Origin of the sequence: Marinobacter salinisoli (assembly GCF_017301335.1) — a bacterium.
Lineage (GTDB): Bacteria > Pseudomonadota > Gammaproteobacteria > Pseudomonadales > Oleiphilaceae > Marinobacter > Marinobacter salinisoli.
This window is the reverse complement of the sequence record NZ_CP071247.1, coordinates 979,474-1,210,159: the sequence shown is the minus strand read 5'-3', so window position 1 is coordinate 1,210,159 and position 230,686 is coordinate 979,474. Positions and strand designations below refer to the sequence as shown.

Here is a 230,686-nt window from a genome sequence, read left to right as displayed (position 1 = left end):
GTTGGCCCAGAAGAATAAAGAGGCCGGCGAAGCCTTCCTGGCTGAAAATGCCAACCGTGAAGAAGTCACAACCACTGAATCCGGCCTGCAGTACGAAGTGCTGGAAGAAGGTGAAGGCGACAAGCCAACAGCCACCGATACCGTTCAGGTTCACTACACCGGCGAACTGCTGTCCGGCGAAGTCTTTGACAGCTCGCGCGAGCGGGGAGAACCGGTCACATTCGCACTGAACCAGGTTATCCCGGGCTGGACCGAAGGCCTGCAGCTGATGAGCAAAGGCGCGCGCTACAAGCTCTTCATTCCGGCTGAGCTGGCGTATGGCCCCGGCGGCAACATGGCAATCGGCCCGAACGAAACCCTGGTGTTTGACGTTGAACTGCTGGACGTGAATCCAGGCGCTGAAGAAAAAGCCGAAACCGAATAAGGTAACGGCATCAAAAAAGCCTCAGCCCGGTCACCGGTGCTGAGGCTTTTTTTGCCCTGCTGGCCCGGGTCAGACCGGAGCCTCTTTCCCCGCATGCACATTGTGCAAGTGCTCGATGAGGAAGTCTTCCATTTCGAAGCGACTTTCCAGAGCCTCTCCAAGCTTCGAGAGGTCGTCGATCATCGCCTTCATGCCCGCTTCTGTCGGTTCGCAATCGTCCAGCTTATCGTTGAAATTAAGTGCGATTTCGGTGGTCTGTTCGAGGCGAGGATAGACTTTCGCGGCCAGTTCGAGGCCGCCGTCGTTGAACTCTTTCGCTTCCTGAATCAGCTGCTCGTAGATCTCGAAATGCCCGGCGGAGACATAATCAACCAGCACTTCGCACATTCGCATCAGCTTGCGGTGCAGGATTTCCGGCTCGGCTCCTTCCGTCTCTCCGGATAAATCACAGTACATCACCAGTAATTCCTGACGCTCCTTGAGCCAGCGATCGATCAAATCGCTGACGCCTCCCCAACGTTCCCTGGCATTCCGGCAGTTTTCCAACATGACCCCTGGTCTCCATTCGCCGGACCGGCATTCTGAACCGGACCTTTATTCTTGAGTGACTCTGCTCTTAGTTAACTCTCAAATTACTCCAAGGTGAGAGACCCCGCAAGCCCTTCACAGTGCCCCTGTTTTAACCCCCGGGCCGCGAAACAGCAGCACCAAACCAACAATCGTCAACAGGCAGAAGAAGATAGCGGTCCACCCGGGAATGCTCAGGCCGAGGAAGCGCCATACTACCTCTGCACAATCCCCTGTACCACGTATCGCCGTTGACAACACATCAAAAAACGGCAGCACTTCCAACATATAATCAACCGACGGCCCGCACGCAGGAACCTGATCTGCCGGCAGGTTCTGCAGCCACAGCTGTCGCCCGGCCAACGCAAGACCAAGGCCGGAGGCAATCGCGATCAGCACCCCGTATATACGAACACCTACACCGGCAGGACCATGCAACAGCCCAAGAAAAGCAACCAGTCCGGCACCCATGAAGCCAAAGCGCTGTAACCAACACAGCGGACAGGGTTCGAGCCCCATGATGTGCTCCATGTAAAAGGCCACGCCCAGCAACGCGGCACACACCAGAAATACCAAGCCAAACACGGATCTGCTCGTCAAAATGATTCCTCAAGCCAGTGAATTTAAACTGCATCCTCAAACCGGGGCTGTTATCCTCGGCTCATTGAATTGCGCGGCGCGCCGTCGCCACTAAACCCTAAACCATGACCAACATCAAGGCTATGACACCGCAACTGAAATCGACCCTGCTTCTGACGCTATTGGCACTGATTCTGACCGCCCCCGTGGCTCAGGCAGACGAAGTGGCGAACGAGCAAGACACCAGTGAAGGAAGTGGTGTCACCGACTACATTGCCATGGACCCGCCGTTTGTTACCCACGTCGGCGCGCCCTCCCACAAGCCGACCTACCTGAAGGCATCAGTCAGCCTGCGAACATCGACCAGCACCGCACGTGCCGCGATAGAAACCCACATGCCACGATTGCGCCATGAACTGGTGATGTTGTTCGGCGAGCAAACCAACGCCGATCAGCTGACGTCTCTGGACGGTCAGCAGGCGCTGCGGGAAGAGGCGAAAAAACGGATGAATGAGGTGCTGGAACGGCAGCAAACCGGCGAGTCCATCACCGGGGTTCTGTTTACCGAATTTGTCGTGCAGAGGTAGCGCTCAGACGCGCCAGAATCGATCAGGCGATGCGGGAGAAAAAGTCATTGTCAGGGATTTTCTGCTGATTGACCGCGGCGGATGAATCATCCCAGCCCGCCTCCCAGGCGGCGACGACAACTTCCCCACGGTAGGGGCAGCGATGTTTCTTCATCCCCATGGACGCCGCCATATAGCCCTGACGATAGGCCTTGTTCAGCGCCTCCACGTCCCAGCCCAGTTTTATATCCCTGGCCATGCCACAACTCTCCTTGTCGGTGTGACGTAGAAATTAGCAGGCGGTTCCACCACCAACAAACCTGCCTTCTCGTTTTGTGATTCAGGTCCGCGGGCGATGGAACAGGGTGCAGATTATGCTTGCTGGTAGCGCTCCAGGAACTGGTCGAACGGCTCGTTTTCCTCGATTTCGAATTGCCGCTGTTCCGCCAGGGAGGTTTCGGACAGCGCCTGAAAATCCGCCAACACCTGTGCATCAAGACCTTCCTGACGCAGAGTGTCCTGATGCTGTCTGGACACATCCAGCCCCCATTCCCTGTGCCCCATGCCCCGGCTCGCCATGGCATCCAGAACACGGGCAGAAGGCACACCGGAAAAGTCCGGTTCGGCCAATTTACGACGCTGGTCCGCAAGGGCCAGGCGATACGTATTTCCGCCGTTCCAACCGTCCAACAGGTCCGCCAGCGGCTCAAGCTGATCCAGCAACTGGGTGGCCGCATCGCTCATCAGTGCGCGCTCGCCACCACGACACAGCTTCAGGGCGGCATCACGGCCCCGTGCCACCACGTCCTTGTAGTTGTCATCCAGGCGCTCGCACTCGGCATCGCCAATACGGGGACTGTCTTCCAGCAGGCAATCGAGCAGGAACAGGTCCATGAAATCGATCTGGCTGGCGTTCACACCCACGGGCGAGAACGGGTCCAGATCCAGACAGCGCACTTCAATGTATTCCACACCGCGGGCATCCAGGGCCTGGATGGGCTTTTCACCGCGGTTTGTGGTGCGTTTGGGGCGCACGGCACTGTAGTACTCGTTCTCAATCTGCAGAACACTGGTATTAATCTGGACAAACTTGCCATCCCGCTGGACACCGATGGCCTCGTATTCCGGCCAGGGCGTGTGGATCGCACGGTGCAGCGTACTGGTGTAGGTACCCAGTTCGTTGAAACAGATGTTCAGCGACGACTGGGCGTTGTTGTGGTAGCCCAGATCGCCCATCCTCAGTGACGTTGCCTGCTCACCAAACCAGGTCTGCTCGTCAAAGCGGGTCAGGTTGTGACTGACATTGGCCACGAAGCTGGCATCCAGCGCAGGGGATGCGCCAAACAGCAGCATCAGCAACCAGCTGCGGCGCCGGAAATTGCGCACCAGCCAGAAATACTGATCCGACTTGAAATCCTTCAGGCTCTGCTGATTACCCAGTGCTTGCTGCCAGACGCGCCAGAACTCGTCGGGCAACGACAGGTTGTAATGGGCACCGGCGATGCTCTGCATCATACGGCCATAACGCACCGCCAGGCCCTGTCGGTAGACATGCTTGAGCTGGCCAATGTTGGATGTGCCGTACTCAGCGATGGGGATACTGGCATCACCGTCCAGCTGGCAGGGCATGCTGGCAGCCCAGAACACCTCGTCGCCCAGCTCCCGCTGGACAAACCGATGGATGTTGCTGAGGGATTCGAGCATCTCTCCGGTGCTTGAACACACGGGCGTGATCAGCTCCAGCAGCGCTTCGGAATAATCTGTGGTAATCCGGGGATGGGTCAGCGCGGAACCCAGCGCTTCCGGGTGCGGCGTTTGCGCAATAAAGCCATTGCGATCGACCCGCAGGCCTTCTTTTTCCACCCCTTTCAAAAAACCGTACCAGTCACTGGCCGCAAACTGGCTCAAAACAGAAAAGCGGGAATCAGCCATCGTGAACTCCTGCTGCCGCTGGCATGCCCTGGCCTGGCATGCCAGCTGGTGAAAAGAGAATTCGGGTTAACGACCGCCCTTGCGGGCAGAGGCCAATGCCTGAGCCATGGCTCCCGCCATCGCACCCTGCTGAGGCTGACTACCCTTGGACTGACGACCGCCCGCGTTACCGGAGCGTTTCTCTCCACGGCTGGAGCGGGGCGCCGGTCCGCTGGTTTTCTCTCCGGGCTGGTCATCCATACGCATGGACAGCGCAATTCGTTTGCGGGGTATATCCACGTCCATCACTTTCACCTTGACGATGTCGCCCGCTTTCACGACGTCCCTCGGATCGTTGACGAAAGTATGGGACAGCGCCGAGATGTGCACCAGTCCATCCTGGTGTACGCCGATATCCACAAACGCGCCGAAGTTGGTCACGTTGGTGACCGACCCTTCAAGCACCATGCCCGGCTCAAGATCACTCAGGGTTTCCACGCCTTCCTCAAAACTGGCGAAACGGAATTCCGGTCGCGGATCCCGCCCCGGTTTTTCCAGTTCGGCAATGATGTCCTTCACCGTTGGCAAACCGAATTGCTCGGTTACGTAATCCTTCGGGTCCAGGCTGCGCAGGAACGCGGCATCACCGATGAGGTTTTCGACTTTGCGCTGGTTCTTGGCGGCGATGGCCTCAACCACGCCGTAGGCTTCCGGGTGCACCGAAGAACGATCGAGTGGATTGGCGCCGGAGGCGATCCGCAGGAAGCCGGCGGCCTGTTCAAAGGTGCGATCGCCGAGGCGGCTGACCTTGAGCAGTTGCTTGCGATCGCTGAACAGCCCGTTCTGGTTCCGGAAATCCACAATGTTCTGCGCGATACTCTGGTTCAGGCCGGAAACCCGAGACAACAGAGGCACGGACGCGGTGTTCAGGTCCACACCAACACCGTTTACACAGTCTTCCACCACGGCATCCAGGCTACGGGATAACTGCACCTGGGAAACGTCGTGCTGGTACTGGCCCACGCCGATGGACTTGGGTTCAATCTTCACCAGCTCGGCCAGCGGGTCCTGCAACCGGCGAGCGATGGATACCGCACCGCGCACGGTGACATCGAGTTCTGGCAGTTCGCGCGCGGCGAACTCGGACGCCGAATAAATCGACGCGCCGGATTCACTGACCACAATGCGCGCCAGCTTGAGTTCCGGGTAGCGTTTGCACAGATCCGCCACCAGCTTTTCGGTTTCCCGGGACGCGGTGCCATTACCGATGGCGACCAGCTCGATCTTGAACTCACGGCACCAGACAGCCATTTGTTCGATGGAACGATCCCACTGATTTTTCGGAGCGTGGGGGAACATGGCGCCGTGGCCGGCAACCTTGCCGGTGCCATCAATGATCGCCACTTTCACACCGGTACGCAGGCCGGGATCCAGCCCCAGCGTTGGGCGCGGGCCGGCCGGGGCCAGCAACAGCAGATCCTTGAGGTTGGCGGCGAATACATTGATGGCCTCGCTTTCGGCCGTTTCCCGAACCTGGCCCATCAGATCGGTTTCGATCTGGGTGGACAGTTTGACGCGCCAGGTCCAGCGCACCACTTCGGATAGCCATTTGTCGGCGGCACGACCGTTATCACGAATATTCCAGTGCGCGGCAATACGCTGTTCGGCCGGATGGGGCTGACGGCGGTCGTCGCTTTCCTCGCCCATCACGATCGCGTAGGTCAGGATGCCCTCATTACGGCCGCGCAAGATGGCCAGGGCCCGGTGCGACGGGACTTTTTTCAGCGGTTCGACATGATCGAAATAATCGCGGAACTTGGCGCCTTCGTTTTCCTTGCCCTCAATGACCGAGACCTTCAACTGGCCACCGTGCCAGATGAAATCCCGCAGGTTGCCCAGTAACTCCGCGTCTTCGGCAAAGCGCTCCATAAGAATGTAACGGGCACCATCGAGCGCAGCTTTGGCGTCGTCAATGCCGGCGTCTGCGTTGACATAACCCTGCGCGGTGCCTTCCGGGTCCTGCGTTGGATCGTCATAAAGCGTGTGCGCCAGAGGCTCCAGTCCGGCTTCACGGGCAATCTGGGCCTTGGTACGGCGCTTGGGCTTGTACGGAAGGTACAGATCTTCCAGGCGATTCTTGGTGTCCGCGTCGTTGATACTGGCGCGCAGCTCGTCGGTGAGCTTGCCCTGCTCATCGATGCTGCTGAGAATCGCGGCCCTGCGGTCTTCCAGCTCCCGCAGGTAACGCAACCGTTCTTCCAGTGTCCGCAGCTGGGTATCATCCAGCGAGCCGGTGATTTCTTTCCGGTAACGGGCGATGAAGGGAACCGTGGCACCCTCGTTGAGCAGTCCGATCGTCGCGTTGACCTGCTGTTCGCGTACGCCCAGTTCTTCGGCAATACGGCTGGAAATACTGTTCATGCAACCTCTGTTCACGTGGCTCAGTGTCAAACGGAAAGGGGGAAAGGTACAGCGGCCAACGGCAACAGGCAAGCGGGTGCGTTGTCCGGCTCAGCAAACCATCGCAGTATCATCCACAAGGTACTCTGGGCCCGACTGGTGTAAAATCAGCCGCAATTCATCATTCAGCTTTTTAATCCCAGACCTTATCGCTGTGAACAAACTCAATCCCAGACAAAGTGAAGCGGTGCGTTACGCCAATGGCCCGTTGCTGGTGCTCGCCGGCGCCGGCAGCGGCAAGACCAGCGTTATCACCCGCAAGATTGCCTATCTGATTGAGGAGGTCGGGATTCCCGGGCGCCACATTGCGGCCGTGACCTTCACCAACAAAGCCGCTCGGGAAATGAAAGAGCGGGTCACCCGCATTGTCGACCGCACCCTCGCCCGGGGGCTGATCGTTTCGACCTTCCACAACCTCGGCCTGAACATGATCCGGGAAGAGCACGAGCACCTCGGTTACCGCCCCGGCTTTTCCATTTTCGACGCCGAGGATGCCAAGGCCCTGCTGCAGGACCTGATGTTCAGCGATGGCAGCGCCGACGCTGGCGACGAGGTCGGTGACGTGCAGATGACCATATCCTCATGGAAAAACGCCCTGAAAACGCCGGCAGAGGCGCTCAGCAAAGCGGCCGACGAGCGTGAGCAGCGCATAGCCCTGGTGTACGGCAAGTACAACGAGTACCTCAAGGCTTACAACGCGGTGGATTTCGACGACCTGATCCTGCTGCCGGTTCAGCTGTTCCGCGCCAATCCGGACGTGCTGACCAAATGGCGCAAGAAAATCCGCTACATGCTGGTGGATGAGTACCAGGACACCAACGTGTGTCAGTACGAACTGGTCAAACTGCTGGTCGCGGAGCGGGCGGCGTTCACCGTGGTAGGCGACGATGACCAGTCGATTTACGCCTGGCGTGGTGCGCGGCCGGAAAACCTGGTTCAGCTGAAAGAAGACTTCCCCAGCCTGCGAATCGTCAAGCTGGAGCAAAACTACCGCTCCACCGGGCGCATACTGCGCAGTGCCAACACGGTGATCGCCAACAATCCCCACGTGTTTGAAAAAACCCTGTGGAGCGATCACACCATCGGTGACGAACTGCGGGTAATCCGGTGCCGTAACGAAGACGCGGAAACCGATCGCGTCGCCACCGAAATCCTCGACAAGAAACTCAAGCAGGGGCTGGAATTCCGGGACTTCGCGGTACTGTACCGGGGTAACCATCAGGCCCGCCTGCTGGAAATGAAACTGCAGGCGTACCAGATTCCCTACCGGCTGTCCGGCGGCCAGTCCTTTTTCTCCAAGAACGAGATCAAGGACGCCATGTCCTACCTGCGCCTGATGATCAACCCGGACGATGACGCGGCTTTTCTGCGGGTGGTGAACGTGCCGCGCCGGGAAATCGGACCCAAAACCCTGGAACAGCTGGCCGGTTACGCCCGCACCCGCAATGTCAGCCTGTTCCGGTCGCTGCACGATATGGGCGCTGAAGCCCACGTGGCGGAAAAGGGGCTCGACCGTCTGCGGCGCTTTGCGCACTGGGTCGATGCCACCTGCGAGCGCCTGCACAGCGAAGATCCAATTCCGGTGATCAAGCAGCTTTTCACGGACATCGAGTACGAAGAGTGGCTGCACCAGCATTCTGGCACGCCCAAGCAGGCAGAGCGTCGGATGGAAAACATCTGGTACCTGGTGGATTCCATTCAGCGCATGCTCGACGACGGCAAGGGCACCGCCGATGAAATTGGCTTCGAGGACGCCATCACCAAGCTGATTCTGCGGGATATGATGGAGCAGCGGGAAGAAGAGGACGACAGTGACAAGGTCCAACTGCTGACCCTGCACGCCTCCAAGGGGCTGGAGTTTCCACACGTGTTCATCATGGGCCTGGAAGAAGAAATCCTGCCCCACCGCACCAGCATTGAAGAGGGCAACATCGAAGAAGAGCGCCGGCTGATGTATGTGGGCATCACCCGTGCCCGGGAAACCCTGGCGATGACCTACGCCGCCTCGCGCAAACAGTACGGTGAAAAAATCGAAACCATCCCCAGCCGGTTTCTGGACGAGTTGCCAGAGGACGATGTGCTCTGGGAAGGCAGAGGCGACCTGGATGCCGAGGCAAACCAGAAGAAGGGCAAGGCCACACTCAGCGCCCTTTTAGGCGACCTGGACGGCTGACCGGGACCGGGTACAACAGCGAGTCCGGATAACAAAAAACCCCGCAAGAGCGGGGTTTTTCAGTTCAGTGCCGGAGCCTGACTTACTGGCTTTCGGAAACCAGGTGCTCAACCGCCGCCTTGATTTCTTCGTCCGGACAGTTGGCGCAACCGCCTTTGGCTGGCATGGCGTTGAAACCGTTGATGGCATTCTCAACCAGGGTCTCCAGGCCCTTCTCAATGCGCGGAGCCCAGGCACCGGCATCACCGATCTTGGGCGCACCGGCCGCACCCGTGGTATGACAGGCCATGCAAACCGCATCGTAAACTTCTGAACCAGAGCGCGGCCCTGAGCTGGCGGTCTGGGTGGGCGCCGCGGCTTCACCACACTCGTCACCCTGGAGACACACCTCCCCTACCGGCTCGATGCGTGAACGAATCTCATCTTCTACACTTGCCATCACAGCACCGGCGGCGAAACCGAAGCCGATCAGCATGACAGCCAGGACTCTCTTCATCTTCACAATGCACCTCGCATTAGCGCGTTATAATCGTCAGTGGTCGCATTATAGCGACTGAACCCTGGCAAAAAAACCAAGTGGCTGAATCGAGGCAGAATCTGTCCACTATTTTTATTGCCATTTCGTCAGCCTGACAGCATCCGGTCGCCCGTCACGCTACCATACGCCCTCATCCCCCATCCCCTTCCCGGAGCCATTGTATGCAACCCAACGCCCCCACACCTCACCCACTTCGCAGGGTCCTGTTGATTGCCGAGTTTGGTGCGCTGGCCGTGCTTCTGGGCTCCATGGCCTGGTTTTCCAGCCACACCGCCGATGGCGGCACGCTGCAAGCCGCATGGCTGCTGATCCCTGCCGTCGCAAGCCTGGTGGTGTTTCTGAGCTTTATCGGCCTGATGTACCTGCGCTGGGTGGCGGCCGCCAATGACGCCAACCGGGTCAGGCACACCCTCATTTTTGCTCTGCTGGCTCTGACCCTGATTGGTGTCTGGCTTTATGGCATCGGCAAAACCTGGCTGAGCATGCAGGCGGGATGATGAACATGACCCTGAAACGGTTCTATCCGACTCTGATGCTATTGAGCACAGCCGTCTCTCTCAGTGTCAGCGCACAGGTGTCAGACGACCCCGGCACCTACACAACGGCCCTGAGCCCGGAAGACTGCGCGCTGATTGAAAACGGGGTGCAGAGACTGGCCTGTTACGACCGACTGCAGAATCCGGAAGCCGCCCGGCAAGCCGCTTCCCCGGAACGTGTTGAAGAAGCCCAGCAGGATGCCGCGGAGGCTATACCCGGGCTGACGGAAGGAACCGGCGGTCTACCCGCAGAGGATGAGAGGGTCATGGATAATGTCCTCGACCGCTATCTGCGCGCCGAAAAGGCGGTTTTTTCCTTCTCCGGCAGTTTTGTCGGCTATCGGCCGACCTACATTTTACCGGTCAGCTATGTGGTCGACCCGAATCCCAACCCCAACAGTCCGACCCTGGGCATTTCCGGTTACGACTACGACCTGGAAAGGGAGGAGGCGAAATATCAGATCAGTTTCAAGGTTCCATTGCTGACGGGCATGCTGGACCAGCGCACGACGCTCTGGTTTGGCTATACCCAGAAGTCCTTCTGGCAGGTCTACAACCGGGATTCCTCCGCGCCGTTCCGGGAAACCAATTACGAACCCGAGATTTTCGTCCGTTACCAAACCGACTGGAATATCGGCAAGGGCAAACTGAATGCCCTGACCTTCGGTTTCAACCATCAGTCCAACGGCCAGTCGGAGCCCCGCTCCCGCAGCTGGAACCGCCTCATCGGTTCGGCCGGGTACAGCTACGGGCGCTGGCTGCTCATTGTTCAGCCCTGGTACCGGATTCCCGAGGATCTGAATAACGACGATAACCCGGACATCGAACGGTATCTGGGCTACGCCAACTACATCGGCGTTTACAAGCTCACCGAGGACCGCACGCTGTCCCTGCAGCTGATGAACAACCTGCGTTCGAGCAACAACAAGACCTCGGTTGAACTGGCCTACAGTTTTCCCATGGGCGACAGCCTGCGCGGCTTTATCCAGTACTACAACGGTTATGGCGAGAGCCTGATCGATTACAACGAACGTATTCAGCGCTTCGGCATCGGGGTGATGCTGAACGATTGGCTATAAGCAGAAAAAACCTGGGAAGGAAAATAACGCCCCCGGAAGCTTTACGCCTCCGGGAGGGCCGCCACAATGAGTAGCTGAATTATCGGTTCAGGCGCTCCATCTCGGCGAGCAGCTCTTCGGTCTTGGCTTCCATCAGCGCCTTGTCGCCGCGCGCTTCGACGTTCAGCCGAACCACCGGCTCGGTGTTGGACATGCGCAGATTGAAGCGCCAGTCGTCAAACTCGATGCTGACACCGTCGACCTTGCTGACGCGTCCACCCTGCTCACGGTAGTTGGCCTCGATGGCCGAGATCACGGCTTTCGGATCGGCAATGGTGCGGTTGATTTCACCACTGGCCGGGTAGGCTTCGATGCGGGCATCAATCAGCGACGACAGAGTCTGGCCGGACTGGCACAGGCGCTCGGCCACCAGCAACCAGGGAATCATGCCGCTGTCGCAGTAGGCGAAGTCACGGAAGTAGTGGTGCGCACTCATCTCGCCGCCGTACACGGCGTCCTCATCCCGCATGCGCTGCTTGATGAAGGCGTGTCCGGTTTTGCTTTCCACAGGCGTGCCGCCCGCTGCCTGCACCAGATCCAGCGTATTCCAGGTCAGCCGCGGGTCATGGATGACGGCACCGCCACCGGTCTTGCGCAGAAACTGGTCTGCCAACAGGCCCACGATGTAGTAGCCCTCGATGAAGCGACCATTCTCGTCAAAGAAGAAACAGCGATCGTAATCGCCATCCCAGGCAATCCCCATCGCCGCCTGTTGAGCGACCACGGCCTCGGCGGTGGCCGAGCGGTTTTCGGGCAGAATCGGGTTGGGGACACCATTGGGGAAGTTGCCATCCGCCTCGTGATGGACCTTCACGAACCTGAACGGCAGGTGTTTTTCCAACTGGTCAATCACCAGACCCGCTCCGCCGTTACCGGCGTTGGCCACGATGGTCAGCGGCTTCAGTGAGGCGGTATCGATGTACCCGAGCAAATGCTCGACGTAGGCATCCATCGCATCCAGGGTTTCATAGCTGCCTTGCTCGGAGGCATCGGTAAACGGTTCCAGCACCCGGTCGCGAATGTCGTTCAGGCCATTATCGGAACTGATGGGGCGGGACTCCGGCCCCACCATTTTCATGCCGTTGTGGTTCTTCGGGTTGTGGCTCGCCGTTACCATGATGCCGCCATCCATCTCGTAATGGCTGGTGGCGAAGTACACCTGCTCGGTACCGCAAAGGCCAATGTCATAGACATTCGCACCCGCAGCCCTCAGCCCATCACTCAAGGCCGTGGCGATGTCCGGGCTGGACAGGCGAATGTCGTAACCGACAATCACCTTCTTGGCACCGGTCACGTCCACATAGGCGCGCCCAATGCGCTCCGCCAGGTCCGGATTCAGTTGCTCCGGCACCTGGCCTCGCAGGTCATAGGCTTTAAAACAGGACAAATCCATTATCAATATTACTCCGCGGGTGCTGACTGTAGCTGTATGTAGTTCTGTATGCCCATCTGGGAAATCAGCTCAAGCTGGGTTTCGAGCCAATCGATGTGCTCTTCTTCGCTGTCGAGAATACTACGGAACAGCTGCCGGCTGCCGTAGTCCTGCACCTGTTCGCAATAGGCGACGGCTTCTCTGAGCTCATCCACCGCCGCCAGCTCCAGCTTCAGGTCACAGGAGATCATCTCCTCGACGTTTTCACCAATCAGGAGCTTGTTGAGATCCTGAAGATTCGGCAAGCCCTCGAGAAACAGAATGCGCTCAATCAATTGATCGGCGTGTTTCATTTCATCAATGGACTCTTCGTATTCCTTGTCCGCCAGCTTGGTAATGCCCCAATCTTTGTACATGCGGGAATGGAGAAAATACTGGTTAATGGCGGTCAGTTCGTTCACGAGGACTTTATTGAGGTACTGTACAACCGTCTTGTCGCCTTTCATCGTCGGGCTCCTTTTAAGGTTGAAGCGGAGGGGGGAACCCTAATAGTAGCCGGTTCGGGAACAAGAAAAAAACACACCGGAAAAGGACGACGACGGCAAACCGGATACAGAAAAGCCGGGACACTGCCCGGCTCGGTCACTGAATACTAATAAGGCGCTACGCGGCAGGCGAGGCGAGCAAGTCGGCCATCGCGGTGTACTCCGGCGAGCGGCTTTCTCTCAGGATTTGCCGTGCGGTGCTGGCGCAGCGGCCGCACTGGCGGGCCACGCCCAGCTCCTCGCCCAGCTCACGCATGGAGGTCACGCCATTTTCGGCGGCTTCACGAATGCTCCGATCGGTTACGCCCTGGCACAGGCACACGTACATAATAATTCCCACTTAACAGTTCAGTTGTTAGTGATAATTATTGTCATTCGCGTCCAAAAGCGCAACCGTTCGGTCGTTAGAATTTGTATCAGGCCGCCATCACTTCCCGGGTCAGGTTACGATGGCCGTCGTCGGTGACAACCACGTTATCCTCAATCCGGATGCCGCCGCAGCCCCGGAGCTCCTCGATCACCGCACGGTTGATGTGCTTACCCAGCGGCCCCGCCAGTACCGGATCCAGTAGCGACGGAATGATGTACAGCCCCGGCTCAATGGTGACCACCATGCCCGGCTCCAGGGTCCGGGTCAGGCGCAGGAACGGTGCATCCTCCGGGGACGGCGTACGCTTGCCGGCGACGTCGTGCACCTGGATGCCCAGAAAATGACCAATGCCGTGAGGAAAGAACGCCCGGGTGACCCCTTCGGACACCAGCGCCTGTTCGTCCACCCCGTCCACAATGCCCGCAGCCACCAAAAGAGCCGCCAGCCCCTGATGGGTTTTCCGATGGATGTCGGCGTAATCGACACCGGGCGCAACCATGGCGCACAGGCGCTTCTGCAACTGATCCAGCCCGTGAATCAGGGCCGCGAAACGGTCTTCACCGGGCGCGGCGGTGGTTCGGGTGATGTCGGAACTGTAGCCCCGGAAACGCACCCCGGCATCGATCAGCAGACTACGGGGCTGGGACGGTGCCTCAACATCGTAGTACTGGTAGTGCAGAGTGCCGGCGTGCTCGTTCAGACCAATGATGCTGTGATAGGGGGATTCCGCCTCACGCTGGCCGGTGGCCTGCTGGTACGCAAGACTGATTCCGAATTCGCTTGCGCCCGCCAGAAACGCATTCTGGGCCGCACGATGGCCCTTTACCGCCAGTTCGTTGGCGCGCGCGAGGCAGGCAATTTCATACGGCGTCTTGCGGACACGGGTCTCTTCGATGGCGGTCAGCAGGTCCGCCGGGTTGTGCTCACCGGCGACGTCGCCAAGATAGGCCGGATCACCAATCACCGCGATCCTGCCCGCACCGTCAATAGACGGTACCTGGCGCTCGGCAATGAACCGGATATCCACCTGCTGATGCCAGGGCTCCGGGGAAAATTCCGGGTTGGCGTGCCAGAAGTCCACCGGCTGGAACAGCCACAGCACCGGCTTTTGCCCGGGACGAATCAGCAACCAGCTGAACTCCTGGTCCACCAGCCCCGTCCAGTGCACGAAGGGACCATAGCCGTGGAACACCCAGCCCTGATCGTCGGCGTACCGCATGGGCGCCGCGCCGGAGCTGATCAGCAAGCTGTCGAAGCCATGCTCGGCCAGGGCCTGTTCGTAACGTTGCTGCAGGGTCTCCAGATGATCGGTTTGCAGGGCCAGTAGTTCTGAATCAGACATGGTGTTGCTCTTCCAGTGTTTTCCAAAGCGTTAATAGGTCGTCCGAGCGAGGTTCCCGCAGGCGGATCAGGCGGATATCGACGGGAATATCCCACTGTTCGTCCCCTGCCCGCACCAGGCGGCCGAACTGCTCGCTTTTTTCGGTCATACGTTTCGGCAGCCACCCCATTCCGAAGCCCTGCTTCACCAATGCCTTGATGCTCGCCGAATGCGGACTTTCGTTCAGTGGCAACAGGTTCGCCTGCACCTTGCTCTGGCTCAGATGAGCCTCAATAGCCGAGTAGAGAAAGCCACGCGGGTGATGGGCGATCAAGGGCACTGGCTGGCCTGCACTACCGGGCAACACGAAACGGGGAGTCCCCTGGTCGTCGGCCACACTGACCGGCACCAAAAGTTCTTCACCCAGTGTCAGCCACTCGTAGCGCTCGGGCGTCAGTCGTTCCCGCCAGGGCAGATACCGGTGCCAGTAACACAGCACCAGTTCGCATTCGCCGTCATCCAGCGCATCCAGAAACTGCGCCCCCAGCCAGTTGGTCGACTTCAGGTTCAGCTGCAACTGATCCGCCGCCCCCGATACCGCCACCCACTCCTGAAAAAAGTGGGAAAACAGACTCTGGGTAGAGCCGACGCTGATCCGGGATTCGGCGGCTTCCTCGAGGGCCTGAATCCGCTCCCGGGTTTCGCGCACATCGCGGGTCGCCCGCTCGCAGAACTCGAGGAAAATCTCCCCGGCCGGAGTCAGCGCCAGCGGCAGGGTCTGACGATCAATGAGCGTCGTCCCCATGGCCTCTTCGAGCAGCTTGATGCGACGGCTGAACGTGGGCTGGCTCACGTGCTGCGCCTCGGCCGCACGTGAAAAATGGCGGGCCCGGGCCAGCGCCATAAAATCCTCAAGCCAACGTAAATCCATCATGCCACCAGAAACTGTTCATTCGGGGGGCATGATAACTGATCGTGCGCGCCGATTCTTTTACAGCCGGCCTTCTTCCACCGCGTGGCAGGCCACCTGAGCGCCAGCATCGGTGGCGATCAGTTTGGGGATTTCCTGCTTGCAACGCTCGTTGGCGTACGGGCAGCGACCGTGGAACACGCAACCCGACGGCAGGTTAACCGGCGTCGGCACCTCACCTTGCAGGCGGATGTGGTTCGGGCGGTCGTCCTCAAGTTTCGGAATCGCCGACAGCAGCGCCTGAGTGTAGGGATGGCGCGGGGTACTGAACAGAGTCCTGGTATCCGCCAGCTCGCACACCCGGCCCAGATACATCACGGCTACCCGGGTACCAAAGTGCTCCACCACCGCCAGATCGTGGGTAATGAACAGGTACGTCAGGTTGCGGCTCTCCTGGGCATCCATCAGCAGGTTCAGAACCTGGGCCTGAATGGAGACATCCAGTGCCGAGATAGGCTCGTCCGCCACGATGAACTCCGGGTCCACCGCCAATGCCCGGGCGATGGCGATGCGCTGACGCTGGCCGCCGGAGAACTCGTGACCAAAGCGGGAACCCCAGTCCGGGTTGACGCCCACCGAGTGCATTACTTCGTGCACCTTGTCGCGGACTTCCAGCTCGGACCACTCCGGGTGGTGAAAGCGGATCGGCTCTTCCAGAGTCTTCTGGATGGTCATGCGCGGGTTCAGGGACGCATACGGATTCTGGAAGATCATCTGCATCTTGCGGCGGTACGGCAACACCGCATCGCCGCTGAGATTGTCGATCCGCTGGCCATCGTAATGAATCTCACCGGCCGTTGGCGACAGCAGGCCCATCACGGTGCGGGCGACGGTGGATTTACCACAGCCAGACTCGCCCACCACGCACAGCGCTTCCCCTTTCTGCACCTGAAGGTCGACACCGTTGATGGCGTGAACCGCTTCCTGACGGCGCTGGAACCTGCCGTTCTTGAAGGTGATTTGCTCCAGCAGGCCACCGGTCAGATCAAACTTCTTTTCCAGACCCTGGATGTTTACCAGTGTGGATGACTGGGAGGTCATGATTCGGCCTCCTGCATGCGTTTCTCCTGCTCGATAAGATTACTGACTTCATAACAGGCCACATCGACATTGCCGGAGCGCACGTATTGTGGCATTTCGCGCTTGCACTGCTCGGTGGCGAATTTGCAGCGCGGATGGAACGGGCAGCCCGTGGGCACGTTCTTCAGCGACGGCATGGACCCGGGGATCTGGAACAGGCGGCCGCCGGGCTCACCCATCTGCGGCAGCGCATTGATCAATCCCTGGGTATACGGATGCTGGGCGTCGTTGATGATTTCCTTGGTCGAACCCTGTTCGATGATGCGCCCGGAGTACATGACCAGCATGCGCTGGGTCACCTGGGACACCACACCCAGATCGTGGGTGATCAGCATCAGGGCCACATTTTCCTGCTCGCACAGCTCCAGCAGCAGGTCCATGATTTCCGCCTGGATGGTCACATCCAGTGCGGTGGTCGGCTCGTCCGCGATGATGATTTCCGGGTCCAGCAACAGCGCGATGGCGATGATGACACGCTGGCGCATACCACCAGACAGTTCGTGCGGGTACTGGTCCAGACGCTTTTCCGGCGACGGAATGTAAACCTTGCGCAGCTTATCCAGCGCAATCTCGCGCGCCGCCTTTTTGCTGATGTTCCGGTGCGCCAGAATCGCCTCGATCATCTGGGTGCCGATGGTCAGCACCGGGTTGAGGGTCATCATCGGGTCCTGGAAGATCATGGCAATGCGATTGCCACGGATCTTGCGCAATTCGCGCTCGCTCATGGCCGCCAGGTCCTTGCCTTCAAACAGGATCTGGCCACCGGCGATGTAACCCGGGCGGGCGATCAGGTTCAGGATGGAGAACGCGGCAACGGATTTACCAGCGCCGGATTCGCCCACCAGGCCCAGACGCTCACCCTTGTCGAGGCTGAAGCTGATACCGCGCAGCGCCTTCAGGTCACCGCCACGGACCGCAAAGCGGACATCAAGATTTTTTACTTCAAGCAATGCCATGACGTTACCCCTTGTAAAGCCGTGGATTCATGACATCCCGCAGCCAGTCACCCAACAGGTTGATGACCAGTACGAGCACCACCAGTACCAGGCCCGGGATCAGGGTGATCCACCAGGAACCGCTCTGGATGTAGTCAAAGCCGGACTTGATCAGGGAACCCAGCGACGGCTGGGTTTCCGGCATACCAAGGCCAAGGAATGACAGTGCCGCCTCGGAAATGATCGCGTTGGCGATCTGGACCGTGGCGATAACAAAAATCGGCGACAGGGTGTTCGGCAGAATGTGGCGGAACATGATCCGCGGCGTGCCAAAACCCATGACCTTGGCCGCATCCACGTACTCTTTCTTCTTCTCCGCCAGCACGGAGGCGCGCACGGTACGGGCAATCTGCGGCCATTCGGACACACCGATGATGAAAATCAGCATGTAGATGGCGATTTCGCCGAACATCAGGCTGCCGAAGGTGGCCTTGACCACCGCACCCACGATGATGGCCACCATCAGGGTTGAGAACGACAGCTGAACGTCGGCGATGCGCATCAGGATGGCGTCCACGCGGCCACCGAGGTAACCGGCCAGCAGGCCGAACAGGATACCCAGTGCACCCTGCAGCAGAACGGCGCCGAAGCCGATCATCAGGGATACCCGGGTGCCGTACAGAATGGTGGACAGCAGGTCACGGCCCTGGGCGTCGGTGCCCAGCGGAAACGCCGCGTCAGACCCCGAAATGCCGACCGGCGGCAATTCCGAATTCATGATGTCGATCTGGGTCAGATCGTACGGGTCGGTCGGAGCCAGCAGGGGTGCAAAGACCGCCGCCAGCACCATCAGCATCAGCACCAGGAAGCTGGCGATCGCGACCTTGTCGCGCTTGAAGCTGTACCAGAAAAAGGAGTCGCGAAAGCGATCCCAGCGGGAAAGAGTCGCCGTCGTCATGCTTTCTTACCTGTCAGTTTTACCGTCGGGTTTACCAGTCCGTAGATCAGATCGACCAGGGTATTGGTAATTACGAAAATCAGACCCACCACCATCAGGTAAGCCACGATCAGGGGAATATCACTGCGGGTGATGGCCTCGAGGAACATCAGGCCGACACCCGGCCACTGGAACACGGTTTCAGTCAGGATGGTGTACGCCACCATAATCCCGATCTGCACACCGCCCACGGTAATCACCGGCAGCATGGTGTTCTTCAGGGCATGCAGAAAGTTAATGCGCGGAGCGGCCAGGCCCTTGGCACGGGCGTAGCGAATGTAGTCGCTCTGCAGGACTTCCATCATCTCCGCCCGAATCAGACGGATAAACAGCGGCAGCATGATGGAGGCCAGGGAAATGGACGGCAACAACAGGTGCAGCAGGCCATCCTGGGTGAAGAAGCCGGACTCCCAGGTACCGAACAGATGGGTCAACTCGTCACCACGGCCGTAGGACGGCAGGCCACCGTTGGTGGACAGCGCACCGTTGAGCCAGCTACCCCAGCCAGTGTCTTCCGGGAACAGGGTCACCGTGACACCGATAGAGAACAGTTGAATCAGAACAATGGCCGTCAGGAACACGGGGATGGAAATCCCCACCGTGCTGACGCCCATGAAGAATTTGGACAGCCAGGCCTGGGGCCGAATGGCGGCATAGACGCCAATGGGCACCGAGAACAGGACAATAATCAATGTTGCGCCGATGACCAGTTCCAGGGTCGCCGGCAGGTTCTCGAGAATGACATCCACGGTGGGCTTGCCATAGAAGTAGGAGGTACCGAGATCACCCTGCAGGGCATTGCCGGCAAATCGCAGGTACTGAACCACAAACGGGTCGTTCAGTCCCAGTTCGTCACGGAGCTTTTCCCTCTCCTCTTCGGAGACGGACATTCCTACCATCTCTTGAAGCGGATCACCCAGGTTATCCTGAATGCTGAAGGCAATCACACTGATCACGAACATGACCAGCAGCGCCTGTGAAATCCGCTGAACCAAAAACGCTAACATGAGTTATTTCCGGAGATTACTGAAAACAAAAGGCCGGCTCCGGTCGCCCAAAGCCGGCCTGCCCATAGAGACGATTACTCTATGACGAGGTCACCCAGGTACGGGAAGTTCATCACGTTGAGCACCGGCTCGATCTTCACGTTCTTCTTCGCAGCCCAGGCAAGGTCCTGCCAGTGCAGCGGAATGAAGGCCGCGTCTTCGTACAGGCGCTGCTCAACGGTCTGCAGCATCTCTGCACGCTTGTCCAGATCGGTTTCGACGTTGGCCATTTCAACCAGCTTGTCGAGCTCCGGGTTGCAGTAGTTGCCAGCGTTGTACTGGCCTGCACCGGTTTCGGAATCCGGACAGAAAGTCAGGAACTCGTAGAAGTTCGCTGAATCTTCGGTGTCGGCGTGCCAGCCGATCATCATCATGTCCGCTGCACGGTCATCAAACTCCGGCCAGTACTGGGCCTTCGGCAGGGTCTTCAGGTCGACCTTGATGTTGATGCGCGACAGCATCGCGGCCACCGCCTGAGCGATCTTGTCGTCGTTCACGTAACGGTTGTTCGGCGCCATCATGGTGATGGTGAAGCCATCTTCATAGCCGGCTTCTTTCATCAGTTCCTGGGCCTTGGCTACGTCGTAACGCGGCTTCAGGTTCGGGTTATGGCCCTGGTAGCCTTCCGGCGACATCTGCGCAGCCGGGGTGGCAAAGCCCTTCATGATCTTGGCGGCAATGCCTTCCTGGTTCACCGCGTAAGCGATGGCTTCACGAACTTTCGGGTTCTTGAAGGCTTCCACACGCTCCTGGTTAAGCTGGAACATGATGATGCGCGTACCGGTCATGGTGACCAGGTCGGTATTTTTGTCGCTGCGGATACGGTCCAGATCGGTGGGCGGTACCGGTGCAATGAAATCAACACCGCCGGACAGCAGGGCAGAAACCCGGGTGTTGTTTTCTTTGATCGGCGTCAGCACGATCTTGCCAACGTTGCCCGGTGACTCGGTGTCCCAGTAATCGGCAAAGCGCTCGAACTCAAGGCGAACGCCCTGCTGGCGATCGGCAATGATGTAAGGGCCAGTACCGGACATGTTCCGGGACGCGAAGGAACCACCTTTCTTGTCGATCAGGTCCTTGGCTTTGCCGTCGTCGGTCTCGCCGCTGTAGAACTCGCTGTCCATCGGGAAGATGTAGGTCGCCGCGTTCAGCAGCAGCGGATACGGTTTCTCGGTCACCAGCTCGAAGGTGTAGTCATCAACGACGCGAACTTCGGTGAACGGGCGGAAGATCGCCTTGTAGTCCGCGCTCTTCTTCAGGCGCTCGAAGGTGAACTTCACATCTTCTGCAGTCAGCTCGTTGCCGGAATGGAATTTCACACCCTCACGCAGCTTGAACCGCATCGTGTTATCGTCAACCCGCTCCCAGCTCTCAGCCAGACGCGGCTCGAAGCCGAGGTCCTTGGTCCAGCGCAGCAGCGGGTCAAAGGTCAGGTGGCTCAGCTGGAGCATGCCACCGGAGAGCTGTTCATGGATATCCATGGTTACTGGGTCGGCGTCATACGCCATTTTCAGTTCCTTGGTCGCCTCAGCGGCGAAGGCTACCGGCGCCGCCGCCAGGGCCATGGAACCAACGAATGCTGTCAACAGTTTTTTCATCGCGTTTTCCGTCGCAGTTATGAGAATTTTATTGGTACTTCGGCACCGGTTACGGCACCCAAAGACTGCGCAAAAACTAGTCTCGGAAAACCATTACATCAATCGAAATTGCAAAATGACGTTATGCGTGAAGTGAATCACACCAAAGCGAATCATTAAAAAACAGACAGTTAACGGTACAACAAACCGTGTAACCTGCTGGTCATTTTCTGTTCCCGCACCGATCGAGTGCACTTTTTTCAGTGCTGAAAGGGTATTCATCAGGCGCCAATGTTGCGTGAACTGCAGTAAACTGGGCCGATCCTGCACCTTCATCCGGAGCCAACATGGCACTCAAGGCAACCATCTTTAAGGCAACCCTGAACATCGCGGACATGGATCGTCATTATTACGCTGACCACCACCTGACCATCGCCCGCCACCCGTCAGAAACCGACGAACGCATGATGGTTCGGCTGCTCGCCTTTGCCCTGAATGCCGACGAGCCACTGGAATTTACCAAGGGCCTGAGCACCGACGACGAACCGGAGCTGTGGCAGAAAACCCTGAGCGACGACATAGAACTGTGGATAGAACTGGGCCTGCCCGAGGAATCCCGGTTGCGCAAAGCCTGCAACCGGGCCAAGAAGGTGCTTCTGTACACCTATGGCGGCAGGGCCGTTAGCCTGTGGTGGGACAAACACCGCAGCAAGCTGGAGCGGTTCGACAACCTGAGCATCGTTAACCTGCAGCCTGAAAGCACCAGCGCCCTGGCACAACTGGCCGAACGAAGCATGAACTTCCAGATTACGGTCCAGGATGGCGAAGTAACGGTCAGCAACGAAAACGCGCTGATCACGATCACCCCCGAACCCCTGTCCGCCTAGCACGAGGGGAACGCAAGAGGGACTAGACAGCGCCCTGCTCCGCACGTAAGATTGCGCACTCGAAATTAACGCACCGCGTTACATTTCACCCGCCCGTAGCTCAGCTGGATAGAGCGCTGCCCTCCGGAGGCAGAGGTCAGAGGTTCGAATCCTCTCGGGCGGGCCATCTCTCTGAAAGGCCTGCGTGCAAGCGCAGGCCTTTTTTATTGGGCCGCGTCCAGGCAACGCAAATTTATTTCCAAGGGCGATTTCAAAGTTCCCGGAAGAGCAACTACTCTGATTAGAGAGTTGCCGAAAAATCGATCAACGTCTCATAGCAGTAGCCCGTAGCAATGTAGCCCTTAGTAATAGAGAGGACACCTATATGTGGACCAAACCAGCTTATGAAGATCTACGCATTGGCTTCGAAGTCACCATGTATTTCGCCAATCGTTGAGATCTGAACAGACGGCCAGCGCGGACAGGCTGGCCACTCCTTCCTCGGAGCGTTCCAAATGCACATTCATGTACTTGGTTCCGCCGCAGGGGGAGGCTTCCCCCAATGGAACTGCAACTGTCACAACTGCGATGGGTTCCGCAAAGGCACGTTGAAAGCTCAGGCTCGCACTCAGTCCTCGATAGCCATCAGTGAGGACGGCGAGCACTGGATTCTCTGCAACGCCTCCCCGGACATTCGCGCGCAGCTTGCCTCGTTCGACGCCATGCAGCCCGCCCGCGCTCTGCGGGATACCGGCATCAGCGCGGTGCTGCTGTTTGATAGCCAGGTCGACCACACCACGGGCCTGCTCATGCTCCGCGAAGGCATGCCCTTGGATGTGTGGAGTACAACTCAGGTGCACGAAGATCTGAGCAGCGGTTTCCCTCTTTTCAACATGCTGAAGCATTGGAACGGTGGCCCACGCTGGCATGAGATTCCGTCCTCAGACCAGACCTCTTTTACCATCCCCTGCGCGCCTTCGTTGCGGCTGACCGCCATTCCGTTACTCAGCAACGCGCCACCGTATTCACCCCGACGCAACAACCCCCACCCCGGTGACAATATCGGTCTGTTTATCGAGGACACCCGCAATGGCGCGACCGCACTCTACGCACCCGGGCTCGGCAAACCGGACGCCAATATTCTGGCATGGATGGGTAAGGCGGATACCCTCCTGGTGGACGGCACGGTGTGGCAGGATGATGAAATGCAGCGCTGTGAAGTCGGCACCCGGACCGGACAGCAAATGGGTCACCTGGCGCAAAGCGGCCCCGGTGGAATGATTGACGTTCTGGACAGCATGCCTGCGGCGCGCAAAATCCTGATCCACATCAACAACACCAACCCAATTCTTGATGAGTCTTCCAGGGAGCGCGCCATTCTGGCCAGTCACGGCATTGAAGTGGCGTATGACGGGATGCACCTTGAACTGCTGGGGCAGCAATGAATCGGGCAGACTTTAAAACCGCACTTCTGGCGAAAGGCAAGTATTACCATATTCATCACCCCTTCCATCAAGCCATGTACAGCGGTGATTGTTCGCCGGAACAAATTCGCGGCTGGGTGGCCAACCGTTACTATTATCAGGTCAACATTCCGCGCAAGGATGCCGCGATCATGGCCAACTGTCCGGACGCATCGGTACGGCGACTCTGGCTTCAGCGGGTGCTTGATCATGACGGCCATGACGGAGACGAAGGTGGCATCGAAGCCTGGCTGAGCCTGGCCGAGTCGGTAGGGCTGAGCCGCGAGGAGGTCGTCGACCAGCGTCACGTATTGCCCGGCGTCCGGTTTGCGGTCGATGCCTACCTGAATTTTGCCCGTCGTGCGACCTGGCAGGAAGCTGCCTGCTCCTCGCTGACCGAACTGTTCGCGCCGGAGATTCACCAGTCGCGTTTGGACAGCTGGCCCGCCCATTACCCCTGGATCAAAACCGAAGGCTATTCCTATTTCAGAAAGCGGCTGTCCGAAGCCCGCCGGGATGTTGAGCACGGACTTACGATCACACTGGACCACTTTACGACGCCCGATCAACAGGAGCGGGCGCTGGAAATACTTCAGTTCAAACTGGACATCCTGTGGACGATCCTGGACGCCCTGACCATGGCCTATCGCCACGGCACACCTCCCTACCACACCGTCACCAACCAGCCTGCCTGGCACCGGGGGTGTAATGAACGACGTGATCCAACCGCACCTTGTGCCTCGTTTCAGAGTCGGTTTCCGGTTCCAGTGGGAGCCGGCGCAGAACGCTTACGTGCTGCTCTATCCCGAGGGGATGGTGCGGCTAAACGGCAGTGCCGGAGCCATACTGAATGAAGTGGATGGCAAACGTTCCGTCGCTGACATAATCGAGCGCCTGGAGCAGAGCTACCCCGATGCCGGGTCGCTGTCTGATGATGTGATGGACTTTCTCGGGGAGGCCCGGAAGAACGACTGGATTGATCTGACATGACACACCGAGACATAGCGCCAGAACAACGTTCAACTGAAGTCGGGCCACCGCTCTGGTTGCTGGCAGAGCTCACTTACCGTTGCCCTTTGCAGTGTCCCTATTGCTCTAACCCGTTAGATTTTGCACATACGCAAACAGAGCTCAGCACCGAACAGTGGATGGAGGTGCTGCGTCAGGGACGTGAGATGGGGGCCGCGCAGCTCGGCTTTTCCGGAGGCGAACCACTGGTCCGCCAGGATCTTGCCGAGCTGATTGGCGAGGCCCGCCACCTGGGCTATTACAGCAACCTGATTACCTCCGGCATTGGCCTCACCAAAGCCAAAGTAGACACGTTCCTGGAGGCCGGGCTGGACCATATCCAGGTCAGCTTCCAGGCGTCTGATTCCGAGTTGAACAACGCATTGGCCGGTTCACGAAAAGCCTTCGAGCAGAAGCTGGCCATGGCCCGGGCCGTGAAGGAAGCCGGTTACCCGATGGTGCTGAACTTCGTCATTCACCGCCATAACATCCATCAGATGAATGACATCATCGATCTTTGCGACCGTCTCGATGCCGATTACGTTGAGTTGGCCACCTGTCAGTATTATGGCTGGGCCTTCAGAAACCGGGAGGCTCTGATGCCCTCCAAGACACAACTGCTGACCGCAGAGACAGCCGTGAAATCCTACCGGGAACGGCTGGCAGCCTCGGGCTCCCGGATGAAACTGATCTTTGTCACCCCTGACTACTACGAAGAGCGCCCAAAGGCCTGCATGAACGGCTGGGGAAGTCTGTTCCTGACCGTCGCGCCTGATGGCACCGCGCTGCCATGCCACAGTGCGCGAATGCTGCCGATCGACTTTCCCAATGTCTGCGAGACCGATCTGCGGACGATCTGGTACGACAGCCCCGGCTTCAACCATTACCGCGGCGACAGCTGGATGCCGGAGCCCTGTCGCTCCTGCGATGAGAAAGCCAGGGATTTCGGCGGTTGTCGGTGTCAGGCCTATCTGCTCACTGGCAACGCGGACAATGCAGACCCCGTGTGCAGTAAATCACCCCACCATGATCGTGTTTTGGCAGCCCGACGCGCTGCCGATCATGCCACCACGGGGCTGGAGGATTTGACCTATCGCAACACCGAGAACTCCCGGCTGTTCTTCCGGAGCTGATATCCCGCGGCTGACCGCCGAACAGGCCGCTGCCGGGTTGATACAGCGTAGCGAGCTTGTAGCCTCGCAAGCCGGTGTCTTTTGGCTCGAAACCGACCCGGATTCCGGCCTGAATCTGATTCATACCCTGGCCGGGTCTGGCGAGGGCTCCGCCCCCTTACTGCCGGATACCCTGGGCGTCCGAAGCCAGGTAAACGGCTATGGCGGTGGCGCCCTATGCGCGACTTCGGACCGGCTATTTGCCATAGAATCCTCCAGCCAGCAGATCTACGTCATTTTCCCCGAGACTGGAAGGTTCAGCCCTGTGACCGATGATGCCAGTGCCTGCTACGGCGGCCTGGTGTGGGATCGGCACCGGGAGCGGCTACTGGCCGTGCGGGAAGATGCCGATGGCCAGCAACTGGTCGCGATTCGCCAGGGAAAGCTGGAAACCCTGCATCAAGGTGAGGATTTCTACAGTGCGCCTGCGGTATCCGACAGCGGCCGGCAACTGGCCTGGATCAGTTGGCAATTACCGGATATGCCGTGGGTTGCGTCGGTGCTCTGGCTGGCCAAAGTCAGTGACGATGGCAGGCTTGTGGACGCCAGGCCAGTCATGCCCTTCCCGTCGCCAACTCGCGCCTGCGTCCAGCAACCGCTATTCGTGGGCGAAACCCTGTACGTGCTGTCGGATCATCTGGGCTGGTGGCAGCCTTGGCAAATGGATGAGAACGGGAGCTGGCGTTGTCTTGACGACACCCCGGAAGACCAGGCGAGCGCGCCCTGGCAACTGGGTGAAAGCCAGCATTTGCCGCTGCCAGAGGGCGGATGGCTGCGGGTGCGATATCGCAATGGTATGGCCGGGCTGTGGTGGAACTCCGGCCGTGACGCGTCGCCGCAACAACTGGCTGATTCCTATATTGATTTCCGATGCCTGACCCGGCAGGAAAACCGGGCCTACTGCATTGCGCGGTCAGCAGACCGGCTCGACGCGGTCCTTTCTGTGGCTACTGACACCGGCCAGATCCATGTGCTGGCCGGCGGCGAGACACCCTTTGGTGAGATTGCGCTTTCATCGCCCGAGCCATTCCGGCTGCCGGACAGTGAGGAACAGGCCGTTGTCGTCAGTGGGTTCTACTACCCACCGGTGCATTCCCAGCCTGGACAAATGGATGACGCCCCACTGGTGATGATCGCGCACGGGGGGCCAACCGCCATGATCAGCCCCGTGCTGAATCCCCAGGTTCAGTTTCTCTGCCACCAGGGATTTGCAGTTGCCGAGGTGAATTATCGGGGCAGTTCCGGTTTTGGCCGCGACTTTCGACTGTGCCTGGCTGGCCAGTGGGGGGTGGTCGATGTTCAGGACATCGAGCGAGCCGCCCGGCACCTCGTCAGTGAGGGCAAGGCCAGCGGTCAGGCCGTCTTTATTCAGGGACGCAGTTCGGGAGGCTATACGGCATTGATGGCGCTGGTCTCGTCAGCTTATTTCACGGCCGGCGTGAGTCAGTTCGGAGTCAGTGATCCCGAACGCTTGCGGAAAATGACCCATCGTTTTGAATCAGGCTATCTGGACTGGCTCCTCGGCTCCTTCGAGGAGTCGCCGGAACGCTGGAGAGAGCGTTCGCCCCTGAGGCAGGCGCACCGCATCCAGCAACCCACAGCTTTTTTCCAGGGTGGGCAGGATGCCATTGTGGTTCCCGAACAGACTCAACGTATGGCAACGGCGATACGCGCCAACGGCCGGGAGTCGCTGGTACAGGTGTATCCTGATGAGGGCCACGGCTTTCGGAAGGCATCGAATCAGGCGGATATGTTAACTCGGCTGGCCGCGTTCTACCGGCAGTTCCTGCAACGCTGATTGCACGCTTGTCAGGCGGGTCGCCTGGTTAAAGTTGGGAGATGAAGCCCGAAAGATTGGCTATGTCTTCGTCACTCAGATTTCGCGCATTCGGAATCATCAACCCGGAGTTTGCTCCCACCCTCTCACCGGCACGGTAGGTTTCGAGACGAGATTGAAGGTAACTCGCATCGCGACCTGCCAGGGCTGGGAAACTGGCCATGCCCTTTGCTGTGGGGCCGTGACACTGGGCACAATTATTGGAATACAGTTCTTTGCCCGCCTCCAGATCCGCCGCGTGCAAGTGGGTGGAAAGCAGAGCGATGGTTATCGAACCTAACAGAATACGTACCACAGGATGTCCTCAACTGTCTGGTAAAAACCGCACTGCCCCGAGGCAGTGCGGTCGACCGTTTACTCTGGGGTAAACCGATGAATCTGACCTTCATCCGTCGCGGCATAGAGGGAACCATCCGGTCCCATCACCAGGCCACGGAAGCGGGCCGGCCCGGCTGACAGAGGCATCTCGGTGTTATCCACGATTTCTGGCCCCTCTGGTACCAGGTGGATGACATTTATACGCTGGCCCACCGGCGTGTCACCGAAGCCAATGCCGAGGAAACTGACCACCAGACGACCGTCCCAGTCACCCCACTGCTCACCCGCCAGGAACGCCGCGCTGCTGATGCCCTGAGAGTAGTTGTTATTGGTCCACAGTGGCTTCATGGCATCCGGGTAGGTTTCAAAATCGGTCATCGGCATGTATTTCCTTCTTTCTTCAGGGTCCATGCCTTCGTTCTGGTTTGGCTCATAGCCGCAGTAGTCATCCGGGCAATCGCCACGTCCTGCCATGTTAGGCCGGGGGTCCCACCCACTATTACCACCGGGCACCAGAGCATTTACTTCATCGGTATGCCATGGGCCATGTTCGGTGATGATGGGCTGCTGACTTTGCGGATGGAAGGCAATGCCCTGAACGTTGCGGTGGCCGTAGGTGTAGGTTCGGGCATCGAATCCATCCGGTAACGCGTCCGCGTTCGTCGGGGCGGCCTTGCCGTCACGGTCAATGCGCAAGACCTTGGAGCCAAGATTGTCTCCGAATTGTGGCAGGCTGCTGTTGTGATTGTCGCCGGTGGTCACGTAGAGGAAACCATCAGGACTAAAGCGGATGCGGCCTCCATTATGAGCGCCAGCGTCACCGAAGGGGTGATCGGTGGGCGCCTGCTTGTAGGGAATGTTCTCAACAATGTCTGTCCGGTCCGAGACGCTGGAAAAATCGTCGCTGACCGTCAGTCGTAACACGCGGTTCGTCGCAGGGTCGTCGCCCATGCGCGAGGCGGAATAAACAAAGACCGTCCGGTTGCTGTCAAAGTCCGGATCGAGAGCGACACCATTCATGCCCGCTTGTCCGTTGCAGAACAGATCGTCGGCGGTCATCGAATAGCCGTCGGTGCCTCCCATGCCAAGCAGGTTATTGACCGTGCCATCCGGGAGTCGGACCGAGAGGCCTTTGCACTTTTCAGTAACAAACATGGTTCCATCGGACAAGAAGGCCATGTCCCAGGGATTTTCGAGGCCCTCCATGAACACAGTTTGCTTGACTTGGGGCGCCTCGGCCTGCGAGCTCAGCGGCAACCCCAACAATACCGACGAGGCTGCCACGACACTCACATAACGTATGTAAGAGGATTTTTTCATGATTTTTTAACCATCCGTATTGTTTTTGTGTTTATAGAACACACCACACAAAGAGATTAGGTCTGGTTAAAAATTCGTCAAGTTTGCCCCTTGCCCATCCGAAGGCAAAGCCCATTATCACGCAATTCATTCAAGGAAAAATAAGCGGGTCCTGCGTCGAACTATTTTACAACCCGACACCCCCGGCGGCGGATACCCTGAGATAAAGCCGCTTTAACACTTTCAAATCTTATGCTGATCTGTGACTCAGGCACAGAATCTGCTGCAATTTTGTGCTAGGGGCCGTGGTGGGCGCCCCGATAATAAAACCCTCAACGCAACTGGTGTGACCCATGAACAACAAACGCATCACCACCGGTGCAGTGCTCACCGCACTCGCCTGTGTAAACTTCTATGCCAGCTCCGCAGGCGCTGAGCACTTGGACGATGTCAGCCTCAGGGCAATGGCCATTGAAAGGTTCGGTGGTCCTGCCACTTTAAGCGAAATTCCGGTCCCCGTACCCAGCCAACTGAATGACTTCGTAAAAGATCGCGATGCCGCCATTGCCCTGGGCAAGGCGCTCTTCTGGGATATGCAGGCAGGCAGCGATGGCCAGGCCTGCGCCTCCTGTCACTTTGCCGCCGGAGCCGACAACCGGACCAAGAATCAGCTCAGCCCCGGTCTACTCGACGCCATCAACCCCGACAGCATTTTCGACCACACTTTTACCGGGAACCGGGGCCCCAACTATGAGATGACACTGGAGGACTTCCCCCTTCGGCGGTTGGCTGACCCAAACAATCGGGAGTCTACTATTCTCCATGATATGAATGATGTTGTGTCCTCCCAAGGCACCTTTGGCAGTGGCTTTTCCTTGACGCCCATCGACCCCCTCAGGCGCAACGATCAATGCACTCCGCCAGTGGACTCGATCTTCAATGTCGGGGGGATAGCGGTACGGAAGGTCGAGCCGCGAAATGCTCCCACCGTCATTAACGCCGCCTTCTTTCACCGCAACTTCTGGGATGGCCGGGCCAATAATATCTTCAATGGCCTGAACCCCCTGGGAGAGCGCGGTCTGCTGGCATCTGACGGCAACCCGGAACCCGGCGTCGTAAAGGTACAGCCGGACGGTTCAGTGGCCAAGGTGCAGGTGCGACTGGATAACGGCAGTCTGGCCTCGCAGGCCGTGGGGCCAGCGCTCTCGGACTTTGAAAGCAGCTGTGCCGGACGTCAATTCGCAGATCTTGGCCGCAAGCTGCTGGACCGAAAACCCCTCTCGTTCCAATTAGTGCACGCCAACGACAGTGTGCTGGGCCCGCTGAAGGATAATAGCGGAACTCGTCGCCGGCCCGCCAAGGGGCTGATTTCGACTTATGGCGACATGGTTGAACAAGCCTTCCATGCCCCCTACTGGTCTTCATCCCAGCTATTTACCGCCAACGGAACCCCGCTGCCTGAGGATACCACCGAGGCCGGCTACCGTCAGATGGAAGTGAATTTTTCGCTGTTCTGGGGACTGGCCATTCTGCTGTACGAAAACACCCTGATCTCGGACCAGACTCCCATCGATTCGTTCATGGCCGGGGCAGACACCGCACTGACCGCCCAGGAAAAGCTCGGCTTTGAGGTATTCCTCGATAAAGGCAAGTGCGTTAACTGCCATGAGGGACCGGAATTTACCGGCGCGACCGTGCGTGCGCGGGCAAATCAGCCCTTTGGCAACGAAGAGTCCATCGAGCGCATGATCATGGGCGATGGTGCCACGGCGGTCTATGATGGCGGCTTCTACAACATTGGCGTGCGGCCCAGTCGGGAGGACCTCGGTGTGGGGGCGTCTCTGGCAGGATTCCCGCTGTCTTTCGCCCGGCAGGAAGTGTTTGGCCCCAAGATTGATGATTTCAATTTTGATCCGCAACGGTTTGAAATCCCCGGCCCGATAGTACCGGGAGAGCGAGTGGCCGTAGACGGAGCCTTCAAGACCCCGACCATCCGAAACGTGGAGCTGACCAGCCCCTACTTTCATAATGGTGGCCAGGCGACCCTCGAGCAGGTGGTAGAGTTTTATAACCGCGGTGGCGATAGACGCAGCCAGGGCTGCGGCGATACCTCCGGCTTCGGTAATAATTGCAGCAACCTGGACCCGGACATCGTGCCGCTGGGGTTGACCGATGTGGAATTGGCGGCGCTGGTAGCATTTATGAAGGCCGCGACGGACGAACGGGTGAGGTTTGCCCGAGCGCCTTTCGATCACCCTCAGCTGTTTGTGCCCGACGGGCATGTGGGAGACCAGAACAGCGTGACCGACTTTGGCGATGGCACAGCGGTTGATCAGTGGCTTGAGTTGCCTGCGGTGGGCGCCTCCGGCAGATCGACCCCCGTGCGCAGTTTTGAGCAGAACCTAACGTCTCCATAACCCCCCTGTAAAAAAAGGCCCGCTTTCGAGCGGGCCTTTTTCTGTTGATCCATCCCTTTCCAGATCTTTCATTCAATTGGCCCGATTTTGGCGCCGACTGAGGCTCAGTTTGCGGTGGCTGGCGGGCTGTTAAGGCAGACGCCTGTCAGTTTTTTTTACGACATAACGAAAACAGCGACAGTACGGACACCAAACCTTAAGAATTTAATTGGAAAACCAGAACTTTATTTTAGGCGGCATACTTCATGCTTGACGGCCTTAGTGGGATTACAGGTCCCGCTTAACACTTCGTGGCTGCCTGTAAGGCAAACGCCGACCTCGAAAAGGACTTTAGGTATCATGATGAATAACACTAAGCGCTTTGGCACAATCCTGCCCGCGATCGCCGGGCTTCTACTTGCTTGCTCCGGCACCGCTACGGCAGGCCTGATGCAGGTAAACTTTTTCGGCACCGTGGACTCTGCGGACCAAAATAACACGTTCGGGCTCAATGCGGGTGACACTGTAACCGGGTCGACGACCTACGATGGCATGCTGCTGACCGGCATTGGCGATGAGTTTATAGGGCTGGGAACCGACGCCAACGGTTTTGGCGGCAGCCTGACCATGAATATCGGCACAACGACGTTTGTGGAATCCGATGATATTGATTTTTTTTCTGGCTTTGGCTTCCCGGAACTGCAGTTTTTAAATGGCATGTTGGTCGGGTTCGAATTTTTGGTCCACAACAAGCCCGCGGTGGGCGATGAATTTGATACGCTTGGAACCGAATGGAACACATTCAGCCTGAATGACACCCGGGTTGCAGGTACTTGGACAAACTTCTCTGACCCTTTCGCGGTTTTGGAGCCCGGAACCCTGTCGCTTCTAGGCATTGGCTGTTTGGGATTGCTGGCTCGGCGACGTAAAGCGGCGTAATTGATACTCCTGCACAAACTTCCCAATAAAAATGAGCCGGCGGAACTAGGCACGAAGTGATGGGCGCCACTTTTGAACAGCGAGTGGCGCCCTCCTCATTTTCCACGAACCCCAGGTTGCACAGGGCCATCGCCGTTTGAATCAGACAAGTCAACCGCCCCTGACGCCCTTCATGTTCATAACCCCAAGTTATTATTAAATCGCATCATTTCTCGGTCTGACTGCGAAAACCATCCGGCTTGCTGGCTTTGCTGAGGGTAACGAGAAGCTTCCTCAAGAGCGGGCTTCTTTGTGGGTTAAGGCGTTACTCGCCGTTGAAATACCGCTGGGTACCACAGCTTTCGATGGTGGCCGCAATCCGCTCGATACCCTGCAAATAGGCAGCGGCTCGGTATCCCACCTCCTCTTTATCAGCCCGCTCGAAACACAGCTGGGCCTGACTGACGAGCTGCTCCTCCAGGCGATCATTAATGTAGTCTTCGCGCCAGTAATCCCCGGTTCGGTTCTGAACCCATTCCAGATAACTGACCATCACACCGCCGGCATTGGCCAGTATGTCCGGCAGGACCGTAACGCCCTGCTTTTCCAGCTGCTGGTCGGCGTCGGCCGTCACCGGGCCGTTGGCAATTTCCAGAATGGCGCCCGCGCGCACGTCTCCTACGTTGTCGGTGGTGATGACATTTTCCAGCGCCGCCAGCACCAGCACATCCACATCCAGCGCCAGCAGTTCTTCCTGGCTAATCTGATCCACCCCGCTTTCCTCACACACCGACGACTCGCAATAGACCATCCCCTTGAGTTCGCGAGCTTCGTTCTTGTGCTGCCAGATGGGCTCCGGATCGAGACCTTGGTCGGCGTAGATCGCACCCTGCGAATCGGACAGTGCAACAATGCGGTAACCGGCCTCCCTGGCCAGTCGGGCGAAGTGATAACCCGCGTTGCCAAAGCCTTGCACGGCGACGGTCATGTCTTCTCGGCGCTGATCGGTATGCTTGGCCCAGGCTTCCAGCACGTGCAGGGCACCACGCCCCGTGCCCGCGGTACGTCCCTGCGATCCCCCCAGACCAATCGGCTTGCCGGTAATAATGGCAGGCACTTTCCGGCGGGTAATTTCAGCGTACTCGTCCGCCATCCAGCCCATAATGGTTTCGTTGGTGTTGACGTCCGGGGCGGGGATATCCCGATCGGGCCCGATCACATCGTAAAAGGCCCGGATATAGCCCCGGGACAGGCGCTCAAGTTCCAGACGGGAAAGGCATTTGGGATCAACCTGAATACCCCCTTTGGCGCCGCCGAAGGGGATATCGACAACGGCACACTTGATGACCATCCAGAAACTCAAAGTCGCAACTTCGTCGGCATCCACGTCGGGATGAAAGCGCACCCCACCCTTACACGGCCCCCGGGTCTGATCGTACTGCACCCGCCACGCCGGAAACGTTTGCAGACTGCCATCGTCCATCCGCACCGGAATGGCCGCCTGATGAATGCGGTCGGGTTGCCCGAACTGATGACGAACGTCATCCTCGACATCCAGCCGATCGAAAATATCCGTCAGCCGGGATTGGGCATCGTTCAGCAGGCTGTTATGACTGGCCAAAGCAACTCTCCTTGAATCTCGTCTATATGGTGTGGGGGCGTCAGGCAGTATGGTGCCCAAGGAAGAACCGTAAAAGCTTAGACTTAAAATACGATGAGACTGGTCTCAGCCGATCAGGGACCAATACATCAAAAAGCTTTCAAGCGTGATTTGCCTGGCGAGGCACGTTCTTGCTGCTTCAAAAGGAGTAAACACCTGTCTTCAGCGGGTGGTTGGACCACGCCTCAATTCAATCGACGCATGGCATCGCCTCACTTTCACCACCCATCCGGTTGACTCCAACCTAAACCCTTGCGAATCTTAGAGAAAGAGCGTGCAAACTTCGATTCACTGGTGCAGGACTCCGCCTATACATGGATGCCTTGGCTGAAGCCTTTCGTCTGATTATCACGCTCGATGCCGATCTGTTCGAAATACTCTGGCTATCCATCCGTGTCAGTCTGATTGCACTGGCCATCTCCGCCGTCATCGGTTTACCCCTTGGTACCTACTTAGCGATCACCCAGTTTCCCGGTCGCAAATTCTGCATTCTTCTACTCAATGCCCTGATGGGCATGCCACCGGTGGTGGTGGGGCTGATGGTGTATTTGCTGCTGTCCCGTTCCGGGCCGCTGGGGTGGATGGGCCTGCTGTACACCCCCACGGCGATGATCATCGCGCAGGTGGTGCTGATTACGCCGATTATCGCGGCGCTGTCTAATCAGGTGATCGATGGCCTCCATCAGGAATACCACGATACGTTTTATTCCATGGGCGTTACCGGGCGCCGCGCCATCGTGGCGTATCTGGTGGATGCCCGGTATTCGCTGACCACCTGTATTCTGGCCGGTTTCGGCCGTGCCATTGCCGAGGTCGGCGCCGTTATCATTGTTGGCGGCAATATTGACCATCTGACCCGGGTTATGACCACGGCCATCGCGCTGGAAACCTCGAGGGGTAACCTGACACTGGCGCTGGGGTTGGGAACGGTGTTGCTCGTCCTGTCGCTGCTGGTCAATGCCCTGGTGATCGGCGTTCGGGAATACGCCGGGAGACGCCAGTATGCCTAGTGCGGTGCTGCCGATCCGGATCAGCGATCTGCGCCTGACGATAGGCGAACGGGCCTTGCTGGGCGGCGTCAATCTGTTGATTCGGGACCCGGGTATCACGGTCATTATGGGCCCGAACGGCGCGGGCAAGAGTTTATTCCTGCGCTCGCTGCACGGATTGATTACCCCCGATCACGGGCAAATCACGCTGGGGCCCATGACGGTGCCCGAAAGTCGCCACCAGCAGGCGATGGTTTTCCAGCACCCGGTCCTGCTGCGCCGGACCGCACTCCAGAACCTGGCCTTCGCAGCCCCCGACATCGCCAAATCCGACCCGCAGCAGTTGATGGCGGCGCTGGAGGCGGTGCATCTGGCTGATCGAGCCGGCCAGCCAGCCCGTATGCTATCGGGTGGCGAACAACAACGACTGGCACTGGCGCGAGCCCTGCTGAGCAAGCCCTCGCTATTGCTCCTGGATGAGGCGACGGCCAGTCTGGATCCTGCCTCAGTGTTGTTGATTGAATCGCTGGTCAAGGCCCAGAGCGCTCGGGGAACCAAAGTTATTCTGGTCAGTCACGACCAAAGTCAGGCTCGACGCCTGGCCGATGAAATCGTATTTATATCAAACGGACAGGTTGCCGAGCACCGTCCAGCGGAGCAGTTTTTTTCCGCACCCCAAACCCCGGCCGCGAAGGCGTATTTAGCCGGTGAGATTCTTTTCTGAAGCGCAGTAATGGAGAAGACGGCAATGAAGGGAACGACCATGAGTTACCTGATCGCCTGTTTTGCATTGGCGGCCAGCACTCACGCTTTTGCGGAGTCCATCATCGTTCAGTCCACCACGTCGACCAAAAACAGTGGCCTGTATGACTATCTGCTGCCAAAGCTGGAAGAGGACACCGGTGTTCGGGTTAATGTCGTTGCTGTAGGCACCGGCCAGGCGATCAAAAATGCCATGCGCTGCGATGGCGACGTGCTGCTGGTGCACGCCAGATCCGCCGAAGAGGAGTTTGTTGCGGCAGGCTACGGTGAGTTCCGCCGCGACCTGATGTACAACGACTTCGTCATCATTGGTCCCGAAACCGACCCGGCCAACGTGAAAGAGGCGAGCGGTGCCGTCGACGCCCTGAGCAGAATCAAGCAGGCCGGAGCCAAGTTCGCGTCGCGGGGCGATGACTCAGGCACGCACAAGAAAGAACGCGCCCTGTGGCGCAGGGCCTCGATCGACCCGGAGGCCGGATCCGGGCAATGGTACCTGGAAACCGGCAGTGGCATGGGGGCAACGCTGAATACCGGGGTTAGCCTCAGCGCCTATGTGCTGACCGACAGAGCGACCTGGATCACCTTCGCCAACAAGCAGGATGCCGTCATCGTTTTTGAAGGGGATGAGGCCCTGTTTAATCAGTACGGTGTCATCCCCGTCAACGCCACGAAATGCCCCAACGTCAACAAGGACGCTGCGCAGGCATTTACCGAGTGGCTGCTGTCCGAGCGCGGACAAACCGCGATTGGCGCCTACCAGGTCGATGGCAAGCAGCTGTTTTTTCCCAATGCCAACTGAGGCATTGATCGCCGCCGCCCTGCGTTTTGCAGACTCAAGTGAGTGACTTTTCTGAACGGGCTACAACAATAATGACGACCGCAACGCTTCTACCCAACCCCGCCGACCCCCGACTGTCACGAACGGTTGAGGGGGTTGATGAAACCGGACAAGCCAAGTCCATCAGTGTGATTGAAGAGCGCCCTCTGACCATCTACCTGAACAGCCAGGAGATAGTGACGGCCATGACGATCGGCGATTACCCGGAGTATCTGGCGCTCGGCTTTTTGCTCAATCAGGGCATGCTGAAAGAGACCGACCAGGTCACCAAAATTGATTTTGACGAAGAACTGGAAGTGGTGGTGGTTCGCACCGCAACCGTCACCAACGTCGAGGAAAAGCTGAAGAAGAAAACCCGCACCTCGGGTTGTGCCGTGGGCACCGTGTTCGGTGACATGATGGCAGGGCTCGAGGGGCTGTCACTGCCGGATACTCCGGTGCACACCAGTACCTTTTACGACCTCTCGTATCAGATCAACCACACGCCCAGCCTGTACATGGAAACCGGCGCCATTCACGGCACGGCATTGTGTCATGGCCGACAGGTCTTGGCTTACATGGAGGATGTCGGGCGCCATAATGCGGTGGACAAGATCGCCGGCTGGATGCACCTGAACGACATCAGTGCGGCGGATAAGGTGCTCTACACCACGGGCCGGCTGACCTCCGAAATGGTGATCAAGACGGCGTTAATGGGCATCCCCACATTGATCAGTCGGTCCGGCTTCACCGCCTGGGGCGTTGATATTGCCCGGCAGGTGGGCTTAACGCTGATCGGGCGGATGCGCGGCAAGAAGTTCACCTGTCTGAGCGGCCAGCACCGGCTGGTTTTCGACCAGGACCTGTCGCAAGTGCCCGATGACGATAAGAAAATGCGCCGCAAAGGAGCCCAGCATGACTGAATGCGCCGTGATTCTGGCCGGTGGCCAGGCCAGCCGCATGGGCGGCGGTGACAAGGGGCGGTTGATGCTCGGTTCCCAGTCTTTGATCGAACGGGTCATCGACCGCATCACGCCACAGGTGGATTCGGTGGTGCTCAACGCCAATGGCGACCTGAGCCGTTTCGACGATCTGGGTTTGCCCGTGGTCGCCGATTCCATTGCCGATTACCCCGGCCCACTTGCTGGCGTGCTGGCGGGCATGGACTGGGCGGCCGAACAAGGACACGAGTGGCTGATCAGTGTCGCCGCAGATACGCCTGCGTTTCCCATGGACCTGGCCCAACGCCTAGCCGAACACGACACGCCGGTGGTGCTGGCAGCCACACCGGACCCGGAACGGGGCCGTTTGCCCCAGCCCACGTTTGGCCGCTGGCAGGTGGCGTTACGGGATGATTTGCGCGCCGCCCTGAACGACGGCGTGCGCAAGATTCGCCAATGGACCCAGGCCAAGGGGGAATCGCTGGTGGTGTTCGGTGAGAATGACTTTTTCAATATCAACACACCGGAAGACCTGGCCTGGGCGGAGCGCTACCTGAAGTGAATATCATCGGCATCGCAGGCTGGAAAAACTGTGGCAAGACCACCCTGGCCACCACCCTCATCCGCGAACTCGCAAACCGGGGGTTTACGGTAAACTCGATCAAACACGCCCATCATGGCGTGGATGTGGATCAGCCCGGTACTGACAGCTATCGCCACCGGGAAGCCGGCGCCCGGGAAGTCATTCTGGCCGGCGGCCAGCGCTTCGCCATCATGCACGAACTGCGCGGCGCCGACGAGCCGACGCTGGAGGAACTGCTGGCGCGGCTGGGGCCCTGCGACTGGGTGGTGATAGAAGGATTCAAAGCCCACCCACACCCGAAGATTGAAGTGCACCGACAAGAGTGTTCCCGCGCCCCCCGGCATCTGGAAGACTCAAGCGTTATTGCGGTGGCAACAGACTACGCGTCGGATTTTTCCGGCCCTTGTTTTGCGTTAAACGATGTAGCCGGAATCGCAGATTTCATTCTGGAGCATCGGGCATTAGCAGGAGACACATGAAGGCACTTCGAAACGACTGTTTTGCCTTGCCCCCCGGGGTGAACTGGACGCCGGTAGATGAGGCACTGGAGCGGCTGCGTTCACGCCTGCACACGGTGGTCGACGTTGAACGCGCGGTACCGCTGTCCCGGCTCAATGGCCGGATCCTGGCAAGTGATGTCGTTGCCCCGCGCGCCCATCCCCCCAGCAGCAATTCCGCCGTCGACGGCTATGCGTTTGCCGGCCCGGTCACCGAGGTTCCCTGCACCATGCCACTGGTGGATGGCCGCAGTGCCGCAGGGGCACCGTACGCCGGCCGTGTGCCCCACGGCCACGCCATCCGCATTTTGACCGGGGCGATGATGCCGGCAGGCACGGACACGGTCGTGCTGGACGAGGACTGCGATGTTATCGATGGCCAACTGCATTTAAACGGCACACTGAAAGGCGGCGCCAACTCGCGCAAAGCCGGTGAAGACATTCGGGTAAAAGACACGATCCTCACCGCGGCGACCCGCATCACGCCGACACAGATTTCCGTCCTGGCCAGCGTGGGCATCGCGTCGGTCGATGTGTATCAGCCGCTGCGGGTCGGCATTCTGTCCACGGGCGATGAAGTGAAACCCGTCGGTTCCACCGTCGCCGACTGGCAAATTTACGATGCCAATCACCCGATGCTGAGCGCCCTGGTGTCACAGCTGGGCTACCAGGTGGTGGACCTCGGCCATGTGCCCGACCGGGCCGACGACGTCAAAGCGGCACTGGAGCGCGGTGCTCAGCAGTGCGACCTGATCCTGACCAGCGGCGGCATTTCGGCCGGCGACGAGGATCATGTATCGAAGACCCTGAAGGCGCACGGCGACATCAGCAACTGGCGTATCGCGATCAAACCGGGCCGCCCGCTGGCGCTGGCTATGTTCCAGGGCACGCCGGTCGTGGGATTGCCGGGCAACCCGGTTGCCGCCTGGGTGTGCGCACTGCGCTTTGGCGCGCCGGCCATGGCGCTGCTGGCCGGCGGTGAGTGGTTCGAACCGCAGGGCTATGTCCTGCCGGCCAATTTCTCCAAACACAAAAAGCCGGGGCGCAGCGAGATGTTGCGTGCGCGGGTTCGCGAGGGACAGGTGGAGGTGTTCGGTTCCGAAGGCTCCGGCCGGGTCACCGGCCTGGCCTGGTCCGAGGGTCTGGTGGAGCTGGATGAGAGCGCCCAGAAAATCGAACCGGGCAGCCCGGTCCGGTTCATTCCCTACGGTAGCTTCGGGCTCTGATCAGTCGACGCTGCCATGCACGGCAAAGGCCTCCAGTGAGGCATCCTGCGGCGCCCGGGAGCGATAGGTCTCTTCCACCCCCAAATCCGTCAGCACGCGGCTGACCATCAGCAGGGTATTATCTTCGAAGTCTTCACACATGCTGCGCATCTGGTCGATTTCTTCACAGGCGACCGGGTAGGCCGCATCGATATCCGGCGCTCCGTAGATTTCGACGAAGGTTTGCGCCAGCATCTGGCGCAGCTGTTCGAGTTCCGCTTCGGTGATATCACACACCCCCACAAAACTGGCTCGGCCACCGGATTCGATGCTGTACCAGCCGTTACTGAAGGCCTGCCGGGCCTTGCCCTTGAGATCCGCTTCGGTCCAGTTGGAAAACTCGAATCCACCCGAAATGGCCCACTCGCCGCTGGGCGCCGGGTCGTCAAAGACGTTTTCATCGGACACATCAAGTCGCAGGGTTCGGGCCAGTTTCATAGGTGCTCCGCGAATTCAATCAGGCTCACTGTCTCGGTCATTACGTCCTGCCGCAATAGCATACGGCCTTTTTCATCCAGCCCCACAAAAACACCGGGCTTTGGCCGTTCGATCCTTTCGCCCAGGGTATCGCAGCGGGGCCGCCATTCGCTGTGCACCCGCTCAAATCCGCTGTCCATGAAGTACGTCAGCCACAGCAGTGTGTGCTTGGACCAGCTTTCCAGCAACGCCATGGGGGAAATCTCACCACAGCCTTCGTTGAACAGGCAGGTTTGATTCGGATTGTCACCGGGCTCGTCACTTGACGGCAAAAACGGGATATCAATGCCGATAACCAGCCAGTTGGGCTGAGCCTTGGGGTCCGACACATCCGCGGAAAACCGAACGCCACCACAGATGGCCCCGTTCACCTTGATACGATCGGGCCACTGAAAGTACACCGGGACTTCCGGGGGCGCCAGCGCGCCGAGACTTTCAGCCAGACCAATCTGCGCAACGTAGACAGCCTGTATGGCTTCTTCCAGCGGGGTTTCCGGCGCCAGCACCAGGGCCGCCTTCAGGCTGTCGGCGGCTTCGGAATAATAAATGGTACCGGAGTCGATACCGGCGATGGCCCGGCTGACCGCCTTGTCGAAAGGGTCGGTATGTTTGGGCACCACCTCGCCCGACAACAGTGGCGGGAACTGGGGTTTCTCAATCATTGAATGGCCCGGGCGTAGACGTCAGAGGCGATGATGGCATCGGCGATGCGCTGGAAGGCTTGCGCCTGGGGGCCCTCGGGCTTCGACACCACAATGGGCACGCCACCGTCGGAACCGACGCGGATATCCAGATCCAGCGGGATCTCACCCAGGAACGGCGCCCCCAGTTTTTCCGCCTCGGCCCGGGCACCGCCGTGACCAAAGGGATGGTGTTCCTTTCCACAGCCATCGCAGACAAAGGAAGCCATGTTTTCAATCAGGCCGAACAGTGGCACGTCCATGCGGTTGAACATGTCGATGCCCTTGCGCGCGTCCATCAGGGCAATGTCCTGAGGGGTCGAGACCACCACCGCGCCGGCAACAAAAAACTTCTGGCTCAGCGTCATCTGGACATCTCCGGTGCCCGGGGGAAGATCGACCAGCAGCACGTCCAGCCGGCCCCAATCCACCTGGTTCATCATCTGTTGCAGTGCCCCCATCAGCATCGGACCGCGCCACACGATCGCCTCGTCATCCGGCGCCATCAGCCCCAGTGACATCAGCGTGACCCCGTGATTACGCAGCGGCAGGATGGTATGTCCATCGGGGCTGGAAGGACGACCAGACACACCCAGCATACGGGGCTGGCTGGGGCCGTAGACATCGGCATCCAGCAGCCCCACCTTCAAACCCTTGGACGCCAGGGCAACCGCCAGGTTGGACGAAACGGTGGACTTGCCAACCCCGCCCTTACCCGAGGCGATGGCGATGATGCGATCAATGCCCTTCGGGTTCTTGTCCTGGGGCCGGGGTGCGTCGGTACCAATCAGGTTGTCTTTGCCTACTTCGGTGTATTGAACCATGGTGTGTCCTGAAGGTTGTTAACTGTCCAGATAATCGTCACGGGTGCGCACCCGCGGACGCTCTCCGCCAGCCATGGGAGCCTTGTCGCCGTGGAACTGGGATTTCACCCGGCAGTCGTCACACATTTTGATCAGCCGGACATTGTCGGAGTTAGTGTACATCCAATGCTGGTTTTCCAGCTTCTCAACAATTCGGTTAATGGTGCTGGCAACGCCAAACGGAGTGCCGCACTGAATGCATTTGAACGGTTCCTCGCCGTGCAGCGGCCGGGCACTCAGCGCGGCCTTGGACAGGTCGAGCTGCGGTTTCAGAGTAATGGCGGTTTCCGGACAGGTGCTCTCGCAGACACCACACTGAACGCAGGCGTTTTCGGTGAACTGAACCTCGGGCCGGTCCGGATGGTCGCCGAGGGCACCGGTGGGGCACAGCGACACACAGGCAAGGCACAGGGTGCATTTGTCGGAATCGATCTCGATCGCACCATAAGGCGCGCCGGCAGGCAGTGGAATGGGCGCTTCGATTGCGTCGGACATGGCGCTGACGGCAACCCGGGTAATGTCCCGGCGGCCGCCCACCAGCAGAACCGGTTCACTGACCCGCCCGGCGTTGCTGCCGGGGGCGCTCAGTTCGCCGGCAGAGATCACCCGCACCCGGCCGGGGGCGTGATGGGCTCCGGTGAGCATGGCCTGGGCCAGCTCAACCTCGGCACGGACGGCCTGACGGTCGGTGTCGTTGTCCGCCAGAATCAGGACCTCGGCATAGCCTGCGCCCAGTGCGGCGACTATCTCGGCGTGGCCGATACGGTCCACGTGCTCCAGCCCGAGTGGAATCAGGTCATCGGCCAGTCCATCGCCATACCGCGCCAACTGGCTAATGGCTTCGGCACCTGCGGTCACGGTATGAAAAACCAGACGCGGTGATTCGCCAGCCTGCTCACGGTAGACCCGGGCCATGACATCCACCGTTTGCGTCAGGGCTTCGAACGGGGTTTCGTTCATGGTCACAGCGGAGGTGGGGCAAACCGCCGCACAGGACCCGCAACCGGCGCAAATATCGGAATCGATCTGTACGTGGTCACCAGCGGAAAAAATGGCTTCGGTCGGGCACACATCCAGGCACCGGGTACAACCAGGCTTGTTCGCCCGGGAATGCGCGCACAACGACGTTTCGAGATTGAAATACACGGTTTTCTCAAACTCACCGACCCGGTCCCGGGCCGTCAGCGCGATACGTTCCAGCTCACCGGTTTTGTTCGGGTCGGCCCAGAAGTAGCCGTTGCGCTTTTGATGACTGGGAAAGGCCGGCTCGCCGCCACGCAGATCAATAAACACGTCGCACTCGCTGCGCGCCGTCGCTTTGACCTCGCCAAAACCAAGCGCGCCCCGACCGGCGGGATTCAGGGTTTGCAGGTGGGCAAATTCCAGTTTGAAGTTACCCAGCGCGCCAGCGGCTGCCGTCAATTGCCCCTTGGCCAGGTCGTACCGGGCGGAGGGCAACTGAATCGGGCCGGCATCGTTGACGATGCAGGTAACGCCCAGTTCGTCCTGCACCAGCTCAGCCATCCGGACGGCCTGCTCGGTGGGGCCGACGATGCAACACACTCCGCTGGACTCAATGGTTTTCACCGGCACCATCGATGCCGGTAGCTGGGCCGCCGCCATCAGGGCGGATTGTTTGGCGTGCTGGCGCCGGGGATTGGCATTGGGTGCACTCCAGCCGGCCCGATCACGTATATCAATCGTGTTTAACGGCGCAACCTGTTGAGCATCCGCTTCGATCTCTTCACTCAGGCGCTCGAACAGGGGGGCCTGCTGGCCACAGGCAATGAGCACTTCGCTGGTGCCACCGAGGTGCTCGGCGGCGGTTTTCAGGTCAGCGCCGCAGAGCTGATCGACCACAACGACCTGCTCGGCGCCCGCGGCGGTTTGCAGTGCCTCGGCATCAAAAGACTGGGTTTTTTCGCAGGTACACAACAGTAGGGTTTTATGTCTCGTCATCAGGATACTGACTCTTTTCGTTATTTTGATAAGAGTAGTCAAGAATACCTGTTTACGCCTGTCGAGTTTGCTGTCGCGGTTTGGCATTGAAACTCTGGATATTTGTTTAAGCTCTGCTAGGTTTCTAAGAAAAGAGAGTAGTCATGAGCCATCGAACAGAAAGCTGGAAACGCGAATTACGAGTCGGCGCAGTCGTTCGGCGTTCACCCGGGATTACCCGGTGGGCGAAGGAGGTCTGGAAACCCGTTGCCGTCATACCCGGCGCACCCGATGCGTTCTGGAAAGAAATGGTCCGCGAGGGCGAGGTCGTCGATTACCACGCCGGCACGGTGGACATGGAATTATTTCGCGCCGATGTCGAAGCCTATCTGATTTCCCTGAACATGACGGTGCCTTCCGTGTGGATCATCATGGACCGTGATGAGAGCCGTCGCTCGCCCTCTGGCTGGTTTGTCAGCACCATCACCGCCAGCGCCTACGAAGCACAGGATGCCCTCGACAGTGGCGAGAGCCTTGTTGAAGCCGTGCCGATTCCCGAATCCCTGGCGGCCTGGATCAAAGAGTTCATCGATCTGCATTACATCGAGGAGCCGTTCAAGAAACGCCGGCGTGACAAACAACGCGTGGATGGCATCGAAGACGGCAAAGGCGATGCACGTATTCGTCAGGAGAGCGACGTTTACCGTGCCCCCTCCAACATTAACAAACCCAGAGTGCACTGATGGCCGAGTCACGCTTTCAGCGGTGGTCACGCAAGAAATCCGCAGCACGCCAGGAGACTGAGCTGCCCCCGTTATCGCCCGGGGATTCCCAACCGTCCCACGAGGAGCAGGAGCTCGCCATCAATGAAACACTGCCAGAGCGCGAGCTGTTAGCGAAATACGATTTACCGGACCCGGATAACATCGAGCTGGGCATGGACATTACCGGCTTCATGCGGAAGGAAATTCCGGAATTCCTGCGCCGCCGGGCTCTGCGCTCGCTCTGGAAATCCAACCCCGTGCTGGCCGTGCTGGACGGGCTGAATGACTACGACGAAGACTTCACCGATGCAGCTGCCGTCACCAGCGGGTTCAAAACCCTGTACAAGGTGGGCCAGGGTTACTTCGATAAGAATGCGAGGGCCGACAAAGGCAACGTTGAGCCTGCCGAAGCCCCGGCCGACCAGTCAACGGAACTGCCGGCCCCGGTTACCCCGTCGTCCTCTGTAAGGGTCACCGAAGCTCTGTCGGCGCCATCCGAGGTCGACACGGACGCGGTGTCATTGATCACCCCAGAAATTCCCCAAGCTGACGAGGCTACCGAAACCGAGCAAGACCCCACTCCGCGCTATCGACCCCGAATGCGGTTCGAATAGTCGCGATTGACAGCATATTTGCGCCAGAGTCATGTCGGGTCTATACCAATATTACTAATACTTAAAACTTGAACACGCGTTCATTAAGGATCAAGACTTGGCCAACACTGCTGAAGTTCAGTGCCCTCGCTCAATCACCGACGAGGAACGTGCGCGGGCCCAGATGTATCAACTGCTGGGTGTATTGCTGGGTGGCCCACCCCCACAAGAGCTGCTAAATGGCTTGGCGGACCTGAAGGGAGACGACACACCTCTGGGCACGGCCTATAAAAAACTGGCCGCGCTTGCGGAACGCACCACGCCTGATGATGTCGAACGGGAATACAACAGCCTGTTTGTCGGTGTCGGCCGGGGTGAGCTGCTGCCCTACGCCAGCTATTACCTGACCGGTTTTCTGAATGAAAAGCCCCTGGCGGAATTACGCAGCGATCTGATGGCCCGGGGTATCAAGTCCAGAAGCGGGGTGAAAGAACCGGAAGATCACATGAGCACGCTGTGCGAAATCATGGCGGGCATCATTACCGGCGAATTCGCATGCGATAGCGATTTGCCGTCACAAAGAGCATTTTTCGACGCCCACCTGGCCAAGTGGGCGGCACTGTTTTTCAGCGATTTGGAGAATGCGAAGGCGGCGGTCTTTTACGCGCCTGTGGGCTTGCTGGGCCGGACCTTCATGGAAATCGAAGCCGATGCCTTTGCCATTCAATAACCGGGATCTGCCCGATCCCTTAACTCACGTGGAGGTGTCCGATGGACAACCAAAAGGGTGAAAACAGCCGCCGCCGTTTCCTGCAGATGGCAGTGGCAGCAGCACCGGCTGCAGTTGCCATGGCCGTTGCACCGAATGCCGCAGCCAAGGCTGTAACAGAGGTCCCGAAAAGTCGCGGTCTGCGTGACACAGAGCACACACGTAAGTATTTCGAATCGGCTCGCTTTTAAGGATGCGTGACTCATTCAAGATTGCGTGATGCTCTTGAATGATCACACCTCCAAAAAAAAACGAGAATAACGAGAGAGGTATGAGACATGTTACGGAAGAAGACCAACGGGGTAGCGAAAGGCCCCCGTGCCGGATCTTTACTTTCATCCCTCGCAGCAAAGACGATGGATCGTCGTGGCTTCTTGGCTGCATCGGGTGTCACAGTAGGTGGCCTGGCGGCTTTGTCGCTGACGCCAACGCGCATTGAGGCGGCCACGCCATCGGATGCCGGAGGCGAAACGGTTATCAAAAAGTCGGTGTGTACACACTGCTCGGTAGGCTGCACCGTCGAGGCGGAAGTACAGAACGGCGTATGGACTGGCCAGGAGCCGGGCTGGGACAGCCCCTTCAACATGGGCGCTCACTGCGCGAAAGGCGCCTCGGTGCGTGAACACGCCCACGGTGATCGCCGCCTGAAGACCCCGATGAAAATGGTCAACGGCGAGTGGAAGAAAATCTCCTGGGATGAGGCAATCAACGAAATCGGCGACAAGATGCTGCAAATCCGCGAGGAGAGCGGCCCCGATTCGGTCTACTGGCTGGGCAGCGCCAAGTTCAACAACGAACAGGCCTATCTGTATCGTAAATTTGCCGCCTACTGGGGCACCAACAACGTCGATCACCAGGCCCGTATCTGTCATTCAACCACGGTCGCCGGCGTAGCCAACACCTGGGGCTACGGTGCCATGACCAACTCCTACAACGACATCCATAAGTCCAAGGCGATCTTCCTGATCGGGGGTAACCCCGCCGAAGCGCACCCGGTGTCGCTGCTGCACATTCTCAAAGCCAAGGAAGAAAACAACGCGCCACTCATTGTGTGTGATCCACGCTTCACGCGCACCGCAGCCCACGCGGATGAGTTCGTGCGCTTCCGCCCCGGTAGCGACGTTGCGCTGGTGTGGGGCATCCTCTGGCACATCTTCGAAAACGGCTGGGAAGACAAGGAATTCATCCGTACCCGGGTGTACGGCATGGATGAAATCCGGGAAGAGGTGAAACGCTGGACGCCGGAAGAGGTTGAGCGCGTTACCGACGCCCCGGGTGCACAGCTCGAGCGCGTCGCTCGCACCCTGGTCAACAGTAAACCCGGCACCGTGATCTGGTGCATGGGTGGTACCCAGCATACCAATGGCAACAACAACACCCGTGCTTACTGCATATTGCAGCTAGCGCTGGGTAACATGGGCGTCGCCGGAGGCGGCACCAATATCTTCCGTGGTCACGATAACGTGCAGGGCGCCACCGACCTGGGCGTACTGGCCGATACGCTCCCCGGCTACTACGGTCTGACCGCAGGATCCTGGGCGCACTGGGCCAGGGTTTGGGAAGAAGACCTGGACTGGCTGCAGGGCCGCTTTGACACGCTCGACAGGAACGGCAAATCCAAGCCCATGATGAACGAGAAAGGCATTCCCGTATCTCGCTGGATCGATGGTGTTCTGGAAGCCAAGGAAAACCTGGAGCAGCCGGACAACACCCGGGCCATGGTTCTGTGGGGCCACGCGCCCAACTCGCAGACCCGGATGCTGGAAATGAAGGAAGCCATGGAAAAACTCGACCTGCTGGTCGTGGTGGATCCCTTCCCGACCGTTTCAGCGGTGCTGCACGATCGTAAAGATGGCGCCTACCTGCTGCCCACAACCACTCAGTTCGAGACCCATGGTTCGGTAACCGCGTCGAACCGTTCGCTGCAGTGGCGGGAGAAGGTGGTTGAGCCCCTGTTCGATTCAAAAGTCGATCACGAGATCATGAAACTGTTTGCGGACAAGTTCGGCTTCACCGATCGCATGTTCCGCAACATTGCCATTGAAGGTGACGAACCGTCGATCGAAGACATCACCCGTGAGTTTAACCGGGGCATGTGGACCATCGGCTATACCGGCCAGTCGCCTGAGCGCCTGCAAAAACACATGAAGTATCAGCATCACTTCGACAAGACCACACTCAGAGCATCGGGCGGGCCTTGTGATGGTGATGTCTATGGTATGCCCTGGCCGTGTTGGGGCACACCGGAGATGAACCACCCCGGGACGCCAAACCTGTACGACATGTCGTTGCCGGTATCCGAAGGCGGGCTGACCTTCCGGGCCCGCTTTGGTGTCGAATACAACGGCGAGAACCTGTTGGCCGAGGGCGTGTACTCGAAGAACTCCGAGATCAAGGACGGCTACCCGGAATTCACCATGCAGATGCTGATGGATCTGGGCTGGGACGGCGACCTGACGGATGAAGAGCGCGCTGCCATCGAGAAGGTGGCGGGCCCGGAAACCAACTGGAAGACCGACCTTTCCGGCGGCATCCAGCGGGTGGCGATCAAGCACGAATGCGCCCCGTTCGGGAACGCCAAAGCACGTGCCGTGGTGTGGAACTTCCCGGACCCGGTGCCCATTCACCGCGAGCCGCTGTACACCACTCGCCGGGATCTGGTCGAGGATTACCCGACCTACGCCGACAAGACGTTCTGGCGTGTTCCCACCATGTATGAGTCGATTCAGAAGAACGACTTCAGCAAGGAATTCCCCATCATTCTGACGTCCGGCCGTTTGGTGGAATACGAAGGTGGTGGTGATGAGACCCGCTCGAACCCCTGGCTGGCCGAATTGCAGCAGGACATGTTCATCGAGGTGAACCCGCGCGATGCGAATAACCTGAACATTCGTGACGGCAACGACGTCTGGGTGTCCGGCCCTGAAGGCGGGCGCATCAAGGTGAAGGCAATGGTGACCGAACGGGTTGGCGAAGGCGTCGCCTTTATGCCATTCCACTTCGGCGGACACCTGGAGGGCAAAGACCTGAGGGATAAATATCCCGAGGGAGCCGATCCAATTGTCCTGGGTGAATCCACTAACACGATCCAAACATACGGGTATGACTCGGTCACGCAGATGCAAGAGACCAAGGCCACCCTGTGTTCAATCGCGCCGGCATGATGGAGGTGTAGACCATGGCACTTGAAGGACAAGCACGGGCGAAATTCCTTTGCGATGCCGAACGCTGCATCGAATGCAATGCGTGCGTGACGGCCTGTAAGAATGAGCACGAGGTCCCCTGGGGCATCAACCGGCGGCGGGTGGTAACCATCGAGGATGGTAAGCCCGGCGAACGTTCGATCTCGGTGGCTTGCATGCACTGTTCAGACGCCCCCTGTATGGCCGTCTGCCCAGTGGACTGCTTCTACCAGACCGAAGACGGCGTGGTGCTGCACTCCAAGGATCTGTGTATCGGATGCGGGTATTGCTTCTATGCCTGCCCCTTCGGCGCGCCTCAGTTCCCGCAAGCGGGCAACTTCGGCAGCCGGGGCAAGATGGACAAGTGCACCTTCTGTGCAGGTGGTCCGGAAGAAGACATGTCCGATGTGGAGTTCCAGAAGTACGGTCGCAACCGTATCGCAGAAGGCAAGTTGCCCATCTGCGCGGAAATGTGCTCGACCAAAGCGCTCCTGGCCGGTGACGGCAACGAGGTGGCCGACATCTATCGCCAGCGCGTGGTGAACCGTGGTTTCGGTTCCGGCGCCTGGGGATGGGGCACGGCTTACGAGAAGAAAGGCGGTTAGGCTCGCCTGAATATTCCGGGGCCGTCAGGCCCCGGGATTCATTGAGGCCACACATTCTTCTTGTTGATTGCGCTGGAGTGCTCTGATGAACACAAAACTATTGGGTGCCGTCGTCTTTGCGCTGGCGTCACTGGTCTTTACCCCCGGCTTTGCGGAGGAATCCGCGGCGACTGACCGGTCTGCCACCGGGGGCGCTCAAACCCTCGAAGACATCATGGCTCGTCAGAAGCAGATGAAAATTGACGAGTCCTTTCGATCTGAAAACCTGGGGGATCCTGCCAACGCGGCGCCCATCAGTGCTCCGCTGGGCACGAATGGAGGACGCTCAAGCGCGGATATCTATCGTTCCATTCGTTACAACGAGATTGATCCCAGCACCCAGGTCCGTGGTCCGGCGGCGGGTGTGCTGATTCAGGACGGCGGCACGTCCTGGTATAAGCTGCGTGAGGGGCCCGTCATCACCTACGGCGGCGGTGCGCTCCTGGCCATTATTGCGCTGCTGGTGGTGTTCTACTTTGTTCGCGGCAGAATCATGATCGACGGCGGCCCGGCCGGCACGACGATTGAACGGTTCAAGGCCATCGAACGGTTCGGCCACTGGTTGTTGGCCGGCTCGTTTATCGCACTGGCGATCACCGGACTGATTACCCTCATGGGGCGCAGCTTTCTGATTCCAGTGATCGGGAAAGAGGCGTTCGCCCCTCTGGCGAACGGTTCCAAATGGCTCCACAACAACATTGCCTGGGCCTTCATGCTGGGCCTGGTAATGACCTTCTGCATGTGGGTGGTGCACAACATCCCCAACAAGCTGGATTGGCACTGGCTGAAAGCCGGTGGAGGCATTTTCACCAAATCCCATCCGTCAGCCAGAAAGTTTAACGCCGGCCAGAAAATCATCTTCTGGACGGTGATGCTGCTGGGCCTGTCCGTCTCATTATCAGGCCTTTCCATGCTGTTCCCGTTTGAGATGCCGATGTTCGCCAAGACCTTCAGCGTCATCAACAGTATTTTCGGAACGGAGTTGCCGACCGTACTCGCCCCGCATGAAGAGATGCAGTACGCCAACATCTGGCACTCAATCGTGGCCTTCGCCATGATGGTGGCCATCATCGCTCACATCTACATCGGTTCGGTTGGCATGGAAGGCGCCTTTGATGCCATGGGCACCGGTCAGGTCGATCGTGAATGGGCCCGTCAGCACCATGATCTGTGGGTCGAGGAGGTCGAAGCCAAACAAGGCAAAGGAGGATCATCATGAAAGTCATGCTTGTCGCGTTTGGCGCCGCCCTGCTGATTGCCTTTGTCGCCCCGCCGGTTCTGGGTCAGTTCGGCTGGTCCGCAGCCGATCAGACCAGCAGTGAGAGTGTACGTCTTGAGTGAACAATCCGGGGTGCAGCAAATCGACGCTGTCGGTTTGGTGTGCCCCCTGCCCATTCTGCGTTTCAAAAAACGCACCCAGGATTTGCCCAGCGGGACCCAGGTCGATTTTCTGGCCGACGACCCGAGCGGTCGCAAAGACCTTCAGGCGCTGTGTGAACTGACCGGTCACCGGATTGAGTGGGTGCGCGAGGAAGACGCGGGGGTTGTTCGTTATCGGATTTCTCTGGCCTAGATTCCGCATCTTCCCCGGTTGATGCACGGTGCCCAACCCCGCCGAACCTCGCCGTTGTACAAACCCTAAGCGTCGCGTTGTCGACGGTTCTGATCGTTCGCCTGATCCAGTCAGCGCGGTTCCTGCGGAGACAAAATAAGCACAGCAACCGCCGTGCCTGCCCCATTGATCGATTTTTTCGAACTTAATATCTCATCACATCTGTTTTTAACTGCTTAGCATGCGACTAAAGTCGGACCCCCGATTCGTCTCTGAAACGAGGTCGCGACATGACTGGTCAACGAGCAGATGTGCTCCTTATCGGCGGCGGTATCATGAGTACCACGCTGGCTACCCTGATTACCGAGCTGGATAACAGCCGTTCGGTAATGTTGGTAGAGCAGGATCAGGAACTGGGCCGTGAAAGCTCGGACGCCTGGAACAATGCCGGCACCGGCCATGCCGGTTATTGTGAACTGAATTACACCCCCCGGCAGACGGATGGCACCATTGCCGTGGACCGGGCGCTGGCGATCAATGAGCGCTTCGAGGTGTCGCTGCAGTTCTGGAGCAGCCTGGCGAGCAAAGGCATTCTGCCCTCGCCCGAGCAATTCATCCGTCGGGTACCGCACCTGAGCTGGGTACAGGGTGCCGATACCGTCGATTTTCTCCGCCGGCGCCACGCCACCCTGTCCCAACACCCGCTGTTCGAGGACATGGCGTTTTCCGACAGCCCGGACACCCTGCGCAACTGGCTGCCTTTAATCGCCGGCCGCCGGGCCGATCACACCACAGCCATGGCCGCGACCCGGGTTAACCACGGCAGCGATGTTAACTTCGGCACTCTCACCCGCTGTCTGGGTGACCATCTGGCGAACCAGTCTCAGGTCGATCTCCGCCTCGGTACGCGAGTGACCAACCTGCAACAACGCGGCGGCCGCTGGCTGGTGACGCTCAGGCACGAGGCCACCGGCGACAGCCAGACCATTGACGCCGGCTTTGTGTTTATCGGCGCCGGCGGCGCAAGCCTGCCGCTCCTGCAGAAGGCCGGAGTGCCTGAAGCTCGCGGTTATGGCGGCTTCCCTGTCTCCGGGATCTGGCTTGCCTGTGAAGATCCGGAGCTGGCCACCAGCCACAACGCCAAGGTCTACAGTCAGGCCCCGGTTGGCGCACCGCCCATGTCCGTGCCACACCTGGATACGCGTTTCATCAACGGCAAACCGGCCTTGCTGTTTGGTCCCTTCGCCGGCTTCACCACGCGTTTCCTGAAAGCCGGCAGCCATCTGGATCTGCTGCGCAGCGTGCGCAAAAACAATCTGGGCAACCTGATGGACGTAGCCACCACCCAGTGGCCGCTGACCCGCTACCTGATCCGGGAAGCGATGAGCTCCAAGGCGTCGCGGCTCGAGCAACTGAGCGGTTTCCTGCCCGATGTCCAGGGCGACCAGTGGCAACTCAGGCGTGCCGGCCAGCGAGTTCAGATCATCAAGTCCGGTCCGAACGGGCGCGGTGTTCTGGAGTTCGGCACGGAGGTCCTGACCACCGCCGATGGGTCACTGTCTGCGTTGCTGGGTGCCTCACCCGGTGCCTCGACCTGCGTCTCGGCCATGATCGATGTCCTGGAGCGTGCGCTGCCGGAACTGACCACGGGTGTGCATCGCACACGGCTGCAGAGCCTGATCCCGAGCTACGGACAGTCACTGGGCGCCGATGCGCGCCTGCTGGGCGAGGTCCGTAACTTCACCCATTCCACCCTGGGGCTTATGGAACAGCCCTCAACATCCCAACCACAATGGAGCGTTTTTGATGTTAATCGGAATTCCGAGAGAACGGCTGACCGGGGAGAACCGGGTAGCGATCATACCTTCCGGCGTACCGGAACTGCTTGAGGCTGGCTACGAGGTTATTGTCGAAAGCAACGCCGGCGCGCAGGCACACTTTACCGACGAGGAATACCGGAACTGTGGCGCCATCATCGCCGACGACGCCGACTCCCTGTACCGTCAGGCCCAGATCGTTCTGAAGGTTCAGCCTCCGGAGCCCGAAGAAGCCGAGCTGATCCGGCCCGAAAGCACGCTCATCTGCCTACTGAACCCCTGGGATAACCAGGCCCTGATCCAGCAGCTGGCCGGGCAGTCGGTTCAGTGCTTCGCACTCGACCTGGTACCCCGTACCACACGGGCCCAGTCGATGGACGTGCTAAGCGCCATGGCGGGCATCAGTGGCTACCGGGCGGTGCTCAACGGCGCCATGGCCCTGCCCCGTTATTTCCCGATGCTGATGACCGCAGCCGGAACCATCCACCCCGCACGGGTCTTTGTGATTGGCGCCGGGGTTGCCGGCCTGATGGCAATCGCGACGGCCCGCCGCCTGGGCGCCGTGGTGGAGGCTTACGATCTCCGTCCTGAAGTACGTGAACAGGTGGAAAGTCTGGGCGCGGACTTCGTGGAGATTTCCGTACCCGAGACGGAAGCGTCCGGGGACAACGGTTACGCCACAGCCCAATCGGACGCTTTCTACGAGGCCCAGCGCCAGCAACTGGCGGATTGCGTTGCCCGTGCCGATCTGGTGATCACCACCGCCGCAGTGCCCGGCAAGCCAGCACCCAAGCTGATCGACCAGGCCATGATCCACCGCATGAAACGCGGGTCGGTGATTGTCGATCTGGCCGCCGACAAGGGCGGCAATGCCGAAGGTTCGGTGGTGAACGAAAAGGTCGATGTGGATGGCGTCACGCTGGTGGGCCACACCAATCATCCGTCTCGGGTGCCGGTCCACGCGTCACAGCTTCTGAACCGGAACATCACCAACTTCCTGCTCAATATGACGTCGGAAGGGCGCCTCACCCCCGATCAGTCGGACGACATTGTCGCCGCCACCCTGGTGACTCGCGAAGGCCGGATATTCTTTGAGCCTGCCAAGCCATCCGTCAAGGAACCCGCGTAATGGACTTACTCGTTCTCAGTTTCACCATCTTTATCCTGGCCCTGTTTGTTGGCGTTGAGCTCATCAACAAGGTGCCACCGACCCTGCACACGCCGCTGATGAGCGGCACCAACGCCATTTCCGGCATTGTGATCGTTGGCGCCATCTTCAGCGCCGGCAGCAGCGAGGTCTCACCCACCCTGGCCCACGCCCTCGGGTTCATTGCGGTAACGCTGGCCAGCATCAACATCGTGGCCGGTTTTCTGGTCACCGACCGCATGCTCAACATGTTCAAACGGAAGGGATAATCATGTTTGCACTGATTAATCTGTCGTACCTGACCGCAGCGGTCTGTTTTATCCTCGGCATCAAGGGGATGACCAAGCCCGCAACCGCCGTTCGTGGTAACCAGCTGGCCGCCACGGGCATGCTGGTGGCCGTGGTTGCTGCGCTCATGCATCAACAGATTGTGGGTTATGAAACCATCATCGCCGGCATGCTGCTGGGCGGTGGCATCGGTGTCTGGCTGGCCCGGCGCACGGCCATGACCGCCATGCCGGAACTGGTCGCCAGCCTGAACGGCATCGGTGGCGGCGCGTCGCTGGCCGTTGCCTCCAGCACCTGGCTGAACACCTCCGCCGCGGGCACGGTGCCCGGCACCGCGTGGAGCATCGCCATCATCGCCTCCATTGCCATCGGTGCGATCACCCTCACCGGTTCCACCGTGGCGGTACTGAAGCTGCGCGGCAACCTGGGCGACAGCCGCCGGGCGCGCCAGTGGCAGGGCGTTACCCTGCTTTGCCTGCTGGGGGTTGTGGCTGCCGCAGCCGTGTTTGTCAGCTCTGCTCTCGAATGCCCGTTGATCCTGCCGGTGCTGGTTGGCCTGTGCCTGTTGCTGGGCATCGGCCTGGTGCAGCCCATCGGCGGGGCGGACATGCCCGTGGTGGTTGCCCTGCTCAACGCCTATTCCGGCCTGGCCGGCGCAGCGACAGGCTTCGTGCTGCAGAACCAGGGTCTGATCATCACCGGTTCGCTGGTGGGTGCGTCCGGCCTGATACTGACCGCCGTGATGTGCAAGGCGATGAACCGTTCCCTGCCGAATGTGCTCTTTGGTGGCGCGTTGGGCGGAAATGATGCGACGGCCACGGCAGACAACTCGGATGAGTTCTACGCCGGCAAGGTGAAGTACTCCAGCGCGGACGAACTGGCCATGCTGCTGGACGGCGCCCGCAAGGTGGTGATGGTGCCGGGTTATGGCCTGGCGGTTGCCCAGGCGCAGCACGCCGTGAAAGAACTGGCCAGCCAGCTTGAAGCCCGCGGCGCTAGCGTCAGCTACGCGATCCATCCGGTGGCCGGCCGTATGCCGGGCCACATGAACGTGCTGCTGGCCGAGGCCGAAATCTCCTATGACCAGTTGAAGGACATGGACGCCATCAATCCGGAGCTCCCTCAGGCGGATGTGGCCATCGTGCTGGGCGCCAACGATGTGGTAAACCCCGCCGCAGCTGAAGAGCCCAGCTCACCGATCTACGGGATGCCCATCCTGGATGTGCACAAGGCCAAAACCGTGGTGGTGGTCAAGCGCAGCCTGTCACCGGGCTTCGCCGGCATCCCCAACAGCCTATTCATCCGGGACAACAGTCTGATGGTGAAAGGTGACGCCAAGGAAGTGTTGCAGGCGACAACCTCTGCAATCAAAGAGCTCTGATCCTTGCCATTGACGACCAGAAAGCCACGGATACCGTGGCTTTCTGCTTTCTACCCGACCCCATCACCAAATTCCTGCTGAAAAATCCGCCCCGTTCTATTAGGCTCAAACTCCCTGACATAAAAATAAAGCAAGAACGATATAGGGGTACGTACTTTGCTGCTGCTCACAGGGTTTGGTCTGGGCTGCCTGACCTGCCTGTTTTTCATTATTGCACGCGATTTCAGCCACTTGCGTGTCGGCCAGGTGTTTCTGCTGCTGCTGTGCGCGGCCACCGCGTATCTGGTTGCACCACTGGTCCCCGAGGGCTGGCGCTGGATTGCCGCAGTCCTTCAGACGGCAGCGCCGGCACTCATCTGGGCACTGTGCCAGCTGATCTTCGCTGCGCGCCCCAGATTCCGCTCCATCTGGGGATTCATGGCCCTGTACAGTTTCCTCGCGCCGGCCCTGGCCCGGCCCTTGCTCAGCGACGGCGACGCGTCGCCAGTGGCGATGTTCTTCGGTTTCAGGCTCGGCCAGTGGTTCGAATATGTCGTCGTTTTGCACGGGCTTTACTACATCGTCCGTTACTGGCGGGAAGATCTCGTGGAGTCACGACGCAGGGCCCGACTGGTGTTTCTCGTCATCGTGTGCGGAGCGGTAGGCATTGCGACGATTTCGCTTAATTTCGGTCTTTTGAATGATTACAGTCGCGGGATCATCGTGAGCCTGGCCTCAATGATATCCCTGATTTGCATGGTAAGCGGTCGGGAAGGAATTCTCGAACTGACTCAGGAAAAGCCGTCGAAGGAAACAGAACCGGTAACTACCTCAAGTGATTCCTTAAGCAAAGGCCTGCATCAACAGACACCTGAACCGGTATACGATCAGGATCTGGAAGCGCTGAACTCCCTGATGCAAAGTGGCTATTTCACGACCGAAAAGCTGACCCTCAAACAGCTGGCCAGGTCTCTAGAGATCCCTGAATACCGAGTTCGAAAACTGATTAATCAAACCTTGGGATACCGGAACTTTAACGACTACATCAATCATCTGAGAATCGAAGAAGCCGCCAAGCGGTTAGTTCGCGAGCCCGAAACCCCTATTCTCAATATTTCACTTGACGTCGGATATCGAACACTCAGCTCATTTAACCGGGCGTTCCGAGACATCATGGATACCACGCCAACAAAGTTCCGTGAACACGAATCGACTGAAATAACCGAGCAAATTCTTTAAAGCAGCCGTTGAAGGATTTGCTCATTACCAAATATTACAACTTTAACTGACTGTTCCAGAAAGCTTTTCAAAATTTGCACAGAAGCCATACGGTTCTGCACACCCGTTGTTCTCGCCAGCGCCACTCCCTCCGCTTAATGTTCGACTAACGCATTTGCAATAACTAACCAGCAATAACAACAACGGAGAACGTGCAATGTCCACAGGCTCTAACCCCCTCTTTCGCCGCTCAATCCTAGGCACCGCCATCTGCGCGGTCATGCTCACAGGTTGTGGTGGCAGTGACTCTAATTCCGGTGTGTCCTTCCCGGAAGGCGCGATCATGCTGCCGGCTGAAAATCTGACCCAGGCCGCGAAGGAAGCATTTATTACCGCCGAATCCGGTGATGTGATTGTATTCCCCGAAGGCCGTTTTCAGATTAACGACACTCTACTCTTTGATGGTGACACCGACGGTGATGGCACCTCCATCAAGGGCATCACTATCATGGGTTACGGTAAGGAAAAAACCATACTCGACTTCGCCGAGTCCGATGGTGGCGACGGCATATTTGTCCAAAATGGTGTGGACATCGAAATCCGGGATATTGGGGTCTATGAAGCACCCAATAACGCCATTAAGTTAAAAGATACCAGTGGCATCATCATTGATGATGTCGCGACCGTCTGGGAAGGCGAGCTGAACTCCGGCAATGGTGCTTACGGCCTCTACCCGGTCGAATGCGACAATATTCTGATCGAGGACTCCTATGTCCGCGGCTCTGCAGATGCCGGAGTCTACGTTGGTCAGTCGCACGACATTGTAGTGCGCCGCAATATTGCCGAGGAGAATGTTGCCGGGATTGAAATTGAAAACTCCATGAATGCCGATGTCTACGACAACATAGCCACGGGCAACACCGGCGGTATTCTCGTTTTCGATCTTCCAATTGGTGGGGAGAGATACGGATCAAACGTCCGGGTTTTCGACAACTTGGTAGAGGGTAACAATACTGACAACTTCGCAAACACCAGCGATTCCGCGGCCGGCGTCCACATTGTCCCGCCAGGTACCGGCGTTATCGTACTTTCCACTCCGGATGTCGAGATCTACAACAACATTATTTCAGACCACGACACATTGTCAGTCGCCATCTCCAGCTTCCTGCTTGCGGACGAAAATCTGCTGACTGACTCGAGCTACGATCCGATCATTGCTAGCGGCTGGCAACCGGTACCTCGCAATATCAATGTCCATGACAATAACATCAGCATCTCAGGCACGAATCCCCGTGGGAAGCTGATAACGGATATTATTGCCGGCTACTTACTCGACCCCTCCAAAGGCAAGATGCCAACCATTCTTTATGATGGGCTTGGGGAACTGCTTGCCAACGCAAGCGCTGCACCAACAATCTTAGGGGCACCCTTCGACCCACAAGTTGACGCCATTTGCGCAACGGCCAACGGAGACGTTAGCTACGGACAAGTGTATGGGACCATTCCTGACGGCACTACCATCGATCAAAGTACTGGCACTCCCATTCCCAAATTGTTTCTCGAAGAGCCCCAAAGTCAGCTTTTGGTTTGTGAAACTGCACCATCACGCCTCCAAGCATCCCAAGCAACAATCGGTGGGAAATCCTACGGTTGTGGAAGTAATGAAACTGGCGACGCCAGCGCTGCGTCCTGCGCACTCTAACTTTTGGTACCCTCTGATTCATGCATACCCATCGGACTTAGCCCGATGGGTATGCCTCGGGAGTCATTCATGAAGTTCGAAAACCTGACAAAAACCACCATTGGTATCGCTGTTGCGGCGCTCCTTACCGCTTGCGGCGGGGGCGGCGGTTCCAGCACCGACACCAATGACAACACCAATAATGGCAATACTCAGTCTGCTTGCGAGAGCACGACTGGAGCAATCAACCATCAGGCGCTGGCCAGCGATAACTGCACCTCATTGTCCAGTTATCGCCTGTTTGCGAACGACGCGAACCCAACCACCAATCCCAACGGCACAGGCATTGCCTTTGACCTGAACACCCCACTGTTTACCGATTACGCGACCAAATACCGGTTTGTCTTTGTGCCAGAAGGTGAGCAGGCACAATATAACGAAAACGAAGCCTTTGATTTCCCCGTTGGCACGGTAATCACCAAAACGTTTGCTCTGCCAACAGACACAGGAGTTCGCGGTTTTGAAAATGAAACTCTCATCGAAACCCGACTTATGATCCACCGAGAAAATGGCTGGACCGCACTGCCCTATATCTGGAACGAAGAAGGCACAGATGCAACACTGGCCCTAGCCGGCGGTAGCAGTGAGAGAACGATTATTCACAATGGCGAACTAAAGTTTACCTACCGTGTTCCAGACGCGAACCAGTGCAAGCAATGCCACCAGTTTAAAGCTGACTCGAGCAGTTCCCTGAGCAAAATCACGCCCATTGGACCAAAAGCCCGCAGCCTAAACGGGGATTTCAACTACGCCGACGGCACAACGCGTAACCAGTTATCGTACTGGGAGGAAGCTGGTATTTTGGCCGGACTGCCTGCTGACGTGAACAGCATTCCCAAGATTCCGGCATACAAGGATGGGGATCAATTTGGACTGCAACTCATGGAAGTTGCTGAGGTACAGAAACTGGCCAAGGGTTACCTCGACACCAACTGCGCACACTGTCATCGACCTGAGGGTGGCGCAAGTAACACGGGGCTTAAACTCGAGTATTGGAGAAGCTTCGAGGATGAGCCCAGGGCACACGGTGTGTGCAAACAGCCTGTAGCCTATGGAGGTGAATCTCGCAGTTTCGATATCGTTCCGGGTGATGCTGACGCATCCATCATGCATTTTCGCATGAACTCGAACGAGCGGGGAGACCGTATGCCAGAAATTGGCCGGGCTCTGGTCCACACCGAGGGTGTTGAATTGATTGCCCGATGGATCAACAATATGACACCAGTCTCCTGCGACGGCTAACTCCCAGTAACGATCAGAAAGATTGGGGACTCAACAGGTAACAAGTTGAGTCCCTACTCCCCTTCCTTGTCATAACCATCACGAGCAGGACAAACTCCGGGTAACGTTGTAGTCTGAGGACTTCTGATAAGAACTTATCGCCACTGCAACTGAAAAGGACTTTCGGCGGCAATACAATGAAGCTTATCCAGGCCTGTCTTCTCGCCCTTCTTGGGCTGTCGCTGCCTTTCTATTCAGCCAGCGCCAACTCGCCCTCCCTGTCCAACAACAGTCAGGGCTACGCGCCTGTTGAATCCTGCGGCCAGTGTCACCAGAGCCAGCAAGAAAGCTGGCGCCACTCTGATCATGCCTGGTCGATGCAACCCGCCAACAACGCCTCCGTCCTCGGTGACTTCGATGATGTGGAGTTTGATGACGGCTCGGTGCAGGCCTCTTTTTTTCAAAGAGGCGATCAGTACTGGGTAAACATCGAGGGAAAGGTTGGCCCGGACGACTTTCCCATCGCCTACACCTTCGGCCACTACCCTCTGCAGCAATATCTCGTCGAGCTGCCAGGCGGCAGGCTTCAGGCCCTCACCATCGCCTGGGATACCCGCCCGGTGGCGGAAGGTGGCCAACGCTGGTTTTCCCTCTACCCGGGCCAATCCTTCGCCCCGGACGATCCACTGCACTGGACCGGCCGCTACCAGAACTGGAATGCCATGTGCGCGGATTGCCATTCCACGTTTCTGACCATGAATTACCAGCCCGACACCGACACCTTCGCCACCACCTGGCAGGAACAGAACGTGGGCTGCCAGGGCTGCCACGGCCCCGGACAAGGCCATGTGGAATGGGCCAACACGGTGGCATCGGAGCCAGCCGCCCCCCACTCTGCCAACGATATGGGTCTGCTGGTGGATTTCAGCGCCATGAAACCCAGCGAAGTGGTTGAAACCTGCGCCTACTGCCATAGCCGTCGCCAACCGTTGAAGGATGGCCAGCACGCACAGGAGGCCTACCTCGACAAGGCGCTGCCCAGCACTTTACGGCCAGACCTGTACCACCCGGATGGCCAGATTCAGGGTGAGGTCTATGTTTACGGCTCCTTCATCCAAAGCAAAATGAGTGCAGCCGGCGTCACCTGCCTGGATTGCCACGATCCCCACAGCGGCAAGCGTCTGGTTGAAGGAAATGGCCTGTGCCTGCAATGCCACAACGATGCACCCTCAGAGCGGTTCCCTCAGCTGACACAAAAAAACTACGACACCCCTGAACACCATCACCATCCGGCTGGTTCCCCCGGTGCGCAGTGTGTGAACTGCCACATGCCGGAGCAAACCTACATGGTGGTGGACCCACGGCGGGATCACAGCTTCCGTATTCCAAGGCCCGATCTGACCCTGTCAACGGGCGCCCCCAATGCCTGTAATGACTGCCATCAAGAAAAAGACGCGCTATGGGCGCTGGAGGCTCTGGAGTCGTGGTATCCAGACACCAAGCATCCCGATCATTTCGCCGCCGCTCTGAGTGCCTTTCGCCAGGCAGAGCAGGACGCCTTCGGGCGACTGGCAGGGCTGATACGGGATCGCAGCGTTCCTGCGATTGCCCGCGCTACAGCGGCTGAGCACCTTGCCGGCTTTGGCCAATCAGCGGTGTCGCCGCTGAGGTCCGGGCTGTTGGCCAAAGAACCTCTGGTTCGGGCCTATGCAGCTGGCGCCTTTGCCCAGGTAACTCCGGACGGCAACGAAGCTATTTTGCTGAAACTACTGGATTCCGATCAGCCAAGGGCGGTTCGGGATCAGGCCTGGCGGGCATTGGCCGGAGCCGACCTGAGTGGCCTGTCAGAGGCGGAACAACAACAGATCATGGCATTCCAGAAAGACTTTGAAAGCCGGCTAGCCAGCCTCGCGGCCTTGCCGGGGAGCCGATTCAATTACGCGACCTACCTGCATCAGGCCGGGCGACTTGTCGAGGCCTCGAAGCAATACCAACAGGCACTGGCCCTGGACCCAACCTTCACACCCGCCCGGGTGAACCTGGCCACCATGGCCAGTGAACAGGGTGACCTCCCTCTTGCTGCGGAAACCCTGAAAGTCGGTGCCGACAGGCCCGAAATTCCCGACGCGGATCGGGGCCATCTGGCCTACCTGCTGGCCCTGGTACTGGTCGAGCAAGGAAACATCCCGGTGGCGCTGCGACGTTTCGAGCAGGCGTCCGAACTGAACCCCGATAATCCACGGATCAGCTACAACCATGCTCTGGTGCTTGGCCAGCAGAAACGCTGGCAGGACGCCGAAAACGTGCTGGCGAGCGCATTAAAACAGCACCCCGATGACTACGGACTGTTGCAGGCGGCGGTTTATATCCTGATAGAGCAGGGACAGCTGGAAAAAGCACTGGGCTATGCACGTCGGATGCAATCGCTCTACCCCGACGACAATTACGCCAACGGTGTAGTCCGCGATCTGGAGGCTCAACTACCATAAAAAAAGGCCAGCCCGTTCGGGCGGCCTTTTCTCATTCAGAATGGTCGCGTATTAAACGACCTTATATGTCGAATCGATCGGCATTCATCACCTTGGTCCAGGCCGCCACGAAGTCGTTCACGAATTTCGCCTTGGCATCATCCTGAGCGTATACCTCGGCCAGGGCACGCAACTGGGAGTTGGAACCGAAGATCAGGTCGACACGGGTGCCGGTCCACTTCACGTCTCCGGTGTTGCGATCGCGGCCCTCGAAAACGTCTTCATCGCCCGACGTTGGCTTCCATTCGGTATCCAGGTCGGTCAGGTTGATGAAGAAATCATTCGTCAGCTTGCCCGGTGTCTTGGTAAACACCCCGTGCTTGGCCTGCTGATAGTTGGCATCCAGCACTCGAAGGCCACCCACCAGAACCGTCATTTCAGGGGCACTCAGACCCAGCAGCTGGGCGCGGTCTACCAGCATTTCTTCGTCGGACACGGTGAATTTAGTGCGGCGATAGTTGCGGAAGCCATCGGCCTCTGGACGCAGGTATTCAAAGGTGTCGACGTCGGTCTGCTCGTCCGTGGCGTCGGTCCGGCCCGGAGCGAACGGCACGGTAACGGCATGGCCCCCATCCCTCGCGGCTTTCTCCACCGCGGCGCACCCGCCGAGCACAATCAGATCCGCCAGCGACACTTTCTTGTTACCGGATTGGCCATTGAAGGCAGACTGGATCCCTTCCAGGGTCTGCAGCACCTTGCTCAGCTGCTGCGGCTGGTTCACTTCCCAATCCTTCTGCGGCTCCAGCCGAATACGGGCACCGTTGGCGCCGCCGCGCATGTCGGATCCACGATAGGTAGAGGCCGAGGACCACGCGGTGTACACCAGTTCAGATACCGACAAACCGGAATCCAGGATTTTACTCTTCAGATCCTCCGCATCCTGATGGCTGATCAGCTCATGGTCCACCTCAGGCACGGGGTCTTGCCAGATCAGGTCTTCGTCCGGAACTTCCGGGCCCAGATAGCGGGACTTTGGCCCCATGTCCCGGTGAGTCAACTTGAACCAGGCGCGGGCAAAGGCGTCGGCAAACTCATCGGGATTATCCCGGAAATGCTCCGAGATCTTGCGATAAGCCGGATCCTCACGCATGGCCATATCCGCGGTGGACATCATAATCGGCACTTTCTTGGACGGATCTTCCGGGTCCGGGGCCATGTCGCTTTCAGTCAGGCCAACAGGCTTCCACTGGTTGGCGCCGGCCGGGCTCTTGGTCAGCTCCCAGTCGTACTTGAAGAGCACGTCAAAATAGCCCATGTCCCACTGGGTCGGATTGGCCGTCCACGCGCCTTCCAGACCACTGGTGATTGCATCGCGGCCTTTGCCGCTGCCATGGCTGCTTCGCCACCCCAGCCCCATCTCTTCGATGGGCGCGGCTTCCGGCTCCGGTCCGACCTTGTCCGGATCCCCGGCGCCATGGGTCTTGCCAAAGGTATGTCCGCCAGCGGTCAGGGCGACGGTCTCGTAATCGTCCATGGCCATGCGGGCAAAGGTCTCACGGATGTCGTGGGCGGACGCCAGCGGGTCCGGATTGCCGTCCGGGCCTTCAGGATTCACATAGATCAGACCCATTTGCACCGCTGCAAGCGGATTTTCCAGGTCCCGGTCACCGGAGTAACGGCTGTGCGGCTTGTCACTGGTGGCCAGCCATTCTTCCTCCGCACCCCAGTAGATGTCCTCTTCCGGCTGATAAATGTCAGCGCGGCCACCGGCAAAGCCAAAGGTCTTGAAGCCCATGGTTTCCATGGCCACGTTGCCGGTCAGGATGAACAGGTCGGCCCAGGAAATCTGGTTGCCGTACTTTTTCTTGATCGGCCAGAGCAAACGACGGGCCTTGTCCAGATTACCATTGTCAGGCCAGCTGTTGATGGGGGCAAAACGCTGGTTGCCGGTGCCCGCGCCACCCCGGCCGTCGCCGATCCGATAGGTACCGGCGCTGTGCCAGGTCATTCGGATGAAGAAGGGGCCATAGTGTCCGTAGTCCGCCGGCCACCAGTCCTTGGAGTCGGTCATCAGGTCAGCGAGGTCTTTTTTGACCGCAGCCAGATCCAGCTTTTTAAACTCCTCGGCGTAGTTGAAATCGCCGCCCAGGGGATTCGATTTGGCGGAGTGCTGGTGCAGGATGTTGAGGTTGAGCTGATTCGGCCACCAGTCGCGAACCGAGGTGCCCGCGCTGTCGAGCTTTGTCATGGCGCCGTGCATAACAGGGCATTTTCCAGCGCCCGGCTGATTTGTCGTTGAACTCATGTCTTTCTCCGGCTGTGCTGCTGTGGATGAGGCATTTACCAAGATAGACCAGGTTCGATAATCCGCTGTTCAGGACGTCTTTCTTTGTCGTAAAACGCGATCCGATCCATCATTTCTGCGTGATTGTGTAAACTTAGTTGTAGCAACGGACAGGCGGGGCTGACAGTTGGATTTTCTAACCGCAGCAATAGTTTTTGGTTTACAGGTGGACGTGAACCAGGGGCAGGCCGAGTCGCGAGCTGGTTTCCGTGTTACGAAATCGAACTGGATTAAATTTGATCAATTCCGGATAATCCCGGCCAATTTTTAAACAGTCGTTTTAATTAGTACCGAGGTAACATGACGTTTTTTAGCATCGCTCAAGCTCTGATCTTCATCGCTCTGCTCATTAACACCGTGCATCTCATGCCCGCCATCGGCCGCTGCCTGCGCTCTGCGGAGACCGCGCTGCAATCCGGTTTGCTGGGAGCAACGCTGATGATTCGACTGGCGCGCAACACGCTCGGCATGGTGCTGGTCACTGCCGTGACCGCACCAAACCCGGAAATTCACGCCATGGTTCCCAAGGGCGTCGCGTTGTTCGTCACGCTTGCGGTTGTGAACGTACTGCTGACCCAGCAACGTCAGCGTCGCCAAATGGAAGGGTTGCGCTTCTGATAACCACCCCGGCGCGATGAGGGTCAACGAGTCAGGAAGTTCTTGTTGGCCCGACCCGCTGCGAGCTCGGTCTCTTCAGTCCGGTCTTTAAGCCCTACCCCCGTCACCCGTAACCGATTCGCTTCTCGCATCAAGTACAGCAAACGATGGCAGGCATCCTCCACTGCCATGCCTGCGGCTCGTATATTCGACAGGCAATTTCGCCCGGCATCGTTCACCCCCGGCTTCGGATCATAAGTCAGATAGATGCCCATACTGTCCGGCGAACTCAGTCCGGGGCGTTCGCCAATCAGCACCGCCACCATCCGGGCCTGCAAGCGTTCACCGATTTCATCCCCAATGGCCACCCGTCCCTGCTGTACCACGGTCACTGGCGCCAGCCGCCATGCACGATCGTCCCGGTCCAGCATGTCCAGAAGCTGCCCAACCAGGGGCGCAGCCGAGTTCTGCACGCCAACGGAAGACAGGCCATCCACGATAACAATCGCCAGATCGACAGAGGCCCGAGTTGGCACGGATTGCAATATGGCCTGGCTGTGTTGGCTCAGTTGCCGCCCCAGATCGGGCCGCTGCAAGTAAGTGAGCCGGTCTGCGGCACAGCTCTGCAGAACCAGCGGAGCTGCGGAAAGATGATCCTGTACTGCTGTCTCCAGACCCTGTATCAGCGCCGCCGTATCCAACGGCAGATGCACCGCATCCCGCGCTTGCGCATGCGCCAGCTGGAAAGCCAGCAACTCCGACGTGGGCAGGCCAACACCGGCCCGCCCAAGGCCAATCCGCGCGTCCGTGTAGGATCGAAGCCCGCGCCACTGATTGGCGATGACCGGGTTCTGGTGCTCAGTCATTGCCAAACTCCCCCGGCAAGCCTTTGAGTCGGTCACGGAACACTCCCGGCATCGCGGCACTCGGTTCGTGACGAGACACGTCAGCAAAAATGTTCATCCGGGCCAGCCACTGCTCGAATTCCGGCGCTGGTTTCAGATCCAGAACCCGGCGGGCGTAGAGCGCATCATGGAACGACGTCGCCTGATAATTGAGCATAATGTCATCCGCCCCCGGCACCCCCATGATGAAATTGCAGCCCGCCACACTCAGCAAGGTCAGCAGGTTGTCCATGTCGTTCTGGTCGGCTTCGGCGTGGTTGGTGTAGCAGATGTCACACCCCATCGGCAGGCCCAGCAATTTGCCACAGAAATGATCTTCCAGGCCGGCGCGGATGATTTCCTTGCCGTCGAACAAATATTCCGGGCCAATAAACCCCACCACGGTATTCACCAGCAACGGATCGAACTTTCGGGCCACCGCATAGGCCCGGACCTCGCAGGTTTGCTGATCCAGCCCGTGGTGCGCATTGGCCGACAGCGCACTGCCCTGTCCAGTCTCGAAATACATCACGTTGTTGCCCACCGTGCCCCGGTTCAGTGCCAGAGCTGCCTCCCGGGCCTCGGTGAGGTTCGACAAGGTAAACCCGAAACTGCGATTGGTGGCCTCGGTACCACCGATGGACTGGAACACCAGGTCCACCGGTGCGCCCTGCTCCATGGCCTCAAGGGTGTTGGTGACATGGGTCAGCACACAGGACTGGGTGGGGATATCGTATTCCTGGATCACCTCGTCGAGCATCCTGAGCAGTCGGCTCGCCTGGCCCAGGTTATCGGTGGCAGGATTGATACCGATCACCGCATCGCCGCTGCCGTAAAGCAGGCCATCCAGAATGCTGGCCGCGATACCGGTGAGGTCGTCGGTGGGGTGATTGGGTTGCAGCCGGGTGGAGAACCGCCCCGGCAAACCGATGGTGCTTCGAAAGGCGGTGGTCACGCGGCATTTGCGGGCCACCAGAATCAGGTCCTGGTTGCGCATCAGCTTGCTGACCGCGGCCACCATCTCAGGCGTCAGCCCGGGCCGGAGCGCGACAAGAACCTCCGGCGAAGCCTGATCGCTGAGCAGCCAGTTCCGGAAGTCGCCGACGGTCAGATGGGAAATCACACCGAAGGCCGCGGCATCGTGCTCATCCAGAATCAGCCGTGTCACATCGTCCTGTTCGTAAGGCACCAGCGCCTGGTTCAGGAACACCTTCAGGGGGAGTTCCGCCAGCGCCATCTGCGCCACCACTCGCTCTTCATCCGAGCCGGCAGCTACGCCCGCCAGCCGGTCTCCCGAACGCACCGGCGTGGCCTTGGCCATCAAATCCGCCAGATTCCGGAACTGCCAGGTGCGCTTACCCAGCTGATATGCGTATTGTTGGTGCATGCGGCCCCCCGAAACCCGTCCTTATGGTAAGGACAGCAACAACCATGCCGCCCTGGCGTCAGTGCTGTGGGGCAATCCGAGGTCTATGCGTCGACCCGCTGCCACACCGTCAGCTCGGAAAAACTGTGTTGGAACTTGTTTCGTGTTTCACGAATGACAAACGGCAGACTCCGCGGCTGGCTGTGCAAGCGGAAATTGGGAGCGAGCATATCCCGGAGGCCATCCAGGGTCGTGTAGGGTTCGCCGTCTTTCAGGAAGCCCCCCACCCAGGACGCCCGCGGGGTGTATTCCTCAAGCCAGGTGTAGGGCGAGGCAATCACCAGCAGGCCGTCGTGGGTCAGACGTTCGTGCACGCTGGTCAGAAATCTGGCGGGGTCGTAAAGACGGTCAATCAGGTTGCCGGCCAGAATCAGGTCATAATCCCTGAACTGGGAAGGCAGGTCACAGGCATCACCCTGATGGAAGGCCACTCGACCGGACGTCTGATCAAGCCCCAGATGTTCCAGCGTGCGCTCCTGATGACTGACCAGCTCGCCCTCTTCCGGACGAGCGTAGCGAATCACCCGGTGCCTCGCCATTTCCTTGCAGGCTTCGACAAAACGGTTGGAGTAATCAATGCCATCCACATGATCGAACGCCCTGGCGAGCTCGAAGCTGGTGCGCCCGCACGCACAGCCGATGTCCAGCGCCCGGCCCAGGTTGCGCCCGTCCATGGCTTCGAGCGCGGCATCGGCCAGTTCTTTCGGGAAATTCGGTTCCCCGTGCCAGGTCTCGCCAAAATGGAATTCCAGATACTGGGCAAGTGCAGCATCGTGCTCATAAAACCCGTTCGATTGCATATCCCTGGCCTCCGACCCTGTCCGAAAAATGGCAATAGAACATCATACAACGATTCCCGAAACGCGGCGCAAACTCCGGCGGTCAGGGCTGTGGGGGCGACATTCCGCCCAGCAGCCCACCTAACCAGGGCGATAACTCGGGGTAATGCGCCAGATCCAGCACGAATTCCTGCCCCCGTGCGGCGCAGGACAAGTAACACCACGGCGGCGCGAGCTGCCAGCGCCCGGGCTTGCTGTGATAGCTTAGCGGTGGCCGTCCGTTACCGGGAAAAAACCCCGCAGGCAGGCGCCATTGCGTCGGCAATCGCCCCTCGGGGTCGGTCAGCACCAGGGATTCATCCAACACCGGAAAGGCACCGCTACCGGGAATAACACCGGAACGCTCCGGCAACTGGAAACTGTCCGAGGCCAGATAGAGTGCATCGGTTCCGTCCGTCCTGCCCTGCAAATGAGGATGGTAGCCCGCCCAGGGCAGCCGGGAGGCGGTTTGCTGATCCACCGGCACCACCTCACCAATGTGCAACCAGCCCCAAAGCGCATGGAACGGCCGGCTTCCGGGCACAAATCGCCACCGACGCCGGACAAGCTCGGCCTGACGGAAGACGCCGAAGAACAGGAACAGATCGCCCGCGCCAACGCCCTGGTTGCGAAGATGCCCCTGCGCGGATCCCGCCTGGCCGAGCACGGGGCGCCAGCCCGCAGACCGAGGGTAGGCGCCGGCTACAATGTCCGGATCGAGGTGCGCCCGGTGACCGGCCCGAACCCGCCCGCCGCTCAGGTCATGAACCAGTTTGCCGAGCTTCCGGTCACCGCACCAGATATCGCCATAGCGGATGGCGGAGTGCTCGTCCGGAATTGGCAGTACGCACAGGGTACCGTCTGGAAGCACCGGACTGGGGCAGCCACCGGCAGAGGAATCAAAGCCCTTTCGGCTTAAAATCAGACGCATGTCATTACCGCGAAAAACTCAGGCACAACGAGAACCTAGCACAGATCAGGTGCTGGACAGGCTGTCACAATGCCAGACACCATACCCCGATCCCAACGTTCACTCAGACTCACAGGTTGAACCATCATGACCTCTCCCGAATTCCATGTTTTTCTCTCCCACGGTCTGGAAAGCGGCCCCGGCAGCACCAAGATCCAGGCCATGAAGGCGGTGGCGGAGGCCTTTCCAGGAGTCACAGCGACCGCGCTTGACCACCGCACCACCAAAGACCCGGCCACCCGATTCCGCCAAATGGCAGATGCCATGGCCGAGGCCGGCGCCGTTCCCGAGCGCACGGTGCTGGCAGGTTCCAGCATGGGTGGCTGGGTGTGTGCCCATACCAGCAGCCAGACCCCGGTGCTCGGATGTTTCCTGCTGGCCCCGGCACTGGCGCTGCCGCAGTATCCGCAATCCAGTCCGCGCATTCGGGCCCGGTTTGCTCAGATGATTCTGGGCTGGGACGACCACGTGATTCCGGTGATGCCGGTTCTGGAACTGGCCCACGACCAGAAATTACCGACCCTGATCCTGCCCGACGGCCACCGTCTGGAAAACAGTGTCGAACGGGTAAGCGAAGAGTTTCGGAGATTTCTGGAGCGCTGTCTCGCTTAGTGAAACGAGCTATTTCCAACCACGTTCTCATGCCTTCCGATGCCGGTAACATCTTGACTAATTTGGTCAATTTCTTGCGAAAACGCTGACGCTTTGCCAATCTAAAGTAACGGAACAATAAAATTTAACCAGCAAAGGAACGGAGAAAACCCGATGAGTAGAATGAGCAAATTCAGAAAACTGGCCGGAATTTCAGCGTTCGCATTTGCGGCTATGACCGCGGTCAATTCGGCTAGCGCAGCCAACTGGCGTTACGCCCACGAAGAATACGAAGGCGACGTCCAGGACGTATACGCCTACAAGTTCAAGGAATACATCGAAGAAAACTCGGACCACACCCTGCAGGTATTCCGCTTTGGTGAACTGGGTGAATCTGACGACATCATGGAGCAAACCCAGGCGGGCATCCTGAACTTCGTTAACCAGTCTCCCGGCTTTACCGGTGCCCTGATTCCGGAAGCCCAGATCTTTTTCATTCCGTATCTGATGCCAACCGATATGGAAACCGTTGTTGAATTCTTCCGCACCAGTGAAGCCATCAACGAGAACTTCCCCAAGCTGTACGCCGACAAGGGTCTGGAACTGCTGAAGATGTACCCGGAAGGCGAAATGGTGGTTACCGTGGATGAGCCGGTTACCAAACCTGCGGACTTCAACAACAAGAAGATCCGGGTAATGACCAACCCGCTGCTGTCGGAAACTTATTCCGCGTTCGGTGCTACTCCGACCCCGCTGCCCTGGGGTGAGGTCTACGGTGCCCTGCAGACCAACATGATTCAGGGTCAGGAAAACCCGATTTTCTGGATCGAATCCGGCGGCCTGTATGAGGTGTCTCCGAACCTCGTATTCACCAAGCACGGCTGGTTCACCACCGCCATGATGGCTAACAAGAGCTTCTACGATGGTCTGTCTGACGAAGACAAGAAGCTGGTTCAGGACGCGGCCGACTTCGCCTTTGAAGAGATTATCGAGCACATTGATGGTCTGGCGGACGAGTCCCTGGCCAAGATCCAGGAGAAATCTGACGACGTTACCGTCACTCGCCTGAGCGACGAGCAGATCGAGGCCTTCAAGGAACGGGCGCCGCAGGTTGAAGAGAAGTTCATCGAAATGACCGGCGACACCGGCAAAGAACTGCTCAACCAGTTCAAGGAAGACCTGAAAGAAGTTCAGAGCGAGTAATCTGAGCCAACCGGCCCTGCCCGTTCCCACCGGCAGGGCCTAGCTACAACCTCGCCCCGCCAAGGCCTTGGCTGTCCGGTCGGGGCAACAAGTTCTGGAGAACTTCCCATGTCCGAGAATTCCCCGGATATTGAGGACGATACTGGCAGCTACGAATCTGGCCTGCCCGGATTCCTCGGTACCATTGATACCTGGATTGCCAAGGTAGAAGCCGTGATGCTGGCTCTCGGCGTCATCCTGATGGCCGTGAACACCTGCGTCAACGTGGTTGCCCGTTATGTCTTCGGAGAGGGGCTGTTCTTCTCCGGTGAAATCAACCGGATTCTCATCATCCTGATCACCTTTGCCGGCATCGGCTACGCGGCCCGCCATGGCCGCCATATCCGCATGTCGGCGGTTTACGATGCCCTGCCCACCAAGGCCCGCAAGGTTCTGATGATTTTCATCGCCCTGTTCACCTCGGCGGTGATGTTCTTTCTTTGTTACTACGCCTACCAGTACATCGAAACCCTGTATGGCCGGGGCCGCATTCTGCCAGCGCTGGGTATTGAGATCTGGATGATTTACATCTGGGCCCCGATTGGCTTCGCGATTACCGGCATCCAGTACCTTCTGACTGCCATCAAGAACCTCACCAGCAAGGATGTCTACCTGTCCACCGGTGTAAAGGATGGCTACAGCGACACTGAATCGGAAGTGTTGTAACACCCAGCAGCTCATATCAGGTAAGGAAACAAAACCATGGCCACCATAATGATGCTCATCATGATCGGGCTGCTGCTACTGGGCTTCCCGATGATGGTCCCTCTGATCGCCGGCGCCATCTATGGCTTTGTGATGATGTTTGACGGCCTCGGGCAAATGGGCACCTTTATCCAGCAGATGATGGGCGGTATTCGCCCGGCCTCGCTGATTGCCGTTCCGATGTTCATCCTGGCCGCCGACATCATGACTCGTGGCCAGTCCGCCGACCGGCTGATCAACATGGTCATGGCCTTCATTGGCCACGTCAAAGGTGGCCTGGCCATCAGCACCGCCACCTCCTGCACCCTGTTTGGTGCCGTTTCAGGTTCCACCCAGGCAACCGTCGTTGCGGTGGGCTCCCCCCTGAGACCCAAAATGCTCAAGGCGGGCTATTCTGACCCATTCACCCTGGCCTTGATCATCAACGCCAGTGATATCGCGTTCCTGATTCCGCCCAGCATCGGGATGATCATTTACGGGGTTATTTCCGAGACCTCGATTGCCGAGCTGTTCATCGCCGGCATTGGCCCGGGCATCCTGATCCTGTTCATGTTCTCGATCTACTGCCTGATTTACGCCTACAAAAACGACGTGCCCACGGAAGAAAGAGCCAGCTGGGGCCAGCGGGCCGTCGCGGTACGGGACGCCATCTGGCCTCTGTTTTTCCCCGTCATCATCGTGGGCGGTATTTACGGCGGTATTTTCAGCCCGACCGAAGCCGCGGCGGTCTGTGTGCTTTATGCCTTTTTGCTCGAATTCGTGGTCTTCCGATCCCTGAAACTGGCCGACGTCTACAAGATCGCCAAGTCCACTGGTCTGATTACGGCGGTGGTCTTCATTCTGGTCGCCGTGGGGAATGGCTTCTCGTGGATTATCTCGTTCGCCCAGATCCCACAGGCCATTCTGTCTGCCGTTGGTGTGAACGAAGCCGGGCCGGTGGGCGTGCTGATTGCGATCTGCATCGCGTTCTTTATCGCCTGCATGTTCGTCGATCCGATCGTGGTCATTCTGGTTCTGACACCCATTTTTGCACCGGCCATTCAGGCCACCGGGCTGGACCCGGTGCTGGTGGGTGTGCTGATTACCCTGCAGGTCGCCATCGGGTCCGCGACGCCACCGTTCGGCTGTGACATTTTCACGGCCATTGCGATATTCAAGCGGCCCTACCTGGAAGTCATCCGGGGTACGCCACCATTTATCATCATGCTGGTAGCCGCAGCGGGGCTGATCATCGCATTCCCCGACATTGCCCTGTTCCTGCGTGATGTCGCCTTCCGGGATTAGCGCGCAGGCTAACCGGAATCGCTGAAGGAGAAAGCCATGTTCAACAAGATCCTAGTTGCCGTGGACGGTTCCTCAACTGCAATGAAAGCACTTGAACATGCGGTCAAACTGCAGAAGCTGACCGATGCGGAGATGCTGTTGTTGTGTGTCTACAAACACCACAGCCTGTTCGAAGCATCGCTGTCCATTGACCGGCCACCGGGGATGGATATTCCGGACAAGATGCTCTCGGATTTTGCCCGTGAGGTGGTGGATCACGCCAAGGAACACGCGGGTTCGCTTGGTGCGACCAAGGTCCGCGGCTTTGTGAAGGGCGGCCGGCCATCGCGGGCCATCATCGATTTCGCCAACGACAAAGAGATCGATCTGATTGTGCTGGGCACGCACGGCACCAACAGTGATCGAGACGGCCTGTTGATGGGTAGCGTGTCACATCGTGTGGCATCCAATGCCAAATGTCCGGTTCTGATTGTCTGAACCGGGCATAAAAAAACGGAGGCCAGCGGCCTCCGTTTTCGTTTGTCTGCCTCAAGCCCGGTTTAGCGGCCGGATTTCAGCATTTCCCAGTACTTCGCGTATACCTGCAGGGCTTCATCGCCAATATCGGTCTGGAATTCAGCGTTCGCCATGTCGTCCGGCGTGGGGTAGCTGGCTCGGTTTTTCGCCACTTCCGCATCCAGCAATCCCCGCGCGGCCAGGTTAGGCGTCGCATAGCCAATGTCTTCGCTGATCAGCGCGGAGATTTCCGGGCGCAGCACAAAGTTGATGAACTGATGAGCCGCCTCCGGGTTCTTGGCATTCTTGGGAATCACGAAGCTGTCCAGCCAGGCAATGACGCCCTCTTTCGGATAGACATACTCCAGTGACGGCAGGGTCTCCTGGCCCATCACCGCTTCGCCGTTCCAGATCATGCCGATATCCGCCTCACCTTCGAGAAAAGGCATGCGCGGGGCGTCGGAATTAAAGGTGCGGACCGACGGCATCAGCTCTTTGAGCTTCTCGTAGGCGGCTTCGATTTCCTCCGGGTTGGTGCTGTTGCCAGAGTGACCCAGCACGCGCAGGCCCACGTGGAAAACCTCTCGCATGTCGTTGGTCAGGTTAACCCGACCCTCAAACCGCTCATCCCACAGGTCTGCCCAGGCTTCCACCGGTTCGCCATCGACATCGGCAGTATCAACCCCAAGGCCCGTGGTGCCCCACAGGAAGGGCACGCTGTATTCGTTATTCGGGTCGACATCCAGATTGACCAGATCCGGGTCGAGGTTATCAAAACCTGAGATCTTGCTGCGATCAATCGGCATCAGGAGGTCTTCCTGACGCATCTTGCTGACGTAGTAAGTGGACGGCACCGCCAGATCGTACGCCGAACTCTCGTCCAGCAGTTTGAGCCGGGCATACATGGCCTCGTTGCTGTCGTAGGTGGTGTAAACCACCTGGATACCGGTCTCTTCCTGGAACCGGTCCAGTACTTCCTGAGGCATGTACTCCGACCAGTTATACAGGTTCAGAACCTGCGACTCCTCGGAACTGCAGCCTGTGAGCCCGATGGCCAACAGACCAGCCAGTGCGAGTTTCTTCATCGTTTGCTCCTTATCAGTATCCATTGAGACAACATCAGCATCACCAGGGAGAACACCAGCAACAGGGTGCCTAACGCATTCACCTCGGGTTTGAGGCCCACACGCACCATGGAGTAAATCCTCAGCGGCAGAATTTCGTAGCTTGGCCCGCTCACGAACGTACTGACCACCACATCATCCAGAGACAGGGTGAAGCCCAACAGCCAGCCCGCCAGCAAAGCCGGCATAATCGCCGGAATCAGCACCGTGCGGGTCATGACGAAATCCGTCGCACCCAGATCCCGTGCCGCTTCCGGCAGGCTCTCATCGTAACCGCTCAAGCGCGCCATGACGGTGATCACCACAAAGGGCAGGCAGAACGTAACGTGCGCCAGTAACAGGGAAACATAGCCCAGTTGCAGGCCCACCAACAGGAACAGGGCCAGCAGCGAAATGGCCAGCACAATCTCCGGCGACATCATCACCACAAACAGCATGCCGTTCAGCACTTTCTTGCCGCGGAACCGGTAGCGGTGAAGCGCCAGGGCGGTCAGCGCACCGATCATGGTGGACACCGTGGCTGCCGACAACGCCAGCCACAACGAGTTCCACATGGCCTGCACCATCGCCGGGTTGTTAAACAGGGCTTCGTACCATCGCAGGCTGAAACCGCCCCAGGCGTAGCCGGTGCGCGATTCATTGAACGAAAACACCACCAGAACCAGGATGGGCACGTACAGCAGCAAATACACCAGAGCCAGGTAGGCACGAGGCAACCAACGGATCATGCCACCTCCTCGCCCAGGCGCCGCTTGCTGACCCGGTGGGCCAGCAGGAGTACGGCCATGGTCAGCGTCAGCACAATGCTGGCGGCCGCCCCGAAAGGCCAGTTCCGAGCGTCCAGGAACTGATTCTTGATCACGTTACCCACCAGCAGGTTGCGGGAGCCGCCCAGGATATCGGGCACGAAGAACAATCCCATGGCGGGCAGCAGCACCAGCATGACGCCGGCAATCACCCCCGGCAGCGTCAGCGGCACAATGACATGACGAAAGGTCGCCAGATGCCCGCCGCCCAGATCGTGGGAGGCCATCAGCAATTCCTGCTTCAGATCATCAAACACCGAATACAGCGGCAGAATCATGAATGGCAGCAACAGGTACACCAGGCCAATGATGACGGCGCCTTCGGTGTACAGCAGCTTCAGCGGCTCCTCGATCAGCCCCATCGACATCAGTGCGTTGTTCAGCAGCCCGTTGGTCGCCAGGATCAGCTTGAGCGCGTAGGTGCGAACCAGGGAATTGGTCCAGAACGGGACGATCAGGAAAAAGATCAGCAGCACCTGGCGCTGTTTACCCACTTTCGACAGCGCCCAGGCGAAGGGGTAACCGATCAACAGGCAGATCAGGGTCGTCACCGCCGCCATGTACAGGGAGTGCAGAAACACATCCAGGTACAGCGGATCGAACAGTTGCCGGTAGGCGTCAAGATTCAGCGGCAGTGAAATGAACGAAGACGGGTCCCGCGTCATAACGCTGGCACCCACGACCATCAGGTTGGGAGCCAGTACCAGAAACAGCAACCAGCCCCAGACCAGGGCCAGTACCGCATACTTGAAGGGCTGTTGGCGGATACTAAGCATCAGCCTGCAACGCCTCGTCGATGGCGCCCCCTTCTTCCTCCGGCAGCAGCCACTCCCAGCCGTCGACCCAGCTCAACTTCACCGGCTCACCGAGCCGGTAATCAAAGGTGGGGTCGTCCTCGTCAAAGAATTCACTGACCAGCACTTCCCGGCCGTCGGCAAGGTGAATCACCGAATCCAGGGTGCTGCCCTTGTAATTACGCTCAACAACCTTGCCCGCCAGGCCATTCTCGTCATCCGGCTCCAGCACGCGGATGTCCTCGGGTCGCAACAGCAGGTGCAGTTGCTGACCCGCGCGGACCGGAAACGCCGGGTGACGCAGGCGGCGCTTGAGACCCAGCACATCCACCACGATGGTGTTGTCGTCGTGGCTTTCCACCGTACCGGGAAAGAAGTTGGTTTCCCCCACGAAGCGGGCGGTAAACAGGTTGGCTGGCCGCTCGTAAACTTCCCGCGGCGTGCCCAGCTGCTGCACCACGCCATCTTTCAGGACCACCACCCGATCGGACATGGACAGCGCTTCTTCCTGATCGTGGGTCACGAATACAAAGGTAATACCCAGCTCGCGCTGCAGGCGCTTGAGTTCGCCCTGCATGGTGCGGCGGAGTTTGTAGTCCAGAGCGGACAAGGGCTCATCCAGTAACAGCAGGCGCGGGCGTTTGACCACAGCGCGGGCAATGGCCACCCGCTGCTGCTGACCACCCGAGAGCTGATGCGGTTTGCGGTTGGTAAAATCCCGCAACTGCACCATGTCGAGTGCTTCTTCCACCCGCTGACGGATTTCGTCCTTGGGGCGCTTTTCCATCTTCAGGCCGTAGGCGACGTTATCGAACACCGACATATGAGGAAAAAGCGCATAGTGCTGAAATACCGTATTCAGGGGGCGATATTCCGGCGGGGCGGAGGTCAGGTCGTTGCCATCAAGGGTAATGCTGCCGCTATTGGGCAACTCAAAGCCGGCCATCAGACGCAGCAGGGTTGTCTTGCCACAACCGGAGGGCCCGAGCAGCGTGATGAACTCACCATCCAGGATGTCCAGATCCAGCGAATCCAGCACGGTTCGTTCACCGAAGTGCTTTGAAAGGCCTCTTAGCGAGAGCAACGTTTTCTTCATTCGCCCAACCCCTGAAAAGGGCCCCATTTTTTCAGAACCCCCTCCGAAACAGAAGGTTATTCTGCACAACGGGACGTCAGGACATTCCGAGACCCGGCGACACATCGCCGGGCACACGAATGAGGTTTACTCGCCGGCTACGCTATCCAGATAAGACTTATCAGAGATATTGGTCCACTGACGGACCTGCTCCAGATAGCGACGCTGCGAGGCAATGATCTGCTGCGCCAGCGGGTCGCCCTCGGCCACTTCTTTCAGGCGCTTTTCGGTAGCGGCCCGCAGCGCCTCAATGACGTCAGCCGGGAATGTCCGGTGTGTTACGTCCGGATAGTCGTCCTTCATGCGGCTCCAGGCCACGCCGCTGGCGTGCGTACTCTGGATATACATGTCATAGGCCGCGGTCCGCATCGCAACGCGCAGAATCTCCTGCAGATCGGCCGGCAGTTTGTCCCAGGCGTTCTGGTTGATCAGGAACTGAACCTCGGCACCGGGCTCCTGCCATCCGGAATAATAGTAGTTGGCAATCTGGTGGAAGCCCATATTGAAGTCGAGCGCCGGTCCGACCCACTCCACGGCGTCAATGGTTCCGCGCTCCAGGGCGGTGTATAGCTCGCCTGGGGGAATGTTGGTCACGGCCACCCCCAATTCCGCCATCACCTCACCCGCGAAGCCCGGCGTGCGCATTTTCAGGCCGTCCAGATCCTCGACCCCGTTGATTTCCTCACGGAACCAACCGCCCATCTGGTTGCCGGTATTACCGCCGGGGAACGACAGCAGTCCGAAGGGCTCGTAGACCTGCTGCATCAGTTCCATGCCGCCGCCATGGTAAAACCAGGCGTACTGTTCCGGCGCGATCATGCCGAACGGCACGGTGGTAAAGAACATGGCATTCGGAATCGAGCCCTTGTAGTAATAGGACGCAGTGTGTCCCATGTCGTACTGGCCATTACGCACCATATCGAAAATGCCAAACGGAGCCTTGTGCTTGTTGGCAGCGTCAATCCGGATCCGCAGCCGACCATCGGACATCTTTTCAGCCATGTCGGCCATATGCTCAACCGTTTCACCCAGAATCGGCGAGTTGGGGCCCCAGGTCTGGGCCAGACGAAGTGTGTGCGTTTCCTTGGCGTGACTGGCCGCGCTGAGTCCTAACATCAGCGACAGGACCAGCCCCCGGGTCAGACGATTGATCATGGTGGGCATCCTTAGAAGTTATATTCGAGATATTTTTTATTCCAAACGCCGGCATAGTAGCTTGCCGGGATTTTGCCCGTAAAGGCCCGCGGTTCAGCCGCACGCCGTCAGTCTGATCGTTTAAAACCAGTCCCTGTTCATCCACCTGCGGGGCTGCGTACGTACTCTTAATGAGCGAAGTCAATGGTCCGCCAAAGGACCGGACAGGAGGCAACATGGGCTCTCAGTGCGACACGCTGTTCTACGACGGCAGCTGCCCGTTATGCACCAAAGAGATAGCAACGCTGCGCAAGCTTCAAAGGGGTAGCCTGATGTTCGTCGACATTCATCAGCCCGATCCGGATGCCGGTGAGCGTCCAAGTCAGGAACAGCTGCTGCGCCGGCTGCACCTGCAAACGGGGTCGGGCGACTGGGTGATTGGCCTGCGGGCAAACGTGAGGGCCTGGTCCCACACCCGCTTTGGTGTTCTGTTCAAGCCCCTGCTTTGGCCGGGCATCTACACGGTCGCCTCACGGATTTACGCAGCCTGGGCCGACCGCCGTTACGATCGCAAATACCAGTGCGCCATTGGGCAGTCGCCGGATCAGTCCTGAAGCTTGAGATTCGGCGGGCGGTAGTCCGAGTCTTTGTTCCAGCGTTCATGCACCGATGGATGAATGCTGGTTTCAATGCCCTTCGGCGTCAGATTCCGGACCAACGGCTTTTTGAACCGGAAAATGTGCCGGCGGGAGTTGTGCAAAGCGGCCCGGGCATCGGGCTTGGTGCCCTTCGGCAAATGAGGCTCGATGTCCAGGTCAGCGGCTTTTGCCTCCTGAATCATCCATTCCAGCGCAATATCCGAGCTGAACAGGCCTTGTTCATCCGGTTCGTAACCGCCCCCGATGTCGCTGTGGGATCCGGCGAACCACACTTGCTTGAGATCGAGCCCGTCCCGGGGCAGCCAGATGGTGGGCTCAAAATCCTCCCGCCGCTCATCAATCGCCAGGGCATGGCGGGCGAACCGTACATTCGGGCCGAGCTTGGTGTCATAGAACTCATCGGTGCGCTCAAACAGGCCCATCAGCGAAAACGGCACCCCGAGCGCACCCACCGTGTCCCAAACGCCAACAAACTTGATCTGCCGGGATGCATGGCAATGTTTCTTGCGGAACTGCAGCGATCGTTCACCATCGGGGGCAAAGGGCTTGCTGGTGCGTTTGTAATGCTCGAAGGCTTCCTGAATCAACGGCGCCTGGGGTCGCTTCAGAATGCCGCAGTTGTTGATCAGGCCACACAGCGAGCGCACCGTGTAGGCGCCGCGGCTGAAACCGAAGAAGTAGAGCTCGGCCCCCGGTTCGTAGTTCTGCACGATGTAGCGGTAGGCGTCCATGATGTTCTTGTGAATGCCCAGGCCGGTCACGCCGCCAATCACCGCCTGGTAATAGGAACCGATGCCCCAGTCGTAAAACACTTGCTGATCAGCGCCATCGGCCGCCACAGGCCGGATGGCCCGCGCCATGCGGAGCACATTGGTGGGGTAGTCTTTCTGCAGATCTTCTTCCGGACGGTTCCAGGTACCATCGGCGCAGATCACGATTCGTTTGGCCATGATCCCCTCCTTTGCTCGTTCAACAAGCGTCGGAGGTCAGTATAGACCAGCACCCAGCGCAACGAGGGCGGGCCCGGAACCCACCTCAGCGCAGGCAACAGGCCTTGTGCTTTTTTCCGCTACCGCAGGGACAGGGGTCGTTCCGTCCCGGTTTCAGAATGCCCTCGTCGGTATCACCAGACACGTAGAACCAACGACCGGCCTCCCGCACGAAATCCGAGCGTTCCTCCAGAAACCCCCAGCCGGTAGCCGTCCGGTAAATGGCCCGGAAGTGCACCTGCCCGGAGTTACCCTGCTGACCATGGTCGATCACCTGCAGGGAGGCCCACCGGGGCGAATCCTCCAGGCTCAGGGAAGCCGGCCGGGTACTGGCATGCCAGGTCGCCAGCAGGTAATCCGGCAGCCCGAGCACAAAGGCGCTGTAGCGGGAGCGCATCAGTGCTTCCGGGGTCTTTGCCGGCGCGCCGGCGTGCGCGGGCTGACAGCAGGCTTGGTAGGGACGGCCAGAACCGCAGGGGCAAGGGTCCGGTCCCGGACTGGCTGGATTGCTCATTGTATTTTCCGTTTGCAAGTGGTCTGATGGCGGCCCGAATTCTAGCAGTTTCAAACCCATGCTGGCCGTGCCGTCAACGCAGGCTGCGACAGACCCGGTAATGCCCATGGACGACATCAGCCTCCTGCAGATTGCCCTCGCCAACCTGGCCATTCTGGCCGGTGCCTGCCTGCAAGGCGTGGCGGGCTATGGCATCGGCACACTTTCGGCGCCGCTGTTGTTTCTGATCAGCCCGCTGTTTTTGCCCGGCCCACTGATCCTCAATGCCGTTATCCTGACCGTGCTCATGCTGATCCGGAACCGGGCGGCGATGCAGGTGCGCGAAGTGCGCTACACCATTGCCGGTGGACTGGCCGGTACCGTGCTCGCCTGGCTGACGCTGATGGTGTTGTCGCCGAAGGGGTTTGAGCTGATTTTCGGCATTCTGATCCTGGCGGGCGTGGCGCTCAGTATTGGTGGGCTGAAACCGGCACTGACGCCGCGCAACAGCGTTTACGCCGGGGCGGCCTCGACCTATATGGGCACCATTACCGCCGTGGGCGGCCCGCCCATTGCGCTGATCTACCAGAACGAGCGGGGCCCGCTGGTGCGCGCCAATATGTCCGCGTTTTTCCTGGTGGCGAGTTTTCTCAGCCTTAGCGCCCTGCTGTTGTCGGGGTATCTGGGCATTCGGGAACTCACGCTGTTTGCGCTCACTTTTCCGGGCGTACTGGCGGGTTTCTGGCTGTCAGGGCTGCTGGTCAATCGCCTGCCGTTCGAAGGCCTGCGACCGTTGATCCTCGCCATCGCGGCCATTGCCGGGGTGGCAGCCCTGGTTCGTGGGCTACTGTCGCTGTAAACATCAGCCTGCCCAGAGCCGGCCCCGAAAACCCGACTCGCGCCAGAGCCAGGCAATCCACAGCGCATGCAGGTTGATCAGCAGGGCAAACACCCATTCAAACGCATCATCGGTGCGCTGGTATAACTCGGGGCTGACGCCATTGAGAATCACCGAGGCAATGCCCACCAGCAGCACCAGTTCAGACAGCATCAGCATGCGCTGGCCCTGGCGCTGCCAGCGCGGATGCTGGATCAACGCCCCGCTGACCAGCAATTCGCACAAAAAGGTAAACGACAGATACACCACCACGCCAATGCGGCGCAGCAGATTGAACCCCTCGCCCTCGTGGCCCAGGGCCAGCGTATAGATTCCCAGCGCCATGCAGGAGGTCACGCCGAGCAGCGGTACCCAGATCCGGGCCCGTGGTCCAACCCCCAGATGGCGCAACCAGAAGCCATTGAGTAGCCAGAACAGCATGCCCAGCACCGCCGCAGGCAGCATGGTACCCTTGAAAATGAAATAGGCCGTGCCGTGGCGGCCGGTGCGGCTGATGCTGGTGCAGCTATCCCAATAGGGTACGCACAGGGGAACATGCCCTTCGAGCACCGACACCAGAAAAGTCAGATGAATGGTGACCAGCGGAATCAGCGCTGCCGCCAGCGCCAGCCACCACAGGCGAACCGTGTGCGCATGCATGCTGCCTCCTTTTAACCGCCCTGTCCCCGATCCCCCGGCCCCGGTATGTTCGCAAACTAACATTTAACCAGAGTTTACAGTTGGGGTGGTCCGAAAACGCTGATTTGGGTCCAAAATACCATAAGACTAAAGGATTAACCGGCCCACAGAATCGATGCACACCGCCCATCAGGAAACCATAGAAAAACGCATTCATGTCTCCGAGCTGTCACTCGGCATGCACGTGGTGCGTCTGGACAAGCCGTGGGAAGAAACCGATTTCCTGATCCAGGGCTTTGTGATCCGCGATGAATCCGAGCTTGAAGCCCTGCGGCTGCAGTGCAGCTACGTCTTCATCGAGGGGCGGCTGGAGGCCGAACCAGCGCCCGCCCGCAGGCAGCCCCAGCAGCCAGCATCCGCCCCACGCAAAGGCCTGTTTCGCGGCCGCCCGGCCGGTCGGTCTGACAAATCCGCGCGGGCACAGCCGGTTCGTCGCCGCGTGAACTACATGAACAAGATAGACAGCGCCACCGAGATGAAAACCGCGGTGGTCAAGTTCAAGGATGCCCAGCAGACGGCCAAGTCCATTATGTCCGGCCTGCGACTGGGCCGGACCCTGGACCTGAACAACGCCAGGGCGGTGGTGGACAGCTGTGTCGACAGCGTACTGCGCAATGAAAACGCCTTGCTGTTGCTCACCAAGATCAAGAATCAGGACGAATACACCGCCGAGCACTGCCTCAACGTGGCGATCCTGTGCGCCGCCTTTGGCAAACACCTCGGCCTGCTGGAAGAGGAAATTCGCAACCTGTCGCTGTGTGGCATGCTGCATGACGTGGGCAAGACCCGGATTCCCAATGAAATCCTGAACAAACCCGGGGCCCTGACCCCCAGTGAGTTCGAGATCATGCGCGAGCACACCACCCACGGCCGCAATATTCTGATGAGCACCAGCCGCTCCCTGACGATGGCGGTGGACGTTGCCTTCAACCACCACGAGCGCATCGATGGCCAGGGCTACCCCCGTGGCCTGCAGGCACAGCAGATTCCGTTCTTCGCCAAGATCGTTGGCCTGGTGGACACCTACGACGCCATCACCAGCAACCGGATCTACGACAAGGGCCGGGCATCGATGCACGCCCTGGATATTATCCACAAGCACCGGGGTACCCAGTTCGATGAAGAACTGGCGGTTGCCTTTATTCAGTTAATCGGCGTGTACCCTCCGGGGTCGATTGTCGAACTGATGAATGGCGAAGTGGGCATCGTGGTGGAAAACCAGAAACAGCACAAACTCAAGCCGAAAGTGTTGCTGGTCAGGGAGTCGGATAAAACCCCCTTACCCAGCTTCCGCACCGTGGATCTGATGCTGGGCCCGAAAGACGCCAGTGGGGAGGTCTACAAGATTGCCAGGGAAGTTCCGGATGGGACCCACGGCGTGGTCCTGAAGGATTTCGTCGAACAGGGACTGATCTTTTCCAAACCAGCCCCCATAATCCCTTAAACCTTGGGCCGGCGGGTTACCGCCATGGTCAGCCGTGAAATGCAGGTGGGCTTGCCTGCTTCGTTCTCAAGCCTGATTTCCCAGACCTGGGTCGCGCTGCCAATGTGAATGGGCCGCGCGGTGCCGTAGACCCAGCCCTTGCTGATCGGGCGCAGGTGATTGGCATTGATGTCCAGCCCCACCGCCACGGTTTCCGGGTCCTTGAGGCAGCAGTTCGCCGCCATGCTGCCCAAGGTTTCCGCCAGTAAAACCGACGCCCCGCCATGAAGAATGCCGAACGGCTGCACCGTGCGCTCATCCACCGGCATACGACCCCGGACGAAGTCGTCACCAATTTCCAGGTACTCAATACCCATATAGTCAACGGCGGTGTTTTTACTGGCAGCCGCCAGCTGTTCCAGATTCGGGGTGCGTGTCCAGATGGCCATCTCGGCTTGACTCCGTTTACAACGTTTGCGGTTCGGGTTCAGGGTCCAAATGAAGGGACAGTCTAACCAGATAGCAAGCGAACGACTATCCCTGAACGTGTTGCCCTATTCGACCCGAACCAGCTCCTGTTTCAGCCAGCCCAGACGCCCCGTTGCCGCTATCTGCCGGCGCATACCCGGTACCGGACGGATCATGAACAGGTCGCCATTGCGGCCCACCAGTGCTTTGGGCACACCGCAACCCTTGGCAATACCGGCATGGACATCCATGTGTTCAGCCTCGCCATGCACGGGAATAGCGATCTTCGGCCGAACCCACTGGTACATGGCCTGCAACTCCTCCTGCGCCGGATGGCCAGAGGCATGGATGGGTACCGGCGACTCCTCGGCGGTAATCACCTGAACTCCCAGCTCCCGCAGCCGGCTGATCAGTCCTTCGATGGCTTCCTCATTACCGGGTATCGCCCGGGCACTGAAGATCACCGTATCACCGGCCTCCAACTCCAGATCCGGATGGGTGCCAGCGGCGAGCCGACGCAACGCGGTCCGGGGCTCGCCCTGGCTGCCGGTAGCGACCACCAGGACTTCCTCCCGGGGCAAATAACCCAGATGGGATGGGTTGATCAGACGGTCGCTGCTGTCCCACACCCCGGCCGCCCGGGCGGCTGAACTCATGTTGATCAGCGAGCGGCCCAGCAAGCCCATGTAACGGCCGGTTTCCCGGGCGATCATCCCGAGGGTATGCAACCGGGCAATGTTACTGCCGAAGCAGGTCACCACCACCCGCCCCCTGGCGCTGTTGACGGCGTCCAGCAACCCTTTGTGCAAGGCGGCCTCGGAGACCGAGTGCCCGGCCACCGTGGCGTTGGTGGAATCACAGACCATGGCGTCGACGCCCTCGTCGGCCAGGTCCGTGAAGGTCTGTTTGCGATAGCCATGGCCCACCAGCGGCTGGTCATCCAGCTTCCAGTCACCGCTGTGGAAGATCCGTCCCACCGGCGTTCGGATCATCAGCGCGTTGGGGTCCGGGATGGAGTGGGTCAGCGCCAGCCACTGGACACTGAACGGACCGATCTGGCGGGTGTCACCGGTATCCACTTCAATGATGGGCACCCGGTGCAACAGGTCGAACTCACCGAGTTTGCGCCGCAGGATTTCCGCGGTGAAGCGACTGGTGTAAATCGGGCATTGCAGCAGCGGCCAGAGATAGGGCACCGCGCCGACGTGGTCCTCATGCGCGTGGGTGATGACCAGCCCGGACAACTGATCGCGCCGGTCGGCGATGAACGCGGGATCGGCCATCTGCACCGGCGGCTCGCCCCGGTGATGCACACTGCCGTCCGCTGCCACCCGCCCAGGCTTGGGGAAGGTCACGCCGCAATCCACCATCAGCCACTGGCCATCATGGCCGTAGAGGTTGAGATTCATGCCGATTTCGCCGGTTCCGCCAAGCGGCAGAAACCACAAATCATTCTGATCGGGAGTCATTGGGAGCTTCCTGGCCGTCAAAACCTGCGTGCCGGTGGAGGTGATGCCTTCACACCGGCAACAACACAGCCTACTACACTATGAGTCTTCGCTTACCTGACAGATCGTTTATTCCAACAATTGCGTAACACAGGGTTGAAATCACCCTGCTTCACACCAAGGTTAGTCACGGTTGCGAAGCAAGCACACTCACCCTTCCGCAAAAAGTGAAGGAGCGAACATGAAGATTCTGATGGTTCTTACGTCCCACGAGCAAATGGGTGATACCGGGCACAAAACCGGTTTCTGGCTCGAAGAATTCACCTCACCGTATTACGTGTTCCGTGATGCCGGCGCGGACATTACCCTCGCGTCCCCCAAAGGCGGCCAGCCCCCGGTGGACCCCAACAGTGAGGCCGAGGACGCCCTGACCGACTCCACCCGCCGCTTCGAACAGGATGCTCACGCCAAGGAAGCCCTGGCCAGCACCAAGAAGCTGAGCGACGTGGACATGAACGACTACGACGCCATTTTCTACCCCGGTGGCCACGGCCCACTCTGGGATCTGACCAACGATGCCGACTCGGTAGCGCTGATCAAGAAAGCCTACGAGCAGGACAAGGTGATTGGTGCAGTGTGCCACGCGCCGGCAGTATTCCGGGACGTGGAAGTAAAACCCGGTCAGAACATCGTCGGTGGCCGTAACGTCACCGGCTTCGCCAACAGTGAAGAAGAGGCCGTAGGACTCACCAATGTGGTGCCTTTCCTGCTCGAAGATATGCTGCAGGAGAAAATGGGCAACTACTCCCGTGGTGATGACTTCACGCCGCACATTGTGGTGGACGGCAAGCTGATTACCGGCCAGAACCCGCCCTCCTCGGAAGGCACGGCCAAGGCTGTGGTTCAGGCGCTTCAGGGCGCCTGACCACTGGCAACAATCTGCTCCCCGGCGTGGCTGATAAGCACGCCCGGGGCTCCGGCCTCAAGCAGGGCACGGATGTTGTCGGGGATGGAGGTTTTCTCCATCTTCGACGAGCGCACCAGCACATCAGTGATGTCCGCGTCGGCGATAAATTTGTCGTCGCCGTAGCGGTAAAACTCCAGATGCAGGGTGAACGACGTGTTGCCGATGCGACCGACGCGAAGCCTGGCTTCCAGCACATCGTCAAAGCGCGCCGATGCCTTCCAGTTCACCGTCAGGCTGACCACCTGGACGTCTAGGTCCTGATCCAGCAGTCGCTGATAATCACCAAACACGGTACGGATGTATTCGTTAACGGCGATGTCCACGTAATCGGCGTAGCGGGCATTGAACACCACCCCCTGGGCATCGCATTCCCCGTAACGCACCCTGAAACGAAAACGAAACGGTTGTTCTGACGACATAACTCCCTCCAATTAATACCTGGCAATGTTGGCCACAGCATCGCACATCCTGTGCTACGTTTTTTGGATTACCTCAAAACCCTCAACCTCCGGTCCGTGGCCATGAGTAATCCAAAGCATACTCTCTTCTGGATGACGCTGTTTCTGGCGGTGGTTTTGCTGGTCGGGGCACTCATTCACAAGCCCCTGATGACGGCGTTCATGGCCAACTGGGTATTCAACCTGCTGATCGTCGGCGTGCTGATCGTGGGCATTGCCATGACCTACCGGCAGGTACTGGTGCTGTTCCCCGAACTTCGCTGGATTTCCCAGTTTCGCACCGGCCATTCCGGCCTTTCGGTGCTTCAGGAACCCCGGCTGCTGAAACCCCTGGCGCGGCAACTGGGCGAGGAATCCAAGCGTGATCGCTTCAAGCTGTCGACGCTGTCCCTGCGCACGGTGCTGGATGGCATCCACTCCCGCATGGACGAACAACGGGAGATCACCCGGTATTTCATCAGCCTGCTGATTTTTCTGGGCCTGCTGGGCACCTTCTGGGGCCTGCTGGGCACCATCAACGCCGTGGGTGACGTCATCACCAACCTGAACATGGGCGAAGAAGATTTCGGCAAAGTGTTTGCCGAGCTGCAGGCCGGGCTGCAAACACCTCTGCAGGGCATGGGCACGGCCTTCAGTTCCTCGTTGCTGGGTTTGGGCGGCTCGCTGATTCTGGGTTTTCTCGATATCCAGGCCGGTCACGCCCAGAACCGCTTCTACGATGGCCTTGAGGAATGGCTCACCGGTGTTACCAACCTCGTCGACATCGTGGATGAAGAAAGCCAGCCATCATGATCGGTTCCAAGCGCCGCGCCAGAAGCGCGATCAATGCCTGGCCAGGCTATGTCGATGCCCTGTCGGCACTGCTGATGCTGGTGATTTTCATGCTGCTGATCTACGTGGTCAGCCAGCTGTTCCTGTCCCAGACCCTGACCGAGCGCAATACCGAGCTCGCCCGACTGAACGCGCGCCTGGACGAGATTTCGTCCCTGCTCGGACTGGAGCGCAATCGCGCCGGCGTGCTGGAAGACCAGCTCAGTGCCAGCCAGAACAGAAACAGCCAGCTTCAGGACCGGCTGGACGCCACCCGCAACCTGTTGATGCAACGAACCGCCGAGAGCGAGGCGCAGGCCGAAAGACTGGCCAGTCTGGATGAGACCCTGGCCGGCAAAAATGAGCTCACCGCCAGCCAGGAAGCCCTGATCCTGAATCTGTCCAATCAGATCGTGTCGTTGCAGCGGCAGCTGCAGAAGATCACCGCAGCCCTGAAGCTGCAGGAAGAGGAAACCGCAGAACGGGAAAGCGAGCTGGAGGACGTGAGCCAGCGCCTGAACACCTTGCTGGCCGAGCGGGTGAACCAACTGGAACAGTACCAGTCGGAATTCTTCGGCCGCCTGAGGGACATCCTGGCCGCCAACGAAAACATCCGGGTGGTGGGCGACCGCTTCCTGCTGCCCTCGGAACTGCTGTTCGCATCCGGGTCAGCCCAGCTGGGGCCGGAAGGTCAGCAGGAGCTGGATAAGCTGGCCGCGGTGCTGCTGGATGTCGCCCGGTCGATCCCGGACGACATTGACTGGATTATGCGCATTGATGGCCACACCGATATCATCCCCATCAACACACCGCAATTCCCCTCCAACTGGGAACTGTCGACCGCCCGGGCCGTGGCGGTGGTTCGCTATCTGGCCGAGCAGGGAGTGCCCGACCGCCGCATGGTGGCGGCAGGCTTCGGGCAGTATTTCCCGGTCGCCGACGGCACCTCACCGGAAGCCCTGCAGAAAAACCGCCGCATCGAAATCAAGCTGACCGACCGCTGAGGCCCGGTCAGGCTCCTTCGCCGTCAGTAATGAATCACCGTACGGATGCTTTTGCCCTCGTGCATCAAATCAAAGGCCTTGTTGATATCCGCCAACGGCATGTTGTGGGTGATGAACACATCGAGCGGAATATCGCCGCTCTGGGCCCTGGCCACATAGTCCGGCAACTCGGTTCTGCCCTTCACACCGCCAAACGCGCTCCCGCGCCAGACCCGACCGGTGACCAGCTGGAAGGGGCGGGTACAGATTTCCTCGCCGGCGCCGGCCACGCCGATAATGACCGACTCGCCCCAGCCCTTGTGACAACATTCCAGCGCGGCGCGCATCACCTTCACATTGCCGATGCACTCGAAGGAGTAATCCACCCCACCATCGGTCATATCGACGATGACTTCCTGAATGGGCTTGTCGTAATCGTTGGGATTAACCACGTCCGTCGCGCCAAGCTGGCGGGCAATGTCGAACTTCTCTGGATTAATGTCGATGGCAATAATCCGGCCGGCTTTGGCCATGGTGGCACCCAGGATGGCCGCCAGACCGATGCCTCCCAGTCCGAAAATGGCCACCGTTGCGCCTGCTTCGACCTTGGCGGTGTTAAGCACCGCACCAATGCCTGTGGTGACCCCGCATCCGAGCAGGCACACCTTGTCCAGCGGGGCATCCTTGGGAATCCTGGCCACCGACACCTCCGCCAGCACGGTGTATTCGGAGAACGTGGACGTGCCCATGTAGTGGTACAGCGTCTGGCCCTGGTAGCTGAAGCGTGAGGTGCCATCCGGCATCACGCCCTGGCCCTGGGTAGCTCGAACCGAGCTGCACAGGTTGGTTTTTCCCGAGGTGCAGAACTTGCACTGGCCGCACTCGGCGGTGTAGAGCGGAATCACATGGTCGCCCACTTCCACACTGGTCACGCCCTCGCCGACCGCCTCCACAATCCCGCCGCCCTCGTGCCCGAGAATGGTGGGAAAAAGCCCTTCCGGGTCCGCACCGGACAGCGTATAGGCGTCGGTGTGGCACACCCCCGTTGCCACAATGCGAACCAGAACCTCGCCCCGCTTGGGCGGCGCAACATCCACTTCGACGATTTCCAGTTTCTGATTGGGAGCAAACGCAACGGCAGCGCGGGATTTGATCACGGCAAGTCCTCCAGGCAGGCGACAGGGCAGATGTCCTACTAACTGTAGCAGCCGGGACGGGTTCGGCACGGCGGTTTCCGGCAGCGCGCAGAAATGGCCCGGCTAATCCCTCGAGGGCCAGCTCACGTAAACACATAGACACACCGAATTCGACATCCTGACCAAGGAGCCTGCGTGAACACCCTTTACTGGTTTACCCGGGATCTGCGCCTGCATGACAACGCGGCCCTGCTGGCTGCGGCGAAATCCGATCTGTTGCTCTGCGTGTTCGTGGTGGACCCGCGCTGGTTCCAGCCTGGTCAGCGTCAATGCCTGTCGATGGGCGAACATCGCTGGCGCTTTCTGTGGCAGAGCCTGATGTCGCTGGAGCGCAGCCTGAGGCCCGCGGGCCAGCGACTGCACATTGCCTGTGGCCACCCGGAGGATGTGATTCCGGACCTGGTGCACCGGCACAGGCTTGGCCGGGTCATCCGCTCCCGGCTTCCGGGAACACGGGAGGCCCAGCAGTGGCGGGTGATCAAGGAACGATTGCCCGACACCCTGTGCCAGCAGTTCGAAACCCTCAGCCTGTTTACCCAGTCCACACTGCCCATGACCCTTGCGGAACTGCCGGACACCTTCTCACAGTTCCGGAAATTGGTGGAAAAAAGCGGCGAGCGCTGCTCCGAGTTACTGCGCATTCGCACCCACTCGGCCCTGCCGCCGCCACCCGGCTTCCCGGAGGACAACCGGGGCGAATGCCCGCCCATTGCCGAACCGCGGCATCCGAGCCGGTTTGCCGGCGGCGAGGAGGCCGGCCTGGCCCAGCTGCAGCGCTTTTCCTTCACCACCCATGGCATCGCCCAGTACAAGGAGACCCGCAACGAACTGGATGGCTGGGACAATTCCTCGAAATTCTCGCCCTGGCTGGCCAATGGCTCACTGTCCGTGCGGGAGGTGGTCGAAACCATCTGCGACTATGAACGCCAGGAAACCAGCAACGAATCCACCTATTGGCTGTGGTTCGAGCTGCTCTGGCGGGAATATTTCTACTGGTATGCCCTGAAACACGGCGCGGCCCTGTTCCGGCGCGACGGAGTGCAGCGCAAGCAACGACCGGCCAGCTTCTATCCGCAGCGGTTCAAAGCCTGGTGCGAAGGCAACACCGAATACCCACTGGTGAACGCCGCCATGAATCAGCTGCGGGAAACCGGGTACATGAGCAATCGGGCCAGGCAGCTGGTGACCAGCTGCTTTGTCAATGAACTCGAGCTCGACTGGCGCTACGGCGCCGCCTGGTTCGAACAGCAGCTGATCGACTATGATGTAGCCAGCAATTACGGCAACTGGCAGTATCTTGCCGGCGTTGGCGCGGACCCGCGGGGCCTGAGGCGTTTCAACCTCGACAAACAGGCCGCCCAGTACGACCCCCACGGCACATTCATTGAGCGCTGGGGCGGTCATGCCGAACAACCCGTGGGCTTGTATTCAGTGGACGCAGCGGACTGGCCGATTTCATGACGAACCCGAATTACGATTCTCTGTTGCAACAGGTGCTGGCAAGCATTCTCGATACCTGCCAGCCCGAATCCCTGCTGTGCTGCGGGGCCACCGCCGACACCGTGGGCGAACACTGGCATCAGCACAGCAAGAACACGCGGATGTCACGCATTGATCCGAAAGATCCCAATTCGGACCTGCCGCTGAATTCGGTGCATGACCTGGCGCTGGTCTCGGATACCCTTGAGCATCTGCCCTTCGACGAAGGTGCCCTGTTCCTGGGCCAGCTGCGCAACTACGGCACCCACCAGATAGCCGTGCTGGCCGGTGAGTCGCCGGATTGGGCCTTCAAGGACTTCCTCGGCCTGGGATTTCGACGCCACACCGAACTGGAACAGCGTGACGGAACGGTCACGCTCTACACCTACAACCTCGACAACTACAATCACAAGCGGCAATGGAATAACCCCAAACACTGGGCCAACCCGGAAATGTGGGGCAAAGCCTGGTGGTGACCCGCTGCCAGCAGGAAACAGAGACGCCCTGACCCCACCATGCCCCGTCACCTATGTCCCCATTGCAACCTGCACCTCAACATATGCGTGTGCGCGCACTGCCAACGGGTGTCGAATCAGACTCCGATCACCGTGCTGCAACACCCCACGGAAGTAGACCGGCCAAAAGGCACGGTGCGCGTCCTGCAGCAGTGTCTGGAGCGGATTCACGTGGTGGTAGGCGAAACCCCGGAGCAGTTTGCACAGGCCGGTTTTGACATCGCTACCGGAACAGCGAACGCCGCGCTGCTGTACCCCGGGCCCGGCAGTCAGTCGCTGGAGCAGGCCGAGCTTGCTGACGTCAAGCACTGGCTTGTGCTGGACGGAACCTGGCGCAAGGCAGCGCGGATACTGCACTCCAACCCCGGGCTGCAGGCGCTGCCGGCGTTTCATTTTCAGCAAGCGCCCCGGTCTCGCTACATCATCCGAAAGGCGCCGGGGCCAGAAGCCCTGTCCACCGCCGAAGCGGTGCACTACCTGCTTCAGGTAGTGGAACCCACGACCAACAGCGCCCCCATTGGCCAGGCCATGGATGCCCTGGTCGACAAGCAACTGGCCCAGATACCCGATCATTTGCGCCATCATTACCCGCCCCGCTGAGGCCAATGCCGGTTGGCAACCGGCCGGGCTTGAGCGATCATGAGGCATCAACCTGTAAATAGGATGTTTGTTCATGGCACTGTTCAGCCAAAAAAGCGCCGAGAAACAACTCAATGAAGAATCCGCCAAGGTCAATCGGGACGATCTGGAAGTCCTGCTGGACCGGCAGAAAACGATTGAGGAGAAGGTCAAGAACAGCGGCAGGCTGGAGCGCTTTGGCACCGACATCCGGCTGATGTTCTCGATGATCCGGGATTACTGGTACGGCAACTACCGCAGCGTGCCGTGGAAAACCATCGCAGCGGTGGCCGGGGCACTGCTGTACGTGCTGAACCCGCTGGATGTAATTCCGGACCTGGTCTTCGGCGTTGGCTTCCTTGACGATGCCGGCGTGGTGGCGCTGTGCCTGAAACTGTTCGAGTCTGACCTGCATGCCTACGCCGCGTGGAAAGAACATACCGAGCAACAAGAAAGCGACAAACCGACACTCGATCCAAGTTGATTGGCGGCAGTCGCCCCCTTAACCTTTCCTGATTTTCAGAGCTGTATTTCGGAGAGACCGTGGATTTCGCCACTCTTATAGGCCTTGTTGGCGCCATTCTGCTGATTTCGGCTGCCGTCATTCTGGGCGTGTCGCCCGACGTGTTCATCAATCCGCCGTCGCTGTTGATCGTGATTGCGGGCAGCCTGTTCGTGGTGCTGGCCAAATTCAGTTTCGCCCAGTTTTTCGGCGCCTTTGGGGCGGCGGCGAGGGCCTTCAAATTCAAGCTGCCTGGCACCCGTGCGGCCATCGAAGAGCTGGTGGATGTGGCACAGGTCTCCCGCAGGGAGGGCGTGCTCGGGCTGGATGGGAAAACCTTTGGCTCGCCGTTTCTGGAAAAAGGCGTGCAAATGCTGGTGGATGGCCAGGACGGCGACACCATCAAGCAGGTGCTGAACAAAGAGCGCCTGATGACCCTGGAACACAACCGGTCGGGCGCCAAGGTCTTTACCGCCCTGGCCGACGTGGGTCCCGCCATGGGCATGATCGGTACGCTGATCGGCCTGGTGCAGATGCTGTCCAATATGGAAGATCCGAAGTCCATCGGACCGGCCATGGCCGTCGCCCTGTTGACCACCCTGTACGGTGCGATTCTGGCCACCATGATTGCCAATCCGATTGCCGACAAACTGTCGCTTCGGATGACCGAAGAAGCCCGCATGCAATCCCTGTACATCGATGCCCTGGTTGCTATTCAGGCGGGCACCAACCCCCGCGTGGTGGAGCAACTGCTGTCGAGCTACCTGCCCCCCAAAGAGCGCAATAAGGATATCGAGGGCGAACCCGAGACGGCGGTTGGCTGACCATGGATGATCTGCCTGAAGAGGAAAAACCCGGCATTCCTGCCTGGGTCGTCACTTTTGCGGACCTGATGTCCCTGCTGATGTGCTTTTTCGTGCTGCTGCTGTCGTTTTCCGAGATCGATGCACACAAGTTCAAGCAAATCGCCGGCGAAATGGCCAAGGCCTTTGGCGTCCAGCGCGATGTCGAAGCGCTGGAGATTCCCAAGGGCACCAGCCCCATTTTCGACAAGTTCTCGCCGGCCCAACCCGAGCCCACGGTAGTGAATCAGGTTCGCCAGACCACCACCGAGGAAGCGCCGGAACTGCAAACCCTCAAGAGCCCTACCGAAAGCGCGACCGAAAAGGCCGTTGCAGCGGCCATTCAGCAAGACCTGGACCAAAAAACCCGCAGCGTACTCGCCATTCTTGAGGACCCCATCGCCGAGGGCCGGGTAAACGTGGCGCAGGACCAGCGCCGCATCGTTATCCGGGTGGAAGAGAAAGGCTCCTTTGCCTCCGGTTCGGCACAGCTGACCTGGGAATTCGAGGGTCTGCTGCTGGACATGGCCACTGTGCTGGCCAAGATGCCCGGCGACCTGATGGTGGAGGGGCACACCGACGACGTCCCCATCCGCACCTCCCGTTTTTACAGCAACTGGGATCTGTCTGCCGCCCGGGCGGCGGCCGTGGCCAATGTGCTGCTGGCGACGGAAGACGTCGAACCGACGCGTCTGGCGGTCAAAGGCCTGGCCGACACCCGGCCCCGGGTACCCAACACCTCTGCAGACAACCGCGCCAAGAACCGGCGCGTCGAAATCATTGTCGACCTTTCCGGCCCGCTGCAAGAGCGCGAACTGGAGCTGCGTGAACTGATTGAAGCCGAATCGGCAAAGGAAAACGCGGTGATCGACATTCAGCCTCTGCCGGCTGCGGAAAATCGCGACGAGGCCCGATCGCCACTTACCTGGTAATCGATCCACTTTGGTGCAGATTACAACCTCCTGCATCATATGGGTGCATTAATTCTCGCCTTTCACGCTCAACGACCACCACCGCTCACCCCAATCGCCCACCACCGGTAGATATGCATCATTTTGGAACACATATTGCTTCCATGCACTCTACAAAAGCATAAAACGGCCCGGAAGAGGCCCGAACTCACATCAGGAGCGAAAAACCGTGGACATCGCGAGTGCAGTACACACCCTGACCGAAAGCGCCAACACGCTGTTCATCCTTATCGGTGCCATCATGGTACTGGCCATGCACGCCGGCTTTGCCTTCCTCGAAGTTGGTACCGTGCGGCACAAGAACCAGGTTAACGCGCTGGTCAAGATCATGACCGACTTCGGCATCTCCGCCGTCGCCTATTTCTTCATCGGCTATTACATTGCTTACGGCAGCCATTTTATGACCGGCGCCGGCGAACTGACCGCCGGCAACGGCTACGAGCTGGTAAAGTTCTTCTTCCTGATGACCTTCGCCGCCGCGATCCCCGCGATTGTCTCCGGCGGCATTGCCGAGCGCGCCCGGTTCTACCCCATGCTGATTGCCTCCGGTCTGATCGTCGCCTTTGTGTATCCGTTCTTTGAAGGCCTGATCTGGAACGGCAACTACGGTTTCCAGAGCTGGCTGGAGAACCAGTTTGGTGCATCTTTCCACGATTTTGCCGGTTCCGTTGTGGTGCACGCCGTTGGTGGCTGGATTGCCCTGGCCGCGGTTCTGTTGCTGGGCGCCCGTTCCGGCCGCTATCGCAACGGTCGTGTTGTCGCCTTCGCACCGTCCAACATCCCCTTCCTGGCGCTGGGCGCCTGGATCCTGACTGTGGGCTGGTTCGGCTTCAACGTGATGTCCGCCCAGACTCTCGACGGCATCAGCGGCCTGGTGGCCGTCAACAGCCTGATGGCAATGGTCGGTGGCGTGCTGGTCGCGATGGTGGTTGGCCGCAAGGACCCGGGCTTTATCCATAACGGGCCACTGGCGGGCCTGGTTGCCGTGTGTGCCGGTTCTGACCTGATGCATCCGGTGGGCGCGCTGATCACCGGCGGTATCGCCGGCGCCATCTTCGTCTATCTGTTCGAGTGGGCACAGGACAAGATCGAACGCCTGGACGACGTACTGGGTGTCTGGCCGCTGCACGGTGTGTGCGGGGTCTGGGGTGCCATCGCCTGCGGCATCTTCGGCCAGGAAGCCCTGGGTGGCCTCGGTGGCGTCAGCCTGATGTCCCAGATCATCGGATCGGTGGCCGGTGTGTTGGTGGCGTTCGTGGGCGGTCTGATTGTCTACGGCATCGTCAATGCTGTGTCTGGCCTGCGACTGACCGAAGAAGAGGAGTTCAAAGGCGCGGACGTAAGCATTCACCGAATTGGTGCAACCTCGTTCGAATAAGCCGGCACCGGCCGCGAACACTGAACAGGCGATCTTCGGATCGCCTGTTCTCGTTTGCGGAGTCAATTGACAGCCTTCACAACGTCGTGTTTTCTTAATCTGATGTCTTAAAAGAAAAAATTGTCCCAACTGGCGCGGCATTTGCCTGTTTTATCCCGATATTCGTCCGTTGGTACGGAGGAAACAAACGAACACCGTCGAAGGAGACGAGCGGAATCATGCATATCCAGACACCGGGCCCCGGTCTGTATGACGAGTTGTTCGACGAGAACAATAAAGTACGCCCTCACTGCCGCATGCTGGAGCAGTGGCTTGAGAAATCCGACGAAAATCTGATCGCCGAGAAACGCCGGGAAGCCAATGTGCTGTTCCAGCGTCTGGGCATCACCTTCAACGTCTATGGTGAAGAGCAGGGTGCCGACCGGCTGATCCCGTTCGACCTGATTCCCCGGGTGATCTCGGCCAGCGACTGGCACAAACTGCAGGCCGGCCTGCGCCAGCGGGTCAACGCGCTGAACAAATTCCTGTTCGACATCTACCACGATTTCGACATCGTCAAAGCCGGGGTGATCAGTGCCGAGCAGGTGTTTGCCAACCCCCAGTACCAGCCCGGCATGCAGGCACTGAAGCTGCCCCGCAACCTGTACTGCCACATCGCCGGCATTGACCTGATTCGCCACAGCGACGGCGACTTTTATGTGCTGGAGGACAACCTGCGGTGCCCCAGCGGGGTCTCTTATATGCTGGAAAACCGGCGCATGATGATGCGTCTGTTCCCGGAGCTGTTCGCCCACAGCCCGGTGGCACCGATCGACCACTATCCGAACCTGCTGGGTGAAACGCTTCGGGCCGCATCCCTCAAGCCGGACCCAACCGTCGTGGTGCTGACCCCGGGGCGCTTCAACAGCGCCTATTTCGAACATGCCTTCCTGGCCCGCCAAATGGGCGTGGAACTGGTAGAGGGCGCGGACCTGTTCGTCCATCAGAACAAGGTCTTCATGAAAACCACCGTTGGCCCGCAGCAGGTGGACGTGATCTACCGCCGGATCGACGACGATTTCCTCGATCCGCTGGCCGGCAACCCCCAATCCATGCTCGGCGTGCCCGGTCTGTACTCCGCATACCGCACCGGTAACGTGGTGCTGACCAACGCCATGGGCACCGGGGTTGCCGACGACAAGTCCATCTACCCCTATGTGCCAGACATGATCCGTTTCTATCTGGACGAAGAGCCCATTCTGAAGAACGTTCCTACCTGGCAGTGCCGCAAACCGAAAGATCTGCAGTATGTGCTGGACCATCTGGACGAACTGGTGGTGAAAGAAGCCCAGGGTGCCGGTGGTTACGGCATGCTGATTGGCCCCAAGGCCAGCCAGAAGGAAATCGCCCAATTCCGCAGCCTGCTCAAGGCACGCCCGGACGACTACATTGCCCAGCCCACGCTGAGCCTCTCCACCTGCCCGACGTTTGTGGATGAGGGCGTGGCGCCACGGCACCTGGACCTGCGGCCGTTTGTGCTGTCTGGCAAGAAAATCCAGATGGTACCGGGCGGGCTGACCCGGGTTGCCCTGAAGCAGGGTTCGCTGGTGGTGAACTCGTCGCAGGGTGGCGGCACCAAAGACACCTGGGTACTGGAGGACGACCTATGATGCTGAGTCGCGCTGCATTCAGCCTGTTTTGGATGGCCAGATACCTGGAGCGCGCCGAGAGCCAGGCCCGCCTGCTGGACATGAGCCTGACCATGGCGCTGATTGATGTGCCTGAAGACCGGGTGGAACAGCTCTCGGTGCCCTTGCTGGTCACCGGTGCTACAGAAACGTTCTACGAGTACCATTCCGAAATCACCCCGCAGAACCTGCTGGATTTCCTGGTGCTGGATGACCGCCACCACGCCAGCCTTTACAGCATGATCCGCGGTGCCCGCGACAACGCCCTGCACGTTCGCGGCAACCTGTCCGCCGATGTGTGGGAAAGCATCAACCAGGCCTGGCTGGACATGAAAGACCTGCGCAAGCAGGGCATTACCGAATCCAACGCCAGCCAGGTATTCGACTGGATCCGGGAACGCTCCCACATGTTCCGGGGCGCGGCCTACGGTACCCTGCTGCGCAACGATGCGTTCCACTTCCTGCGGCTTGGCACCTTCATCGAGCGGGCCGACACCACTGCCCGGGTACTGGATATCCGCTACGTCATGGCGATGAAATCCATGGACGAGAACTCCACCCAGTCGTTTTTCGAATGGACAGCGGTACTGCACTCGCTGGCCGCCTTCGAGGCCTATCAGAACACCTACGGCCACGAACTGGAGCCGATGAACGTTGCCGAGTTGCTGGTTCTGAACCCGGATCTCCCCCGCTCACTGCGCAGCTGCCTGCAGGAAATCGCCAGCCTGCTGGAAGAAATCGAGGGTGAAACCGGTCGCCGCTCTCGCCGGCTCTCATCCAGCCTGTACGCCAACATTCGCTACGGCGACCGGGACTACATCGCTGAACGGGGGCTGCACGAGTATCTGGTGGACTTCCTCGAGCGGATTGAGGGCATCACCGAACAGATCCGGCACGACTTCATGGGAGGCAAATAATGAGACTGTCGATTCGCCACGAGACCCGTTACACCTACGAGTCGCCCATCGAGGACAGCATTCAGTACATCCGGCTGACCCCACGCACCACACCGCAGCAGCGCATTCACGACTGGAAGCTGAACACGCCGGGCGAAACCAGCCAGATGGTGGACGGTTTCGGCAACCTGGTGACGGTCATGACCCTGACCAACGCGGCACCGGAAATCACCCTGACCGCCGAAGGCGTGGTAGACCTGACCGGCAAACCGCTGACCAGGGACGACTCGCCCTTCCCGCCCCAGGTATTTCTGCGTCAGACCGACCTGACCGAGGCCGATGATGCACTCAAGGCCTTCGCCAATGAGTACTCGCCCAACAAGCGCAGCCTGATCAAGCTGATGAATCACCTCCGCGACCACATCACCTTTACCCCCGGGGCCACCACCGTCACCCACACCGCCCGGGAAGCTTTCCAGCAGAAAGAGGGCGTCTGCCAGGACCACACCCACGTGTTTATTGCCTGTTGCCGCCATATCGGCGTACCGGCGCGCTATGTAAGCGGTTACATACACGCGGCAGACGATGACCACGTCGCCACCCACGCCTGGGCCGAAGCCTGGATTGGCAGCAACTGGCACACCTTTGATGTCGTCAATACCCTGAACGTGGCGGAAAGCCACATCAAACTGGCGGTGGGGCTGGACTACCAGGACGCGGCGCCGGTACGCGGCGTGCGCACCGGGGGCGGTACCGAACGCATGGAAACCCTGGCCCGGGTAACACGAACAAACGGGCAGTGATCCCGTTGCCGAGCAGGCGAAAGAAAACACTCACACTTCGTCCATACTTGTGGTTAGATTACGCCCGATAATCAGCGCCTGCTCAGGAGTACCGAATGACCTATTGCGTAGCGATGCGGCTGGACGAAGGACTGGTGTTTGCCTCCGACACCCGTACCAATGCCGGCTTTGATCACATTGCCACCTTTCGCAAGATGCACCTGTTCGAGAAGCTGGGCGAGCGGTCACTGGTGTTGCTGTCGGCCGGCAATCTGGCCACCAGCCAGAGCGTGGTAAAACTGCTGGAGCGCCGGGCGGGAACCAACGAGCCCAATATTCTCAATGCCGAATCCATGTTCGAAGCGGCGGAACTGGTGGGCCAGACCATGCGCGAGGTCATCCAGCGGGACAACCCCGATGGCAAGATCAGCCATGTCGATTTCAGCTGCTCGCTGGTCCTGGGCGGCCAGATTCAGGGCGATGGCCACCGGCTGTTCAACATCTACCCGGAAGGCAACTTCATCGAGGCCACCGAAGAAACACCCTACTTCCAGATTGGCGAATCCAAGTACGGAAAACCCATTCTGGATCGGGTCGTCACCTACGACACTCCGCTGGACAGAGCGTATCAGAGTGCGCTGATCTCCTTTGACTCCACCATGAAGAGCAACCTGTCGGTCGGCATGCCGCTGGACATCGCCATTTTCCGCAAAGGCACACTGCAGCCCAGCCTGATGCACCGGGTAGAGGAAAACTGCGAGTACTTCCGGACGCTCCGTCAGCAGTGGCACCAGGGCATTCAGGATCTGTTCACCGGCCTGACGCCACCGCCGATGGCGCTATAGGCGCCGGATAATAACGGGCTCACTCAACCGTGACGGTGATCTGCTCTGAGCAACGGTTCCGTGACGGAGCGCGGGTCAGTCATGGGCGATCGGTTGATCGGTAAACAGGTAGTCTTTCAGTTCCTTGTCAAAATCCGGATCTTGCCGCCGAATCCATTCAAGCACCATCGCGGCATGCTCCTTTTCTTCATCCCGATTGTGCGCAAGAATCGCCTTTAACTCGGCGTTTTTGCAGGCGTCCACGCGTTGGTTGTACCAATCCACTGCTTCCAGCTCTTCCATGAGCGAGGTGATCGCTCTGTGCATATCTCTTGTCTGGTCTGAGAGTTCAGAGATGGGCTCGTGATAACCTTCGTTAGACATGGCCGTTCCTCGTGTAAGTTGGCAGAAGCGAATCGGAATCGCCCACCCGGCCGCGGTGGTCGAGCAGTGCGGCACGGGTTAAGCGGCAACTTACAGTCTAGACCCAAGATAAGAGTTGGCGGGAACGCCGCCAACCGGCGACGTTCGCTCAGCGGCTTAGTCGCCGTAGATATCGAAGTTGAAGTAGCGCGAGGCGATTTCGTCGTAGGTACCGTTGGCGCGGATCTCTGCGATCGCGGCATTCAGCTTTTGCGCCAGCTCTTCATCCCGCGGGCGCAGTGCCAGCGCGGTTCCTTCCCCCACATGCTCTTTATCGGTCACTGGCTCGCCGACGAACTCGTAGCCTTCACCGTGCTCGGTGTTCAGGAAGCTCAGCATGATCTGATCGGAGTTGGCAAAGACCAGGTCCAGGCGGCCATTGGCCAGCTCGTTATAGACTTCTTCCTGGCCCGGATAGCGAACCACATCGACCACATCGCCGAACTGATCGGTGACATAGCGGTCGTGAATCGTGCCCATCTGCACGCCCACACGCAGCCCCTCCAGGCCCTCTTCGGAGATATCAAAGGAGCGGGACGCCAGGCCGGCAAACTGTGCCGGTGTCTTGTAGTAACGGTCGGTGAACAGCACGCGCTTTTTGCGATCTTCGGTGATCCGCATGGACGCCATGATGACATCGATTTTCCGGGACAACAGGCTCGGAATCAGCCCGTCCCATGAAATGGTTTCCCACTCGCAATCCAGCTGCGCCTCTTTGCACAAGGCATCGGCAATTTCGATGTCGAAGCCCGTGGGGTTTTGCTCTTTGTCTTTGTAGTTGAACGGTGGATAGGTGAAATCTGATCCCAGCCGGATGGTATCGGCCGCCGACACGGAAGCGGTCATGGACGCGACAAGGCCCAGTGCTACTGCAATCTTCTTCATTGGAACTCTCTCGTTTGTTTTTTATTAAGAACAGAAAGGATTTCTGCCATGCTTTGCTGCGAACCCATGGTGATGCGAACGCATTGATCTAACACTGCCTCGTGGCTCTGATCCCGGGCCACGATTCCGTTCTGCACCAGTTGCTCAAACGCGTTGACCCCATCCTTGAATCTGACCAGCACAAAGTTCGTGTCGCTGGGGAATATTCGCTCAACAACCGGTAATTTTTCCAATTCGCTGCAGAACCAGGCCTTCAACTGTTTCTGGTCCGCAACGCTGTCGCGCACCATCTGGATGCTGTTGGCACTCAGAGCTTTCAGTGCGATGTCGGAGGTGGGGTCAGGCATCGGATACGGGGCGATCAGCTTACGCAGGCAATCGATGGCCTCAACCTGCCCCAGCACAAAACCGCAGCGAATGGCCGCCAGTCCAAACGCCTTGGACAGGGTGCGTATCACCATCAGATGATCAAACTCATCGAGCAGTGCAACCACCGACGGCTGATCACTGAACTCAATGTACGCCTCATCCACCACCACGACATGAGTCCGCCGGGTTTGCTCAAGCACCCGTCGGATCGAGGCCAGTTCTATGGCATTACCCGTGGGGTTGTTGGGGGCACAGAGAAAGATGACCTTGGTGTTATCGAGTTCTGCATCGATGCCTTGCAGGTCGAGCTGGAACTCGGCTGTCAGAGGCACCCGGCGCACGCCGACATTCGCCGCTGTGGCACAAATCTCATACATGCCGTAGGTGGGCGGACACACCAGAATGGCGTCCGAACCAGGGCCGCAAAAGGTTCGGACGATCAGATCAATACCTTCATCGGCACCTCGCACCGCCAGGCAATCGGCCTGCGAGTCGCAATAACGCAAATAGGCATCGGCAACCTGTTGCGGCTTGAAATCGGGGTATCGGTTGTACGGTTCCGTGCTGCCTTCAAAGGCAATGGTGTGCTCAAGCTCATTCGCATTTAGATACAGGTGGCCCTGTATTCCAATGCGCCGGGCAGATTGATAAGGCGTAAGTTTTTTAATGGCATCCGGCAACAGATTATCAACAACAACACTCATAGTGCGCGCCCTGAACCCTTTCTTTTGTATTGATTATCAGGGTCAATATAGAGCGGCGCACGTTGCTTCGAAATCGAAAAATTGTCATAGTCGCCATGAGCTTTCCTCATGCCTGAATCTATGAAACATATTCCCTCGACCAAGGCCTTGCAGGCGTTTATCACCACCGCCCGCAGCCTGAACATCACCCAGGCGGCCCGTAGCCTGAACCTCACCCAGGGCGCGATCAGCCGGCAGATCGCCAGCCTGGAAGCGGACCTTGGCATCACCCTGTTTCAACGCAAAGCACGGGGCCTGAGCATGACCCCGGAAGCAAAACTGTTGCTGCCCGATGTCATGCAGGCGATGGACATCCTGCATACCGCGATTGATCGCATTACCGCCAACCAGAACAGCATCCGTCTGAAAGCCCCGAGCTGCATCACCTACTGGCTGATGCCAACGCTGCAGGATTTTCAACGGGAGCACCCGGAGTTCGACGTTGAACTGACGTCCACCACCAAACACGACGTTGACTTTGCCATCGAACCTTTTGACGTCGCGATTTGTTACGGCAACGAATCCCTCGGTGAGGACGGCAGCTATCAATGGCTGTTTGACGAAGTCCTGACCCCGATGTGCACCGCAGATCTTGCAGCCACGCTGGATATGGAACGGCCGGCGGAAAGCCTGAGCCAGCATGTTCTGCTGCACGCCAATGCGGAACAAAGCGACTGGCAATGCTGGCAGAGCAGTCTGGGCCTCCCGCCGTTGCGCGCCGACCGGAACCAGATTTTCGCCACGCTGGACATGGCGACGAATGCCGCTTTGCGCGGCTATGGCATCGTGATTGGCGACGTTAATCTGGCCAGACACGAGCTGGACACCGATCGCCTGGTGGCGCCGTTCGGGCATCAGGTCAAAAGTGGCAAGGCGTATTTCCTGAAACGCCCCAGCAGCCACCCATCTCAGGGGGTTGAGACACTGTCCGCGTTTCTGGCGTCACCGCCCGAGCGGTAATCGGCGCCAACCTCAGCGCCCGGACTCGCCCTGGTAGCCGGTCAGCTCCATGTAGCCAACCCCCGAATGGCTACCCTGGACCCGCACCGGGCTCTCCCAGTAGGGAAACTGGCCGTCATTCCGGTAATCTCCGGGCAGGGCCTGAACGGACAGATCCAGGTCCCGGGCCGGCACCTGCAATCGCCAGCGGGTCGGATGACCGTTACGAAACCGCTCGGGGCTCAGTATCAGGTCATCGGGCGCCAGGGCTACCGGATCCCCGCCGGCCGGCAACCAGGTTCCGGATCGGAACCCACCCGCTTCCTCGCGCAACTGGAAGGCCATCAGTTTGTCGCCGGAATCCAGATGCAGGGCGAACCAGTCCCAGCCCTGCTGGCCCGTTTTCAGCAACTGACTGCTCCACTCCCGGTCAAACCAGCCTTTGCCGCTGACGGTCAGGGTCTGTCCGCCAGCGGTGATCTGCCCCTCGATGCGAATATCCACCAGACTGAAATACATCGATCCCTCGCCGCTGGCAGATTTGGCGCTGAAACCATGGTCGCCGTGCGCGATCGGCTCGCCGCTGATAAACAGGGTCAGGTCATAACCCCAGCCCGGTGCTGCAACGCTCAAGTGCCATTGGCCCGGCGCTTTCTGGGTCAGCTGCCAGTCATCCAGCCAGACGCTGAGCGGATCCGGCATTGCTCCCGCATGCCCGACATCGGCACGCGCCAGTTTCTCTGCAAAGTAGTGCTGGCCATCGACGCTGACCGCGGCATGGGCCATCCAGGCCGCGGTCAGCGCCCAGCTGGAGGGGTCCGGGGGCGACGCTTCGGGCGCGCGCGGCCTGATGGCCTGGCGGAACTGGGTCCACTGCAAGCCAACGGGGTTGCCGTCCGGCGTTTGCAGATTGGCGGTCAGGTACCACCATTCAATCCGGTGCTGCGGATGGGGTCCGAAGTCTTCGGGGAACACCAGCTCATCGCCGGCAGCCGGCTGCAGGTAATCACCGGTTGCGCCATCAGCGGCCAGGCCGGCAAAGCCCTGGTCGCCCGGTTCCTCGGAACAGCCGGCCAGCAGCAGGGACAGCAACAAAGCCACAACTCGCCTCATCGCTCTGCTCCCGACAGATCACTGGCTGACGCCGGCCGGGGTTGAATCCGGCGCAATTGCCAGCGCATCAACCCGGCGATGCTCAGGCCGATCAGCAGGCTCAACACACCCAGTTCCAGCCAGAACCCGGGATACACGGCCATGGGCAGGGACCAGCCAAAGGCCACGGGATTGATCCGGTCAACCAAGACCCAGGTCAGCCAGATACCCAGCGGCAGCGCCAGCAACGCCACCCCCAGGGTCAGGCTCACGGACAGCCGGACCAGGCCCAGCATCACCTCGGACTGGCGCAGGCCCCACACCTTGAGCAGCTGGTAGTACCAGGCCCGGGTCGAGAAGAACACCCAGCCCATGATCAGCAGGGCCGCCGCTGCCAGCAGCAGAGTCACCATGGTCAGCAGGCGGGTTAGCAGAAAGGTCTGGTCAAACACCTCGTGGGCCAGGGATTTAATGCGGCCGTTGTCCCGGATGGTGACGTCCTCGACGTGCCAGAGCTCGCTCAGACCCCGTTTCAGCTCGGCAAGTTTGGTCACACCGGTGCTGACCGACAGGCTCTGGAATGCCGGCTGGAACGTCTCTGGCAGACGATCGATCGTCAGCAGTACTTCGCCCGCCGGCCGACCGTAATCGGCGTAGATGGCCAGCACCGGAAACGCCACGGCATCGCCACCCAGCGACAGTACCAGTGGGTCGCCAATCGCCAGCGCCTCACGCACCGCCAGCTGCTCGTTGATCATCACCCCGTCACCACGCGCCAGTGCCGACCAGGGGCGCTCATCCTGAGCCAGGAACTGCCATGGCGCCAGCAAATCACTGACCGGCCCGACCACCAGCACATCCACGCTACGGCGTGCGCCCTCTTCCGGCAGCACCCGTTCGGCACGCCCCCGGAGCACCCGGTGCCAGGAACCTGGCTCAACCAGATCCGGCCGTTGCTCTAGCCAGCTGGCAGCCTGCTCGGCACTGGCGCGCTCCGGCACCTCGACGTAGTAGTCGGCCGCCAGACGCTGGGCCAGCCAGGCGTCGAAGGTGGTTTCGAACACCGTCACCAGCGCCTGCACCGCCAGCACCAGCGCCAGGGCGAACTGCAAGGCGACCAGAGGGAACGCCAGCCGCCGGGCGAGCACATCGAGCTCCGCATAGTGCCAGCGACCCAGCGGCGTTGTTGCGGAACGGGCCCGCCAGCAAGCGGCGCCGGCCAGCGCCCGGGGCGCCAGAATCCCGGTCGCCACAAACACCAGGCCAACGGCCGTAAAGACCAGCGCCAGCGAGTCCGCCGCCCACACCAACACCAGACCAGTCACCAGTAACAGTCCGGCGACCGGCACCATCCGTTGTTTCAGGCGATCGGACAGGACCGCCGTTCGGGGACCGACCCAATCCAGCAGACAGACCGCCAGCACCACCGCCGTCATCACCGCAACCGCACCCAGCCCGTGGCCTTGCTGCCCGGCGTACACCGGGACATCAAACAGGGCATCCAGGGCCTGACCAAACCCGTCGGCCAGTGCGCCGGCCAGCAGGCGGCCCAGAAACACCCCGGGCACCACACACAGCAATGCCAGCAAAAGGGTTTCGATGAACACACCGAGTCGGATGGCGCGGTCCGGCACACCGTAGCGGTGCAGCAGAAGGAAGCCGGCGCGGCGCTGGGCCATGCCAAGCTGATGGACGCTGCGCAGCAACAGGGCCGTGATCAGCAGCACCAGCACCGCCAGGGCATCGAGGTTGAGCAGAAAGCTGTCACCGAGCTCGCCGGTCTCTGGCCCGGTCGAAAAGCCGGCCAGACGATAGCCGCCGGGCAGATCGGCCGGGGTCACCGATGCCGCCGCGATCAACAGCAACCGAGACCGGGTCGCGGGATCACCTCGGGACAAGGTGACCGCCTCGCCGATGTCCATAAAGGGCTTACCATCCAGCGCACGGCCTTGCAGGCTGCCGGGCACCGCGGCATCGGCAAAGCAGGCAGCCGACAAGGGGTCCACGCCCACAACCCGCCCGCTAGCGCCAGCAACGTCCACCTCCAGCCAGGGCATGACGCACAGGCCTTCCCGGCGCAGCGTCACGAAATCGGCCACGGCCAGGGCTTGTCCGTCGCTGCGCAGCACCTGGAAGCGGTCTTCCAGCGCCTGCTCGCTCTGCCCCATGCTGGCCCGGGCCTGGGCGGTCAACTGGCTGACCGCGCTCCACAGCATGGCGGCGACCAGAACCATGAGCACCAGTGCCAGCAGCTGAAATGGGTGACGCCGATAGTGGAGAATCTGGGCCAGAAAGGGTGTCATGGCAGTCAGGCGAGAGCCAGGTGAGCCAAATCCAGTCGCTGGTCACAGCGAGCGGCCAACTCCGAATCGTGGGTGGCCAGCACCAGGGCACAGCCGGTTTCTTTCTGCCGCTGAAACAGCTGGTCGGAGACCTCGTCGGCGGTCTGCCGGTCCAGACTGCCGGTGGGCTCATCGGCCAGTATCACACTGGGAGTCATGGCAAACACCATGGCCAGGGCGGCGCGCTGGCGTTGGCCGCCGGACACCTGATCCGGATAGCGGTCTCCGAGCCCCTCAAGGCCCAGATGCTCCAGCCAGCGGCCGCAGTCGGCTTGCGATCGCCTGGCCAGGCTGGCCCGCAGGCGGACATTATCGAGCAGGGTGAGCGCGGGCATCAGATTGGCTTCCTGAAACACCACGCCCAGGGACTGACGGCGCAGCGCCGCCCACCGGCGCGCCTGCTGTTGCGGGGCAATCGCCGCGCTGACCACAGGTTCGCCAGCCAGCCAGATCGCCCCCGTATCCGGGCGTTCGAGGCCACAAAGCAGATTCAGCAGCGTGCTTTTTCCGGAACCGGAACGCCCCAGTAAAGCCAGCGACGTCCCGGCCGGCACGGACACATCGACGCCCGACAGCACCGGCACCGGCTGGCCGGCACTGACGAAGCGTTTACTCAGGCCACGGGCCTGGAGAGCATCCTCCGGCATGGTTGCATCCTTCTAGTCCTCGGCCCCCAGCGGTCTGGCTGTGGTGCCTCGTCGGTCGGCCCACCACTGCCTTGCCTGCTCAAGCAGGGACAGCAGGGCCGGTATGACCAGCAAAACCAGCAGGGTGGACAACCCGAGCCCGAAGGCAATGGAGGTCGCCATGGGGATCAGGAACTGCGCCTGCAGCGAGGTCTCAAACAACAGGGGCAACAGGCCGCCAATGGTGGTCAGCGAGGTCAGCAGCACCGCCCGAACCCGCTGCACGGCGGCCTCGTTCAGCGCCTCCTGGATGCCCAGCCCTTTCTGCCGTTGCTGGTTGTAGAAAGCTACGAGGATAATCGCGTTATTGACCACAATGCCGGACAGGCCGAACAAGCCGAACAGCGACAGGATGGTCAGCTGCAGGCCCATCAGCCAGTGGCCGAGCAAGGCGCCCACGAGGGCGAAGGGAATGATGGCCATTACGATCAGCGGCAGGCTCCAGGAGGCAAACACCCAGGCCAGCACCACATACATCAGGCCGAGGCCGATCATCAGCCCGGTCTTCATGTCGCTCAGGGTCTCGCGTTGGTCGGCCGCCCGGCCCTCGAAGCTGTAGCGGACGTTATACCGGCTGGCAATGTCCGGCAGTGTCTTGGCCTGCAGGCTTTCCAGGATCTGGTCGGTGGTGCTGACCCGGGTATTCAGGCCGGAGGTCACCTCAATGGCCAGTTTGCCGTCGGCGTGCCGCAGGGCCTGGAAGCCCTGGCGGTGATCCAGATTCATTACCTGGCTCAGCGGCACAAAGCGCCCGTCCGACACCCGCACCACCATACGGGACAGGGTCGACAACCGTTCCCGCTGGGACTGAGGCAGCTGGACCCGCACTTCCACTTCATCCCGCCCGTCCTGATAGATCTGCGCAACCCGGCCATCGAACGCGGCCCGTAACTGCCGGCCCAGATCGGCGGTAGTCAGGCCCAGGGCTTCGCCGTAGGCGCTCACCTGGTAAATCAGCTGCTCGCGGCCCCAGGGCATGTCGTCATCGACATCGAGCACACCCGGCAAGGTGGTCAGGGCCTGCGACAGTTCGTCCGCGGCGGCTTTCAGGGTTTCCGCGTCGTTACCGATCAGGCGCACATTCACGTCCCGCCCGGGCGGCCCGGCCTGGCGTTCGGAAATGCTCAGGTTTTCCAGGCCGGCAGGCAGCGTCAGCCGACGGCGCCATTCAGTAATGAATTCGGGGTTACGCACCGAGCGCCGATCCGAGGGCACCAGTTCCAGCATCATGGCGCCCAGTTCTTCGCCGTTGCGGGACCGCCCTTCGGCTCCCAGGGTGGCGCCGCGCGTGGTGATGGCGTGAAGAATCAGGTCACCCCCCAGCGCTGACTCGGTTTCATTCAGGGTGCGGCGCATTTCTTCCAGGAAGCGGTTTACCGTTCGCTCGTCCGTGCCGGAGACAAAACTGACGTTGGCATAGAGCACGGACGGTTCGGGCGTCGGAAAGAAGTTGAAGCCCAACCGTCCGCCCGCCAGCAGGCCGACGGTCAGGATCGCCAGCGCCATGGCCGCAGCCAGGGTGACGCCACGATGCTCAAGACTGGATCGGGAAATCCTGCGGAAGGTGCCCTCGCGAAACTGGTCAAACCGCTTTTCGAAGCCTTTGCGTAACCGCGCCACCGGATGGGGTGCTTTGGGCGCGACCGGATCACCGGAAGCCGACGCCGGTTTGTCCCGCTTGACGAAGGCATGGCGAAGGTGGGCCGGCAGCACGATGAAACATTCCAGCAGGGACGCCACCAGCACGCAGATCATGACGGTGGGAATATCCTTCAGGATGTTGCCGATAATCCCGCCAATCACCAGCAACGGCATGAAGGCCGCCACGGTGGTCAGGGACGAGGCCAGTACCGGCCAGACCATGCGTTTGGCGGCGCCCTCGGAGGCGTAGATGGATTCCTCGCCCATTCGGGCGTGGGCGTCAGCGTCTTCGCCCACCACGATGGCATCATCCACGATGACCCCCAGCGCCATGATCAGGGCGAACAGGGAGATCATGTTGATCGAGCCGCCAATCCCCCAGAGTACCGCCATGGCGGCCAGGAAGGCGGTGGGTATACCGATGGCAACCCACAGCGCCACGCGCCCCGGCAGGAACAGGTAGAGCAGGCAAATCACCAGCACCAGCCCGCCCAGGCCGTTGGTCACCAGCAGGGAAATGCGGTCGTTGAGTAGCTGCCAGGTCTGGTCGTACACCTCCAGCTCTATCGTGGGCGCCAGGATCGGACGGGTATCCCGGAGCCAGTCTTCAAGCGCCTGCGCGGCGTCCAGGGAGTTGCCGTTTTCCGCCCGCCGTAGCTGCAACTCCACCGCCGGATGACCATCCCGGCTCAGGGTAATCTGATCGTCCCGGGCTTCCTGCCGGATTAGGGCGATATCGCCCAGGCGCAACTGGATGCGTTCGCCGCTCAGCACCGGGATATTTTCAAACGCCTGGGCATTACGGCGCTGCTCCACCGCCCGCAGTTCGCGCGTGGCATCCTGCTGCGCCATCAGGCCGGCAGGCAGGTCGCGTGAGATGGCCGCGACACGGTCGGCGATCTGCTCCAGCGACAGGCCCAAACCTTCCAGGCGCTCCACCGGCACATCGATGCTGACCTGCTGCTCGGGTAACCCCACGATTTCGATCCGGTCGATACCCCGTTCCAGCAGTTCGTCTTCGAACCGGTACGCCAGATCCCGCAATTCCCGGCGATCCACATCGCCATGCAGCAGCAAGCGGGCAACCGGCTCGTAACGCTGCACCCGCACCACTTCCGGTTCCTCGGCATCCGCCGGCAGGTTGGTGAATTCATCCACCTGCTGGCTGACGTCGTCCAGCGCCGTGATGGGGTCGGTGTCTTCGTAGAACTCCAGAGTGATCGAGGAGATCCCCTGGGCCGAGGTGGAGGTCATTTTCTTCAGGCCGTCCACGCTGCGCAGTCGCTGCTCCAGCGGCTCGGTGATGCCCTGTTCGACGTCTTCCGCGGAAGCGCCGCTCCACACCACCCGCACCGTGACCACATCCAGCGCGAAGGTGGGGAAGAACTGGATGTTCATCCGGCTCAGCGCCAGGAATCCGCCCAGCAGCATCATCAGCATCACCAGGTTCGCGGCCACCCGGTGGTGAACGAAAAAACCGATGACTCCCTTCTTTCGCCTCACTGCTCGGCTCCTTCAGCGGCATCCACGGGCTCAACCTTGAGGCCGGTAATCGCATTCGGCAGGTGGGTGGTGACCAGGCGGGCACCGGGCTTGAGGCCTTCCCCGGCCACCAGCAACCAGCGGTCGCCGTTCGAACTCAGGGCTTCGCCGATGCGCTCCACAGTGATCCGGCGCATACGATCCTCATCATTCACCAGATAGACCGAATCGGCACCGTACAGGGCGGCAAAGGGAATGGTCACCGACGCATCCCGCGCCGGGCGCTGCAGGTTCACCGGCAGCAATTCGCCCGGCCGGAGCCCCCGAGGCTCACCATCGAGGGTCAGAATAGCCTCCGTGCCCGCCGGGTCAGCGATGCCGGAAAAACGAGCCAGATCAAAGCGGTGGCCGGAATCACTGGACGCGGTCAGGGGCACCCCCTCTCCCAGCGCACGCTGCAGTTCGGGCAGGTAGCGGGCAGGCACCCGGGCCCGCAGCTCCAGGCCATCGAGCGGGTACAGGGACAACAACACCTGATTGCGCGACACCTGATCACCGGGCGCGACCTGAACGTCGGTAACAACGCCATCGAACGGAGCGGTCATGCGTGCCCGCTCGGCATCCCGGCGGGTCGTAGCCAGGTTCGCTTCGGCCTGCGCAAGGCGGGCTTCCAGGCTGAGCACCCGGGCTGGGTGATCGGCAATGTTCTGTTCCCGGGCACTGACCGTCAGCTCGGCGCGAGCCAGGGCATCGTTGGCGGTGTCCAGGTTTTCCTGCGACGCCAGGTTTCGCTTCAACAGTGACTGGGTCCGCTCGAACTGACGCCGGGCGTTGTCGCGGATGGCGCGCTCGCTCTTTACCGCTTTCAGATCGGTCTGATAGCGAACTTCCTCCGATTTCAGCTGCGCCTGCAGATCGGCCACCTGGGCTTCGGCCTGGGCCACCTTGGGCTGGATGTCCGCATCCGCAAGGGCAATCAACAGCTCACCGGCCTGCACGCGCTGCCCATCGACCACCGGCCGGGCCTCGATCCGACCTTCCAGCGCCGCGGTCACGGTGATGCTTTCCGGCGCTACCACCTCGCCGTACAGGGGCAATACCGGTGTGTGCGTCGCCGGCTCAACGGCCTGCACGGTCACCCGCCAGCTCCGTTCCGTCGCGGCGACTTCCGCAGGTTCCGGTCGGGTCATTCGCAGCAGCACGTACCCGGCAATACCGATGGCTAAAATGATCAGTGGAAGGAATCGTTTGGACATTACTCTGCAGCCGGTTAGGGTTATTGGAATCGGCCCGGCTAAGGGCAAAAATCTACTATACAATCAAGGCACAGGATCGGATTAGTGTCTGTGGCCAGGGGCCTGAACTGTCCCGATCAGGACGTCGTTCGTCATATTGGAGTAAACCACATTTGAGTGTGCAAGAGCATGTCAGCCTACTCAATATCACCCTAATTAACTCATTGATGGTGATGTTGGTGGTATTGATTCACCACGAATCTCTTATCCAGCTGACCGGACTGTTGGCGCGTATTCGCCTCAATCACCGGTTCCGCCTGATGATCGCGGTGTTCGGCGTGCTGATGGCACACACCGTCCAGGTCTGGGTATTTGCCCTGGGTTATTACTTCATGCACCACACGGACGGCTGGGGCGAGATGATCGGCAACTTCGACGGCACCCTGCTCGATTGCGTGTATTTCTCGTTCACCACCTTCACGACCCTGGGCTACGGCGACATCGAGGTGCTTGGTCACCTGCGTTTCCTGACCGGCATTGAGGCCCTCACCGGGCTGGTCCTGATTACCTGGAGCGCCTCGTTCCTGTTCGTGGAAATGCAGCGCTACTGGCCCAACCGCTGACCGCACTAACGATAACGGCGCTGGTCCAGGGTGCTCAGGCGGTCCGGATGAAACACCATCAGGGCCGTCACCAGGGTGCCGTTAACAAAACCCTCGGGGAACATCATCAGCGGCAGATACTGGAAGTATTCGTGCATCAGGACATCCAGCGAGTAAGTCCCGCTGCTCCAGAGCAGCAGGCACATCACCGTGCCCGCCGAGGCCACCGCGATCCCGGCCCCGAAAAAACCACAAAAGAAGATGTAGGCAAAGAAGTTGCGGAAATTACGCCGACGCTCCCACAGCATGATCCGATAACTCACCAGCGCCGGAATCATCACCGTGACCAGGCCATTGACCGCAAACATCAGGATCGGCTCACGCCCGGTGATCACCGTCATCAGTAACGCCAGCAAGCCACACACAATCGCCAGTGCCCAACCGAGCATCAGCGTGACCACCGTGATTCCGAACACGTGAATCGCCAGCCCGGGTGACAGCCCCGCCCGCAGGTGCCAGAGGAAGCCGAGCGCCACTGCGGCCCCGAAAAACGTGTGCTGAAGGGTGTTGTCCCGCCGGAACGCCTGCCAGTCGACAGAACGCACCGCCCGCAGCAGAATCAGCGCAAACAGGGCGAAGGACAACACCCACTGACTGCTGGAAAGCAGGTTTTCCGTTAACCCCATATCACTCACCGCCTTTGCCGAACCCTTGCAACCCGCCGGCTGGGGGGGCGCTTGGCACCCTCGGGCCGGTATTAACTGATCATACGTTGAGGAGTCCGATCACCGATTAACCCCTGCCACGCATCGAACGTACTGAGAAACACCCGGCCGGACAGGTCGTTCAGCAGGTCCGAGTGTTTCAGGCGATCCATCACCGGCCCCTTCACCTCCGACAGATGCAACGCCACACCGGCTTCCCCGAGCCGTTCGTTGATGGCTTCCAGACTCTCCAGTGCCGACGCGTCCACATGGTTCACCCCGGGACACACCAGCACCAGATCGGTCATCTCCCGCGCGCCGGCAAGCAGCTCGATAACGCGCTCCTCCAGAAAACGGGCATTAGCGAAATACAGGCTCTCGTCCACCCGCAGAAAGGTCACCTTCGGACACAACTCCACATCGTAACGCTGCACGTTGCGGAAGTGTTCGGTGCCTGGCACCCGGCCAACCACCGCACTGTGCGGCCGGCTGGTGCGGTACAGAAGCATGCCCACCGACAACAGCACGCCGGCAATAATGCCCAGCTCCACGCTGTGGGCCAGCGTCAGGACGAAGGTCACCAGCATGGCGCCGGAATCGCTCCGGGAATAGCGCCAGGTGCTCACCATGGCTGGAAAGTCCACCAGCTGAACCACCGCCACAATAATGGTAGCCGCCAGCGTGGCCTTTGGCAGGTAGGCAATCATGGGGGTCAGGAACAGCGTCGCCAGGGCAATGCCGATGGCGGCGTAGGCACCCGCCGCCGGGGTTTCCGCCCCGGAATCGAAGTTGACGACGGAGCGGGAGAAGCCGCCCGTCACCGGCATACCGCCAGACAATCCTGCGCTCAGATTGGCGGTACCCAGGCCAATCAGCTCCTGGTCCGGGTCGATCCGCTGGCGACGGCGGGCCGCCAGGGTCTGGCCCACCGATATCGATTCGACAAAGCCCACCACACTGATCAGCAGGGCGCTGACCATCACCGATTGCCAGAGTTCCGGATCAAAGCTGGGCAGGCCCAGAGCCGGCAGGCCCGCTGGCACAAACCCCACCAGGCTGATGCCACGGTCACCCAGGTCCATCTGCCAGGCCAGCAGGGTGGTTATCACCACCGCAAAAATCGGCGCGATGCGGGTAACGATACCCGCCGTGCCCGCCGGCACCCCAAACCTGGTCAACAGGGCCGCCAGTCCGTTGCGGGCAAACAGCAAAAACAGCAGCACCCCGACACCCACCGCCAGAGTGGGCCCGTGCACATCACCCAGGCCGGAAAACAGGGCAGCGAGCAGTTCTACCAGATTGTGACCGGAGGCCTGAACGCCGAGCACGTGCTTGAGCTGGCTGGCGACGATCAGAATGGCCGAGGCCGACATGAACCCGGAGATCACCGGGTGACTCAGGAAGTTAGCCAGAAAACCGAATCGGAACAGGCCCATCAGCACCAGCATTGCACCGGATATCAGGGCTAGCAGAACCGCCGCGGCGATGTATTGCTCGGTGCCCGCCTCGGCCAGCGGTGCCAGAGCGGCGGCCGTCATCAGCGAGATCACCGCCACCGGGCCCACAGACAGGGTGCGACTGGTGCCGAACACCGCGTAAAACGCCAGCGGCAGGATGCTGGCGTACAGCCCCACCTGGGCCGGAAGCCCAGCCAGCAATGCATAGGCCAGCGATTGCGGAATCAGCAACACGGTGACCATCAGCGCCGCCAGCAGATCGCTGCTGGCCTGGCGGCGATCGTACTCCGGCAGCCATTGCAGGATGGGCAGGTACCGTTTCAGGTTCATCCCGGATCAGAACCGGTTGATCGGTACTTTCAGGTAAATCTGCCCGTTACCCTCGGCCGGCGGCATATGCCCGGCGCGCATGTTGACCTGCACCGACGGCAGAATCAGCCGTGGCATGTCCAGGGTGGCGTCCCTTTCGGTCCGCATGGTCACGAACGCATCTTCGGTTATGCCCTCGTGGACATGAATATTGGCCTTGATCTGCTCGGCAACCGTGGTCTCTGGCACGAATTCATCGCGATCGGGGCCCTTGTAGTCATGACACAGGAACAACCGGGTCTGTGGAGGCAGTGCCAGCACCTTCTGAATCGAGCGGTACAGGGTTCGCGCATCGCCACCGGGAAAGTCGCAGCGGGCAGTGCCGTAGTCCGGCATGAACAGGGTATCGCCGACAAACGCCGCGTCCCCGATGACGTAGGTCAGGCAAGCCGGCGTATGGCCGGGGGTATGCAGCACCCGGCCTCTGAGGCTGCCAATACTGAAGGTGTCGCCATCCTCGAACAGTCGGTCGAACTGGCTGCCGTCCCGGGCGAAGTCGGTGCCGGCATTGAACGCCTTGCCGAAAATTTCCTGCACATCGCGGATGTGGACCCCGATGGCGGTCTTTCCGCCGAGGTTTTCGTGCAAATAGGGCGCGGCGGACAGATGATCGGCGTGCACGTGGGTTTCCAGAATCCACTGCACCGTCAGTTCATGCTCGCGGACATAGGCAATGATCTGGTCGGCCGAATCGAACGCCGTGCGCCCGGAGGCGTAATCAAAATCCAGCACCGAATCGATGATGGCGCAGGCGTTGCTGTCCGGGTCGCGGACCACATAACTGAACGTATTGGTGGGCTCGTCAAAAAAGGGCTGAACGACGGGATTGATCATCGCCGTCACCTCCTGCTCAATAATAAATTTGAGCATAAAGATATTCCATTAGGATATAACACGGCAAATACCGTTTTCTTATATCTGCAGCTCTCCTGATGCAGCCACCGCACAATCACGCCCGGCCTGCTTGGCCAGGTAAAGCCGTTTATCCGCCAGCGCCACCACCGAATCCACGGTGGCTTTCTGATCATCCGTTTCCAGCGCCGAGGCAATGCCCGCGCTGATGGTGACAGGAATTTCCCGACCCTCGAACACAAATTCAGTATTGCGGACGTTCCTGAGAATCCGGCTCACCATCTGGTGCACCACTTCCACGCCGGTGTCCGGAAACACCAGCATGAATTCCTCACCACCGAACCGGGCCACCACATCCGACGCCCGGGTCAGTTTCAACAGAATGTCCGCGAACCGGCGCAGGGTGTAATCGCCACCGAGATGACCGACCGAATCATTGATCTGTTTGAAGTGATCAATATCCAGCATGGCCAGGGTAAAGTCTTCACCGTAGCGCTCTGCCCGCTCGACCAGCTCCTGGATACGGGGCATCAGATAACGGCGGTTCAACAGCCCTGTCATGGGGTCGCGGATCGACTGATTGAACAGGGTTTCTTCCAGCAGGTGCCGCTCCAGCGCGACGGACAACAAGCTGGTGACAATGAACAGCAGATGATCGAGGTCGTCCCGCTGAGGCTTCGAATTCAGGGTCTCAAAACCCACAAAACCCACCACATCCCCCCGTACCCGGACCGGAACACAGAACACAGAGGTGACTCCCTGCACCGGCTCCGAATCGGACAAGACGTCGGCCGGTCGATCGGGCATGGATTCAATCACTTCAACCTGGTTATGCTCAATCAGGTCCATCAGCGGCCGACGCAATTCTTCGTAGGCATCCAGGCACACCGTCTCGTCCACCTCGACCATTGCAGGCACCCCTGTCCGGCACCACTGATGGGTTTTGGTCATGGATGTATGCTCTTCACTGAAGGCGTACAGGTACACCCTGTCCATGGAGAAGAACTCGCCTGCCCGTTCCAGCAGGTCATCGACACATTCGTCGATGGAATCGAACCCCAGATTGATGAACTCCGCCGAAAGGTCCGCCACCAGTTTCTGGAACCCGGCCTGAAACGACGATTCGGCCTCCCGACCCATCAGTTCCTGCTGCAAGTCCATGTAATTCTGGATATTGAAGAACTGGCCATACCAGATAGTACTGCCGTCAGGCTGACGCTCCGGCCGGGCATGGGTTTCGAACCACTCGAAACCGTTATCGCGCAGTTTCAGGCGCGCCCGCCACTGCCAGGGCTTGAGGGTGCGGGCAGACTCCAGAACCGCCAACCGGGAACCTTCAATGTCGTCCGGATGGATGTAGGGCAGTATCGAGATGGCGTCCCGGACCAGTGCGTCCGGATCAATGTCCAGAAGATCCCGGACCTGGTCACTGACATAGGGATAGGAGTGCATCTGGGTGTCCGCACTAAGCCAGTATACAAACAGGATGTCGGGAATGCCCGAAGCCAGTTTGCGAAAGAAGTCAGACGACGGTTCTGCCGCCGGCCGTTGGTGACTGGTCGCCATGGATAGCCCTGTGTCCTGTATGAGGTGTCCTGTCCTCGTTATCAGAGTGTAGTTCAGGGCGGTGGACTCGGCGACTGGCCACGCTGTTGGCTCCCAAGCGCCCGGGACGTCTCAGCCTCACCCCACACTCATCGCCAGAATCCGCGACAGGTGACTGTAGGGCAGACCGGTCTGCTGATGCCACTCATTGAACGCCGCCTGTGCCTGTTGCAGGGCTTTCTGGCTGGTGGGCGAGGCATCCAGCCGTTCCTCGCGGCGCAGAGCAGTGACGACATCCGATGACAGGATATAGCCATCCCAGCCGACCTGGCGCAGGAAATACTGGGCGCTGGCGCCACCGAGCCTCGCCCCGTGTTTTTTGAACCAGAGCATGAGCCCGGCCTGATCGTCGGCCGGCCAGTTGGCGAGGAAGGCACCGAAACTGCCATGCTCCCGGGCGGCATCGACAATCATCCGGGCGTTTTCCGGCACGGTCTTGATCTTCTGCATGTTGCGCACGATCCGCTCATCCCGCGCCAGTTCTTCCAGCACTTCCGGCGGCACCTGCTGCCAGTACAGCGGCACGAAGCCCTTGAAGGCTTCCTCAAACCCCGGCCATTTGTTGTCGATCACTCGCCAGACAAACCCTGCCTTGAAGATGCAGCGGGTGATTTGTGACAGGTAACGGTCATCCCCCAGCGCTTGCAGCTCGTGCACTGTGGCCACCCGGGGTAGCCGGGCCCTGACCTCGTCCTCGCCGCCTTTGTGGTGTACGGCCCATTCGTAGATGTGTCGGAACGACATGATTGCTCTGGTCCTCTTGCGTGGGTTGCCCGGGTTATCGGGCCGGGACAAACACCGGTGCGCCGTCGGCCTCGACCGTCACCAGGCGGTGGCCATACAGCCGTTCCAGCACGGCCACGTCCAGCATGGTGTCCGCCGGGCCCCAGCAGGCTTCACCGCCGGGGTACAGCAGCAGAAGCTGGTCGCACCAGCGGGCCGCCAGGTTCAGGTCGTGCAGGCACATAAGAATAGCCTTGCCGTCGGCAGCCTGACGCTTCAGCAGTTGCATGACCGCCACCTGGTGATGCAGGTCCAGGTGGTTGCTCGGTTCGTCCAGCAGCCAGATGGCCGGATTCTGGGTCATCAGCGTGGCGATCGCCACCCGCTGACGCTCACCGCCGGACAGGGTCGCCACGGGCCGGTCCCGCAGATGCTGCACGTCAAGCGCGTCCAGCGCCTGTTCAGCCAGGGCAAGATCCTCGGCCCGCTCCATTTGCCAGGGCGAAAGCCACGGATGCCGGCCAACCAGCGCGGTTTCCAGCACGGTGGCGGGAAAACCATCGTGGTGTTCCTGAAACACCAGGCCCAGATGACGGGCGACGTTCCGGCGTTTCATGGTCGTCAGCGCGGTGCCATCAACCCTCAGCTGGCCGGCGCGCGGGGGCCGCAAACCGGCCAGGGTATGAATCAGGGTGGATTTGCCGGCGCCGTTGGGGCCAAGCACCCCCCAGACCTCACCGGACCGGATGTCCAGGTTCAGGGGCGAGCCCGCCTCGCGGCCGGGCACATCAATGATCAGATGGTCGGTGGTCAGAACGCTCATCATCGGCTCCGGTAGAGCAGGTACAGGAACGTGGGCACACCCAGCAGGGCGGTAATCACGCCCACCGGCAGCTGCTCCGGCGCAATGATCACCCGCGCCAGCGTATCCGCCAGCACCAACAAGGCGCCACCGGCCAGTGCACAGGCGGGCAGGATCAGGCGCTGGTCATTGCCCAGCACCAATCTGAGCATGTGCGGCACCACCAGGCCGACAAAACCGATGCTGCCCGCCTGCGTCACGGCGGTGGCGGTCAGCAGGCTGGCCAGCAGGTAAATCAACCATTCCAGCGGACGCACCGACACGCCGAGGGCTGCCGCCTGCAATGGGCCACGGGCGAGCACATTCAGGGTACGCCCCAGCGGCACCACCAACAGGCTGGCCAGCAACAGAATAACCAGTGCCGGCCAGGGGTTGCCGGCATGGGACAGATCGCCCATCAGCCAGTACAGCATCCCGGGCAACTGCCGCGCCGGCGCCATGGCAAGCATCAGGGTAATCAGGGCGCCCCAGCCGGCGGCCACCACAACACCGGTCAGCAGTAATCGGGACGACGTCCAGCTTCCGCGTCCGTGGGCCAGGCCGAAGACCAGCAGGGTTGCGAACATCGCCCCGGCAAACGCCGACCCGGACACCAGCCAACCCGCCAGCCCGGACAGCATCGCCACCAGCGCCCCGACTGCCGCACCGCCGGACAAGCCCAGCACATACGGATCGGCCAGAGGGTTACGCAGCAAAATCTGCATCAGTGCTCCCGCCACGGCAAGCAAGCCACCGACGGCGAACGCACTGAGCGTCCGCGGCAGACGCAGATCCAGAATCAGGGTTTGCTGCAGTTCGCTGCCCCCGCCCAGCAATACCGCCAGTGCCTCCGCCAAGCCCATGGAACTGCTGCCGATGCTGACGGAGGCGATCACCGCAAGGATTCCGGCCAGGCCCAGCAACAGCAGCGGGCGCATACGCTCAGAGCCGGCCACGGGCGCGCTCCAGGGTCTGGCACAGATGGCGGGTGCCGGCCAGCAGACGCAGGGTCGGGCGGGCCAGCAGGTCGGGCGGTTCCAGAAACAGATTGTCGGTTGCGACCGCCGTCAGCTCGGGAAACTGGCGCCAATACTCAAGCCAGGCGGTATTCTGCCCGGCGGCACCGGAGGTGATGATGGTGTCGGGGTTGGCCGCCAACACCGATTCGGTGCTGATCCGGGGCACCAGTCGGGGTAAATCCCCAAACACATTCACGCCGCCGCACAGGGCAATGGCTTTGCTGATCAGTTCTTCGTTGTTCACCGTCATCAGCGGTTCATGCCAGACCTGGTAAAACACCCGTACCGGGCGGGCCTCGGCGTACTTAGCCTGCAGACCGGCCAGCTCGGATCGAAAGGCCGCGGCCCGGGCTTTCCCCTGCGCCTGGTGGCCCGTCAGCGTCGACAGCCGTTCGATGGTGCGGGCGATATCGTCAAAGTCCCTCGGTGCCAGCCAGAATACCGGGATGCCGACAGCCGCAAGCCGGTCGAGCTGATCGCGGGAGTTACCATCCACCCAGGCCACCACCAGATCGGGCTTCAGCGACACAATCGCTTCCAGATCGAGCCGATTGGCATCACCGACCCGGGGCAGGTCCGCGGCGGGCGCCGGGTAATCGCTCCAGGCGCTGACCGCCACCACCTGGTCGCCGGCACCGGCCGAGAATAACCACTCAGTGGCGCCGGGCGACAGGGAGACCACCCGTTGCGCCGGGCGTTCCAGGCACAGGTGTGTGCCCAGGTCATCGCGGGCGCAGGGTTCGGCGCCAGCCGCCGTACCGGTGCTCAGCAAGATCAGCATCAGCAGGGCCTGAACGCGGCCGCCGCCCATTCCGAACTGTCGGTGCTGGTGTTTAGCCACGCTGGCTCCCGCTGATGGTCTGGTGCTGATTACTGTTGGAAATCATATCGCATGGACAGAAAAACGCTGCGCCCGGCACTGATAAAGTCCGTGTTGTCGAACCGCTTGGCGGTCGCGTATTCCTTGTCCAGCACGTTATCCACCGACAGCGAAGCCAGCCAGCCCGGCGCCAGCTCGCGGGAAGCCCGCAAATCCCATACGCCAAAGCCCGGAATCCGCTGACGCCCGATGCCGAACAGCTCGTCGTAGCGCTCGCTTTCGGCCCGTACCGAGGTACCCAGCAGCCAGCGCCCCAGCTCCCGGTCCAGGTCGACGCGAACGGTGTTCTCGGCGCGACGAATCAGCTGCTGACCGGTCTCGGCGTTTTCATAGTCGCCCAGGGTGGCAGCCGCCTGCAGGTGCCAGCCATCGTATTGCCAGCCACCACTGACTTCGACACCGCGCAGCCGGGCTTCCGGCACGCTGCCGGCGGCATCCTGGCTCGGCAGGGACAGGTCCTCGACGTCCGAGTGAAACGCCGCAATGTCCCAGAACCACAGCTGGTAACGGCCTTCCACGCCGATTTCATAGCTTTGCGCCTGCTCCGGTTGCAGATCCGGGTTACCGAAGCCGGGGAAATACAGGTCATTGAACGACGGCGCCTTGAAGGAGGTGCCGGAACTCACCCGTACCCTGTGGCGCCGATCCAGCTCGTAACCCACACCCGCGCCCCAGGTGGTCTCGGTGCCGTAGGCCTGGTTATCGTCGTTGCGCAGGCTCAGGTGCACATCCGTCGGGCCGAAATTCAGCAGTGCCTGGCCGAACACGCCGGTGTTGGATCGGCTGGACTCATCATAGGCCACAGTGCTATCGACCCGGTCCACCAGGTACTCCGCCCCGAGCACGAACTCATGGGTGCCGGCGCTCAGCCAGTTCTCCAGCCGGGAGCTGCGGGTTTGGGTATTGAAGGTGCCGGGAAAGCTGCTGAAATCCTCCAGTTCGTCCCGGGCATCGGCTAACTGGCCGGACACCCGCCAGTGGCGGTTCACCGGCACATCCAGGGTGACACCGGTGGTCTGGAACAGGAAATCCTCTTCGCCGCCGTCGTATTCGGTGTTGCCCCGGGCGCCGAGGAAGGTAAAGCCCGCCTGCACGCCATTGTTGAAACGGTAACGGCCGCCGAGCACCCCGGAGGTGTTGTCGTAGCCTTTGTCGTCACCACCGACCACCACTGGCGCGCCGTCGGTTCTGAAATGATTGATACCCCCATTGATCCGCCCACCGTCATTTGACGACGAGGCGCCGGCACCGTATTGCTGGCTGTTGAAGTTGCCGGCACCGGCCTGGACCCAGGCACGGTCGCCCCGCTCCGCCGGTGTGGTAAAGGCCTGAACCACACCGCCTACGGCATCCGCGCCGTACAGGCTGCTTCGGCCACCCCGGACGATTTCCACCCGGTCCAGCAGCTGCGGGGGCAGGTAATGCCAGGCAGGGCCACCCACGGTGGCGGATCGGATGCGGATACCATCCACCAGCAATACCGATGCGTCGGAGGCATTGCCGCGCAGGAACACGCTGGTCTGTTTACCAAAGTCACCGTTGCTGGTCACACTCACCCCGGGCTGGGACTGGATGACCTCGCGAAAATCCTTGGGCTGCTGGCGCTGGAGTTCTTCCCGGCCAATCACGGTGACCGAAGACAGGCTCTCGCCGGCAGTCCTGGGGCCAAGGGTCGCGGTAATCACGATGGGGTCCATCGCCGACGAATCCGAATCGGTCCCGGTGGTCGTACTGGCTATGGCGGGAAAAGAACTTAAGGGCAGGGATAACAGCAGCGCTGTCCCCGGACTGGTGAGGGCTATGCCCCTTGTAACATTCAACATCGATCGCAACTCACTGACACTCCGCACGCACCCGTACGGACTTTGTTGTTGTGTTGCGTGAAGGCTGGCAGGGTCGTCAGGCAGGCCGTGTTCAGGTCTGGAAAGGCAGTCACCCCACCCATGTTGCCCTCCGCAACGCCAGGTGTGTTGACAGGCCGGTCTCCGGACTTGCGAGTGATGCATGGAATGCACTGGGGTGACCACCTTCCCATGCCTTGTTTCGGCACAGTGGCGCACTTGGTCACCTTTAACTCGCTTACCGTTGCGGGGGCAGCGCCGGACTCTCACCGGCTTCCCGTTTCACCCCTGTGATATCGGCTAACATCACAACAGGGCACCTGAAAACTCGCAGCAAGGCTACCAACCGGTTGATCATTGGTCAATTTTTTGTGACTTCAGGCAGATCAAACACTTGCAAACCGTTTTCCGGCGTGGATAAGGCAAGCCACAGCTTCGGGCGGCCCGTAATGTCCGCCGGGCGTCGAATAGAGACACACTGGCTGCCCTGCTATAGTCGATAGCCAAATCAGTGCCGAACAGGCCAACCGACGAAGGAGTGTTATGCAGGCCGAGCTCATCGACATCCGTAATCACATCGCCGCTTTCCCCCCCTTCGATGACATGTCCGAGGAGCTGCTCGATCGTGTCGTCAGCGCCATTGAAGTGGAGTATTTCCGCGCCGGGACCCCGATTCTGGCGTTTGGTGAGGAGAACCAGTGGCTTTACTACGTGCGCAGTGGGGCGGTGGAAGTGTTCCGACGCTCGGGGGAGCTGTTTAACCGCATCGGAGAAGGTGGCATTTTCGGCCAGTTCAGCCTGCTGCTGAATAACAAGGTGCGGTTTCCCGCTAAGGCACTGGAAGACACACTGGTGTACCGGATTGACCGGGAAACCTTCCATTACTTGTTCGAAAATAACGACAACTTCGCCGATTTTGTCGAAATCGAGGACAGCTCGCGGCTTCGCAGCGCCGTGTCGCGGCGGGAAAAGTCCAGCCTGATGACCTCCCGGGTAACCCGGCTGTTCAGCCGCAAGCCGGTGTGCGCCCCCAGCACCATCCGCCTGCAGGAAGCCGCCCGTATCATGACCGAGGAAGGCGTGTCCTCCCTGCTGCTGATGGATGAGAGCCAGCAACCGCCGAAGCTGGCCGGCATTGTCACCGACAAGGACCTGCGCACCCGGGCCCTGAGCGAAGCCCTGCCACCGGAAACCCCCATCGGCGACATCATGTCCGAGGACGTGATCACCATCCGGTCCAACGTATTCATTTTTGAAGCCATGCTCACCATGCTGCACAACAACGTGCACTTTCTGCCGGTCATGGACCGGGACGAAGTCCGTGGTGTCGTGGCGCTGTCGGACATCGTCAAGCACGAAAGCCAGAACAGCCTGTTCCTGGTCAGCAACATCTTTCACCAGAAAACCGTCAAAGGCCTGAAGAAAATCAGCAAGGACGTGCGCCACAGCTTTGTCCGCATGGTCAATGAGGACGCCAACTCCCACATGGTCGGCAGCGCCATGGCCGGCATTGGCCGCAGCTTTACCCAGCGGCTGCTGGAACTGGGTGAAGAAAAGCTCGGGCCGCCGCCCATTCCGTATTGTTTCATGGCCCTGGGCTCCATGGCCCGGGACGAAATGCTGGTGCTGACCGACCAGGACAACGCCATGATCCTGGACGACCGCTTTGACCCCGAACAGCACGATGACTACTTCCTGGCACTGGCGAAATTCGTCAGCGACGGGCTCGCCGAGTGCGGCTACACCTACTGCACCGGCGACATCATGGCCACCAACCGGCACTGGCGACAGCCGCTCAAGGTCTGGAAACACTACTTCACCGACTGGATCGAAAACCCCAAGGCCGAAGCCCTGCTCAACAGCAACATCTTCTTCGATCTGGACGGCATCTACGGCCAGACCGAATTTGCCGAGGCACTGAAAACCCTGATCTCGGAGAAGGCCAGCAACAGTCAGCGTTTCCTGACCATGCTGGCGCGCAACGCCCTGAACCGCACACCACCGATCGGGTTCTTCCGTAACTTTGTGCTGGAGAAGGATGGCCAGCACAGGAACAGCTTCAACCTGAAGCGCCGGGGCACGGCACCGCTTTCCGATCTGATCCGGGTGCACGCCCTGGCCTGCGGCTCGCGGGCCCAGAATTCCTTCGAGCGCCTCAACGCCATTGGCAAAACCAAGCTGCTGCTGGACGATGATCTGGGTAACCTGCGGGATGCACTGGAGTTCATTGCCATTGTCCGCATTCGTCACCAGGCACTGGACATCGAACAGGGGCGGGAGCCGGACAACAACGTGAATCCGGAAGACCTGTCACCGTTTGAGCGCAGCCACCTGAAGGATGCCTTCCAGGTGGTCAGTAACGCCCAGAAGTTCCTGCGGTTCCGATACAACGCCCAGGTCGGGCGGAATGTTTAACAGACCGGGTGCAGCGCAGGAATCCAAGTCCTGGCCGGAACGCTTTGAGGCACTGGCCGGAAAAGCCCGGCATCCGTTGCTGAAAGCCTTTTACGGCAGCGGCTGTGTGGCGCCGGAGACCCCGATCGGGGAGGTCCCCATGGTGGCGATGGATTTCGAAACCACCGGCCTCAGCCCCAACCAGCACTCCATTGTCAGCGTCGGGCTGGTGCCGTTTAACCTCCACAGCATTCAGCTCGGCGCCGGGCGGCACTGGATTGTCCGGCCGCGCCAGCCCCTGAGCCAGACCTCCATCGAGATCCACGGTATCACCCACTCGGATGTGAGCAACGCCCCCGACATCGAAGCCATCCTGCCGGCCATGTTCGAACTGCTGAGCGGCCACATTGCCGTGGTCCATTTTCGCGCGATCGAACGTGAATTTCTGGACGTTGCGCTGAAATACCGGTTTGGGGAAGGCATTACCTTTCCGGTGATCGACACCATGGCCATCGAAGCCCACCTGCACCCGAACCGGCGCCCCACCCGCTGGCAGCAATTTTTCGGCAAGAAACCCATTTCCATCCGACTGGCGGACAGCCGGATGCGCTACGGGCTGCCCCACTATGCCTCCCATAGCGCGCTGGTGGATGCCCTGGCCACGGCAGAACTGCTCCAGGCGCAGGTGCTCCACCACTTCAGCCCCGAGACCCCCATCGGCGACCTCTGGCTCTAGCTGTTACCGGCCCCCTTCACGACGTCGAGATACGCGCCATAGCCCCGGGCTTCCATGTCCTCCAGCGGGATAAACTCCAGCGCGGCGGAATTCATGCAATAACGCAGTCCGGTGGGCGCCGGGCCGTCGTTGAACACATGCCCCAGGTGAGAATCGGCGTAGCGACTGCGGATTTCGGTCCGGGTCATGAACAGCGAGCGGTCTTCTTTCTCGATCACCGCATCCGGTTCAATGGGCCGGGTGAAGCTGGGCCAGCCAGTGCCGGACTTGTACTTGTCCCGGGACGAGAACAGCGGCTCGCCGGAGACAATATCCACGTACAGGCCGGGCTGTTTGTTATCCCAGTAGGCATTGCTGAACGCCCGCTCCGTGCCGTCCTCCTGAGTCACTTCGTACTGCAGCTCCGTCAGCCGGGCTTTCAGGGTCTGCTGGTCCGGCTTCTGGAAGGCATTCGGGTCGAAGCCGGCGGAGTCATCGCCGCTTTCGGTGGCCTCCGGTTTGTACTGCGAAAAATCCAGCTCGTAATCTTCGCCATAGACGCTTTCGATGAACTGATAACGACCAGAATTGAAGGTGTAGAAGTTATACCGGATGGGGTTCTTCTCGTAGTAATCCTGGTGATATTCCTCGGCGTCGTAGAAGTTGTTCAACGGCACGATTTCGATCACCACCGGATCGTCATAGACGCCGGAAGCCTGCAGCTCGGCTTTTGCCGCTTCCGCCAGGCGTTTCTGTTGCTCGTTGTGGTAGAAGATGGCCGGGCGGTACTGCTTGCCACGGTCGACAAACTGACCGTCTGCATCGGTGGGGTCCATCATGCGCCAGAGCCCCTGCAACAACCCCTCGTAGGTCATCTGATCCGGATCGTAGTACACCTGAACTGCTTCGGTGTGGCCGGTCCGGCCGGAGGAAACCTCTTTGTAGGTCGGCGATTCCTCGCTGCCGCCGGCGTAACCGGATACCGCCTCAACCACGCCCGGGATCTTTTCGTAGCCCGCTTCCACGCACCAGAAACAGCCACCGGCAAAGGTCGCTACGGCCAGACCCGGATCATCCGGCGCGTAGGCGCTGCGCGCCATGTCGTGTCGGTCGGCCGTGGCAAGGGTGTGGTAACCCACGCCGGCCAGCACCAGGGATACCCCAAAAGCCATTATTGAAAGTCTGCGTCTCATCCTACTTCTCCTGCAATGAAGTTCATGCTCTCAGCCTACCCGGGGGCTTTCACAGAACCGTTCAGAAAGTGTTACGAAACGATCACAACGTGGATTTTCCGGTGCCACGCCTAGCCGGCCAGCGGCAACCGGACCCGGAACCGGGCACCGCCGGACGGCCCGTCGTTACTGACATCGATCTGGCCGCCCTGCAGGGCCACCAGACGCGCGGTGATGGCCAGCCCCAGGCCGGCATGCCCGGTGTGCGCTGCGGTCACACCCTGATAGAAAGGTTCGAACAGGTGATCAAGATCGGCCGGATCGATACCGGGGCCGGCATCCGCTACGGTCATCACCGCGCTGGTGTCGTCCCGTTGCACCTCAAGCATGACGTCGCTCCCGGCCGGGGAGTGAACAAGAGCGTTGCCGATCAGGTTGTCGAGGATGCGTTCGGTCATGGCGATGTCCGCCACCACCCGCACGCCATCGGCGCGACCAATACGCAGCCGAACCGACTCGCGCACCGCCTCTGGCTGGTGCTTCTGCACCACATCGTGCAGCAGTTCCGCCAGCACCAGCGGCTCGGGCGAGGGCTGTTTTTCCCGCGCCTCGAGCGCGGCCAGCTCGAACAGTTCGTCCACCAGCCGCCCCAGTCGCAGGGTTTCCGACAGCGCCACCTCCAGGAAACGGGCCTGTTCGTCGGCGCTTAACTGCGCCTGTTTCATTTTCAGGGCCTCCAGATAGCCCTGAATTGACGCCAGCGGGGTACGCAGGTCATGGGATACCTGAGCCACCAGCTGCCGGCGCTGATGGTCCTTTTCTTTCAGCAAATCCACCTGGGCGCCGATGCGCTCCGCCATCTGTTCAAACCGGCCGGCCAGGTAATCAATGTCATCACCGGGAGGGGGCACCCCGGCGTCGGGCTTATGAATCCGGCTTTCGCCGCTCAGGTCAAAGGCCTCCACCCGCCCGGTCAGCCGGGACAGCCGGCGGGTCAGCAGGTGGAAAAACACCAGCCCCGCCAGCAGGCCAATTACCAGACTGATCGCCAGCGCCCCGCCGCCCATTCTGAGCAATTGCTTACCGTGCACCATGCTCTCGACGACGTCGTATTCCTCGCCGCGGAGAACGACATACAGGTAGCCGGACGGCCCGTTTTCGATGGGCACCGGCGTAACGGAAAACACCTTCCGGCGATCGTGGCTGCGGGGGTCGTCGCCCGGCAGCGGGAAGGTTTCCGGCTCGGCCAGCAGGGTGTCAATCGGCTCCAGCGAAACGTGGTTACGCTTGATTTTGGCGGGATCCGCCGAGTAGGAAAGAATCTGCCCAGTGGCATCAAGCAGGTAAATCTCGATCCCCGGATGGATGGTCATGTACAGGTGGAACAGCTTTTTCAGTTCGGTCTGATTGAGCTGACCATCGGTGACCAGATTGCGATCGGACACCAGGTTACGGGCAATATCCCGGTTGAGCTCCTGGTTCACCGCGGCGGTGTATTCGCGCACGGAATACAGGCTCAGGGCGGTAAACAGACCGCCCACAATCATCAGCAGCAGAAACAGGCCCACGGCCAGCCGGGCATACAGGGTTCGGAACAGAGACAGTGCCATCAATCAGTCCATAAACCGGTAACCGACGCCCCATACCGTCTGGATGTAGCGGGGGTCGGCGGGGTCGGTTTCAATCTTGTTGCGCAGCCGGTTGATGTGGGTATTGACCGTGTGTTCATAGCCTTCGTGGTTGTAGCCCCAAACCGCATCCAGCAACTGGGCGCGGCTGAACACCCGGCCACGGTGGCGGGCAAAATGCCAGAGCAGGTCGAACTCCCGGGCAGTGAGCTCCACTTCCCGGTCGTCAATAAAAGCCCGGTGGCGGGCGGGATCAATGCGCAGCTGGCCGGCCACCAGCTCATCGGGTTCGTCCGGTGCATTGCTCTGGGCCGCCATGGCATCCACGCGCCGGAACAGCGCCTTGATGCGGGCGGCCAGCTCAGCCACGTTGAACGGCTTGGTCAGGTAATCATCGGCTCCCATTTCCAGGCCAAGGACCCGGTCCAGCTCGGAACTTTTGGCGGTGAGCATCAGCACCGGCACGTAACCCGGGCAGGAACGGATCTCGCGGCACACCGCCAGCCCGTCCATGCCCGGTAACATCAGGTCCAGAATGACCAGATCAATCCCGCCCTGGCGGAATCGCTTCAAGCCGTCGTCGCCCCGGGACACCAGGATGGCGCGCATGCCCAGGTCGGTAACCTGCATGCTGACCAGCTCGCCAATACCGGGGTTATCTTCCACAATCAGAACGGTTCGAGTCATCGTCTGCTGACCATCTGTGAGCTTCGGTGGAGCCATTTACGCCATGGTGTCCGTGTCCATGGGATCATCCTCCATGGGCATGGTGTCCATGTCATCCTTTTTCATGCCATCCCGGTTGTCATGGCCGGTATCGCCGTCCATGCCGGTGCTCTTCCTGTCATTGTTTTCCATGTCATGGAACATGGTTTCTTCACCGGCCATGTCCCCAACACGTTATCGCGGAAGGTTCACAAAAGTGTCACGGCGGGCCGAAACAACGCCCTGCGGGAAAAGCTCAGTTCACACGCTTGCGCCTGCCTTGCCCCTTATAATGTGGCACCCTTGCGGGCGACCTCAGCAGCAAAACGGCCCGGGTTCCTGCGCCGGCGGTTTTGACTAAGCTGAAACACCAGAAGTTCACGGAGGCCCCATGAAAATACTTTTTGTTGCCGGAGACCCGAAACCCGAGCGCTGGACCGCGCCACTGCAGCAGCGCCTGCCGGATGCCGACCTGCAGGTCTGGGACCCGGACGGCCCTGCCACGAATGCCGACTACGCCATTGTCTGGAACCCGCCCGCTGAGCTGTTCGAGCGCGAGCCTCAGCTCAAGGCCATCTTCAGCCTGGGCGCCGGCGTGGACAAACTGGTGTCCCTGCCCGCCGTTGCCAGGGGCTTGACCGTGGTGCGCGTCGAGGATGCCGGCATGTCCGTGCAGATGGCCGAATACGTGCTCTATCACCTGCTGGAATCCTCGCGCCAGATGGACCTGTACCGTGACCAGCAAGCCCAGGCCCATTGGAAAATCCACCGTCCCATCCGGCGCGAGGACTGGCCCGTGGGTGTGATGGGGCTGGGACAGATCGGCAGCCGGGTCGCCAGCGCCCTGGCCAGCCTCGATTACCCGGTCAGCGGCTGGGCCCGCAGCCCGCATCAGCTCGCCGGCGTGATCACTTACCACGGCGCCGATGGGTTGGGCGACTTTCTCAGCAACACCCGGGTACTGGTGAACACCCTGCCACTGACCGACCACACCCGGAACCTGATGGATTACGACCTGCTGAGCCAGCTCCAGCCGGGCGCCCTGGTGATTAATGTCGGGCGCGGCGAACAGCTGGTTGACCAGGACCTGCTGCAAGCGCTGGACGAAGGCCACGTGGCCCGCGCCGTGCTGGATGTGTTCCGCCAGGAACCACTGCCAACAGACCACCCTTTCTGGACTCACCCGAAGGTGACGGTCACGCCCCATATTTCGGCGCGGACTCTGCGCGAGACCACCATTGACCAGATCGCGGACAAAATCCGCGCCCATGCCGACGGCAAACCGGTCAGTGGCGTGGTGGACATCCAACGCGGGTACTGACGGCTCAGGAAGTGGCGGATCGCGGGGACTGGTATTACGCTCAAGAAACGTCCCGAAAGAAAAACAACTGGAACGGGATCATTCACAAGGAGAGTTCCCATGACGTGCAGCCACTTCCTGCGCACATATTTATGCCGACCGACCTTCGCGTTGGCACTGGTTTTTACCCTGGCCTCGTCCCTGGTTCGGGCCGAGCCGCTGACTGACGACACCATTCAGTCCTTCATGCAGTCGCTGAACGACGTAAAGTCCATCGAGGCCGAGCTGGATGAGCTGACCAAAGGCATCGACAAGGAAGCCGAAATGCCGGACTTTTCCCGCATTTTCTCGGCCTCTGTGGAAAACATGGAGGGTGAGCCTGCCTACGACCGGCTGGAAGAACACGTTGAGGAGTACGGGTTCGACGACCTGACCGAGTGGAGCAGCATTGGCGATCGGATTTACCAGGCCTGGATGGCCATCGAAATGGAAGGCCAGGAACCGGCCGAAAAAGAACAGATGGAACAGGCCCTGGCCGAGCTGGAAGCCGCGACCCAACTGACCCCCGAACAGAAAGCCCAGATGCGGGCCATGATGGAGAACGCCGTTAACGCCATGGAAAGCGCCAAACAAGCACCGGCGGAAGACATCGAGGCAGTGCGGCCCCATGTGCCGGCGCTGCGCAGCCAGGCGGAAGGCAACTAAAGCTGTCGGCGGGCAACAAAAAAGCCCGGCCAGTTGGCCGGGCTTTTTCATGCGCGTCTGATCAGTGTCAGGCGAGCAGGTTGTAGGCAAATACAACCAGCACCGCCACCGGCGTGACATAGCGGATGGCGTTGTACCACAGAGTGAACGCGGTGCCGTCGAGGGCCAGATCCAGCTTGAGGGACTCCTTGGCCACGGCCCAGCCCACGAACAGGGCAGTCAGCAGGCCGGACAGCGGCAGCATGACGTTGGCGGTGAAGAAGTCCAGCAGGTCGAAAATGGTCTTGCCTTCGAAGCGCTCGAACATGCCCAGGGGCGTGACGTCAGACCAGACATTGAGCGACAGGATAGACGCAATACCCAGCGCCCAGCACAGTACACCCACCACAATCGTGCTGCCGGCACGGGCCAGGCTGGTCTTTTCCTCCACCCATTCCACCACCGGCTCCAGCAGGGAGATCGCCGAGGTCCAGGCGGCAAACAGCAGCAGGATGAAGAACAGGGTGCCGAACAACCAACCCATGGGGATGTTACCGAACGCCAGTGGCAGGGTCTGGAAAATCAGGCCCGGGCCGGCACTGGCTTCCAGGCCGAAGGAGAACACCACCGGGAAGATCGCCAGGCCAGCCAGCAATGCTACGGCGGTATCCATGAAGGCAACGCTGATGGCGGTGCGCCCGATGGAGATATCGCGGCGCAGGTAGGAGCCGTACGCCATCATGACCGCCATACCCAGGCTCAGGGTGAAGAACGCGTGACCCAGGGCAATCAGTACCGCGTTGAACGTCAGCGCACTGAAGTCAGGCTTGAACAGGAAGCTGACCGCTTCGCCAAAGTGACCCGTGGTCATAGCGTAGCCCACCGCCACCAGCAGAAGCACCAGCAAGGTGGGCATCAGGATGGTGGCCACCCGTTCCAGACCGCCTTTCAGGCCCCGGGATACCACGAGCACCACCAGCGCCATGAATACCGTGTGCCAGATCAGCAGCTGGATCGGGCTGGCCAGCAAATCCGAAAAAATGGCGTTGATGGAATCCGCGGTGCCGCCGGCGAAATCGCCCACCAGGGCGTGCTCCACGTAGGACGCGGACCAACCGCCAATCACCGAATAGAACGACAGAATAATAAACGCCGCCAGCATGCCGACCACGGCGGAAACCCGCCACGCCGGGGATTTCAGGTTGCGCTCGGCCACCAGGCGCATACTGGTAATGGGGTTATGACGCCCGTTCCGCCCCAGGAACACCTCGGCCATCATAATGGGCACACCGATCACGGCGATACAGATGAGGTACACGATTACGAAGGCGCCGCCGCCGTTCTCACCGGTCACATACGGGAACTTCCAGATATTACCGAGGCCGACCGCCGAGCCCGTGGCCGCCAGAATAAACGCCAACCGGGACGACCAAAACCCGCGGGAGGCGTCGTCACCATTACCCGGTACCGGGTTGGACTGGGACATGATTCTTTCCTGTCTTGATAAAGGCTGAAGGGTGAATAGGGAATTCTTTGAAGCCTAGGACCTAACCTAGTTAGCGGGACGGGATTCTGCCAGTCTTCTTGACGGTATGCCAGAGTTGCAGGGGAGTGAGTTGCCACTCACTCCCCCATGTCTTACTTGATGTGAACAGGGCTGTGCATGCCAGCCTCGTAATGGCCGGGAATATTGCAGGCCAGCTGGAGCTGTCCGTCGACCGGCGCGTCGGCAAAGCGCCAGATCAGGGTTTTGGTTTCACCGGGTTCCAGCATCACCATATTGGGGCCCTGGTGGTCATGGTGGCCACCGCCATTGGCCATCATCTGGCGCATTTGCTCGCGGTGCTCCTCGTGCTCGCTGGCGGTGCCAATCACAAACTCGTGCGGGATCTGGCCGGTATTGGTCACCACAAACTTGACGGTCTGTCCGCCCCGGATATTCAGAGCGCCGGGATCGAAGGCCATGTCATCGCCGGCCGATACTTCGATCACCCGATCCACCGCATCGGCGCTTCCCGGGCGACCAACCGGGCCCATACCATGGTGCCCGCCGCCATGACCACCATGACCACCATGACCACTGTGATCGCCGTGGTTGCCGTGGTTGCCGTGGTTGCCGTGGTCACCATGATGGCTCTGGTTGCTGTCATCGTGGCCCGGCGCGGCCAGGCCGACAGCGGGTGCGACGCTCAGTAAAACAGCTGCAATCGCGCTTCGTAACATGTCAGATCTCCCGTTTTATTGAATGGTTTTTTACGATTCGCCTTTTCCAAAGGTAGAAGATGGCCGGGATTAGCAACAACGCCAGTATCAGCGTGCTGATCATCCCGCCGATCATGGGCCCGGCAACCCGCTGCATCACCTCGGACCCGGTGCCCGTCCCAACCATGATCGGCACCAGGCCAACCACAATCGACGCAACGGTCATCATCACTGGTCGCACCCGCTGGGCCGCACCGTGCACCACCGCTTCCCGCAGCTGCTCAAACTCGATTTGCCCGAGCTGGTGATCCACCGACTCCTGCACCCGGTGCCAGGCCTGGTTCAGGTACACCAGCATCAACACGCCTATTTCCACCGCCACCCCGGCAAGCGCGATGAAACCCACACCCACGGCGACCGACAGGTTGTAGCCCAGCAGGTACATCAGCCAGATGCCGCCAATCATCGAGAAGGGTAGCGTGCCCAGGATGATCAGTACTTCGATGAAATTGCGGAAGTTCAGGTACAGCAGCACCACGATGATGGCCAACGTGAGCGGGATCACCAGCGACAGGCGTTCCTTGGCCCGCACCATATACTCGTACTGGCCCGACCAGGCGATGGAGTATCCCGGTGGCAGTTCCAGCTCCCGCTCCACGACCTCCCGGGCCTCCGCCACCCAGGAGCCCAGGTCCCGACCTTCGATATCCACCAGGGTCCAGCCGTTAAGACGGGCATTTTCCGATTTGATCACCGGGGCACCGTCCTCTACCTCGACCTTCGCCACATCCGCCAGGGCGATGCGATCCCCCCGGGGAGTTACGATGGGCAGCAGACGCATCTGTTCCACCGAATCCCGATAACGCTGGGGATAACGCAGATTCACCGGGTAGCGCTCCAGCCCTTCCACGGTTTCTGTGACTTGCATGCCACCAATGGCCGTGCGCACGACCGTCTGAACATCCTCGATGTTTAAACCAAACCGGGCGGCTTTCTCCCGGTCGATATCCACCTTGATATAGCGGCCACCCGCCACCCGCTCGGAATACACCGAGGCGGTGCCGTCGACCACCGGCAGGATGGTTTCAAGCTGCTGACCTATGGCCTGGATCTGATCCAGTTCCGGCCCGGCCACCTTGATGCCCACCGGGGTCTTGATGCCGGTGGACAGCATGTCGATGCGGGTCTTGATCGGCATCACCCAGGCGTTGGTCACTCCCGGGAAGTCCACCAACTGATTGAGTTCCGCCTTGAGGGCTTCCAGATCAACGCCCTCGCGCCACTGATCCCGGGGTTTGAGGGTAATGAAGGTTTCGAGCATGGTCAGCGGTGCCGGGTCGGTGGCGGTTTCCGCCCGCCCGACCTTACCGAACACCCGCTCCACCTCCGGTACCGTGGCGATCAGCCGGTCGGTCTGCTGCAGAATCTGGCGGGCCTTGCCCACCGACACACCGGCGTAGGTGGTGGGCATGTACATCAGATCGCCCTCGTCCAATGGCGGCATGAATTCACTACCGAGCTTGTCCATCGGCCAGAAGCCAACCGCCAGTACCGCCAGCCCGAGCACGAGCGCCAGGTAGGGCTGTTTCAGCACGGCCTGTAGCAACGGTGTATAGGCAGCAATCAGTAACCGGTTGAGGGGGTTGCGGTGCTCCGGCAGGACCCGCCCCCGGATGAAATAGCCCATCAGCACCGGTACCAGGGTGATGGCCAGCCCTGCGGCAGCGGCCATGGCGTAGGTCTTGGTAAAGGCCAGCGGGGCGAACAGCTTGCCTTCCTGCGCTTCCAGGGTGAACACCGGCAGGAAACTCATGGTGATGATCAGCAGGGAGAAAAACAGCGGCGCCGCGACCTCGCCGGCCGCCCGGCCAATCACCGCCCATCGGTTTTCGGGGGTCAGGGGTGTTCGCTCGATGTGCTTGTGAACGTTCTCGATCATCACGATGGCGCCATCCACCATGGCACCGATCGCAATGGCGATGCCGCCGAGCGACATGATGTTGGCGTTGATGCCCTGGTAGTACATCACCACAAAAGCAGCGAGGATGCCGATGGGCAGGCTGATAATCACCACCAGTGCCGAACGCAGGTGGAACAGGAAGGCAGCGCAGATCAGCGTCACCACTAGGAACTCCTGCACCAGCTTGGTGTAAAGATTGTCCACCGCACTCTGGATCAGCGTGGAACGGTCATAGGTGGGGATGACCTCCACCCCGTCGGGCAGGCTGCTCTTCAGTTCTGCCAGACGCTGCTTGGTGGCATCGATGGTTTCCAGGGCATTGGCACCGGAGCGCATGACGATGATGCCGCCCACCACTTCGCCCTCGCCATTGAGTTCGGCAACCCCCCGGCGCATTTGCGGGCCGAGCCGCACGTCCGCCAGATCACGCAGCAGCAGCGGCGTGCCTGCATCGCTCAGGGTAATGGGTATCTGTCGCAAGTCCTCCAGGCCCTGAATGTAGCCGGTGACCCGCACCATGTATTCACCCTCGGCCATTTCCACCACCGAGGCACCCGATTCCTGGTTCCCCGCGCTGATGGCCGCATGGACCTGCTGCAACGGAATACCGTGGGCGCGCAGGCGGTTGGGATCAACCACCACCTGGTACTGGCGCACCATGCCGCCCACGGTGGCGACCTCGGACACGCCGGGCAGAGTCTGCAATTCGTATTTCAGGAACCAGTCCTGGATCGAGCGCAGCTGAGACAAGTCGTGCTGCCCGGTGCGGTCCACCAGGGCGTAGGAGTACACCCAGCCCACCCCGGTAGCGTCCGGGCCGAGCTGAGGTTTGGCGGCATCGGGCAGGTCCCCCGCCACCTGATTGAGGTATTCCAGCACCCGGGATCGGGCCCAGTACAGGTCGGTGCCGTCCTCAAAAATCACGTAAACGAAGGAATCGCCGAAGAATGAGAATCCGCGCACCGTGGTCGCACCCGGTACGGACAGCATGGCGGTGGTCAGCGGATAGGTAACCTGATCCTCCACCACCTGCGGGGCCTGCCCGGGATAGGTGGTTTTGACGATCACCTGCACATCCGACAGATCCGGGATGGCATCCACCGGGGTGTTACGCAGCGCAAACAAGCCCCAGCCGACCAGAATCACCGTGGCCAGAAGGACGAAGAAACGATTGTGAATGGACCAGCGCAAAACGGCGTTGATCATGGCGACTCCTGAAACTCAGCGGGACAGCGGGGCCGAAGCCCCGCAGTGATTACTGCTTTTCGATCTCGATGATCCGGTAGTTGTTGTTTTCGTCCACTTCCATGACGAAACGCACCTGGTCACCTTCTTTCAGGGAACCCAGATCCACCGACTGGTCGGTCTTGAAATTCATCCGCATGGTCGGCCAGCCCATGGCCTCGATGGGTTCGTGGGTGACATTGATCATGTGATGGTCACCCATCACCTTATTGACGGTGCCCATGCCATCCACCTTGCGCATCATCTGCTGATGCTGGCCATTCATCATGTGGCCGTCAGCCTGATCGCCGTGCATACCCTGGTGGCCGTCCATGCCGTGGCTGTCGGCCATGGTGACACCGGGAAGCAGGGCCAGGCTGGCGCTGAATACGAATGCTGAAACAATGGTTTTCATCGGTTTGCTCCTTGGCAATTGCTCGGATGTACTGCAGTTACTCGGGGTTACTTCAGGGGCTGGAAGGATTCCAGCCGGTAATCGCCTTGCTCGGTTTCCCGCAGGCGGAATTCAATGCGCTGATTGGCAGTGAGCTGGTCAAAGTCGACGTCCTCGGCCACCTCAAAGGTCATGGTCATTTTCGGCCACTGCCATTCCGGGATGGGGTCGTGCACCACCGTCACCAGGCGGGGCCCGGCGATGACCTCACGGACCTCACCAGTAGCCTCGACCACCCTCTCGGGTGTGGTCTGTTCTGTGGCGGAGCTTGCTCCGGCGGCTTCGATGCCCTCGATGATGTAGGTCCAGTCGCCGGCATCGCGGATTTGCACCACCACCGGATCGCCAACTTCCAGCGGGGGCAGTTCGACACCGTCCGCCAGCTCGAAATCCATCTTCATGGTGGGCCAGTCCCAGGCCGGGATCGGTTCGTGTTCGAGGGCAATCATGCCCATCTCCGGCATCAGGCCGGTGACAGTGGCGCCCACCTCCACCTGCTCAGGCTTGGGCTCTTCCGGCTCGGCTTCTTCCAGGCGCGCCAGGGCGGCATCCAGATTGGTTTCGGAGTCGATCAGGAACTGCGCAGAGGTCACCACTTGCTGACCGGCTGTCAGGCCCTCGATGACCACCACCCGATCGCCGACTTCCCGCCCCGGGCTGACCGGCACAGGCCGAAATCGTCCATCGCCCTCGGACAGAATGACGCGGGGATGGCGCCCATCCCGGATCAGCGCTTCCCTCGGAATCGATAGCAGGTTGTCGCCAATCGGTGCGTTCAGGCGCAGATCGACAAACATATTCGGTCGCAGCCGCTGATCCGGGTTGGGCACCCGGATGCGCACCCGCAGAGTCCGGGTTTGTGCGTCCAGTTCCGGATAGATGAAATCCACCTCGCCGGTCCAGCTTTCGCCCGGGAAAGCGGGTACCGAAATCTCGACGGCTTGGCCCGGTTCCACCAGGCCGGCGTGGCGCTCGAACACCTCACCGATGACCCACACTGACGCCAGTGAACCAATCGCCATCACCTCGGTATCGGGGGTGATAAACATGCCCTCACGAATGTTCAGACTGGACACAAAGCCGCCTTCCGGCGCTTCAATCCGGATGCGCTGGGTGGCCTCCCCGCGCCGATCCAGTTCATTGACCTGGCGCTCCGTGATGCCCAGCACCAACAGTTTGTTGCGGGCCGAACGCTTCATCCGGGGGTCGTTCATACGCCGGGCCAGCAGGAACTCTTCCTGCGCGTAGACCAGGTCCGGCGAGTACAACTCCATCAGGGTTGTCCCTTTGGAAACCGGGTCGCCAGTGGCGGTAATCTGCAGTTTTTCTACCCAGCCCGACACCCGGCTGTGGACATGCACCAGCTGATCCTCGTCGTACATGACCCGGCCAACAGTCTCGATCGGGAGCTCCAGCGCACCCTCGGTCGCCTCAGCAATCCGCACGCCGAGGCTCGACACGATGCGTGGAGCGATCGTGACACCACCGTCATCCGACCCGCCCTGGTCCTCTTCGTAGACCGGCACCAGATCCATACCCATGGGGGATTTTCCGGGCTTGTCGCGGCGGTAGTTGGGATCCATCGGGGCCACCCAGTAGAGCGGCTCCGCCTGGGCATTAGCGTCGGACTCAACCGCGCTCGCATCGGTGCTGGTCCATAGCGGACGCGCCCACCAGCCGGCGGCAAAAGCGATGGCCACAAGCACCAGCGCCATAACAATACGTTGCATCTCTGTCTCCATGATCTGACCGCTTGCCACAAGCGGCCCAAAGCTGTCCGGGAACCATCAAACGGGCACACTCCCGCCATGACGCGGAAGCGACAGCATCAGAGACTCAATGCAGGAAAGAACAGTAAACGAGGTGGTATCGGGGGGGACGTATTCGGAAGTAATGGAACGGCTGTCGGCGCCAGCCAGCTCCATTGCCCGAGAGCAGCGGCAATAGAAAGGCCAGGGGCAGGCCCACGGCAAGGGCGAGCAGGCTCAGAACCGTCAGTGGCGCCGGGTCATGTCCGGTTTCGCAGCATGCCAGGTCCGACACCGACTCGGCAGCGGTAATGCCGCGCCCGTCATGGCCGTGTTCAGTGTGGCCCGTGTGCTCATGCACCATGGGCACCGACATCGAAGTGCTCCCGGATTGGCTACTTAAACCAATCAAACAGCCTGCCAGCAAAGCACAGAGCGCCCAGAAGAACAGCGTGGCCAGGGCCAGACTTCTCCGGTGTCGCAACAGTTGCTGGAACGGTGAGGAGCTCATGAAATCGGTAATACGCCTTGAACAGGGACGCTTGAGCATGCCCCCAAGCTCCAAGGCCTGTCAAGACCGACAGGCCGATCAGGTCGAGCCGATGTTACCGGCCTTGTTTCTGGATAAAGCGAGCACTCAGGTCTTTCAAACCACGGGACATCCGGCCCAGACGTTCACTGCTCTGCCGGGCCTCATCCGCCTGGGTATCGCTGTGATCGGCCAGGTCCGCAATGCTGGTGATCTGACGGTTGATCTCATCGGACACCTGGCTCTGCTCTTCGAATGCCGCCGACATGCTGATGAAACTGTCGGAGATGGTCTGGATCGAACTGACGATATCCCGCAGCGAATGCTCGGCCTCCTGAACCTTCTCCAGGCCGGTGCCGGCAACGTCTTCGCCTTCCCGGGTAGCGGTGATGGCGGCATCCACCTGGGTACGGAAATCGTCAATCACGTCCTGAATCCGGATGGTTGATTCGCGGGTACGGCGCGCCAGGGAGCGCACCTCATCGGCCACCACGGCAAAGCCACGGCCCTGTTCACCGGCCCGGGCGGCCTCGATGGCGGCATTCAGCGCCAGCAGGTTGGTCTGCTCGGCGATCTCGGAAATCAGGTTCGCGGCCTCACCGATGCTGTGGGTGGCCTCGCCCAGCCTGCTGATGGTCTGGCCCAGGCCATTCACCCGGCCGACCAGCTGCTCAATCACCACCAGGGCTTCGGCACTGCGTTCACTGCCAACGCCGGCCAGACGATTGGCTTGCTCCGCTTCCCGGGCGTTATTGACTACGGCTTCCGCGACTTCCTGAATCGACACGGTCATCTCGTGGATGGCGGAGGCGGTCTGATCGGTTTCGGCACGCTGGCGCGCGATCGCCTGGGCGCCTTCGCCCACATAGCCCAGGGTTTCCTGCGCCTGACGGTCCAGCAGTTCCGCCTGATCGTCAATCCGCGCCAGTCCGGTGCGGATGCGCGCCTCTTCGCTCAGCAGCATCATTTCCATTTCAGCGAACGAGCCGTTCTCATCGCTGTAGCCCCGGGCAATCACCGGATCCCTGAAAGCGTCGGGGCGTAACGCCAGCAAACGCTGCAGCCGGCCAATCACCGACTTCATCAGCAGGGTCGCGCCGACACCGTGACCGGCCACCACCAGGGTGATCGGCAACCAGCCTGCATCGGCCATGCTCAGGGCCACCAGGCTTACGCCCAGTGACATCAGCCAGGACCAGCCGGATTTCAATACCGAGCTGGTCTTATCCAACCGGCTGACGGCGGATTTGCCCGCCAGTAACCGGCCGTAGAGTTTCTCCGCACGGCCAATCTGCTCCCGGGTCGGGGCCACTCGCACCGATTCGTACCCCACCATCTGGCCGTTTTCCCACACCGGCGTGACGTAGGCGCTGACCCAGTAGAAGTCCCCGTTTTTGGCCCGGTTCTTAACCACGCCCATCCAGGCCTTGCCGGCTTTCAGGTAAGTCCACATGTTCTGGAACGCCGCCTGAGGCATATCCGGGTGGCGAATCAGGTTATGCGCCTGCCCCTCCAGTTCCTCACGGGCGTATCCGCTGATCTCGCAGAACTCGTCGTTGCAATAGGTGATCACGCCTTTGAGATCGGTGGTCGAGATCAGGCGCCCGCCCGGACGCATGGTGATTTCTCGCTGGGTTACCGGCAGATTTTTACGCATACAGTGACTACTCGCCTGGGCCAAAAAGCAACAACAGTGGGCTGAAGAACCGGACACCGAGACCCGGATGGGAATCGGCACAACCGTCCGCACAGAAGGTATCGACAGGATGGGGCACTTCTTGAGCGCCGATTATGCCAGTGGGCTTTGGGGCCAGGGCTTGACCCCAAGCAAGACAGAGTGCCCCGGGTCAGCGCCTGGACGACTGTTCTCATAACCTTTGCCCACGCCGTGGCGTTGCAGACACCAGGGGCAATATCCGAGATAGGGCGGCATGATTGCCCGGACGCGCTCAGGCAAGGCTGCGCAGTCTCGCCTGTGGATGGAAGCGCGCATTCACCCACAGAGAAAACGCGATAACACCGCCGCCCAGCGCCAGGCGCAGCAGGTCTGCGTCCCGGTTCCAGATCAACAGGTTCACCAGCAAACCCGCCGGCACCAGGGCATTGTTCATGATCGCCAGGGTGCCCGCATCCACCCGGCAGCCACCCCGGTTCCACAGGAACAGGCCGAGCCCGGACGCGGCAAAGCCCAGCCAGGCCAGGATGCCCCACTGCAGGCCGGTGGTTGGCAGGCGGTCGGGATTCCCGAAAATCAGGAACGAGGGCAGGGCAATGATCAGCGCGCCGACGAAGAAATAGCCAAAGGTGCGAAACGCCGGCACGTCCAGCGGATAGCGCTGCATGATGTGCTTGTACCCCACCTGCCCGGCGGCAAAGGTAAAGTTGGCAACCTGCAGCAGCAGGAAGCCGGTGATGAAATCTTCGCTCAGGCCATCGTAACGGATGATCCCTGCGCCCAGCGTTGCGATCGCAGCAGCCACCAGCGCCACCGGTGAAAAGCGGCGGAACAGGGCGTCGTCGATGAGGGTGACGTACAGCGGCGTGAAGATGGTAAACAGCAGGACTTCGGGCACCGTGAGATAGCTGAACGAGCGGTACAGGCACAGGTAAGTGATGCCGAACTGGAGCATGCCGGTGGTCAGAATGCCCAGTTTCATGCCCGCGGGAACGCCCCGCCAGCGCAGGAAAGGCAGGAACACCAGCGCGGCAATCAGGACCCGGCTGAGCACCGCAAAGTCACTGTCCACCTGACCGGCAAGGAACTCCCCGATCAGACTGAAAGAAAACGCCCAGAGAACCGTAACGAAGACCAGTAATGCCATTGCCCTGACTACCCTGTGAAAACCAGCGGGCTACTGTACTGATTCCTGACAAAAGTTCCAGCCGACGAATGTCGACGTGTCGTGCCGCCGATCGCCGAATGGAGTAACATGCCGGCTGGCCGCAACGGCCTGACCTCCCAGCCACACGGACAACCCCGGATTCGCCGCATGATGGACGAAACGCACCAGCCGTTACCGGCCGCCCGCCAGCCCCTCATTCCACGTACCCTGGCCGAGTGGCGCACCCTTGCCCTTCTGGGTGGTCCGATCCTGATTGCCCAGGTGGCCCAGATGGCCAACGGGGTGATCGACACGGTGATGGCCGGCCACGCCAGCGCCGAAGACCTGGCTGCCGTGGGTATTGGCAGCAGCATCTGGATGCCCGTGTTCCTGTTTTTCATGGGGCTTCTGGGTGCCCTGCAGCCCATCATTTCCGGCTACAACGGCGCACGCACCTTTGACAAGATCATGCCGGCGACCTGGCAGGGGCTGTATCTGGCCGCCGCCGGTTCGGTGATCATGATCCTGCTGTTGCGCCATGTGCATCCGTTGCTGGAACTGCTGAATCTGGAAGCCAACACCGCCCGCATTACCCAGGGCTACCTGGACGCCTTCTCCTGGGGTGTGCCTGCTCTGCTGTTGATGAACGCCCTGCGAGGGCTGACCGACGGCCTGGGCCATACCCGGGTGATCATGGCCTTCTCCGTGTTGAGCACGCTGATCAATCTGCCTCTGAACTACATTTTCATCTTCGGCAAGTTCGGAGTCCCAGCCATGGGTGGGATCGGGTGTGGCTGGGCAACGACGCTGTCGAACGGCCTTGCTGCGCTCGCGCTGCTCATATACCTCAACCGGAGCGAGGCCTACCGGAGATTCCACCTGCTTGCGGACTGGGTGCGCCCCAATCTGGCGGGACTGAGCTACATCCTGAAACTCGGCGTGCCCATTGGCTTCACGATCTTCGTGGAAGCCAGCATGTTTTCGGTGATTGCCCTGTTTCTGGCGCCGCTTGGACCGGTGGTGGTCGCCGGCCACCAGATCGCCCTAAATGTAGTGTCGCTGCTGTTCATGCTGCCACTGAGCATCGGCATGGCGCTGACCTTGCGCATCAGTTTCCTGGTGGGTGCCGGCGCGCCGGATACCGCCCGGCTGATTTCCCACAGCACGCTGATACTGGCCGGCCTGGTCGCGCTGGTGTTTGCGTCGCTGCTGTGGGGGTTTTCGGAGCAGATCGCCGCGCTCTACACACGGGATATTGACGTGCAGGCGGTAACGATTCGTCTGCTGGCCTTTGCGGCCCTGTTTCAGATCGCCGATGTCATTCAGGTCACCTGCATCAGCGCATTGCGCGGCTACAAGGACACCCGGGTGCCCATGTTCATCATGCTGTTTTCTTTCTGGGGGATCGGCCTGCCTCTGGGTTACGCGCTGACCTTCACCGACCTGTTTCGCCCGGCCATGGGGGCGGCCGGTTTCTGGGTCGGGCTGACCGGTGGGCTTACGTCAGCAGGCATTCTTCTTGGCTGGCGACTGCTTCGCTTTGCGCCCGCGGACAGTTCGCATAGATGATGCAGTCCCGACCGGCTTCTTTGGCCTGGTAGAGGGCGCTATCGGCGCGCTCCAGCCAGCGATCCACGCTTTCACCAATGTCCAGTTCCGCTACACCAAACGACGCCGTGACCGCCTGGCCGCCGACCCTCAGGTGCTTGCGGATCACCGACTGCAGGTTAGTCATCACCTTCTTCACGCCCTGGCCTGCGGTGCCGGGCAACAGCAGCACGAATTCCTCACCACCGTAGCGGAACAGGAAATCGGTTCGACGGGTGTTCTGCTGGATCAGGCTGACCACGTCGACAAGCACCCGATCGCCCACGCTGTGGCCGAACTCGTCATTGACGCTCTTGAAATGATCCAGGTCGAGCAGGGCAACGGTGCAGGGCTGTCCCGTGCGCTCGGACGCCGCCACCGACAGCGCCAGTTCCTGATCCATGCAGCGGCGGTTGCCAACGCCCGTCAGCGGATCGATGGTGGCCAGGTGCTCCAGCATGTTGCGCTGGCTCTCGTTGCGATGGGCAAACACGTAGGCGCAGACACTGACGACAAAGGCCACGGTGCCAAAGGACCACATCTGGATCAGCGAATCGTAGATATCGGTCTGCAGCATCAGCCCGGCGATGGTCAGCAGGTTAACCGACACCGCAAACCTGGGATTGACCAGGAAGAAATTGGTCAGCAGACAGGGAAATACCCAGAACAGGCCCGGCTCGCCGATAACTCCGCCAATGACGATGGCACTCCCCGAGCAGCTCAGGCTCATGATCCTGCCACTCACCAGCGTCCGGCCCGAGATCCAGCCATGGGCCATGCTGGCGAGCACGCCGGCCACGATGAAGGTGTCCACAATGCCGACCAGCACCTGGCCTTGCAGAAACCGGTAAACCGCAAACGGTGTGACACCAATAATGGCGCAGGCCCCCAGCAGGGTAATGATTGACAGCCGGAAATCCGTCTTGAGGCGGTGGAGCATCGTTGGTCCAGAGAAAAGATAGGTATCTGACATTGTTAAGATATCCCAAGCTCCAACCAGCGTCTTCAGGCGGGTACGAGACGTTACAAATATCCACACCAAGTCACAAAATGTGAACCGTGTCTCATTCCTTACATTCTGTTTAGCCTGTGGCCACGATCCGTCGGCAGGAGTCCGGCGGCGCCTGTTGCCGGCTATGGAGCCCCGGGGAGTTTCAGGGGTACACTAAAGTGACACTTCTGCAGGATCTTCACCGTGAGTGATCTGGTTCGAATCGCACCCGGCGCCCTGGAACTCGGCCGGCCGTTACCCTGGAATGTCTACGACGCCGAGGGCAAGGTCCTTCTGCGCCAGGGCTACGTGATTCAGACCATGGGCCAACTGGAGCAATTGTTCGAACGCGGCCGTTTCAAGCCTCGCACCATCCGGCGCCCGGAAGAATCGCCGGAGGCCGACAACCACGAGCGCAACCCGTTCGCCGATTACCCCGACCTGCTGCACACCCTCGACCTCACCCTGACTGCCATCACCAACGGCGAAGCGTCCGCGCCTCAACGGCTGACCGGGCTGACCCGGATGATCGAGCGCACCTGCAAGCAAGCCCCGGATGCCAGCCTGGCGCTGGTGCATCTGTACGCGGTCGAGCCCAGCTTTCACGAACAGATCCTGTTTTACGCCATTCTCTGCCAGTTCATGGGTGACGAGTTCGGCCTTGAAGAGGAACGGACGCAGCAACTTACCGCTGCCGCGCTGACCGCAAACCTGGCCCTGGTGCCGGTTGCCAATCAGCTGAACGCCTCCAATCAGGTGCTGAATGAGACCCAGCGGAAAGTGATTCGAAAGCATCCCGAGCGCAGCATCCTGGCGCTCAAAGAAGCCGGTATTGATCACCCGCTGTTACTCACCATCATTGCCCAGCACCACGAACAGGCCGACGGCAGCGGATACCCCCTGGGGCTGTCGGGCACCGAGATTCGCCCGGAGGCAGAGATTCTGGCGCTGGCGGAGCGTTACATCGCCATGATCACCAAGCGGGCCTACCGTACCCGCATGAACCTGAGCGAGGCCCGCAAGCTGATCGGCAATCTGGGTGATGGGCCGTTCCGTCCGGCCATTCCGAAATCGTTGCTGAAAGTGCTCGGGGATTATCCGCCCGGCATTCTGGTGCGGCTGGACAACGAGGAAGTGGGCGTGGTTACCACACGCCCGCATCTGGGCCGGGGGCCCATGGTGAAAGTGCTATTCGGCCCCAGGGGCAATCGCTACAACGGCGCCTTCGAACGCGACACCAGCCTGCTGGAGTTCGGCATCCGTGCTCTGGAGGAACCGGAGATCATGCCGTCCATGGATTTCAGCCGGATCTGGGGCTTTGGTTACTGAGGCGTCGGCGCGTCGCAATACCGCCCGTTATCGCAACCCGAGCGCCTGCGCATGGTGATTCAGGTGGTCATCAATAAATGACGATATGAAGTAGTAACTGTGGTCGTAACCCCGATGCATGCGCAGGTGCAGGTGGTGATGAAAGGTTTCGCAGGCTTCGGCCAGCGCATCCGGGTTCAGCTGGCTGTCGAGGAACTCATCCGCCGTGCCCTGATCCACCAGCAGCGGAAGCCGCTCCCGCGCGGTCGGAATCAGCAGCGTCGCATCCCACTCTTCCCACGCGCCGGGATCGTCTCCCAGATAGGCTTTGAATGCCTTCTGCCCCCAGGGGCATTCGGAAGGGTTGGCAATGGGCGCAAACGCCGACACCGCCTGATACCGGCCCGGATTCTTCAGGGCACAGATTAACGCCCCGTGTCCGCCCATGGAGTGGCCACAGACCGAACGCTGGTCCGTCAGCGGTAAGTCCTTTTCCAGCAGTTCCGGCAGTTCGCTCACCACATAATCGTACATGCGGTAATGCCTGGCCCAGGGTTCCCGGGTGGCGTTGATGTAAAACCCGGCTCCCGTGCCGAGGTCGTAGTCCTCGTCTTCCCCCGGCAAACCCACGCCCCGTGGGCTGGTGTCAGGGCAGACAATCGCCAGCCCCAGCTGCCCGGCGCGCTTCAGCGCCCCGGCCTTCTGCATGAAATTCTGGTCTGTACAGGTCAGGCCAGACAGCCAGTACATGGCCGGCACCTCCCGTGGTTCCTTACCGACCGCGCCGGGTGGCAGGTACACGGCAAACTCCATATCACACCCCAGAGTGGGCGAGTGATGACGATAGCGGCGGTGCTCTCCGGCGAACACTACGTTGGTCGACAGCAGCTCCATGGGATTCTCCGAGTTGGCAATGAGGCCAGGTCAATCGTCGTCGGCACTGGCGTACTTGGGCAATTCCACACCACAACCGATGCGCGCGAATTCGGCCAGGATGGCGGTCCTGGTCACGATCCCGATCAATTTGCCATGGTCCACCACGGGATAGACCTTGGGTTTCCCGGCGCCGAGGTTCTGGGCCAGATCAACCACCGCCATTTCGGCCGTAATGGTAACCGGTTCCCGAAACATCACGTCGTCCACGATCGGATCACCCTCACAGTGATAGCTGCTGACCAGCAGCGCATGGATGCAATCCTGCTCCGAGACAAATCCCAGCACGCGCCGCTGGTTATCCACCACCGGCAGGCCGGACACGTGGTTTTCCAGCAGTGTTTTCACCACACGGGTCAGCGGCGTGCCACACCGAATGGGCTCAATGTGATTCCACATGACATCAGAGACTTTCACTGAGCGCATGAGTGGTTCTCCTTGCTCTTATTAAACATCCCGACCCTGGGCGGGTCCTTGTTTATAAACATAGGCAACGCCCCGTAGAAAGGAAAACAAAAAGCCCGCCACCCTGGCGCCGGGATGCCCCCATAGGTAGGGTTTACAGGATTCGGTTATGGCCTACACTCAGTGGATTCGGGCCGTTCTGACCACCACCCTCAACGCCTGGAGAATCCCGTGGAAACAATTTCGAACTTCATCTCAGACATTAATGCCCTGGTCTGGGGTCCGCCCATGCTGGTGATGATTCTGGGCGTTGGGCTGTTTCTCAGCCTGGGCCTGAAACTGATGCCGATCCTGAAGCTCGGCGCCGGTTTCCGTCTGATGTGGCAGGGTCGAACCTCCACCGGCGCCGAAAGCGAGGGCGAGATTCCTCCGTTCCAGGCCCTGATGACCGCCCTGTCGGCCACGGTTGGCACCGGGAACATCGCCGGCGTCGCAACGGCGGTGTTCCTCGGCGGCCCGGGGGCGCTGTTCTGGATGTGGCTGACAGCCCTGGTGGGCATGGCCACCAAGTTCTCGGAAGCGGTGCTGGCGGTGCGCTACCGCGAGGTCGATGAGAACGGCAATCACGTGGGCGGCCCGATGTACTACATCCGCAACGGGCTGGGCCGCAAATGGGCCTGGATGGGCGTGCTGTTCGCGGTGTTTGCCGCCATTGCCGGGTTCGGCATTGGCAACACCGTGCAGGCCAACTCGGTGGCCGACGTGATGGAAGCCAACTTTGGCGTACCGCATTTGCTCACCGGAATTATCCTCATGGTGCTGGTGGGCGCCGTCCTGATCGGCGGCATCCGGCGCATCGGTCACGTCGCCAGTGCGCTGGTTCCCCTGATGGCCATCTCTTACCTGATTGCCGGGCTTACGGTACTGGCCATCAACGTGGCGGACATTCCCTCGGCCCTGGCCATGGTCATCCAACACGCGTTTTCACCCATTGCCGCAGAGGGCGGCTTTGCCGGCGCTGCGGTCTGGGCTGCGATTCGTTTCGGGGTTGCCCGGGGCATCTTTTCCAACGAGGCCGGTCTGGGCTCTGCCCCGATTGCCCACGCCGCCGCGCAAACCAAGAGCCCGGTCAATCAGGGTCTGGTGGCGATGCTCGGCACCTTTATCGACACCATCATCATCTGCACGATCACCGGGCTGGTGATCATTACCTCCGGGTTATGGACCAGCGGTGTGTCCGGTGCCGAACTGACCTCCATGGCCTTTGCCGATGCCCTGCCCGGCGTGGGCAATTACCTGGTGGCCATTGCCCTGGCCATTTTCGCCTTCACCACCATTCTCGGCTGGTCCTTCTACGGCGAGCGATGCATTGAGTTCCTGTTCGGCGTCAAAGCCATCGTGCCCTACCGGATCGCCTGGATACTCGCGATTCCGGTTGGCGCCAGCCTGAACCTCGGCATCGTCTGGCTGATTGCCGACACCCTGAATGCCATGATGGCCTTGCCCAACCTGGTGGCGCTGGCCCTGCTTAGCCCGGTAGTGTTCAAGCTGACCCGGGAACACTTTGACCAGCAGCGGTCTGTGGGTCAGGGCGGGTAGCCCTTGTATTTGCTGAGCGCGCGCCCATGGTGAGTAGTAGGGCAATGACAAAACAGACCTGCCCGGACCGTTCGGGCTGAACTGTCCATTCAGTGCCATCGCAGGCAAACCAAGGAGGAGCACAGGTTATGAGTTTACGATTGGGAGACACCGCACCGGATTTCGTTCAGGACTCCACCGAAGGGCAGATTTCCTTTCATGACTGGCTTGGAGACAGCTGGGGCATTCTGTTCTCGCACCCGGCCGACTTCACCCCGGTTTGTACCACCGAACTGGGCCTGACGGCCAAGCTCAAGGACGAATTTGCCAAGCGCAACGTAAAAGCCATCGCGCTCAGCGTGGACCCGGTGGATTCCCACAAGGAATGGATCGCGGACATCAACGAAACCCAGAACTGCACGGTCAATTTTCCGATCATCGCCGACCACGACCGGAAGGTTTCCGAGCTCTACGACATGATCCACCCCAATGCGGACAACAGCCTGACGGTACGTTCGCTGTTCGTGATCGATCCGAACAAAAAAGTACGCCTGACCATCACCTATCCGGCCAGCACCGGCCGTAACTTCAACGAGGTGCTGCGGGTGGTGGATTCACTGCAACTCACGGAAGATCACAAGGTAGCCACGCCCGGCAACTGGACCCGTGGCGAAGACGTCGTGATCGTGCCGTCACTGCAGGATGAGGACGAAATCAAACAGCGCTTTCCGAAAGGCTACAAGGCGGTCAAATCCTATCTGCGAATGACCCCGGACCCGAAAGCCAACTGGAGCGGCGAATAAATTCCGTGCCATAGAACCAAGAAAAGCCGGGCGGTATCAGCCGCCCGGCTTTTTTTATTGCAGATTCAGTCTTAAACCAACTCAGTTTGCCGGAACCACGGCGCCCTGGTATTTGTCCATGATGAACTGCTTGACCTCATCGCTGGCCAGCGCTTCCGCCAGCTTCTTCATGGCATCGCTGTCCTTGTTGTCCGGACGGGCCACGAGGATGTTCACATACGGTGAATCAGAGCCCTCGATCAGCAGCGCGTCTTCGGTCGGGTTCAGGCCCGCTTCCAGCGCGTAATTGGTGTTGATCAGCGCCAAATCAACCTGGCCCAGAATCCGCGGCAGGGTTGCCGCTTCCAGTTCCTTGAAGTCCAGGTCTTTCGGGTTTTCGGCAATGTCCCGCGGCGTGGCGGTGATCTTGCTGGCGTCTTCCAGCGTGATCAGACCGGCTTTCTGCAGCAGCAGCAGGGCACGGCCACCGTTGGTCGGGTCGTTCGGGATGGCAACCACCGCACCTTCCGGCAGCTCGTCCAGCGAATCAATACGGCTGGAGTAGGCGCCGAAGGGCTCGACGTGCACGCCTGTCACACTCACCAGCTCCGTGCCACGGCCGGAGTTGAACTCGCTCAGGTAGGGCTGGTGCTGGAAGAAGTTGGCATCCATGCGCTTCTGATCAACCTGCACGTTCGGCTGGATGTAGTCGGTAAAGACCTTCACATCCAGTTCAACGCCCTGCTCAGCCAGAGCCGGTTTCACGAATTCCAGAATTTCGGCGTGAGGTACCGGAGTGGCCGCCACGGACAGCTCTTCGGCGGACGCGACAGATACGGAAAAGGCAGCGGCCAGGGCCACCAGGGACTGCTTAAGATTCATAATCATCTCCTGCTTCGATTACTTGCGGCTGAAATAAAGCACCAGACGGTCGCCGGCCATCTGCAGCACTTGCACGAAAATCACCAGTAACGCCACGGTAATCACCATGACATCGGTCTGAAAGCGTTGATACCCGAAACGGATGGCAAGATCACCCAGGCCACCACCGCCGATCACCCCGGACATGGCGGCGTAGGATACCAGGGTAATCGCGGTCACGGTGATGCCCGCAATGATGCCCGGCATCGCCTCGGGCAACAGGGCACCGAACACAATCTGTTTGACGTTCGCGCCCATCGCCTGGGTGGCTTCAATAATGCCCCGGTCCACCTCCCTCAAAGAGGTTTCCACCAGCCGGGCAAAGAAGGGCGCACCACCGGCAACCAGTGGCGGAATCGCGCCGGCCACCCCGAGCGAGGTCCCGATCAGCATCACGGTGAACGGGATCATCACGATCAGCAGGATGATAAAGGGCACCGACCGTAGCACGTTCACCACGAACGACAGCACAGCGTAGGCCACCGGCTGCTCCAGCAGCTGGCGCTTGCCCGTCAGAAACAGCAACACCCCGATCGGCAGGCCGATCACCACACTGAACAGCAGGGACATGCCCACCATCACCAGGGTGTCCCAGCTCGCCCAGCCGATTTCAGACCAGTCGACGTTACTGAACAGATCCATGAAAACGTCCATCAGCGCAGCACCTCCACGTGAACATCGGCGGCTTCCAGCGCCTTCATGGCAACCTCAAGGTCGCCACCCACCAGTGACAGCGTCAGCTGGCCGTAAGGGCGATCCTTGATGTGGTCAATCCGGCCGGAAAGAATACTGAAGTCCACACCCGCTTCACGGGCGACACTGCCAAGCAGCGGCTTGTAGGTGGCATCGCCTTTGAACGTCAGGCGCAGGATACGACCATCCGCCTTGCTCAGATCTTCCTGCAGCTCTTCACGATCGATGCTTTCGCTTTCAAACACGAAATCCCGCGTGGTCGGATGCTGCGGATGCAGGAACACTTCACTCACCGGCCCCATTTCTACCACTCGCCCGGCGTCCATCACCGCCACCCGGTCACAGACCCGGCGCACCACGTCCATTTCGTGGGTGATCAGCACAATGGTGAGGCCCAGCTCGCGGTTGATATCCGCCAGCAATTTCAGGACCGACTGGGTGGTCTGCGGGTCCAGCGCGCTGGTTGCCTCATCGCACAGCAGGATGGTCGGACGACAGGCCAGCGCACGGGCTATGCCAACACGTTGTTTCTGCCCCCCGGACAACTGGGACGGATACTTGTTGGCGTGGTCCGACAGGCTCACCCGGGCCAGCAGTTCCTGCACCCGATCGGTGATCTCCGATTTGGAATAGATGCCCGCCAGCTTCATCGGAAAGGCGATGTTCTCCGCCACGGTCTTGGACGACAACAGATTGAAATGCTGGAAGATCATGCCGACCTTGCGGCGGAAAGCACGCAGCTCTGCCGAGCCATAATCGTTGATGGTTTCGCCATCAATCAGGATGCGGCCGCCGGTAGGCCGCTCCAGCAGGTTAATCAGACGCACCAGCGTCGATTTGCCCGCTCCGGAATGGCCGACAATGCCAAACACTTCGCCGGCTTCAATGGTCAGATCAGTCGGATGCAGCGCAGGGATCGCCCGCCCCCCGACCTGATACGACTTCTGTACCTGGTCAAATACAATCACGTTCAGCGCCTTGTGGGTGCAACGGTAAAACGGGCGATTATAGACTATTTGCCCACCAGACCTGAATCCGAAGGATCCCGATCAGGTGGGTAGTTGCCCTTACACAGGCGACAGAAAGGAAAGAACTGGCGGCCGGAGGACCGGCCGGGGCGGGTGTGAACAAGCCCTGCTCAGTGCAGGGCCCTCAATTGCCGGGGGTAGAGCGCTGCGCTCACTTCCGGCTCTTCCAGCAGATTGGCCAGCTCCCGGTCCACGTCGGTTTCCTCGCCCTCTTCCGGCAGGGGCTCGAACAGGGTGCTCAGCCAGCTGGCGATCTTGGGCGCTTCATCGCGCAGATAATCGGACGACAGCGCTTTGATCCGGCGGAACCCGATGATGCGCTGGTGCTTGGGATCGCGGATTTGCTCAAAGCCCCGCCAGTACACCTTGTCACGGGTGTGGAGCTGGACGAACAGGGTATCGATGGGATCCTGGGCGTCGGTTTCCTCGGAATCCGCTCCGGCTTCCGCCGACTTGTCTTTCTGACGGATGGTGGTCCATGCCGGGTAAAGCACTGCAACGGCATCGGCCTCGACATGTTCGCGCGCCGCACGCAGGATCAGACCCCAGCGGGCCTTGTCGGCATCGGTTTCTAGGGAATTAATGGGCAAGTCGTAGCTTTGTTCACTGGACAGCACAATCGCCATCATCGGGGCATCCAGCTCCCCCATGGCTTCGGCTTGTGCAACGGACACCACATCATCGATTGCCATCGGTTGGTTCATAAGACGCTCGCCTCCTCGATGCCATCAGGGAATGAGGGAAGGAAGACCCTTCCCTAAAAACAGCATAGCCTGATACGTACTGAAAGATAAACGTGGAGTTTTAACAAGCAGATCACAACCCCTGCCCGTCAAAAACTTGTTCCAGACGTTCATACTGGCTGAACCAGGGTGCCACTTCTTCAAGCTGGGCCGCCAATTGCAGTAGACGAACCTCGTCGCCGTGGCGCGCACCGAACTGCACACCCACCGGCAAGCCGGCGTCGGTCCAGTGCACCGGCACGGACATCGCCGGGGTGCCGGTGAGATTGGCCAGTTGCGTAAAGGGCGTACGGGCCAGGCTTTCCATGGCCAGCTGATCAACCTGTCCGGATACGTGCAGCAGCTTGCCGGCCCGCAGGGCCAGCATGAGTTTGCCCAGCATTTTCAGCGTGGCCGGCGTGTCCATTTCTCCGATACCGGCCGGCATATGGCCGGTGGTGGGGCACAGGTACATGTCATAGCCACCAAAGAATGCGCCCAGGGCCCGGGCGAAGTCATTCCAGCGCTGCCGGCGCCGGACATAGTCAGACAACGGCATGCTGTCCCCCAGCATGGCAATCAGCCGGGTATCCAGTTCAAAATCAGCGTCGCTGGCGCCGTAGTGTTCCCGGGCACGGGCCATCAGCGCCGAGACTTCCCCGCAATACAGCCCCAGGTAGCTCCGGGCCAGTGCCATACCATCAAATTCAGGCCGGGCGTATTCCACCACGTGACCCAGGTTCTCCAGAATCCGTGCCGTCGATTCAACGGCGGCAACACACTCCGGCGCCACGTCGGTGTCGTAGGGCGATGACGTGAACATGCCGATGCGAAGTTGGCCCGGGGCGTTCTGGTGCAGATCTGTGTATCGGCCAGCAGGCGGGGCAATGTCAAAAGGGTCCCCCGGCGCCGGCCCGCTGAGCAGGTCCAGCATGACCGCACTGTCCCGCACGGTCCGGGTCAGTACGTGATCGCTGGATGCGCCGGTCCAGGCCTCACCCACCTGCGGGCCGCTGGAGATCCGCCCGCGTGACGGTTTAAGCCCGAATAGCCCGTTGTAGGCGGCGGGGATCCGGATCGAGCCGCCGCCATCGTTGGCACCGGCCACAGGCACGATTCCGGCCGCCACAGCAGCGCCGGAGCCGCCGCTGGAACCTCCGGGCGTCAAGGTGGTATCCCACGGATTCTTTGACGCTCCCCAGAGCGCCGATTCGGTGATCGCCTTGAGGCCAAATTCCGGGGTCGCGGTGCGGCCCAGAATCACCAGTCCGCCATCCTTCACCCGACGCACAAACTCGGAATCACGGGTCGCAACATTCCTGGCCAAGCCCCGGCTGCCATAGGTACACGGGTGGCCAGCCTGTTCCTGGGCCAGGTCTTTGAGCAACATCGGCACGCCGGCAAAGGGAGCCTCGGGGGCATAGGGCTGCGCCTGGGCCTCAGAAAACTGCGGATGGCAAATGGCGTTCAGGGTGCCATCCACCCGGGTGGCCCGCTCAATGGCGGCCTCACAGACCTCCCGGGCGCTGACCTCACCGCGTTTGATCAGATCAGCCAGTGCTGTCGCGTCGTACCTCAGGTATTCTGATTGCTTCATCATGGTTCCCGTTTGTTATTGTCTGGTCTGAAAGGTCACGGGTGGAGCACGTATGAACCTCAATCGCTCGAGCTTACGACAGCAGGGCCTGATTTTCATCCTGATAACGGCATTGGCACTGTGCGTCCGGGCAGAGCCTGCGGCCCCGGGGGATGAAGGACAGGATTGGACCCGGGTGGTGCGCAACTCGCCCTACTGGGTCAGCCAGGGTGTGTACACCAACGTGCTGACCATCCGCGACTGGGTCTTGCGGGAAACCAGCTATTGCTCGGCCAGCGACCGCCACATCCTGTTTGATATGCGCGGGCAGTTTCTGGCCTGGATCTCGGACGGCACCACCCGCGACGAGACCCAGACCAAACTCAACGAGACCCGGCGCTCCCTGCACCAGAACAAACGGGTCGACACCTGGGTGCCGGGCGACAGCGGGCAAACCGGCTACCCCTTTGCGCTGGCCTGCGATCAGCCCCATGTGAACCTGGATGAGGCCCTGAATCGTTATCTCGGCCGCGCTCCGGACAACCGGTTGTGGGGAGCCTGGGACGATCTGACCTTTGCGTCGTCCACCGAACCCGGTTCGCTGCACGAGGCACTGATCTATGTCCACCAGACCCGCGTGCAACAGGGCCGAATCGACCTGTCGCCCCAACTCCTGCCCCATCTGGCCGGACAGATCCTGATTGAAAGCGGGGGCCGGCAACGTGCCCACTCCACGGCCAACGCCCGCGGCATCCTGCAATTATCGCCTTCGGCGCTGTCGGACTGTCAGATCCGGCCCAAGAACTACTGGCATCGGCTGGCCCAGATTGACTGCGCGCTGCGCCTGACCAACCAGAACGCCCGCAATCTTCGTCCGGTATTCGAGCAACGCTTTGGCCATCTGCCGGAGCAGAAGCAGGATCGGCTGTTTCACCTGTTGCTGATCCAGGCTTACCACGGCGGTGCCGGGCGCGTCACTGCACTGCTGACCGACGATACGCTGGCCAAGCCAGCGGGCTATTTTGCCGAACACCATGAACGCTTCAGCGCCGGGGACATTGCCTTTGGCATGGTATTTCACAATCTGGGCCGGGACCGGCTCGGGCTGGCCTCGCTGTATTACGTTGCTGACGTCGAGCTGGCGATGGAAACGCTGTGTCGCACGCCGGAAATCACGAAAACGGACTTTTGTGCATGGAAGTAGCTTTCCTGCCTGCAGACCTGAGCCTGACCATCGCGCTGGTGCTGCTCGCCAGTTCTGTCCTGACCTCACTGATTACCGCCACCCTCGGTGCCGGCGGTGGTGTGCTGCTGCTGGTGTTGATGGCGGGCTGGCTGCCTCCGGCGGCGATCATTCCGGTGCATGGCATGATTCAGCTTGGCTCCAATGCGGGCCGGGCCACCCTGACCTTCCGACACATCAACTGGCCGGTCATCGCGGCCTTTGCTCCCGGTGTGCTGGTCGGCACCTTGCTGGGGGCCTGGCTTCTGGTCGATCTGCCCGAACCGGTCTGGCAGCTGGCCATTGCCCTGTTTGTTCTCTATCTGTGCTGGGGCCCGCCGCTGCCCAAGGCCTCGCTGGGTGCCGCCGGTACGTTTATGACCTCGGTGCTGACCAGCTTTGTCAGCCTGTTCGTGGGCGCCACCGGCCCGCTGGTGGCGGCGTTCATCAAGCAGATCCGGGCCGACCGCTTTTCCACCGTGGCCACCTTCGCGGCGGCCATGTGCCTTCAGCATGCCCCGAAGGCGCTGGTGTTCACCCTCGCCGGATTCGTCTTTCCGGACTGGCTGCCATTTATCCTCGCCATGATCGCCAGTGGCTTTGCCGGCACCTGGATCGGCCTTCACCTGCTGAAATCCTTCAGCAACCAGTGGTTCCACCGGCTGTTCAACCTGGTACTAACGGCCTTGGCGCTCAGACTGATCTGGCTGGCCGGGGCAGACTGGCTTGCGTGATTGGGGCCCCGGGGCGCTGACCTCTCAGAATGTTCATGGTCATCGGCCACCTCTGGCGTTACCCTAGGTTCATACCGTTGTAGTCAGCCCGAAGCGATCCGCCCCAGTCATGAGCAACACAGCCCCCCATGCCCGCCAACTCGGCGAACTGATGTGTGAGGTCACCGAGCAGGTGCTCTGGCGGCCGGCCGCCCCGTGGGTTCGGGAGCGGATTCCCGGCAGCACCCTGGCGTGTCGGACCGGGTCCGGCCAGGCTACCTACCATCGGTTCGACCCGCGCCGGAAAGAGCACCAGATCACCTACGGGGTGCGGATGATTGAAGCCAAATACTCGGCGGAGTCGGCCCAGGGCTGGCTGTCCAGCCGAGAAATCCAGCGCCGTTGCTACTTCGACGGGGAAGTCAGCCCCCTGAACCTGCTGGCCCATACCTGCTGCCATGAATTTGCCCATCTTCTGCAACAGAGCGCGGGCAAGCGTTTTCGCGGCTCCGTTCACAACCGGCATTTCTACGCCATTCTGGACAACCTCCATGAGAGCGGTGGTGCCGAGGCGGCGCGCCAGACCCTGGCGGACGAGGCCGCCAGACAGGCATTGGCGCTGCCTGACACGCCGTTCAAGCTGCCAGACCCGAACCAGATCCGCCGGCAGTGGCGGGTCGGAGAGCGGGTGGTGTTTGGCCAGGAGCCGAAGGAAATTCAGGGCCGGATTCTCCGGATCAACCGGAAAACCTGCACGGTGGAAGGCACCGGTTCCGCCCGGGGTGTGCGTTACCGGGTGCCCCTGCCAATGCTGCACTCAGTCAGCTAACACCTTGTCGCGCCGCCCGGTGCTGCTGGCCTCGACCCGGTGGGCCTCCAGCAATGCGCGAATCTCCGGCAGGCAGGAGCCGCAGTTGGTGCCGCAGCGCAGAGCCTGCCCCAGCTCCGCCACGCTGTCGGTGCCCGCTCGAATTGCACGGGTGATCTGTTTTTCCCCCACCTGGAAACAACTGCACACCAGAGCCCCGGTGTCCTCCACCTCGACCGTGCGGCCAGCCAGCAGGTATCGGCGCTGCTCGTCACTCAGCACGGTTGCGTTGAAGCACTGATCCAGCCAGGCCAGATCCGGCAGGGCCTCCGCGCAAGTATCCACCAGCAGCACCGCCTGCAACTGACCATCGACAATTCGGGCGGCACGGTATCGGCCGCTTGCCGGATCATCAACGAACACCTGTGGCCGGCCGCCGAGCCAGAGCTCCGACTCACGGGGCCAGTCCACCGGCTGGTTGCTGGCCAGCCACCAGCTGTCGCAGTGCAGTAATGGCTGACGTGCCCAGTAACCATCAGGGCAGACTGCCTCCGCACGCCAGCCGCTGGCATCGCGGCGCATCAGGCGGGCTTGCCAGCGGGTCGGCAGCGGCGCGAGATCCGCGACACCGTGTTTGCCCTCTGGCTGGCCGGAGATCGGGTCTGTCACCGGCTGCATCAGTTCGGTGGCGACGCCCCGGGCGGTGAACTGCCGGTTCCAGTGAATCGGCACGAACACCTCACCGGAGCGCTGGTCCGACGTGACGCGGACCCGCCCGACAAAGCTTTCACCGCTTGTCCCCGTCAGTCGGGCCAGTCCACCTTCCACCAGGGCATAGCGCCGGGCGTCCGTGGGATGAACCTCCATGAACGGTTCTGACCGGTGTGCCAGTAACCGCGGTGCCAATGCGGTACGGGTCATGGTGTGCCACTGATCACGGATGCGGCCGGAGTTCACGATCACCGGGTGCCGGTGCGACGGCCGCTGGCCGGGTGCCATCGTCTCAACCGGTACCATCCGTGCGCGGCCATCCGGCGTCGAGAACCCACCCTCGGAATACAGGCGCGCTGTGCCGGCGAAACGTCCGGCGGAATCCACCTGCACCGGCCACTGCACCGGCGTCATCTGGTCATACTCGGCTGCGGACAGGCTTGCCATCACGCCGATATCGAACTGACGCCGGCCACCACTGGCCGTCACCGACAGGCCCGAGAGCGCGGCATGTTCGCGGAAGATATCCACCGGCGCCTGATAAGCAAAGGCGTCGCCATGACCCAGGGCGTCGGCAACGGCGCTCATAATCCACCAGTCCGGGCGCACCTCGGCCGGCAGAGGCAGAAAACCGCGCTGGCGCGATATGCAGCGTTCGGAGTTGGTCACGGTGCCGTCTTTTTCGCCCCAGCCGGCGGCGGGCAGCAGGATATTGGCGTAGCGTGTGGTGTCGGTCTCGGCCATGCAATCGGAGACAATGACCGTCGGGCAACGCTCGAGCGCTGCCCGCACCCGGGCCGAATCGGGCAGACTGACCGCCGGGTTGGTGCCCATAATCCACAGCACTTTGATGTCGCCCCGGTGCACCGCCTCGAACAGGTCCACCGCTTTCAGGCCCGGCTGTTCCGGTATACCGCGACAGCCCCAGAATTCGGCCACACCTGTCCTGGCGCCGGGGGTGTCGTAGTCCATGTGCGCCGCCAGCGTGTTGGCCAGACCACCCACCTCACGACCACCCATGGCATTGGGCTGGCCGGTCAGTGACAACGGCCCGGCGCCGGGGCGGCCGATCCGGCCGGTGGCCAGATGGCAGTTAATAATGGCGTTGGCCTTATCGGTACCGGCATTGGACTGGTTGATGCCTTGCGAAAACGCGGTCACGGTGCGCGAGGTCTCGGCAAACCAGCGGTAAAACAGCTCCACATCGGCGTCCGGGAGGTCACACTGCCGGGCTACCGAAGCCGGGCTGGCCGCGGATGCCCGGGCGGCACCCATTGCCGCCTCGAAACCGGTGCAATGCCGGGCAACGTAGGCTTCATCCACGGCCCCTTCCTGCCACAACCAGTGCAGCAGGCCATTGAACAGGATGGTGTCGGTTCCCGGTTTCAGTTTCAGATGCAAATCTGCCAGCTCCGCGGTCGCGGTTCGGCGGGGATCGATCACCACGACCCGGCGGCCGGGGCGCGATGCGGCCTGCATCCGCTGGTACAGCACCGGATGGGCCCAGGCCGCGTTGCTGCCAGTCAGTACCAGCAAGTCCGCCAGCTCCAGGTCCTGATAACAGCCGGGCACGCAATCCTCACCGAACGCTCGTTTGTGGGCGGCCACGGCCGAGGACATGCACAGGCGTGAATTGGTGTCGACATGGGGCGTGCCGATGAAGCCTTTCGCCAGCTTGTTGGCGACGTAATAATCTTCGGTGAGCAACTGCCCCGACAGGTAAAAGGCGACCGACCCCGGGCCATGCGTTGCCAGCGCCTGAGCAATCGCCGTGGAGACTTCGGCGACAGCATCGGGCCAGCCGGTTTCCCGGCCATGCACGCGGGGGCGCAGTAGCCGGCCCGTTGGCACCAGGGTCTCGTGCAGGGCCGAGCCTTTCACACACAGACGCCCCAGGTTGGCCGGATGCCGGCTGTCTCCGGCCACGCCGTCGGTTTTGGCCATCACGCCACAGCCAACGCCGCAATAGGGGCAAGTGGTGTGCGTCGCGGCAGTGAGCGATACCGTGTTATCCACGCAGATCCTCCCGGGAAAACGCAAAAAGCCTGTGTCCTTGGATCCGCTGAATCGGATGCAAAGGGCACAGGCCTCGTCGCCATGATTAGATTGTGGGCGGAACGGTTATCCGCTCCTTTTGGAAAAAGATTGCAATAACGGGGCCATAGCTGCCGGGCCCGGTCCCGCCGCCGCGCAGCCGATGCAGACGTCCCCCAAAGCCTTGCCCACAGCGGCCCTGGGGCACGCCATCAATGCAGGGTTGGTCCGACAGCACCCACCGCCGTGCCATTGCGCCGCGCTCAGCGGCCTCAAGTTAGTGCGGCAACGCAAGAGGTCGCACCAAAACCGAACACGCTGCCGGGAGTCAGCCACAGGCCCGCGCACCGAAAAATCCTTTAGCCTCTGTTTTTGTTGAGGTTTCCCCTGATGGCACAGAGTGTGCTCAGGGCTAACTGACGAATACACAAACGAAAAATCAGGGCCTCTGTTGCAAGAGCGCTCCGCAGGCATAGGCGCCTGTCTTCCGGTCCACGGAGGACAGGCGCTTTTTTTTCGACAGCAGAAAGTCGAGAGGTAGGACACCATGAAGACACAGCAGACAGACAGAAAAGGAACACTCAGGAAACTGGCCGGCGTAGCCATGGCGGCCTCACTGATCGCCGGTGTTGGGCCGGTGCAAGGCGCCATCGGCGAGCCCGAAAAAGCCGACCTGAAACTCGGGTTTATCAAGCTGACCGATATGGCACCGCTGGCGGTGGCCTGGGAACAGGGCTTCTTTATGGACGAAGGCCTGTTTGTGGAACTGGAAGCACAGGCCAACTGGAAAGTGCTGCTCGACCGGGTGATTACCGGCGAACTCGATGGCGCCCACATGCTGGCCGGACAGCCTCTGGGCGCCACCATTGGCTACGGCACCCAGGCTAACATCATTACCGCCTTCAGCATGGACCTGAACGGCAACGGCATCACCGTATCCAACGATGTCTGGGACACCATGAGCCAGCACATCGAAAAAGAGGGCGACAAGCCGGTTCACCCGATCAGTGCCAGCGCCCTCAAGCCGGTGGTTGAGCAATCGCGCGCCAAAGGTGAACGGTTCCGCATGGGCATGGTCTTCCCGGTGTCCACCCACAACTACGAGTTGCGTTACTGGCTGGCCGCCGGCGGCCTGCACCCGGGCTTCTACGCGCCCCAGCGCGGTGACACCAGTGGCACCCTCGAAGCAGACGTGCACCTGTCGGTAACTCCGCCACCACAGATGCCAGCCACCATGGAAGCCGGCACCATCGCGGGTTATTGCGTGGGTGAGCCCTGGAACCAGCAAGCGGTGTTCAAAGGCATAGGGGTGCCGGTGATCACCGACTACGAAATCTGGCCCAACAACCCGGAAAAGGTCTTCGGTGTCACCGAATCCTGGGCCGAAGAAAACCCGAACACTCACCTGCGCCTGTTGCGCGCCATGATCCGTGCTGCGCACTGGCTGGATGAGAACAACAACGCCAACCGCGAAGAAGCCGTCGAGATTCTCGCCCGGCCAAGCTACGTAGGAGCGGATGCCGAGGTCATCGCCAACTCCATGACCGGAACCTTCGAGTATGAGAAAGGCGATGTCCGGGAAGTGCCGGACTTCAATGTGTTCTTCCGCTACAACGCCACCTATCCGTACCCGTCCGACGCCATCTGGTACCTGAGTCAGATGCGCCGCTGGGGCCAGATCGCTGAGGCCAAGCCGGACGACTGGTACATGCAGACCGCCGCCAAGGTCTATCGCGGCGATATCTACGCCCAGGCCGCGCAGTCATTGATCGACGAAGGTCTGCTCAGCGCCGAGGACTTCCCTGACTTCAGCGAAGAAAACTTCGAACGTCCGTTCCAGGGCGAGCTGATTGATGGTGTGGCCTTCACCCCGCGCCAGCCCAACGCTTACATCGACAGCTTTGATATCGGCCTGAAAGGCTCCGACACACCGTAACCGGGCGTCGTCCAGGAGAGTACTATGAACACGCTAACCACCACCGCCCGTCCCGAGCAAAACGTCTGGCTGAAATCCCTGGCCAGCCGCTTTGCCGGCATCGACTGGGCCCAGACCGCCAGGCAGCTGTTGCTGCCTGCGCTCGGCATCCTGATCTTCCTCGGCTTCTGGCACCTGACCGCGCCGCGCATCGACACCTCTCTGGGGGCGTTTCCGGGGCCGGCCCAGGTCTGGGAGCAGGGCGGTCAACTCTGGCAGGAGCATGAAAACCAGCGTGAACGGGCGGACAAGTTCATTACCATGCAGGAAGAACGCAACGCCCGCATCCTGGCCAAGAACCCGGACGCCGAGGTCAAGATCCGCGACTACCCCGGTGCGCCAACCTTCATTGATCAGATCGGCACCAGCCTGGTCACCGTGCTGGCCGGCTTCGTGCTGGCAACGCTCATCGCCGTTCCCCTGGGCATCGTGTTCGGACTGAACCGGCATTTCCAGGCTGCGGTAAACCCGCTGATCCAGGTGTTCAAGCCCGTGTCGCCGCTGGCCTGGCTGCCACTGGTGACCATGGTGGTCTCGGCCACCTACGTCAGCGACGATCCCCTGTTCGAGAAATCCTTCCTGACCTCCATGATCACCGTCACCCTGTGCAGCCTCTGGCCGACATTGATCAACACCAGCGTCGGCGTGGCGGCGGTGAACCCGGACCTGCTGAACGTCTCCCAGGTGCTGCGGCTCCCCTTCCTGACCCACGTGCGCAAGGTGGTGCTACCGTCGTCCGTGCCGATGATTTTCACCGGCCTGCGGGTGTCTCTGGGGATTGCCTGGATGGTGCTGATTGCCGCGGAAATGCTGGCCCAAAGCCCCGGCCTCGGCAAGTTCGTCTGGGACGAATTCCAGAACGGCAGCAGTCAGTCCCTGAGCCGGATCATGGTTGCGGTACTGACCATTGGCTTCATCGGCTTTCTGCTGGACCGAGTCATGCTGCTGATCCAGAAAAAAGTCGCCTGGAACGAATAACGGAGAACACCATGAGTAAAACCCATCTGGAACTGACCGGCGTCGACATGAGTTTCGACACCCCCAAGGGCTCTTTCCTGGCGCTGGACAACATCAATCTCAAGATCAAGAAAGGCGAGTTTGTCTCACTGATCGGCCACTCCGGCTGCGGCAAATCCACCGTGCTGAACATCGTTGCGGGACTGCTGCAGGCCACTCGGGGCGGCTGTGTGCTGGACGGCCACGAAGTGAACGCACCCGGCCCGGAGCGGGCCGTGGTGTTCCAGAACCATGCCCTGATGCCCTGGCTGACGGTGTATGAGAACGTGGAACTGGCGGTCCAGCAGGTTTTTCGCAAGACCATGACCAAGCAACAGCGCAAGGACTGGATCAACCACAACCTGGAACTGGTCAACATGGCGCACGCCGCCAGCAAGCGGCCCGGGGAAATCTCCGGCGGCATGGCTCAGCGGGTCGGTATCGCCCGGGCGCTCGCGATGAAACCCAGCGTGCTGCTGATGGATGAACCCTTCGGGGCACTGGATGCCCTGACCCGGGCCCATCTGCAGGATTCGCTGATGGATATTCAGAAGGACCTCAATAACACCGTGATCATGATTACCCACGATGTGGACGAGGCAGTGCTGCTGTCAGACCGCATCATCATGATGACCAACGGCCCGGCAGCGACCGTGGGTGAAGACCTGCGCATTGAGCTGCCACGCCCGCGCAACCGGGTGGAGCTGGCCGACGATCCCACCTATGTGCATTACCGGCAGGAGGTTCTGAAGTTCCTGTACGAAAAGCAGCGCAAACTGGAAACCATCGCGCCTCGCCGGAGTCCGCAGCCGGCAGCGGCCGACGAGGAACCCGAAGCCGCCAGAGCCGCCCGCGTCTGAACCGGGCTACTTCAACACATCGGCCATGGACACCAGGGCGCGGGCGACTTCGGTCAGTTTCTTGCCCTGATCCATGGCCAGCTTGCGCAACAGGCGGTGAGCCTCATCATTATCAATGCCCCGGTGATCCATCAGCAGCAGCACGGCTTTCTCCTGAGTACGGCGCTCTTCGAGGGCATCCCGGGCGCTCCTGAGTTCATCGTCCATCTGCTGCAGGCGTCGGGTCTGTTCCTGAAGCAGATCGAACAGGGACCGACCGAACCGCTCACCCACGCCGTCACTGTCCCAGGCCTTCCCAGTGCGCGCCTCTTCGCCCGAGTCGCACAGCACCAGCACTGGCTGCGGACCGCTGTCCTCGGCACCCAGCGAGGCAATGAGGGTTTCCTGATGGGCCAGCGAATTACGCGCTTCGGCGAAGCGCTCCACGCATCGGCTGTGGAAACAGCCCTCTACCGAGTCCTCCACCGTCTTCAGTTCGTCCATTCGATCGGACATCAGGGCAAACCAACGATCCGCCAGCTCCGGGTCCAGTGACTTGTACCGCCCTACCGAACAGCCCAGCTGACGCAGACGCTCTATTTCCGCTTCCCGTGGATTTGCCCGCAGGCTCTGCCAGAGCGCCCGGCTGTGGTCATCGACGAAACTGACAAACACCTCGAAACACCGTTCTTGCGCCTCAATAAGGTGCATCATGCGCTTCGACTGGGCATTGCTGAAGCAGCCCCTGGAAAACCCGGCCGAGCCTACCGCCCGCTCCTGACCACACAGTTCCTTGCCGTTCATCAGGTGCACCATGGCCACCAGCAGCCCGGCGATGGACGGATCGACCGCCGTTTCCGCGGCCTCAAACACCACGGTAATCATCTCGTGAACGAGCCGACTGTAGGCTTCCGTGGCGTCTTCGACCAACAACGCCTGACTCTCTACGCTTGCCCGCAGAGGCGGCAGCTGCGCCAGTCCATGCAAGGCGCTGGCAAGCCCGTTGAGCAGACGGCTACTGACCGGATGGGCGGTTAACTCCTCGTGCACCTCGGTCAGGGCCTGCTCAAACAACCCGCACAGACGATCCGATTCCTGCACCGTCGCGCGTCGTTCGGCGGCAAATTTCTCACCCGCCGAGCCCAGAAACACGTTGGTCGCGCCTCGCTCGCGCTGCAGCCCGTGCACCAGGTTACTGATGCTCTGCACAACCTTTCCCATCTGCAGGAAATACTGAAGATTCATCAGCTCGCACTGGCGCGAGGCGATCAGATAATCCGCGGCGGAAGGCGTGGCGTTCCCTTGCGGCTGTTTCCTGGTACTCATGGCATGACTCCGATTAAAAAACTCCAACACTCCACAATGGAGCAATTAACGGGCCACTACGCGGCCTTAAAAATGGGCGCCCGCCCCAGTTCGGGGCAGCTTTTCCGCTGGCTGTCCGGACATTTCGCGCCGAAATTACGCCAACTCATTGATTTTAAACAATTCAAAAAACTGGCATGAAGATCGCTAATTAACCGGTAAGGATGAACGTCTCGGCCACGGAATCGGCCGGATCATCAGATCATTGTTGTTGGCATTGGTGCCGGACCATCGACTCCCCCCGGGGATGAGATGCTCCGGCTTTTTTCGTTCTTCACATCAGAGAAACCAGGATGAACCGGAACAACGAGCGCACCCTGATCGTCTGCGGCCACGGCATGGTGGCCCAGCGATTCCTGGAGGAACTGACGGCAGACGCCGGGGCGCCGTTTCAGAACATCGTGGTGTTCAGTGGCGAGCCTCAGCGTGCCTACAACCGAATCCAGTTGCCGGCGCTGCTCAGCGGAGAGGCGGACGAAGCCAGTCTGGCGCTGCAGCCGGATGACTGGTTTGACGCCCGGGGTATCCGGGTTCACTGCGCCGAATGGGTCAACGACATCGATCGCAGCGCCCGCACCGTCACCACCAGCACCGGTCGTACCCAGCCCTACCACACCCTGGTGCTCGCCACTGGCTCCCGACCCGCCAGTCTGGGAATTGCCGGCGAAGATCTGCACGGGGTGAGCTACTTCCGCGACCTCGGCGACGCCCGGCGACTCATCGAGCAACGCGAGCACCGACGCCGTGCCGTGGTGGTGGGTGGCGGTTTTCTGGGACTGGAAGCGGCCGATGGCATGCAGCGGCTTGGCCTGTCGGTGACCGTTCTGCACCGCTCCGGACACCTGCTGAACCGGCAACTGGACCGCACCGGCGGAGAGATACTGGCCGAACAACTCAGCGGCCGCGGGCTGGACATTCTGACCCACTCCGCGCCGATCCGAATTCTGGGCACCGACGATGTTCATGCGGTGCAGCTGGCCGATCAAACCCTGATCAGCACCGACCTGGTGGTCATCGCCACCGGCATCGTGCCCAACCGCGAACTGGCCCAAGCCGCCGGCCTGGCATGTGGCCGGGGCATCCGGGTCAACCGGCGGATGCAGACCAGCGATCCCGCTATCTACGCGCTCGGGGAATGCTGCGAGGTGGGCGGCGAAACCTTCGGACTGGTGGAACCCGGTTACCAGCAGGCGCGGGTGCTGGCTGATGTCCTGCGCGACTCAAAGAGCCCCTCGGCGTTTGAGAGCGCTGTGCTGTCCACTCGCCTGAAAATCAGTGGCCTGCCGGTGTTCTCCTGCGGCCTGCAACAACCCGACGAGCGCACCGAATCCCTGACCTGGCGGGATCTGGAGACCGCCACCTACGGCCACCTGATGATTCGCGACCATCGCCTGGTGGGCGCTGTGCTGCTGGGCGACACCAGCGCAGGCGCCTGGTACCAGGAGCTGATCAAGGAACAAACCGAGGTCGGGTCATTCCGGGCCCAGCTGCCCTTTGGCAAACCGTTTTGCGAGGCGGCGGCCTGAACCGCCCGCCGATGAGAGAGGACATTATCATGACGAAAAAGAACCTGATCGTGGTTGGCAATGGCATGGTTGGCCATCACTTCCTGGAGCAGTTTGTAGCCAGCGATGCCGCAACGGGCTACCGGATTCTGGTGTTCGGCGAGGAAAAACTACTGGCTTATGATCGTGTTCACCTGTCGGAATACTTTGCCGGTTCCAGCCATGCCGACCTGGCCATGGGCACGGCTGACTGGTACCGGGACAAGGACATCGACCTGCATTTGGATGAGCAGGTCACCGGCATCGACCGTGAACACCGGGTGGTCGCCACATCCCAAGGAGAATACCCCTACGACGAGCTGGTTCTGGCCACCGGTTCCTATCCCTTCGTACCGCCGATCGACGGCCACGACCGGGAACACTGTTTCGTCTACCGAACTCTCGAAGATCTCGACGCCATTCGGGCCAGCGCCGAGGGCGGTAAAACTGGCGTGGTGGTGGGCGGCGGCCTGCTCGGACTGGAAGCCGCCAACGCGCTCAAAAGCCTTGGCCTTGAAGCCCATGTGGTGGAGTTCGCGCCGCGCCTGATGCCGGTGCAGCTGGATGCCGATGGTGGTGCCCTGCTGCGGCAGAAGATCGAGGATCTGGGCGTGTCGGTGCACACCGAGAAGGCCACCACTGCCATCGTCGAGGGTGAAGCCGCCCGTCTGCGCATGAACTTCAGCGACGATACCAATCTGGAAACCGACCTGATCGTGTTCTCCGCCGGCATCCGGCCCCAGGATACCCTGGCCCGGGCCAGTGGCCTGGACGTGGGTGAGCGGGGTGGCATCGTGGTCAACAATCAGTGCACCACCTCCGATCCACACATTCACGCCATCGGCGAGTGTGCGCTCTGGAACCAGCGTATCTTTGGTCTGGTGGCGCCGGGCTACACCATGGCCCGCACCCTGTCAGGGGCGCTCAACAAGGATCCGGACGCAGCCTTCACCGGCGCCGATATGAGCACCAAGCTCAAGCTGCTGGGGGTGGACGTCGGCTCCATTGGCGATGCCCACGGGCAAACCCCGGGCTCCCGCAGCATTCGCTTCAACGACGAACAAGCCGGTTACTACCGCCGCATGGTGGTCAGCGCCGATGGCAGGAAACTGCTGGGTGCCATTCTGGTGGGGGATAACAGCAAGTACGATACCCTGCTGCAATACGCCCTCAACGGCATCGACCTGCCCGAAGCCCCGGAAAGCCTGATTTTGCCTGAAGGCCAGGGTGACGCCCCGACCCTCGGCCCGGATGCCCTGCCGGATACGGCCGCCATCTGCTCCTGCCATAACGTCACCAAAGGTGATATCTGCGGTGCCATCGACGCCGGCTGCTCAGATCTGGCCAGCGTCAAGGGCGAAACCAGGGCCAGCACCGGTTGCGGCGGCTGTACCGCCCTGCTCAAGACCGTGGTCGACAGTGAACTGGCCAAACGCGGCGTCGAGGTCAGCAAGGATCTGTGCGAGCACTTCCCGTACACCCGTCAGGAGCTGTTCCACCTGGTGAAAGTGAACGGCATCCGCACCTTCGGGACCCTGATCAGCCAGCACGGCAAGGGCCATGGCTGCGACATCTGCAAGCCGGCCGTGGCGTCCATCCTGGCCTCCTGCTGGAACGAGCATATCCTGGCCACCGACCACGTGCCGCTGCAGGACACCAACGACACCTTCATGGCCAACATGCAGAAGAACGGCACCTACTCCATCGTGCCACGGGTGCCCGGCGGCGAAATCACTCCGGACAAACTGATGGTGCTGGGCCAGGTGGCCAAGGAATACGACCTGTATACCAAAATCACCGGCGGCCAGCGCATTGACCTGTTCGGCGCCACCCTGAGCGAACTGCCGGAAATCTGGGAAAAACTCATCGCCGCCGGTTTTGAGACCGGCCACGCCTACGGCAAGGCCCTGCGCACGGTGAAGTCCTGCGTCGGCAGCACCTGGTGCCGTTACGGCGTGCAGGACAGCGTGGGCATGGCGATCGAGATCGAGAACCGCTACAAGGGCCTGCGCGCGCCCCACAAGGTAAAAATGGCGGTATCCGGCTGTGCCCGCGAGTGCGCCGAAGCCCAGAGCAAGGACTTCGGTGTGATCGCCACCGACAAGGGCTGGAACCTGTACGTCTGCGGCAACGGCGGTATGCGCCCGCGCCACGCCGACCTGTTCGCCACGGATCTGACTGACGAAGAGCTGATTCGCACCATCGACCGGGTAGTGATGTTTTACGTGCGCACCGCGGATCGCCTGCAACGCACCAGCGTGTGGATGGAAAACCTCGAGGGCGGCCTGGAATACCTGAAGCAGGTGGTTCTGGAAGACAGCCTGGGCATCTGCGCCGAGCTTGACCAGCACATGGCCGACATCGTCAGCACCTATCAGTGCGAGTGGAAAACCGCCGTCGAGAATCCGGATCAGCGCAAGCGCTTCCGGGAGTTCGTCAATGCGCCGGCACAGAAAGACCCGGTTCAGCAGTGGGCCGAAGAACGCGGCCAGAGACGGCCGCTCGCTGATCCCGCTTAAGTTCACAGGAGACTCCCCATGAGCAACAACACTCAACGCTACCGCGTATGCGAGGTGCAGGACCTGATTCCCGAGTCCGGCGTCGCGGTCTGGACCCCGGCCGGTCCGGTGGCCATCTTCTACCTGCCGGCACAGACGCCGTCACTGTACGCGATCAGCCATCACGACCCCTTCTCCGGCGCGAACGTGCTGGCCCGGGGCATCACCGGCGATCTGAAGGGGCATCTGGTGGTGGCCTCGCCCATCTACAAGCAGCACTTCGACCTCCGTAGTGGCGTTTGCCTGGAAGATGACAGCGTCCGGGTCCCCACCTTTGCGGTGCATTTGAACGGTGAGGACGTGATTGTGGAGGTGCCGGCCGAGGTTGTGGCGGCGGAGACCGCCTGAGCCTCAGCGCGCCAGAGAGGGCATGGCAGTTTCATCCGGGCCGGCGCGGTTGCGCATCGACAGCACCACGATTGCCAGTGCTGGCAGGAAGGTTACGGTTACGATGGCCGCACCCATCAGACCGAACAGCACGATCGCGCCCACGCCCCGATACAACTCGGTACCCTCGCCCGGCAGAAACACCAGCGGCGGCGGCATCCGGTGTGTGCACCGACCGACTGGACTTGCTGCAGCCGCCAGTGCCATCAGCACGAGCAACATTCCGGCCCCGCCGGCCCGGCGCCCGGTCATCGCCTTCCGTCCTCCCGACCCTGGTCGCACAGATGTCCCCTTACAGATTGATTTCCCTGGTTAACTGCTACGACCTGAAGCTTAGTTCAGACCTGACCGACAGAAACCCTCGATTCTGCGCACCGGTCAATGTTCGGCCACCGGCCCATGGGCTAACATCCTACTTAGCCTGACCAAAACCAGAACAAGGATCGTCGCTTGAAACCTCTCAGCCCCACCGACCAGCTGTTCCTCTGGCTCGAAAAACGCCAGCAACCGATGCACGTCGGCGGGCTTCAGCTGTTTTCCTTTCCTGACGACGCGCCCGATGATTACGTCGCCCAGCTGGCCGAGCAGCTCCGCCAGCACAGCCACGTGACGCCACCGTTTGACCGCCGGCTGGATACCCGGCTGGCCCAGCCGGTGTGGGTGCACGACGAGCATCTGGATCTGGAACACCACTTCCGCTTCGAGGCGTTACCGACGCCGGGACGAATCCGGGAGCTGCTGACGTTCATTTCCGCCGAGCACTCGCATCTGATGGACCGGGAACGGCCGCTGTGGGAATTTCACCTGATCGAGGGCCTGCAGGACCGGCAGTTTGCCCTGTACATCAAGGTACATCACGCTCTGGTCGACGGCATGTCGGCCATGTGCCTGATACGCCGCATGTTGTCGACGGACCCGGGCCAGCGCAACATGCCGCCGATCTGGGATCTGCCGCAATCCGCTCATCACCGGGAACCTCAGGAATCGACGCTGTGGCGAACGCTGCGTTACTGGGTGGGGGAGTCCGGCAAGCAATTGGGCACCGTGCCGGCAGTCGCCCGGGAAATACTGCGCTCGGTGAATGAAGCCCGGAAGAATCCCGTCTACGACTCCATCTTCCATGCGCCCCGAAGCGTTCTGAACCAGAAAATCACCGGTTCCCGCCGCTTTGCCGCGCAGTCCTACCGCATGGCGCGAATCCGACGGGTCTGCCACGCCTACAGCACCACCGTGAACGACGTGGTGATGGCCATGTGTGCCACCGCGCTGCGGGTATACCTGATGAACCGTGACGCCCTGCCTGAAAAGCCACTGGTGGCCATGGTACCGGTGTCCCTGCGCCACGACGACAGCGCCGAGGGCAATCAGGTGGGCATTATTCTGGCCTCGCTCGGTACCGATCTGGCGGACCCGGTGCAGCGCTTGATGCATATTCACCGGGAGGTCCAGCAGGCCAAGGATCGCTACGCCCAGATGTCGTCCGAGGAAATCATCAACTACACCGCGCTGATGATGGCACCGGCCGCGTTTCACCTGTTGACCGGTATGGCGCCCAACTGGCAAACCTTTAACGTGGTGATTTCAAACGTTCCCGGCCCGAAAGAGCCACAATACTGGAATGGCGCCAAGCTGGAAGGCATGTACCCGGTGTCCATCGCCATGGATCGACTGGCTTTGAACATGACCCTCACCAGCTACCACGATCAGGTGGAGTTCGGCCTGATCGGTTGTCGGCGAACCCTGCCCAGCCTGCAGCGGATGCTGGATGGGCTGGAGCAGGGGCTGGAAGAGCTGGAGCAGGCGGCCGGACTGTAGTCAGTCGAAGCGCCGCTCCCGGTTGCGGACGGAAATCTGATCGTTCAGGGTCCAGAAATCGTACAGCACACCGAGCAGGAACAGGCCGCCGGTGAGCAGGTAGATGATGCCGCTGATCCACTTGCCCATGTACATGCGGTGCAGGCCGAAGACGCCCGTAAACGTCAGCAGCAGCCAGCCAATGTTGTAGTTAACCTCCCCGCTGCGGAAGCGGATATCGGCTTCCCGGTCCATGGCCGGGATCAGGAACAGATCGATGATCCAGCCCACGAACAGCAGCCCCAGGGTAAAGAACCAGATGGTCCCGGTTATCGGCTTACCGTAGTAGAACCGATGGGAGCCCAGAAAGCCGAAGATCCAGAGCAGGTACCCGAACAGTTTGCTGTGCGTATCCTTCACGTCTAAGTCGCTGGTCATAACACGTCCTGATAATCATTGGATTCAACTAGTTATATGGGTGCACCGGGGGCATTCCGCAAGGTCATGGCGCGCCTTCAAAGCATACACCAAGTCAGGGCCCGAGCTCCGGCGCCGGATCGGCATCGGTATCCCGGAACTCACTGGCCGATTTGCCCGTCCACTTGCGAAATGCCCGGCTGAAATTTGAAAGGTCCGCATAGCCCAGTTCGTAGGCGATCTCGGTTACCGATTTGTTGGTGTAGCGCAGCAACTGCATGGCCCGGTCTTTGAGCACACTCTCGACGATTTCCCGGTAACTGGTGTCCCGTTCCGCCAGCCGCCGCTTCAGCGTCCGCGACGACACATAAAAGCGCTCGGCGGTGGCCTCCAGGGCCGGCAAGGGGCCGGGCATCATGCGCAACATGTTGCGAATCGCCAGGCTGATATCGCCCTGTTCTCTCAACGCTGTCTGCAGTTCAAGCTCACACTGCTCCCTCGCCATACGGGATGCATCCGCGTCAGCCAGGCGCATGGGCACAGCCATCAACTCCCTCGGAAACACCAGCATGTCCTCGGGCTGCCCGTATTCAACGCGCACCGGCAACTGGTCCGCAAATCGACGGTAATAAGAGGGTTCCGGCGCCCGCAGGCGCACACTCACCCCGGGTAGCTGGCCGCGCGCCAGAATCAGCCCCCGCTGCTCGGCGATGTCGCGATCCAATAGCTGCTCGGTCAGATAGATCAGCGTGGCGCTGACCGTTTCCAGCAGGAACCGATACAGCTCTGGCACGCCGGCTTCCGAGTGCAGATACACCAGGACCTGATCGCCGGTGGTGGCATAGTCCATGGTCAAAAAAGGCGCGCGCAACTGCAGGTAACGCTGCACCGAGGCCAGGGCAGTGGAGAATGTCGGGCTGGTCAGGGCCGCAAACCCCAGGGTGCCGTGGATGGTAAGCCGAAGCTCCCGGGCCAGCGCAAAACTCAGTCCGTCGGAGCCGGCCAGTTCAAGCGCACGCTGGGCCAGCACAATAGCATCGGTGGCGAACACCCGGCTGTCGGTTGATTTCAGGTCAGCCGGAGCGAGATTCAGGCCCGCAAACATGAGCCGGTCGTTGTGCCCCAGCCGGCGAACGGTCTCGGCCAGGACCTTCATGTAGACACCGGGAACAAGGGACAATCCGGGTATCCGCCGCTCTTTGTCCGGTCCGGTTCTGGTCATGATGATGGCTTCCCGGTGCTGTGTGACATACAAAATCAGGACTCTACCAAACCCCGCCAGGCACCACAGTGGGACGCGCCGAGTCGCAGTGCGTCAATCCAGTCAATTGGCCGGCCGTGGCCCATCCTGAACGACAACCGTCCCCTTATCGCATTCCTTCCCCGGCTGGACTTGCCCAGACTCAGGCTATGACATCAGCCACGAAGGGAGTAGCCACATGCTGAGCTCGAACGCCGCGAACAAACAGGCAGCGGTTGCCCGCAAAACCTCAAAGACCCCCGACAATGTCACCATCAAACCCCAGCGCATGGGTTTCACCTTCGGCACCGGAGTGCCCAGATACTGGGTCGGCAACAGTCACCTGGTCAGCCACACCATGAACGCGCTGTCGGTGTTGTTCCCCCAGGGTGAACAGTTTTTCGTCGATTCCGTCCGTGCCTACCGGGACGACATCAAGGACAACAAGCTGAAAGAGGCGGTCAGAGGGTTTATCGGCCAGGAAGCCATGCATTCGCTGGAGCACCATGCCATGAACGCCCATGTTGCCGAACAGGGAATGCCCGTGCAGGCCATGGAGCAAGAGCTCAAGGCCCTGCTGAATCTGATCCGGCAGCTGCCGAAGCGACACCAGCTGGCCATCACCTGCGCCCTGGAACACATCACCGCGATGATGGCGGACATGCTGCTGGAGCGGGACAGGGTGCGCGAGGAAATGCACGACAGCATGCGGCCGCTGTGGGTCTGGCACGCTATTGAGGAAACCGAACACAAATCGGTGGCCTACGATGTTTTCCAACAGGCCGGCGGGACCTACACCGAGCGGGCGTTGTACCTGTTACTGAGCACGGCGGTTCTGGGTTCGGTCGCGAGCTGGTTTACCGCCCGTATGGTGTTCAGGGATCGCAGAAACTTTTCACTGGCCGACAGTGCCCGGGGGATGTGGCGAATGTGGGGCTGGAACGGCACCTTTTCGAGCCTGATTCCCATTTGGCTCGACTACTTCCGTCCTGACTTCCACCCGTGGGACAAGGACAACAGCGCGCTGATTGCCGAGTTCAGGCAGCAGATCGAGGCAGCCATCGCGCCTGAGTACCGCACGACCCACCGACCAACATTGCAGTAGCCCGTGCTGGCTGGCCGGCTCCAGTGCCCCGGACAACAGGCCGGCCGGCGTCAGCGCTCAGCAGCCTGCCCCTGCATGATCGCTTCACCCCGACGCCAGAGGCGCCATTCCCCGGGCTGATAGATATCCCAGACTTCATCGGTGGTGAGCGGTTCGGTGACGATGACGCTGACCACATCATCGGGCGTGGTTTCCGATTCGAAGTCGACGATCACATCGGCATCCCGCAGCCGGGCGGGACCAAACGGCGCGCGGCGGGTAATGCAGGCCATCTTGGTGCTGCAGTAGGTAAAGAGCCAGTCGCCGTTACTCAGCAACAGGTTGAAGACACCGAGACGGGAAAATCCGGCTGACAGCTGGACCAGATGATCCACCAGTTCCTCGGTCGGTGAATCCCGATGGCAGTGATCCCTCAGATGATTGAGTATCTGGCAGAACAGGGCTTCGCTGTCCGTGCTGCCGACCGGCTCGTAAATTCCCGGCCTGGACTTGAAATCAGACAGCTGGCCGTTGTGGGCGAAGACCCAGTAGCGGCCCCAGAGTTCACGAATGAACGGATGCGTGTTGGCGAGGCAGACACTGCCCACGTTGGCCTGGCGAATATGGCAGATCGCCACCTCACTCTTGATCGGATGGGTCTGCACCATTTCCGCGATGCGGGAATTGGCGCTGGCATCGACATCATGGAAAGCCCGCACGCCCTGGCCCTCGTAAAAGGCCACGCCCCAGCCATCCTTATGGGGGCCGGTCGCTCCGCCACGGCGGGTGAGCCCGGTAAAACTGAAACACAGGTCGGTGGGTGTATTGGCACTCATAGCCAGCAATTCGCACATAACGCAGTCCGGTTATTCAAGAAAGCTCAGGATCGCTTTCAAGGGTACCGGATTCAGACGGCGCCGCCAGCCAGAATGTCCCTGGCATGGAAGGTATCTTTGGGTTCGGCCGACACGACGCAGTTGCGGCCCGAGGTTTTGCCCTTGTACAGGGAACGATCGGCCATGCTGAACAGGGTTTCTGCGCTTCGCCCGTGCACCGGCCAGTGGGCAATGCCAAACGAGGCCGTGACACAGATCCGGGCCTCCCCGTAACGCACTTCCCGCTCGGCGATGACTTGTCGCAATTCATCCATCAGCTCAAACGCGTGGGCCGGCCGGACACCGCGCAATATCAGGCCGAACTCCTCACCGCCAATGCGCCCGACGAAGTCGGTTGCTCGCAGACGTTCCTGCAAGCGGCTGGCGATATGGCGCAAGACCCTGTCACCGGCGTCGTGCCCGAGCGCATCGTTAATCAGCTTGAAATGATCGATGTCCATGATCACCAGCGCAAAATCAGCGCCACTGCGTTCACTCTCGGCCAGTGTTCGGGCCAGGGTTTCCTGGAAGTTACTGCGGTTCGGCAGGCCGGTCAGGGCATCGGTCTGGGCCATGGTCACCAGGCGGTTTTCGGCCTCTTCCCGGCGAATTTCGTACAGGTGGACAAACGCCAGCATCAGTGACGCGCACAGCACAAAGTTGAGCAGATCAATGGCGATTCCGGGGTTATCCACCGTTCCCAGGTGACGGACGTAAAAGTAACCGCCCAACAGCATGAACGGCACACTGAGGATCAGGCCCTCGCGCTTTCCGAGCAGCAGGTAAGCCAGCACAGGGATCATCAGGATCCAGACGAACGCGGCCACCGACGCGTTGGGCAGGATCATGATGACCAGAAAAAACGAGAACAGGGCGACCAGGTACAGATAAATCCACTGCTGCAGGTGCGGCGTGGCCTCTAATCGCCAAACCCCGACAAACAAGGTGGCACTGGCCAGCAGCTCACAGACGCCCACCCACCAGGCGCCGTTCAGCAGCTGCAGGCAGGCGAACACCGTCAGAGCGGTGCCGGTCACGGTAAACATCAGCCGCGTCAGTGAGCGGCGGTGGCTGTCCCTGAGGCCGGAGCGGCTGTGCGCCAGGGTAGCCCCCAAATCCATTTGGTTCGGCGTATCCATGCTGGTCTGTTCTTGTCCGTAGAGTCACCGCAAGTATAGGCGGCTTTTCCTGTCTGACAACAGGACAATTCGGTTTTGTGATGGCCGGATGCCTCCGGCCATCACGTTGTCATACGTACAGATTCTTGCGCGAGAAACGTTCCACCAGAGGCTGATAGGCCGATCCCAGCAGCCGGTTGATGGCTTCGATGCCCCAGGCATCCGGCCCGACCAGAATGCGGGATTCGTTGCGCAGGATACCTTTGACGATGGTCTCTGCGGCTTTCTCCGGCGTGGTGAGGGCCAGCTTGTCAAAGCCCTTGCGCAGGCCTGCGGCGTTCTCCGACTTACCCATGCGCGCGGCATTGGCGATATTGGTACGGATGCCGCCGGGGTGCACGCAACTCACTTGCACCGGCTGTTTCTCCAGCTTCATTTCCTGCCGCAGGGCTTCGGTAAAGCCGCGCACCGCGAATTTGGCCGAGTTATAGGCACTTTGCTTGGGCACCCCAATCAGACCAAACACACTGGAAATGTTGACGACATGACCATCGCCGGATTCGATCAGGTGCGGCAGGAAGGCGCGGGTGCCGTGCGCCACGCCCCAGAAATCGATGTCCATGACCCACTTGAAGTCCTCGTCGGTCATTTCCCGCACCGAGGCAGACAGGGCCACACCCGCGTTATTAATCACCAGATTGACCTGACCAAAATCCTTGCGCACCTTTGCCGCGTGCGCGTAGATCGCATCCCGGTCCGCGACATCCAGACGGTAGCTTTTAACCTCGGCTTCTCCCAACGATTTGACCGTTTCTGCCAATCCGGTATCACTGACATCGGACAACGCCAACCGGCATCCGCGGGCCGCCAAAGCCTGAGCAAGCGCCCTGCCAATACCCGACCCCGCACCGGTAACCACCGCAACCTTGTTGTTCAAATCCTTCATAGCGTCAGTTCTCCTGGCTGACTGTATTGTTATAAGCGATCGCCCCACTTCAAACGCAACAAACCCGGGCGCCGCCTTCCTTCAGTAAAACAAACACTTTAACAATTAGCCTCCTCGTGAATATGACTTTGGCCACAGAACCGGAAGGCTGTGCGGTCACTGAAGGACGGCGCCGGCGGATTTGGATACAATCGGAGCCCGGTGGTCGGCTCTCGGGCCCGGCCCAACTCTCTGAATTACTGGACGTAAACTATGGAATGGAGCCTGACGCATTTCTGGCTGATTCTTGCCCTGTTGCTGAGCCTTGCCGAACTCACCTCGGGCGTCCTGGTCTTGCTGGCACTGGGCGTTGCCGCCGGGCTGACGGCCCTGGTGTCCTTCCTTGGCGCGACGTTCGAGTGGCAACTGGTGGCCATGGGCATTTCCTCCGGCATCCTGGTGCCAGTAGCCATCCGCTGGATCCGTCCGCGCTTTTCGCCCAAGGGCGTCGCCTACGGCACCACCGGAACCGGTGTGGAACACAATCAGCGCTTTCTCACCCTGAAACGGGATTATGACGGTGCCACCGGCATCAAGGTAAACGGTGACTTCTACCGTCTGCGCGTGGCAAGCACCGGCCAGACCGATCTGCCCGAAGGCACCGAAGTTACCTTTCAGCAGTTTGATGGCACCACCGCCATCGTAGAAACGACCCACAACACGGAGCAGTAAACATGGAAGCATTCATCACACCCGGGCTGGTTCTCAGCCTGGTTTTTGTCGTTATCGGCATTTTCATCATCGCCAAGGGCCTGGTGATCGTTCGCCAGTCCGAGGTCATGGTCATCGAGCGCCTGGGCTCGTTTAACCGGGTGCTGGAAAGTGGTGTGAACATCATTATCCCGTTCATCGAGCGGCCTCGCCCGATCACCATGATTCGCTATGTGCGGATGGGTGAGGACTACCACCCGGTTACCAGCGACGAAACCCGGATTGATCGCCGTGAAACCGTCATGGACTTTCCCGGCCAGCCCGTGGTGACCACCGATAACGTGACGGTGAAAATCAACGGCGCCCTGTACTACCAGATCATCGATCCGCGCCGGGCGGTTTACGAGGTGGCCAACATGAGTCAGGCGGTGGAAGTGCTGGCCAAGACCACCCTGCGTTCGGTGGTGGGCAAAATGGAACTCGACAAGCTGTTCGAGTCCCGCAGTGAAGTAAACAATGCGATTCAGGCCGAAATGGAAGAGCCGGCGTCGAAGTGGGGCGTCAAACTGACCCGGGTCGAGGTGCAGGACATCAGCATGCCCGAAGAGGTGGAAGAGGCCATGCGCCTGCAGATGGCGGCCGAACGAAAGCGGCGCGCCACCGTCACCGAAGCCGAGGGTGAGAAGTCCGCGGCCATTGCCATGGCACAGGGCCAGCGCGAGTCCGCCATCCTGAACGCCCAGGGTGACAAGGAATCCGCCATCCTGCGGGCCCAGGGCGAGCAGGAATCCATTCGCCTGGTGCTCAGCGCCATGGGTGACAGCGAGCAGAACAAGCAGACGGTTATCGGGTACCTGCTGGGACAAAGCTACATCAAGGTATTGCCGAACATGGCCAAGGACGGCGAGCGTATCTTCGTGCCTTACGAATCCTCGGCGCTGCTCGGCTCCATGGGCATGTTCCGGGAGCTGACCGGCAGCCCGGAAGATGTGGTGCGTCAGTCGCTGCAGCGCGACGGCCTGCGCGCCGGCGTGCTCGGCTCGGCTGCCGACGCCTGATCCGGCACTTCCGGAACGCGGGCTTACTCCAGAAGGTGGTCCAGGGCGCTGTCATAGCTGGGCGCAAACACCTTGAGGAAATAGCCCACTTCCGGCAACCCCTCCTGTTCCAGGCGCGCCCGGATTTGCCGGGCCGCCGGCTCAAACTCCGGGTTACCGGCCCGGATTTCGGCCTGACACTTCAGCAACGCTGACAGGCGGTCCGCCGCTTTGATCAGTTCCTTGTCTTCCGCCGGCAGCCGCGATTCCCTGACGTAAGGCGCAAAATCGTCCCGCAGGTCGTCCGGCAACAGGGCCAGCAACTCCACTTCGGCCTTGTGCTCGATATCACCAAACGCTTCCCGCATGACTTTCGAGTGGTATTTCACCGGTGTCGGCATATCGCCGGTGATCACTTCGGTAGCGTCGTGGTAGAGCGCGGCAGCAGCAATCCGGTCGGCATTGACCTGCCCGCCGAAGTGGCGGTTCCGGATCAGTGCCAGGGCATGCGCGAGGGTCGCCACTTCCCAGGAATGGGTGGCGACGTTTTCCTCAATGGCGTTGCGCATCAGGCCCCAGCGCTTGATCCAGCGCAGGCGTGACACGTAGGCAAAGAAGTGGCTGACAGCGTGGCCCATGGCTCTTATTCCCATTTTGCACAGTTTTATAATTCAGTTATTCATAGTGAACGATGTCGGTGCTAGGCTCCAGAAGTTAGAGGTTTTTCAAAGGTAATCGCCCTGATGTCAGTAAGCAGGCAGTATTTATGTAAGCTGGCCCTGCTCGCCGCATTCCTGCTGGACGGCTCGTTATCCATGGCGCACGCCGACACGGTGATAACCTTTGGCGCCTATCACTTTCCCCCCATCGCAGATGTCGATCACAACAAGCAGCCCAGAGGCCTGCTGGGGGATCTGATCCCCGCCCTCGAAGCCGCCCACGACGACCTCGATATCCGGATCTTCCACACCTCGCCGAAACGCCGGTATCTGGACTTCGAAGCCGGGCTGTATGACGTCATCCTGTTTGAAAGTGCCGACTGGGGCTGGGCAACACGCGCGGCCAGCATCAGCGAACCGATTCTGGTGGAGGAAGAGGTGTACGTGGCCCTGGACAAGCCCGGCCGGGGTCAGTCCTTTTTCGACGACATCGCCAGCCGGAGCATCATTGCCATGTCCGGCTACCACTATGGTTTTGCCGACCGGGAAACCGATCCCGAGGAACTCCAGAAGCGCTTCAAGATCGAGTTTTCCGACAACCACAATCGAAGCCTGCAACTGATCAAAGCCGACCGTCCGTCGGTGGCTGAAATCACCATCATCAACCGGTCGTTTCTGCACAACCACTGGTCACAGAAAAATGGCACCGGGCCTTCGTTGCTGATTTCCGAGAAACCCGACCAGCGCTACGTGTTGAGAATCGTTGCACGCAAGGACAGCCCACTGACCGCGGCCCAGGTTTTCGGTCTGCTCCGCCCGCTAATCGCCGATGGCTCCTATGCCGAACTGGTCAGCAAATGGGGCCTGCAACTGCCGGACAATCTGGCCGGCCAGCGAGCGGCGGTCAGCGGGCGTCCAGAGTAAGCTCGATGCTTACAAGGCCCGCCTCGTTTGCGGTGGCATTATTGGAGGCATCCAGCAGGTAAAGCTGGTCGCTGGAGACGCCGTGGGTTTCCTCCAGCACACGACGAACCACCTGCGCCCGCTGTGCCGCCAGGCTGCCCAGTTCGTCGGAGGAGAGTCGCTCACCGTCCACCTCTGGCGCGACGCCACCGCGGATATTCAGCACCAGTTCGGAACGGTCATTCAGACCCTTGGCGAGGGCAGCCAGCTTTTCCTGCTCCGCCCTGGCCAAGTCGGCGCTGCCGGCCTCGAAACTGACCAGACCCAGTTCCTCACTGCTGAAACCGGCGATGTCGACAATGGAACCGAGAATGGTAAACGGTGCCGCCGCGGTCTTGACCAACAGGTTCCCCAGCGCCGATCTCATCACCTCCCGGATACTGAAACTGGGATCGCTCAGATCACCACTGACCGGCAGGTCCAGTTCAATCACACCATCGCCATCACGCAGCAGGGCCAGGCCCAGGGCCACCGGCGCATCCACCGCATCGTCGCTGGGCACCGGCTGCCCGAGTTCGAGCCGGTCCAGAACAATGTGATTGTTGGCATCCAGCTCGGTGCCGGTGATTGTGTAATCCAGATCCAGATTCATTTTTCCGCTGTCGACCTCGTAGCCAAGGCCGCGGCGGAAGTAAGGCGCCAACTGCGGCAGTGACAGGCCATCCACCGTCAGCGTCAGCTTACTGGTGGAGTCGGCACCGAGTGTCCCGATGGTGCCGTTGAACTCAAGATCCGCCACTTCGTTGATTTGCCCCTGAAGGCTGGCCTTGCCCTGCTGCGGCGCGATATTACTGAGGCCAGTGATGGAGCCGGACACCTGTTCCATCGACGTGGTCACCGCGGGCTCCAGCGAGCGGTCGGTGTAGTCAACAGAGCCCTCTTCCAGCATGAACTGACCAATCCGGAAGATGAAATCCGGGCGATCGCCCTCGGCCGCGCCCGCATCCTTTGCCGCAGGCGCCGAGCCACCCTGACCTCGGTTTATGGCAGCGACATTGAACCCTCCGTCACGCGCGCGAACCAGACTCATGGCGGGTTGTGAGAGCGTGACCGTACCGATCTCCAGGCGCGCGGGGCTCACGTTGTATTCGATGGGCGCCAGGCGCAGTGCACGCCAGGTCAGCAGCTCGCCCTTCCGGTTCGGCATGGTAACGGCCAGATCCGCCACTTCCGCCGTGCCGCTGAAGGTGCCGGTGAGGGGTTCCTGCTGACCGTCCAGATCGAGATTGCCATCCACGCTGAGGATCCCGCCGGAGAGAGTCAGATTGGCGTTTTGCTGCACATAGGGGCTGAGTGCTTTCAGCGCCAGGCCAGCAACCGATACCGCCCCCTCGAAGGTAAAGGGCGCGGGGGTCACCTGGCCATCCAGCGACAATCCGCCACCGCTGGCCAGGGTTGCCTGCACCTGATAGCTCACCGGTTCGTCCAGTTGATGGGACAGCTCTCCGGTGGTCACGGAAATCTGCTCCAGCGCGAGTTCGGCGGGGGTCTGCAACATGGCGTCCCGCCACAACACCCGGCTGTCGGTCAGGGCTATGCCCTGAACCGACCAGCGAAACGGCACTGCTGCCGACCCGGTCGACGAGTCCTCGGCAGCCGACGGGCCGGACTCGTCACCGGCGGACAGCGGCGCGAGCCAGTCGATCTGTCCGGATTCATCCCGCGCCAGCGCGGCCTCAAGGCCGGTGATGCTGACCTGGCCTACGGCCGCTTCCCGACCAGCGAGATCAAAAGCCACTCCATCCACTTTGAAGGAGTCGGTGGCAAGGGCCGGAGATTCAGCGTCAGGCGAAAGTGCCAGGGCCAGGGATTCCAGCTCCAGGACGCCATTACTGGCCGCGAGTTCAAGCACTTCGCCACCGGCGAGAGTGTAGTCGGCACTCAGGCTGATCACGCCGCCGCGCAGGTCGTAGGGCACAAAGGGGGCGAGGAAATGCTTGATGGTTTCGTAACCAAGGCCACTGATAGTCAGCGAGCCCTGCGACGCGAGTGGCACCACGCTCAGGTCGCCCTGCCACTCGATGACATCATCGCCCAGGGCAGCGGTCAGGCTGTAACTGCTGTCAACACCCTCACGACGCCAGGTGGCCAGATCACGCAGATTCAGATCCAGCGGTGTAATCAGGAACTCTGCTGGCTGCTGGCGACTGAAGTCCCGGAACAGCAACTCACCGCCCTCGACCACCAGTTGGCCGAAATAGAGCCGGGGCGGGGGGATGTCCTGATCAGTCGGTGCCGGCTCGGTTGACGGATTATGGCTTTGCCAGTCGCGGGCAAAATTGATCGAATAGTCTTCGAGCAGATCCACGCGGATGAAAGGTTCGGTTACCTGGATGGCCTCGAACCCGATGATGCCCTGCACCAGCTGAAAGAAGTTGAGATCCACAAACAGGCGGTCATAGCCGACCACCTTCTCGCCCTGACCGTCCTCAGCCGACAGCCCCAGCGCCTCGACACTGAGGGTAAAAGGGTTGATGGACACGTTTTCAACGCTGCCCTGCCAGCCCAGATGCTCACTGAGCCGCTCCGGCAGGGTCTTCTGCGCCCACCAGGGCAGGATAAAAAAACCGGCGATGGCATAGAGCAGAACCAGAACGGCCAGCCCAGTGAGCAGAAGGCGCCCCCAGCGAGTTTGTTTTCGGCTTTCGGCCACAGCGTTCTCTCCTTTTAAACACTTGAGCCCAAGGCCTCCGTGGCCTGTGCCTTGTGACAAGAATAGCCGCCAAGGCACCCGTTTGTCAGCTAAGCCTCATTTGCCCGGGCAGGGTCACGGACGGGCTGACCTCCACATTGTCGAAATGGCCGATGTCCGCCAGCGCCCTGGGCAACATCGCGGCGCGAATGAGTTTACGGCTGGACGCCCCGGTGACCGGGTACACGGACTGCCCGGCACGCCAGGTAATCGCCGTGCCGGCCGCGGTCATTTTGTCATCAAGCCGGCGCAGACGCTGGTACAGGAAGCCATAATCGGCCTTGTGGTGATCCGGCAACAGCACGACAAAGGCGGTGTTGGAATAGCGCGCCAGATAGGCGGCCCCGGGCAGATACTCCTGGAGCGTCTGGCTGACCTCGCGGATAACCTGATTCATGGCGTCCGACGCCAGTTGGCTGGTCAGTTCGCGGTAATTCGCCATGTCCAGGTAAATCAGTGCGAAATGCCGCTTGTGTTCGGGATCCTGCGCCAGGATGTCCAGCAGGGTCTGCTCCAGACCGGCACGATTGGGTAGCCCGGTCAGCGAGTCCCTGAATGCCATCCGCTCAACCCGGCGGTCTTCTGCGGCCCTGCGGCGCTCCAGCGCCCGGCGCTCACCCACATCCACAATGGTGACCACCAGCGCGACCGCCAGCAATAAGACGCTGGCCACCGCCAGGGGAATGCCCATCCACTGGCCGGTCAGCCCGTTGTCCGTGGCCGGCACCGCCCCCTGCGGATACACCATTGCCAGCATGCCGGTATAGTGCATACCGCAAATGGCGGCGGCCATGACCAACGCCGCCCCCAGCTGGAGAAACACGGCCCGGGCGCCCTGCTGATTGCGCAGGTAGCGACAGATGGCCAGGGCAGCACCGGACGCCAGTACCGCAATCACCACCGACAGCACCAGAAAGCCCGGATGGAGGACCGGGGCCGCAGACATTCGCATCGCGTACATGCCCAGGTAGTGCATCACCACGATCCCGCCGGCCATGGTGATCGAGGCAACGGCAAACAGCGGAGCGCCCAGATGCGCCCGACTGATGATATTCAACGCCACCCCGGAGGCCAAAACGGCCGCCAGCCAGGAAATTGCAGTCATCAGGGTATCGAAGGACATGGCGACGTCCATGGGCATGGCCCGCATACCGACGAAGTGCATCGTCCAGACACCGGAGCCCATCACCAAGGCGCCGCCCAGCAGCCAACGTCGGCGATCACTGCCCCACGCCTTGTTCAGCCGGGTTCCGAAATACAGTGCGGTATAGGCCGCCAGCACTGCCACCACGAAGGATGCCGCCACCAGCGACGCGTCATAGTCCGCCAACATCGTATTGACCTCTCTGCGAATTCGATTTGCGGGATCGCTGTGGCAATCCCTTTGCGGGGCGGCCACTTATGTCTGCAGAGATACGCAACAACCCGGCACGGGCCTTGCCGGATTTGTTGTTATTCTGTAACCACGGGCGCCAGCAGCCCCCTGACAGGGCCCGCTGAACCCGATATGCTCTGCGCTCGTACTGACGACAGATTCTTGATCAGAGGGAAGAGGTTATGGACATCGGCGATATGCGTCGGGATTTCGAAAGCGAAGGCCTCGACCGTGATGCACTGGACGACGATCCGATCCGGCAGTTCAAGCTCTGGTTTGAAGACGCCCGCAAAGCCGAGCTGCTCGAACCCAATGCCATGTCGCTGGCCACCAGCGGCGGCGATGGCCTGCCCAACCTGCGCACCGTGCTGCTGAAGTATTTCGATCACGACGGCTTCGTGTTTTACACCAATTACAGCAGCCGCAAGGCCCACGAACTGCAGCAAAACCCCCAGGCCGCGCTGCTGTTTCCGTGGATTGGCCTGAACCGCCAGGTCCGCATTCAGGGCAAGGTGGAAAAGATCAGCAAAGCGGAATCCCTGCGTTACTTTGCCTCCCGCCCACGGGGCAGCCAGATTGGCGCCTGGGTGTCGGAACAGAGCAAAGCCATCACCTCCCGGGGTCTGCTGGAGCAGAAGGTGGCTGAGATGAAGCGCAAATTCAGCGACGGCGAAATACCGCTGCCCAGCTTCTGGGGCGGCTACCGGGTCCGGCCCGAGCGGATCGAATTCTGGCAAGGTCGGCCGAGCCGGCTTCACGACCGTTTTGAATACGTAAGGGATGGCGATGGCTGGCTCATCCAGCGCCTGCAACCCTGATTCCGCGCCAATCCTCTGGCTGTGTCGCGGCGGTGAACCCAGCGTGCCCGCGCCGCCGAACTGGCTGACGGGTCACGAGCACACAACCCTGTCGGGCCTGACCGGGCCGCGACGTCATGAATTCCTGCTCAGTCGATGGCTGATCCGACAAGCGCTGTCGGCGGCGAGCCAGCTCCCCGTGGAGGCTTGCCGACCGGTGGACGGGCGGCCGGTTCGGTCCGCCGCCCCCGAAGGCTGGCGCCTGTCCCTGAGCCACAGCCAGGGCACGGCGGCCTGCGCCATCAGCCACGGTTTTCCGATTGGCGTGGATATCGAGCCCCTGCAGCGCCGCCCCCAGTGGCAGGCCATTGTTAAGCGCTGGTTCAGCCCGAGGGAACAGTCCTGGTTACTGGCCGAGAACGACGTGTTCAGCTTTCTGAAAGTCTGGACCCTGAAAGAAGCCTGGCTGAAGGCCACTGGCCGCGGCATTGCCGGCAACCTGCAAACCCTGGAGGTTTTGCCGGAGTTCGAGCTTGTGGGGGATCAGGACGAACCCGGCTGGCACGCCAGCATCGTTGAGTTACCCGACTGTCTCGCCACTCTGGTGTGGCACCAAGCCACCGCCGGCGAACCGGACGTGGTCATTGCCGACCCGCCCGGCCCGGAGTTCCGTCTGGATTCCTGTCAGAGGCAACCGGACGGCGCGACACCGATTTTAAGACAGACCATCCAACCCAGAGAGTCCTGAATCGATGAGGCACCATCATGTCCGATAGCCAGCGCTGCCCCTGGTGTGGCACCGATCCGCTCTACGTCCACTACCACGATACCGTCTGGGGCCGCCCGGAATGGGACGAGCGGGCGCTGTTTGAAAAGCTCTGCCTGGACGGCCAGCAGGCCGGGCTGAGCTGGCTCACCATTCTTCGGAAGCAGGAAACCTACCGGGCGGCCTATGACGGCTTCGATCCTGAACGCATCGTCCGCTACGACGATCAGAAAGTCGCGGAACTGCTGGCCAATCCCGGGGTTATCCGGAACCGGCTGAAAGTCCAATCGATCATAAAGAATGCGCGCGGATTCCTGGAACTTCGGGAAAAAGGCACAAACTTCGCCGATTTTCTGTGGTCCTTCGTCAATGGCGCACCGATTCAGAACCGTTGGCAAGACTTCGAGCAGGTGCCCGTCACCACCCCGGAAGCCGAGGCCATGTCCAAGGCGCTGAAGAACGCAGGCTTCACCTTTGTGGGCCCGACCATCGTCTACGCCTTCATGCAGGCAACAGGAATGGTCAACGACCACCTGGTCAGATGCCCCCAGCATCAGGTGTGTCGCGCCCTCGGCCAATGATCTTTACCGGTACCCGGGTCGTATGTGAACGAAACATACTCGTTGCGGGACACCACGGTGAGAATCACCCTAGAAGAACTGAGAGAACAGGCTGAGCCCCTCATCGATCTGCTGGAGATCGTGTCGCTGGAGGGCCAACACTACATGGCTCGACTCACCATCAGTGATCAGATCTACCTGCTGTCGGACAAGGCTGGAAGCACCCGGCTGTTCCGCAGCGCCTGGGAAACCCAGGACACGCTGGGTAGCCTGAGCATCCGCGAGACCCAGATTGTCCATCCCTCGGCCTACCATGAGATGGTCGGTATGCCTGCCGACCAGGTCGAACCGCTTCGGATCCGCGTTCGCAAGGAGCGCCCATGATCGCGGTCTCGCGTCTGGCGGTAATGGTCGGGCTGGCGGGACTGATCCCGTTTCTGTCGGCCGTTCTCGCGCTCTACCTGATGCCTCAGTCACGGGAACTGGTGCTGCATTGGTTCTACCTCTACAGCGCGGGCATTCTGGCGTTCATGGCCGGGGTCTACTGGCCCATCGCCATGCAACTGGGGGATCGCAGCTATCCACAGTCGCCGGTGGTGACCATGGTGCTCAGCCAGGTGTTTTTTCTGGTCGCGGGCCTGGGGCTGATTCCACCGGTAGGCGTGCAGATTTTTATCTACACCGCCGCGTTCGTGGCGCTGTATGTGGTCGATGTGAAGTGGATGCGGATTTACTGGCCCGGGTGGTACCTCAAACTGAGGTTGTTGCTCACGGCCGTGGTTGTGCTGTGTCAGATCGTGGTCGGAATCTGGTATTTCAGCAGCGGCGCCTGATGGCGTCAGACGCCGCCACCCATATACCTCCTTGTTGTCTTCCTTCCTATCCCCCAAACACCTCGTCGGCATCGTGGAACAGACTCTGGAGTTTCTTCAGAGCGAGCTTCTCGATCTGACGCACCCGCTCGCGGCTGATACCCATATCATCGGAGATCACCTGAAGGGTTTCCGGTGCCGGCAAGCCCAGGCCAAAACGGCGAGATAATATGGCCTGTTCCCGGTCTGTCAGCTCGATGAACATGGAGTCCAGAGCACGGCGACGATCCCGCTGGGCCATGGATTGCTCCGGCACCAGTTGCTCTTCAGCAGCCAGGCTATCGCCCAGGGTGACAGAACCATCAGCGACCAGTGGCGTATCGGTGGAGATCTCTCTCAGCGCCAGCGCCCGCAATTCGTTGATGCGTGACGGCGACGCCTCCATCGCCTTGGCCAGTTCGGCCTGGGACGGAACACGCCCCAGACTCTGGTGCATGCGCAACGACACTTTGTGCAGCTGACGAATCTCGTCCACCACGTTTTCCGGCGTGTGCACCAGTCGGGTTCCGCGCTGCAGGCACCGCTTAACCTCCTCGCTGATCCACCAGTAAGCGTAGGTGGAAAACTTGAAACCCCGGCTCGGATCAAACCGCTCGGCGGCCTTGATCAGCCCCACGTTGGCGTCCTGGATCAGATCGGACATGGCGATGCCCTGCTGGCTGTAGCGCCGTGCGATGTGCACGGCCAGACGCAGGTTACTCTGGATGAGTTTCCGGCGGCAGGCACTGGCCAGTTGCAGGGCACGCCGCATCCGCACGGACGACTCAACTGTGTCGATATCCGGTGCACCAATGACGGTCCGGTAGGTCAACGGGGTATCGTCAGGCAGGCCCGACGCGTCTCTGACCACGCGATAGCAGGTGTTCAGTTTGCGGGAAAGGCGGCGTTCCGCCTCGTCGGTCAACAATTCGTACCGGGACGCATCCCTGAAGTAAAGCCCAACCAGCGTTTCCTTGTCGCCGTCTTGCGGCGCGGTCGGAGACGGTCCCAGCCTTCTGGATTCAAGCATGGCTAAGGGTCCAGTCTGGAATTTAAAGAGGATACGACAATCGGCAGGGGCTGGATTCCCGTCAACACGGGATAGGGGAAGGGAATATATGGGTGGGAGAGAGCTGCCAGGCATACCCAGAAGGGTGATCGGTCAGCGTCCGGAATGAAAAACCCGCATTTGCAGGCCGGCCACCCGGACGCCCCGATCTGGAGGCAAGACTCCCTCCATTACCCGCAGGCGGAGCGACCGGTTCCGCCTGCCGGTAATCCGTTACCCGATGGTCGACGCAGCGACGATCGCGTATTCGTGGTTGTGAGGCTCAATCAGCGCCGCATGCAGCGCGGCAATGGCCTTGTCGTAATGGTCTTCGTCGACCACGAACTGGATGTCCACCTGACGCATGCACTGGTGCATCGCCAGTACACTGATTTCCTCATCGACCAGTGCCTTCACCGAGCGGCCAAGGATGTCCGGTGCCTTCATGTCACTGCCGATGGCAGACACCAGCGCCACTTTACGGGTGCTGATTTCGGCGTTCGGGAACTCTTCCTTCAGCGCCTTGACCACCCGCTTGACGTTCTTCAGGGTGCCATCCACGTAGTGGGTGATGGTGTTGGCATTGGTGTCCTTGGACATGAACCGGACCTTGAAGCGGCCCAGAATCTCCAGAATCCGGCGGTCGGAGCCGGGTTCGCCCTGCATGTCCTGATCGAACACTTCAACGGCAAACACGCCTTTGGTGCCGGCAATGATCTCCACCTGAGGCGTTTCACTGATGTAATCGCCGGTGATCAGGGTACCGGTGTGCTCCGGCTCAAAGGTGTTCATCACCCGCAGCGGGATTTCGTTCTGGCGCAGCCCCTTGCCAGCCTTGGGATGGATAGCTTCCATACCCAGGTTGGCCAGTTGGTCGGCCACGTCGTAGTTGGTCCGGCCCAGTGGCACCACCTTGCCTTCGCCAACGATCTTCGGATCGGCGGAGCTCAGGTGGTATTCCTTGTGGATGATCGCCTCGCGGGCTTCGGTGATCACCGCCACCCGGCTGAAGGTCATCTCGCTGTACCCCCGGTCGAAGGTACGCATCAGGCCTTCCTTGCACTGGGTATAACCGGTCACAATCGGCAGCTCGCGGCTGAGGTCGACCGCATCGAACGCCTGCTTCAGCTTCTGGTCCAGCGGCAGCAGCTCCGCGTCGCGCCAGCCGGTCAGATCGACAAACCGCGCGTTGATGCCTTCCTGCTGGAGTTTCATCGCCGTATTAAAAGCGCTGTGAGCCTCGCCGATCCCTGCCAGCATTTCGCGCACGGTCAGCAGATGCTCTTCCAGCTGGAACTGGCCATAGGAGCAAAGACGCTGCAGATCGATCAGGCAGCCACGCACCCCTTCAATCCGGTCCGTGATGAACTGGTCCGCCTGCTGCTTGAGCATCGGATCTTCGAACAGTTCGCCATTGATGTCGGTGAGCAGCTTGACCAGCTTGGTGAGGTCATCGCCCCAGGCCCAGTCCGATTCTGCGTCGGCGAACAGGGCGTAGACCCCTGGCTCACCGGTTTTCTTGTGTTCCAGCAGTTCGTTGGTGACACCGCCGTACGCCGACACCACGAAAATCCGCTGATAGAGGTCGTCCTTGCTGCGATTACCAATAATGATGTTATCGCGGACAGCCTCGTAGTTACTCATCGAGGTACCGCCGATTTTTTCGACAGTATGTTGTTGAGACGCCATACCTTTGCCTTCGCTAACTGCAGAAATGAGTGGAGTGGAAAAACAAGGCGTCTTAAGACGCCTTGCTGATTCCTTCCTGCATGATTTCATCCACGCATTCTGCAAGGATAGCAGCACCTTTCTTCAGGTCTTCCTCGGACGTGGTGAGCGGCATCAGGCACTTGATGACTTCATCATTCGGACCGCTGGTCTCAATGATCAGGCCCTTCTCGAAGGCACGCTTGGTGATCGGACCAGTGATATCCGCGTCTTTCGCCTCGATACCACGCATCAGGCCACGGCCTTTCATCTTGAACTGGCCCTGGTACTTGTCGCAGATCGCCTGCAGGGCGTCGCCCAGTACCTTGGTCTTGGCCTTCACTTCGTTGGCGAAGGCGTCGTCTTTCCAGTAGGTCTCGATGGCGGCGCGGGCGGTGATGAACGCCATGTTGTTACCACGGAAGGTACCGTTGTGCTCACCCGGTCCCCACACGTCCAGCTCTGGCTTGAACAGCACCAGCGCCATGGGCAGGCCGTAGCCACTCAGGGACTTGGAGACGGTCACGATGTCCGGCTTGATGCCGGCAAATTCGAAGCTGAAGAACTCGCCCGTGCGACCGTTACCCGCCTGGATGTCATCAACAATCAGCAGGATGTCGTGCTTCTTGCACAGCTCGGACAGCCCCTTCAACCACTCGGCGCGACACGCGTTCAGGCCGCCTTCGCCCTGCACGGCTTCAACGATCACAGCCGCCGGCAGTTCAACACCGGAGGAACCGTCGCTCAGCAGCTTGTCCATGATCGCCAGGCTGTCGACGTCTTCACCCAGGTAGCCGTCGTAGAACATGAAGTCGACGTTACCCAGCGGAGTGCCAACACCGCCACGGTGGTGCTTGTTACCGGTCGCGGCAACCGCGCCCATGGTCACACCATGGAAACCGTTGGTGAAGGAGATGATGCCGCTACGGCCTTTCACCTTACGCGCCAGTTTCATGGCCGCTTCCACACAGTTGGTACCGGTCGGGCCGGTGAACTGCATTTTGTAGTTCAGACCACGGGGCTCAAGGATGTGTGTCTTGTACGCTTCGATAAAGTCGTGCTTGGCGGTGGTAAACATGTCCAGACCCTGGGACACACCGTCGGACTCGATGTACTCAAGCAGTGACTTCTTCAGGATGTCGTTGTTGTGGCCGTAGTTCAGGGAACCGGCGCCGGCCAGGAAGTCGAGGTATTCGGTGCCGTCTTCGGCGTAAAGGTGCGCGTTTTTGGCACGGTTGAAGATCACCGGGAAGGCACGGCTGTATACACGTACTTCAGATTCAGTTGACTTGAAAATTTCCATTGTCTTGCCTCTTAGCATGTCAGGTTCGAGGTGAATGCGCGGGAGTTTGTCGGTGGTGCACAGTCGGTCGCAACAAACTCACCGGGCGTTGATTGGAGCCGAATGGCAGGCCTACCTCAGCGGCCTGCCGGCTCGTCAATTCAATTGCTCACGGTTGTTCGCAGTCGGGGAGCGCCGTTTCGGAAGGCCGCTCAGGGCGACTTCGTGAAAGGCCCGATGCGCAGCAAGTGCTCCGAATCGTGCACGCCGCCAAAGTGGGCGTCTTTCTCGAAGTGCTCGTGGTGAGTCAGTTCCGCACCCATGTCTCGGGCGAAAGAGCGGAACAGGGCCCAGGACGCTTCATTGTCGGGCGTGATCGTGGTCTCCAGATGCGTCACGTTCTTGCACGCATCGCGGCCGACGATCTCTTTCAGCATGCGCTTGGCCAGGCCCTGTCCACGACCTTTCTCGTGCACGGCCACCTGCCAGACAAACAGCGTCTCGGGCTTCTGGGGAAGAATGTATCCGGAGATGAAGCCGACCAGGTCGCCGTCGATCTCCGCGGCCACGCCAGTTTCGGCAAAGTGGCTGCACTGCAACAGGTTGCAGTAGATGGAATTGGGGTCCAGCGGAGGACACTCGTCAACCAGCTGGTGAAGTCGAAAGCCATCAGCCTTCGTCGGTGTGCGAAACGTGATGGCGGTGGTATTTGAACCTTCAGATGTCATAGCGTGATTCAGTTCATCTCAAAAAGTTAGTGGTGAATTATATAGACCACAAAATATTTTTCAAGCCGGGCTTTGCCGCACCGACGCGCGCTGGCCAGCCCGCCATGTCAAGCGTAGACCGGCTGACGCTGACCGCCAGTGAAAAGTCCGTTACGAAATCGACATGAAAGACGCCTGCTCCGGCCGCAATGACGTGCCATCGGCGAGGCGCTGGCGGTAGGACAGGGCGGCATCTGATCCGGCCGGCCAGATACGGTCGAAACGTTCAAGCCAGGCGCCGGGATCAAAGGCGACCGGCTGCAGAGACACCGAAACCGCGCCAAGAGCCGCATCGATCACCGACTGCTCGGGGGCGGACAGCCCAATCCGGGTAATCAGCCCACGCGCGTCGCCCTGCAGATTGCCCATCCCGGCCGAGCCATTGTTGACGACAACCCGCCGCCGCTGGCCGACACTGCCCTGCCACAACACCGGCAGGCAGGTATGGGTGCAGGCGATCAGATCGGCACCGGTAAGCGCCAGCCACTGCTCAACCCGGGCCACGCCTTGAGCCTCCGAAGAACCCGGGGAATTCTTTGCAGCACTAAACGACTCATGGGCCAACCCCCACCCGGCCAGAGACTTAGGATCCCCGTGCAGGATCAGAACCTTTAGGCCTCCAAAGATCAGGCAGCGATACCGCGGCAGATCCGACAGTTGTTGTTGCAGATCCGGGTGTCGATTCGCCACCGTTTGCAGTCGTTCCATGATGCGATTGGAACGATCCACCACGCCCTGATCGACAAACTCCGGGTAAGCACAGCCACATCCGGCACCGTCACTGGGATTGGCCAGTTCGTATTCGACATTGCCGAGGCTCACGGTATGGCCCAGAACCCGGGTGTTAATCTCCCGGAACAAGGCATCGTCCGCGTTGAACCAGTTGAAGTCGCCATTGAAAACGAGCCGGACCCGACGCCCCTGTTGCTCTTCCAACCGCGCCAGGCGCTCGATTTCGTCCAATGCCAGAGCGTTACCGTAGAGGCCGCCGATGATGTAGAGCACATCTGCATCGGCAGGTTGCGGGTCGTTACAGAGGTCCTCCGGTCGATACCGGTACGCCAGCGGGCAACTTCGTCCTTCGGTCATCGCACTATCCTCCTTGATCGTTGCTCACGCCTCGCCCGCCGCCAGCGAACGCCCCGCCAGCCGGCGTAACACCAGCGGCAGAAGGAATCCGGCGGAACAGAGCAGGAAGCCATAAGCGTTCACGCCCAGCAGCAGGGCATACTTGCCCTCACCAATGGCCCAGCTCGCGGGAATCAGCCCGACCGCCAGCAACACGCCAAGGCCCAGACCGGTCCAGAAGCTCAGATGAAAACTCCACGGCGACCAGCGGGTAAGGCCGTAGAACAGAAACACCGGCGCCAGCCCCATCACCATGGTGCCGGAGATGGTGGTGGCCTTGAGAATGTCGGTGCCGGCGAACATCGGCAGGTTACCCGCGAAGGCAAAGATCACCATCACGACCGCACCCACACGGATGCTGGGCAGGCGCTCACTCGCCCTCTGGGCCAGCCGGGGCAGGTCCACGGCCAGCGACTTGGCCAACGACGTAAAGGTGGAATCCAGCGTCGAGCCGGCGGACGTCATCATCACCACGCTCATAAAGAACAACGCAGCGAGCCCCAGCGACTGCCCCACCGCCGCAGGCGCATTACCCATAACCTCAATGCCGTTCAGCCGGGCGTGGACACCCACCAGGCTGAAGATAAACACCGCCACAAAGCCCAGCAGACCGGCCACCACGAAGCTCTTGAGCATGGTCTTTTCCTTGTTCACGAAGCCCCGGTCGGTCAGCACGGGATCATGGAACGGGTAGCTGAACATCTGCAGCAGGGCCACCAGCAACAGGTCGAAGCCCGCATCGAGCCGGAACTCGCCATTGCTCAACAGCGCGCTGGTGTCGTTGGCCGGAACAATCAGGAACAGCACCGCGCCCACGAAGAACACAAACACCACGGCCTGAATGACATCGGTAAAGATTGACGACCGGAGCCCGCCTTTCAGGCTGTAGGCCAGGGTGAAGAGGGTGAACAGCATGGCCGCCGCGTAGTATTCCCAGTCCCCCGGCAGGCCGAAGTAACCACCGACCACGGCGGTGTTGCTCCACACCTCGTTGTACAACCGGATCAGGATCGCGGCAGCAAACGCCAGTGCAGCCAGTCGGCCAAAGCGCGAGGTGAGGAAGTCCTGCAGGCTGCGGGCGCCGGTCTGGGTACGAATCAGGTAAATGATGTAACCGGCCACCGGGATCGACAGCCAGTAACTGGCGTAGGCCAGGCCACCGGTCACGCCATAGGCGGCGCCCAGGTTGGCGGCGTTGGTGACGGATTTGGCAAATATCCAGCTGATAAAGATACTGGCGGTCAGTGACCACTGACCCACCGGGTTGCCCTGATCGTCCGCGCCTTTGTAGAACGAGTCGGCAGTTTTGCTCTTGGGGGACAGCACATACATCACCACCCCATAGACCAACAAAAATCCCCAGAACAGGGCACCTTCAAATGTCGTCATGTTTTACGTCCAAGCAAATAAATCACCGGCGGCAAACCACCGAAAGTAACAGGTGGGTCGGGTGTGCATTTGAACTGGGAAACATGCCTGAGCGCAGCGAGTTCGTTTCCCAGTTCAAATGAATGCCCGGCCCTTAACGCTCTCGGAATTCAGCACCAGTTTGACCGGAGTCCGGGGCAGCGGGGCGATATGCCTTTCTTTAGGAAAAGAACTCGCTTCGCTCAGACACCTTTCCCGGCAGAAAGTCATCTCCCCCCGCACCTGACCCCAGGCGGAAAGCACAGCGCCCGCACTTAGTTAGTTGGGTGTGGCGCGTTGATCAGGCTGGCGCTGAACAGCTGGCACCGAACCGGTAGCAGGAAAAACAGCGGTGATGGCGCAACATGATGCGCTCATCCATGCTCTCCGCCAGCGTCCGGCCAAGGTCGTATTGAGGATCGTCGTCCACCAGCGTGCAGGCATAAACCCGCACCTGGTCGCCCTTCTTGACCAGCATCCGGGTGTAGGTGCACATGAAGTGCGCCCGGCTCTCCTTGGTCGGGTACTTCTCCATACAGCCTTCGGTGATTTCCGGACTGCCGTCATCCGACCCCGGCGTGCCCAGATCCGGGAAGGCGGTGAACGCCAGATCCTCGGGAATACCCGACTCGCGGAAAATGGCCCGGAAGGCGGCTTCCACCTCGGCGGGGTTCTCACCGGTATCGGTCTGACGGGCAATCGATACCTTGAAACCCTTGTCCACCAGCCAGCGGATGCCGTCCAGTGCGCCGTCAAAACTGCCTTCACCGCGGTCCTTGTCGTGCCGGTCCCGATCCGGGAAATCCAGACTGACCCGGAAATGAATCGGGTACGGGTTGTTGATCAGCGGTTCCACCTGATGAACGCGCTTGTGCAACGGCTCGGTAGCATTGGTGAGCACGAAACAGGGCCGGTGCTGGCTGGCGTAATCGAGAATGTTGACGAAATCCCGGATCACAAACGGCTCGCCGCCGGTAAAGGAAAACTGCTCGACGCCCATATCCAGCGCTTCGTGGATAAAAGGCTTCACATCACTGAGCTTCATCCCCGGTATCCGGCCATCACCCGGATGCGACCCTTCCAGGCAGAACGGGCAGGCCAGATTGCAGGCGGTGCCGGTGTGGATCCATAACTCTTTGAGCCGGTCCGCTTCGATATAGCCTCTGGGGTCCCCCTTCCGGGTGTGGGTCCAGCTGTCGAACGCCCGCGCTTCAAGGATTTCCACTGCCGGAATCCGCTTGCGGGCCTCGCGTGTCTCAATCAGGGGCATAAAGGCTCCTTGGGTCTTTCGTATCTTTACCGCGGCGCCAGCCGTGGAGTTTTTCCAGAAGTTTCAGTACGCGCTCCGGCGCGTTGGCGCGTTTCCACTCGCCGGCGGCGTATTTGGCCGATTCGTTCCAGGTCGGGTAGGGGTGAATGGTGCCCAGAATCTTGTTCAGGCCCAGGTTATGCTTCATGGCCAGAGTGAATTCCGCCAGGATTTCCCCGGCATGGGCGCCCACCACCACGGCCCCCAGGATTTTGTCCTTACCCGGCGGCGTCAGTACCTTGATAAATCCATACGCTTCGCTTTCGGCAATGGCCCTGTCCAGATCGTCCAGTCCGTAACGGGTGACCTCGACGGCGATGCCTTTTTCCCGCGCCTCGGCCTCGCTCAGGCCGACCCGTGCCACCTCCGGTGAGGTAAAGGTCACCCAGGGCATCACCCGGTAATCCACCTTGAATCGCTTGAACTGTCCAAACAGACCATTCACCGCGGCATACCAGGCCTGGTGCGCCGCCGCGTGGGTAAACTGATAGGGCCCAGCGACGTCGCCGCAGGCAAACACGTTCGGGTAGCGGACACTCATGTCGTCCTCTACCGGCACCGCCCCGTTCGGCAGTGGCTCGATGCCGATGCGCTCCAGGCCTAGCCCGTCGGTGTTCGCGCTCCGGCCCACCGCCACCAGCACCTGATCGAAGGGAATGCGAACCTGCTCGCCGTGGTGGTCGCAGATCAGGACTTTTTCCCCGTCCTCGATGCGGAATTCGCGGGCACTGTGGTTCAGCCGGACATCTATGCCGTCGGCCTCGAACTGCGTCTGCACCGCCTCGGCAACATCCGGATCTTCTTTGGCCAGAATCTGCTCCCCGCGCTGCACCTGCACCACCTGGGAACCGAGGCGGGCAAAAGCATGGGCCAGCTCCGAACCAATCGGACCGCCACCAAGAACCAGCAGCCGTTGTGGCTGTTCTTCAATCGACCAGAGATTGTCGGAATGCAGCGGATTCATATCCGCCAGCCCCGGAATCGGCGGCAGGGCCGGCTTGCCACCGGTGGCGATGACGATGCTGCGGGCAGTCAGCCTTTCCTGACGGCCGTCGGGATAGGTCACCTCCAGCTCCCAGGGCGAGATAAAGCTGGCCTTGCCGGCAATGCAGTCGACACCCAGCTTGCGATAGCGCTCGGGTGAATCGTGAGGCTCCACGGTGGCAATGATCCGGTGCACCCGTTCCATGATGTTCTTGAACGACCCTTTGACCGGCACAGACTCCAGGCCATAGCGGTTGGCATGGCGCAGGGTATCCGCGGCCCGGGCCGTGCGGATCAGCGCCTTGGACGGCACGCACCCGGTATTCAGGCAGTCGCCGCCCATCTTGTTCTGCTCGATCAACGCCACCTTGGCTTTTACCGCCGCGGCAATGTAGGCCGACACCAGGCCGGCTGACCCACCGCCGATCACCAGCAGGTTGTAATCGAAGCTTTCCGGCTTCTGCCAGCCGGCATAGACCCGGCGGCGGCGGATGAAGCCGACAACAAACTTGGCAATCAGCGGGAACAGCCCCAGCAAGGCAAAGGACAGCAGCAAATCCGCTGAGACAATGTCGGAGGTGGACTGTATCTGCGCCAGCTGAGTGCCGGCATTCACATACACAAAGGTGCCCGGCAACATCGCCAGCCAGCTGACCAGCGCATAAGTGCTCAGCTTCATGCCCGTCAGCCCCATGGCGATGTTGATCAGGAAGAACGGGAACACGGGCACCAGACGCAGGGTGGCCAGGTAGAAGGCACCGTCCTTTTCAATGCCCCGATCCATGCGCGCCACGGTGGCCGCGTATTTTTCCCGCAGGGTATCGCGGGCAAGGAAACGGGCGACCAGAAACGCAATGGACGCACCGATGGTGGACGCGACAGACACGGCCGCCAGGCCATAGAGGTTGCCGAAAAAGGCACCGCCGGCCAGCGTCATGATGGCGGCGCCCGGCAGGGACAAGGCGGTGACCAGAATGTAGATCAGCGTGTATCCGCCAATCGCCAAGCCGGTGTTGTCGGCGATCCATGCCTGCAGGCTTTGTTGATGGGTTTTCAGGTAATCCAGGGTCAGCACTTCCTGGGCGCCACTGGCCCAGAAGGTCACCACCACGGCGACGATCGCCAGTATCATCAGCCACTTTTTCCGGTTCATCACATCATCCCGTGTTGTTGATTTGATACTGCACTGATGCCAAGTCCCCGACATTGTTACAGTTGTCTTGAATAATTTCTTCAAAAGTCGCGCTTCGAGGCAGAGACTACGCTAGAAACTTCACAAAAGTTTCACCGCACCGCCACGAAGCCCGCACACCCGCCCAAACTGTTATAAGCTGAGAAAGAGCAATGGTTTTCCGGCCGGTTGGCGGAAACCTTCGGGACGATTCATGGACAAACCAGGAACGGAAAACAGGGAGCAGACACGTGCGCACCCCCACCGCGCTTGACGAACAGAGTCTGGTCGACGGCTTGAAACGGGGCGATCAGTCCGCCTACGAGCAGGCCGTATCGGAACATACCGCTGGCATGCTGTCGGTGGCACGGTTTTACGTGGATCCGTCGACCGCTGAGGAAATTGTGCAGGATTGCTGGGTCACCGTCATTGACGCAATCCAGCGTTTTGAAAGTCGCTCCAGCCTGAAAACCTGGCTCCATCGGATTGTCGCCAATCGCTGCAAGAACCGTCTGCGAACCAGCAACCGGGAAATCACCACGGATTTCGGAGAAGTCCTGGAACCGGAACTGGACAGCCGATTCAAGCCCTCCGGCCGCTGGTCCACGCCGCCAAAACTGCGTTTCGAGGAAACCGCCGATGCGTTGATGGAAAACGGCGCCCTCAGCGATTGCCTGGACAAGCACCTGGGCGCACTGCCCGAAACCCAGCGCTCGGCGCTGATTCTGTACGAGGCGCATCAACACAAATCCGAGGATGTCTGTAACATTCTGGATGTCAGTGCCTCCAATTTGCGGGTGCTGTTGCACCGGGCACGGCAGAAAATATTCTTGATGGTGGAAACGTTCCAGGAGACAGGCGAATGCTAATGTGTCGTGACCTGGCAGGTATCGCCAGCGACTACATCGACGGCGAACTGAGCTTCGGCCAATCCGTGTCCGTGAAAATGCATCTGATGATGTGCAAGGACTGCCGCTCGTTCATCGGCAATCTGCGCATGAGTACCCGGCTGATGCAGGGGCATTCCTCGGCCCAGGCGGATGACGAGGTGATCGACCGCATCCGGCAGCGGGTCAGTTCGGCCCTGCAGGAACGTCAGCCGCCTTCCGGTCCCGGCCAGTGAGCACTGGATCTTGCCCCCGAGGCTGACTCAGGCCCTGCGCGTCGCCACCCGCCGGTGCTGCTCATCCGCCAGCGCGGCGGCCCACAGCTCCACATCGATCGGCAGGCTGCCGGTGATCTCCAGCGCGCGATCTTCCAGCGTTTCCTGCAACGCACCCGGGTGCGCCGCCACCCTCTGATCCCGGTGCTTCAGCAGCGCCTCGATCTGGGGCCGGAAACACCGCACCATGGCCGTCAGCCATTGATTCACCGGCCAGCTCGGATAGGCATGGTCCATCTCGAACCGACCCAGGGCCGGAACGATCCGGCTGGCCGGCAACCAGCTTTCATCGGTCACCCACCGGTTCACCGCAAACAGGTCGGTCGGGTAACCCCAGGCGTCCATGGAAATGGCCACCAGATGCACCACCTGGTCTTTCCCCACCGGACCAAGCACCGGAGCCTCGCCCATCGGAATGGCGCCATCACGGAGAAACAGGTGAAAATGCCCATGCTCGCCATGATCGGTGCGGTGGGCATGATAGTAATACTGTGAGGCGGTCGCCGAATCGAAGACATCCCCTTGCGGGTAATGATCCAGCTCGTAAAACGGACCTTGCCCCTTGAGTACCTCGCCAACGATGTTCAAGCCGGCCTTCTCCAGTACCCGGTAGCACTCCCGGATGTCATCCACGGCTGCCAGGCTGGCGCGGATCTGCCGGTCCGTCAGTGTCGACAACGCCGGTATGTGAAGCTGTGTCATTGCGTTCTCCTTGCCGGCGGCGGCCGGTCTCTGCCGGGCCGCCCTGCCGACTGTGTGCCAGATCCCGGTTCTAAGCGGCTTCCGGTTTACCTGCCTTCACCCGTGTCGATGCACAGGGATTCTTGCCGGCGCACGGATTCTTGGTAGCGCAGGGGTTTTTCGTGGCGCAAGGGTTCTTGCCCGCGCAGGGGTTACAGGCACCACACTTGCCGCTCTTCAGGGCACAGGGATTGGCCGCCAGCTCAACCCGGACTTTTTCGGTGTAGGCCGTCAACGCCGCCAGCTCTTCGCTGTCCCAGGGCAAGGGCTCGGCTGCCATCGGCTGCACCATGCAGATCTGCACCATTTCATCCAGATGCACGCTCGCCATACCGAATATGTCCCGGGCCATGGCCACCGAGTGCGGGTAAGCGTTGGCAAACGTCGCTTTGAAGCCGGCACCATCACTGTGACAGCTTGCACACGACAGGCCGTTGGTGCTCAGGGACGTGTCATTGAACAGCGTTTTGCCCAGCGCCAACAGGGCACAGGGATTGCCCTCGTACGGCTGATAGCCGTCGGGCCGGGTTACCCGCTTGGCGGCACAGGGGTTGGGTTTGGCCGCGCATTTGCCGCCGGCCGCGCAGGGATTGCAGCCTTTGACTGCGCACGGGTTGCAGCCCTCGGTGGCACACGGGTTACAGCCTTTCACGGCACAAGGATTCTTGCCCGCACAGGGGTTCTTGGCGGCGCAAGGGTTCTTGCCCGCGCAGGGATTGCATCCGGCCTTGCACTGCTGGCCGGCCTTGCATTGGCCCTTGCACGGCGAACAGGGATTACAGGCAGCGGATACCGCTGCGGGCCCCGCCAGCAAGGCGGTCATCAGCATGGCTGACCACCAGGTGGTGCGCCGGTGTTCACCCGACGCCCGGATAGCCTGTCGAAGTGGGTGGAGATTGTTGTTCATGGTGTTCTCTCCCTCGTTTCATCGTCGGTGGCCCGTTTCGGACCGTTGTACCGCGCAGGGCGGTTAACAGGGAGACACATGAATTCTGCAACTATTACACCCGGACACCGAATTATTGATGCTCGAAGATTCCAGTGTCCGGGTGGAAGGTGTACCAGGCAAACCAGAACGCCCGGGTGGCCGGCAACAGTGTCCCGTTTTCATCCCTCAGCTCGGCCGCCGGAACGTCCGGGTCATAGACAACCGTGACCGCCTTGCCGCCGATGTCGTCCTGCAGCAGACCGCCGTGTTTCGCCAGTTCGGGAAACGGCCAGGCCTTGGCCTCCCCGTTGTGAACCCAGCCCAGCACCCAGGTTTTCGGGTGGTATTTCCGGCTGGTCTGGCTGACCGGAAAGTAGAGACGCTCGGACTGACTGTAATTGCCGTAAGGGGACTTCAGATAATCTCGGCGGTAACCGGTGTCGGTGGACAACACCCGGCCTGCCGGCCCGGCGCGTTCGCGCCAGCCCTGCCAGCGTTCATGCCGGACCGGCACACGTTCAAGTTTCTTCCCGGCCAGCGGCCCGGAAACCGCCCGGCCTTCGATTTGCGACCATAAGGACTCGGTCTGGTGGTCGTACATCAGCAGGTCGCTGTTGTAGAGCAGGCCGGACACACCGAAAGATAGTTCCCGGCCATCAACCACCGGGCTGAAGCCAATGCCGGTGCCGCACAGGGGGCAGAAGGTAATCAGCAGGGGCTGGCCATTCAGCTCCGTCTGGACGATCTCGTGCCAGTTCAGAATGCCCACCGGAAAAGCCAGGCTTTGGCGTTGATCGTCGTACGTAAGCATCAGGTCGCCAGCCGCCCAAGGCTGGCTCTCGGCCGGTTTCTCAAAGCGCGGGTTCAGCAATGCCGGGATGCCATCCCGGGGCGGCCCGCCCCGGAGAATCTGTTCGGGAGGGATCAGCGCCGCCCCCAGATCAAAACCGTTTTTCTGCTGCGCCACCGCCGGCACCGGCAGCAGCAGAACAAGGCCAAGCAAGCACACCAGCCCGGGCCCAGACACCCTTTGCCGTACCGTCTTCTTGATCAACATCATGCGTCCCCCTCAAGCCGGACGCCCGCGGAAAAGCGCCCATCCCATCAGGGACACGGCCAACGATTATTTGTTACGTCAGCTCATGCAGACCGCCGACCCGGGGGCCAGCAAACCAATCTCAAGGAAAGCACGTATCGAGGCATCGCCTCTGCATGTTAGGCTATTGAGCCCTTTTGGCTCTATTATTCAACGTCGTACGCCGCAGATGCGGCACCCACTCAGGAACTTCAGAAAGGAAACGACCATGAGAACCCTGCTAGCGACTGTTCTTGTTGTACTGTCCCTGGCCTCTGCACCGCTGCATGCCGAGGAAAACAAACTCCGTGTTGGCATGTCTGGCCAGTACTTTCCGTTTACGTTTGTTGAGCAAGACACCCTGAAGGGCTTTGAAGTGGACGTGATGGACGCCATTGCCGAAGAAATGGGCCGCGAGGTGGAGTACCACACCGCCGCATTTTCCGGCTTGTTCGGCATGCTCGGTTCTGGCCGCATTGACACCGTCGCCAACCAGATCACCATCACCGAAGAGCGTCAGAAAGCCTACCTGTTCAGCGAGCCGTACGTGTACGACGGCGCCCAGGTGGTCACCAAGAAGGGCAATGACGCCGTCAATAGCGTGGAAGACCTCAAAGGCAAGACCGTCGCGGTCAACCTGGGCTCCAACTTCGAAGCCCTGCTGCGGGATCTGCCCTACGCCGACGAGATCACCATCAAGACCTACGACAGCAACATCGAGCGTGACACCGCCCTGGGCCGCGTCGATGCCTTCGTGATGGACCGCGTCAGCGCCAGCCAGATCATCAAGGAAAAGCCCCTGCCCCTGCAACTGGCCGGTCCGACCTTCTCCCAGATCACCAACGCCTATCCGTTCCCGGATACCGAAGAAGGCCGTGCCCTGCGTGATGAAGTAAACGCTGCCCTGAGCACCCTGCGGGACAACGGCACGCTGAAGGCGATTTCCGAGAAGTGGTTCGGTACTGACATCACCACTCCCTGAGGACAGGCGACAGAACCATGAGTACCCTCGACGTCGACTACATGATAGGGCTGGTTCCGGTCCTGCTCGGATACCTGCCCCTGACCTTGCAGCTGGCGTCGATCGGTATGCTCCTGGCGCTGATCCTGGCGTGCCTGTTTGCGGTGGTGCGGGTGTTGAAGATTCCGGTGCTGAATCAGTTCACCATCGTCTTCATCTCGTTCTTCCGCGGCACGCCGCTACTGGTTCAGCTGTTTCTGTTCTACTACGGACTGCCCCAGCTGTTCAGCTCGCTGACCGTGATCGATGGCATCACCGCCACCATCATGGGCCTGACCATGCACTTCGCTGCCTACATGGCCGAGTCCATCCGGGCCGCCATTGTCGGCGTTGACCGCAGCCAGACCGAAGCAGCGCTGTCCATTGGCATGACCAACGGCCAGCTGATGCGCCGCATTATCCTGCCCCAGGCCACGCGCGTGGCATTGCCGACGTTGATGAACTACTTCATCGACATGATCAAAGCCACCTCGCTGGCGTTCACCCTGGGCGTCACGGAACTGATGGGCGCGACCCAGAAAGAAGCCTCCGGCAGCTTCCTGTACTTCGAGGCCTTCATAGTGGCGGCCATCATGTACTGGATCGTGGTGGAGCTATTGTCGTGGCTGCAGGGCAATCTCGAAACCCGCCTGAACAAGGCCTATAGCCGATGATCAAACTGACTGGTCTGCGCAAGCAATTCGGCGATGCTGTTGTGCTCGACGGTATCGATCTGACCGTGGCGAAGGGCGAAATCGTGGTCATTATCGGCCCCTCGGGAACCGGTAAATCCACCCTGCTGCGGTGTGTGAACTTCCTGGAACAACCCACCTCCGGCGAGCTGACGGTGGGCGACTTGACGGTGAACCTGGAAAAGGCCAGCAAGCAGGATATCCTGCAACTGCGCCGCCACACCGCCTTTGTATTCCAGAACTACGCGCTGTTCGCCAACAAGACGGCGCTGGAAAACATCGCCGAACGGCTGATCGTGGTCGACCGCTGGTCCAAGGCGAAAGCCCACGAGCGGGCCCGGGAAATCCTCGAACGCATTGGCCTGGCCGACAAGGCCGATTCTTACCCGGCATCCCTGTCCGGCGGTCAGCAACAACGTGTGGGTATTGGCCGGGCCATGGCCACCGGCGCGGAGGTGATTCTGTTTGACGAACCCACCTCGTCACTGGATCCGGAATGGGTGGACGAAGTGCTGGCGCTGATGAAACAGCTGGCCGCCGAACACCAGACCATGATTCTGGTCACTCACGAAATGGCCTTCGCCCGCGACGTGGCGGATCGGGTGGTGTTCATCGAAGGCGGCCGCATTGTGGAACAGGGGCCACCGAGCGAAATATTCTACCACCCCCAGGACCCGCGCACCCGGGATTTCCTACAGAAAATACTGGCCACCCACCAGGTCTGAGCCTGCTCTTTACCAGGTTTCCCCAAATGGCCTCAGGTCCAGCTCGAAGGTCCACGCTGAAGGCGCTTGCTGAGTCAGCATCCACACTGCCTCGGCAACCGCCGCCGGCTGAATAAAAAAGTCATCGGGTTGATCCGGCATTGCCTCACGGGTGCGTGGCAGATCCACCACACCATCGAGAATCACGTTCGCCACGTGGATCCGCTCGGGCCCCAGTTGCCGGGCCAACGACTGCGCCAGACTGCGCTGCGCCGCCTTGGCCGAGGCAAAGGGGGCGGTATTGGCCCGACCACGCAGTGCAGCGGAGGCACTCGTAATCACAATACTCGCCCGGTCATGCTGACGCAGTTGCGGCAACACCGCCTGCGTAGCCGCCACCAGGGCCGCCACATTAATCCGCCAGTTTGCCTCGAAGTCTGCCAGACTCGCCGCCTCGGCGTTCTTGAACACGCCGCCACCGGCGTTGTAAAGCAGCACCGAAGCCGCGCCCAGTTCCTGCTCAATGTCGGCAAACACCGACGGCACCGAATCCAGGTCGGTGACATCGCAGACGAAAGCATTGGCGTTTGGCAGCTCATCCGCAAGCCGAGCCAGGTAATCCTCGCTCCGGGCGAGCATTGCGACCTGATAGCCTTCATCGCAGAACCGGCGCACCAGGGCCTCGCCGTTGTCCGGTCCAACGCCAATCACCACACAAACGTTGCTCATGTCACACCTCCGTTCGGGTGTCCGCGTTCAGGCGGGCAACCGCCAGCCTGGAGACATTGGACAGCTCAGTGCCATCAACACCGGCATACGCGATGATTTTCTGCCGCATACTGCGGGCCCAGAACTTGCGCAGGTGGGTGGCGACGGTGTCGGCGGCGCGGGCCTCGTCCCCGTGATAAATGTTGTTGGCACTGATCTGGTTGAGCATCTGGATCAGGTGAGCGAGTTCCTGGTCAGTCATGACTTACCTCTGCGGTCTGGGGTTCACTGCGGTGGTAAAGCACGTGACGCCCGGGCCGGGCGAACGCGATCAGGGTCATGCCGGCCTGCCGGGCCAGCCGGATCGCCAGCGCCGTGGGGGCTGACAGCGCGACCAGACAACTGATCCCGACACTGGCGCACTTCTGCACCATCTCGTAACTGGCGCGACTGGACACCAGGACAAAGCCATCCTGCAAGGCGCCGCCGGCCCGGAGCCGGGCTCCGATGAGCTTGTCGAGGGCATTGTGGCGACCCACGTCCTCCCTGGCACACAGGATATGGCCCCGGGCATCGCACCAGGCCGCCGCGTGGGTGGCGCCGGTCTGCTCCTGCAGCTGCTGATGCTCACGCAGGCGGGTCAAGGCCGCCTGTACCGCTCCGTCCCTCGGCACCGGGGCGGGGGTCACACTCGCCACGGCAGGAATTGCCTGCTCCAGCGACTCGACACCGCACAGGCCACAGCCGGTGCGTCCGGCAAAGTTTCGGCGCCGCGCCTTGAGCCGGGCCAGGCACTCGCCGGCAATGTGCATGTCGACACTGAGTCCGAGCTCATTGGCCATGACGTCAAGACCGAACAGCTGATCGGCACGATCCAGGATGCCTTCGGTCAGGCTGAAACCCAACGCAAAGTCCTCCAGATCCGTCGGTGAGGCCATCATCACAGCGTAGGAGACGCCGTTGTAGACCAGCGCCACCGGAATTTCCTCAGCCACACGGTCCAGCCCCGGGGTACCGGCCATGCCACCGTGCACCTCCACCGCCAGCTCCCGGACCGGTAACGGCAAAGGCGCCGTGTCCCCGGCCCGGGGCTGGCCACCGGGACTACTTGAGCGCTGGCGCATTGGCTGCCTCCGAATCGCTGGTGACCGGTTTCAGTAACTGGTGCTGGCGTTCATCGAACTGCTCAAAGTGGCGCTGCCAGGCCGACGGCTGGGTGACTTTCTCCACCTGTACCGCGGTGACCTTGTATTCGGGACAGTTGGTGGCCCAGTCGGAGTTCTCCGTGGTAATGACATTGGCGCCGGTCTCCGGGTGATGGAAGGTGGTGTACACCACTCCCGGCAGCATGCGCTCGCTGATCCGGGCCCGCACCACGGTCTGCCCGACGCGGCTGGTGATGCCCACCCAGTCGCCCGCGCGGATACCCCGGAGTTCGGCATCGCTGGGATGGATTTCCAGCACATCCTCCGGGTGCCACTGGCTGTTGTTGGTTCGGCGGGTCTGGGCGCCTACGTTGTACTGGGTCAGGATGCGGCCGGTGGTCAGCACCAGCGGGTACCTGCGGGTGGTTTTCTCGTTGCTGGCAACGTATTCGGTCACCGCGAAATGACCCTTGCCGATGGGAAAGTCGTGCACGTGCATGGTCGGCGTGCCTTCCGGATGGGCATCGTTACAGGGCCACTGGATGCTGCCCAGGCGGTCCAGCTTGTTGTAGCTGACTCCGGCAAAGCTGGGCGTCAGGCGGGCGATTTCAGCCATGATTTCGGACGGGTGGCTGTAGTGCATGGGGTAACCCATGGCGTTGGACAGCGCCATGGTGACTTCCCAGTCTTCCAGCCCGGCGATGGGCGCCATGACCCGGCGCACCCGGTTGATGCGTCGCTCGGCGTTGGTGAAGGTGCCGTTCTTCTCCAGAAAGGTCGAGCCGGGCAGCAGGACGTGGGCGTACTTGGCGGTTTCGTTCAGGAAGATGTCCTGAACGATCAGACAGTCCAGCGCGGTCAGCGCGGCCTCCACATGCTGGATGTTCGGATCCGACTGGGCCACATCCTCGCCCTGCACATACAAGCCCTTGAAGTGGCCGGCGACCGCCGCATCGAACATGTTGGGAATGCGCAGGCCCGGCTCGTTATCCAGCGTCACGCCCCATTCGGCCTCGAAATTCTGGTGCACCCGGGTGTCCGCCACGTGCTGATAACCGGGAAACTCATGGGGGAAGGATCCCATGTCGCAGGACCCCTGCACGTTGTTCTGGCCCCGCAGAGGGTTCACCCCCACGCCTTCACGACCGAGGTTGCCGGTGGCCATGGCCAGATTGGCAATGCCCATGACCATGGTCGAGCCCTGGCTGTGCTCGGTGACCCCGAGCCCGTAGTAGATGGCGCCGTTGCCCGCCTCGGCGAAGAGCCGGGCGGCCTGGCGCACCTGCGTTGCCGGCACTCCGGTCACGGCCTCCGTGGCCTCCGGGGAATTGCGCGCTTCAACGATAAATGCCCGCCACTCCTGGTAGGCTCCCGGCTCGCAGCGCTGGTCGATGAACGCCTGGTCCTCCAGCCCCTCGGTGACCACCACATGGCTGAGCGCGTTGATCAACGCCACGTTGGTGCCCGGGCGCAGTGCCAGGTGCATGGCCTCCCCGCCATGGGGGGTATGGAGCAGGTCAATGCGACGCGGGTCGATCACGATCAGCCGGGCGCCCTGCCGCAAACGCCGGCGCATCTGGGAGGCAAACACCGGGTGGGCATCGGTGGGGTTAGCCCCCACCACGATGATGGCGTCCGACTTCATCACCGAATCGAAGGTCTGGGTGCCGGCGGATTCGCCTATGGTGGTTTTCAGGCCGTACCCGGTGGGTGAATGGCACACCCGCGCGCAGGTGTCGGTGTTGTTGTTGCCAAAGGCCGCCCGAATCAGCTTCTGCACCAGATAGGTTTCCTCGTTGGTGCAGCGCGACGACGTAATGCCACCAATGCTTTCCCGGCCATACCTGGCCTGGGTTTCCCGCAGTCGCCTGGCGGCAAATTCAATCGCCTCGTCCCAGGACACGGTGCGCCACGGGTCGTTAATGGCATCCCGGATCATGGGTTCCCGGATGCGGTCCTGGTGGGTGGCGTACCCGAAGGCAAAGCGCCCTTTGACGCACGCGTGGCCGTGGTTGGCATGGCCGCCCTTGTAGGGCACCATGCGGATCACCCGCTCGCCCTGCATTTCCGCCTTGAACGAGCAACCTACGCCACAGTAGGCACAGGTGGTCACCACACTGTGCTCCGGCTGACCGGCTTCGATCACGCTTTTTTCCATCAAGGTCGAGGTCGGGCAGGTCTGCACGCAGGCGCCACAAGAGACGCACTCGGAGTCCATGAACGGCTGGTTCTGGCCGGCGGATACCTTGGAGTCAAAGCCTCGCCCGTCGATGGTCAGGGCGAAGGTACCCTGCACTTCTTCACAGGCCCGTACACAGCGGGAACAGACAATGCACTTGCTGGGGTCAAAACTGAAATAGGGGTTCGAGGCATCGGTTTCCGCCTGCAGATGGTTCTCACCGCTGAAGCCGTAACGCACGTCGCGCAGGCCAACCACACCGGCCATATCCTGTAGCTCGCAATTGCCATTGGCCGGACAGGTCAGGCAGTCCAGCGGATGATCGGATATGTAGAGTTCCATGATGTTGCGGCGCAACCGGGCCAGCCGGTCGTTCTGTGTGGTCACCGCCATACCATCGGCCACCGGTGTGGTGCAGGCCGCCGGGTAGCCCCGCTGCCCCGCTACCTGAACCGCGCACAAGCGGCACGAACCGAAGGCGTCGAGATTATCCGAGGCACATAATTTGGGAATGTTGATGCCGGCCATCGCGGCAGCCCGCAGCACGGAGGTGCCCTCGGGCACCCGGATCGCAGTGCCGTCGATGGTCAGCTCGACCAGTGTCTCCGATGCGCTCGGCGGTGTGCCGTAGTCCCGGTCCGGATTCAGGTGCCGTTGATCGGGCTCGTAATATTGCAGCATGCCTTGCCTCCCTCCGGTCAGCCTTTGAGGTCGCCCGGAAAATGTTTCATGACACTCTGTACCGGGAACGGCGTCATCCCGCCCATGGCACACAGCGAGCCATCCACCATGGTTTCACACAGATCTTCCAGTAACGCGAGATTAGCTTCCGGGTGCTCGCCGGCCCTGATGCGGTCAATCACTTCCACGCCGCGGACCGAACCGATGCGGCAGGGCGTACACTTGCCGCAGGATTCCACCGTGCAGAACTCCATGGCAAAACGGGCCTGTTCGCCCATGTCTACGGTGTCATCGAACGCCACCACACCGCCGTGGCCGATTCCGGCACCGATCTGGGCGAACGCCTCGTAATCCATCGGGGTATCCCACTGGCTGTCCGGCAGATAAGCCATCAGGGGGCCGCCCACTTGCACCGCCTTCATGGGCCGGCCGGAATATGTGCCGCCGCCGAAGTCCTCCAGGATTTCCCGCAGCGTGATGCCAAAACCCAGTTCTATCAGGCCGCCCCGGCGGATATTGCCCGCCAGCTGGATCGGCAGGGTGCCCCGGGACTTGCCCATGCCCACGTTGGCGTACGTCGATGCGCCCCGGGCCAGAATGAACGGCACGGTCGCCAGCGACAGCACGTTATTGACCACCGTGGGCTGGCCAAACAGGCCGTGAATGGCCGGCAATGGCGGCTTGGCTCGCACCAGTCCGCGCTTGCCTTCGAGACTCTCCAGCAGCGACGTTTCCTCGCCACAGATATAGGCCCCGGCCGCCAGCCGGACCTCAAGATGAAAGCTTTGCCCGGTGCCGCGAAGGTCTGCCCCCAGATAATCCTCGGCCTCTGCCCGGGCGATGGCCTGGTTCAGGATACGGTGGGCCACCGGGTATTCTTCCCGCAGGTAGATGTAGCCCTGGTCCGCACCCACCGCCAGCCCGGCAATCACCATGCCCTCGATCAGCAGGTAGGGGTCGCACTCCATCACCAGCCGGTCAGCAAAACTGCCGGAATCGCCCTCATCCGCGTTGCACACTATGTATTTCTGCTGGTCGCCAGGCTGGTTCAGCACCGTCTGCCACTTGATGCCGGTGGGGAAGGCCGCACCGCCCCGGCCCCGCAGCCCGGATTCCCTGACCTGATCGACGATGGCCTGCGGCGTCATCCCGGCTGCCCGCTCCAGCCCCTCGAAGCCACCGTGCGCCCGGTAATCGTCAAGCGAGAGTGGGTCGGTCAGCCCGATACGGGCAAAGGTCAGGCGCTGCTGGCGCTTCAGATAGGGATGTTCTTCAATGTTGCCAAGGCATTTGCTGTGGCCCGGCTGGCCATCCAGCAGGCCCGCGTCCAACAGCTCGGGCAGGTCCTCAGGCGCCACCGGCCCGTAGGCGATTCTGCCCCGGCCGGTATCCACCTCCACCAGCGGTTCAAGCCAGCACAGGCCCCGGGAGCCATTGCGCACGAGCCGGATGCTCAGCCCCCGATCGCCGGCAGCCTGCTCGATTCGCCTCGCCACCTCGTCCGCGCCCAAAGAGAGTGCGGTGGTGTCGCAGGGCACATAGATGCGCGTTGCCATGTGGTTCCCCTGTTTATTTCACTTCGAGTGTCGAGGTGGTGAGTTGTTCCGCCAGCCGGTCAAATTTCTCCGTCGTCATCCGCCCGTGGATGGTGTCATCGACCCGGATCGACGGTGCGCACGCGCAATTACCCAGGCAATAGACCGGCTCCAGGGTGAATTCACGATCGGGGGTGGTCTGGTGGAAGTCCACACCCAGGCGCTGCTGGATGTGCGCTTCCAGTGTCCGGCAACCCATGGACTGGCAGGCTTCGGCCCGGCAGATTTGCAGCACGTGGGCACCGGCTGGTCGGGTGCGGAAATGGTGGTAAAAGCTGATGACGCCGTGGATTTCGGCGCGGGACTGCTGCAGGGCGTCGGCGATGATGGCCACCGCGCCGTCCGGGATGTAACCGACCCGGTCCTGAATCGCATGCAGAATCGGCAGTAGAGCACCGGGCTTGTGCCGCAAGGCATTCACCTGCTGCCGGATGGCGTCTTCGCTCCAGTCGCCCTCGGCTCCCGCCCTGGGTAACGGGTGTTGTGTCGGGGTAGCCATGGCCTGTCCTGCCGTGATTAAGCGCTTCACTTAATCGTGGTCCCTGGACAGCAAGTTTTCCAGCTGGATACAAGATCAATCGTGGTGATTGTTGCGCTGTGCCGGCAAAACCGGTCACAGCGCGGCTTGTCTGGCCGGGTCGGCCTTAGCGCAGGTCGGGGTTCAGGGTGTAGGTGCCGGTGACCCGCGCACTGCCCAGCACATGGCCTTTGATCGCCTCGCGCACGTCGTTGCCGTCGAACGCCCCGTCCAGTCCCAGGCTGGCCACGTCCAGGGCGAAAACCTCAAAGTGATAGTGGTGAACGATTTCGTCGTTCCAGGGCGGGCAGGGGCCGTCGTAACCGCAGTAGGTGCCGCCCATATCCGGATTGTCTGCCAGGAACTGGGTGTAATTGTTCACACCCCGGACGCCGATCGGCCCGGGGCCACCGGGTTTCCCTTTCGGAAACACGCCATCGCTGTCTTCGCCTTCGGGAATGCGACGAACATCCGCGGGGATATCCACCAGCAACCAGTGGAAAAAATCCACCCGGGGCAGGCCCTCGGACACGGTCTTGCCTTCTTTGTTGACGTCGTCGGCGACACTGGGCACATCCGGATCGAACATGATCACCGCAAAGCTTCTGGTGCCCTCGGGCACCTCGTCCCAAACCAGTTCCGGATTCTTGTTCGGACCAAAGCTCATGTGGTCGGTCGGACTGTAGACCCCGAAAGCAAATCGCTCGGGAATCGGCTGCCCTTCGTCAATACCTCGGACTTCTAGTTTCACAACTATGCCTCCTGTTGAACGTTAGACGCCAGTCGGGCGATCTCCCGGGCCAGGCCCGAGGGGATCGCAACCGGTTGTATCAATGGCGTCGGCCTTTTGTCCAGATTAGCAGAGCCGAAGGCTATCGAACGAGTGGCCACAGCAACCGCGTGGCTCAGATCACCTGCTTGCCTCTGAGCCCGGCCAGGGTTGGCTCGTCCAGCCCCAGTACCGTGCCCAGCACCTCCCCGGTGTGAGCCCCGAGGCCGACTCCCACGTGGCGCACACGGCCCGGAGTGTCCGACAGGCGCGGAAACACCTGTTGCATGGGCAGGGGCTCGCCGTGGCGGTCAGGTACCTCGACAATGCTTTCACGGGCCCGGAAGTGGGGATCGTCGAGCATTTCCGGCGCGCGGTAGACCAGGCCCGCCGGTACGCCGGCCTCCGCCAGCAAATCCACGATGTGCTGGGCGTCGTGCTGACGGGTCCAGGCGCTCACCAGATCATCAATCGCCCGCTGGTTTTCGCCCCGGGCCCGGTGAGTGGCGTAATCCGGGTGCCGGGCCAGCTTCGGCTGCCCCATGGCCTCGCACAACCGGGCGAAGACGGTGTCCTGGTTGGCGCCAATGACCACATCCCGGCCATCACGCGTCGGGTAGGCGTTTGACGGCGCCAGGCCGGGCAGGAAACTGCCACTGCGCTCGCGCACTTTACCGGCACGGGCGTAGTCGGGAATCAGGCTCTCCATCATCGCCAGCACCGATTCGTAGATGGCGCTGTCCACCACTTGCCCCTTGCCGGTACGTTCCCGGTTCTGCAGCGCCACCATCGCGCCCAGGGCACCGTGCAACCCGGCCAGGGAATCCCCCAGGGAAATACCGACCCGCACCGGGGGCCGGTCCGGATAGCCGCTGATGTAGCGCAACCCGCCCATGGCCTCGCACACGGCAGCAAAACCCGCCCGCTTGGCGTAGGGGCCGTCCTGGCCAAAGCCGGTCACCCGCACCATCACCAGCTTCGGGTTCAGCGCCGCCAGCACGTCGTAACCCAGGCCCCATTTCTCCATGGTGCCCGGGCGGAAGTTCTCGATCAGCACATCGGCGGTGGCCGCCAGATCCCTGAGCAGAGCCTGGCCTTCGGGCTGGCGCAAATCCAGGGTCACGGATTTCTTGTTGCGGCCGATCACGTTCCACCAGATGGGATCGCCATGCTCGTCCGTGGTGCCCCACTGGCGCATGGCATCACCCTTGCCGGGCGGTTCAATCTTGATCACCTCGGCGCCGAAGTCCGCGAGGATCTGACCGCAATAGGGGCCAGCGATGAGTTGCCCAAGCTCCAGAACCCGAATGTGTTCCAGCGCCATGGGTGATGCAGGGGAGGCTGTTTCCGTGGGCATGGGTCCGTTCAATCCCGTGTCAGTGATCGTTTTGGCCGGCCGGTGATGATGCGCAGGAACAGCCAGCGTCGAACGCGTTGAATGAAGCGATGAACGGTCAGTTCAGCCCCATTTATCCTGAGGCGCCTGATAATTGCGGAACGCTGCGAGCAACTGCTCGGGCGTATCGGTCAGCACCAGCATGTCGATGTACTCCTGCCGCAGAAAACCAGCCGCGGCCATGGTGGCGGCCATCTCCAGCTGGTGATCGTAAAAGCCATCAACGTTGTAAAAGGCACAGGGTTTCTTGTGCAGACCCAGCTGGCCCCAGGTCCAGGCCTCAAAAATTTCTTCCAGGGTGCCGATTCCACCGGGCAGGGCGACAAAGCCATCGGCCAGCTCCGCCATCCTGGCCTTGCGCTCATGCATGTCCCGGACAACAAACAGCTCGGTAAGGGCACTGTGGGCGAGTTCCCGATCGCGCAGGTGCTCTGGAATAACGCCATACACCTTGCCGCCATTGGCCAGAACCGAATCGGCAACAATCCCCATCAGCCCAACGTGGCCACCACCAAACACCAGATCAATGCCGTTCTGGCCGAAGTAGGCACCCAATTCGGCGGCTTTTTCGGCGAAGCGCGCGTGATGGCCCGTGCGGGAACCGCAGTACACCGCGATCTTCATGCCGGCTTTTCCTTCTTCCACTCAAAGGGCTTAAACGGTTCGTCGATGGGGGTTTCAGCAATATGGTTGATGTAATTGCTCATCACTTTCTGGGACAGGATGAGGATCACCTCCATGACCTGTCGGTTGCCGTAGCCGGCGGCGTAGAAAGCATCGAGATCCTCACGACTGACCTTGCCGCGCTTGCGCACAACCGCCAGGGTGAAGGTCCGCAGCGCCTCCAGTTTGGCATTCGGCAACGGGCTCTCGTTACGCAGCGCCTCGTTCAGGCCATCGGATACCTGCATACTCTTGGCGATACCGGTGTGGGCGGGCACACAGTAGTGGCAGGCATGCTCGACGTTGATGGACTGCCAGACCACGGTGCGCTCGTCGTTGTCGAAGCTGCTGACCATCACCAGTTCGTGCAGGGTCTGGTACGCATTGAGCACACCCGGTGCTTCGGCCATCACCGCGTGCAAACCCGGAATCATGCCGAACACCCGGCAGGACTTCTCCAGCAAGGGTTTGGACTCTTCCGGCGCGGATTTCAGATCGTGCAGTGTAAAGTCATTCATCACCGCCTCCTTAGCTGCGATACACCCACGTGACACCCACGAAGTATGGCACGGGAATGGCCGCGCAACCGCCAACAGGTTCCGGATCCGGGCAGGTTACCCGGGTGCTCAGGGAGGCAAATCAGGGAAGGCAGATAACCTGGCCGGGCGAAGACAGCCCGGCCAGAAGGGCGGCGCCCCGGGAGAGGCGCCCGGAGAAACGTCCGCTTACAGGGCTTTCTGCCACGCGAACGGCTTGAACGGTTCATCGACCGGCGTTTCGGCGATGTGGTTGACGTAATTGCTCATCACCTTCTGGGACAGCACCAGAATGATATCCAGCACCTGGCGCTTGCCATAGCCGGCTGCATAGAAGGCATCCAGATCTTCCTTGTTAACCTCGCCACGCTTTCGAACCACCGCCAGGGTGAAAGTCCGCAGAGCTTCGAGCTTCTCGCTCGGCAGCGGCGTTTCGTCGCGCAGGGCGTCGGTGATCTCGTCCGATACCTTCATGCTCTTGGCGATACCGGTATGCGCCGGAACGCAGTAGTGGCAGGCATGTTCCACGTTGATGGTCTGCCAGACAACGGTGGTCTCATCGTTGTCGAAGCTGTTGGCCAGAACGAGCTCATGCAACTTCTGGTAACCGTCCAACAAACCCGGTGCCTCCGCCATGACCGCGTGCAGGTTGGGAATCATGCCGAATGCCTGTTGTGATTTTTCCAGCAGCGGCTTGGATTGCTCTGGTGCAGAGTCGCTGTTGTGCAGGGTAAAGTCTGTCATATCGCACTCCGTTACTTGAATGATTGCTCAACAACGGCAACCCTACCTATTCTTGAGCGATCATTCAAGCTATAATTGAGCGAACATTCAACAAACATTTTGATGATCACGTTCATGGCCCGACACGCCCGCTACGACCGTCCGACGTTACTGAACAAAGCCATCACGCTCTTCTGGGATCGCGGCTACCACGGCAGTTCCATGAAGCAGATCGAGCAGGCTCTGGACCTGCGCCCAGGCAGTATCTATGCCGCCTTCGGCAGCAAGGATGGCCTGTTCGCCGAAGCCCTGGCCGCCTATGCCGAACAGGGTCGCGGGGAACTGATGTCGTATCTCGAGCATCGCGATTCCGTCGTGGAGGGGTTGCAGGCGTATCTGCGCGCGTTGGCGGGCAGTCGCACGTCGGATAAGCCTGCGCGGGCCTGCATGATCATCAAAACGTTACTGGAATCCAGTAACACCCACCCGCAGCTCGCGGACCAGGCCGAAACAATCCTCGCCGATATCCGCCAGGCACTGGTCGAGGCGCTCGAGCAGGCCAAGGGCGCCGGTGAGCTGATCCAGAGCACCGACTGCGATCGCCTCGCGCGCCTGATCCAGACCCAGATCGTGGGCCTTCGATCCATGGCAGAGCGAGGCCTGACGCCCCGGGAACTGGCTGAACTGGCCGACGACATCGCCAGCCTGCTGGATAGCTACCGGGCCGCTCACTGACCGGCGCCGAATCCGCTCCAGGTCCGCAGGCCAATTGTGCCGCCGCCCCCTGACACGCTAGTATTGGGCGGCTGGCCAAGCCCCCCTTCCTCCCAGTGACGACAGCCAAGCGCTTTGCCCCGCAGAGTGCTTGGCTTTCTTCACTTTCGGGATTGCACGCTATGGACAACCTTCAGCACATCGTGGTGGTGGGCGGCGGTGCCGGTGGCCTGGAACTGGTCACCCGGCTGGGCAACAAACTGGGCAAAAAGCGCAAGGCGCGCATTACCCTGGTGGATGCCGGCCTGACCCATGTCTGGAAACCCTTGCTTCACGAAGTGGCCTCCGGTTCCCTGGATGCCAGCGCCAACGAAATCAATTACCGGGCCCATGCCCGCAAGCACCATTACGAATTCCAGCTGGGCCGCATGAGCGGCCTTGATCGCCGGAAAAAACAGTTGGTGATTGCACCGTTCCATGACGAAGACGGTCAGGAAGTGGTGCCCGAACGGCACATCCAGTACGACACCCTGGTGGTGGCCGTGGGCAGCACCGCCAATGATTTCGGCACGCCGGGAGCACAGGACCACTGCCTGTTCCTGGACAGCCTCAGGCAGGCGCGCCGGTTCCATAACCTGATGCTCAATGCCTTTCTCCGGAAAAACCACGAAGCCCAACTGGAGCAGCCCCACACCCTGAACATCGGCATTATCGGTGCCGGGGCCACCGGCGTGGAGCTGGCGGCAGAGCTGCGATTGGCGTCCCGGGAATTGCCGGTGTACGGCATGAACCACCTGAGTTCGTCCGACGTTTCCATCAACATCGTTGAGGCTGCAGACCGGATTCTGCCCGCCCTGCCAGCCCGGCTGTCGGCCGCGGCCACCCGGGAACTGGAGCGCCAGCAGGTGCACGTTCACTGCGGCCAGCCGGTGAGCGAGGTCAGGGCAGACAAAATCGTCATGCAGGACGGCTCTGAACTGGCCTCGGACATGACGATCTGGGCGGCGGGCATCAAGGCGCCGGCGTTTCTGGCCGAGCTCGATGGGCTGGAAACCAACAAGGGCAACCAGCTGGTGGTCGAGCAGACCCTGCAAACCACCCGCGATACCGACATCTTCGCGTTCGGCGACTGTGCCGCCTGCCCGCAGCCGGATTCGGACCGGCCCGTGCCGCCCCGGGCGCAGGCCGCACACCAGCAGGCCGATACCCTGTTTAAAACCCTGGTGCACCGATTACAGGGCAAACCGCCGGTGCCGTTTGTGTACAACGACCACGGCTCGCTGATCAATTTCAGCCGCTACACCACCGTCGGCAACCTGATGGGCAATCTGTCGGGACGCAGCATGTACATCGAGGGCAAGGTGGCACGGCTGTTCTATGTGTCGCTGTACCGCATGCATCAGGTTGCGCTGCATGGCTTCGTGAGAACGGGCGTGATCTGGCTGATGGATAAAATCAGCCGTGCGATGCATCCGAGGCTGAAACTACACTAGAAACTGCGGACCTCATGAGCAGTGATGGAGCGGGTGAAGGGAATCGAACCCTCGTATGCAGCTTGGGAAGCTGCCGTTCTACCATTGAACTACACCCGCGTACTCAATGTGCCGCGCAGAAAATATAGAGTCATCCCGCGCGGTTAGGCAAGTTCAGAGTCTGGAGTTGTGATGGATCCCACCCTTACGCTGATGGGCGCCCTGATGCTGGTCATCAGCATTCTGCTCAGCCCGCTGTCCAGCCGGGTCGGCATGCCGGTGCTGCTGATTTTCCTGGCCGTGGGCATGATGATGGGCAAGGACGGCCCGGGTGGCATCGAGTTCGACAACTTCGAACTGGCTTTTCTGATGGCCAACCTGGCGCTCGGCGTCATTCTGCTGGACGGCGGTATGCGCACCCGCGCCGACACCTTCCGGGTCGGTCTGCGGCCGGCGCTGATGATGGCCACTCTGGGGGTATTCCTGACCTCCGCTGGCGCCGCCGTGGTCGCCCACTGGGTGTTCGATCTGCCCTGGCTGCCCTCGCTGCTGATTGGCGCGATTATCTCCTCCACCGATGCCGCCGCGGTGTTTTCACTGCTGCAGGGCCGCGGCCTGCACCTGAATGAGCGGGTCAGTGCCACGCTGGAGATAGAATCCGGCAGTAACGATCCCATGGCCATCTTCCTGACCCTGCTTCTGGTCACCCTGATCAGCAATCAGGGCCAGGGAGCCGCCAGCGAAGCCCTGATCATGCTGATCAAGCAGCTGGGTATCGGCGGCATTGCCGGTATCCTGGGCGGGCACCTGATTGCCGAACTCACCAACCGGATCCGGCTCACCCCATCGCTGTACCCACTGCTGGTGGCTGCCGCCGGCATCAGCGTATTCTCCGCCAGCAACGCGCTGGGCGGCAGCGGGTTTCTGGCCATTTATCTGTCCGGCGTGGTGATCGGCAACCGCGAGGTACGGATGATGCCGATGATTCTGCAAGTACACGATGGATTGGCCTGGCTGGCCCAGCTGTGCCTGTTCCTGATGCTGGGTCTACTGGTGTCACCGTCCGATCTGTTGCCGCTGCTGGGTGGCGGACTGATTCTGGCGCTGGCTCTGATCCTCGTTATTCGGCCCCTGGCGGTGCTGATCACGCTGCTGCCTTTCGGCTTTAACCGGCGCGAGCTTGGCTTCATTGGCTGGGTAGGCCTGCGGGGGGCGGTCCCCATCGTGCTGGCGCTGTTCCCGGTCATGGCGAACCTGCCCGAGGCCCAGCTGATTTTCCATATCGCCTTTTTTATCGTGCTGGTATCGCTGGTGGTACAGGGCACAACCATGGCACCCCTGGCGCGGGCCCTGAAACTGGAAGTGCCGGCCGGCGAAGACCCCTACCGACGCCTGCCGCTGGACGTACCGGCAGCCGGCGGCCATGAGTTGATGCTGTTTCCATTGCGCGGCAAACCCTGGGAGACTCCTCGTACCCTGAGCCAGCTGCACCTGCCCCAGAACACGGCGGTCGCCGGTGTGTTCCGGAACCGGATGTGCCTGCAGCCAAATGCCGATCTGCGAGTCATCAGTGGCGATGTGCTGGCCATGTTCGCCACGCCCGGCGTGCTGCCCGAGCTTGGCAAGGCCCTGAGCGGGCGACACGCACCGGAATACCTGGCCGAACGGGCTTTCTTCGGCGACTTCGTGCTCAATGGCGATGCCCTGCTGGGGGACGTGGAACAGGTCTACGGCATCGAATTCGATGATTTGCCACCACAGCTCTCACTGGCGGAGTGTTTCGCCAAGCGGACAAAGGGCCATCCGGTGGTGGGTGATACGGTGATTCTCGGGCCTGTCACCCTGGTGGCGAGGGCAACAGATTCGGACCGTGTGACCAAAGTGGGTCTCAAAATGGAGGGACCCGGTCGCAAAAACTGAAAAAAGATCACGCCAAAAGTTAACAAAAGCCCTCACCACGGGCCTGACGGCCTATGTTATAAATGCGCGCATCTGAAGATTAATCATTGGTAAGCTGAATTAATGTATTCCCGAATCATGATAAGCGCCTGCATACTGGCAATGGCTCTGCTTTTTCCGACCGCCGTCTCGGCCACCGAACTGTTGGCCAAGGCCGATACGCATATGCCGGTCAGGGCCACTGCCCAGCAGGAGTCTCTGAACATCAGCCAGGTTCTGGTACGCAAGGGCGAACGCCGCCTCTACCTGATGAACGGCGAAGAGGTGGTGAAGAGCTATCGGGTATCCCTGGGTGATAACCCTGAGGGCCACAAGCTCTACGAAGGGGACGAGCGCACCCCGGAAGGCGACTACGTTCTGGACTGGCGCAATGCCAGCAGTGACTTTTACAAATCCATCCACATTTCCTACCCGAACCAGAAGGATCTCGAGCAGGCGAGCGCCTGGGGCCTGGACCCGGGCGGCAGCATCATGATCCACGGCCTCCCCAACGAAGCCGGCGACATGGCCTTTGCCTACCGCGGGCTGGACTGGACCGACGGATGCATTGCCGTCACCAACGAGGAAATGGACGAAATATGGCAACTGGTGGCCGATGGCACACCTATTCGTATCGTTCCGTGAACTCTCTATGACACCAGCATTAAGTTGTTGTCACATGGTCGAAAATTTTACCCTCCCTTTGTTAACATTTTATCTCTGAGTGTTTTACACTGAGTGTCGTTCCGGTTGTCAATGCCCTTTGGGCGCGTTTGACAGGAAGTCATCTATACTGATTTCCGGACCACAGGAAATAACTCGACCAATAAGGGGATATGTAATGCGTAAACTGACGATCGCCGGTTTTGCCCTGGCTACTGTTATGACTGCTGGCTGTGCCTCTAACCAGGCTGGCGTTGACGAAGCAACTGCAACCGCGAACTCCGCCGAGCAGACTGCTGAGAATGCTCTGAACACCGCTAACAGCGCTGCCTCTTCTGCACGTACTGCCCAGCAGACTGCTGAAGAAGCTCTGGCTGCCGCCAAGGCCGCTGAGCGCGCTGCTAACGAAGCTAACGAGCGCGCCAAGCGTATGCTCGAGCAGTCCAGCATGAAGTAAGACTCAGCATGCGCTGACGTCTAAAAGGCCGGTTCAACCGGCCTTTTTTGTGTCCGCTTGTCAGGCCTGGGCATCAGGCTCGCTGCCGTGCGTATCCTTGCCCCGGTTTGTCGTGGACTCGATAAAGCCCTTCACCAGCTCCAGCGGTAACGGAAAGACAATGGTCGAAGCGTTGGTATTGCTCATGTCGGCGAGGGTCTGCAGGTAACGCAACTGCATGGCGCCGTGGTTGGCGGACATCACCTGTGCCGCCTCGACCAGTTTTTTCGAGGCCTGAAGCTCGCCTTCAGCATGGATGACCTTGGCCCGGCGTTCCCGTTCGGCCTCCGCCTGTCGGGCAATTGCCCGGATCATGGACTCGTTCAGGTCCACATGCTTGATCTCGACGTTCGCCACCTTGATGCCCCATTCTTCGGTCTGGGCATCGATGATGTCCTGGATATCGGAATTAAGCTTATCCCGCTCGGACAACATCTCATCCAGATCGTGCTTGCCCAGCACCGAGCGGAGCGTGGTCTGCGCCAGCTGGCTGGTGGCCGAATGGTAGTCTTCCACCCGAATGATCGCCCGCTCCGGATCCACCACCCGAAAATACAGGACCGCATTGACCCGGACCGTTACGTTGTCGCGGGAGATCACATCCTGACTGGGCACATCCAAAACGATGACCCGCAGATCCACCCGCACCATCTGTTGAATACCCGGGATCACAATCACCAGGCCCGGACCTTTCACGCCCTGGAAGCGGCCGAGAAAGAACACCACGCCGCGCTCGTATTCGGGCAGGATCTTGATAGCCGACGCGAGGATCAGCAGCAGTACCGCTGTTGGTGCAATATAGGGAATCAATTCGCCAATCATAGGACCTCCTTGGTTCTGTTCGGCCAGCTCAGGTGGTTTCCCGGTCGACCTCGACGGTCACCGTCAGCCCGTCAACCCCGGTCACCCGGACTGGATCGCCCGCCTGCACCGGCGCCTGGCTGATGGCATTCCAGCGCTCACCGCTCAACCGCACATGGCCGCGGAAGTGGGCCTGCTCGCTGGAGAAGTCATCCATTGCCACTCCGCTTTCATGGCTGAGCTGTTCACTGCCACTGACCGGGTGTCGGCGTCTCAGCCGGATGAACTTGGTCACAGTCCACAGCATAAACCCGGCCGCGACGATCGCGGTGCCGCCAATGGTGGGCAATGAGATGTCCCGATGCGAGCCATCCATCAAAATGACCGAGCCGGTGACAAAGGCAACAATGCCCCCGATCCCCAGAATCCCGAAGCTGGGGACAAACGCCTCCCCGACCATAAACGAGAGGCCCAGCAGAATGAGCGCCAGCCCGGCGTAATTGACCGACAGCACCTGAAACGCAAACAGCGCCAGCACCAGGCAAATGGCGCCGATGACCCCGGGCACCACCGCGCCCGGATTGGCCAGTTCAAACACAATGCCGTAAAAGCCGATGATCATCAGGAAATAGGCCACGTTCGGATCGGTGATCACCGACAACAGCCGAGTGCGCCAGTCCGGTTGCGCGCGCACCACCGCGAGACCGGCGGTATCCAATGTCAGCTCGCCACTGGCCATGCGCACCGTACGGCCGTCGATCTGCTCCAGCAGCTCACCGAGGTTATCTGCCACGACATCAATGACATTCCGTTCCAGTGCCTCGCCAGCGCTGAGATTCACCCCTTCACGGACCGCTTCCTCGGCCCAGTCGGCGTTCCGGCCATGGCGCTTTGCCAGCCCTCGAATGTAGCTGACCGCGTCCTCCAGCACCTTGCGTTCCATGGCAGTGCCACCACGGCGCTTGCCGTCGGGATCCTGATCGTCGGCCGGCTTGTCATCCGTTTTGTCAGACTGCTCGTCAGGCTGCTGGGGTTCTGAACCGGGCAGGCCGCCCATTTGCACCGGTGTTGCCGAGCCCAGGTTGGTGGCCGGTGCCATGGCGGCAACGTGGCTGGCGTACAGAATGTAGGTGCCGGCGCTGGCCGCCCGGGCCCCCGCCGGGGACACATAGCTGACCACGGGCACATCAGAGGCGAGGATGACCTTGATGATATCGCGCATCGAATTCATGAGGCCGCCAGGGGTGTCCATCTCCAGCACCACCAGCGCGGCGTCACCAGACTCGGCCCGCTGGATACCGCGGGTGACGTAGTCCATGGTGGCCGGGCTAATGGCGCCATCAATGCTGAGGACCATCACGGTGTTGTCGGGCTGGGATTGAGCAGAGAGCGACTGGGCTAGCGAGCCCAGCCATATCGCACACCCGATAAAGAAAATGAGTGCCCACAAACGGGCCATCGGTGGCAGGTCTTTTCTGGCGGGTCGGTGTATCTGCATACGGTCTCCCCGTGGTGGGGAACGATCAGAACATTTTTGCCAGTACCGGCTCGGGCAGCCGTTTCAGCACAAAGCCGATGGGTGACCAGGGCCAGCGCGGCACGTAGCATTCCTTTTTACCGGACTCGATGGCTTTAACCATCGCCTTGCAACCGGTCCGGGTATCAACAACAAAGGGTTTGTTCTTCACCTGCGCGTTAATCGCAGTATGAATATACCCTGGATACAGTGTAGTCACCCGGATCGGAGATTTCGTCCTGATCAGTTCGACACGCAGGCCTTCAGCAAGTGCCGCAAGGCCTGCCTTGGTGGCCGCGTACGTGTTGATGTTGGAGGGCATGCCGCGGATTGCCGACACGGAAGACACCGCCACCAGATGGCCATGATTCTGGGCCCGGAAGATTTCCATGGCCGCTTCCATCTGGGCGAGTGCGGCAACAAAGTTGGTTTCCGCGGTCTGGCGGTTGGCGGCAAACTGACCGGTACCGAGGGGCTGCCCCTTGCCGATGCCGGCGTTTACGATGATTCGGTCGAGGCGTCCAAATTCATCCCGGAAGGCCCGGAAGACGTCGAACACCTGCGCATGATCATCAACATCCAGCGCTCGGATACTGACCTTCAGCCCCGGATGGGCGGCCTCCAGCTCGGACTTCAAGGCGTCCAGCCGGTCCGTGCGCCGGGCACACAACGCCAGGCTGGCGCCGCGGGCAGCAAACTCCCGTGCCATGCCCTCACCAAGCCCGGAACTGGCGCCGGTAATCAGAATAGTGTCACTCATACGATGCTCCCTGCGGTGATAATGTCCTGAGGCGCCGCCAGTGGCGAATCAGAAATACAGTGATTGTCGGGGATCACCAATGGCCCGGGGCTTCTTGTCACGGGCGCCTTTGTCGGCGGCCATGGTGGCAACCTGCTCACCAATCATGGTCGGGATGCCATCGGCCTGCTCCACCGCCAATTCAATGGCGTGACGCTTGACCTCCACCCCCGGATGCCGCTTCCGGAAGGTCTCAACCTCTTCCGAAACCAGGCGCCAGAGACGCTCGCGCTCTGATTGCGGGTATTCCTCTTTCGGCCGATGCACTTCCAGCCAGACCTCGCCGCCAGACAGCCCGATTTTCACCGGGTCCCGGATTACCTTCACCGGCGTTCCCTTGGGGACCTGGTATACGAAGCGGGAGATGTCCTCGTTGTACATTCGGAAACAGCCGTGGCTCACCGCCATACCGACGCCAAATTTCTTGTTGGTGCCATGAATCAGGTAACCCTTTTCGCTCAGCAGCAGCGCGTGGGTTCCCAGTGGATTACTGGGGCCCGGCGGAACCATCCTGGGCAGGTAGTCACCAGAGCGCTCATACTCAGCCCGGATGCTGGCCGGCGGATACCAGGCCGGGGATTCCAGCCGCATGGTGACTTCAGCGTTGGTCAGCGGCGAGGGATTTTCCTCGGTGCCCACGCCAACCGGATATACCTGAACTCCCCCTTCCGTGAAGTAATACAACCGGTATTCCGCCAGATTAATCACGATGCCCTCACGGTGGGTTTCCGGAAGAACATACTGGCGCGGCAGAGTGATACTGGTGCCTTCTCCCGGAAGCCAGGGATCAATATCAGGATTGGCCTTGACCAGTTCGAGATAGCCCAGGGCAATCCGATTGCCGATATCGGCGAAGGTGTCCTCATAGCGGGTGGTGAACACATCCAACCGGCCCGCCAGATCGCCCTTCAACTCGAACGTCGGAACTCGGGGCGAGCGATCCGCCTCTCCCTTGTTGCCGGCCGAGGCCGCGTCACCCGGGGTAGCCGTCGCGGTCGCCGCGGGCACGATCAGCGCCCAGGTCAGCAGGGTCAGGGTTAGCAATCTGAACAACATAAATCTTATCCACTATCAAAATTTGCCGGATTACAGCGGCACTATTTAGGCGCCGGAATTCATGACGGTAGCAACCACGGTGGCCACCGCCAGCGCCACAAACAACAAACTCGCCCCAATGCGGGCCGTTGTCAGGGGCAATCGCTCCATTAACCAACGACCTGCCATGATAACCGGTATGTTCGCGATCAACATACCCACGGTCGTACCAATCACCACCCAGAGAGTTTCAGTAAAACGGGCCGCCAGGACAACGGTGGCAATCTGGGTCTTGTCACCGATTTCCGCCAGGAAAAACATGACGGTGGTGGCCGCGAACGCGCCGAGCCCCAGAAAACGGGAATCGTCGCTGTCGTCCTTGTCCGGAATCAGCAGCCAGCCAGCAATGGCGATAAAGCTGATCGCCAGAATCCACGGCAGCCAGGCTTGCGGAATCCATTGGGCAATCCAGGCCCCCAAATACGCCGACAAGGCGTGATTCAAAACCGTAGCCAGCAGAATACCCATGACAATGGGCAGGCGCTTGCCATAACGTACGACGAGAAACAGGGACAGTAACTGGGTCTTGTCGCCGATTTCGGCGATGGCTACGGCGGCCGTCGAGGCGAGAAAGGCTTCCATATTATACTCCGGGGCGGATAACAGACATGAGGCAGCCCATCTTCCGCCCCACGGAGATGTTCTGCCTCAGGTCTTGCCAACCCCACGTCAAACCACGTGGAACACGACAGCCATGGAGATTGAGCCCCAAGTATGTTGACTGCCGTCCGCCGACACACTGACATGTGCTACGGAGGCTACTCCCCTGAAGGAGGGCAAATTTTAACCACTCTCCAGGGCGCACGCAACTAGGCCCTCATTTTCCAGACCGGGATCACCGCCAGGGCCACGAATACGGCCACCAGCCACCAGGCGGCGTGAAATGCGGTCAGGGTAGGTACCCCGCCGCTATGCTCACCGAACTCGATGGTCAGGGCCACCATGTTCACACCGAAGGCACCACCCAACTGCCGGGTAAAATTGATCGTACTGGAGCCGGCACCGAGCAATTCCGGGGGCAGTGGGTTCAGCGCGCCCGTGGACAACGCCGGCAGCATAAATCCGATGCCAATCCGGCCCAGCACCGCCCACAGGGCTAGCCAAGCGAATGCCAGCTCCAACCCCGACAGGGCAAACAGAACCGCCGAACAGGCAAACAGGGCGATCCCCACGATGACCAAGCGCCGCGCACTCTGCCGGTCCGCCAGCCTGCCCGCAATCGGAAACGTGATGCCGAGCACCACCCCGGCAGGCAACAGGAGCAGCCCCGCTTCAGTGGCGGAAAACCCCAACGCGGTCTGGACAAACAGGGGAATCAGGTAGGTGGAGCCAAACAGCGCGAGGCCCAATGCCAAAGCGCCAAGATTGGCGCAAAGGAAAACCGGCTTGCGCAACAACGTCATGTTCACCAGGGGATGGCCGGTCCGACGTTCATGAACCACGAACGCGGTAAGCAGAAGGGCCGCAACGAGCCCACCCAGCAGAACCCGCGGCTCCTGACCGCTGAGACTCTGCACCCGGTTCAGGGTGTCCAATGACAGCCCCATGGTGGTGCCCAGCAATACCAGCCCGGTCAGGTCAAACCGATAGGGTGCCGGCCGGGAGACCGGCAGGGGCAGAAACCGCCAGGCCATGAATATGCCCAGCAGGGTAACCGGCACCGGGGCGAACATGACGTAGCGCCAGCTTAGCTGGTCGACCAGAAAGCCGCCAAGCACCGGACCAAAGGCCGGCGCCAGTATCACTCCCATGCCATAAATACCCATGGCTTGGCCGCGCCGATCCCGCGGGAAAATCCGGAACACCAGATACATCCCCATGGGCTGCATCAGGCCTGCCATAGCGCCCTGCGCCACCCGTGCGGCAATCAGCTGCTCGGGCGAAACCGCAAAGCCGCCGGCAAGGGAAAAAACGGTAAACAGAAACATGGCGCCGGCCAGGGTCTTGCGGACGCCCAGATGATCCAGCAGCCAGGCAGAGGCCAGCATGGTGGTGGTCATAGCCGCGATGAAGCCGGTAGCCAGCCAGTGCACCTGCCCCTGTCCGATGCCGAACTCCATCATGATATCGTGCAGGGCGACATTCACCACGGTGGCACTGAGGACCGAGGCCATGGTGCCGAGCATGACCGTGGCTACCGCCAGCCAGCGCCAGCGGGCCCCGTACCGAGCTTTTAACCCTTCAACGGTGTTATCGCTCAAGGCTTACTTCGGCTTCTCTGCGTTTTCCAGAATCTTGTGGAACACCCGAACGGTGCAGGCGATTTCCTCGTCGCTGATGCCCTCCAGCATTTCTTCCCGCAGGGTTTCCGCGCGCCCGGAGAGCTCGTCCATAAACTCGCGTCCGGCCTTGGTGAGGTACAGGCGGCGGGCACGGCGATCATTCGGGCAGGGGCGACGTTCAATCAGGTCCTGCTGTTCCAGACTGTCCAGCAAACGGACCAGGGTCGGGTTCTCAATGGCCATCAGGGTTGCCAGCTCGCGCTGGGTCAGGCCCTCGCCACCTTTCGAGAGATACACCATGGTGCTCCAACGGGCCTGGGTGACACCAAGGTCTTTCAGTCGCTCATCAAGCATCTTGCGCCAGCGCCGGGTAACTCGCGCAACAGCAAAAGGAAACTGGTCTTTCATGCTGGAAACTCCTTTCAACAGGCGGCCGGGCCGCCAGCGGAACAAAGGGCCAAAAAACCACCCCATGCTTACCATATTAGAAAGCCAATAATAGTATGCTAATAATTCCAGTAAAGACAGGGTCGCAAAAAATGGGTTGGCAGCGGGCCTAAGCCTCTTGCCGCTGTTTCTCGAGTTTCATTTCCTCCACCTCGTGGGATTCATGGAACTCGTTATTACGCGGATCCATTTCCGCCAGTACCGGAGACGCCTCCGGCATGGCCGGAACGAAGTGCTCCTGCGCTTCCACAGGCACATCCTCAGTATGGCTGATCCGGTAACTGGTGATCACGCACAGCAACAGCAGGAACCCGGCATTGCCCATGAACAGCCCCTGCGGACCCAGCACGTTGATCAGCTCCGCCATGGCCACAGGGCCGATGACACTGCCCACGCCGTAGCTGAGCAACAACGTGGCACTGGCGGCAACGATGCGATTGCTTTCCATGCGGTCATTCGTGATGGCTACGGCAATCGGGTACAGTGCCGCCGAAAGCCCGATCATCAGCCCGACGGCCAGGGTCAGCAGCCAGAAATTGGCCGCACCAAAGTAGGCCACAACACCTGCGGACGCCGCGGCTGTCATCGCCACCCAGAACATCACGCGCCGACGATCAAACAGATCACACAGGCGGCCCAGCGGCCAGGCAACAATCATCGCGGCAACAATGGCACTGGCCATGAAACTGGACGTTTTGGCCACATCCAGCCCCATCAGCGTGGCGTACACCGGCCCCAGCGCATAGAACCCCCCCACCAGAACACCACAAATCAGCGCACCGGCAACCCCGGAGAATGACTCCCGGGCGAGGGTAAAAAACGAGATTCGGTGAACCTTCTCGATGACCGGCGCCTCCATCCGGGTAAGCGAGAGTGGCAGCAGAGCAAGTGTGAGCAGAATCGCCGCCAGAGAAAACGGCATGAAGTTGGCGGGATCACTGACATTGATCAGCAGCTGGCCACCTGCCGCCGACAAATAAAAGACAATCTGATAAACCGCAAACAAGGCACCACGGTTTTCGTTCGTTGCCCGGCTGGAAAACCAGCTTTCGATCACCACCAGCACACCGGCGACGCTGAAGCCGGACAAAACACGGAACACCGCCCAGACAGGCTCGTAGATCACCATGGGATACAGCAGCGCAACCACGGCAGACACCGCCGCAAACACGGCAAAGGCCCGGATATGACCTACCCGCTCGATGATCGTGTGGACATACATGGTACCCAGAACAAAGCCGATCGAATAACAGACCAGAATCCAGCCGATAACGTCCGGAGAAACCTGCTCAAAGCTCAGGCGAATGCCCAGCAATGTCATCAGGAAAGCGTTGCCGCTGACCAGCAGGGCGATGCTGATAATCAGCGCAGACAGGGAGGCAACCATTCGCGTCAAGGCAACAGACTCACGGCAGTCCCGTTTGCGGGCGGGGTTAAAGGAGGGTTCGATTAAGGTACTGATTCACGGCGCGTATTATAGATCAATAGTGCCACCGGCCAGCTACTAGGCACTTGCCGAAACACCGCCCGCGCGCACACGCATCGGCCTGCGAGTAGCGACAGCACAGGATTTTACGTTATTTTACATTAAAGCGACGTAACACACTGATTTTGTCATAGCGGGTAACATGAATGCAGATATCCACTTCACCCACGAGCGTCTGGTTATGAAAAAGACGGACTGGCCCATCCGCTGGGACTTGCTGCTGCGCTATCGCCTGATCGAAACCATTGCCCTTTGGGAAGGCCGACTGACCACCAACCACATCTGTCACAGCTTCGGCATCGGTCGTCAGCAGGCGTCCAAG

The 230,686-nt window shown here is 60.5% G+C and carries 219 protein-coding genes, 2 tRNA genes, 1 pseudogene and 1 riboswitch (2 of these 223 running past the window's edge); of the genes and pseudogenes, 103 read left to right on the top strand and 119 right to left on the bottom strand.

Going from position 1 to position 230,686, the window contains the following annotated elements; genetic code table 11:
* A protein-coding gene (locus LPB19_RS05465) for an FKBP-type peptidyl-prolyl cis-trans isomerase (RefSeq protein WP_206645092.1) crosses the window boundary here: on the top strand, positions 1-424 show its 3' portion. It extends 308 nt beyond the left edge of the window; the window shows 424 of its 732 coding nt (coding positions 309-732); its start codon lies beyond the left edge, outside the window; the stop codon is at positions 422-424.
* Between the two features lie 69 nt (positions 425-493).
* On the opposite strand, the gene rsd is transcribed toward LPB19_RS05465, so the two are convergent.
* Together rsd and LPB19_RS05455 are read right to left on the bottom strand one after the other, a co-directional pair.
* Entirely contained in the window at positions 494-973 is a 480-nt protein-coding gene (rsd, locus tag LPB19_RS05460) for a sigma D regulator (RefSeq protein ID WP_206645091.1), read from the bottom strand.
* Between the two features lie 114 nt (positions 974-1,087).
* Positions 1,088-1,591 carry a disulfide bond formation protein B gene (locus LPB19_RS05455; protein WP_206645090.1) on the bottom strand — a complete coding sequence of 168 codons (504 nt, stop codon included), beginning with the start codon at positions 1,589-1,591 and terminating at the stop codon, positions 1,088-1,090.
* Positions 1,592-1,695: 104 nt separating this feature from the next.
* Between LPB19_RS05455 and LPB19_RS05450 the strand changes: the two genes are divergently transcribed.
* A complete protein-coding gene (locus LPB19_RS05450; RefSeq protein ID WP_206645089.1) occupies positions 1,696-2,157 on the top strand; it encodes a flagellar basal body-associated FliL family protein in 462 nt (153 codons plus the stop codon).
* A gap of 22 nt (positions 2,158-2,179) precedes the next feature.
* Here the strand turns inward: LPB19_RS05450 and rmf are convergent, their stop codons facing one another.
* From rmf to LPB19_RS05435, 3 genes are all read right to left on the bottom strand, one after another.
* Entirely contained in the window at positions 2,180-2,395 is a 216-nt protein-coding gene (rmf, locus tag LPB19_RS05445) for a ribosome modulation factor (protein WP_206645088.1), read from the bottom strand.
* Between the two features lie 113 nt (positions 2,396-2,508).
* A complete protein-coding gene (gene gshA, locus LPB19_RS05440) occupies positions 2,509-4,068 on the bottom strand; it encodes a glutamate--cysteine ligase (RefSeq protein WP_206645087.1) in 1,560 nt (519 codons plus the stop codon).
* A gap of 66 nt (positions 4,069-4,134) precedes the next feature.
* On the bottom strand, positions 4,135-6,468 hold the full coding sequence (locus LPB19_RS05435) for a Tex family protein (RefSeq protein ID WP_206645086.1): 2,334 nt from the start codon (positions 6,466-6,468) through the stop codon (positions 4,135-4,137).
* A 193-nt stretch (positions 6,469-6,661) separates the two neighbouring features.
* Between LPB19_RS05435 and rep the strand changes: the two genes are divergently transcribed.
* The gene (gene rep / locus LPB19_RS05430; RefSeq protein WP_206645085.1) at positions 6,662-8,680 is read left to right on the top strand and encodes a DNA helicase Rep; all 2,019 of its coding nucleotides are present in this window, start codon (positions 6,662-6,664) and stop codon (positions 8,678-8,680) included.
* 82 nt (positions 8,681-8,762) lie between these two features.
* Here rep and LPB19_RS05425 read toward each other — a convergent pair whose 3' ends face one another.
* The gene (locus LPB19_RS05425; RefSeq protein WP_206645084.1) at positions 8,763-9,176 is read right to left on the bottom strand and encodes a c-type cytochrome; all 414 of its coding nucleotides are present in this window, start codon (positions 9,174-9,176) and stop codon (positions 8,763-8,765) included.
* A 203-nt stretch (positions 9,177-9,379) separates the two neighbouring features.
* On the opposite strand from LPB19_RS05425, the gene LPB19_RS05420 reads away from it, so the two are divergent.
* Both LPB19_RS05420 and LPB19_RS05415 read left to right on the top strand, forming a co-directional pair.
* Positions 9,380-9,715 (top strand): hypothetical protein, encoded by a 336-nt coding sequence (locus LPB19_RS05420; RefSeq protein WP_206645083.1) that lies wholly within the window; start codon positions 9,380-9,382, stop codon positions 9,713-9,715.
* Positions 9,716-9,720: 5 nt separating this feature from the next.
* On the top strand, positions 9,721-10,833 hold the full coding sequence (locus LPB19_RS05415) for a phospholipase A (RefSeq protein ID WP_228289222.1): 1,113 nt from the start codon (positions 9,721-9,723) through the stop codon (positions 10,831-10,833).
* 79 nt (positions 10,834-10,912) lie between these two features.
* Here the strand turns inward: LPB19_RS05415 and LPB19_RS05410 are convergent, their stop codons facing one another.
* From LPB19_RS05410 to LPB19_RS05365, 10 genes are all read right to left on the bottom strand, one after another.
* Entirely contained in the window at positions 10,913-12,265 is a 1,353-nt protein-coding gene (locus LPB19_RS05410) for a phosphohexomutase domain-containing protein (protein ID WP_323127904.1), read from the bottom strand.
* An 8-nt stretch (positions 12,266-12,273) separates the two neighbouring features.
* Entirely contained in the window at positions 12,274-12,750 is a 477-nt protein-coding gene (bfr, locus tag LPB19_RS05405; RefSeq protein ID WP_206645082.1) for a bacterioferritin, read from the bottom strand.
* A gap of 157 nt (positions 12,751-12,907) precedes the next feature.
* Positions 12,908-13,117, bottom strand: a complete 210-nt coding sequence (locus LPB19_RS05400) for a bacterioferritin-associated ferredoxin (RefSeq protein ID WP_206645081.1) — start codon at positions 13,115-13,117, stop codon at positions 12,908-12,910.
* 88 nt (positions 13,118-13,205) lie between these two features.
* Complete coding sequence (gene pepQ / locus LPB19_RS05395) at positions 13,206-14,501, bottom strand: Xaa-Pro dipeptidase (RefSeq protein WP_206645080.1); 1,296 nt, start codon at positions 14,499-14,501, stop codon at positions 13,206-13,208.
* Complete coding sequence (locus LPB19_RS05390; protein WP_206645079.1) at positions 14,494-15,411, bottom strand: LysR family transcriptional regulator; 918 nt, start codon at positions 15,409-15,411, stop codon at positions 14,494-14,496. Before LPB19_RS05390 ends, pepQ begins: the two co-directional genes overlap by 8 nt.
* Positions 15,412-15,471: 60 nt before the next feature.
* Complete coding sequence (locus LPB19_RS05385) at positions 15,472-16,491, bottom strand: ABC transporter ATP-binding protein (protein WP_206645078.1); 1,020 nt, start codon at positions 16,489-16,491, stop codon at positions 15,472-15,474.
* Positions 16,488-17,486, bottom strand: coding sequence for an ABC transporter ATP-binding protein (locus tag LPB19_RS05380; RefSeq protein WP_206645077.1), 999 nt, complete (start codon positions 17,484-17,486; stop codon positions 16,488-16,490). The genes LPB19_RS05385 and LPB19_RS05380 overlap by 4 nt, the downstream gene beginning before the upstream one ends.
* A 4-nt stretch (positions 17,487-17,490) precedes the next feature.
* On the bottom strand, positions 17,491-18,423 hold the full coding sequence (locus LPB19_RS05375) for an ABC transporter permease (RefSeq protein ID WP_206645076.1): 933 nt from the start codon (positions 18,421-18,423) through the stop codon (positions 17,491-17,493).
* Positions 18,420-19,469, bottom strand: coding sequence for an ABC transporter permease (locus LPB19_RS05370; RefSeq protein ID WP_206645075.1), 1,050 nt, complete (start codon positions 19,467-19,469; stop codon positions 18,420-18,422). The genes LPB19_RS05375 and LPB19_RS05370 overlap by 4 nt, the downstream gene beginning before the upstream one ends.
* Positions 19,470-19,543: 74 nt before the next feature.
* Entirely contained in the window at positions 19,544-21,106 is a 1,563-nt protein-coding gene (locus tag LPB19_RS05365; RefSeq protein ID WP_206645074.1) for an ABC transporter substrate-binding protein, read from the bottom strand.
* A gap of 326 nt (positions 21,107-21,432) precedes the next feature.
* On the opposite strand from LPB19_RS05365, the gene LPB19_RS05360 reads away from it, so the two are divergent.
* The 8 genes and pseudogenes from LPB19_RS05360 to LPB19_RS05325 all read left to right on the top strand — a co-directional run bounded on the left by LPB19_RS05360 (position 21,433) and on the right by LPB19_RS05325 (position 27,392).
* Positions 21,433-21,972: a YaeQ family protein gene (locus tag LPB19_RS05360; protein WP_206645073.1), complete on the top strand. Its 540-nt coding sequence runs from the start codon at positions 21,433-21,435 to the stop codon at positions 21,970-21,972.
* An 89-nt stretch (positions 21,973-22,061) separates the two neighbouring features.
* Positions 22,062-22,138 (top strand) — tRNA-Arg (locus tag LPB19_RS05355).
* 198 nt (positions 22,139-22,336) lie between these two features.
* A complete protein-coding gene (pqqA, locus tag LPB19_RS05350) occupies positions 22,337-22,408 on the top strand; it encodes a pyrroloquinoline quinone precursor peptide PqqA (protein WP_007153157.1) in 72 nt (23 codons plus the stop codon).
* A gap of 58 nt (positions 22,409-22,466) precedes the next feature.
* Entirely contained in the window at positions 22,467-23,396 is a 930-nt protein-coding gene (pqqB, locus tag LPB19_RS05345; RefSeq protein WP_206645072.1) for a pyrroloquinoline quinone biosynthesis protein PqqB, read from the top strand.
* Positions 23,393-24,118 (top strand): annotated as a pseudogene (gene pqqC, locus LPB19_RS05340) (pyrroloquinoline-quinone synthase PqqC); the annotation flags it as partial. The gene pqqB and the pseudogene pqqC, both read left to right, overlap by 4 nt.
* A 4-nt stretch (positions 24,119-24,122) precedes the next feature.
* Positions 24,123-24,404, top strand: coding sequence for a pyrroloquinoline quinone biosynthesis peptide chaperone PqqD (pqqD, locus tag LPB19_RS05335; protein ID WP_206645071.1), 282 nt, complete (start codon positions 24,123-24,125; stop codon positions 24,402-24,404).
* A complete protein-coding gene (gene pqqE / locus LPB19_RS05330; protein ID WP_206645070.1) occupies positions 24,401-25,555 on the top strand; it encodes a pyrroloquinoline quinone biosynthesis protein PqqE in 1,155 nt (384 codons plus the stop codon). The genes pqqD and pqqE overlap by 4 nt, the downstream gene beginning before the upstream one ends.
* Before the next feature lie 37 nt (positions 25,556-25,592).
* Positions 25,593-27,392 carry a S9 family peptidase gene (locus tag LPB19_RS05325; RefSeq protein ID WP_228289221.1) on the top strand — a complete coding sequence of 600 codons (1,800 nt, stop codon included), beginning with the start codon at positions 25,593-25,595 and terminating at the stop codon, positions 27,390-27,392.
* 28 nt (positions 27,393-27,420) lie between these two features.
* On the opposite strand, the gene LPB19_RS05320 is transcribed toward LPB19_RS05325, so the two are convergent.
* Positions 27,421-27,726, bottom strand: a complete 306-nt coding sequence (locus LPB19_RS05320) for a c-type cytochrome (RefSeq protein ID WP_206645069.1) — start codon at positions 27,724-27,726, stop codon at positions 27,421-27,423.
* A 59-nt stretch (positions 27,727-27,785) separates the two neighbouring features.
* On the bottom strand, positions 27,786-29,069 hold the full coding sequence (locus tag LPB19_RS05315) for a PQQ-dependent sugar dehydrogenase (protein WP_206645068.1): 1,284 nt from the start codon (positions 29,067-29,069) through the stop codon (positions 27,786-27,788).
* A 332-nt stretch (positions 29,070-29,401) separates the two neighbouring features.
* Between LPB19_RS05315 and LPB19_RS05310 the strand changes: the two genes are divergently transcribed.
* Together LPB19_RS05310 and LPB19_RS05305 are read left to right on the top strand one after the other, a co-directional pair.
* Positions 29,402-31,465 carry a cytochrome-c peroxidase gene (locus LPB19_RS05310; protein ID WP_206645067.1) on the top strand — a complete coding sequence of 688 codons (2,064 nt, stop codon included), beginning with the start codon at positions 29,402-29,404 and terminating at the stop codon, positions 31,463-31,465.
* A gap of 339 nt (positions 31,466-31,804) precedes the next feature.
* Positions 31,805-32,383, top strand: coding sequence for a PEP-CTERM sorting domain-containing protein (locus LPB19_RS05305; RefSeq protein ID WP_206645066.1), 579 nt, complete (start codon positions 31,805-31,807; stop codon positions 32,381-32,383).
* A 304-nt stretch (positions 32,384-32,687) separates the two neighbouring features.
* Here LPB19_RS05305 and LPB19_RS05300 read toward each other — a convergent pair whose 3' ends face one another.
* Positions 32,688-33,983: a Glu/Leu/Phe/Val family dehydrogenase gene (locus tag LPB19_RS05300; RefSeq protein WP_206645065.1), complete on the bottom strand. Its 1,296-nt coding sequence runs from the start codon at positions 33,981-33,983 to the stop codon at positions 32,688-32,690.
* Between the two features lie 353 nt (positions 33,984-34,336).
* On the opposite strand from LPB19_RS05300, the gene LPB19_RS05295 reads away from it, so the two are divergent.
* The 7 genes from LPB19_RS05295 (at position 34,337) to LPB19_RS05265 (ending at position 39,837) form a co-directional block, all read left to right on the top strand.
* A complete protein-coding gene (locus LPB19_RS05295) occupies positions 34,337-35,032 on the top strand; it encodes an ABC transporter permease (RefSeq protein WP_206645064.1) in 696 nt (231 codons plus the stop codon).
* Entirely contained in the window at positions 35,025-35,735 is a 711-nt protein-coding gene (locus tag LPB19_RS05290) for an ATP-binding cassette domain-containing protein (protein ID WP_206645063.1), read from the top strand. The genes LPB19_RS05295 and LPB19_RS05290 overlap by 8 nt, the downstream gene beginning before the upstream one ends.
* Before the next feature lie 24 nt (positions 35,736-35,759).
* Positions 35,760-36,572 (top strand): substrate-binding domain-containing protein, encoded by an 813-nt coding sequence (locus LPB19_RS05285; RefSeq protein WP_206645062.1) that lies wholly within the window; start codon positions 35,760-35,762, stop codon positions 36,570-36,572.
* Between the two features lie 71 nt (positions 36,573-36,643).
* Complete coding sequence (locus LPB19_RS05280; RefSeq protein WP_206645061.1) at positions 36,644-37,513, top strand: formate dehydrogenase accessory sulfurtransferase FdhD; 870 nt, start codon at positions 36,644-36,646, stop codon at positions 37,511-37,513.
* Positions 37,506-38,093, top strand: coding sequence for a molybdenum cofactor guanylyltransferase MobA (gene mobA / locus LPB19_RS05275; protein WP_206645060.1), 588 nt, complete (start codon positions 37,506-37,508; stop codon positions 38,091-38,093). The genes LPB19_RS05280 and mobA overlap by 8 nt, the downstream gene beginning before the upstream one ends.
* The gene (gene mobB / locus LPB19_RS05270) at positions 38,090-38,593 is read left to right on the top strand and encodes a molybdopterin-guanine dinucleotide biosynthesis protein B (RefSeq protein ID WP_206645059.1); all 504 of its coding nucleotides are present in this window, start codon (positions 38,090-38,092) and stop codon (positions 38,591-38,593) included. Before mobA ends, mobB begins: the two co-directional genes overlap by 4 nt.
* Positions 38,590-39,837, top strand: a complete 1,248-nt coding sequence (locus LPB19_RS05265) for a molybdopterin-binding protein (RefSeq protein ID WP_206645058.1) — start codon at positions 38,590-38,592, stop codon at positions 39,835-39,837. The genes mobB and LPB19_RS05265 overlap by 4 nt, the downstream gene beginning before the upstream one ends.
* Here the strand turns inward: LPB19_RS05265 and LPB19_RS05260 are convergent, their stop codons facing one another.
* From LPB19_RS05260 to LPB19_RS05245, 4 genes are read right to left on the bottom strand one after another with little or no spacing between them, the layout of a single operon-like run.
* Entirely contained in the window at positions 39,838-40,314 is a 477-nt protein-coding gene (locus LPB19_RS05260) for a DUF6505 family protein (RefSeq protein WP_206645057.1), read from the bottom strand.
* Positions 40,311-41,015 carry a biotin/lipoate--protein ligase family protein gene (locus LPB19_RS05255; RefSeq protein WP_206645056.1) on the bottom strand — a complete coding sequence of 235 codons (705 nt, stop codon included), beginning with the start codon at positions 41,013-41,015 and terminating at the stop codon, positions 40,311-40,313. The genes LPB19_RS05260 and LPB19_RS05255 overlap by 4 nt, the downstream gene beginning before the upstream one ends.
* The gene (locus LPB19_RS05250; protein ID WP_206645055.1) at positions 41,012-41,857 is read right to left on the bottom strand and encodes an Mrp/NBP35 family ATP-binding protein; all 846 of its coding nucleotides are present in this window, start codon (positions 41,855-41,857) and stop codon (positions 41,012-41,014) included. The genes LPB19_RS05255 and LPB19_RS05250 overlap by 4 nt, the downstream gene beginning before the upstream one ends.
* 18 nt (positions 41,858-41,875) lie before the next feature.
* A complete protein-coding gene (locus LPB19_RS05245; protein ID WP_206645054.1) occupies positions 41,876-43,855 on the bottom strand; it encodes a 4Fe-4S binding protein in 1,980 nt (659 codons plus the stop codon).
* Between the two features lie 143 nt (positions 43,856-43,998).
* On the opposite strand from LPB19_RS05245, the gene LPB19_RS05240 reads away from it, so the two are divergent.
* The 17 genes from LPB19_RS05240 to LPB19_RS05165 all read left to right on the top strand — a co-directional run bounded on the left by LPB19_RS05240 (position 43,999) and on the right by LPB19_RS05165 (position 62,619).
* Positions 43,999-44,577 (top strand): DUF3305 domain-containing protein, encoded by a 579-nt coding sequence (locus LPB19_RS05240; protein ID WP_206645053.1) that lies wholly within the window; start codon positions 43,999-44,001, stop codon positions 44,575-44,577.
* Positions 44,577-45,212, top strand: coding sequence for a DUF3306 domain-containing protein (locus tag LPB19_RS05235; protein WP_206645052.1), 636 nt, complete (start codon positions 44,577-44,579; stop codon positions 45,210-45,212). Before LPB19_RS05240 ends, LPB19_RS05235 begins: the two co-directional genes overlap by 1 nt.
* Positions 45,213-45,309: 97 nt before the next feature.
* Positions 45,310-45,921 carry a TorD/DmsD family molecular chaperone gene (locus LPB19_RS05230; protein ID WP_206645051.1) on the top strand — a complete coding sequence of 204 codons (612 nt, stop codon included), beginning with the start codon at positions 45,310-45,312 and terminating at the stop codon, positions 45,919-45,921.
* A gap of 41 nt (positions 45,922-45,962) precedes the next feature.
* Entirely contained in the window at positions 45,963-46,151 is a 189-nt protein-coding gene (locus tag LPB19_RS05225; RefSeq protein ID WP_206645050.1) for a twin-arginine translocation signal domain-containing protein, read from the top strand.
* Between the two features lie 87 nt (positions 46,152-46,238).
* On the top strand, positions 46,239-49,124 hold the full coding sequence (locus tag LPB19_RS05220) for a formate dehydrogenase subunit alpha (protein ID WP_206645049.1): 2,886 nt from the start codon (positions 46,239-46,241) through the stop codon (positions 49,122-49,124).
* Between the two features lie 14 nt (positions 49,125-49,138).
* Positions 49,139-49,747 (top strand): formate dehydrogenase FDH3 subunit beta, encoded by a 609-nt coding sequence (fdh3B, locus tag LPB19_RS05215; protein WP_206645048.1) that lies wholly within the window; start codon positions 49,139-49,141, stop codon positions 49,745-49,747.
* 85 nt (positions 49,748-49,832) lie between these two features.
* Entirely contained in the window at positions 49,833-51,005 is a 1,173-nt protein-coding gene (locus LPB19_RS05210; protein ID WP_206645047.1) for a formate dehydrogenase subunit gamma, read from the top strand.
* The gene (locus LPB19_RS17150; RefSeq protein ID WP_266097056.1) at positions 51,002-51,127 is read left to right on the top strand and encodes a hypothetical protein; all 126 of its coding nucleotides are present in this window, start codon (positions 51,002-51,004) and stop codon (positions 51,125-51,127) included. The genes LPB19_RS05210 and LPB19_RS17150 overlap by 4 nt, the downstream gene beginning before the upstream one ends.
* Complete coding sequence (locus tag LPB19_RS05205; protein ID WP_206645046.1) at positions 51,120-51,359, top strand: sulfurtransferase TusA family protein; 240 nt, start codon at positions 51,120-51,122, stop codon at positions 51,357-51,359. The genes LPB19_RS17150 and LPB19_RS05205 overlap by 8 nt, the downstream gene beginning before the upstream one ends.
* 269 nt (positions 51,360-51,628) lie before the next feature.
* A complete protein-coding gene (gene mqo, locus LPB19_RS05200) occupies positions 51,629-53,227 on the top strand; it encodes a malate dehydrogenase (quinone) (protein WP_206645045.1) in 1,599 nt (532 codons plus the stop codon).
* Complete coding sequence (locus LPB19_RS05195; RefSeq protein WP_206645044.1) at positions 53,145-54,284, top strand: Re/Si-specific NAD(P)(+) transhydrogenase subunit alpha; 1,140 nt, start codon at positions 53,145-53,147, stop codon at positions 54,282-54,284. Before mqo ends, LPB19_RS05195 begins: the two co-directional genes overlap by 83 nt.
* Positions 54,284-54,571: an NAD(P) transhydrogenase subunit alpha gene (locus tag LPB19_RS05190; protein WP_206645043.1), complete on the top strand. Its 288-nt coding sequence runs from the start codon at positions 54,284-54,286 to the stop codon at positions 54,569-54,571. Before LPB19_RS05195 ends, LPB19_RS05190 begins: the two co-directional genes overlap by 1 nt.
* A 2-nt stretch (positions 54,572-54,573) precedes the next feature.
* On the top strand, positions 54,574-55,971 hold the full coding sequence (locus LPB19_RS05185; protein WP_206645042.1) for an NAD(P)(+) transhydrogenase (Re/Si-specific) subunit beta: 1,398 nt from the start codon (positions 54,574-54,576) through the stop codon (positions 55,969-55,971).
* 156 nt (positions 55,972-56,127) lie between these two features.
* The gene (locus tag LPB19_RS05180; protein ID WP_228289219.1) at positions 56,128-57,189 is read left to right on the top strand and encodes a helix-turn-helix transcriptional regulator; all 1,062 of its coding nucleotides are present in this window, start codon (positions 56,128-56,130) and stop codon (positions 57,187-57,189) included.
* Between the two features lie 196 nt (positions 57,190-57,385).
* Positions 57,386-58,870, top strand: coding sequence for a parallel beta-helix domain-containing protein (locus LPB19_RS05175; RefSeq protein ID WP_206645041.1), 1,485 nt, complete (start codon positions 57,386-57,388; stop codon positions 58,868-58,870).
* A gap of 69 nt (positions 58,871-58,939) precedes the next feature.
* On the top strand, positions 58,940-60,151 hold the full coding sequence (locus LPB19_RS05170; protein WP_228289218.1) for an SO2930 family diheme c-type cytochrome: 1,212 nt from the start codon (positions 58,940-58,942) through the stop codon (positions 60,149-60,151).
* A gap of 176 nt (positions 60,152-60,327) precedes the next feature.
* Positions 60,328-62,619 (top strand): tetratricopeptide repeat protein, encoded by a 2,292-nt coding sequence (locus LPB19_RS05165; protein ID WP_206645040.1) that lies wholly within the window; start codon positions 60,328-60,330, stop codon positions 62,617-62,619.
* Positions 62,620-62,680: 61 nt separating this feature from the next.
* On the opposite strand, the gene katG is transcribed toward LPB19_RS05165, so the two are convergent.
* Complete coding sequence (gene katG, locus LPB19_RS05160) at positions 62,681-64,903, bottom strand: catalase/peroxidase HPI (RefSeq protein ID WP_206645039.1); 2,223 nt, start codon at positions 64,901-64,903, stop codon at positions 62,681-62,683.
* Between the two features lie 339 nt (positions 64,904-65,242).
* On the opposite strand from katG, the gene LPB19_RS05155 reads away from it, so the two are divergent.
* Complete coding sequence (locus tag LPB19_RS05155; protein ID WP_206645038.1) at positions 65,243-65,560, top strand: hypothetical protein; 318 nt, start codon at positions 65,243-65,245, stop codon at positions 65,558-65,560.
* A gap of 23 nt (positions 65,561-65,583) precedes the next feature.
* On the opposite strand, the gene eutC is transcribed toward LPB19_RS05155, so the two are convergent.
* The 4 genes from eutC to LPB19_RS05135 all read right to left on the bottom strand — a co-directional run bounded on the left by eutC (position 65,584) and on the right by LPB19_RS05135 (position 69,598).
* Positions 65,584-66,405, bottom strand: a complete 822-nt coding sequence (gene eutC, locus LPB19_RS05150) for an ethanolamine ammonia-lyase subunit EutC (protein ID WP_206645037.1) — start codon at positions 66,403-66,405, stop codon at positions 65,584-65,586.
* The gene (locus LPB19_RS05145) at positions 66,398-67,810 is read right to left on the bottom strand and encodes an ethanolamine ammonia-lyase subunit EutB (RefSeq protein ID WP_206645036.1); all 1,413 of its coding nucleotides are present in this window, start codon (positions 67,808-67,810) and stop codon (positions 66,398-66,400) included. Before LPB19_RS05145 ends, eutC begins: the two co-directional genes overlap by 8 nt.
* A gap of 83 nt (positions 67,811-67,893) precedes the next feature.
* Positions 67,894-68,649: a putative 4-mercaptohistidine N1-methyltransferase gene (locus LPB19_RS05140; protein ID WP_206645035.1), complete on the bottom strand. Its 756-nt coding sequence runs from the start codon at positions 68,647-68,649 to the stop codon at positions 67,894-67,896.
* 82 nt (positions 68,650-68,731) lie between these two features.
* On the bottom strand, positions 68,732-69,598 hold the full coding sequence (locus LPB19_RS05135) for an Nmad3 family putative nucleotide modification protein (protein ID WP_206645034.1): 867 nt from the start codon (positions 69,596-69,598) through the stop codon (positions 68,732-68,734).
* A gap of 126 nt (positions 69,599-69,724) precedes the next feature.
* Here LPB19_RS05135 and LPB19_RS05130 point away from each other — a divergent pair, with 126 nt between their 5' ends.
* The 5 genes from LPB19_RS05130 (at position 69,725) to LPB19_RS05110 (ending at position 73,936) form a co-directional block, all read left to right on the top strand.
* A complete protein-coding gene (locus tag LPB19_RS05130; RefSeq protein ID WP_206645033.1) occupies positions 69,725-70,249 on the top strand; it encodes an alpha/beta fold hydrolase in 525 nt (174 codons plus the stop codon).
* Positions 70,250-70,402: 153 nt separating this feature from the next.
* Positions 70,403-71,431 (top strand): TRAP transporter substrate-binding protein, encoded by a 1,029-nt coding sequence (locus LPB19_RS05125; protein ID WP_206645032.1) that lies wholly within the window; start codon positions 70,403-70,405, stop codon positions 71,429-71,431.
* Between the two features lie 108 nt (positions 71,432-71,539).
* Complete coding sequence (locus LPB19_RS05120; protein WP_206645031.1) at positions 71,540-72,136, top strand: TRAP transporter small permease; 597 nt, start codon at positions 71,540-71,542, stop codon at positions 72,134-72,136.
* 36 nt (positions 72,137-72,172) lie between these two features.
* Complete coding sequence (locus LPB19_RS05115; RefSeq protein WP_206645030.1) at positions 72,173-73,459, top strand: TRAP transporter large permease; 1,287 nt, start codon at positions 72,173-72,175, stop codon at positions 73,457-73,459.
* Between the two features lie 36 nt (positions 73,460-73,495).
* A complete protein-coding gene (locus LPB19_RS05110; RefSeq protein ID WP_206645029.1) occupies positions 73,496-73,936 on the top strand; it encodes a universal stress protein in 441 nt (146 codons plus the stop codon).
* Positions 73,937-73,998: 62 nt separating this feature from the next.
* Here the strand turns inward: LPB19_RS05110 and LPB19_RS05105 are convergent, their stop codons facing one another.
* From LPB19_RS05105 to LPB19_RS05085, 5 genes are all read right to left on the bottom strand, one after another.
* Positions 73,999-75,039 (bottom strand): extracellular solute-binding protein, encoded by a 1,041-nt coding sequence (locus tag LPB19_RS05105; protein WP_206645028.1) that lies wholly within the window; start codon positions 75,037-75,039, stop codon positions 73,999-74,001.
* Positions 75,036-75,806 carry a spermidine/putrescine ABC transporter permease PotC gene (potC, locus tag LPB19_RS05100; RefSeq protein ID WP_206645027.1) on the bottom strand — a complete coding sequence of 257 codons (771 nt, stop codon included), beginning with the start codon at positions 75,804-75,806 and terminating at the stop codon, positions 75,036-75,038. The genes LPB19_RS05105 and potC overlap by 4 nt, the downstream gene beginning before the upstream one ends.
* Positions 75,803-76,660 (bottom strand): spermidine/putrescine ABC transporter permease PotB, encoded by an 858-nt coding sequence (gene potB / locus LPB19_RS05095; protein WP_206645026.1) that lies wholly within the window; start codon positions 76,658-76,660, stop codon positions 75,803-75,805. Before potB ends, potC begins: the two co-directional genes overlap by 4 nt.
* Entirely contained in the window at positions 76,653-77,774 is a 1,122-nt protein-coding gene (gene potA / locus LPB19_RS05090) for a spermidine/putrescine ABC transporter ATP-binding protein PotA (RefSeq protein ID WP_206645025.1), read from the bottom strand. Before potA ends, potB begins: the two co-directional genes overlap by 8 nt.
* Positions 77,775-77,900: 126 nt before the next feature.
* Positions 77,901-78,929, bottom strand: coding sequence for a TRAP transporter substrate-binding protein (locus tag LPB19_RS05085; RefSeq protein WP_407943952.1), 1,029 nt, complete (start codon positions 78,927-78,929; stop codon positions 77,901-77,903).
* A 254-nt stretch (positions 78,930-79,183) separates the two neighbouring features.
* On the opposite strand from LPB19_RS05085, the gene LPB19_RS05080 reads away from it, so the two are divergent.
* Positions 79,184-79,561, top strand: coding sequence for a thiol-disulfide oxidoreductase DCC family protein (locus LPB19_RS05080; RefSeq protein WP_206645023.1), 378 nt, complete (start codon positions 79,184-79,186; stop codon positions 79,559-79,561).
* Here the strand turns inward: LPB19_RS05080 and LPB19_RS05075 are convergent.
* Together LPB19_RS05075 and LPB19_RS05070 are read right to left on the bottom strand one after the other, a co-directional pair.
* Entirely contained in the window at positions 79,552-80,556 is a 1,005-nt protein-coding gene (locus LPB19_RS05075) for a DUF2235 domain-containing protein (protein ID WP_206645022.1), read from the bottom strand. The genes LPB19_RS05080 and LPB19_RS05075 overlap by 10 nt on opposite strands.
* An 85-nt stretch (positions 80,557-80,641) precedes the next feature.
* Complete coding sequence (locus LPB19_RS05070; protein ID WP_206645021.1) at positions 80,642-81,109, bottom strand: YchJ family protein; 468 nt, start codon at positions 81,107-81,109, stop codon at positions 80,642-80,644.
* Between the two features lie 106 nt (positions 81,110-81,215).
* Here LPB19_RS05070 and LPB19_RS05065 point away from each other — a divergent pair, with 106 nt between their 5' ends.
* Positions 81,216-81,947 carry a sulfite exporter TauE/SafE family protein gene (locus tag LPB19_RS05065; protein ID WP_206645020.1) on the top strand — a complete coding sequence of 244 codons (732 nt, stop codon included), beginning with the start codon at positions 81,216-81,218 and terminating at the stop codon, positions 81,945-81,947.
* 3 nt (positions 81,948-81,950) lie between these two features.
* On the opposite strand, the gene LPB19_RS05060 is transcribed toward LPB19_RS05065, so the two are convergent.
* Positions 81,951-82,625, bottom strand: a complete 675-nt coding sequence (locus LPB19_RS05060) for a hypothetical protein (RefSeq protein ID WP_206645019.1) — start codon at positions 82,623-82,625, stop codon at positions 81,951-81,953.
* Positions 82,626-82,779: 154 nt separating this feature from the next.
* On the opposite strand from LPB19_RS05060, the gene LPB19_RS05055 reads away from it, so the two are divergent.
* Complete coding sequence (locus LPB19_RS05055; protein WP_206645018.1) at positions 82,780-84,108, top strand: HD-GYP domain-containing protein; 1,329 nt, start codon at positions 82,780-82,782, stop codon at positions 84,106-84,108.
* On the opposite strand, the gene LPB19_RS05050 is transcribed toward LPB19_RS05055, so the two are convergent.
* Positions 84,105-84,536, bottom strand: coding sequence for a hotdog fold thioesterase (locus tag LPB19_RS05050; protein ID WP_206645017.1), 432 nt, complete (start codon positions 84,534-84,536; stop codon positions 84,105-84,107). The two genes, LPB19_RS05055 and LPB19_RS05050, sit on opposite strands and share 4 nt — an antisense overlap.
* Before the next feature lie 105 nt (positions 84,537-84,641).
* Complete coding sequence (locus tag LPB19_RS05045) at positions 84,642-86,024, bottom strand: ribonuclease J (RefSeq protein ID WP_206645016.1); 1,383 nt, start codon at positions 86,022-86,024, stop codon at positions 84,642-84,644.
* A gap of 220 nt (positions 86,025-86,244) precedes the next feature.
* Here LPB19_RS05045 and LPB19_RS05040 point away from each other — a divergent pair, with 220 nt between their 5' ends.
* Entirely contained in the window at positions 86,245-86,928 is a 684-nt protein-coding gene (locus tag LPB19_RS05040; protein ID WP_206645015.1) for a type 1 glutamine amidotransferase domain-containing protein, read from the top strand.
* Here LPB19_RS05040 and LPB19_RS05035 read toward each other — a convergent pair.
* Positions 86,916-87,389, bottom strand: coding sequence for an acyl-CoA thioesterase (locus tag LPB19_RS05035; protein ID WP_206645014.1), 474 nt, complete (start codon positions 87,387-87,389; stop codon positions 86,916-86,918). The two genes, LPB19_RS05040 and LPB19_RS05035, sit on opposite strands and share 13 nt — an antisense overlap.
* A gap of 102 nt (positions 87,390-87,491) precedes the next feature.
* Between LPB19_RS05035 and LPB19_RS05030 the strand changes: the two genes are divergently transcribed.
* On the top strand, positions 87,492-88,220 hold the full coding sequence (locus LPB19_RS05030) for a MotA/TolQ/ExbB proton channel family protein (RefSeq protein WP_206645013.1): 729 nt from the start codon (positions 87,492-87,494) through the stop codon (positions 88,218-88,220).
* Positions 88,217-89,242 carry a peptidoglycan -binding protein gene (locus tag LPB19_RS05025; protein ID WP_206645012.1) on the top strand — a complete coding sequence of 342 codons (1,026 nt, stop codon included), beginning with the start codon at positions 88,217-88,219 and terminating at the stop codon, positions 89,240-89,242. The genes LPB19_RS05030 and LPB19_RS05025 overlap by 4 nt, the downstream gene beginning before the upstream one ends.
* A gap of 23 nt (positions 89,243-89,265) precedes the next feature.
* Here LPB19_RS05025 and LPB19_RS05020 read toward each other — a convergent pair whose 3' ends face one another.
* Entirely contained in the window at positions 89,266-90,378 is a 1,113-nt protein-coding gene (locus LPB19_RS05020; RefSeq protein WP_206645011.1) for an S-(hydroxymethyl)glutathione dehydrogenase/class III alcohol dehydrogenase, read from the bottom strand.
* Between the two features lie 174 nt (positions 90,379-90,552).
* Between LPB19_RS05020 and LPB19_RS05015 the strand changes: the two genes are divergently transcribed.
* The 11 genes from LPB19_RS05015 (at position 90,553) to LPB19_RS04965 (ending at position 100,912) form a co-directional block, all read left to right on the top strand.
* Positions 90,553-91,878, top strand: a complete 1,326-nt coding sequence (locus LPB19_RS05015) for a DASH family cryptochrome (RefSeq protein WP_206645010.1) — start codon at positions 90,553-90,555, stop codon at positions 91,876-91,878.
* Positions 91,875-92,372, top strand: coding sequence for a DUF6231 family protein (locus LPB19_RS05010; protein ID WP_206645009.1), 498 nt, complete (start codon positions 91,875-91,877; stop codon positions 92,370-92,372). The genes LPB19_RS05015 and LPB19_RS05010 overlap by 4 nt, the downstream gene beginning before the upstream one ends.
* Positions 92,373-92,411: 39 nt before the next feature.
* Positions 92,412-93,011 (top strand): tRNA-uridine aminocarboxypropyltransferase, encoded by a 600-nt coding sequence (locus tag LPB19_RS05005; RefSeq protein ID WP_206645008.1) that lies wholly within the window; start codon positions 92,412-92,414, stop codon positions 93,009-93,011.
* Positions 93,012-93,084: 73 nt separating this feature from the next.
* Entirely contained in the window at positions 93,085-93,513 is a 429-nt protein-coding gene (locus LPB19_RS05000) for a YkvA family protein (RefSeq protein WP_206645007.1), read from the top strand.
* Positions 93,514-93,572: 59 nt separating this feature from the next.
* On the top strand, positions 93,573-94,355 hold the full coding sequence (locus tag LPB19_RS04995) for a MotA/TolQ/ExbB proton channel family protein (protein WP_206645006.1): 783 nt from the start codon (positions 93,573-93,575) through the stop codon (positions 94,353-94,355).
* Between the two features lie 2 nt (positions 94,356-94,357).
* Positions 94,358-95,305, top strand: a complete 948-nt coding sequence (locus LPB19_RS04990; RefSeq protein ID WP_206645005.1) for a MotB family protein — start codon at positions 94,358-94,360, stop codon at positions 95,303-95,305.
* 208 nt (positions 95,306-95,513) lie between these two features.
* A complete protein-coding gene (locus tag LPB19_RS04985) occupies positions 95,514-96,722 on the top strand; it encodes an ammonium transporter (protein WP_206645004.1) in 1,209 nt (402 codons plus the stop codon).
* A 218-nt stretch (positions 96,723-96,940) separates the two neighbouring features.
* Positions 96,941-98,371: a circularly permuted type 2 ATP-grasp protein gene (locus LPB19_RS04980; RefSeq protein ID WP_206645003.1), complete on the top strand. Its 1,431-nt coding sequence runs from the start codon at positions 96,941-96,943 to the stop codon at positions 98,369-98,371.
* Complete coding sequence (locus LPB19_RS04975) at positions 98,368-99,306, top strand: alpha-E domain-containing protein (protein ID WP_228289216.1); 939 nt, start codon at positions 98,368-98,370, stop codon at positions 99,304-99,306. The genes LPB19_RS04980 and LPB19_RS04975 overlap by 4 nt, the downstream gene beginning before the upstream one ends.
* Positions 99,306-100,088, top strand: coding sequence for a transglutaminase family protein (locus LPB19_RS04970; protein ID WP_206645002.1), 783 nt, complete (start codon positions 99,306-99,308; stop codon positions 100,086-100,088). The genes LPB19_RS04975 and LPB19_RS04970 overlap by 1 nt, the downstream gene beginning before the upstream one ends.
* Before the next feature lie 95 nt (positions 100,089-100,183).
* Positions 100,184-100,912: a proteasome-type protease gene (locus LPB19_RS04965; protein ID WP_206645001.1), complete on the top strand. Its 729-nt coding sequence runs from the start codon at positions 100,184-100,186 to the stop codon at positions 100,910-100,912.
* Between the two features lie 75 nt (positions 100,913-100,987).
* Here the strand turns inward: LPB19_RS04965 and LPB19_RS04960 are convergent, their stop codons facing one another.
* From LPB19_RS04960 to hisC, 3 genes are all read right to left on the bottom strand, one after another.
* A complete protein-coding gene (locus LPB19_RS04960; protein ID WP_206645000.1) occupies positions 100,988-101,275 on the bottom strand; it encodes an encapsulin-associated ferritin-like protein in 288 nt (95 codons plus the stop codon).
* Positions 101,276-101,431: 156 nt separating this feature from the next.
* A complete protein-coding gene (locus LPB19_RS04955; protein ID WP_206644999.1) occupies positions 101,432-102,199 on the bottom strand; it encodes a transporter substrate-binding domain-containing protein in 768 nt (255 codons plus the stop codon).
* Entirely contained in the window at positions 102,196-103,272 is a 1,077-nt protein-coding gene (hisC, locus tag LPB19_RS04950; RefSeq protein ID WP_206644998.1) for a histidinol-phosphate transaminase, read from the bottom strand. Before hisC ends, LPB19_RS04955 begins: the two co-directional genes overlap by 4 nt.
* A gap of 108 nt (positions 103,273-103,380) precedes the next feature.
* Here hisC and LPB19_RS04945 point away from each other — a divergent pair, with 108 nt between their 5' ends.
* Complete coding sequence (locus tag LPB19_RS04945) at positions 103,381-104,271, top strand: LysR substrate-binding domain-containing protein (RefSeq protein WP_206644997.1); 891 nt, start codon at positions 103,381-103,383, stop codon at positions 104,269-104,271.
* 12 nt (positions 104,272-104,283) lie between these two features.
* Here LPB19_RS04945 and LPB19_RS04940 read toward each other — a convergent pair whose 3' ends face one another.
* The 5 genes from LPB19_RS04940 to LPB19_RS04920 are packed head-to-tail and all read right to left on the bottom strand — an operon-like array spanning position 104,284 to position 112,749.
* Positions 104,284-105,363, bottom strand: coding sequence for a lipocalin-like domain-containing protein (locus LPB19_RS04940; RefSeq protein WP_206644996.1), 1,080 nt, complete (start codon positions 105,361-105,363; stop codon positions 104,284-104,286).
* On the bottom strand, positions 105,360-107,645 hold the full coding sequence (locus LPB19_RS04935; RefSeq protein ID WP_206644995.1) for an ABC transporter permease: 2,286 nt from the start codon (positions 107,643-107,645) through the stop codon (positions 105,360-105,362). Before LPB19_RS04935 ends, LPB19_RS04940 begins: the two co-directional genes overlap by 4 nt.
* Positions 107,646-107,650: 5 nt before the next feature.
* On the bottom strand, positions 107,651-108,331 hold the full coding sequence (locus tag LPB19_RS04930) for an ABC transporter ATP-binding protein (RefSeq protein WP_206644994.1): 681 nt from the start codon (positions 108,329-108,331) through the stop codon (positions 107,651-107,653).
* A gap of 12 nt (positions 108,332-108,343) precedes the next feature.
* Complete coding sequence (locus tag LPB19_RS04925; protein WP_206644993.1) at positions 108,344-111,514, bottom strand: efflux RND transporter permease subunit; 3,171 nt, start codon at positions 111,512-111,514, stop codon at positions 108,344-108,346.
* A complete protein-coding gene (locus tag LPB19_RS04920) occupies positions 111,511-112,749 on the bottom strand; it encodes an efflux RND transporter periplasmic adaptor subunit (protein WP_206644992.1) in 1,239 nt (412 codons plus the stop codon). Before LPB19_RS04920 ends, LPB19_RS04925 begins: the two co-directional genes overlap by 4 nt.
* A gap of 206 nt (positions 112,750-112,955) precedes the next feature.
* Between LPB19_RS04920 and LPB19_RS04915 the strand changes: the two genes are divergently transcribed.
* Positions 112,956-113,351, top strand: coding sequence for a potassium channel family protein (locus LPB19_RS04915; protein WP_206645693.1), 396 nt, complete (start codon positions 112,956-112,958; stop codon positions 113,349-113,351).
* Between the two features lie 5 nt (positions 113,352-113,356).
* Here the strand turns inward: LPB19_RS04915 and LPB19_RS04910 are convergent, their stop codons facing one another.
* The 9 genes from LPB19_RS04910 to LPB19_RS04870 all read right to left on the bottom strand — a co-directional run bounded on the left by LPB19_RS04910 (position 113,357) and on the right by LPB19_RS04870 (position 123,477).
* Positions 113,357-114,016 (bottom strand): energy-coupling factor ABC transporter permease, encoded by a 660-nt coding sequence (locus tag LPB19_RS04910; protein WP_206644991.1) that lies wholly within the window; start codon positions 114,014-114,016, stop codon positions 113,357-113,359.
* Positions 114,017-114,087: 71 nt separating this feature from the next.
* Positions 114,088-115,821 (bottom strand): SulP family inorganic anion transporter, encoded by a 1,734-nt coding sequence (locus LPB19_RS04905; protein ID WP_206644990.1) that lies wholly within the window; start codon positions 115,819-115,821, stop codon positions 114,088-114,090.
* Between the two features lie 6 nt (positions 115,822-115,827).
* A complete protein-coding gene (locus LPB19_RS04900) occupies positions 115,828-116,694 on the bottom strand; it encodes an MBL fold metallo-hydrolase (protein WP_206645692.1) in 867 nt (288 codons plus the stop codon).
* A gap of 78 nt (positions 116,695-116,772) precedes the next feature.
* Positions 116,773-118,278, bottom strand: coding sequence for a sensor domain-containing diguanylate cyclase (locus LPB19_RS04895; RefSeq protein WP_206644989.1), 1,506 nt, complete (start codon positions 118,276-118,278; stop codon positions 116,773-116,775).
* A 117-nt stretch (positions 118,279-118,395) separates the two neighbouring features.
* Entirely contained in the window at positions 118,396-119,061 is a 666-nt protein-coding gene (locus LPB19_RS04890; RefSeq protein ID WP_206644988.1) for a DNA-3-methyladenine glycosylase I, read from the bottom strand.
* A 34-nt stretch (positions 119,062-119,095) separates the two neighbouring features.
* Positions 119,096-119,863, bottom strand: a complete 768-nt coding sequence (locus LPB19_RS04885) for an ABC transporter ATP-binding protein (RefSeq protein WP_206644987.1) — start codon at positions 119,861-119,863, stop codon at positions 119,096-119,098.
* Positions 119,863-120,819 (bottom strand): FecCD family ABC transporter permease, encoded by a 957-nt coding sequence (locus tag LPB19_RS04880; protein WP_206645690.1) that lies wholly within the window; start codon positions 120,817-120,819, stop codon positions 119,863-119,865. Before LPB19_RS04880 ends, LPB19_RS04885 begins: the two co-directional genes overlap by 1 nt.
* Before the next feature lie 4 nt (positions 120,820-120,823).
* A complete protein-coding gene (locus LPB19_RS04875; protein WP_228289214.1) occupies positions 120,824-121,741 on the bottom strand; it encodes a cobalamin-binding protein in 918 nt (305 codons plus the stop codon).
* 29 nt (positions 121,742-121,770) lie between these two features.
* The gene (locus LPB19_RS04870) at positions 121,771-123,477 is read right to left on the bottom strand and encodes a TonB-dependent receptor domain-containing protein (RefSeq protein ID WP_206644986.1); all 1,707 of its coding nucleotides are present in this window, start codon (positions 123,475-123,477) and stop codon (positions 121,771-121,773) included.
* Between the two features lie 262 nt (positions 123,478-123,739).
* Positions 123,740-123,960, bottom strand: a riboswitch (cobalamin riboswitch).
* 204 nt (positions 123,961-124,164) lie between these two features.
* On the opposite strand from LPB19_RS04870, the gene LPB19_RS04865 reads away from it, so the two are divergent.
* Entirely contained in the window at positions 124,165-126,036 is a 1,872-nt protein-coding gene (locus tag LPB19_RS04865) for a putative nucleotidyltransferase substrate binding domain-containing protein (protein ID WP_206644985.1), read from the top strand.
* Entirely contained in the window at positions 126,029-126,751 is a 723-nt protein-coding gene (locus tag LPB19_RS04860) for a 3'-5' exonuclease (protein WP_206644984.1), read from the top strand. Before LPB19_RS04865 ends, LPB19_RS04860 begins: the two co-directional genes overlap by 8 nt.
* On the opposite strand, the gene msrB is transcribed toward LPB19_RS04860, so the two are convergent.
* The 4 genes from msrB to LPB19_RS04840 all read right to left on the bottom strand — a co-directional run bounded on the left by msrB (position 126,748) and on the right by LPB19_RS04840 (position 130,418).
* On the bottom strand, positions 126,748-127,923 hold the full coding sequence (gene msrB / locus LPB19_RS04855; protein ID WP_206644983.1) for a peptide-methionine (R)-S-oxide reductase MsrB: 1,176 nt from the start codon (positions 127,921-127,923) through the stop codon (positions 126,748-126,750). The genes LPB19_RS04860 and msrB overlap by 4 nt on opposite strands.
* A gap of 110 nt (positions 127,924-128,033) precedes the next feature.
* Entirely contained in the window at positions 128,034-129,512 is a 1,479-nt protein-coding gene (locus tag LPB19_RS04850; protein ID WP_206644982.1) for a sensor histidine kinase, read from the bottom strand.
* A 3-nt stretch (positions 129,513-129,515) separates the two neighbouring features.
* Entirely contained in the window at positions 129,516-130,217 is a 702-nt protein-coding gene (locus tag LPB19_RS04845; protein WP_206644981.1) for a response regulator transcription factor, read from the bottom strand.
* A 36-nt stretch (positions 130,218-130,253) separates the two neighbouring features.
* Entirely contained in the window at positions 130,254-130,418 is a 165-nt protein-coding gene (locus tag LPB19_RS04840; protein ID WP_206644980.1) for a hypothetical protein, read from the bottom strand.
* A 208-nt stretch (positions 130,419-130,626) separates the two neighbouring features.
* Between LPB19_RS04840 and LPB19_RS04835 the strand changes: the two genes are divergently transcribed.
* Positions 130,627-131,556: a 2-hydroxyacid dehydrogenase gene (locus tag LPB19_RS04835; protein WP_206644979.1), complete on the top strand. Its 930-nt coding sequence runs from the start codon at positions 130,627-130,629 to the stop codon at positions 131,554-131,556.
* Positions 131,557-131,655: 99 nt separating this feature from the next.
* Positions 131,656-132,240 carry a hypothetical protein gene (locus LPB19_RS04830; RefSeq protein WP_206644978.1) on the top strand — a complete coding sequence of 195 codons (585 nt, stop codon included), beginning with the start codon at positions 131,656-131,658 and terminating at the stop codon, positions 132,238-132,240.
* A gap of 67 nt (positions 132,241-132,307) precedes the next feature.
* Here the strand turns inward: LPB19_RS04830 and LPB19_RS04825 are convergent, their stop codons facing one another.
* The 8 genes from LPB19_RS04825 to LPB19_RS04790 form a co-directional block, all read right to left on the bottom strand.
* Positions 132,308-133,705, bottom strand: coding sequence for a sodium-dependent transporter (locus LPB19_RS04825; protein ID WP_206644977.1), 1,398 nt, complete (start codon positions 133,703-133,705; stop codon positions 132,308-132,310).
* Between the two features lie 152 nt (positions 133,706-133,857).
* Positions 133,858-134,442, bottom strand: coding sequence for a cupredoxin domain-containing protein (locus LPB19_RS04820; RefSeq protein ID WP_206644976.1), 585 nt, complete (start codon positions 134,440-134,442; stop codon positions 133,858-133,860).
* A 1-nt stretch (position 134,443) separates the two neighbouring features.
* A complete protein-coding gene (locus LPB19_RS04815; RefSeq protein ID WP_206644975.1) occupies positions 134,444-137,587 on the bottom strand; it encodes an efflux RND transporter permease subunit in 3,144 nt (1,047 codons plus the stop codon).
* Between the two features lie 49 nt (positions 137,588-137,636).
* Complete coding sequence (locus LPB19_RS04810) at positions 137,637-138,020, bottom strand: copper-binding protein (protein ID WP_206644974.1); 384 nt, start codon at positions 138,018-138,020, stop codon at positions 137,637-137,639.
* A 47-nt stretch (positions 138,021-138,067) separates the two neighbouring features.
* Entirely contained in the window at positions 138,068-139,789 is a 1,722-nt protein-coding gene (locus LPB19_RS04805; RefSeq protein WP_206644973.1) for an efflux RND transporter periplasmic adaptor subunit, read from the bottom strand.
* A gap of 106 nt (positions 139,790-139,895) precedes the next feature.
* Complete coding sequence (locus LPB19_RS04800; protein ID WP_206644972.1) at positions 139,896-140,357, bottom strand: hypothetical protein; 462 nt, start codon at positions 140,355-140,357, stop codon at positions 139,896-139,898.
* Between the two features lie 55 nt (positions 140,358-140,412).
* Positions 140,413-141,993 carry a methyl-accepting chemotaxis protein gene (locus LPB19_RS04795; protein ID WP_206644971.1) on the bottom strand — a complete coding sequence of 527 codons (1,581 nt, stop codon included), beginning with the start codon at positions 141,991-141,993 and terminating at the stop codon, positions 140,413-140,415.
* 292 nt (positions 141,994-142,285) lie between these two features.
* A complete protein-coding gene (locus LPB19_RS04790) occupies positions 142,286-143,158 on the bottom strand; it encodes a carboxylate/amino acid/amine transporter (protein WP_206644970.1) in 873 nt (290 codons plus the stop codon).
* Between the two features lie 171 nt (positions 143,159-143,329).
* On the opposite strand from LPB19_RS04790, the gene LPB19_RS04785 reads away from it, so the two are divergent.
* Positions 143,330-144,727, top strand: a complete 1,398-nt coding sequence (locus LPB19_RS04785) for an MATE family efflux transporter (RefSeq protein WP_206645689.1) — start codon at positions 143,330-143,332, stop codon at positions 144,725-144,727.
* Here the strand turns inward: LPB19_RS04785 and LPB19_RS04780 are convergent.
* On the bottom strand, positions 144,657-145,685 hold the full coding sequence (locus tag LPB19_RS04780) for a GGDEF domain-containing protein (RefSeq protein ID WP_206644969.1): 1,029 nt from the start codon (positions 145,683-145,685) through the stop codon (positions 144,657-144,659). The two genes, LPB19_RS04785 and LPB19_RS04780, sit on opposite strands and share 71 nt — an antisense overlap.
* Positions 145,686-145,940: 255 nt before the next feature.
* Between LPB19_RS04780 and LPB19_RS04775 the strand changes: the two genes are divergently transcribed.
* The gene (locus LPB19_RS04775; protein WP_206644968.1) at positions 145,941-147,065 is read left to right on the top strand and encodes an HD-GYP domain-containing protein; all 1,125 of its coding nucleotides are present in this window, start codon (positions 145,941-145,943) and stop codon (positions 147,063-147,065) included.
* Between the two features lie 27 nt (positions 147,066-147,092).
* Here the strand turns inward: LPB19_RS04775 and fghA are convergent, their stop codons facing one another.
* Together fghA and LPB19_RS04765 are read right to left on the bottom strand one after the other, a co-directional pair.
* Positions 147,093-147,938, bottom strand: coding sequence for an S-formylglutathione hydrolase (gene fghA / locus LPB19_RS04770; protein ID WP_206644967.1), 846 nt, complete (start codon positions 147,936-147,938; stop codon positions 147,093-147,095).
* 30 nt (positions 147,939-147,968) lie between these two features.
* On the bottom strand, positions 147,969-148,403 hold the full coding sequence (locus LPB19_RS04765; protein ID WP_206644966.1) for a CBS domain-containing protein: 435 nt from the start codon (positions 148,401-148,403) through the stop codon (positions 147,969-147,971).
* 210 nt (positions 148,404-148,613) lie between these two features.
* On the opposite strand from LPB19_RS04765, the gene LPB19_RS04760 reads away from it, so the two are divergent.
* Positions 148,614-149,981: an alanine/glycine:cation symporter family protein gene (locus tag LPB19_RS04760; RefSeq protein WP_206644965.1), complete on the top strand. Its 1,368-nt coding sequence runs from the start codon at positions 148,614-148,616 to the stop codon at positions 149,979-149,981.
* 128 nt (positions 149,982-150,109) lie between these two features.
* Positions 150,110-150,763 (top strand): peroxiredoxin, encoded by a 654-nt coding sequence (locus LPB19_RS04755; protein ID WP_206644964.1) that lies wholly within the window; start codon positions 150,110-150,112, stop codon positions 150,761-150,763.
* An 81-nt stretch (positions 150,764-150,844) separates the two neighbouring features.
* On the opposite strand, the gene LPB19_RS04750 is transcribed toward LPB19_RS04755, so the two are convergent.
* The 5 genes from LPB19_RS04750 to LPB19_RS04730 form a co-directional block, all read right to left on the bottom strand.
* Complete coding sequence (locus LPB19_RS04750; RefSeq protein ID WP_206644963.1) at positions 150,845-151,624, bottom strand: MetQ/NlpA family ABC transporter substrate-binding protein; 780 nt, start codon at positions 151,622-151,624, stop codon at positions 150,845-150,847.
* Positions 151,625-151,642: 18 nt separating this feature from the next.
* Complete coding sequence (locus tag LPB19_RS04745) at positions 151,643-152,317, bottom strand: methionine ABC transporter permease (protein ID WP_206644962.1); 675 nt, start codon at positions 152,315-152,317, stop codon at positions 151,643-151,645.
* Positions 152,317-153,324: a methionine ABC transporter ATP-binding protein gene (locus tag LPB19_RS04740; protein WP_206644961.1), complete on the bottom strand. Its 1,008-nt coding sequence runs from the start codon at positions 153,322-153,324 to the stop codon at positions 152,317-152,319. The genes LPB19_RS04745 and LPB19_RS04740 overlap by 1 nt, the downstream gene beginning before the upstream one ends.
* Positions 153,325-153,494: 170 nt before the next feature.
* Positions 153,495-154,088 carry a hypothetical protein gene (locus LPB19_RS04735; protein ID WP_206644960.1) on the bottom strand — a complete coding sequence of 198 codons (594 nt, stop codon included), beginning with the start codon at positions 154,086-154,088 and terminating at the stop codon, positions 153,495-153,497.
* Positions 154,089-154,200: 112 nt separating this feature from the next.
* A complete protein-coding gene (locus LPB19_RS04730) occupies positions 154,201-155,703 on the bottom strand; it encodes an amidase (protein ID WP_206644959.1) in 1,503 nt (500 codons plus the stop codon).
* Positions 155,704-155,755: 52 nt separating this feature from the next.
* Between LPB19_RS04730 and LPB19_RS04725 the strand changes: the two genes are divergently transcribed.
* From LPB19_RS04725 to LPB19_RS04715, 3 genes are all read left to right on the top strand, one after another.
* A complete protein-coding gene (locus LPB19_RS04725) occupies positions 155,756-156,886 on the top strand; it encodes a lysozyme family protein (RefSeq protein WP_206644958.1) in 1,131 nt (376 codons plus the stop codon).
* Positions 156,877-157,638, top strand: coding sequence for a sulfite exporter TauE/SafE family protein (locus LPB19_RS04720; protein WP_206644957.1), 762 nt, complete (start codon positions 156,877-156,879; stop codon positions 157,636-157,638). The genes LPB19_RS04725 and LPB19_RS04720 overlap by 10 nt, the downstream gene beginning before the upstream one ends.
* 109 nt (positions 157,639-157,747) lie before the next feature.
* Positions 157,748-158,446 (top strand): hypothetical protein, encoded by a 699-nt coding sequence (locus LPB19_RS04715; protein ID WP_228289213.1) that lies wholly within the window; start codon positions 157,748-157,750, stop codon positions 158,444-158,446.
* On the opposite strand, the gene LPB19_RS04710 is transcribed toward LPB19_RS04715, so the two are convergent.
* Positions 158,435-161,152 (bottom strand): nitrate reductase, encoded by a 2,718-nt coding sequence (locus LPB19_RS04710; protein WP_228289212.1) that lies wholly within the window; start codon positions 161,150-161,152, stop codon positions 158,435-158,437. The genes LPB19_RS04715 and LPB19_RS04710 overlap by 12 nt on opposite strands.
* 622 nt (positions 161,153-161,774) lie before the next feature.
* Here LPB19_RS04710 and LPB19_RS04705 point away from each other — a divergent pair.
* Genes LPB19_RS04705 through LPB19_RS04695 form a run of 3 tightly spaced genes read left to right on the top strand, consistent with a single transcriptional unit; the run spans position 161,775 to position 165,001 of the window.
* Positions 161,775-163,106: a CmpA/NrtA family ABC transporter substrate-binding protein gene (locus LPB19_RS04705; protein WP_228289254.1), complete on the top strand. Its 1,332-nt coding sequence runs from the start codon at positions 161,775-161,777 to the stop codon at positions 163,104-163,106.
* 24 nt (positions 163,107-163,130) lie between these two features.
* Entirely contained in the window at positions 163,131-164,123 is a 993-nt protein-coding gene (locus LPB19_RS04700; RefSeq protein ID WP_206644955.1) for an ABC transporter permease, read from the top strand.
* Between the two features lie 11 nt (positions 164,124-164,134).
* Positions 164,135-165,001 (top strand): ABC transporter ATP-binding protein, encoded by an 867-nt coding sequence (locus LPB19_RS04695; protein WP_206644954.1) that lies wholly within the window; start codon positions 164,135-164,137, stop codon positions 164,999-165,001.
* A gap of 6 nt (positions 165,002-165,007) precedes the next feature.
* Here LPB19_RS04695 and LPB19_RS04690 read toward each other — a convergent pair whose 3' ends face one another.
* Positions 165,008-166,306: a nitrate regulatory protein gene (locus tag LPB19_RS04690; RefSeq protein WP_206644953.1), complete on the bottom strand. Its 1,299-nt coding sequence runs from the start codon at positions 166,304-166,306 to the stop codon at positions 165,008-165,010.
* A gap of 3 nt (positions 166,307-166,309) precedes the next feature.
* Here LPB19_RS04690 and LPB19_RS04685 point away from each other — a divergent pair, with 3 nt between their 5' ends.
* The 4 genes from LPB19_RS04685 to nirD all read left to right on the top strand — a co-directional run bounded on the left by LPB19_RS04685 (position 166,310) and on the right by nirD (position 170,795).
* Positions 166,310-166,486 carry a hypothetical protein gene (locus tag LPB19_RS04685; protein WP_206644952.1) on the top strand — a complete coding sequence of 59 codons (177 nt, stop codon included), beginning with the start codon at positions 166,310-166,312 and terminating at the stop codon, positions 166,484-166,486.
* A 152-nt stretch (positions 166,487-166,638) separates the two neighbouring features.
* Complete coding sequence (locus LPB19_RS04680; RefSeq protein WP_206644951.1) at positions 166,639-167,871, top strand: NAD(P)/FAD-dependent oxidoreductase; 1,233 nt, start codon at positions 166,639-166,641, stop codon at positions 167,869-167,871.
* Positions 167,872-167,900: 29 nt separating this feature from the next.
* Positions 167,901-170,408 carry a nitrite reductase large subunit NirB gene (gene nirB, locus LPB19_RS04675; protein ID WP_206644950.1) on the top strand — a complete coding sequence of 836 codons (2,508 nt, stop codon included), beginning with the start codon at positions 167,901-167,903 and terminating at the stop codon, positions 170,406-170,408.
* 18 nt (positions 170,409-170,426) lie between these two features.
* A complete protein-coding gene (gene nirD, locus LPB19_RS04670; RefSeq protein WP_206644949.1) occupies positions 170,427-170,795 on the top strand; it encodes a nitrite reductase small subunit NirD in 369 nt (122 codons plus the stop codon).
* A gap of 3 nt (positions 170,796-170,798) precedes the next feature.
* Here the strand turns inward: nirD and LPB19_RS04665 are convergent, their stop codons facing one another.
* Positions 170,799-171,086 (bottom strand): hypothetical protein, encoded by a 288-nt coding sequence (locus LPB19_RS04665; RefSeq protein ID WP_206644948.1) that lies wholly within the window; start codon positions 171,084-171,086, stop codon positions 170,799-170,801.
* Between the two features lie 198 nt (positions 171,087-171,284).
* On the opposite strand from LPB19_RS04665, the gene LPB19_RS04660 reads away from it, so the two are divergent.
* On the top strand, positions 171,285-172,649 hold the full coding sequence (locus tag LPB19_RS04660) for a WS/DGAT/MGAT family O-acyltransferase (protein WP_206644947.1): 1,365 nt from the start codon (positions 171,285-171,287) through the stop codon (positions 172,647-172,649).
* On the opposite strand, the gene LPB19_RS04655 is transcribed toward LPB19_RS04660, so the two are convergent.
* Both LPB19_RS04655 and LPB19_RS04650 read right to left on the bottom strand, forming a co-directional pair.
* Positions 172,650-173,066 (bottom strand): NINE protein, encoded by a 417-nt coding sequence (locus tag LPB19_RS04655; RefSeq protein ID WP_206644946.1) that lies wholly within the window; start codon positions 173,064-173,066, stop codon positions 172,650-172,652.
* Between the two features lie 94 nt (positions 173,067-173,160).
* The gene (locus LPB19_RS04650; protein WP_206644945.1) at positions 173,161-174,267 is read right to left on the bottom strand and encodes a helix-turn-helix transcriptional regulator; all 1,107 of its coding nucleotides are present in this window, start codon (positions 174,265-174,267) and stop codon (positions 173,161-173,163) included.
* Between the two features lie 217 nt (positions 174,268-174,484).
* Here LPB19_RS04650 and LPB19_RS04645 point away from each other — a divergent pair, with 217 nt between their 5' ends.
* The gene (locus LPB19_RS04645) at positions 174,485-175,390 is read left to right on the top strand and encodes a metal-dependent hydrolase (protein WP_206644944.1); all 906 of its coding nucleotides are present in this window, start codon (positions 174,485-174,487) and stop codon (positions 175,388-175,390) included.
* 50 nt (positions 175,391-175,440) lie between these two features.
* On the opposite strand, the gene LPB19_RS04640 is transcribed toward LPB19_RS04645, so the two are convergent.
* From LPB19_RS04640 to LPB19_RS04630, 3 genes are all read right to left on the bottom strand, one after another.
* Positions 175,441-176,223, bottom strand: a complete 783-nt coding sequence (locus LPB19_RS04640) for a class II glutamine amidotransferase (protein ID WP_206644943.1) — start codon at positions 176,221-176,223, stop codon at positions 175,441-175,443.
* Positions 176,224-176,276: 53 nt separating this feature from the next.
* Positions 176,277-177,383, bottom strand: coding sequence for a GGDEF domain-containing protein (locus LPB19_RS04635; RefSeq protein WP_206644942.1), 1,107 nt, complete (start codon positions 177,381-177,383; stop codon positions 176,277-176,279).
* Positions 177,384-177,492: 109 nt separating this feature from the next.
* Positions 177,493-178,308: an SDR family NAD(P)-dependent oxidoreductase gene (locus tag LPB19_RS04630; protein WP_206644941.1), complete on the bottom strand. Its 816-nt coding sequence runs from the start codon at positions 178,306-178,308 to the stop codon at positions 177,493-177,495.
* A 252-nt stretch (positions 178,309-178,560) separates the two neighbouring features.
* Between LPB19_RS04630 and LPB19_RS04625 the strand changes: the two genes are divergently transcribed.
* Entirely contained in the window at positions 178,561-179,019 is a 459-nt protein-coding gene (locus tag LPB19_RS04625; protein WP_206644940.1) for an NfeD family protein, read from the top strand.
* A gap of 2 nt (positions 179,020-179,021) precedes the next feature.
* Positions 179,022-180,056: an SPFH domain-containing protein gene (locus LPB19_RS04620; protein ID WP_206644939.1), complete on the top strand. Its 1,035-nt coding sequence runs from the start codon at positions 179,022-179,024 to the stop codon at positions 180,054-180,056.
* Between the two features lie 23 nt (positions 180,057-180,079).
* Here the strand turns inward: LPB19_RS04620 and yfbR are convergent, their stop codons facing one another.
* A complete protein-coding gene (gene yfbR / locus LPB19_RS04615) occupies positions 180,080-180,673 on the bottom strand; it encodes a 5'-deoxynucleotidase (protein WP_206644938.1) in 594 nt (197 codons plus the stop codon).
* A gap of 105 nt (positions 180,674-180,778) precedes the next feature.
* Here yfbR and LPB19_RS04610 point away from each other — a divergent pair, with 105 nt between their 5' ends.
* Positions 180,779-181,618: a substrate-binding periplasmic protein gene (locus LPB19_RS04610; protein WP_206644937.1), complete on the top strand. Its 840-nt coding sequence runs from the start codon at positions 180,779-180,781 to the stop codon at positions 181,616-181,618.
* Here the strand turns inward: LPB19_RS04610 and LPB19_RS04605 are convergent.
* Both LPB19_RS04605 and LPB19_RS04600 read right to left on the bottom strand, forming a co-directional pair.
* Entirely contained in the window at positions 181,599-184,310 is a 2,712-nt protein-coding gene (locus LPB19_RS04605) for a DUF748 domain-containing protein (protein WP_206644936.1), read from the bottom strand. The genes LPB19_RS04610 and LPB19_RS04605 overlap by 20 nt on opposite strands.
* Before the next feature lie 85 nt (positions 184,311-184,395).
* A complete protein-coding gene (locus LPB19_RS04600; RefSeq protein ID WP_206644935.1) occupies positions 184,396-185,682 on the bottom strand; it encodes a sensor domain-containing diguanylate cyclase in 1,287 nt (428 codons plus the stop codon).
* A 224-nt stretch (positions 185,683-185,906) separates the two neighbouring features.
* On the opposite strand from LPB19_RS04600, the gene pdxH reads away from it, so the two are divergent.
* The 5 genes from pdxH to LPB19_RS04575 are packed head-to-tail and all read left to right on the top strand — an operon-like array spanning position 185,907 to position 188,680.
* A complete protein-coding gene (gene pdxH, locus LPB19_RS04595; RefSeq protein ID WP_206644934.1) occupies positions 185,907-186,542 on the top strand; it encodes a pyridoxamine 5'-phosphate oxidase in 636 nt (211 codons plus the stop codon).
* Positions 186,511-187,269, top strand: a complete 759-nt coding sequence (locus tag LPB19_RS04590) for a 4'-phosphopantetheinyl transferase family protein (RefSeq protein WP_206644933.1) — start codon at positions 186,511-186,513, stop codon at positions 187,267-187,269. The genes pdxH and LPB19_RS04590 overlap by 32 nt, the downstream gene beginning before the upstream one ends.
* A 17-nt stretch (positions 187,270-187,286) precedes the next feature.
* A complete protein-coding gene (locus LPB19_RS04585) occupies positions 187,287-187,868 on the top strand; it encodes a DNA-3-methyladenine glycosylase I (RefSeq protein ID WP_206644932.1) in 582 nt (193 codons plus the stop codon).
* 57 nt (positions 187,869-187,925) lie between these two features.
* Positions 187,926-188,231 carry a DUF6482 family protein gene (locus LPB19_RS04580; protein WP_206644931.1) on the top strand — a complete coding sequence of 102 codons (306 nt, stop codon included), beginning with the start codon at positions 187,926-187,928 and terminating at the stop codon, positions 188,229-188,231.
* Positions 188,228-188,680 (top strand): DUF3429 domain-containing protein, encoded by a 453-nt coding sequence (locus LPB19_RS04575; RefSeq protein ID WP_206644930.1) that lies wholly within the window; start codon positions 188,228-188,230, stop codon positions 188,678-188,680. Before LPB19_RS04580 ends, LPB19_RS04575 begins: the two co-directional genes overlap by 4 nt.
* A gap of 46 nt (positions 188,681-188,726) precedes the next feature.
* Here the strand turns inward: LPB19_RS04575 and LPB19_RS04570 are convergent, their stop codons facing one another.
* From LPB19_RS04570 to LPB19_RS04535, 8 genes are all read right to left on the bottom strand, one after another.
* Entirely contained in the window at positions 188,727-189,728 is a 1,002-nt protein-coding gene (locus LPB19_RS04570) for a sigma-70 family RNA polymerase sigma factor (RefSeq protein WP_206644929.1), read from the bottom strand.
* 252 nt (positions 189,729-189,980) lie between these two features.
* On the bottom strand, positions 189,981-191,435 hold the full coding sequence (locus LPB19_RS04565; protein WP_206644928.1) for an aspartate kinase: 1,455 nt from the start codon (positions 191,433-191,435) through the stop codon (positions 189,981-189,983).
* A gap of 52 nt (positions 191,436-191,487) precedes the next feature.
* Complete coding sequence (ectB, locus tag LPB19_RS04560; RefSeq protein ID WP_206644927.1) at positions 191,488-192,756, bottom strand: diaminobutyrate--2-oxoglutarate transaminase; 1,269 nt, start codon at positions 192,754-192,756, stop codon at positions 191,488-191,490.
* Positions 192,757-192,947: 191 nt separating this feature from the next.
* On the bottom strand, positions 192,948-193,463 hold the full coding sequence (gene ectA, locus LPB19_RS04555) for a diaminobutyrate acetyltransferase (RefSeq protein ID WP_206644926.1): 516 nt from the start codon (positions 193,461-193,463) through the stop codon (positions 192,948-192,950).
* Between the two features lie 150 nt (positions 193,464-193,613).
* The gene (locus LPB19_RS04550) at positions 193,614-194,591 is read right to left on the bottom strand and encodes a hypothetical protein (RefSeq protein WP_206644925.1); all 978 of its coding nucleotides are present in this window, start codon (positions 194,589-194,591) and stop codon (positions 193,614-193,616) included.
* 24 nt (positions 194,592-194,615) lie between these two features.
* Positions 194,616-196,019, bottom strand: a complete 1,404-nt coding sequence (locus LPB19_RS04545; protein WP_206644924.1) for a sodium:solute symporter family transporter — start codon at positions 196,017-196,019, stop codon at positions 194,616-194,618.
* Positions 196,020-196,338: 319 nt separating this feature from the next.
* Positions 196,339-197,307, bottom strand: coding sequence for a radical SAM protein (locus LPB19_RS04540; protein WP_206644923.1), 969 nt, complete (start codon positions 197,305-197,307; stop codon positions 196,339-196,341).
* Positions 197,294-199,483, bottom strand: a complete 2,190-nt coding sequence (locus LPB19_RS04535) for an FAD-dependent oxidoreductase (RefSeq protein ID WP_206644922.1) — start codon at positions 199,481-199,483, stop codon at positions 197,294-197,296. Before LPB19_RS04535 ends, LPB19_RS04540 begins: the two co-directional genes overlap by 14 nt.
* A 269-nt stretch (positions 199,484-199,752) precedes the next feature.
* On the opposite strand from LPB19_RS04535, the gene LPB19_RS04530 reads away from it, so the two are divergent.
* Positions 199,753-200,370, top strand: a complete 618-nt coding sequence (locus tag LPB19_RS04530) for an RNA polymerase sigma factor (protein ID WP_228289211.1) — start codon at positions 199,753-199,755, stop codon at positions 200,368-200,370.
* Positions 200,364-200,624 carry a zf-HC2 domain-containing protein gene (locus LPB19_RS04525; RefSeq protein WP_206644920.1) on the top strand — a complete coding sequence of 87 codons (261 nt, stop codon included), beginning with the start codon at positions 200,364-200,366 and terminating at the stop codon, positions 200,622-200,624. The genes LPB19_RS04530 and LPB19_RS04525 overlap by 7 nt, the downstream gene beginning before the upstream one ends.
* 27 nt (positions 200,625-200,651) lie before the next feature.
* Here LPB19_RS04525 and LPB19_RS04520 read toward each other — a convergent pair whose 3' ends face one another.
* The 3 genes from LPB19_RS04520 to LPB19_RS04510 all read right to left on the bottom strand — a co-directional run bounded on the left by LPB19_RS04520 (position 200,652) and on the right by LPB19_RS04510 (position 203,392).
* Positions 200,652-201,365 (bottom strand): DUF6969 family protein, encoded by a 714-nt coding sequence (locus tag LPB19_RS04520; protein ID WP_206644919.1) that lies wholly within the window; start codon positions 201,363-201,365, stop codon positions 200,652-200,654.
* 70 nt (positions 201,366-201,435) lie between these two features.
* On the bottom strand, positions 201,436-202,311 hold the full coding sequence (locus LPB19_RS04515) for a c-type cytochrome (protein WP_228289210.1): 876 nt from the start codon (positions 202,309-202,311) through the stop codon (positions 201,436-201,438).
* Positions 202,312-202,423: 112 nt separating this feature from the next.
* Positions 202,424-203,392: a DUF3179 domain-containing protein gene (locus tag LPB19_RS04510; RefSeq protein WP_228289209.1), complete on the bottom strand. Its 969-nt coding sequence runs from the start codon at positions 203,390-203,392 to the stop codon at positions 202,424-202,426.
* Between the two features lie 244 nt (positions 203,393-203,636).
* Between LPB19_RS04510 and LPB19_RS04505 the strand changes: the two genes are divergently transcribed.
* Genes LPB19_RS04505 through LPB19_RS04495 form a run of 3 tightly spaced genes read left to right on the top strand, consistent with a single transcriptional unit; the run spans position 203,637 to position 205,824 of the window.
* Positions 203,637-204,389: an amino acid ABC transporter substrate-binding protein gene (locus LPB19_RS04505; protein WP_206644918.1), complete on the top strand. Its 753-nt coding sequence runs from the start codon at positions 203,637-203,639 to the stop codon at positions 204,387-204,389.
* Between the two features lie 17 nt (positions 204,390-204,406).
* Positions 204,407-205,081: an amino acid ABC transporter permease gene (locus LPB19_RS04500; protein ID WP_206644917.1), complete on the top strand. Its 675-nt coding sequence runs from the start codon at positions 204,407-204,409 to the stop codon at positions 205,079-205,081.
* Positions 205,078-205,824 carry an amino acid ABC transporter ATP-binding protein gene (locus LPB19_RS04495; protein ID WP_206644916.1) on the top strand — a complete coding sequence of 249 codons (747 nt, stop codon included), beginning with the start codon at positions 205,078-205,080 and terminating at the stop codon, positions 205,822-205,824. The genes LPB19_RS04500 and LPB19_RS04495 overlap by 4 nt, the downstream gene beginning before the upstream one ends.
* Positions 205,825-205,833: 9 nt before the next feature.
* On the opposite strand, the gene LPB19_RS04490 is transcribed toward LPB19_RS04495, so the two are convergent.
* The 11 genes from LPB19_RS04490 to LPB19_RS04440 all read right to left on the bottom strand — a co-directional run bounded on the left by LPB19_RS04490 (position 205,834) and on the right by LPB19_RS04440 (position 216,736).
* Positions 205,834-206,532, bottom strand: a complete 699-nt coding sequence (locus LPB19_RS04490) for an SDR family NAD(P)-dependent oxidoreductase (protein WP_206644915.1) — start codon at positions 206,530-206,532, stop codon at positions 205,834-205,836.
* A gap of 1 nt (position 206,533) precedes the next feature.
* A complete protein-coding gene (locus tag LPB19_RS04485; RefSeq protein ID WP_206644914.1) occupies positions 206,534-206,773 on the bottom strand; it encodes a formate dehydrogenase subunit delta in 240 nt (79 codons plus the stop codon).
* Positions 206,766-207,635, bottom strand: coding sequence for a formate dehydrogenase accessory sulfurtransferase FdhD (gene fdhD, locus LPB19_RS04480; protein ID WP_206644913.1), 870 nt, complete (start codon positions 207,633-207,635; stop codon positions 206,766-206,768). The genes LPB19_RS04485 and fdhD overlap by 8 nt, the downstream gene beginning before the upstream one ends.
* The gene (fdhF, locus tag LPB19_RS04475; RefSeq protein WP_206644912.1) at positions 207,616-210,516 is read right to left on the bottom strand and encodes a formate dehydrogenase subunit alpha; all 2,901 of its coding nucleotides are present in this window, start codon (positions 210,514-210,516) and stop codon (positions 207,616-207,618) included. The genes fdhD and fdhF overlap by 20 nt, the downstream gene beginning before the upstream one ends.
* Before the next feature lie 17 nt (positions 210,517-210,533).
* A complete protein-coding gene (locus tag LPB19_RS04470) occupies positions 210,534-212,072 on the bottom strand; it encodes a formate dehydrogenase beta subunit (protein WP_206644911.1) in 1,539 nt (512 codons plus the stop codon).
* Between the two features lie 13 nt (positions 212,073-212,085).
* Complete coding sequence (locus LPB19_RS04465) at positions 212,086-212,610, bottom strand: formate dehydrogenase subunit gamma (RefSeq protein WP_206644910.1); 525 nt, start codon at positions 212,608-212,610, stop codon at positions 212,086-212,088.
* A gap of 145 nt (positions 212,611-212,755) precedes the next feature.
* Positions 212,756-213,379 carry a YbhB/YbcL family Raf kinase inhibitor-like protein gene (locus LPB19_RS04460; protein ID WP_206644909.1) on the bottom strand — a complete coding sequence of 208 codons (624 nt, stop codon included), beginning with the start codon at positions 213,377-213,379 and terminating at the stop codon, positions 212,756-212,758.
* A gap of 154 nt (positions 213,380-213,533) precedes the next feature.
* A complete protein-coding gene (locus LPB19_RS04455; protein ID WP_206644908.1) occupies positions 213,534-214,754 on the bottom strand; it encodes a CaiB/BaiF CoA transferase family protein in 1,221 nt (406 codons plus the stop codon).
* 102 nt (positions 214,755-214,856) lie between these two features.
* Positions 214,857-215,417 (bottom strand): LOG family protein, encoded by a 561-nt coding sequence (locus LPB19_RS04450; protein WP_206644907.1) that lies wholly within the window; start codon positions 215,415-215,417, stop codon positions 214,857-214,859.
* On the bottom strand, positions 215,414-215,974 hold the full coding sequence (locus tag LPB19_RS04445; RefSeq protein ID WP_206644906.1) for a carboxymuconolactone decarboxylase family protein: 561 nt from the start codon (positions 215,972-215,974) through the stop codon (positions 215,414-215,416). The genes LPB19_RS04450 and LPB19_RS04445 overlap by 4 nt, the downstream gene beginning before the upstream one ends.
* 207 nt (positions 215,975-216,181) lie before the next feature.
* Positions 216,182-216,736 (bottom strand): carboxymuconolactone decarboxylase family protein, encoded by a 555-nt coding sequence (locus tag LPB19_RS04440; protein ID WP_206644905.1) that lies wholly within the window; start codon positions 216,734-216,736, stop codon positions 216,182-216,184.
* Positions 216,737-216,850: 114 nt separating this feature from the next.
* Between LPB19_RS04440 and LPB19_RS04435 the strand changes: the two genes are divergently transcribed.
* Both LPB19_RS04435 and LPB19_RS04430 read left to right on the top strand, forming a co-directional pair.
* Complete coding sequence (locus tag LPB19_RS04435) at positions 216,851-217,450, top strand: TetR/AcrR family transcriptional regulator (RefSeq protein WP_206644904.1); 600 nt, start codon at positions 216,851-216,853, stop codon at positions 217,448-217,450.
* Positions 217,451-217,611: 161 nt separating this feature from the next.
* On the top strand, positions 217,612-218,922 hold the full coding sequence (locus LPB19_RS04430) for an NAD(P)/FAD-dependent oxidoreductase (protein WP_206644903.1): 1,311 nt from the start codon (positions 217,612-217,614) through the stop codon (positions 218,920-218,922).
* Between the two features lie 25 nt (positions 218,923-218,947).
* Here LPB19_RS04430 and LPB19_RS04425 read toward each other — a convergent pair.
* Positions 218,948-219,021, bottom strand: a tRNA-Gly gene (locus LPB19_RS04425).
* Between the two features lie 72 nt (positions 219,022-219,093).
* Between LPB19_RS04425 and LPB19_RS04420 the strand changes: the two genes are divergently transcribed.
* From LPB19_RS04420 to LPB19_RS04410, 3 genes are all read left to right on the top strand, one after another.
* The gene (locus tag LPB19_RS04420; protein ID WP_206644902.1) at positions 219,094-220,821 is read left to right on the top strand and encodes a potassium/proton antiporter; all 1,728 of its coding nucleotides are present in this window, start codon (positions 219,094-219,096) and stop codon (positions 220,819-220,821) included.
* Between the two features lie 117 nt (positions 220,822-220,938).
* Positions 220,939-221,484, top strand: a complete 546-nt coding sequence (locus tag LPB19_RS04415) for a L,D-transpeptidase family protein (protein ID WP_206645684.1) — start codon at positions 220,939-220,941, stop codon at positions 221,482-221,484.
* A gap of 196 nt (positions 221,485-221,680) precedes the next feature.
* Positions 221,681-221,959 carry an Lpp/OprI family alanine-zipper lipoprotein gene (locus LPB19_RS04410; RefSeq protein ID WP_206644901.1) on the top strand — a complete coding sequence of 93 codons (279 nt, stop codon included), beginning with the start codon at positions 221,681-221,683 and terminating at the stop codon, positions 221,957-221,959.
* Between the two features lie 60 nt (positions 221,960-222,019).
* On the opposite strand, the gene LPB19_RS04405 is transcribed toward LPB19_RS04410, so the two are convergent.
* The 8 genes from LPB19_RS04405 to LPB19_RS04370 form a co-directional block, all read right to left on the bottom strand.
* Complete coding sequence (locus LPB19_RS04405) at positions 222,020-222,820, bottom strand: slipin family protein (protein ID WP_206644900.1); 801 nt, start codon at positions 222,818-222,820, stop codon at positions 222,020-222,022.
* Positions 222,821-222,848: 28 nt separating this feature from the next.
* Positions 222,849-224,297 (bottom strand): NfeD family protein, encoded by a 1,449-nt coding sequence (locus tag LPB19_RS04400; RefSeq protein WP_206644899.1) that lies wholly within the window; start codon positions 224,295-224,297, stop codon positions 222,849-222,851.
* A gap of 25 nt (positions 224,298-224,322) precedes the next feature.
* Positions 224,323-225,075 (bottom strand): SDR family oxidoreductase, encoded by a 753-nt coding sequence (locus tag LPB19_RS04395; protein ID WP_206644898.1) that lies wholly within the window; start codon positions 225,073-225,075, stop codon positions 224,323-224,325.
* A 48-nt stretch (positions 225,076-225,123) separates the two neighbouring features.
* Positions 225,124-226,170, bottom strand: coding sequence for a L,D-transpeptidase family protein (locus LPB19_RS04390; RefSeq protein WP_206644897.1), 1,047 nt, complete (start codon positions 226,168-226,170; stop codon positions 225,124-225,126).
* Between the two features lie 45 nt (positions 226,171-226,215).
* On the bottom strand, positions 226,216-226,791 hold the full coding sequence (locus LPB19_RS04385) for a TMEM165/GDT1 family protein (protein WP_206644896.1): 576 nt from the start codon (positions 226,789-226,791) through the stop codon (positions 226,216-226,218).
* A gap of 227 nt (positions 226,792-227,018) precedes the next feature.
* Positions 227,019-228,410, bottom strand: coding sequence for a DHA2 family efflux MFS transporter permease subunit (locus tag LPB19_RS04380; RefSeq protein ID WP_206644895.1), 1,392 nt, complete (start codon positions 228,408-228,410; stop codon positions 227,019-227,021).
* A 3-nt stretch (positions 228,411-228,413) separates the two neighbouring features.
* The gene (locus tag LPB19_RS04375) at positions 228,414-228,839 is read right to left on the bottom strand and encodes a MarR family transcriptional regulator (RefSeq protein WP_206644894.1); all 426 of its coding nucleotides are present in this window, start codon (positions 228,837-228,839) and stop codon (positions 228,414-228,416) included.
* A gap of 148 nt (positions 228,840-228,987) precedes the next feature.
* Entirely contained in the window at positions 228,988-230,274 is a 1,287-nt protein-coding gene (locus tag LPB19_RS04370; RefSeq protein ID WP_206644893.1) for an MFS transporter, read from the bottom strand.
* A gap of 271 nt (positions 230,275-230,545) precedes the next feature.
* Between LPB19_RS04370 and LPB19_RS04365 the strand changes: the two genes are divergently transcribed.
* On the top strand, positions 230,546-230,686 hold the 5' portion of the coding sequence (locus LPB19_RS04365) for a helix-turn-helix transcriptional regulator (RefSeq protein WP_206645683.1). 762 nt of this gene lie beyond the right edge of the window; the window shows 141 of its 903 coding nt (coding positions 1-141); the start codon lies at positions 230,546-230,548; its stop codon lies beyond the right edge, outside the window.

Coding starts and splice junctions, on each gene's coding strand:
- rsd (WP_206645091.1), bottom strand. CDS start 973: ATGTTGGAAAACTGCCGGAATGCCAGGGAACGTTGGGGAGGCGTCAGC.
- LPB19_RS05450 (WP_206645089.1), top strand. CDS start 1,696: ATGACCAACATCAAGGCTATGACACCGCAACTGAAATCGACCCTGCTT.
- rmf (WP_206645088.1), bottom strand. CDS start 2,395: ATGGCCAGGGATATAAAACTGGGCTGGGACGTGGAGGCGCTGAACAAG.
- gshA (WP_206645087.1), bottom strand. CDS start 4,068: ATGGCTGATTCCCGCTTTTCTGTTTTGAGCCAGTTTGCGGCCAGTGAC.
- LPB19_RS05435 (WP_206645086.1), bottom strand. CDS start 6,468: ATGAACAGTATTTCCAGCCGTATTGCCGAAGAACTGGGCGTACGCGAA.
- LPB19_RS05425 (WP_206645084.1), bottom strand. CDS start 9,176: ATGAAGAGAGTCCTGGCTGTCATGCTGATCGGCTTCGGTTTCGCCGCC.
- LPB19_RS05420 (WP_206645083.1), top strand. CDS start 9,380: ATGCAACCCAACGCCCCCACACCTCACCCACTTCGCAGGGTCCTGTTG.
- LPB19_RS05415 (WP_228289222.1), top strand. CDS start 9,721: ATGACCCTGAAACGGTTCTATCCGACTCTGATGCTATTGAGCACAGCC.
- LPB19_RS05410 (WP_323127904.1), bottom strand. CDS start 12,265: ATGGATTTGTCCTGTTTTAAAGCCTATGACCTGCGAGGCCAGGTGCCG.
- bfr (WP_206645082.1), bottom strand. CDS start 12,750: ATGAAAGGCGACAAGACGGTTGTACAGTACCTCAATAAAGTCCTCGTG.
- LPB19_RS05400 (WP_206645081.1), bottom strand. CDS start 13,117: ATGTACGTGTGCCTGTGCCAGGGCGTAACCGATCGGAGCATTCGTGAA.
- pepQ (WP_206645080.1), bottom strand. CDS start 14,501: ATGTCTGATTCAGAACTACTGGCCCTGCAAACCGATCATCTGGAGACC.
- LPB19_RS05390 (WP_206645079.1), bottom strand. CDS start 15,411: ATGGATTTACGTTGGCTTGAGGATTTTATGGCGCTGGCCCGGGCCCGC.
- LPB19_RS05385 (WP_206645078.1), bottom strand. CDS start 16,491: ATGACCTCCCAGTCATCCACACTGGTAAACATCCAGGGTCTGGAAAAG.
- LPB19_RS05380 (WP_206645077.1), bottom strand. CDS start 17,486: ATGGCATTGCTTGAAGTAAAAAATCTTGATGTCCGCTTTGCGGTCCGT.
- LPB19_RS05375 (WP_206645076.1), bottom strand. CDS start 18,423: ATGACGACGGCGACTCTTTCCCGCTGGGATCGCTTTCGCGACTCCTTT.
- LPB19_RS05370 (WP_206645075.1), bottom strand. CDS start 19,469: ATGTTAGCGTTTTTGGTTCAGCGGATTTCACAGGCGCTGCTGGTCATG.
- LPB19_RS05365 (WP_206645074.1), bottom strand. CDS start 21,106: ATGAAAAAACTGTTGACAGCATTCGTTGGTTCCATGGCCCTGGCGGCG.
- LPB19_RS05360 (WP_206645073.1), top strand. CDS start 21,433: ATGGCACTCAAGGCAACCATCTTTAAGGCAACCCTGAACATCGCGGAC.
- pqqB (WP_206645072.1), top strand. CDS start 22,467: ATGCACATTCATGTACTTGGTTCCGCCGCAGGGGGAGGCTTCCCCCAA.
- pqqD (WP_206645071.1), top strand. CDS start 24,123: ATGAACGACGTGATCCAACCGCACCTTGTGCCTCGTTTCAGAGTCGGT.
- pqqE (WP_206645070.1), top strand. CDS start 24,401: ATGACACACCGAGACATAGCGCCAGAACAACGTTCAACTGAAGTCGGG.
- LPB19_RS05315 (WP_206645068.1), bottom strand. CDS start 29,069: ATGAAAAAATCCTCTTACATACGTTATGTGAGTGTCGTGGCAGCCTCG.
- LPB19_RS05310 (WP_206645067.1), top strand. CDS start 29,402: ATGAACAACAAACGCATCACCACCGGTGCAGTGCTCACCGCACTCGCC.
- LPB19_RS05305 (WP_206645066.1), top strand. CDS start 31,805: ATGATGAATAACACTAAGCGCTTTGGCACAATCCTGCCCGCGATCGCC.
- LPB19_RS05295 (WP_206645064.1), top strand. CDS start 34,337: ATGGATGCCTTGGCTGAAGCCTTTCGTCTGATTATCACGCTCGATGCC.
- LPB19_RS05290 (WP_206645063.1), top strand. CDS start 35,025: ATGCCTAGTGCGGTGCTGCCGATCCGGATCAGCGATCTGCGCCTGACG.
- LPB19_RS05285 (WP_206645062.1), top strand. CDS start 35,760: ATGAAGGGAACGACCATGAGTTACCTGATCGCCTGTTTTGCATTGGCG.
- LPB19_RS05280 (WP_206645061.1), top strand. CDS start 36,644: ATGACGACCGCAACGCTTCTACCCAACCCCGCCGACCCCCGACTGTCA.
- mobA (WP_206645060.1), top strand. CDS start 37,506: ATGACTGAATGCGCCGTGATTCTGGCCGGTGGCCAGGCCAGCCGCATG.
- LPB19_RS05265 (WP_206645058.1), top strand. CDS start 38,590: ATGAAGGCACTTCGAAACGACTGTTTTGCCTTGCCCCCCGGGGTGAAC.
- LPB19_RS05260 (WP_206645057.1), bottom strand. CDS start 40,314: ATGAAACTGGCCCGAACCCTGCGACTTGATGTGTCCGATGAAAACGTC.
- LPB19_RS05255 (WP_206645056.1), bottom strand. CDS start 41,015: ATGATTGAGAAACCCCAGTTCCCGCCACTGTTGTCGGGCGAGGTGGTG.
- LPB19_RS05250 (WP_206645055.1), bottom strand. CDS start 41,857: ATGGTTCAATACACCGAAGTAGGCAAAGACAACCTGATTGGTACCGAC.
- LPB19_RS05245 (WP_206645054.1), bottom strand. CDS start 43,855: ATGACGAGACATAAAACCCTACTGTTGTGTACCTGCGAAAAAACCCAG.
- LPB19_RS05240 (WP_206645053.1), top strand. CDS start 43,999: ATGAGCCATCGAACAGAAAGCTGGAAACGCGAATTACGAGTCGGCGCA.
- LPB19_RS05235 (WP_206645052.1), top strand. CDS start 44,577: ATGGCCGAGTCACGCTTTCAGCGGTGGTCACGCAAGAAATCCGCAGCA.
- LPB19_RS05225 (WP_206645050.1), top strand. CDS start 45,963: ATGGACAACCAAAAGGGTGAAAACAGCCGCCGCCGTTTCCTGCAGATG.
- LPB19_RS05220 (WP_206645049.1), top strand. CDS start 46,239: ATGTTACGGAAGAAGACCAACGGGGTAGCGAAAGGCCCCCGTGCCGGA.
- fdh3B (WP_206645048.1), top strand. CDS start 49,139: ATGGCACTTGAAGGACAAGCACGGGCGAAATTCCTTTGCGATGCCGAA.
- LPB19_RS05210 (WP_206645047.1), top strand. CDS start 49,833: ATGAACACAAAACTATTGGGTGCCGTCGTCTTTGCGCTGGCGTCACTG.
- LPB19_RS17150 (WP_266097056.1), top strand. CDS start 51,002: ATGAAAGTCATGCTTGTCGCGTTTGGCGCCGCCCTGCTGATTGCCTTT.
- mqo (WP_206645045.1), top strand. CDS start 51,629: ATGACTGGTCAACGAGCAGATGTGCTCCTTATCGGCGGCGGTATCATG.
- LPB19_RS05195 (WP_206645044.1), top strand. CDS start 53,145: ATGTTAATCGGAATTCCGAGAGAACGGCTGACCGGGGAGAACCGGGTA.
- LPB19_RS05190 (WP_206645043.1), top strand. CDS start 54,284: ATGGACTTACTCGTTCTCAGTTTCACCATCTTTATCCTGGCCCTGTTT.
- LPB19_RS05185 (WP_206645042.1), top strand. CDS start 54,574: ATGTTTGCACTGATTAATCTGTCGTACCTGACCGCAGCGGTCTGTTTT.
- LPB19_RS05175 (WP_206645041.1), top strand. CDS start 57,386: ATGTCCACAGGCTCTAACCCCCTCTTTCGCCGCTCAATCCTAGGCACC.
- LPB19_RS05170 (WP_228289218.1), top strand. CDS start 58,940: ATGAAGTTCGAAAACCTGACAAAAACCACCATTGGTATCGCTGTTGCG.
- LPB19_RS05165 (WP_206645040.1), top strand. CDS start 60,328: ATGAAGCTTATCCAGGCCTGTCTTCTCGCCCTTCTTGGGCTGTCGCTG.
- katG (WP_206645039.1), bottom strand. CDS start 64,903: ATGAGTTCAACGACAAATCAGCCGGGCGCTGGAAAATGCCCTGTTATG.
- LPB19_RS05155 (WP_206645038.1), top strand. CDS start 65,243: ATGACGTTTTTTAGCATCGCTCAAGCTCTGATCTTCATCGCTCTGCTC.
- eutC (WP_206645037.1), bottom strand. CDS start 66,405: ATGACTGAGCACCAGAACCCGGTCATCGCCAATCAGTGGCGCGGGCTT.
- LPB19_RS05145 (WP_206645036.1), bottom strand. CDS start 67,810: ATGCACCAACAATACGCATATCAGCTGGGTAAGCGCACCTGGCAGTTC.
- LPB19_RS05140 (WP_206645035.1), bottom strand. CDS start 68,649: ATGCAATCGAACGGGTTTTATGAGCACGATGCTGCACTTGCCCAGTAT.
- LPB19_RS05135 (WP_206645034.1), bottom strand. CDS start 69,598: ATGCGTCTGATTTTAAGCCGAAAGGGCTTTGATTCCTCTGCCGGTGGC.
- LPB19_RS05130 (WP_206645033.1), top strand. CDS start 69,725: ATGACCTCTCCCGAATTCCATGTTTTTCTCTCCCACGGTCTGGAAAGC.
- LPB19_RS05125 (WP_206645032.1), top strand. CDS start 70,403: ATGAGTAGAATGAGCAAATTCAGAAAACTGGCCGGAATTTCAGCGTTC.
- LPB19_RS05120 (WP_206645031.1), top strand. CDS start 71,540: ATGTCCGAGAATTCCCCGGATATTGAGGACGATACTGGCAGCTACGAA.
- LPB19_RS05115 (WP_206645030.1), top strand. CDS start 72,173: ATGGCCACCATAATGATGCTCATCATGATCGGGCTGCTGCTACTGGGC.
- LPB19_RS05110 (WP_206645029.1), top strand. CDS start 73,496: ATGTTCAACAAGATCCTAGTTGCCGTGGACGGTTCCTCAACTGCAATG.
- LPB19_RS05105 (WP_206645028.1), bottom strand. CDS start 75,039: ATGAAGAAACTCGCACTGGCTGGTCTGTTGGCCATCGGGCTCACAGGC.
- potC (WP_206645027.1), bottom strand. CDS start 75,806: ATGATCCGTTGGTTGCCTCGTGCCTACCTGGCTCTGGTGTATTTGCTG.
- potB (WP_206645026.1), bottom strand. CDS start 76,660: ATGCTTAGTATCCGCCAACAGCCCTTCAAGTATGCGGTACTGGCCCTG.
- potA (WP_206645025.1), bottom strand. CDS start 77,774: ATGAAGAAAACGTTGCTCTCGCTAAGAGGCCTTTCAAAGCACTTCGGT.
- LPB19_RS05085 (WP_407943952.1), bottom strand. CDS start 78,929: ATGTTAGGACTCAGCGCGGCCAGTCACGCCAAGGAAACGCACACACTT.
- LPB19_RS05080 (WP_206645023.1), top strand. CDS start 79,184: ATGGGCTCTCAGTGCGACACGCTGTTCTACGACGGCAGCTGCCCGTTA.
- LPB19_RS05075 (WP_206645022.1), bottom strand. CDS start 80,556: ATGGCCAAACGAATCGTGATCTGCGCCGATGGTACCTGGAACCGTCCG.
- LPB19_RS05070 (WP_206645021.1), bottom strand. CDS start 81,109: ATGAGCAATCCAGCCAGTCCGGGACCGGACCCTTGCCCCTGCGGTTCT.
- LPB19_RS05065 (WP_206645020.1), top strand. CDS start 81,216: ATGGACGACATCAGCCTCCTGCAGATTGCCCTCGCCAACCTGGCCATT.
- LPB19_RS05060 (WP_206645019.1), bottom strand. CDS start 82,625: ATGCATGCGCACACGGTTCGCCTGTGGTGGCTGGCGCTGGCGGCAGCG.
- LPB19_RS05055 (WP_206645018.1), top strand. CDS start 82,780: ATGCACACCGCCCATCAGGAAACCATAGAAAAACGCATTCATGTCTCC.
- LPB19_RS05050 (WP_206645017.1), bottom strand. CDS start 84,536: ATGGCCATCTGGACACGCACCCCGAATCTGGAACAGCTGGCGGCTGCC.
- LPB19_RS05045 (WP_206645016.1), bottom strand. CDS start 86,024: ATGACTCCCGATCAGAATGATTTGTGGTTTCTGCCGCTTGGCGGAACC.
- LPB19_RS05040 (WP_206645015.1), top strand. CDS start 86,245: ATGAAGATTCTGATGGTTCTTACGTCCCACGAGCAAATGGGTGATACC.
- LPB19_RS05035 (WP_206645014.1), bottom strand. CDS start 87,389: ATGTCGTCAGAACAACCGTTTCGTTTTCGTTTCAGGGTGCGTTACGGG.
- LPB19_RS05030 (WP_206645013.1), top strand. CDS start 87,492: ATGAGTAATCCAAAGCATACTCTCTTCTGGATGACGCTGTTTCTGGCG.
- LPB19_RS05025 (WP_206645012.1), top strand. CDS start 88,217: ATGATCGGTTCCAAGCGCCGCGCCAGAAGCGCGATCAATGCCTGGCCA.
- LPB19_RS05010 (WP_206645009.1), top strand. CDS start 91,875: ATGACGAACCCGAATTACGATTCTCTGTTGCAACAGGTGCTGGCAAGC.
- LPB19_RS05005 (WP_206645008.1), top strand. CDS start 92,412: ATGCCCCGTCACCTATGTCCCCATTGCAACCTGCACCTCAACATATGC.
- LPB19_RS05000 (WP_206645007.1), top strand. CDS start 93,085: ATGGCACTGTTCAGCCAAAAAAGCGCCGAGAAACAACTCAATGAAGAA.
- LPB19_RS04990 (WP_206645005.1), top strand. CDS start 94,358: ATGGATGATCTGCCTGAAGAGGAAAAACCCGGCATTCCTGCCTGGGTC.
- LPB19_RS04980 (WP_206645003.1), top strand. CDS start 96,941: ATGCATATCCAGACACCGGGCCCCGGTCTGTATGACGAGTTGTTCGAC.
- LPB19_RS04975 (WP_228289216.1), top strand. CDS start 98,368: ATGATGCTGAGTCGCGCTGCATTCAGCCTGTTTTGGATGGCCAGATAC.
- LPB19_RS04970 (WP_206645002.1), top strand. CDS start 99,306: ATGAGACTGTCGATTCGCCACGAGACCCGTTACACCTACGAGTCGCCC.
- LPB19_RS04965 (WP_206645001.1), top strand. CDS start 100,184: ATGACCTATTGCGTAGCGATGCGGCTGGACGAAGGACTGGTGTTTGCC.
- LPB19_RS04960 (WP_206645000.1), bottom strand. CDS start 101,275: ATGTCTAACGAAGGTTATCACGAGCCCATCTCTGAACTCTCAGACCAG.
- LPB19_RS04955 (WP_206644999.1), bottom strand. CDS start 102,199: ATGAAGAAGATTGCAGTAGCACTGGGCCTTGTCGCGTCCATGACCGCT.
- hisC (WP_206644998.1), bottom strand. CDS start 103,272: ATGAGTGTTGTTGTTGATAATCTGTTGCCGGATGCCATTAAAAAACTT.
- LPB19_RS04945 (WP_206644997.1), top strand. CDS start 103,381: ATGCCTGAATCTATGAAACATATTCCCTCGACCAAGGCCTTGCAGGCG.
- LPB19_RS04940 (WP_206644996.1), bottom strand. CDS start 105,363: ATGAGGCGAGTTGTGGCTTTGTTGCTGTCCCTGCTGCTGGCCGGCTGT.
- LPB19_RS04935 (WP_206644995.1), bottom strand. CDS start 107,645: ATGACACCCTTTCTGGCCCAGATTCTCCACTATCGGCGTCACCCATTT.
- LPB19_RS04930 (WP_206644994.1), bottom strand. CDS start 108,331: ATGCCGGAGGATGCTCTCCAGGCCCGTGGCCTGAGTAAACGCTTCGTC.
- LPB19_RS04920 (WP_206644992.1), bottom strand. CDS start 112,749: ATGTCCAAACGATTCCTTCCACTGATCATTTTAGCCATCGGTATTGCC.
- LPB19_RS04915 (WP_206645693.1), top strand. CDS start 112,956: ATGGTGATGTTGGTGGTATTGATTCACCACGAATCTCTTATCCAGCTG.
- LPB19_RS04910 (WP_206644991.1), bottom strand. CDS start 114,016: ATGGGGTTAACGGAAAACCTGCTTTCCAGCAGTCAGTGGGTGTTGTCC.
- LPB19_RS04905 (WP_206644990.1), bottom strand. CDS start 115,821: ATGAACCTGAAACGGTACCTGCCCATCCTGCAATGGCTGCCGGAGTAC.
- LPB19_RS04900 (WP_206645692.1), bottom strand. CDS start 116,694: ATGATCAATCCCGTCGTTCAGCCCTTTTTTGACGAGCCCACCAATACG.
- LPB19_RS04895 (WP_206644989.1), bottom strand. CDS start 118,278: ATGGCGACCAGTCACCAACGGCCGGCGGCAGAACCGTCGTCTGACTTC.
- LPB19_RS04890 (WP_206644988.1), bottom strand. CDS start 119,061: ATGTCGTTCCGACACATCTACGAATGGGCCGTACACCACAAAGGCGGC.
- LPB19_RS04885 (WP_206644987.1), bottom strand. CDS start 119,863: ATGAGCGTTCTGACCACCGACCATCTGATCATTGATGTGCCCGGCCGC.
- LPB19_RS04880 (WP_206645690.1), bottom strand. CDS start 120,819: ATGCGCCCGCTGCTGTTGCTGGGCCTGGCCGGAATCCTTGCGGTGATC.
- LPB19_RS04870 (WP_206644986.1), bottom strand. CDS start 123,477: ATGGACCCCATCGTGATTACCGCGACCCTTGGCCCCAGGACTGCCGGC.
- LPB19_RS04865 (WP_206644985.1), top strand. CDS start 124,165: ATGCAGGCCGAGCTCATCGACATCCGTAATCACATCGCCGCTTTCCCC.
- LPB19_RS04860 (WP_206644984.1), top strand. CDS start 126,029: ATGTTTAACAGACCGGGTGCAGCGCAGGAATCCAAGTCCTGGCCGGAA.
- msrB (WP_206644983.1), bottom strand. CDS start 127,923: ATGAGACGCAGACTTTCAATAATGGCTTTTGGGGTATCCCTGGTGCTG.
- LPB19_RS04850 (WP_206644982.1), bottom strand. CDS start 129,512: ATGGCACTGTCTCTGTTCCGAACCCTGTATGCCCGGCTGGCCGTGGGC.
- LPB19_RS04845 (WP_206644981.1), bottom strand. CDS start 130,217: ATGACTCGAACCGTTCTGATTGTGGAAGATAACCCCGGTATTGGCGAG.
- LPB19_RS04840 (WP_206644980.1), bottom strand. CDS start 130,418: ATGGCCGGTGAAGAAACCATGTTCCATGACATGGAAAACAATGACAGG.
- LPB19_RS04835 (WP_206644979.1), top strand. CDS start 130,627: ATGAAAATACTTTTTGTTGCCGGAGACCCGAAACCCGAGCGCTGGACC.
- LPB19_RS04830 (WP_206644978.1), top strand. CDS start 131,656: ATGACGTGCAGCCACTTCCTGCGCACATATTTATGCCGACCGACCTTC.
- LPB19_RS04825 (WP_206644977.1), bottom strand. CDS start 133,705: ATGTCCCAGTCCAACCCGGTACCGGGTAATGGTGACGACGCCTCCCGC.
- LPB19_RS04820 (WP_206644976.1), bottom strand. CDS start 134,442: ATGTTACGAAGCGCGATTGCAGCTGTTTTACTGAGCGTCGCACCCGCT.
- LPB19_RS04815 (WP_206644975.1), bottom strand. CDS start 137,587: ATGATCAACGCCGTTTTGCGCTGGTCCATTCACAATCGTTTCTTCGTC.
- LPB19_RS04810 (WP_206644974.1), bottom strand. CDS start 138,020: ATGAAAACCATTGTTTCAGCATTCGTATTCAGCGCCAGCCTGGCCCTG.
- LPB19_RS04805 (WP_206644973.1), bottom strand. CDS start 139,789: ATGCAACGTATTGTTATGGCGCTGGTGCTTGTGGCCATCGCTTTTGCC.
- LPB19_RS04800 (WP_206644972.1), bottom strand. CDS start 140,357: ATGCTCAAGCGTCCCTGTTCAAGGCGTATTACCGATTTCATGAGCTCC.
- LPB19_RS04795 (WP_206644971.1), bottom strand. CDS start 141,993: ATGCGTAAAAATCTGCCGGTAACCCAGCGAGAAATCACCATGCGTCCG.
- LPB19_RS04790 (WP_206644970.1), bottom strand. CDS start 143,158: ATGGCATTACTGGTCTTCGTTACGGTTCTCTGGGCGTTTTCTTTCAGT.
- LPB19_RS04785 (WP_206645689.1), top strand. CDS start 143,330: ATGGACGAAACGCACCAGCCGTTACCGGCCGCCCGCCAGCCCCTCATT.
- LPB19_RS04780 (WP_206644969.1), bottom strand. CDS start 145,685: ATGCTCCACCGCCTCAAGACGGATTTCCGGCTGTCAATCATTACCCTG.
- fghA (WP_206644967.1), bottom strand. CDS start 147,938: ATGGAGCTGCTGTCGACCAACGTAGTGTTCGCCGGAGAGCACCGCCGC.
- LPB19_RS04765 (WP_206644966.1), bottom strand. CDS start 148,403: ATGCGCTCAGTGAAAGTCTCTGATGTCATGTGGAATCACATTGAGCCC.
- LPB19_RS04755 (WP_206644964.1), top strand. CDS start 150,110: ATGAGTTTACGATTGGGAGACACCGCACCGGATTTCGTTCAGGACTCC.
- LPB19_RS04750 (WP_206644963.1), bottom strand. CDS start 151,624: ATGAATCTTAAGCAGTCCCTGGTGGCCCTGGCCGCTGCCTTTTCCGTA.
- LPB19_RS04745 (WP_206644962.1), bottom strand. CDS start 152,317: ATGGACGTTTTCATGGATCTGTTCAGTAACGTCGACTGGTCTGAAATC.
- LPB19_RS04735 (WP_206644960.1), bottom strand. CDS start 154,088: ATGAACCAACCGATGGCAATCGATGATGTGGTGTCCGTTGCACAAGCC.
- LPB19_RS04730 (WP_206644959.1), bottom strand. CDS start 155,703: ATGAAGCAATCAGAATACCTGAGGTACGACGCGACAGCACTGGCTGAT.
- LPB19_RS04725 (WP_206644958.1), top strand. CDS start 155,756: ATGAACCTCAATCGCTCGAGCTTACGACAGCAGGGCCTGATTTTCATC.
- LPB19_RS04720 (WP_206644957.1), top strand. CDS start 156,877: ATGGAAGTAGCTTTCCTGCCTGCAGACCTGAGCCTGACCATCGCGCTG.
- LPB19_RS04715 (WP_228289213.1), top strand. CDS start 157,748: ATGAGCAACACAGCCCCCCATGCCCGCCAACTCGGCGAACTGATGTGT.
- LPB19_RS04705 (WP_228289254.1), top strand. CDS start 161,775: ATGGCGGCCTCACTGATCGCCGGTGTTGGGCCGGTGCAAGGCGCCATC.
- LPB19_RS04700 (WP_206644955.1), top strand. CDS start 163,131: ATGAACACGCTAACCACCACCGCCCGTCCCGAGCAAAACGTCTGGCTG.
- LPB19_RS04695 (WP_206644954.1), top strand. CDS start 164,135: ATGAGTAAAACCCATCTGGAACTGACCGGCGTCGACATGAGTTTCGAC.
- LPB19_RS04690 (WP_206644953.1), bottom strand. CDS start 166,306: ATGAGTACCAGGAAACAGCCGCAAGGGAACGCCACGCCTTCCGCCGCG.
- LPB19_RS04685 (WP_206644952.1), top strand. CDS start 166,310: ATGACTCCGATTAAAAAACTCCAACACTCCACAATGGAGCAATTAACG.
- LPB19_RS04680 (WP_206644951.1), top strand. CDS start 166,639: ATGAACCGGAACAACGAGCGCACCCTGATCGTCTGCGGCCACGGCATG.
- nirB (WP_206644950.1), top strand. CDS start 167,901: ATGACGAAAAAGAACCTGATCGTGGTTGGCAATGGCATGGTTGGCCAT.
- nirD (WP_206644949.1), top strand. CDS start 170,427: ATGAGCAACAACACTCAACGCTACCGCGTATGCGAGGTGCAGGACCTG.
- LPB19_RS04665 (WP_206644948.1), bottom strand. CDS start 171,086: ATGACCGGGCGCCGGGCCGGCGGGGCCGGAATGTTGCTCGTGCTGATG.
- LPB19_RS04655 (WP_206644946.1), bottom strand. CDS start 173,066: ATGACCAGCGACTTAGACGTGAAGGATACGCACAGCAAACTGTTCGGG.
- LPB19_RS04650 (WP_206644945.1), bottom strand. CDS start 174,267: ATGACCAGAACCGGACCGGACAAAGAGCGGCGGATACCCGGATTGTCC.
- LPB19_RS04645 (WP_206644944.1), top strand. CDS start 174,485: ATGCTGAGCTCGAACGCCGCGAACAAACAGGCAGCGGTTGCCCGCAAA.
- LPB19_RS04640 (WP_206644943.1), bottom strand. CDS start 176,223: ATGTGCGAATTGCTGGCTATGAGTGCCAATACACCCACCGACCTGTGT.
- LPB19_RS04635 (WP_206644942.1), bottom strand. CDS start 177,383: ATGGATACGCCGAACCAAATGGATTTGGGGGCTACCCTGGCGCACAGC.
- LPB19_RS04630 (WP_206644941.1), bottom strand. CDS start 178,308: ATGAAGGATTTGAACAACAAGGTTGCGGTGGTTACCGGTGCGGGGTCG.
- LPB19_RS04625 (WP_206644940.1), top strand. CDS start 178,561: ATGGAATGGAGCCTGACGCATTTCTGGCTGATTCTTGCCCTGTTGCTG.
- LPB19_RS04620 (WP_206644939.1), top strand. CDS start 179,022: ATGGAAGCATTCATCACACCCGGGCTGGTTCTCAGCCTGGTTTTTGTC.
- yfbR (WP_206644938.1), bottom strand. CDS start 180,673: ATGGGCCACGCTGTCAGCCACTTCTTTGCCTACGTGTCACGCCTGCGC.
- LPB19_RS04610 (WP_206644937.1), top strand. CDS start 180,779: ATGTCAGTAAGCAGGCAGTATTTATGTAAGCTGGCCCTGCTCGCCGCA.
- LPB19_RS04600 (WP_206644935.1), bottom strand. CDS start 185,682: ATGTTGGCGGACTATGACGCGTCGCTGGTGGCGGCATCCTTCGTGGTG.
- pdxH (WP_206644934.1), top strand. CDS start 185,907: ATGGACATCGGCGATATGCGTCGGGATTTCGAAAGCGAAGGCCTCGAC.
- LPB19_RS04590 (WP_206644933.1), top strand. CDS start 186,511: ATGGCTGGCTCATCCAGCGCCTGCAACCCTGATTCCGCGCCAATCCTC.
- LPB19_RS04585 (WP_206644932.1), top strand. CDS start 187,287: ATGTCCGATAGCCAGCGCTGCCCCTGGTGTGGCACCGATCCGCTCTAC.
- LPB19_RS04575 (WP_206644930.1), top strand. CDS start 188,228: ATGATCGCGGTCTCGCGTCTGGCGGTAATGGTCGGGCTGGCGGGACTG.
- LPB19_RS04570 (WP_206644929.1), bottom strand. CDS start 189,728: ATGCTTGAATCCAGAAGGCTGGGACCGTCTCCGACCGCGCCGCAAGAC.
- LPB19_RS04565 (WP_206644928.1), bottom strand. CDS start 191,435: ATGGCGTCTCAACAACATACTGTCGAAAAAATCGGCGGTACCTCGATG.
- ectB (WP_206644927.1), bottom strand. CDS start 192,756: ATGGAAATTTTCAAGTCAACTGAATCTGAAGTACGTGTATACAGCCGT.
- ectA (WP_206644926.1), bottom strand. CDS start 193,463: ATGACATCTGAAGGTTCAAATACCACCGCCATCACGTTTCGCACACCG.
- LPB19_RS04550 (WP_206644925.1), bottom strand. CDS start 194,591: ATGACCGAAGGACGAAGTTGCCCGCTGGCGTACCGGTATCGACCGGAG.
- LPB19_RS04545 (WP_206644924.1), bottom strand. CDS start 196,019: ATGACGACATTTGAAGGTGCCCTGTTCTGGGGATTTTTGTTGGTCTAT.
- LPB19_RS04540 (WP_206644923.1), bottom strand. CDS start 197,307: ATGCCCCTGATTGAGACACGCGAGGCCCGCAAGCGGATTCCGGCAGTG.
- LPB19_RS04535 (WP_206644922.1), bottom strand. CDS start 199,483: ATGAACCGGAAAAAGTGGCTGATGATACTGGCGATCGTCGCCGTGGTG.
- LPB19_RS04525 (WP_206644920.1), top strand. CDS start 200,364: ATGCTAATGTGTCGTGACCTGGCAGGTATCGCCAGCGACTACATCGAC.
- LPB19_RS04520 (WP_206644919.1), bottom strand. CDS start 201,365: ATGACACAGCTTCACATACCGGCGTTGTCGACACTGACGGACCGGCAG.
- LPB19_RS04515 (WP_228289210.1), bottom strand. CDS start 202,311: ATGAACAACAATCTCCACCCACTTCGACAGGCTATCCGGGCGTCGGGT.
- LPB19_RS04510 (WP_228289209.1), bottom strand. CDS start 203,392: ATGATGTTGATCAAGAAGACGGTACGGCAAAGGGTGTCTGGGCCCGGG.
- LPB19_RS04505 (WP_206644918.1), top strand. CDS start 203,637: ATGAGAACCCTGCTAGCGACTGTTCTTGTTGTACTGTCCCTGGCCTCT.
- LPB19_RS04500 (WP_206644917.1), top strand. CDS start 204,407: ATGAGTACCCTCGACGTCGACTACATGATAGGGCTGGTTCCGGTCCTG.
- LPB19_RS04495 (WP_206644916.1), top strand. CDS start 205,078: ATGATCAAACTGACTGGTCTGCGCAAGCAATTCGGCGATGCTGTTGTG.
- LPB19_RS04490 (WP_206644915.1), bottom strand. CDS start 206,532: ATGAGCAACGTTTGTGTGGTGATTGGCGTTGGACCGGACAACGGCGAG.
- LPB19_RS04485 (WP_206644914.1), bottom strand. CDS start 206,773: ATGACTGACCAGGAACTCGCTCACCTGATCCAGATGCTCAACCAGATC.
- fdhD (WP_206644913.1), bottom strand. CDS start 207,635: ATGCGCCAGCGCTCAAGTAGTCCCGGTGGCCAGCCCCGGGCCGGGGAC.
- fdhF (WP_206644912.1), bottom strand. CDS start 210,516: ATGCTGCAATATTACGAGCCCGATCAACGGCACCTGAATCCGGACCGG.
- LPB19_RS04470 (WP_206644911.1), bottom strand. CDS start 212,072: ATGGCAACGCGCATCTATGTGCCCTGCGACACCACCGCACTCTCTTTG.
- LPB19_RS04465 (WP_206644910.1), bottom strand. CDS start 212,610: ATGGCTACCCCGACACAACACCCGTTACCCAGGGCGGGAGCCGAGGGC.
- LPB19_RS04455 (WP_206644908.1), bottom strand. CDS start 214,754: ATGCCCACGGAAACAGCCTCCCCTGCATCACCCATGGCGCTGGAACAC.
- LPB19_RS04450 (WP_206644907.1), bottom strand. CDS start 215,417: ATGAAGATCGCGGTGTACTGCGGTTCCCGCACGGGCCATCACGCGCGC.
- LPB19_RS04445 (WP_206644906.1), bottom strand. CDS start 215,974: ATGAATGACTTTACACTGCACGATCTGAAATCCGCGCCGGAAGAGTCC.
- LPB19_RS04440 (WP_206644905.1), bottom strand. CDS start 216,736: ATGACAGACTTTACCCTGCACAACAGCGACTCTGCACCAGAGCAATCC.
- LPB19_RS04435 (WP_206644904.1), top strand. CDS start 216,851: ATGGCCCGACACGCCCGCTACGACCGTCCGACGTTACTGAACAAAGCC.
- LPB19_RS04430 (WP_206644903.1), top strand. CDS start 217,612: ATGGACAACCTTCAGCACATCGTGGTGGTGGGCGGCGGTGCCGGTGGC.
- LPB19_RS04420 (WP_206644902.1), top strand. CDS start 219,094: ATGGATCCCACCCTTACGCTGATGGGCGCCCTGATGCTGGTCATCAGC.
- LPB19_RS04415 (WP_206645684.1), top strand. CDS start 220,939: ATGATAAGCGCCTGCATACTGGCAATGGCTCTGCTTTTTCCGACCGCC.
- LPB19_RS04410 (WP_206644901.1), top strand. CDS start 221,681: ATGCGTAAACTGACGATCGCCGGTTTTGCCCTGGCTACTGTTATGACT.
- LPB19_RS04405 (WP_206644900.1), bottom strand. CDS start 222,820: ATGATTGGCGAATTGATTCCCTATATTGCACCAACAGCGGTACTGCTG.
- LPB19_RS04400 (WP_206644899.1), bottom strand. CDS start 224,297: ATGCAGATACACCGACCCGCCAGAAAAGACCTGCCACCGATGGCCCGT.
- LPB19_RS04395 (WP_206644898.1), bottom strand. CDS start 225,075: ATGAGTGACACTATTCTGATTACCGGCGCCAGTTCCGGGCTTGGTGAG.
- LPB19_RS04390 (WP_206644897.1), bottom strand. CDS start 226,170: ATGTTGTTCAGATTGCTAACCCTGACCCTGCTGACCTGGGCGCTGATC.
- LPB19_RS04385 (WP_206644896.1), bottom strand. CDS start 226,791: ATGGAAGCCTTTCTCGCCTCGACGGCCGCCGTAGCCATCGCCGAAATC.
- LPB19_RS04375 (WP_206644894.1), bottom strand. CDS start 228,839: ATGAAAGACCAGTTTCCTTTTGCTGTTGCGCGAGTTACCCGGCGCTGG.